Source organism: Streptomyces sp. NPDC001219 (genome assembly GCF_053597915.1).
The window spans coordinates 111176-310205 of record NZ_JBSFJF010000001.1 but is presented as its reverse complement, the minus strand read 5'-3'; the positions used below and the strand labels follow the sequence as shown (position 1 = coordinate 310205).

Genomic DNA, 199030 nt, shown 5'->3' with positions numbered 1-199030 from the left:
TGCGGTTGCGGTACTTCGCTGCTGTACCGCAAGTGGCGGCGACCAGTCCCGCAAGGGGCACCGCAATGCCATAGGCGTTTGCCACCTGAGCCGCTACCTGGCCCGGCGCCACGGCCGTGGGCCAGCCCCCGGGCTGCCGTCCGGCGCCACCGCCGGTGCCACCCGCGGGACCGCCGGAGCCGGGTGCGGCGCCACCACCGGAGCCGGGCGCGGCGCCGCCGCCGGTGCTCTTGCCCGTGCCTCCGGGCCAGGCCCCGGGCCGCGCCGCTCCCGTACCGCTCTGGCTCCCCTGGGGAGCGTCCGCCGCGCCCTGGGGTACCTCGGCGCCGCTGCCGTCGCCGGGCTGCTGCCCGCCACCGGGACCGGCCGCCGGGCCGCCGGACGCCGCCGCGCCTGCCGCCGGGGCGGCCGGAGCGACAGGTGGCGTGGGAGTCGTGGGAGCCGGCGGAGCACCGGCCCCGGCGGCCGGGCCGCCGCCCGCCGCGCCCCGTACCGCTGCCCGCGCCGCGGCCGGCCCGGACGGTCCGGCAGGCATCGGCGGATGCGCCTCCGGCCCCGGCACATAACCGGCCGGGGGCCCGCCACCGGACGCCACCACGGGCGACGCCCCGGGCCCGAGGTCTCCCCCGGGGCCCGCGCCGCCGCTCATTCCGCCGGCCCCGGCCGCGAGCGCCGCGCCCGCGCCCCGCTCCAGCCGGTCGAGCCGCGCCTGCACCGACCGCTCGTCGTCGTACGCCGCGGGCAGCAGCACCCGCGCACAGATCAGCTCCAGCTGGAGCCGCGGCGAGGTCGCCCCGCGCATCTCCGTCAGGCCCGCGTTGACCAGGTCGGCGGCCCGGCTCAGCTCGGCCGCCCCGAAGACGGACGCCTGCGCCGTCATCCGCTCCACGACATCCACGGGGGCGTCGATCAGCCCCTTCTCCCCCGCGTCCGGCACCGCCGCCAGGATCACCAGGTCCCGCAGCCGCTCCAGCAGGTCGGCGACGAAGCGCCGCGGGTCGTTGCCGCCCTCGATGACCCGGTCCACGACCTCGAAGGCCGCCGCGCCGTCCCCCGCCGCGAACGCCTCCACGATCGAGTCCAGCAGCGACCCGTCGGTGTACCCGAGCAGCGCCGTCGCCATGGCATAGGTCACACCGTCCGCGGCGGCACCGGCGAGCAGCTGGTCCATCACGGACATCGAGTCCCGCACCGACCCGGCGCCGGCCCGCACCACCAGCGGCAGCACCCCGTCCTCGACCGGGATCTCCTCCCGCCCGCAGACCTCCGCCAGGTACTCCCGCAGCGTCCCGGGCGGCACCAGCCGGAACGGGTAGTGGTGGGTACGCGACCGGATCGTCCCGATGACCTTCTCGGGCTCGGTCGTCGCGAAGATGAACTTCAGATGCTCCGGCGGCTCCTCGACGACCTTCAGCAGGGCGTTGAAGCCCGCTGAGGTCACCATGTGCGCCTCGTCGATGATGTAGATCTTGTAGCGGCTGCTGGCCGGCCCGAAGAACGCCTTCTCCCGCAGCTCACGGGCGTCGTCCACGCCACCGTGCGACGCCGCGTCGATCTCGATCACATCGATCGAGCCCCGCCCGTTCCTGGCCAGGTCCTCGCACGACCGGCACTTTCCACAGGGCGTGGGAGTGGGACCTTCCTCACAGTTGAGGCAGCGCGCCAGGATGCGCGCACTCGTCGTCTTGCCGCAGCCGCGCGGGCCACTGAACAAATAGGCGTGGTTGACCCGGTTGTTCCGCAGTGCCTGCTGCAGCGGATCGGTCACGTGCTCTTGCCCGATGACCTCGGCGAAGGTCTCGGGCCGGTAGCGGCGGTACAGCGCAAGGGACGACACGCATACGACGATATCGGCCCGCACTGACAACCGACGGGGCCCCGCAAACGCAAGCGCCCCCCACGCACCCGCCAGAGCCGACCTACCCTTGCTGCCTTCCGGCCCTGGGGGAGTTCAGTCAGATAGCGCCACGTGAGGGGCTGCGCACCACAGTAGCGGATACCCCGCCCGACAAACGACCCGGACCCCCGGCCCGACCCACTCCCCTCCCCCTCCGACCCCCTCCTCACGATCATGGTCGCGAGCACTCCCCAACGTCTTGTATTGTTTGCGGCGGAGGATTCGCCTAGTGGCCTAGGGCGCACGCTTGGAAAGCGTGTTGGGGGCAACCCCTCACGAGTTCGAATCTCGTATCCTCCGCCAGTGCTCTCACCGGGCACAACGTCGAAGGGCCCCACCGCTTGCGGTGGGGCCCTTCGCGGTTCGTAGTCTCATCTACAGTCTCAACGCGCTTCGGCAGAGCCGCCCGAACCGTCGTCGGCGACAGGCTTCGCCACCTCCCAGATGAGACCGCCGACCCGCTGCGCCACGTCGGCCAGGATTCCGCCTGTCACGTGCTGGTACCGGGCAGCCATCGCCGTGGACGACCAACCCATGATCTGCATGACCACACGCTCCGGCACCCCGAGGATGAGCAGCACCGTGGCGGCTGTGTGTCGAGCATCATGCAACCGGCCGTCGCGCACCTTCGCGTCCGTGAGCAACTGCTTCCACACGTCGTAGTCGGTGCTGGGCATCAAGGGCTGGCCGGTGGGCGAGGTGAAGACAAAGCCCGTCTCATGCCAGTCCTGAGCGGCCCGTACTCGCTCGCGCTCTTGCTCCTGCCGGTGCAGCTCCAGCAGCCGAGCCAGTTCGTCGGGTACCCCGATCACTCGGCGGCCGGCACGCGACTTCGTATTCGCCGTGTCCTCGTTCTTCCTGATCCGCTGCTTGCAGTAGCCGGGCTTCCGCCCGCACTCGCCTCCGCAGCCGTGGAGGTACTTCGGGCGAAGCCGGTTCTTCCGCACCCGCAGGATGCCCGCATTCAGATCCACGTCCGACCAGCGCAGGCCCAGCGCCTCCCCCTGCCTGAGCCCCAGGGCGAGAGCGATGGACCAGCGGGCGCTGTTCCGGAGCTTGGCCGCTTCGGCGAGGAGTCGCTGAACCTCCTCGATGTCGTACGGCTCGACCTCTTCGTCCTCGATCCGGGGCGGGACAGCGAGCATGGCGACGTTGCGGGTGACGTGGCCGCGCCGCATGGCGTGGTTGAGCGCCGTGCGGATCGTGCGGTGTGCCTGGTGCGCGGTGGCGGGCTTGCTGCCGTTGGCCAGCATCTTCGTGTAGAAGCGCTCCAGGTGTTCCGGCTCCAGCTTGTCCAGCCGGTGGGCACCGACGCCGGGGACCAGGTGCACCCTGACGGCCACCTCGTATCCGGCGTACGTGTTCTCTCGCACGGATGGTTTCGCGATCTCCTCCACCCAGTGGAGGAGCCACGCCTTCACGGTCCACGGGCGGCCCGGCTTCCGGACCTTCCCCGCGTCGCGCTGCTTCTCCAGCTCACGGACCTTCTTGATGACTTCCGCTTCGCTGACCTTGCTCATGACGTGGCGACGATCGGGCCGGCCGTCGTCCCGGACGCCGACGGTCACCCGGCCGTGCCAGTAGCCGTCCTTGCCGAAGTAGATGGACGATGCCCCATCAGGGCGTTTGGCGCGCTTTCCCATGATTCTCCTTATGCGGCGGCGGACTTGGGGCGGGAACGCATTTGGGCGTCGAGATAGGCATTGATGGCCTTGACGGGAACGCGACGGAGGCGACCGATGGGCACGGTCTCCACGGCTCCGTCGCGGATGAGGGCGTACATCGTGGTGCGCCCGACGCAGAGGCGGCGGGCTGCTTCCTCGACCGTGAGCGCGAGGAGTGTCGGGTCGAACTCGACTTCGACGTCCGACACGAACGCTGCGGTGGGCGTCACGGATCAACCTCCTGGGCGGAGTTCTGGGGATGACGGAGGAATCTCAGGTGCCGTGGTCAGCGCTGTCCGAGGAGCAGATTTCTGCGTCATCGCGTCATACACGTCATTTGTGGCTCTGACCTGTGGTTATGCGGTGACGCGGGCAGCGCGGGGCATGTCATGGGGCGGGGCGGGGTTCTGTCACCTGTGACGCGGGGTGACGCGGGATGACGCAGGTTTGGCCGTCTGCGTCACCGCTGTCACCGCTGGTCAGGGGCCGGGTTCAGGTGGCTGGTGACGTGGGTGACGCAGGATCTCTTCTCTTAGGAAAAAGAGGGGTGGTGTCTGTGGTGGTGCGGCGCGGCTCAGGACGTGAAGAAGGAGCCGCTTCGCGGCACGTCTTGCGCAGCGGCGGGCAAGCCGCCGGACAAGCAAGAGGAGCACGCGTCGCCCCGGGTGCTCCTCTTGCTTGTTCAGTGCGGCGCCGTGATGGCGCGGGTCAGAACGCCGCTTCCTGCTGGTTTGGGGTCAGTGACGCGTGGCGGGTCATCTCGATGTAGCGGGCGGCGCTGGTGCGGCCCCAGTCGATGAGGACGCCGCGTGCGGCGAGGGTCGGTTGTAGCCGCTTGAGGCGGTCGGAGAGGACCTTGCCGGTGGTGGGCCAGCCCTTGGGCAGGGGACGGCACTCCTCGCCGCTGTGGAGGCTTGTGAGGCAGGTCAGCCACTCCGAGGACGTCATACGGACTTCCGTGCCCGTGTCGAGGCCGGCCGCGTGCTTCAGGACCGTCTGCGCCAGCAGGTCACCTTCGATGACGTCGTCGTTGAGGTCATCGAGGCTGGCCCGGTACGCAGCCAGTGAGCCGAAGCCGGTAGCCGCGTCGAGCTGCGCGCACAGGTGGGCGAAGTCCGCCATCCGCAGATCGGTGGGGGTGTCCGCCTGGGCGGCACGCACCTTGACCGTCAGGTCCAGCAGGGAGCCAAGCACGACCGGCAGAATCTCCGCGTACTCCGTCCACAGCTCTGCCTCGGTTCGCCGCACCCGGGGCCGCACGAGACGGAGCGGCAGGAGGCGTTCGGCGAGGTCGGGCCGGATGACGCCGACGTCGATACCGGTCAGGAGCATGGGGCGCCGGTAACGGGAGCGGACGACGTCGCCGTCGGTGAACAGGGCGCGCTTGATGCTCTCGGCGCCGGTCACGATGCAGCACATGAGGTCGGACAGGTCCGGGGGCAGGTGGGAGAGGTTGTCCAGGGCGGTGACCCATCCGGCGGCGACGGCCGTGATCATGTTCTCTTCGTCCTTGGGAGCGCGGCGCAGGTCGCCGCTCATGCCCTCGATGATCCGCACCAGCATCCGGCCGCCGGTGGACTTTCCTGCTCCTTGGGGGCCGGTGAGGAAGGGGGCGGGGACAGGCACGGACGGCTCCAGGCAGCCGATCAGCCAGGCGAGAGCCAAGCACTCGGTCTCTGCGCTGGCGAAGTTGCACAGGCGGAGCAGTTGGTCGATGCCCTTGCCGTTGGTGTCCTTTTCAGGCAGGGGGAGTTCGCCGGTGAGCTGGGTGCGCCGCCAGCAGACTTCCTGCGGGTCAGGGGTGAGGATGTCCCAGCCGGTGGGGTGGATGCGGACGGACTTGCCGTCGTCGCGGCCCAGGTCGAGCCAGGTCGCCCCGTCGAATCCGGGGGCGACGCGGATGTGGGTGGGCTGTACGTCCTCGGTCAGCGCCAGCGCTTCGATCAAGTCCAATGCCTCCTTGAGTGCAGTGCCGTTGAACACGCCGGCCCCGTCCCTGTACAGGCCGACCATGAGTTCCTGTCGGTGGCTGCCCGTCGTGCCCTGCGAGCGGATCGGACGGGCCACGGGGTGGCCGTTCTTCTGCGCGTACACGGTCCCGTCGGCGGTGCGGAAGTACCGGAAGTGCGCCTGCGCGTAGTCGGTGATGACCTCACGGGCCGGGTTCTTCTCGTCCTCGGACATGGCTCACATCCCCAGTGCGGTGCAGGCGTTGGTCCAGGCGTCGGTGCAGTGCCGGACGGTTTCGCCCTTGGCCTGCGCGGCGGCGAACAACCGAGCCATATGTGCGTCGGTCAGGCAGCCGCACCGGCCGTGCGCGGAAAGCACGGCGAGGAACGTCCGGTACACGGTGGTGTGCACCGTGCTGCGGGCCTCGGTGATGCGCTGCTCTGCCATGGCGATGCCGCGCTCCAGGTAGGTGGGCGTGCGGTGTCGGCACTCCTTGCCCCCGGCTCCTGCAGGCAGGGTGATGACGTGTGGCGCCGACGGGGCCGCGGGGCGGCCTTTCACGGTCAGCGCGCGGACGGCGTCCGGCAGGGTGGTCATGGTGCCGGTGCCGGGGCCGAGGTAGCGGGCGTAGGACATGAGCGACTTGATGTCGACGCCGTCCCGTACGGCGTTGGCGGACTGCATGGCGCCTTGGTAGATCCAGTGCTCGCCGCGTGTGGTTGCCACGGTCCGGGTCGGCGGGAGCTCCCGGTGGGCCCAGGTGACAGCGTCGGTGTTGTCGAGGTCGACGACGGTGAGGCCGGCGCCGCCGGGGTGGTAGGCCACCCCGGCCGCTTCCCGCCACGCTCGGGCCCATGTCGTCGAGTTGATGACAGCGGGGTCGGTGGTGGCGGCGGCCCATCCGTGGCAGATGCGGGGGCAGTGGCAGGGTCCGGGGGTTTTCATGTTCGGCCGGCCGCCGCAATCGTTGTCCCGGCAGGCCGGGCAGTTGCCGAACGGACCCTTGCCCGCCCGCAGCGGCAGCACCGGCACCCTGCGGGCCCCCAGCCCCAGAGCGGTTTGCAGCAGGGTGTTCATGCGGCTTCGCTCCCGTCGATGGTGGGCTGGTGCCAGGTGGGGAGGGCGCTGATAGCGCGGGTGCGCCAGCGCATCGCGTAGTCGAAGCAGTTCGCGCAGTTCTTGTGGGTGTGGCCGGCCATGGGCGGCCGGTAGCGCGCGTGGGAGCTCCAGGCTGCGGAGTCCGCGGAAGCCAGCAGATGCCCGACCTTCGCCAGACCGAGGGTCTTGAAGCCGAAGCCGTGCAGGCGGTAGCCGCGGGCGGCCATGGCGGTGACGATCGCCGCGCCCTCCCGGGTGGACTGCAAACGGCACACCGAACCCAGTCCCACGGTGGGTTCTTGGCGCAGGTCGATGCCGTAGCTCTCGTACAGGTCCGCGCAGCGGTGGTAGTCCGGGACGGTGCGGCCCTGAAGGGTGGGGATGATCCGCAGATTCGGGGCCAGCGAGCGCAGATCGAGGAAGTTCCACACGGTGCGGCGCTGATGCTCGGGGACGCTCAGATGGGTTCCCACGAAGGTGAGCGGGCCTGCCTTGCCACCATGGATGATCAGGTCTTCGCACATCCAGTCCTGCCCTGCGGCCCAGTCGTAGGGGCCGACGTGCTCCCAGATGCGACGCAGGTCGTCCACGTACTGGCGGGGGGTGCGCGTCCAGCGGCCGTGGCGCTGGAGTTCGGTGAAACCGCCGGAGTCCACGGCGTACCGGCCGATGGCCCGTAGCGGCTTGATGGCTGAGGCGAGGTGTTCGGACTTCAGGAACAGGGGGACTGACGTCTCCCTCAGCCAGTGCTTTTTGTGGGTGGTCAGGTAGAACCGGATGTCCCCCTGGCGCGCGGCTGCGTCCGGGAGCTCCCGCGTCGGGCCGGTGACCCCTCGCCGGATGTCGGTGGGTTGGGTCATGCTGGAGACCTCCAACAGGTCTGTAGAAGGACGGTTGGACAAGGGCGGCCCGCGACTTTGGCGAGACGGAGGGCCGCCCTTGGCTTAGCTACTGGTCGTCGTCGGTGGGCGGCTTCCAGGGGATTCGGTTGATGCCGACCCAAACCGCGAGCGCACCGAGCAGCGCCGGTACGGCGATGCGGCAGACGATCTCGAACCAATCCATGTGCACCTCCTTGGTCAGCGGTGGAAGTGGTTGCGCTTGATCACGGCCTTACGGATGTTCACGGTGGTGCCGCCCTGGTGGCCGCTCGCGCTGAAGAGCTGCACGGCGATCCATCCGCCGAAGATGACGGCGGCCAGGATGATCAGTTGGGTGATGAACGCGGTGAGCGCGGCGATGAACGAGGTGAGCAGGATCAGCCCACCGCACACCGCGAGGAACCCGACACCCCCGAGGGCGACGTTCATCGCCGTGCGGGACACGGTCGGCTTGGCCGCGACCGGTTCCGGGCGGGGCGGTTCGATGGCGTAGCCGGTAACGACGCGGCCGTCCGGCAGGACGATGCTCGCCACCGCCGGAACGGTGCCGGGCTGCACCGCGACGACCGGCACCGGGGCGGCGACAGCGGGCGGGAGCGGGGTGGGCTGGTGGACTTCCACGGCCCGCTGTACGGGCACGTGCGGGGCATGGTCGGGGTACATGCGGAATCCCTTCCGGCGCGTGACCAGGGAGGCAGAGCACCCGCCTGCCGGGGGCGCTCTGGAGGGGTGTTCGGGGGGGGCTGACCTGCGCGCCTCCCTGACTCCCTGAACGATCATTTGTGCAGGTCAGGGGAAGGGAGGCGGGTCAGGGAGGCGGTCAGGGAGTTCTCCCTGCTTCCCTGACCCGTCGGCGGTGCGCTCCCTGTTATCCGGCGGCGGAAGCGGAACCGTCTCCGTCGCGGTTGGCGAGGGCGCGGGTGACGCGGTCGCGGGCGACGACCATGACGCCGTCGGACTTGTAGGGCCCTGCGCCGGCGTCGTCCAGGACGCGCTTGAGGTCGATGAACGACCAGCCGCCGTAGGCGTCCGCGTTCCGCGTGGCGAGCCGGGCCAGCACATCCTTCGTGCGCACGCGGGGCGCGTCACCGACGACGGCGGCGATGTCGGCAAGCCGGTCGTGCTCTTCTTCTCGCTCGACGGCGTGCAGGGTGGTGACGCCGTCGCGCAGGGCCTTGGCCCGGTCGGTGATGGCCTCGGCTGCGTCGTCGTCGATGTAGTGCGTGCGCACCGTGATCGACGACTGTCCGGCCGGGATGGTGACGCCGTCGGAAGCGACGACCAGGGTTCCCCGGTCCAGCCCGGGACGCAGCAGGTTGGGCGCCGCGCCGCCGTCGACGGCCTTGTCCCCGAGGGCCATGCGGGCTTGGGATTCGGTGCCCAGGGCGAGGGAGGCGCGGGTGTGGGCGCCCTCGCGGACCAGCTTGGGGAGGTTCTCGTTGGTGGGGTCCTGGGTGCCCTGCCACATCAGGACGTTCACGGCCCGTCCCTGGTTGTGGATTTTCCGGACGGCCATGAAGTACCGGGAGTTGGCCTTCGACCCGCCATACGGGCGCTTCTCGGCGTCCTTGGCCGGGCACATGAACGCCACCTGCGCTTCGTCGACCAGCACGATCAGCGGCGGGAACACGGTGCCGGGCGGGGCCTGGATGCGGCGGTTCATCTCGCCCACCGCGCCCTCAACCATCTCGGTCACCTGGATCACGTGCTCATCCGTCGGCCCCTGGATCAGGGTCGTGGCGAGCCCGTCGAACATGGCCCAGTCGCCCACGCCCTTGAGGTCGCCCATGAGGAACTGCACCGACTTGTCCAGCGCGAGCCACAGGGCCAGGGAGCGCAGGGCAACGGTCTTGCCCTGGTTCGACAAGCCCGTGATGAGCAAGTGGCGCTGGTACAGGCTCAGCGCGGCAGCATCCCCGCGCAAGTCCTGGCCCCAGGGCGCGCGGCCCTTGGCGTAGTCGGCGGTCATCGACTCGTCGGTGACCAGCGGCGACGGCCCGATCGGCTCATCCAGCGCACCCGAGTCAGCCACCCACAACCGCACCGTTCGGGCCGCCTGCGGGATGGTGATGAACACTTCGTGCTCGTGCCGGGTGAGATTCTCGGCGAGCTTGCGGCGCTTGCCCTGCACCTCATTGGTCGACACCCCGGAGGGAAGGGTCACGTCGACTTCCACGCCGCATCCTGCGATCCGGATCGGGCCGAGCATGCTCGCGCCGGCGTCGCCCATCTCCTTGATGGCCCGCGCCAGGGCAGGCACACCGAGGTCACGCAGGGCCTTGACCACGATCGACGGGGTGATCGGCTCGCCCTCGTCCGACCGCGCGTTCGCCGGGAGTGCCCAGTCCGGTGCGGCATGCTGCTTACGGCCCACCGACCACAGGGCAAACAGCGCCAGGAACGGGCCGATCGAGAGCGCCGGACCCCACACGACCTGCACGATCCGGATCAGCAGGGCGATGAAGTCGATCGTTGCCGACAGCGGGGTGATGACGTCGCCGACGTGCCCGGTGTTGATGGCCATCACGATGCCGAGGGCGACCAGCACGCCGATGCTCACGCCGGCGCCGACGGCCACGCCCTTGGCGGCGTCCACGGGCGAGTGGAGCAGGTCCATGCGGCGGTGGTGGCGGGCGGCGCGGAAGCGCTGCAACCGCTCCTCCCACTCCTCGGCCGCCTCCAGGTTCCCCGCGGCTTCCGCCGCCCGGATCATCCGTTCGTAGCGGGACCCGGTGCGGCCGTCCCAGGCACGGCGGGCCACGATCCGCCCGCCGTTGAGGGTGTAGAGGCTGTGCCGGGCCGCCGCGCGGACCGTCGCCCGGGTCGACTCATGGGTGGCGGCCGTCTTCACTGCACGCCCGGAGCGGACCCACAGCGGCACGGGCCGGGCCGGCGGCGCGTCGGGCACGACCGTGAGCACGGTGGGGGCGTTTTCGGGGGTCGGCGGGTCGTGGGGCTTGTGGAGGTGGACGACGTTCTCAGACATGCTGGAAGTGCTCCTGACTGCCCCGCAAAGGGCGGAGTGAGCTGGAGAGCCGGGGTGGCCGGGTCCGTGGAAAGAGGCGGCCACCCCGGGCAGCAGAGACGTGCGGGGAGCGTCACGCGGCGGGCGCGGTCACCACCATCGGGACTTCTTGGGCACGAGGTAGGGGCAGCCGTTGACCATGTGGTCCACGCACTGCGGGCAGTCCTCGCGGGGCCCGAGCTTGCGGTGAACGCGCCGGTCGTGGGCGTGCTGCCAGCACTGCGGGCACTCGCCGGGAGGTGTGTCCTTGGGGTCCACGGTCACCACCAGCCCGACGACTTCTTGGCCGCCTTGGCGCGGGCTGCCTCGGTCGTGAGCCTCTGCCGCTCCGCGTGCAGGGCGGTCAGTTCGGCGGTCAGCCGCATCTCGGCAGCGCTCGCGAGAGAGTGGATCTGTTCCTCGGCGCGGCCGGTGCTGCGACCCCGGGCGGCGCGGTAGGAGCCGCCGGCCAGGGCGCGGGCCATGGCCCGGCGCTCACTGCCGTTCATCGGCCACGACTCGCCCCGCCGGACCGCTTCCAGCTTCTTCGTGGTCGCCTGGATCTCGCGGTCCAGGCGGCGGAGGTCGGAGTTGCCCATGTCAGGTGCTCCTTGGGGAGTTCGATGGGTCGGGGTAGGCGCAGGTCACGCAGGTACCGAGTGAGGTGGGGATGACGTAGCCCGCATCCGTGCGGCACTGCGGGCAGATGCGGCGGGCGGCGTTCGCTTTGCCCAGCGCCGCCCACCGGCCCGGGGTCATCGGCCGCACGGGCTTGGCGAGTTCGACGCGGTAGAGGTAGGCGACCAGCGGACCCCGGCGGCGACGCGGCCGTTCGAGCTGAGCGGCCACACACTGCCCACCGGGCCGCAGACCGCGCGCCCGGAGCTGTCGGCGGGTGGCGTAGCCGTCCGGGGCAAGGCGCCACCGGAACACCGGCAGCGCCGCCATCACGCGGCTTCAGCCGTGGCGGCGCGTTCGGCGAGGATCGTGTCCCGCAGCGACCGAGCGTTGGCCGGCGACGTGTGGATGGCGCGGCGGATGCCCTCGCCGGTCACCTTCGCGTCCGGCCAATCGGCCGTTGCCGCCCGTGCTTCGGCGAGCATCTGTTCCGGCGTGCGCTTCGGGCGGGTCGACTTCGCCACGGCCGGCACGCGGCCGGTGGCGCGGCGCGGTCGGGTCGACTCAGCGGCCACCGACCGCCGCTCGATCGAGGCGACCGGAGCAGGGTCGACCGGCGGAAGCGGCTTGAGCGGCATCGACTTGCCCAGGTCGACCGCGACCGGATCGGGCAACGTCAACCGGCTCAGCGTCACCACCGGGCCCGGGGTCGATTCACGCAGGTCAGCCGTAGACCGTTTCATGCTGGTCTCGGTAGATTCCTCCGTATTTGCGGCCGGTGCGGGATCGAGGGCGGTCCCGCCGAACATCGCAGCGAGCGCGGTGTCCGCACCGGCGGTGACGCGGTCGCGCTGGACGTCCAGCAGCCTCGATCCGAGCGCCACGTCCCCGACCCCGACCTTGCGGGCCAGCCGCCACGACTTGCGCTCTGACCACCACTGGACCCGGCCGCTGGGGTGGTGGGTGGCGCGGGCACGGTGGTAGGCGAGTGCCTGCACCAGATCGGCGGTGTGGCGCTCGTTCTCCGCGTCGCGGCCGTCGGTGTGCACCACGATCCGCCGCGCCAAAAACGCCATGCCCTCAGCCGAGACGGACATGCCCATCGGCGTCAGGGCGTAGATCACGGTGCGGCCCGGATCGGTGGCGGCCATCGCTCCCATGACGGCGGCGGCGGCCGGCAGCGCCCACAGCCCCGCGCGGACGATGCGCGGGGAGGACTGTCCCAGCATGGTCAGCCCGAGCAGGACCAGGGCGAGCACGGCGGTGGCACCCTCACCGGCGGCGAGTGCACCGAGTGCGGTGCCCTTGCCGTAGGCGTGGCCGATGTTGCTGTACGTGCCGATCCCGCCGAACACGCCCGTGGCCAGCATCGGCACGAACGCGGCGGCCAGGACCCCTTTCTGCACCCTGGTCAGGTTCCGGTCGGTGGTGCTCACGCGGCACCTCCGGGCAGGCTCGTGCCGGCGGTGTGGTTGGCGAGGTCCCGATGGGCGGCGAGCACCCGTCGGCAGGCCCGGCGGATGCGCTGCGTGTCCACGTCGTTCGGCGTCCTGTCGAGGGTCATGATCTGCGCGTCCAGCAACTCGACTTCCGCCGAGATGGCCGGCATCTCTGCGTCGATGGCGTCCAGTTCCGCATCCGTCGGCTCCAGCCACGGGGCGAAGGCGGTAACGGCGTCCTGAACAGTGACGATGTGGTTCATTGGGTCGTGCTCCTCTCACAGTGGAACGGCCCGAACAGCGGCCCCGGGATTGCGCCCCGGGGCCGCGCGCCGTTCATGGGTGTTGGTGTCTTAGGCGGCGAGGACGGTCGCGGCGTCGGCGACCAGGCGGTCGGCGGCCACCAGGGCGTCGTCCCGCAGATCCGCCAGAGTGCGGGCGTCGGGGGCGCCGCGCAGTGCGTAGGTGGCCTGGGCAGCGCCCTGCGCGGACTCGGCCAGGGCGGGGAGGATCAACGACACCGTCAGCAGGGGAACGGTGAGGGCCGACCGAGTCTCATGACTGGTCGCGCGAGCCGCTGCGTAGGCGTCGACGGGGCCGGACAGAGCCAGGTCCTCACGGACCCACATGGCGCGGCGGTGATCGGCCAGAGCCGCCACCAACTCGGCGACGGCGGCAAGCTGTCGGGTCCGGAGATCATCCGCGCGAGTTTCGGCCCGCTCAGTACGGGCCGCACGCTGCTGGAGAACGTAGGCGGTGACCGACCCCAAAAGCGTGCCGATCACGGCGATGATGCTGGACCACATAACGATGTCCCCCTCGGGTGCGGTGGGCGGGAATCTCCCGGCTCCCCTCAGCCCCGCCCGTACGAGCCGCTCCCACGAAGGAACGACCGGACGGGCGGAGGAGGCAACCGGCCGCGGCTATCCCGCGGTAGCTCCGGTGAATCGCGCGGGGCCCCGGAGTCGCCGGTGCCGCCGCGGGCGGACGCGAAGGGCGTGGCTGCCGCGCCGGTCGAGCCCGGGCAGCGCCTACGTACTTCGACGGGTCATGGCGGGCCTCCTCCTGTTGCTCGGGCATGGGTTGTGCACTGCAAGGGGGACCGAGTCCCCACTCTCCGGCCGTTGCTCGCGGTCACCGGGCCACCTCGCCAGTACGGGCCGAAACCCTGTTCCACCTGGCCTTTAGCGGGATTGCAGCGTCCCCGCCCTGTGCATCAACGCAAGCGAGAGCAACTCAAGGGAATTGCACCGCTTGCTCAACTTGTTGGTACAAGCTGATGCAGTGATGCTGCACCCACGGACGGTGAGCCGTCAAGAGATTGGGGCCAACATGTACCAACAAGTTGAGCGAGTGAGTCATGATGGAGCCATGAGCAAGCAGCCGAAGTACCGGCAGGTGGCCGATGCCCTGCGCCGAGAGATCGACAGCGGCACGTACGCGCCGGGCGCGCGGTTGCCGTCGGAGAGCGATCTGATGAAGCGCTTTGACGCTTCGAGAAACACTGTGCGGAACGGGCTAAGTCTCCTGGTCAGCCAGGGTCTCGTCTCGTCCAGCCAGGGGCTTGGCTACGAGGTTCGCTCCCACGAAGTGTTCAAGCTCAACGCGTCTCGCTTCGAGAATCTGAGCTTTCCGCAAAACGGTGACGCGTACAGCACGGACGTAACGAACGCTGGCCGCCGTCCGCACCAGACCTTCCGAGTCGAGATGGCCCCGGCGTCTACAGATGTCGCGGAGCGGCTGAAGATCGGCGTGGCGTCCACCACGGTTCTGCGGTTCTGCCACCGGTACGTAGATGACGTGCCGTGGTCCACGCAGGCCACCTGGTACCCAGGGTGGCTCACGGAGCAGTCCCCACGGCTCGCTGAGCCGGGCGATATCGAAGAGGGGACCACCCGGTATCTCGCGTCGCACGGGATCGAGCAGGTCGGCTACTTCGACGAGATCGCGGCGCGGATGCCGACTCCCGAAGAGGCACGCCTCTTGGAGATCGGCGCCGGGGTGCCCGTGCTGCTGTGGACGCGTACCGGCTACTCGGAGGACCGGCCGATCCGGTGCACGGTCACCACCTTCCGGGGAGACCTGAACCAGATGAACTACGAGATCGGCACCTTGTCCGGCCGGAGTGGGAACGAAACCCAGTGAGAATCTGCAACGCCACGCCGACCGACCTGCCCAAGCTGCTCGCCTTCCGTGAGGAGGCAGCAGCTTGGTTGGGCGCGCTAGGCACCGACCAGTGGAGCCGCCCGTATCCGGCGGACAGACTGCTCGCCACCATCGAGGCCGGCGTGGTCTTCATGGTCCGCGACGGGGAAGCGACTGCCGCGACCATAACGCTGACCCCGGAGGCCGAAGACGGGCTCTGGTCGGACGCTGAACTCTCCGAGCCATCGATGTTCGTGAACAAGCTGACGGTAGCGCGGACGCACGCCGGGCGGGATCTCGGCGGGCGCTTGCTCGATTGGGCAGGGGACCGGGCATATCGCTCCGGCGCCGTATGGCTCCGTCTAGACGCTTGGACCACGAACGAGTCTCTCCAGCGCTACTACCTCCGCCATGGATTCGAGCACGTCCGTACGGTCACCGAGGGAGGCGCCGTGAACGGCGGACCACGCGTCTCAGGCTGGCTTGCTCAGCGTTCGGCACGGCCGGTGAACCACGGATTCGCAGACGAGGCGACCACTCCAAATCCGCTCCGGTCTGCCTGATCACCCCAGACGCGCAGTCTCAACCGCAGTCTCATCCGTGCCCGTTCGGGGGCGTTCAGAACCGGGTCAGCGACAGTCCGGACCCAGCCACTGAACGCCCCTGAACAACCACGGCCCCACTCGCGCAGAGTTGGAAAGCGTGTTGGGGGCAACCCCTCACGAGTTCGAATCTCGTATCCTCCGCACCGCCCATCAGGGCAAACGAAGGTCCCGACCGCTCAGCGGCCGGGACCTTCGTCGTTCTGTGGTCTCAGTTTTGGTCTCGGTTGCGTCGGATGGACGGCCGTGGACGTCCACGGACAGACTCCGGCCGCTCCCCGCCGACGGCCAGGCCTCTGGGGGCGAGCCCAGATCTCCGTCAGGGTCTCCCTCGCAGGGCGGGTGAGACACCATGGCTCGCTCGAGGCCGAGGAGGCGATTGCGCGCGCGGGTGGGCAGCCTGCTGGAGCGGGAAGAAGATCAACAAGCGAGTGGGTCCGGCCACCGCTGGCCGCGCTGCTTGTTTGGGTCGTTTGCCATATGGCGCAGCCCTAGGCAGGGATATCTTTGGTGAGCCGCCACACAGGGAGCACGGCACCCTGCACGTGCTCCCAGGCAGGACACGTCCGTCGTGTACGTGATGGGCTCGCCCGGAAATAGGGTGACCTGCAGGAACACCACGGCCTTTGGACGCCCCCTTTGACGAGCAAGGACACCACCGACTAATGGCAGTGACCCAGCAGGAGATCCAGAACCGGTTGTGGGACGCCGCCGACGAGCTGCGCGTGGCAATGCCCGAAGCGCAGTACTCCTCGGTCGTCTTCCCACTGATGTTCTGGAAGTACCTCTCGGACACCTGGGAGCACCAGCACCAGGAGTTCCTGGCCGACAACGAGGGCTTGGGCGACCTCTCCGCCGAGGAAGCCCACGAGATCGAGTACCGCGACTACCAGTCGTTCGAGATCCCGTTCATCCACCCCGACACCGTCCAGAAGCGTCGTGCCTCCTGGTCGTCCATCCTCGCCACTATCACCCAGCCCGGCCTCGGCCAGCGGGTCCGCGCCTCCCTGCAAGCCATCGAGACGGCCAACCCCGACAAGTTCTCCCGCCTGTTCGGGTCCATGACCTGGACCTCCGAAGAGGTGCTGTCCGGGGAGGTGTTGGCTGCGGTCATGCAAGCGATGGACCGCACCCCGAAGATGCACGAGGGCAACATGTCTCACGACGTGCTCGGTGGGGCGTACGAGTACTTGCTGAAGCGGTTCTCTGACGGATCCGGTACCCGCGCCGGCCAGTTCTTCACCCCACGCGAGGTCGTCGAGCTGATCGTCGAGGTCTTGGAGCCCAAGCGCTACGAGTCGGTGTACGACCCGACCTGCGGGTCGGGCGGCATGCTCATCGCCTCCGCGAACCTCCTGAAGGCCCGTGGCGGGCGTGGCTACACACTCAGCCTGTACGGGCAAGAGGCCGTATTGGACACCGCGGGTGTGGCACGCATGAACCTCTTCATGCACAACCTCACCCAGTTCCAGGTCGAGGTCGGCGACACCCTGAAGGACCCACGCTTCAAGAAGCCGGACGGGTCCATCGCTCAGTTCGACGTGATCGTCGCCAACCCGCCCTACAGCCTGAAGTGGAAGCCCTGGTCCAACGACCCGCGCGCCATCGGCGGCACTGCACCGTCGAAGTCGGCTGACTGGGCGTTCGTGCAGCACATGATCGCAAGCATGGGCCCGGTCAAGGGGCGCGCCGGTGTCGTCCTGCCCCATGGCGTCCTCTTCCGCGGCGGCGAAGAAGGAGCCATCCGTCGGCAAGTGCTGAACGACGACCTCCTCGAAGCCGTCATCGGCCTGCCCGAGAACCTCTTCTACAGCACCACCATCGAGACGTGCATCCTCGTCTTCCGTGCGCCAGGTACCAAAGCTCCGGAGCGTCAAGGCGGGGTGCTGTTCATCGACGCCTCCCAGCGTTTTTCCAAGGGCAGGAACCGCAACGTCCTCACCGATACCGACATCGCCGACGTCGTGACTACCTACAACTCGAAATTCGACGCCGAAGGCAACCCGGTCGACGGGGCTGGCGACCTCCAGACCCGCTTCGTCCCAATGGACGAGATCAAGAGCGCACCGAACAACTACGATCTGAGCATCAGCCGGTACGTCAAGCATGCTGCCTTTGAGCAGGAAGACCTCGGCACTCTCATCGAGGCGTATAACCTCGCCCGCGCTGAGCGCCAGAAGACCGAACAACAGATGCTCGACGTCCTCACTGCCGCGGGAATCGAGGGGCTTCGATGAGTAAGCCTCAACGAACGAACGCTGCAGCGGTGAGCGATGGTTGGCCACAGGTAGCCCTCGCCGAAGTGGTCACCCAGCAGCGCGACGCCGTGAAGGTCTCCGACGGCCAGGAGTACCGCCTACTCGGGGTGCGTTGGTGGGGAGAGGGAGCTTTCCACCGGGAGACCGTCACCCGGAAAACGTCCAAGGCGACAACCCTGTACAAGGTGGTGCCGGGGCAATTCATCTACAACCGCCTCTTCGCTGGGAAGGGGTCCTTTGGGACGGTCGACCCTGGCTTCGAGGGCGCCTACGTGTCCAACGAGTTCCCCCTGTTCGACACGGACGCCGAGCGACTCGGCGTGGACTACCTGAACCTCTACTTCCAACAGCGTCCGGTCTGGGACTACGTGGAGGCCGTCTCCACCGGCACCACCAAGAGCCGCAACCGGTGGAAGGAAGACCAGTTCCTCGCCCACTGCATTCCGCTGCCCCCGCTGCGCGTGCAGGAGCAGATCGTGCAGATCGTCAAGGTGATCGACGCTCAGATCTCCGCCCTGGGACGCGAGGCAGACGCCCTGGATGCCCTGCTGCGAGGGCGCAAGGAAGAACTCTTCGCGCACTACGCGACCACCGGGACCACGCTGCCGATCGGCAAGGTCCTGGAAGAGGTCAAACGCCCGATCACCGTCGACCCTCAAGCCGAGTACCGGCAGATCGGGATCAGGTCCCATGGGCGTGGGCTGTTTACCAAAGAGGCGGTGACCGGAGAGTCCCTGGGGTCCAAGAAGGTGTTCTGGGTCGAGCCTGGCGACCTGGTCATCAACATCGTCTTCGCGTGGGAGGGGGCAATCGCCATCGTGCCACCGGAGATCGAGGGCTACTGCGGATCGCACCGGTTTCCGACCTACCGGCGGCTCGACAGCGGGTACGTCGAGTTCTTCCGGCTCTTCTTCTCCACCAAGACAGGCACACGGCTCCTGGCTAACTGCTCTCCTGGAGGGGCGGGACGCAACCGCACGCTGAATCGCAAGCGTCTGATGCAGTCGCCCGTCGGCATGCCCTCGGCTCAGGAGCAGGAGCGGGCGATCCGCGAGTTGCAGGCGCTGGAGGCGCCCGTCGTGGCCGTGCGCGCCGAGGCCGACCGGCTACGTGCTGTGCGCGCCACTCTGCTGTCCGGTTTGCTGGACCGCAGCATCACGTTGGCTGACGCTGAGCGAAAGGTCTGACCTGTGGCGAAGGGGATCCGGGAACGCGAGTTCCAGAACAAGATGATCCAGTGGTCCCTGCCCCTGGGCTGGGCCTACGACGCGGGGCGCAACCTGCCTCGCGAGCACACCCAGACCGTCATCACCCCACACCTGCGGGATGCCATCATCCGGCTCAACCCCGGGGTGATCGGGGGGTTCGACGTGGACGCGGTGGTCGAGGAGATCGTCGGCACGGTCAACGCCGTCGAAGGCGGGCTGGTGCGAACCAACGAACAGGTAATGAACCTGCTTCGCGGGCACAAGGAGTTCAGGGACGCCGACGGTGTGTGGCACGCCCTGAAGGTCATCGACTTCGAACAGCCGGCCTCCAACACGCTGGTCGTGTCGGACGAAGTGACCATAACCGTCCCCGGCAAGACCTCCCGCCGGTTCGACCTCGTGTACTGGGTCAACGGTCTGCCCCTCGTTGTCGTGGAGGTGAAGTCCCCAACCGCGAAGTCCGGTTGGATCGACGCCGCCCGCGAGATCAACGAGGTATACGCCACCGAGTACCCGTGGTTCTTCACCCCCAACGTCTTCGCCATCGCCTCCGACGGGCTGAAGCTGCGGTTCGGTGCCGCTGGCGCGCCCACAAACCTGTGGCAGCCGTTCCGGTCCACCGCCGACGACGAGAACCTGTCCGGGCAGGCCGACGTGCAACGCTCCGTCGAGCTGCTGATGAACCCGGCCACGATCCTGGACATGCTCGCCAACTTCGCCCTCTTCGACACCTCCGGGGGCGGGCCGGACAAGAAGTACCTGCCCCGCTACCCGCAGATGGAGGCCGCGCATCTGATCCACGAGCGGGTCCTGGCCGACGGCCGGAAGGGTCTGATCTGGCACCACCAAGGCAGCGGGAAGACGCTGCTGATGGTGTTCGCCGCCTCGCTGCTGCTGGCCGACACCCGCACCGAGTCGCCCACGATCATCTTGCTCTCGGACCGCACCCAACTCGTGCGGCAGACCTCCGGGGTGTTCACCTCCGCGATGGGGGACGCCTACTTCCATCAGCCCGCCACCAGCAAGGAGTTGCGTTCCCTGCTGGCCGACGACGTGCGCGGCGTCATCTCCACGACCGTCCACAAGTTCGCCGATGCCGGCAAGAACCTGTCGACCCGGGGCAACATCATCGTGCTGGTCGACGAGGCACACCGCACCCAGTCCTCCAAGAATGAGTCCCTGGCCGGGCAGATGCGCGCAGCGTTACCGCACGCGAAGTTCTTCGGCATGACCGGTACTCCCATCAGGAACCTCGCCACCGACACCTTCGCCCTCTTCGGAGAAGAGACCGACCCTGACAGGGTGCTGCACCGGTACTCGGTGTCCCGGTCTCTGCAGGACGAAGCGACGGTCCCGGTCATACTGGACCCGCACCCGGTCACCTTCGAGATGAACGACCAGGCGTTGCAGGCCGAGTTCGACCAGTTCGCCGACGGCTTCGACCTCGACGATCCCGACCGTGAGGCCCTGTCCCGCAAGTTCGGGCGCCTCACCTCGGTATTCGCCAACCGCGAGCGCATCCACGCTGTCTGCCAGCACATCGTGGACCACTACCTGGCCAGCGCCTACCGCAACGGTCTCAAGGCCCAGGTCGTCGCCTATAACCGTGAGCTGGCCGTGGCGTACACGGACAAGATCAACGAGCTGCTGGCCGGCTTCGAGGCGTCACAGGTGCTCGCCGAGGTCGGGAAGCACGACCGGATCACCGCCGAGGTGAACATCTCCGTCTCGGACTCCAAGGACGAAGACGCCGCCATGCGGCCGTACCAGCTCTCGGAGGTCGACGAGGAGAAGCAGAAGCGGCGATTCCTCACCCCGGACGACCCGCTGTGCTTCCTAGTGGTGACCGCGAAGCTGATGACCGGGTTCGATGCCCCCAACGAGGGCGTCCTCTACCTGGACAAGCCGCTGAAGGCCCACTCCCTGTTCCAGACGATCACCCGCCCGAACCGCACCTGGGTGTCCCCGACCGGGTTCGTGAAGACCGACGGCGTGGTCGTGGACTACATCGGCCTGGCCGAAGAGGTCCAGCGGGCCGTCGTCGACCCCACCTCCGCGGGGGCTTCCGGCAAGGGTGGCGGGTTCGTCACCGACCTGACCGAGCTGGTCGCCGAGTTCCGCACCACCTTCGCCCGCATCGAAGACCTCCTCGCGGACGTGGACGGCGTGGACCTCACGGTCCACGGATACGAGTCCGTGCGTGCCATCAACGTCTTCCTGGACACCAATCCCGAGGCGGCCGAGGTATTCAGCAAGGACTACCGGCTCCTGGCCCGGCTGTACCCGCTCATAAGCACTGACAAGCGGGTCGCCAAGTACCGGGATGGCTTCGGTCTGTTCGGGTCCGTGTACACGACCCTGTTCAAGAAGTCCTCCGACGAGGAGAGGAAGGAACGGCTTGGCGAGCTGGGACCAATGGTCCTGGAGATCATCAACGCCCACGTCCACTCCTTCTCCGTAGTCGCCTCCCAGGAAGAAGCCCTCGTCCTGGACGCCCAGGGCATCGCCGTCCTCAAGGAGCTGCTGGCCCTCGTCCGCCCCAAGCCCGGCAAGGACGACGGCGAGGGCAAGAAGCCGCCGTCCCCGGCGGAGATCCTGGACCACATCAAGGCCGCCCTCGAAAAGGGCGTCGAACCTGGGTCCGCGAAGTACACCGCGCTCGCGGAGCGGATAAAGCAGCTGCGGGACCGGATCATTCAGAACGCCCAGGATGCCCTGGAGTTCCTGTCCGAAGCACTCCGGATCGCCCGCGCCATCGTGGACGCCCAGAAGCACCCCGACGAAGCCGTCGTCGTACTGGACAACGACCACGTCGGTGTCCTGTCGCGGATCATCCACGACCACGCACCGTCCGGCCTCACCGTCACAGAGCGGAACCTGGCCGAGGAGATCGACCAAGTGGTCACCCGCACCCTCGCCCAGGCATGGGACAACGCCGACGCTCGCAACCGAGGCGTCCGCCGCGCCACCGCCGCGGTCTTCCGCCGCTACACGTTGAAGCCGGTGGGAGAGCCATATGACTCCACCGTCGCCTACATCGAGGCGCACTACCTCGTTGACTGACGGATACGCTGAGGCCCGGCAACCTGTGTGGGTTGCCGGGCCTCGTCGCGCTGCTCGGGTTCTGAGCTATCCCCTGACCCTCACCTGATGGCCAATCACCATATGCCGAGGTCTCCGTATTTTCCCGGGTTCATTGCCCGGTCCACTGCCTGTGCACAAGCTTCGTCGAACGCAGCGGTGACAGCGCCCTGGTCCGTGCCACGTACTTGGGCCTCGACCTCTTGGCCTGGGCGCCGTGCGGTATGCCACCGGACTGGCAAGTCCGTGTACAGGTCGGCCTCGAACTCCCAGGCTGGTACGGACCACTGCTGCTCAGCACGGCCGATGTTGAGCCGTTCGCCGCCGGGCAGGAACACGGCATGGGCGTGATGGACGCGCCGGCGGTCGGGAATGCGGTCACGGAGCGCCCGGATGCCACCGGGCCCCTCGTGCTCCCACTGTGGTCGGGCCCACTGCTCCACGTATGCGGGCTTGCCGGGGTGATCGGCGCCCCACCGGGAGACCACGGCCTGGGCGTGCTCGTGGTACAGGAACGGAACACGCCCCTCGCCGAGGCAAGCCACGTACACCTCCGGCCCTGCCAGTATGGGGCCCTGACTCAAGTCAGGCACGGGACCCCCAGGTGTCGACGAGAACTGGTGCGGTGTTGAGCCCCAAAGCAGGCCGCCGACCTTCGCAGCAGTCTGCTGCAGCACGGGGCCAGTGAGGTGCTGATACCGACGACGCATCCGGGCGGACTTGCCGGGCTCCCAGCCCATGATGCGGTCGACGACCGCGTCGGGGACGCCGAGGATCAGCAGCACGGTCGCGGCGGTGTGGCGGGCGTCGTGGAGGCGCCCGTCGCGGACCTGCGCCGCCTTCAGCAGGTCCTTCCACCTGTGGAAGTCGGTGTTGGGATTGAGCGGTTCGCCGGTCGGCGAGGTGAAGACGTACCCCTTGTCCACCCACAGGTCACGGGCGAGAGTCCGCTCGCGCTCCTGCTTCTCCTTGTGCTGACGCAGCAGCTTCAGCAGTTCCTCGGGCACGCCGATGGGGCGCTTGCCGGCGCGGGTCTTGGTGTCCTTCGTCTCGCGCCGGATGTTGATCTTCTGCGGGCAGTAACCCGGCTTGCGCCCACAACGGTTGCCACAGCCGTGCTTGTAGCGGGGCCGCAGCCGGCCCCGGCGGACGAGAATCACGCCCACCTCGAAGTCGACGTCCTCCCACTTCAGGCCGAGCACCTCGCCCTGGCGCAGGCCGAGTGCGAGCGCGATGACCCAGCGGGCGGTGTTCCGCACCTTGGTGGCCTCGGCCAGGAGTCGCTGGACCTCCTCCAACGAGTACGGCTCGACCTCCTCCTCTTCGAGCTTGGGGGCCTTGGCGATGGAGGCCGGGTTGGTGGTGAGGTGGCGGCGGCGTACGGCTTCGTTGAGCGCCGTGTTGACGGTGCGGTGCGCCTGGTGAGCGGTGCCGGCGGCGCTGCCGTTGGCCCGCATCTTCTGGTAGAAGCGCTCCAGGTGCTCCGGCTCCAGCTTCTCCAGACGGTGGGCACCCAAGCCGGGTATGAGGTGGTGGTAGACGGCCACACGGTAGCCGTCGATGGTGTTCTCGCCGACGTTGGGCGCGGCGATGTTCTCCACCCAGTGGGTCAGCCAGGTTGTGACGGTCCAGGTCTGGCCGGCCTTGCGGACTCCGGTGGAGTCGCGCTGCCGCTCCAGCTCGCGGACGGCCTTGGTGGCCTCGGCTCGGGTCTTGCGGGAGATGTGTCGGCGGTCGGGAGTGCCGTCGTCTTTGACGCCGACGGTGACGCGGCCGTGCCAGCGGCCGTCCTTGCCGAGGTAGATGGATGATGCCCCATTGGGCTGACGGTTCTTTGCCATGCCCGCCGCCTTCAGGCCGCAGCCGCGAAGTCGTCGGCGCTCACGCGCCTGGCAAGGAATTCGTTCAACGCCTCGGCGGGTATGCGGCGGAGGCTTCCGATCTTGACGGAGGGTATCTGGCCGGAGGCGACGTACTCGTACATCTTGGTACGGCCGATGCCGATCCGCCGGGCGGCTTCGGCGACGGTGAGCCCGACAAGGGTGGGGTCGCCTGTGGAGTCGCCGCGCTGAGCCATGAGTGCGCGGAGGGCGTCCTCGGGGACACCGAGCACGTGAGCGATCTGGGAAACGGGCAGCGGGAACTGCGACAAGGGGTGCTCCTCCCCGGCGCACGCGGTCGCGAGGGGCGGCAACCCCCGTTGACCAGGCCGGTGGTGATGTCAGGGATGGGCGGTGTTGGGTTCTGGCACTGTCACGGCATTCCTCGGCGTTCGCAGCACCGAGGAGGGCCGTAATGGGGGCTTAGGACAACGGAGGGGGCAACTTGCCCTGTTTTCTGAGCTCGGAGAAGGCGGGGTGGGTGCGCTTGGCCCAAGCTTTGCCTTCTGCGGCTTCGTGGGCCCTGAGCAGTTCCTCGATCTCGTCTTTCTGCTCCGGGTGGTCGTCCGCGTAGGCGAAGAGCGCCAGTCGGGCTTCGCGTACCTCCTGGTACAGCTGGTCCAGCGCGTCCTTCTGGGCTAGGTACTGCTTCGACCTCTCCGTGAAGAGGTGGATGAGCTGCCGGGCAGCCACGCTGATCTTGAGCGGGGGGCCGCTGAGGTCGGACATGGAGATGCCGAACACCTTGCAGAAGCCGAGCGCCTCGTCGAGGTTGACCCGACGTCGCGGCTTGCCGCTCTCGATGCGCCAGATGGCGGACTGATTGATCGGGTGCCCGGCCTCGGCCATCTTCTCGGCCAGGGTGACGGTGCTCCAGCCACGGGCTTCGCGCTCCAGCTTGATGCGCGCAGCAACGTTGTCCTCCGGCTCCGGGCGGTCGGGGCCGGCGCGCGTCGCGCCTTCCTTGCTGCTCACTCACACCTCCCCGCGGGCGACGGCTGGGGCCACTGTGGCCAGGGTCAAGAGTGAACCGGATTGCAGAGCGAAATGCAACTCATTGCATTGCCGAAATTCTTGGGTATGGTGGTCGTCCGCCTCCGGACGGAGGCGGACGCCAAGACGCAGAAAGCCCCCGGTGCTGCGAACACCAGGGGCCAAAGCGAAGTCCTCGACATAACCGCCCATCCCTGAACGATTCAACCGGCTGACCGAGGTTGCCGCCTCATATGGCCTGCCGGGTAAGGAGCTCCATGGCCCAGAGTAGGGCCCCGCATCAGAAGAATCCATCCGGTCACGGCACCGATGAGGCCAGCACGTACGCCGGTCTCAGCGGTGAGCCTCCGAACGCCGTGGACGCCGAGCGCGCTGTCCTGGGCGCGTGCATGTTCCACCGCGACGCGGTGGATGAGGTGCGTGGTCTCCTGGAGGGTGCCGACTTCTACCGGCCCGCGCACGAGACGGTGTGGCGTGCCCTCCTCGCGCTACACGCCGACGACGCCCCCACGGACCCGATCGCCCTGGCCGAGTACCTCGCAGGGACCGGGGAGCTCAGCCGGATCGGCGGCGCCGTCTACCTGCACCAGCTCGTCGGCGCCGCGACCACGACCGGTAGCGCCGCCTATTACGCCGACATCGTCCGGCGCAAAGCGGACCTGCGGCGCCTGCGCGAAACCGCCCTGCGCCAGTACCAGCGCACCGGCGAGCCGGGCGCCGATCCAGACGAGATACGCAGCGCCGCCGAGGCCGACCTGCGCACCGAGCGCGAGCGAGCCCTCGCTTCCGGCACCGGTCGGCTGTCCCGCTACCTGACCAACGGCTGGGACTTCGTCACCAAGGCCGCCGACACCCAGCCGGTCTGGGGTACCCGGGAGCAGACCGCCTGGGCGTCCGGCGAAAGCCTGATGCTCGTCGGCCCGCCCGGTGTCGGCAAGACGACCCTCGCCCACCAGGTCGTCCTCGCCCGCATCGGCCTCAAAGACTCGGTCCTTGGCATGCCGGTCGTCCCGGGTAAGCGGGTCCTGTACCTGGCCATCGACCGGCCCACCCAGATCGCGCGGGCCCTCGCCCGCGGGGTCAGCGACGAGCACGAGACCGCGCTGCGCAACCGGCTCGCCGTCTGGCAGGGCCCACTGCCCGCCACCCTCGACAAGGAGCCCGACCTCCTCGCCGATCTGGCCGCCGCCCACCAGGCCGACACCCTGGTGATCGACAGCCTCAAGGACGCCGTCAGCACCATGGTCGACGACGCCCTCGCGGTCGCATACAACAACGCCCGCGGACGCGCCCTCCAAAACGGCGTCGAGGTCCTGGAGCTCCACCACCAGCGCAAGTCCGGTGCCGAGAGCCCCAAGGCCCAACGCCCTGCCCTGGACCAGGTCTACGGCTCCACCTGGCTGACCTCCGGCGCCGGCAGCGTGCTGTTCATCAACGGCAAACCCGGCGACCTGGCCGTCACCATCCACCACCTCAAGCTGGCGACCGGCGAGATCGGCCCGCTCCAGGTCATCCACGACCACGAGCACGGCACCAGCACCGTCGACCCCACGCTCGACCCGGTCACGCTCCTGCGTGCCACAAGCGGCGGGCTAACCGTGCGTGAACTAGCCGAGGTGCTCTCCGGCGAGCCTGAGCCGGGCCGTGCTGATGTCGAGAAGGCACGGCGCCACCTGGAGCGGCTCGTCAGGGCCGGACTGGCCACCAAGGCCGAAGGCGCCGCAGGCGGCAACGGTGGCGGCCAGCAGGCCCGCTACCACGCCTCCACACGCCACATCGGCGTCGTGTCCTGACCACCTGAACCAGGGCCAGAACCGCACACGCCCCCGTACACGCGCCCCCTGCGTGTACACGGCCCCGAATAGGGCCCGCAGCGTCCACGGCCATGACGAAATCCCTGGTCAGGCGGTCACGCGACCGTACACGCCGTACACGCTCCCAGGCGTTCACGCGCGAGACCCCCCTTAGAGGGGGGCTCGCGTGTACGCCCCCGCCGTGAACGCCCCTCCACTTCTCCCCACGAGCCCCACCACACTCTCCCGGAGAGACCCAACGTGCATTCCCCTGCCCCCACGCTCCTGGCCGCCATACACAGCAGCCGGACCATTCGCGCCGCCATCACCCCACTCGCCCTCGCCGGGGCCGACACCGGCTGGCGCCGCGTCGCGCTTCTAGATCCGCGGCTCGTGCCGACCGCGAGCGTGCACGTCACGGCGAAGGGTGGGAAGTGATGACCAAGCACACCGCCGAGCGGTATGCGCTCATCGCGGCGGGCGCGGTCATCGTCGCCCTCACCGTCGGCGGGTTTTGGCTCTCGTACGCGCACCTCGCCGAGGTCGCCGGAGCACATGGGCTCGGCGGCTCCCCCACTCGCCGCTGGGCCTGGCCCGCGACGCTGGACGCGTTCATCGTCGCGGGCGAACTGTTGATGCTCCGCGCGGGCCTGCGCCAGGACACCGACGGATGGGCCATCGCGCTGACCGCAACCGGGTCGATCGGCTCCATCGCGCTCAACGTGGCCGGGGTCAGCGGCGCCGGCAACGCCAGCAGCGCGCCCTTGCTCGACTACGTGGTTGCTGCGGTGCCACCGACCGCCGCCCTACTGGCCTTCGGTGTCCTGATGCGCCAGATCCACTGGCTCGTCGACCGCCCAGACTCGGTATTCGGTCAAGTACAGGAAGCCGCACCTATCGCTTCCATCAGCCCCTCCGATACGCGTGCCGCATCTGGAATCCCGCCGGAGTCGGCTTCCGGTAGCGCTCCGTGCTCCGAGGAACAGACGCATCCAGCACGCGATCGCGAACCGGAGGATGCCCTTGGCCCCCGCGGTCAGCAAAGCGAGCATCCGGCGGACACGATTCCGGAACGGCCGAACCCGGATGGGAAGCAGTCGGTGAAGCCGGAACGGAAACGGACGGGGAAAGGCCGCTCCCCAGGGCGTAAGCCCGACCTGACCGATGCTGAGCTGCGGGCGATCGCCCAAGACCTCGACGAGGGCACCGGAATGCCCTCCGTTGCGCACATACGCACAGAGCTCAAGAGGCGTGACCGCAAGGCCGCCAACGAGCGGATCACAGCGATCCTCGATGCCCTCAAGGCCGAAAGCGGTGCCATTCCGGCGCTGCAGGACGCCATCAGCGACCGTCGGTAGGCCCACGTCCAAGAGCCATACCGGAATACCGCAGACACGTACCGGAATCACATCCGATACGCCCCTCGCATTCGCACTCTCCGCTCCCTCCCAGCAGCACAACCACCACCCCACTCACACGGAGACACCATCCATGCACGATCAGCGCCACGAACACGCCGTGTCTCAGGAGCAGATGACCACCACGTCTGCCCCAGGTGGAGCAAGTTGTACCGGGAGCAATGCTCCCGGGATTGCCGCCCCTGGGGTGGCAGGAATGGCCCGGCACCAGGGGGCACCGGGCCAGCAGACAGTGACCGAGGGCGGACCGCAGCCTGGTGGGGAACGGCCCGTCGAGTCGCTTTCGCGCAAGCGCCAGCGTGCCCGGCAGCCGAAGCCGCTCAAGCGTCTGCACCAGCCCAGCTGCCGTATGAACGACGCCGAGTTCGCGCGCTTCACCAAGGCAGCCGGCCAGTGCGAGATGAGCAACGCCGCCTTCCTGGCCTACGCCGTGGACAAGGCAGCCCGCGACCTGCACCGCACCGCCGCTGAGATAGCCACCGAACGCGAAGTCATCGACGAGATCTTCGCCGCTCGTCGGCACTTGGGCCGCATCCACAGCCTCTTCAACCAGGTCGCCAAGGCTCTCAACTCCGGCGCTGACGCACCCCACCTCGACGCCACCGCCCAAGCGGTCCTCGACGCGGCCCGCCGCATGGAGAACGCCGCCGACGCCATGCTCGCCCACCGCAACGGTGACGCCCCGGCATGATCCCCAGCATCCACAAGCGCGGCAGCAAGACAGTCGGCCTGATCCGCTACCTCTACGGACCCGGCACCCACGAAGAGCACATCGACCCGCACCTGGTCGCCGCCTACGACCCGCTCACCCCCGACCCCGGCCGCGACCCCAACGCCACCTACGAGCAGCTTCAGCGCCTGCTCGACCAGCCCGTGAACGCTCTGCCCACCAACCGGCGTCCCACCAAGCACGTGTGGCACCTGTCCGTGCGAGCCAGTCCCGAGGACCCGAACCTGTCGGACGAGGACTGGGCCGCCATAGCCCACCGCACAGTCGCCGCCACCGGCATCGCTCCCGACGGCGACGAACGAGCCTGCCGGTGGGCGGCCGTCCGTCACGCCGACGATCACATCCACATCATCGCCACCCTCGTACGCGACGACGGCCGTCGGCCTCGGCTGCACAACGAAGCCCGTCGCGCCCAAGCCGAGGCACGCCGCATCGAAGCCGACTACGACCTACGTCGCGTTGCACCCGGCGACGGCACCGCGGCCAAACGCACCACCAGCGCCGAGCGGCACAAGGCCAAACGCCAGGGCCGGGACCGCGCCGTGCGCGAGGAACTGCGCGAGACCGTCCGCCACGCGGTCGCCGGCGCCGCCTCCACCAACGAGTTCTTCGACCGTCTCAAGGACGCCGGGCTTCTCGTACGGACCAAGGTGCTGCCCTCCGGCGACGTTAAGGGCTACAAGGTCGCTCTGCCCGGCGACCGCAACAAAGACAAGGAGCCCATTTATTACGCGGGCTCCACCCTTGCCCCCGACCTGTCCCTGCCGCGCATCCAGGAACGCTTCGCCACCGCCCTCGCCTCAACGCAAACCATCGATCGTGAGCGGCCTGAACTCCGCACCAAGCCCTCGGCACCCGCCGCGGCGCGGCACACCACCGCCGACGCGGCCTGGCAAGCGCTACTCGTCCTCGGCCACAGCAGTGACGACGGCGCGGCGGCCGCCCAGATCACCGCCACCGGCGAAGTTCTCGACGCCCTTGCCAAGACATCCGCTCTCCACACCCGCAACGAACTACGCCAGGCGGCCTGGGCATTCGAGCGGGCCTCCCGCTCCCACACCCGAGCCGAGTTCCGCCACGCACAGCACCTGCGCCGGGCGGCCCGCGAGCTAGTCCGCGGCGGGCCCGCGTTCGGCCGCGGCGAGGACGGTGCCAGCACTGCGATGGTCCTCGACGCGCTGTTCTTCGTCGCCATCGCCGCCGCCCACTGGCACGCGAAACGACAACACGCACAGCAGGCCGAGGCCGCCCGCCAGGCCGCCGATCATCTGCGGGCCGCCTACCAGCAGGCAGCCCGCGAGCCCCTCACCGTGCTGAGTGAGCGTGGCCGCAGTATCGCCCCATCGCTGCGCCGCCACCACGCGAGTACCCTGCGCGCCGCTCTGCCAGAGGTCGCTGAGACGGTCCTGGCCGAGCCCGGCTGGGATGCCCTGGCAGCCACCCTCGCCGACGCCGAACGCGCCGGCCACAACCCCCACGCCCTGCTCGCTGAGGCCGCCGCCCGCCGAGAACTGGACACCGCCGACGCCATAAGCGATGTCCTCGTCTGGCGCCTGCGTCACACCGCGGACCTCCCCGTCTACGCCCCGGCCCCGAAAAGCCCACAGGCCAACCAGTTCAACGGTCAGGTGGCTTCCTCACGGCAGATACCGGCACCAACGGCATCACGCACACCACGCCGCTGACCACAGCGAGGACACCGACCCGTTGAGCAAACCCGGATAGCGGTCGGCGAACGGCTGATGAGCCGATCACTAATGGTCGGCGCATCAGCTGTCCTCGCCCCACCCGTACGGCGCCGGCCCAGGCGTCGCGAAAATCCCAACTCCACTGTCAGTGCCTGCTGTCATGCTGAGCCTCACTTGCCCCAGACCGCCGTCCGGAGGACAGCATGAGCACCACCGATCTTGGTCCGCTGATCATCATGCGCCGCAGCGGCAGGGAGCCGATACGGGCCTACGGTGAAACAGTCGGGAAGCTCGGCGAGTTCTGGAGTTGGGCATGCTCCGACCTGGCTAACAACACCATGCGCGGTGTCCTGGCCGAGTACCTTGTGGCCACAGCCCTGGGCGCCGCCACGGGTACCCGCACTGAATGGGACACCGTAGACATCCGTACGCCCGAGGAGTGGCGCGTCGAGGTGAAGTCGGCGGCATACCTGCAGTCGTGGGCACAGTCTCAGCTGTCGGAGATCTCGTTCTCCATCGCACCGGCCTCCGGCTGGGACGCCCACACCGGCACCACCTCGGCCGACGTACTGCGCCGCTCGGACGTGTACGTCTTCTGCCTGTTGCACCACCAGGACAAGCAGACCCTCGACCCCCTGGACCTCGACCAGTGGACCTTCTACGTCCTGCCCACCCGTGTCCTCGACGAGCGGTGCCCGAGCCAGAAGACGATCAGACTGTCCCGTCTGGAGCGCCTCAGCCCGATGAAGACAGACTTCCCGGGCCTTCAGAAGGCTGTCGCCGCGTGTGTCGAAGGGACGTCATAGGCCCAAGGGGCAGTCATACACAGCTCTACCCCGCCTGGCCAGAAGCCTTCCTTCAGATGCCCAGCTCCTCCTCGATCGCCATGGCCACGGCTGGCCATGGCGCATTCGGTTCCCCGAACAGTCGCCAATAGCGGTACGAGGAACGAACCAGGGAGCTGACGCCCAGCCCCGCCGAATCGGGGGCGATCGTTCCGATCACCCGGCGTGTGATTCCGCCGGCTCCTCGCGCGGCTGGACGGATGCCGTGCGCGAGGAGGAGTGTGGCGGTACGGACGGCGTCCAGCGTCCGCGGGGTTGCCACGAGCGCGAACTTGCCGAAGACAAGGTCGTGCCACGCCATCCGCGTTCGTGCCCAGGCCAGCCGTTCCAGCCCGGTGCCGAGGTCTACTGCCATGCGCACAGGGTTGTCGGCGTTCCAAAGAAGGACGATGTCGCCGAGAGGCAGGTCGAGGTGGTTGAAGCGAAGTGTCACGCCTTGGACTTGGCATCGCCGCCATGCTGCCAGCTTGCCGTGGACGCTGATGTGGCGCGCATGGAAACCCAATCGCGACAGGACGCTAAGCCAGCCATCCAAGATCGCCCCGTACTCGTCCATGCACTGAATCGGCTGGACACGGGAGATGTTGACGAACGAGGTCAGAAACCCTTCCCGCAGGTCACCAGATGCGTCGCGCTGTCCGGTGAAGCGGACAACGGGTTGGGACAGGAAGCCGCTTCGATAGGTCAGCGGACGCCCGTCCTTGAGAAGGGGGTCGAGAGCTTGGACGGCCGAGATTGTCAGCTCAGTCTCGCGGCCCCACCGAAGTGGCAGACAGTCGTCCCGGAGAACGCCCTGGGCCGCAAAGCCCGAATTCAGCTCCGCCAATAGCTCCTCCCACGATGGAGCCCGACGGGGCGGACGGTACGGCGATCCCCTGTGCACGTGCTCGATCGTGATCCGCCCGTCGGCGACAGTGAACTCCCAGCGTGCCCCGAGAGCTCGGCGCAGGACCACAGGTAAGAGGCCCTCTGTATCGGTCGGCGCCCCGGGCACGAACCCTCTGAGGCCGCTCGTCAGCATGGCCGAGTCGACATCGCCGTAAAGTGGCGGGCCGCGTCGAAGCGATGCATGCCGACTTCCTGGACTTCCATGTGCTTGAGGTCCTCAGCCTGCTCGATCGCCAGGGCGAGAAGCTCCGCTGCTGTTTCATCGTCCTCGTAAGGGTCGGCCACTGTGATTACGCCCGTCTGATCGCACAGTGCCGCCTCGGCGCAGGTTCCCTCGCGCCAGGTGAGCGCAGCCATGGGAGTGCCGGCACGGAGGGACTCGCCGAAGACCGCGGCGCCGGCCTCCACGTACGTACGGGCGTAGGTGTAGACGAAGACGGAGCCGTCGCGAATGGCAGCGGTCTTGGCGGGGCCGCCGAGTTCACCGACCCACTTCACGTGGTCCGCGCTGAAAAGGCTTTCATGACGTCGCACATACGCGTCGTCGAAGACAGGCCCGACGATCTGTATCCGGCGGCCGAGGATCTGCGCGGCGCGGGCGGCGATATGCGGTGCCTTCTCCTCATCTATTCGGCCGAGCCACACGAGGTCGCTACCGGCGACGGCCGGGGGCTCCTCCTCGCGCAGGCCAAGGTGAACGGCGAGTTCGGAGATCGGCTGATGGTCGGCATACCGCTCGATCATCTCCGGCGAGTAGCAGTAGAGCCGTGATCGCTGACCGTCGAAGGCCGTACCGGCGTGCTGGAAGACGGGCGAGTGCTGGAACGTGGCGACGTCACAGCCCAGCTCGTTCCAGGTGCGCGTCCAAGAAGGCAGCGACGGGTACTCGTGCCCCACGACCAAGAGGTCGTATCCGGTGCTGCGGAGCTCGCGCTCGGCGAGTGATCCGGCGGTGATGTCTTCGAGACGGACCGGCCGACGGACCCAGTCGTTCTCCAGGTCCGTGAGCCAGCCCGGCCCAAGAAGGTGTACGTCGGCGCCTGCGGCTCGGGCGCCTACAGCGACCGCCCACAGCCATCGTTCGATTCCGCCGTATCCGGCAGGTGGAAAGGCGTAGCTCCCGGGGAAATCGCAGACGCCGACGAGCACGTTATGCCTCCGGTGTTCCGTCCGCCGAGATACGGCGGAAGCCGAGGTACGGGACAAGTGATTCCGGCAGGAGGATCGAGCCGTCCTGCTGCTGACACTGCTCAAGCAGAGCGGCCAGGGTGCGGCCGACGGGGAGACCGGAGCCGTTGAGGGTGGCGACTAGCTTGGCCTTGCCGTCCTCACCTCGGGTCCGGATGTTCGCACGGCGGGCCTGGAAGGTGCCGAAGTTGGAGACCGAGGAAATCTCGCGGTACGTGTTCTGGCTCGGGATCCAGACCTCAATGTCATACGTGAGCTGAGCGGAGAAGCCCGTGTCGCCGGCCGCCAAGGTCACGACCCGGTAGGCGAGGCCCAGCTCCTTGAGGCACGCCTCGGCGTGGCCGACCATCTTCTCCAGCTCAGCGTCAGCGTCCGCCGGGTCGACGATCCGGACGATCTCCACCTTGGCGAACTGGTGCTGGCGGATCAGACCCCTGGTGTCGCGGCCGTACGACCCGGCTTCCGACCGGAAGCATGGCGTGTGCGCGGTGAGCCCCAGCGGCAGCTCGGCCGGAGGGATGATCTCGTCGGCATAGAGGTTGGTCAGCGGCACCTCGGCCGTCGGGATCAGGAACAGCTCGCGGTCGGCAACGCCGGTCTTGAACAGGTCCTCCTCGAACTTCGGCAGCTGTCCTGTGCCGGTCATCGTCTTGCGGGTGACCATGTACGGGACAGCGTGCTCGATATACCCGTGCCGACGGGTGTGCAGGTCAAGGAACAGCGTGGCCAGGGCACGCTCCAGCGCTGCTCCCGCACCGCGCGAGACCGCGAAGCGCGGGCCGGACAGCTTCGTCGCCCGCGCGAAGTCCAGAATGCCCATGGCCTCGCCGAGGTCGACGTGATCCTTCGGCTCGAAAGGCAAGGCCGGCGGAGTACCGACCCGTCGGACCTCGACCGCAAAGTCCTCGGAGTCGCCATCCGGGGCCGCATCGTCCGGCAGGTTCGGGATGCTGAGGAGGAGGTCGCGGAGCTGCTCCTCGACCTGACCTTGTTCGGTCTCGATGTGCCGGATCTGGTCCTTCAGCTCGCGGGCGCGCTCCTTCAGCTTGGAGATGTCGCCGCCCTGCTTGGCCGTCTGCTGGACCTCGCTCGCCACCCGCTTGGATTCTGCCCGCAGCTCGTCGGCCGAGCGGATGTTCTGGTTACGCCGGGACTGGAGGGACTCCAGCTCAGACAGGTCCAGAGAGTAACCGCGACGAGCGAGCCGACGAACCGCTTCGGCACCCATTTCAATCAGGGCGCGGGCATCATGCATGAGGAAGATCCTTCTGATCCGGCGAATGGGATGGGGATACCGGATCGACGGTAGCAACCGCTGGCCCCTCGCTGACCCGCAATATCGACGCGTCACTGCCGCCGGTGGCCTCACGAAGATTGCCCGAATCAAGATCATCCAAGAGGGCCGTGATCAGAATGGGCAGCTCGTCGTCCGAAATGGCGACCGGCTCAAGGTATTGAGCCTCAGGAAAGAACAGCGGCATGGCCTCGTTGCCGGTGCGATGCCGGTCCCACAGGAGGACGGACACCAGTAGTCCGTGGCCGACGAGGACGCGCGGGCCGGGGTGCTCCACAGCAGCGAGCACGCCTGTGAGCATTCTGCGTATGCCCTCGCGCTGGGACTCCACGGCGCCGGGCGGACGCTGACTGGAACCGTGTTTGTCGAGCCAGGACGCGTATGCGAGGAAGGGCTTGCCCTCGAATTCCCCGTAGTCGAGTTCGTTCAGCCGGGCGTCGATCACGAGTGCGGCCGACGGGACAGCCATCAGGAGCGAGGCAGTCTGGCGGGCCCGCGGGAACTCGCTGGTCAGCCAGGTGGTCACGGAGTGGAGTGGCAGGACGCTCCAAGCACCGCTCAGCGAGCTCCGACCTTCCTCGTTCAAGCGGATGCACTGGGCCGGGTCGCCGTTTATGAGGTACCGCTTGCTGTAGTCCGTCTGGCCGTGGCGGAGGATGTGCGTTGTCATGATCCGCTCCGTGAGGTCGATGCCAAGAGCTGGGTGAGCACTTCTGCCATCAGGGGCGCCCGCGGGTCGCCGGACTCCACGTAGAAAAGGAGTCCGTCGACAGCCAGCAGGCGGCACCAGGGCGCGAGCACCGGGACGGGAATCCGCGAGACACGTGCGGCGATGGCCAGTCGCCCGTCGGTAGCGCGCCCCAGGTCGTAGTAGACGGTCCAGAACGCCCAGTCGAAGGCCGGGTCACCCACCATGGGAAGTGGGTCGATCAGCCGGGGGTGCCCCAGCCGGTCGAACAGCACGTTCTCCCGATACAGGTCCGCGTGCAGCACCGTCGCCACACGGGAACCCTCCTCCAGGTCGGCGACGACAGGGAGCCCTGCTTCGACCAAGGAGCGCCAGTCACCGAGACTGCCCCTCTGTATTCGCCGTTCGAGCCGGGGCCAGACTTCCCTATCGAGGTAGTCAGCGAGGCGCGGAAGGCTGCCCGGTCGGCACCTGCGCCGACCAGAGGCATGCAACCCATGGAGAGCCGCAGCCGCCATCTGAGCCTCCCGCTTCGGCCGGTACGCGCCACCGGGCTGTCCTCCCACGAGTTCGAGGGCGGCCACCGCCAGGTCGCCCGCGGCCTCCTCGACGCCGACTATCGGACCGCCGGCCCAGAGCCGCAGCGCGTCCACCTCACGGTGATAGCGGGAGGGATCGAACCATGCCTTGAGGAGCAGCGGACGCCCGTCAAGGCAGGTCGCCGTCGCGATCACCGAGGCATGTCCGGCGTCGTGATAGGCCCCGAGCGACAGCTTCCAGCGTTCCGCCGCGCGTGCCAGCCGCGCCGGGGCGGCATCGAGCCACCGCTGAGCAGCAGGCCCGTAGTGCGCGAGTAATCGCCGCCGGCATCCTGCGGGGATCTCTCCGAGCGTCCGCTTCGTCATCAGCTCAGCACGATCCCGTCCGAGACCAGCTCGTCGGTCAGAGCCGGGAACTCGCCCAGCGTCTCCGCGACGAGGGCCTGCACCTTGTCGACCTCGGCGGCCTGGGCCGAGAGACGGACCAGGATGCGCCACGGCTGATCGAGGCGCTGGCCGGTGGTGCTGACCAGGTGCACTTCCGCGTGTCCGTTCGTGGTCTCGTGCAGTCGCTCGGCCAGGCGCTGGGCAGCGATGTTGTAGAGCTTGCCGACGTGGTAGACGGGGTTCTTTCCGTTGGCGCCCTCCAGGTTCATCGGCCGCAGCGGTGTGATCAGCCCGTTGATCCGGTTACCGCGCCCCACGACGCCCTCGTCCCCCGACTCGATCGAGCTTCCGGTGAAGGTCAGGTACAACTCGTCGTTCTCCGGAACGTCGCGGGCGTTGAGCCGGAAACGTGCCTGAGCACCGGGCAGCCGCAGGCCGGCAAGTCGGTGGCACTCGGCCAGGACGGTCTCCGCGTTGCGGACGTACTCGGACCGGGCGGCAACGTGGCGCGACTTCTGCGGCACGCACAGCACGACGTCGGCTTGGTCGCCGTCCCAGTAGCCCATGAGCTTGACGTCGGACCCGCACCAAGCGTTGGCACGAGTGAACTCGCTCTCGCCGGAAAAATGGTTCACCAGCTCGCGGACGAACGACTCGAAGGCGTTCTCCGGAGCCCAGCCCGTTCCCAGCGAGGTGTCATTCGACAGCCGCACCCTCCGTTCCCGAAGGTCATCGACGGAGCGCGGATTGAACCAGCGCGTACGGTCCGGGACCCCGTCGCCGGTGAGTACGGCACCTGGGCTGGAGTTGCTGGTGATGTTGAAGACGATGTCGAGGTGTTCCGACACCTCGGGGAGCCGCTCGGCGAAGAACGCCCTGACCTCGGCCTCAACGATCTCCTCGACGGGGATCTCCTCGCCCCCGCACATGGGGGCTGCCCGCCCGTTGACCAGGACCCGTACCGGAGCCGTCATCCTGCCGGCGCCGTATCGGACCTCGCTGGCCCCGCCTAGGAGGGCGAGCTTGTCGAAGTTGTGGTGCAGCACGGCGCCGAAGCGCGCGACCGTGTGGTGGCTGTAGGCACGGGACAGCCGTTCTGCTAGGTGGTCGGCCAGGGTGTCCGGGTGTCCGAGGCCCTTCCGCTCGACAATGGTCGTCGTGTCCGGCCTGGCCATGGCGGTGTCGATGACCAGGTGGCTGTTGCCGATGATCGTGCTCGTGCGAGGCATCACAAACTCCCGTTCAGAGGTGGGCAGAAAGGGAAATGAGCGCAGGCGTCGGTACGCCTGGACAAGCGGTGAAAGTAGGGATTCAGCGAGGAACTCCGGCGGCGCGGAGGAACGCGATCACCTGCGCGAGCAACCTGTATGCGGAGGCGGCCTGTTCTTCGGCGGCGAGTCGGTGAACGTCGTGGGTGGTGAGGAGGTCAATGTCCTGGGTTCGCCGGCGGTCGAGCCAGAGGAGCAGGCGCCAGGCGAGAACACGCCCATTGAACGGCAGCCGGGTAATGAGATCGACTGGGATACGTCCAGGCGGTACGCCTTCGTACAACAGGTCACGTACGAAATGGAAGACCACGTCGGTGTGGTCAAGAACGGCCGGTCCGCAGGCGCTCGCCTCCCAGTCGACCACGTGCAGACGCTCGCCGCCGACGAGAAAGTGCTCGGGCTTGAGATCACCATGCAGGTGAACGACCGGGTGCGAATCGATCGGCTGGAGCGCCTCATCCAGTACCGACCACCAGGGCAGCCACCGACAGCGAGGGGAGAATTGATCCAGCAGGAACCGGCGCGAGGAAACAGGAGTAGTCCGCCGCACCCCCCAGCCGGAGCCAGGAGTGGTGCCAGCCGTAGGCCGGTGCAGTCTGCCGCTCACAGCCACGACGTGACTGATGTAATCCTCCGTAGCTTTGCGCGTACCTATCGAGCACGGCACGCCATCCACCGCCCGAAACGCCGTCCAAGACCCGGCCTCGCCAGTTCCCGTCGCCAGGACGGCCGGGACCGAGATACCCCGGAGGGCAGCACGCTCGATCGTCGCAGCTTCACGCAAGCGCCGACCCTCAGGTTCAATGCCCACATAGACCTTCAGCAAGGTGCTGCCGTCCGTGGCGAACCGCGTTCTGGAGTACGGCTTGAGGACTGCCGGGCCGAACGGGCCGAGTTCCTGCTCGAACCACGACTCCGACATCTTCGTGCTGCGCACCCTTCGCACCTCCATCCAGCAGGCCGGGCCCTACTCGCGTCAAGGAGCAGACCCGATCACCAAAGCCAGTCGAGGTGAGGAGAATTGACCACATCACCCGGCGGCTTTCTCGGTCTCCTGCGACAGTAGGTACGGCGCCCCACAACACCCCGGAAAAACCTTCCGGGGTCTCTCTCGGCCACGAGGTGATGCTCAGGACATGCGAGAGATAGCAGAGCATCTGACCACCGGTGAGCGCGTCGCCTGGTACCGACACCGACGTGGCCTTTCCCAAGAAGTCCTGGCTGGCCTTGTCGGACGCACCACGGACTGGCTGAGCAAAGCGGAAAACAATCGGATCGAGCTCGACCGCCTGTCGGTGATCACCTCACTCGCCAAGGCCCTCGACGTCTCCCTCGGAGACCTGCTCGCTGAACCGACCCTCCTGGAGTGGTCGAACGACAGCGGGCGCCGCACGGTCCCCGCCCTGCGCGAAGCCCTCATGGACTACAAGCAGCTCACCCCCCTGCTGGGACCCCCACCCGACGACGAGCCGCCCGCTCTGGGGGACTTGCGGGCCAACGTGAAAGAAGCCCTCGACGCCTATCAGGTCTCGCGCTACGGCTTCGCCACTCGACGACTTCCCCTCGTTCTGGCCGATGCCCTTGCCGCATCCCGCGCGTACGCAGGGCGCGGAGGAGAGGAGGCCCATGCCCAGCTCGCCTTGGCCTATCACGGTGCGGCAATGGTGCTAGGCAAGGTCGGAGAGTCGGAACTGGCGTGGATCGCCGCCGACCGTGGCCTTGCGGCCGCGCAGCAAAGCGGCCGGAACACGGTGACAGGATCACTCTTCCGAGCGGTTACGCACTGTCTGATGGCTACCGGTCGCTTCACGGCCGCGATCCAACTGGTGAACGATGCGGCAGCCGTCATGCAGCCCGGCCTGGGCACCGCGGACGACGAGTACCTCTCCGTCTACGGCACGCTCTTTCTCGCCGGTGCCATGGCGGCCGCCCGAGCAGAGGACCGGGCGACCACGCAGACGTTCCTTCGGGAAGCCGACGAAACCGCACAACGACTCGGTGCCGATGCCAACCACATGTGGACAGCCTTCGGCCCGACGAACGTGGCCATCCATTGCGTAGCAACCTCCGGAGAGCTCGGAGACATCCAGGTAGCCGCGGATCTCGGGCAACGCATCGACACCAGTGGCTTGCCCGTGGAACGACGTGTGCGGCACAGCATGGAAGTCGCCCGAGCACTCAGCGCCTGGAACCGGACCGATGAAGCCCTGGCCACCCTGCTGGAGGCCGAACGAGTCGCCCCCGAACAGGTGCGCCACCACTACCTGAGCCGGGAACTGGTCATCGGCTGGGTCCGCGGTACCCGAGGCCGCCCGTCGCAGCCCGTGGCGGACCTGGCACGCAGGCTCGGCGTCGTTGGCAGTTAAAGTCCCTCCAATGAGTGAGAACGAGCACGAAGCGAAGATGGCCCACCCGCGCATGGCAGCCGGCGCCCTCTTCTTCGACGACGCCGACCGGGTCCTGCTCGTCGAGCCTTCGTACAAGAACTACCGCGACATCCCCGGCGGATACGTCGAGCAGGGGGAGTCCCCCCTGCAAGCCTGCGTGCGCGAAGTCCATGAGGAACTGGGCATCGATCCCGGCATCGGCCGCCTGCTCGTCGTGGACTGGGCACCGAACCCAGGAGAGGGCGACAAGGTCCTCTACCTCTTCGACGGAGGCCGCCTCAGCGCAGGCCACCGCCAGCAGATCGCACTGCAGGCCGACGAGCTCCGCAGTTTCGACTTCCACCACGCGGAACAGCTGCCAGACCTCACCATCCCCCGCCTTGTACGCCGAATCACTGCTGGCATCCAGGCCCGTGCCAATGGCGCAACTGCGTACCTGGAACACGGAACGGCGCCGGACACGGCGTCGTAAGCCGAGTACGCCACCCGCTCTGTCACAGGAGGCATCGGGCGCGCGGCAATCCAGCTGGTGAACGACGCGGCAGCCGTCATGCAGCCGGAGTTGGGCAACGCCAGCGACGAGCACACCTTTCGAGCGGGGACCCGCCCGCCCGGTCGTGGCGACGCTCGGGCAGCAGAATGCGAGAACATCACCATTCTGGTTGTAGCCGCTCGACGGGACCGGTACGACGGTCACCATGTACCGATGGTCGCCGCTCAACGATCGACAGCTGGCCTTGCTCACCCGCATCGGAGAGGGAACGGATCCCGTTACCTCTGAGAGCCCGGAACTCGCCATCACCGCCCGTGCCCTCAAGAGCCGGGGCCTCATCACCATGCCCAAGCATGCTGGGAAGTGGCAGGCGGACATCACCGATGACGGTCACTTCTACCTGGAACACGGCCACCACCCGGACCGGCCCGAGCCAGCCCCGCGCAAGCAACGAGCAGTAGCCGCCGAACCGAAGCCGAAGGTTGCGGCACCTCCCCGTCGGCGGGCGGCACCCCCACCGGAGCCGAAGCCGACACCAACGCGTACAGCGAAGCCGCCACGGCAGTCGCCGGCGGAGGTCGGCGCGGCCCTAATCGCGGAGGTGCAGAAGGCCGGTCGGTTCCTTCGAATCCCGGACCCGAGCGCCGAGGAGCGGGCCCGCTATCGCCGGGCGTTCGACGCAGCGCGGCAGTGTGCGCCGGAGGGCTACCACCTGAAGTACAGCGGGCGGGCGAAGGGAGACTTCTTCCTCGGCCTCCTCCGGGTGACGGGCGAGGACGACACCGAGTGGAACCGGATCCGCCTGGCACGCAGCCGAGTGATCACCGACGTCGAAGACGTGATCGCGGCGGTCAGCACGGACCACAGCGCCTTCGAGATCTCGGATGAGGTACTCCCACGGGTGGTCTCCCTTCTTCGGCTCCTCGCCGAGCAGGCCCTCGCCCGGCATGGCGAGATCGCGGTGTCGAAGAAGCGCAGGCAGCCGAGGCCGCTGCTCACGGTCCATGGCAGGACGTACGAGATCAGTTTCAGTGAGGGGCAGAAACAGGTCCGGTACGTGCCCAAGCAGCCGGGAAAACGCACGTACGACTGGCAGCGGGTCACCGCGGCGCAGCGGTTCGAACCGTCCGGCGAACTGGAACTGGTCGTGAGCCAGGGCTCGGGCTACAGCAGCGGCTACCACTACGGCTGGAAGAAGGAGTGGGGCGACACAGCCAAGAAACCGTTGGAGGACCAGATCGGCTCGATCTTCCGGGCGCTGAAGGCCCGCGCGGAGGAAGAGGAGCAGGCTCGGCTGGCGCGGGAGGCGGAGCAGCAGCGTCTGCGTGAGGAGCGGGAGCGGCAGGAGGAGGAACGCCGCCTGCGAGAGGTCGAGGAGCAGGAGGAGCACCGTCGGCGGGAGGCTGAGGCGGAGGAGCGTACGCGGCGGGAGTGGGAAGCGGCGGTCAGCGTCGCGACGATCAAGGCAGTGGACGCCGTGCGGGTCGACCGGTTCGGCACCGCCTTGGCTCAGTGGCGGGCCGCAGGGGAGATGCGGGCCTTCTGCGCCGCGCTCGATGAGGCCGCCTCTGTCTCGGATGACGCCCACGAAGCCGGGCGGCTACGCGAGTGGTCAGCGTGGGGGAACGCGGAAGCCGACCGGCTCGACCCGACCGTGGCCGGCAGGGGTCTGACCGCCCACAGCCTCCACGCGGAGCCCACGGGCGACCAGCTACGGCCCTTCCTCGATGGATGGCATCCCCAGCGGCCGGAGAAAGAGAAGCCTCCGAAGAAGGAGGAACCCAAGGCGGAAGCCGAACCGCCCAAGCCGGAGCCGGAGCGGTGGCGCAGCTTCACCGACGAACGTCCGGATCAAGGCTGGAGATATGGATCCCGAGGTCGCGCTCAATGGTGGAGGCGATGACACCGTGCCCGCGGTCGCGTAGCGCCTTCACCGACTTCTCCACGAGCTTCCCGAGCCGGACGACCTCGTCGCGCAGGGCGACCAGCTCGTCGTAGCGATCCGCCTTGTCCTGACCGCACCACTCTCGGACGGTCCGCAGGACGGCCGCTTCCTCGTCCAGCTTGCGGTCGTCCCTGCGGCTGTAGGAGTACCAGGAGGACTGGGTGCGTTCCTGATCGACGGCCTGCTGCCTGCGGTCCACCTCGGGGAGGATGTCGTCGGCAAGACGGCCAGCCACGTGACGCGCGAGCCGCTCAGTGACCGGCCACCCAGCCAAACACTGCCCCTCGCGATTCTCGTGGACCATCGGATCGCCCCGAAGCTCTGCGGGCTCCATCCCGACAAGCCTGGCGCCTTCGTCGAGGCAGCTCATCTCCAAGATCCCGGCGTCAGCAGCGCCGCGCCGCAGGCGCAGCTTGCTCTTCGGGCGAACGAACCCAAGAACGAACCGCGCCGCCTCGAAGTCGGCACTGCCTCGGACGCTCCGCGACGCTTCGGCCAGCGCGAGCTCGCGCGCATCGTCCGCGCGGAACGCCTCGACGTCCTCCCAACGCGCCACGAGAGAATTCGGGTTGACCCACTCCTGCAGTCCCGCGTCATCACCTTCGAGAAACCGCACGTGGAGCCATCCAGACCTGCCGCTCCCACCCACCCGAACGATCTCAACGCGGCGAACCACGGCGCCCAGCTCCTTCGGCCTGGCGCGGTAGGCCCAGTTCTCACCAATCTCCATGTGCCTATTCAGCCAGGTCTGTTCCTCCCATCGCCCAGCCATTGCCCAAAGAAGGTCGATGCGTATGCATGGGCGACCGGAAGCCAACGGTGTCCGGTCAGCACACCTAGGGCGCGGCCGCGAGCAGCGTCTCCCCGACGACCATGGCCCGCCAGAGTTCCGGCACGCAGTTGAGCAGCAGCCGCAGCCGCCGCTGCTCGTTCGACAACAGCCAGCTAAGAAGGATTCGAGCTGTCAGCGACTGCTTCAGCTCGAACGCAGAGTCCACGGCAGCCATCCCCTCCAGGGCCGCTTCAAGCCGCCCACGCGCCTCGTTGGAGCCGTGCACGAGGTAGTTCCTCGCCTCCTTCAGCACGGTGAACCGCAGGATCGCCCCGTCCCCCACAGAATCGAGCTCCGCCTGCACATCGGCCCTTACCCAGCCGTCGGTGACGCGTGGGTCGCACCCTCCGAGCTTGTCGAGGTACATGTCGGTCAGGACCTCGCTGACTGCAGGCGGGCGCTGAGTCAGCGCCGTCCGGTGCTTCGCACGGAGTGCAGGATCGGCGAGCCGTCGCCTGACAGCCGACCCGTCCACCGCCACGATCGCTCGAATCCAGCCCCGGCGCCGAAATTCAAACTCTTGCAGGAACGACTTAAGGAACCGCTCCAGGTGGGTGGACCGGTCCGCAGGCCGAAGCTCGCCCAAGGCTACGAGGACCCGTTCGATCTCCTGCTGGGCGTGGTGCAGCGCTGTCGCCGCTTGTGGAGTGCCGACCCGCTCTCTCGTCCGGGGGGCGGGTATCGCGGCCCCGCCGGCGATCGCGGCCCGCTTCGCAGAGGTCCACCCGCGGTAGTAGAGGCGTACGGACACTGCGGACGGGCGCCTGCGACCGGACCGTTCTTCCGCCTCAACCCAAGAGGCGTACCCCTCGAAGGTGGCCGGACTGCCCGCGGACTGGGCGTCGCGAAGGAAGTCCTCGACGGCCGCAAGATAGTCCCGGGGCTCGAACAGCAGCAGACCCTCGGGCCGCCCCCGGGAATCGGGGGTGAGGCCGAGGGCGACCTGTGCCTTTGCCCAGGCCCCCTCACCCAACCGCTTCATGACGGTCTGACTGGTGGGCGGCCACGGCCTGGCACCCTTGTTGGACTCCATGCCGAGTTCTTCCAGCACGGACTCCCGTCGCGCGTTGTAACGCGCCGCGGATATGCCGACCTCTGCCCCGGACCGTACGAGTTCCTGAGCGGCGTGGATCAGGCCGAGGATCTCCGCGACTACCATCGGCTCGACTCCCTCCCGCAAGAGGGCTTGACCCGTCTCCTCCATCTCATCGAGATCCATCCCCTGCGCCGCTCCGTGCCGGTTGCCCGTCAGCCCCTGCTCTCGGGCGAGCGCGTACCAAACGGCGGCCTCGATCGCCGTAGTCGAGAAGGCGAACTCCTGGACATCCATATCGAAGAGCACCTTGGCGTTGGCGATCGCTTCACGCACCACTACCGCGGCGACCTCGGGGAACAGGAGAGCAAAGCGCGCTTCGACATCGCTGCGGCTGGCTCCCCCTTCCGCCAGCTTGGCAATGCCCTCGCGATGTATCGCCAGAAATTCACTGACTTGGCTGGTCAGCTGCTCGGCTCGTGCCTCGCGCCGGGCGCTGCGGGCGTCCGATGCCGAGACGGCATCGCTCCTGTTGCTGACGATCTGGCGTACCCGCTCCCGGGAGACACCGAACGTCTCCCCAATTTCCTGCAAGGTGCGACCGGCCGCGTACTGCCTGCACATCTCCAGATCACGGTCTCCGTTCGACCGCCTCATGTCGCCCACCCCTCCAGCGAACCGCGCACGCACGCCGCTTCGACCGCTCCGAACATCCCCTGGAGGCTATCTCCCGGCTACGACAGCCCTCGAGTGAATGGAAGATCAGCGGCCCACCATGCGTGAGCGACGCTTTAGCGAACGGTGTGGCAGAGGCCGTCCGGCGCTAGACCCAGCGTCAGGAAAGACGCCCCTGCCCAGGTGAAACCGGACTGCGGTGGCCCAAGCAGCCATGTCGATCCCGAAACCGCCGGGACTTTCGATCCAATGGTTCCGGATACGAGGCACAGCGGACCTACAAGCGACAGGGAAGGCGCCACCAGCACTACTGCCCTGGAAGGCTCTCCAGCTCACGGGCACGGTGCCATCAATGCGCCCCCAACGCCACGCCGACCAGCAACAACCGCTTGATCTCAGAACACCCGCTCAACACATCGCTCCGCTGCAGGTCAGAACACCCCTGGGCCGCCCCGAGCCTCCAGACGAATTGCTGCGGCGTGCGGGTGTAGCCGTCGCCCAGGTCGCTCTCGTTCAGGAGCCGCTTCCTCAGTGCAGTCGAGGACATCGGCGCGGGCGCCGTGGAACGAACCATGGGCATCGCCCACATCGAACGCCTCGTACACATCCGCGAGCGCATCGCTCAGGCGGGCCGCTACGACATCGCTCACGCCAGCTTGCTGCGCTTCAGCGGGGCAGGCCCCAACAGCAAGGCACTCGCGGCCGGCGAGATCGCGAGCATTCAACTCATCGGCCTGGCACGTCTCTACGGCTAGTCGTGAGCTACAGGCATGTCAGCCAGGCTCGGAAGCACAGACCCCGGTGAGCTGCTGTCGATGGATCAGGGATCAAAGGCTGTAGCGAAGCGGGGAGCGCCATCGGTCGCCGACGTGCTGCCCGCAGACGCGGCAAAAGCATGGCAAGAAGTCTGGCCGCGAAGTGTCATTCACATAATTACCGCTACACAAGGGAGAGTTGAGGATCTGCGAAGCACTCTTCGCAGCCGCCCGGGTGTAGAGTTGGGTCTATCGAGGCCCGGGGATCCGGGTTTCGCATGTGGTGCCGGGGGGGATGGGTGCGCCCTCCTCTGCTGCGGCATCGCGGACAGGAAGCGTGGAACCCATGCACAGCCGCACCGCCCAACCGGGCGCCAACCAAGCAAGGCGGTGCGGCCCAACCGTCCCCTCACAGGGGCAGAAGGGCAATCCTTATGAGAACTGCCAACGTCCATCATGCCTGGACCTGGCCTTCGCAAGCCAGGAAGACAGTGGTGACGCTTGTCGTGATCATTGTCTTGGGCTTGGCCGCGGCTGCCATGACGGGACACGGCCGCGCCGCCCTGACCGCGGTCATCCTGGCCATGCTGGCCGTGGCGGCGGAGGAGCTCCTACGCGCGGCTCTGCGGTACTGGGTGCGCGCCACCTAATCCACGACGACACACGAAGGACGGGTCGAGCTGTGCACGGAAGCCGAAAATCCATGGCTCCGCATCACGCTTGGGGCGACGCCCAGAGCAAGTGGATCCCATTGGGGCATCTGAGCAGCGTGACGGCCGGCCCGTCCGGTTCTCTGTTGGACCACCTGCACGACGGCCCCGAGGGGGTGCCGGTCATTGCACCACCGGACCTCACAGAACACTTCACCGTGGACTCCCGGCGGATTCGCCGGGTGCCCTTGAGCCAGGCCGAGCGGCTTGCCCGGTTCGCGCTGCGCGAGGGTGACCTCGTCGTCGTGCGGCAGGGGACGCTCGGCCGGCTCGCACTGATCGGCTCCGAGCACACGGGCTGGTTCTACAGCTCTTCCTGTCTGCGCATCCGTCCACATCGCGACCTTGTGCTGCCTGCCTACCTGGCCGCGTACCTGACGCACCCTCCCGTGCGCAGAGAACTGCTGGGACGGGCACTTCCCGGCACGGTTCCTTCGCTCAACTCGGCGATGCTGAATCAGCTGCCGGTCACCATGGTCGCGATGGAGCGCCAGCAAGCTGTCGTCGAGGCTCTCGCCGACATCGACGAGCAGGTCAGGATTCAGCGGGAGATGGCCGCCCGTCTGGAGGCCATTCGACCATCGGTCTTCGACGAGCTGACTAACAGGCGGCCGAACCAGTGAACGAGATGCGTGTCAGGCCACTGACCATCGAGCAGCTTGAGAAGTTCCTCTCTCAGGCCGCCGACATCCTACGTGGTGCCCTGCGGGCCTCGGACTACCACGAGGTCATCGCGCCACTGCTTGTTCTCAAGAGGGTGTCAGACCAGCCCGGGCTGCTCACGGTGCCGGACCTCGCCCGCTGGTCTCACGTCGTTGCACACCGTCCCCTCGAACTGGGAAACGCACTCAACAAAGCACTGTGGTCATTGGAAGAGAGCAATCCAAGAGAGTTGGAGGGGCTCTTCGACCGGATCGACTTCAACAGGCGGATTCCCGGTCCGTCCACACTCCAACGGCTGATCGACCACTTCCACCAGTTGCGGCTCAGTGACGACTACCTTGAGTTCCCTGATGTGCTCGGCCGTGCCTACGACGGCTTTCTCGGTGCCGTCTCCATGTCCGAAAGGAGAAGCGGGGAGTTCTACACCCCTCGTGCCGTGTGCAGTCTTCTGGCGGAACTTGTGAGACCGCAGGAGGGTCATTCTGTATACGATCCCTGCGCGGGCTCGGGCGGCATGCTTCTCCAGGCGGCGCACCACGTCGATCAGCATTGGGGGAGCGAAGCGGATCTCGCCCTGTACGGGCAGGAGAAGAACGACACAGCATGGTTTAACGGCACGTTGAACCTCTTCCTGCACAGCATCAGGGATGCTTCTGTGTCCAGCAGCGACTGCCTGGCCAATCCCCTGCTTGAATTGGGGCGACTCAGGCAATTCGACCGCGTGCTCACGGCACCACCATTCTCGATGAACTATGTCGGGCACGAGGTCAGCCACCCGGAGCGCATGAGGTACGGCTGGACACCGGAGGGCGGCAAGAAGGCCGACCTGATGTTCGTCCAGCACGCACTCGCTGTTCTGCGTCCCGACGGTGTCGGGGCCGTGGTCACTCCTCACGGAGTGCTCTTCCGGGGCGGTGCTGAGGCCGACATCCGCCGAGGGCTCATTGAGGACGGTCGTCTCGAAGCAGTGATCGGCATCGGGCCGAACGTCTTCCACAACACGGCTCTGCCAGCCTGCATCCTGGTGTTGAGGGGGGCCCAGGGTCTACCGACGGACCGGCGCGGTGGTGTTGTCTTCATCAACGCCGAGCACGAAGTTGCCTCAGGACGGCAAAAGAACCGGCTGGACCCGCAGCATGTGGAGAAAATCGTCGAAGCCTTCCAAGGCTGGAAGGACGTCCCTGGCTTCGCGCGTGTCGTCTCACTGAACGACATCGCGGCACACGACTTCGACCTCAACATCCGGCATTACATCGACGCCGACCAGCCTGCGGAGCCCCTGCTGGATATCCGAGCGGCACTGACAGGCGGCGTCCCGAAGAGGGAAGTCGATCCGGCAAGACAGAAGTTCCGTGCCTTCGGTATCGATCTCGACGATCTGTTCCGGCCCAGTGGACCCCACTACCTGGACTTCCTCACGGAGGGGTACGAGGCGACCGCGGGCTGCATTCCAGAGCTGGCTTCTGATCTGGAAGAACGGTTCATCTCCCGCTCCAGAGAATGGTGGCAGCAGCAGAATTATCATTTCGCTGATGTGGCCGGCACAAACCATCTGTTCACCTCCAGGCTGCGCTCCCGGCTTCGCTCATCGCTCTGTGCAGAACTCCTGCCTCTGGGAATCTTGGACGAGTACCAATTGGCCGGCTCCCTTGCGTCGTGGTGGTCAGACCACGAGGACGACCTCAGAAGTCTCAACCACCGCGGCTTTACTGGTGTGGCCGACCGATGGAATAACGCTCACCCGACCGGGTTGGACACCTCGTGCCTCCCGTCCCACTCAGCGCTCGCGCGCGTACTCGACGCCCTGGGGGACGACCTCTGCTCACGCATCAGGCAGCTTGTCGTCACGGAACGGCAGAAGCTGGTCGACACATATCTCTCATGGGGAGATCGGTACGCGACCTCGTTGGCCGACCTTGAGCGACGATACGAAACCGCAGCAACTCGACTCAAAGCCCGAATGACAGACCTCGGCCATATGTGATCGCCAGGGAAGTCATTGCCCCGGCCCGGTCTCAGTTCTGGTCTCATTCACCCCCGTTCAACACCGTCCAGCACCCGCCCGACGCCTCGCTCTGCCGCAGGTCAGAACGTTCCCGACCTTCCGCGTACCCCCAGACGAACATTTGGAAAGCGTGTTGGGGGCAACCCCTCACGAGTTCGAATCTCGTATCCTCCGCCATTGCTCTCACCGGGCAATACGTCGAAGGGCCCCACCGCTTGCGGTGGGGCCCTTCGACGCTTCTCAGCCCTCGTTGTCCTGGTCTTTGTCCACAAGCGCTGTTGCCGGGGTTCCCCAGATCGCCGCGCCGATCTTCCGGGCCACTTCCTTCAACAGGTGGTCGGGGACATGGAGATACCGCGCCGCATCCGTGCGGCCCCGCCCGGTTCCCAACCCGCGATCTGGTCGATCACCCGGGCCGGGACGCCCAGCACCATGAGCACCGTTCCGGCCTTGTGCCGGACGTCGTGCAGTCGGGCCGTCCAGGTGGCGGGCGAGGACCGAGGTCCGGTAGGCCATCGCTGATCAGGTGATCCAGACTCCAGCGATCAAGGAGTTCCCTCACGAGGTGGGCGACCAGGCGGCTCTCCAGATCGGCCGGGCCGACGTCGTGGGCGGTGACGATGTGGCGGCTGTGCGCACACATGAGACCGAGGGGCCCGACCCCATGTCGGGCCCCTCGGTCGTTTTGCTTCACGGAACGCCCTCGGCGGGGTTCAGCGGCACAGGGCGGTGCCCACGGCGCGTTCGGGATTCCTCCGGCCCGCCTCGTCGGTGAGCTGCATGGTGACCGCGACGTTGGCGGCGCGGCCGTCGTCGGTGGCGCCGCCCCGGGTCTCGTACCCCGGGAAGCTGCCGCCGTGGCCCCAGAAGAGGCCGCCGCACGGCAGCGGCCTGCTGACGAGTCCAAGTCCGTAGCGGGCGCCGGGGCCGAAGGTCGCTTCGGCGGGGACGGTGGAGCGTATCTGGGCGAGCTGGGCCGAGGGCAGGAGGCGGCCGGCCAGGAGTGCGCTGAAGAAGCGGTTGAGGTCGGAGCCGGTGGAGACCATCTGGCCTGCCGCCCAGCCCCAGGAGGGGTCGGTCTCCGTGATGTCGCACAGCGGCACGTCCGCCGATTCCCGGTAGTAGCCGTGGGGGTGGGGCTCCCGAATGCTCACGTCACCGGGGGCGGGGAAATAGGTGTGGCACAGCCCGGCGCGTCGGACGACGCGCCGGTCGATCTCCTTGGCGAGGGGGCGGCCGGTGACCTTCTGGACGACCAGGCCGGCGAGCACGTAGTTGGTGTTGCTGTACTTCCAACTCGTCCCGGGGGCGAAGTCGGCCGGGTGCTGGAGGGCTGTGGCGAGCAGTTCGCGGGGGGTGTAGTACCGGACGTCGTCCCCGAGGTGGTTGCTGTAGTTGGGGAGTCCGCTGGTGTGCTGGAGGAGCTGGCGGACGGTGATGCGGCGCCCGTCGATCCCCTTTCCGCGGACGAGGCCGGGCAGGTAGGTGTCGACGGAGGCGTCCAGGTCCACCCTCCGCTCCGCGACGAGTTGGAGGACGACGACCGCGACGAAGGTCTTGGTGTTGCTGCCGATCCGTACCTGGCCGTCCCTGGGCACCTTCGAGCCGGTGGTCAGGTCGCCCACTCCCGCGGTGTAGGTGCGGATGCGGCCGTCACGGTCCTGGACGCTCGCCAGCGCGGCGGGCATCCCGTCGTCGCGCACCAGCGCGTTCAGGCTCTGCTGGACGGCGTCCGGCCTGGCGGCAGAGACGGCGGGCGGGGCGAGGGCGCCCAGCGTCATGACGCCGATGGCCACCGCGACCGCGGCCGGCAGAGCCCGTCGCCGCGTGCCCTGCTGCCGGCCCGGCGAGCGAAGCCCTTGCCGTGTCTGTCCACGCATGAGTCAACTCCTGAGGAATCGTTGGACCGTTGTTCGGGCTTGCCGGATTTCCGGGTGCGTGATTCAGCCGCACAGGGCCCTGTCCACGGCGTCCTTCACGTGCTGCGTGGCTGCCTTGTCCGTCGGAATGTTGGTGACCGCGACGTTGGCGGCGCGGCCGTCGTCGGTGACACCGCCCCGGGTCTCGTACCCCGCGATGTCGCCGCCGTGGCCCCAGTAGACGCCGCCGCACGACAGCGGCCTGCTCGTGAGCCCCAGCCCGTAGCGGAGGCCGGAGGTCCCGGCGGGGACGGTCGTGCGCATCTCGGCGAGCTGGGCCGCCGGGAGGAGGCGGCCGGCGAGGAGCGCGGTGAAGAAGCGGTTGAGATCGGAGTTGGTGGAGATCAACTGACCTGCGGCCCAGCCTACGGAGGGGTCCATCTCCGTGAAGTCGCGCAGCGGTGTGTTCGCCGGGTTGCGGTGGTAACCGTGGGGGTGCGGCTCTCGGATGGTCATCTCGCCGGGGGTGGGGAAGTAGGTGTGGCGCAGCCCGATGCGCTTGATGATGCGCCGGTCCATCTCCTCGGCGAGGGGGCGGCCGGTGACCTTCTGGACGACCAGGCCGGCCAGGACGTAGTTGGTGTTGCTGTACCCCCACGTCGTCCCCGGAGCCGCGTCGGCCTTGTACCGGAGGGCGATGTCGAGCAGCTCGCGGGGCTCGGAGTACCGGTTCCTGATCTCGTCGTCGTCGACGTGGATGCCGTACTCGGGGAGTCCGCTGGTGTGCTGGAGGAGCTGGCGGACGGTGATGCGGCGCCCGTCGATCCCCTTTCCGCGGACGAGGCCGGGCAGGTAGGTGTCGACGGAGGCGTCGAGACCGATCTTCCCTTCGCCGACCAGCTGCAGGACCACGACCGCCGTGAACGCCTTGGTGTTGCTGCCGATCCGTACCTGGCCGTCCCTGGGCACCTTCGAGCCGGTGGTCAGGTCGCCCACTCCCGCGGTGTAGGTGCGGATGCGGCCGTCACGGTCCTGGACGCTCGCCAGCGCGGCGGGCATCCCGTCGTCGCGCACCAGCGTGTTCAGGGCCTGCTGGACGGCGTCCGGCCTGGCGGCGGCAGCAGCGGAGTCCGAGGCGGAGGCGGCGGGCGGGGCGAGGGCGCCCAGCGTCATGACGCCGATGGCCACCGCGGCCGCGGCCGACACGGCTCGTCGCCGTCTGCCGCCCTGCTGCCGGGTCGAGGAACGAAGGCCCTGCCGTGTCTGAGCACGCATAAGGCAACTCCTGGGGAATCGTTGGGTCGAGGCACGATCCTGGTTTCCAGGGCCCGCTGACCGCATCGCGGGAAGGCGGGAGAAATCGCTCCCCCGATCGGGGGAGGCTGCCGGGGGGCCGCCCGGCGATACTGGCGCCCATGATCAGGGGAATCCGGCCGCTGCTGCGCGGCTCCACGTACGCGGGTGTGCTGTTCGCCTATTGCGGCGCGCTGGCGAGCCTTCCGCTGCTGCCCTTAGCCCTGTTGCCGGCGCTGTCGTGGCGATCCGCTTCCGAGAGCGTGCAGATCGTCCTGGTCCTGTTGGTCTGGGCGGTACTGGTCGGCGTGGTCGGCCTGGCGCGCCCCGTACGACGGGCGCTGGTCGTGTCGGCCCGCCGGCTGTTGCGGGTGCCGCTGCCGAATCCGGTGGCCGGTCGCCGGCCCTCCGGTTCACTCGGCCTCGACCGCTGGCGGACCCCGCTCTGGCTGGTGCTGCACGTGGCCGTCGGCTGGACGGGGGCGCTGGCGAGCGGGGTGCTGTTCATCATGGGCCTCTCCCTGCCGGGGAACTGGCTCGGCGCCGAGGCGCGGGCGAGTCTGTTCGGCACGTCGGTCCGGGTGTCGGGCGGGTGGAGCTGGGTGGTGGCGGCCGTGTGCCTCCTGCTGGCGGTGGCCATCTGCGTACTGGTGACGAAGACCCTGCGGTGGGCGGCGCCACGGCTGCTGGGGCCGTCGGCGGCCGAACGGCTCGCGCTGGCCGCCGAGCGGGAACAGCTGCTGGCCGAACGCAACCGGATTGCCCACGAGTTGCACGACTCGATCGGGCACACGCTGACGGCGGCCACCATCCAGGCGGCGGTGGCCGGCGAGGCGCTCTCCGCCGACCCGGCGACGGCGCGGGCCGCCATGCGCAGCATCGAGGAGTCGACGCGGGCCGCGCTGGAGGACCTGGACTACGTGCTCGGAGTGCTGCGCGAGGAACAGTCGGGGACGGAGCCGACCCGGACCCTGGCCGACCTCCCCGAGCTGCTGGACCGCCTGCGGCACGCGGGCGCGGTGGTGGAGCCGGAGCTGTCGGGCGACCTCGCGCAGGTGCAGCGGACGCTCTCCCGGGCGGCGTACCGCATCCTCCAGGAGGGGCTGACGAACGCGCTGCGCCACGGGGCGGGCGGCCCGATCGTGGCCCGGGTGGCGGCCGGGCCGGACGGACTGGATCTCACGGTGGTCAACCGGACCGGGGCACGGACGGGCCCGGGCCCGGGGGCCTTCCCGACCTCCGGCCACGGTCTGCCCGGACTGGCCGAGCGCGTCCGGCTGCTGCACGGTGAGTTCCAGGCCGGCCCGGACGGGACGCAGCACTGGCGGCTGGCCGTCCGGCTGCCGGCACGGGCGTCGGCGTGAGTGGTTCCGACGCGGGCGAAGCCGTGGCCCTCCCCCCTGTCACCGGCCCCGCCGTCACCCTCCTGATCGCGGACGACGAGGAGGTGACCCGCAGCGGCCTGCGCATGCTGCTCGCCGCACAGCCGGGCATCACGGTGGTCGGCGAGGCCGCCGACGGCGTCGAGGCGGTCGAACGGGCGCAGAGCCTGCGGCCGGACGTGGTCCTGATGGACGTCCGGATGCCGCGTCGCAACGGGATCGAGGCCACCCGCCAACTGCTGGCCGAAGCGGCCGACCCGCCGAAGGTCGTGGTGATCACCACCTTCGAGAACGACGGCTACGTCACCGCCGCCCTCAGCGCGGGCGCCAGCGGCTTCGTCCTCAAGCGCCTCCCGGTCCGTCAGATCGCCGAGGCGGTCCGGGTGGTGGCGGCGGGCGAAGCGGTCCTCTTCCCGGCCGCACTGGGCCGCATGGTCGCCCCCCGCCCGCTGGGCTCCGCCCAGGCCCTGCCGCACGCCGCCCTGACCGGCCGGGAGGAGGAGGTGCTGCGCCTGATGGCCACCGGGCTCTCCAATCCGGAGATCGCGGAGTCCCTCACGGTGAGCCTGGAGACGGTCAAGACCCACGTCGGGAACGTGCTGACCAAGCTCGGCGCGCAGAACCGGACCCATGCGGTGGTGATCGCGTACGAGTCCGGCCTGGTGGTCCCGGGTTTCGCCGGCTGACCGGCTTCCGCCCCTCTTCGCGGTCGCCCGCAGGCTGCTCAGTACCCGCCGCGACGTGACTCCGCGGCTACTACGTTCCGCGGACGGTTCTCTTGTCATGCGCAGGCCCCGGTCCCGGCTTCGCATTCCGAAGACGGCCCCGCAGGGAAGCCAGGCCAGAAGAGTCCTGGCCTGGCTTCCGCCTGCGCGCGGCGGACGGTCGTCAGGCGGCGACGGCCAGGCGCGGATGGCTTGCCTGTTCCTCGGCCAGGGCTACGGCGGTGTCGAGGAGTGCCTGGGCGCCCAGGACGAGTTGGTGGTCGGGGGTGTGCTCCAGGACGTTGTGGCTGACGCCGGAGGTGCTGGGCACGAAGATCATCCCGGTGGGGACATGGGCGCTCATGACGCTGGCGTCATGGCCCGCGTAGCTGGCCATCCGCGTGACCTTGTCGCTGCTCCTGAGGCAGGTCTGCTCGATGGTGCGAACGATCTCCGGGGCGAAGGAGGCGACGGGCTTGGCCGATACCCGCACGATCTCGCAGGAGCAGTTCTCCTCCTCGGCGATGCGCGCGAACCGCTCGCCCATCGCGCTTCTCGCGGCCGCCAGCAGGTCGTCGGAGACACCGCGGATCTCCACCTGAAGGCTGGCCTGGCCGGGGACGACGTTGGCGGCGCCGGGGCTGAAGGAGCAGGAGCCGACGTTGGCGATGAGCCCTTCGCGGTCGGTCTCCTGGCACAGGGGCATGAGTGCGGCCGCGGCACGGGTCGCCGCACGTCCGGCGTCGGCGCGCAGGTGGAACGGCGCGGCGCCGGCGTGGTTCTCCTGGCCCTTCATGACGACCTCGTAGCGTTCCACGCCCACGATGCCGGTGACGGCGGAGAGGTCCAGGCCCGCCGCTTCCATCCGCGGTCCCTGCTCGACGTGGAGTTCGAGGTAGGCGCTGATGTCGCGGATGTGCGGGCTGTCGCACAGCGCGGTCGAGCCGCCCAGGCCGCCGTTCGATCCGGGGGTGACGCCCTCCTCGTCCCAGAAGGCCACGATCTCTATGTGCTCGGCTGCGGGGTGGCCGGCCGCGACGAGCGTGCGCAGCACTTCGATGGCCGCGACGACGCCGTACGCGCCGTCCAGGTGCCCCGCTCCGGGCACGGTGTCCGCGTGCGAACCGAGCAGCAGCCAGGGCCCCTTGCTGCCCGGGGTGCGGCCGAACACGTTGCCGATCTCGTCCCGGTGCCCGGTGAGTCCCGCCACCTGCATGGTCTTGCTCAGCCAGTCCCGTGCCGCCAGGTCGGCCCTGGAGCCCGCGACACGGTGGATACCGCCTTCGGGGCCCTGTCCGATCTGGGCGAGGTGGGTCAGCTCGGTGAGCAGGCGCGGGGCGGAGATGGCCGGGTTGTTCATGACTGTTCCCCCTGGGACGAGTTCGGTGAGTGCGGTGTGGTGTGGCGCGGTGCCGGCGTTCCTGGTCGGTGGAAGCGGGCACTCCGGTGTCCGGGCGGTGAGGCGCCCGTGATGACGGCGGTCCGTCAGGTGCGCTGCATGGCGCGGGAGCTGAGCGTGACCCCGATGATGATCAGCCCCATGCTGATCAGCTGGGCGAGGTTGAGGCCGTCGCCGAGGGTGAAGTAGGCGAGGACGGCGACGATCGCGGGTTCGAGGTAGTAGACGATGCCGGCGCGGGCGGCCCCGACCGTGGCGATGGCCTTGTTCCAGGCGAAGTAGGCGACGGCGGACGACAGCACACCCACGTAGAGCAGGGCGGCGACCGTGCCGGTGTGGACCGGGAAGCTGCCGTGGGCGGTCACGTCCCAGGCGTAGGCCGGTGTGAGGAAGGCCGTGCCGAGCACGAAGGTGGACAGCAGCAGGCTGAGCCCCGAGATGTCCTGCGGCGTGCGGCGGAGCATGAGGCTGTACCCCGCGAAGGTGGTCATGGCGGCGACCATCCACAGGTCGCCGGCGGAGAAGCTGAGGCCCAGCAGCGTCGCCAGGGACCCCTTGGTGATCAGTACGACGATGCCGATCAGGGACAGGGCGGCTCCCGCCCAGCCGGCGGCTCCGGGCTTCTCCCGCCACAGCAGCCGGGCGCCCACCATGATCACCAGAGGTGAGGCGGCCGCGATCAGGGCCATGTTGGTGGCCGGGCTGGTCTGTCCGGCCGTGTAGATCAGCGTGTTGAAGAGCGTGACGCCGAGCAGCGCGACGACCGACAGGAATCCCAGGTGGCGACGGACGACGGGCCAGTCGCGGCGGAGGTGCGGTATCGCGAAGGGGGCTACGGCCAGCATCGCGATCACCCAGCGCCAGAAGGCCAGTTGGACGGGCGGGATGGCATGGGCCATGCCGTCGGCGAGCACGAAGTTTCCCGACCAGATGACGGTGGCGACCGTGGCCAGGATCATGCCCTTGCCCGCGGCGGGCATCAGGGACCGGCGCCGGGGCCGGGTGGTGGCGGGTTCGTAGGTGGCGGACGCGGACGTGGATTCCGCGGAGAGGGTGGTCATGCGACAGTCCTTCGGAGGAACGGGGCGGGGTGGGCGAAGAGTTCGGCCTGACGGGCCGCGGCCTGGGCGGCGTCCAGGGTCGGGTAGGGGCGTGCGGTGGTGAACGCCTCGACGGCGCGGTCCGTCAGGCCGTAGGGCAGCAGAAGCGCGTCGATGCCGCTGCGGGGGAGCGTGTTGAGCCACCGCAGCCGCACCTGCTCGACGCCGTGGCCGGTGAGACGGCCCCACATGCGCAGCCGCGCCAGGCCGCCGGGCCCGGACAGGTCCAGCCGGATGTGGGTGGCGGGCCGTGGCCGCCCCACGGAGAAGCGGTGCCGGCTGCCGGGCCGCGGGGCGGCCGCCTCCAGGAGCGGGAACCAGGTGTCCGGAGCGTGGGCGTCCGCGGTCGTGGCGTCCATGGCGGACACGGAGACCTGTGCGGCGGGCGGACGGCGCAGCCCGCGTGTGTCCACCTCGATGTGCTCGACGACCGCGTGGGCGGCGAGCCGCCATTGGGCCCAGGCGTTGCCGCCGCTCCATGACGGCGACGACGGCTCCCAGCCCGTACCGGAGGCGCCGGCCCCGGTGAGCGTCTGCGGCCCCGTCCGGGGCGGCGTCGGCGGGACCGGCTCTTCCCAGGGGGCGCCCGAGTGGTCGAGCAGCACGGCGCCGGATTCCCGCGCCAGCACGTCGACGGTGCGGCCTTCCAGCAGGGAAGGGGCGGGGACCACTTCTCCCAGCACCCGCACCCCGGAGACCGGTTCCGGCGGGCTGAGCAGCACGCGCACGTGGGTCCAGCGCTCCGGGGCCACGACGTCGAGCACCGCGGTGGGACGGTCCCGGAGCGGTACGCCCTGCGTCAGCGTGGACCACCGGGCGGTGCCGGCGAAGTCCGGGCCGGCCCGGTGCACGGCCGCGAGGGACGCCCCCTGGGCCGTCGCCACGGCGCGGGACCCGGCCGCGTCCGCCGGCAGATCGAGTGCCACCCGGTGGACCACGCCGGCGTGGTGCAGGCGGACCGTCGTGCAGCCGTCCTGCGCGGCGGGGTCCGTTTCTCCGCTGCCGAGCGGCGCTGCGCCCAGGTCCAGCAGCGAGACAGGGGTGGTCACGGGTTCTCCTCGGTCGTGCGGCGAGTGCGGCGGGCGGTGCTGCCCGTCCGTTCGGAACGCCCTCAGCTTCGACCGAGCACAACCGTTAGGTCCATCTCATAAAGCCATCCCAATCATTCAGTTGAATTGCACGATCTCTCACATGGCGGGATGCAGCCTGCGCCGCTCCTCGGCGACCGCACGCAGACACCGCACGACCTCCTGAAGCCGCGGTGCCACTTCGGCGCCCCGGCGCACCGCGCCGGTCACATGCCTGCGCGGCCGGTCGGCCGCCAGGACGCGCACCCGCACGCCGGGCCGTCGCACGTCCACCAGGCGAGGGATCAGCGCCACCCCCAGCCCCGCCTGCACCAAGGACAGGATCACCCCCCAGTCCGCCGCGTGATGGGCCGGGCGCGGCACGAAACCGGCAGTCGCACAGACCGCCAGCGTGATCTCGCGCCAGGGCCCGGACGCTCCGTACACCCACGGCTCGTCCGCCAGGTCCGCCAGCCGGAGCCCGGTCTTGTCGGCGAGCCGGTGCCCCGCCGGCAGGGCCACGTCGAGGGGGTCGGCCAGCAGCGGGAAGTGGGTGAACCTCGCGTCGGGATCGGTGTGCGCATGCGCCGCGAGCGACAGACCCAGGTCGATGTCCCCCTGCTCGAGCAGCGAAGAGACGTCCGCCGCCTCCGCCTCCCGGATCTCCACCCGCAGGGTGGGACGCGACTCCCGCAGCAGGTCGAGCGACGGGAGCAGCAGCGTCTCCACCCCCGTGGCGAAGGAGCCCACCCGGACGACGCCCGCCGCACCCCCGAGGTACGCCTCGACGTGCGCCTCCGCCTGCTCCAGCTGCGCGAAGACCGTACGCCCGTGTTCGAGCAGGATGTACGCCAGCTCGGTCAGCCGGACCCTGCGGCCCACCGGTTCGACCACCGCTCCGCCAACTTGCCGGCCGAGCGCGGCAAGCGCCTGCGACACAGCGGAGGGAGTCATGGACAACGCCTGCGCGGCAGCGGTCACAGTCCCCTGCCGCTCCAGCTCCCGCAGCACGCGGAACTTCCGCAGATCCCAGTCAATCATTCAGTGGAATTTACGATCAGCGCTGGGAGAGATCAACGGGGCTGGGTCCGGGGGAAGCCGCGAGCAATGACCCTCCGCTTCGCCTCAGGTGTCGACCTCCCCGCCGGCGAACCGTGCCCCTGCTTCGATGTCGTCGTAGCGCACCCGCACTTCCTGGATGCCGAGTTCACGCATCAAATCCGAAAGCCGCACCACGTACCGTCGCCCGGCCCTCCGCACCGGGCAGGGAAAGTCACCATTCCTGGCCTGCCGATACGCGGTGGTCGGGCTCAGGTTCAACGCCTCGGCAGCCATGCGCAGACCGACCTCGGCCGGAAGTCCGAATACCGCCGAGAAAGCCACGGACTCGTCACGATGGCGATTCACCGTCAGACCCCCGCATCTCGAACAGGCAAGGCTGTCCGCTCGACTCGCACGGCGTGCGGTGGACACCGGCACGCGACTGACGTTGTTGAGACCGGCTGTGTCGGCGCACCTGGCGTACATGTGCCAGGAGGCCCATGCGATAGGCCAGCGCACCCAGTCGTTCGCCCTGTGCCCGTTGAGCAAGTGCGCCAGACAACGCGTCGACGCGTATGACCTCGCGCAGCGTGGCGGTGAACGGCTCCTGCACCGTCTCCTTCCGCGCCGATTCCCGTTCCCCGACTTCCCCGACGAGCGTCTCCTTCGGGCTGCGCCTGCCGGTTTGCCACCCGGCGGCGAACGCCGCATCAACCAGGTGTTCCTCGATGTTCGTTGCAGCCACGTTCTCGATGGCCCGCGCAGCTTCCAACACCCCGAGTAACAGCGCGGAGCCGACATCGGCCGGCTCGGCGCCCGTACGGCGGGCGATCGCGTACGCCGCTCCCCTCAAACGGGGCGCGAGCAGCCACGCAGTGATCAGCGCCCAGTCCCTGTCGCCCCGATTCTCCGTCTCCTGGCACAGGTGACAGGCGATGTGCCGCCAAGCAGCGGTTCGTTCGGGGCACCCAGGTTCACCCTGGACAGCGCGAGACTTCAGACCCGCCAGGGTAGTTCCCTCTCCGCCACAGAACGGTGTAGAACGCCAGACTGCATGCCCGCACAGCAGCACTGTGTCGGCGTACCGGTCCTCCACAGATCGGCAGATGCGGGTGAAGACATCGTGTGCCGGGGACATGGTCACCGCTCCCCTCCATCACGAGCCGGGTCGGGGTCTTCCTGCCCCGGTCCATCGGAGCCCGACCAGGGCGTCTCATCAGCTTCGGACACCGTGCCGTCCGGCGTGACCTGCCAGTTCCCGGCCCGGGAGGGCGGTGTCCCGTAGCTCCGGTAGCCGTCCGGCTCACCCTCGTGCGGAGGCTGCGTGTGGGCGCTGCCGGCAGCCGATGGCTGATCCGGCGGGCAGTCCTTGAAGGAGCCGGCGGAGGTCGCACCTCCCTCTCGCCCTTTCGCGCGCATATTCCTGCGGATGGTCTCCGCAGCCTCCGGTCGCCCCACCGCATCCGACATCTGCGCGAGACGATGCAGGAACGCCGCGCCTTCGACAGACCCCTCCGCGATCCCCATACTGTCCATCAAGCTGGACAGTTGGTCGCTCATCGAGGGCTGCCGTTCCTCTGTCGGCCGGCTGGAGTCACCGCCCGGCAAGGCATCCTCGCCGATTGGCTCCGGGTGGCCGAACCCACCCGTCGGATCTTCCTCGGTCGAACCACTGCACGCCTGGAACAGGTCGCGGTATTCCTCTGGAATCTCCTCGTCGTTGGCGGCGGCAGACAGAACCGTCAAGGGGGCGATCATCTCCACCGCACGTTCGATCTGATCGTCGTGGCGGGCCATCCACCAGACCACCGCGCTTCCGGGGCTCTGCAGAACGTCGTCACCGAGGTACTCGCGGACATTGCGCTCGTGCTGCCGACGGCTTTCCCAGGTGCCCACGGCTTTGCGCAACCCGTCCAGTTCATCGAGATGCTCGCGGTCCTTCTGGCGCAGGACGAGCCGGATGTCGGTGGCGAACGCGACCACCTGTCCCTCCTCATCAGGAGCAGGCATGCCCAATGCGCCCTCCATGGAGTGCTCCAGGAACGTGCAGCGGTTGGGGTGCTCCGCCGATGTCATCCGCTGTACGCGTCGAAGGACGGACGTCGAGGCCAGGGCAGCAGGGTTGCCGTGCGACCACGAGGCGCCCTCGTCGGCGAGCCGCCACCAAACCGTTGCCGAGAACAGGAACGGGCAGTCCGCGACGGAACTCTCAACCGGCACCACGACCACCGAAGCCTCCTGGTAGGGGCTCTCGGCGGGGGGTTCCGACGTTGTCTCTCCCGGCTCGGGGGCCTGAGCGAAGCGCCCTCCTTCCGGACGCGGTACCCGCATGTCGATCAGGAGGGCGCCGGCGCAGAGCGCAGGGAGCAGAAACCACACCCAGATCGGCCAGTCGAGAGCGGCTCCCATCGTCAGCACAGCGACCAGAAGACCAGCGGACAGGAAGCGTGTGATGTGATGGGTATTCATATTCTCTCCCTGGTGGCTCGTGTATCTGGACCGGAGGAGACGTTCCCGATTCCTTGCGCAAGGTCGATTTCCCGACGGAACGCCTCTGCGGTCCGCGTCCTGTCCTCGCGTTGTGCCTGCCCGACGGCTTCGGTGACCGGCGAGTCGGCCCACTCGCATGTCGTCACGTAGAGGTGGTTCAGCAGTTCTCGGTCACCCGAGGCCGCCAGCAGCAGAGCGCCGAGAGTCCGGTCACCCTCTTCTCCTCGCGCCAGCCGGGTGAGCCAGCGCTGTACGACCGGACACCAGGCAGCGGCCGGCCTCCCTCCCATGACCGCTCGCCACGCCAGCGTGAATTCCCGCCAGGGAGGCTCAATCCGCAGTCCAACGGGGTCCAGCAGAGCCAGAAGGACATCAAGGCTCCCGTTCTCCGGCCTCCCTCCTGGCAACAGCGGCAATACCGAACGCACGTACAGCCGACGGTTCTTCCGGGCCAGTTGCAGCAGCGCCGAACGAGCCTCTTGCACAAGCGCCTCGGGAACCTCCCGGCGGAGTGCGAGGTGGCGAAGCCTGACCACGGCCTGTTCTGGGTGAGTGGCGGCAATGACGTGCCGACAGACGCCGATCAGGACGCGTGCGAGATCGGGATTCAGGCGCGCTGCCGTCGCCCACTGGTAGACGCGGGAACGGAAGCGGGACCCGTACTGCTCATGGCTGAGGCCCAGTTCCAGCGTCGTCGCGGCCGCAGCGCTCAGCCGGCCTCCTGCCGAGGGCTGAGTCCATTTCTCAACGAGCACACAGAGATCATCGGGTCGGCCTGATGAGAGAGCCTGTTCGGCGAATCGGCCCACGATACGCCTACGGTCTTCCGGGCCCAGCTCCGGGATTGCCGTGCACTGTTCCACCCAGTCCCGGAAGCCGGGGCGCAGGTCGGGAAAGTTCTCCCAGAAGTGCCGTCGGACAGCATCGTCGTAGGCGAGCCCTCCGAACCTGACCCGCCCGTCGGCTTCCCGGACGAGAGACAGCTTCTCGAACTGCTCTCCCAGGCCCTCCTGCGCCAGCCTTGGTGTCTCGTCCCTCGGGTACCGCACGAGTTCCAGCAGCCGGCTCGCGGCGCCCATGACCGTGTCCGCTGCCGAGCCGCTCATCATGGCGGCCGCCAACAACAGTGCCCGCTCCGGACCTCCCCGGTGCTCCCGCATCTGTTGTGCCACCTGCTGCGACCAGTTGGTCGCAGCGGCCACGGCCTCATCCCGCCAGTGGGTGAAGTCCGTGCCGTACCGGGCGCTGTCCCGGGCTTGCGCCACCAGCTCCGCCAAGCGGTCGAGGTCCCGCATCGGCGCGGCGGCGAACATATGGGCTAACGCATCCGTGCTCAGCTGCTCATACTCGAACCGCACTCCCCGTACGCGCAGGTGCCTGCTCAAGACGGCCCGCCCGCGGGGCCGTTCGATGGCTACCGCCAGCGGGGCGAGCTCCGCATCCAGCATCCACTCCAAGTCGGCCGGGCAGACGGCGACCATGCGGGCCCCGTGCTCCTCGACGAGCGACCTGTACACCATGAGAGTGCGCTGCACAGCCGAGTACTCGTTCTCACCGACGCGGGAGAGGTCCAGCAGGTAGCAGTCCCCGGGCGACGGTTCAGGGGCTCCCTCCTCCAGGTTCGACTGCAGTTCCTCGATCCTGCCATCGGGTACCGAGGCTTCCTCCAACAGCATCGTCGCTGCCGCGCGCCGGCCCGACCCGGGCGCGCCCTGCAGGATCACCACGGCACCGGGCTGCGTCAGCCGATCAGCGGCCCGACCGTAGCCGCGTGGACGTATGAAGCACCTGGCGAGTCGGAGCCGGTGCTCCCGTACGATCTGCAGCCGGTTGATGCCAGCCCTGACCAGCGGTTCTTCGCTCCCGATCGACCAGTGGTAGTTGTACTGGTTCCCTCCCCCGCTGTGCAGGGGCCCCTGCGGGTTGTTGACCGACGTGCCGCCCGGGCCCGTCAACGCGGCCCGTCCGAAGGGCGTCCATTCCGTTCGCCCTGCTGCACGTCTCCGTGGTTGTCGGCCACGTAGTTCACAGCACCGCCGTCGCTGGAGATCCGCGGGCCCAGGTGCTGCTCACGCGCCTGGTAGAGGTGCCCGCTCCCGGTGTGGACAGGACCCTGGGGTTCACTAACGAAGGTCCCGGAGAAGTCACCGTTGAGATTGCCGATTCCGCCACGCTGACGATGCTTGATGACCCTCGCCCGCACACGGGCGTCCCCAGAACCGTGCGATTCTCCGCCCCGGTCGTTTTCCGGGAGGGCCGAGGGAGACCGATAGCCATTGCTTCCGGCGGCGGCGGTGAGTTCGGGCAGAAGCCTCACGAGATCGTCGGCGAGCCTCACCAAATCGGCTTCGGCGTTGCGATGGTTGAGCCGGCGGTACTGGCAGTCGGCGAGATCCCCGATCTCCGCGGGAAGGTCCTCGTTCCGCAGCCGCTTCGCTCCGCCGACCAGAAGAGGAATGACGACGGCACCGGTCTCAAGCGCTTCCTGGATCTCCCGTCGCGTCCAGTCGCTTTCGTCCTCCAGAGGGCTCCGGCCCCCGGAGCCTCCTGCCGTCAGCCAGCGGGGACCGATCACGGCCAGAAGTACACTGCTGCGCCGGACTGCGGTGAGCAGTTCCTGGGGAAACCGGCTCCCCGGCCCGATGGACTTACTCGCCCGGAAGACATTCTCATTGCCGAATACCCTGGAAAGCTCCCTGTCCACGAGTGTGGCGGTGGCTTCCTCGTCGTCGGTCCGGTAGTTCACAAAGATCAAAGGCATACAGGTGTCCGTTCTGCGTGATGGGCGCCAGGGTGAGGAAGACACGGAAATCGACCGCCGGGTTTTGGAAAGTCGGTCGGATTTGCCGCGGCGGAGGGAAAGAGAAATGCCCGCTGACCGAGGAAGGGAATTTTCGGCCCGGCCAGCAGCGAAGCACTGCGACTTTCAACCGATGAGCGCTACAGAAATCGGCTTGTCAGCTACCGGAGTTCAGCACATTGGCGAGTGCGGGACGCAGACCGCGCACCACCGCGCTTCCGCGGAACCGTGACCATTCACGGTCCAGCCGAAGCACGTCCCTGCGCACGGTGGCGGAGGGGGTGATGGTCATGAAGGCGAGCAGTTCGCGAGCCGTCTCGCAGGAACACTCGATCTCACCTGTCGCGGCCAGCGCCAAGGCCTGTCGAAGTCCGTACCGCGTACGAGTGTTCAGGGCGTGCGGTGCGATGCGGCGGCATTCGTGTTCGAGAGCTTCCGCCGCCTCCCGGGGACGTCCCAGGTCATACAGACACCAGCCGGTCACCATCGAGACAGGGTCGACGAGTTGCGTCGTGCCCAGGGCCGGATTGCCGGAAGGGTCTTCCGCAACCTCGAGCAGATCGCGGGCACGGTCCAGCGCTCGTCCGCAGGCCCGTTCGTCACCGAGGAGCGCATGTCCCTGAGCTTCGCGCTGGGCCGCGAGGCCCCTGACACGAGGAGGCGCGCCGCTGCGCTGAGCCTGCTGGGCGAGCGCGACAGTCCGAGGCGCGTCTCCGTTGTAGTAGGTGACAAGCGCGCGACGGACCAGGGCATAGTCCGCAAGGTGCTCGTCACCGCCCGCCCGTGCCAGTGCCACCGCCTCAGCCGTGGCGTTCAGAGCCAAGGGCTCGTCGCCGCTCTCCTGGGCCATCCAGCCGATGTACTCGGCGAATCGGGACGCCGTAACCAGCAGGCTGTCCCGGGAAGAGCCCGTGCTCCGGGCAGCCAGCGCGATCACGTTCGATACCTGCGAGCGCAGAACAGGCAGCATCGCGGCGGGAGCCAGGTTCTGCCCCAACTGCTTCATCTGATGCAACTGGTCCTGGTAGAGAGCCCGCGGCGGTAGTTCCCCCTCACTGATGTGACCGTTCGTTCCCTCATCCGCCAGACCTGCGGCGAGCAGGGAGCCGACCCCCGTGGCGATTACCTGGCGACGCGCCGGTTTCGACTTGACTCCAGCGGACTCCACCTCGGCGGAGTACGCCCTGCGCAGCCGTCCATCGGCGCCGAAGTGAGCGTCACAACGCTGAGCCAGGTTCCTGGTGGGCGGATTGGTCCCCCGCTCGATCTTCGAGAGGTGCCCTCTGCTGTAGCTCGTGATGTCAGCCAGTTGCTGAAGCGTCATGCCCGCGTCTTCCCGCAGCCGACGCAGCTCCGCTCCGAAACGTAACGGGACGTCCATACTCCACCCCTTCATCGCTTCCTGGTTGGCCGAATTCACCTTCGACCGCCGGTGAAGAAGAGTCTGGCATGGCCGGAGGTGCATTCCGTGGGGTAGGGAGAAGTTTCATGTTTCCTCCTTCGGCGCGGGTGCACGGTGCTAGGAAGGACATCCCCGCACCGGTTGTGCATGCTCCCAGTACTCGCGAATTGCCCCGCAGGCTAAGCCGGTCTGCATATCGTGGCCAGGAGTCGACCAAAGGAGGACAGGTGCTGCCGGAAGACTTGCGCGCCATCGCAGCCGAGGCAGGAATCGCCGTCGTGGAGACGGCCGGCACGAAACGCTGGACATCTTTCGAACAACAGGTCGCCTCCTGGCTCACCCAGGGCGACAGGCTGGTCGAGCAGGCAGAAATCGCCCGCCTGAAGGAGACCGCGACCGCTCTGCGGACGGCCACCGGTGCCTGCTCCCCGAACGTCGCAGCTCAACACGCCTTTGTCTGGCAGGTCCACTTCACCAACGCACTGGAGCGGTTGGGTGCCAACGCCCGCGTCGCGGCGGCGGAACGTCTACGGCGTCTCGTACGCGATCACTCCGCCGACATCACCGGGCCGACCCCGGCTCCCGGTGTCATCAGCGGAGAGAACGTACGGATTCAGGCCGACCACGGCTCCTTCGCGGCAGGCGTGGTGAACGGAGACGTACACCTGGCCTCCCCTTCCGTCCCGGATCCGGCACAGGGCTGAGCGGACCGGGTGATTCAGGCCCACTCCCCACGCACCAGACCGACCAGAGCGCCGTACTCTCCGCTGTCGATAGCTCCGCGGCAGAGGCGCCACTGAACGTGCGGGCGTCCGATCAGGCATTCGCCGTGGGCATCTTGCACCAGTACCTGCTGTCCGGACCGCAGCAGACAGAGCACAACGCCTCCCACTGCCCGGCCGGGTGCAATCACCGCGACCGGAATGCCGCCGATGCCGATCGGCGGGCCGTTCAGCAGGCCGAACGGCGCTTTTTGCGGCGCACGGCACGCGTGCAACCGCCGTTCGGTCTGGCCCTGCGACCCCATGCGCAGGAGTTGTTCGATCGTCTGATCGCGGAAGACGGGCCGTCTACCATTGTGTGCGACGGCCCTGCGGGCATGGGCAAGTCCACAGTGGCGAGCGACGTCATCAACATGGCGGCGGCGCATGGATGGCCCGTCCTGCCCTTCCGGATGGACGAGGTGGAGGGGGACGACCGCACGGGCGAGGCCGTCGGTCGACGGCTCAATCTCCCTGCCTGCCCTGCAACGCTGATCTCCCGGGTGGCCGAGGGCGCTCCGGCTCTGCTGGTGGTGGACCAACTCGACGCGGCGAGCAGCTACAGCGGTCGTATACCCGATGTCTTCGAGGCCGTGGACGAGATGCTGGAGGCACTCGCCGCCGCTCCGAACATCAAGGTCCTACTGATGGCGCGGACCATCGACGTCGAGAAGGACCCGCGATTAACGAGCCTGGTCAGCCAAGAGAGTGTGGTCGAACGGTTCTCGCTGGGTCTGTTGGAGGACTCCACCGTGCGCACTGTGCTCGAAGCGAGTGGTACTCCTCTGCAGACGCTCGGCGCCGAGACCCTGACCCTCCTGCGAACCCCCTTGCACCTCGCGGTCTTCTGCCGTTTGTCGACGAGAGCACGGACCACCGCGTATGGAAGCCTGCAGGAGCTCTATGCCCGATACACCGACGAGACCCGGCGTGAGGCCGAACGGACCCTCTCACCCGAGGCATGGCCGGCCATCACCAACCGGCTCGTCGAGGAGATGAGCCGCCGCGAGACCGTCACGGTCCCGTACCCACTCCTTGACCGGTTCGCCAGGGGTGACCTGGCCGTACTGATTTCGGCGGGAATCCTGCTCCACGCGGACGACCGCATCGGCTTCTTCCACGAGACGTATTTCGACTACCTCTTCGCCCGTTCCTTCGTCCTGACAGGTAGGGACCTCCACGACTTCCTCGCGGCCAGTGGGCAGGCTCTCTTCCGCCGGGCCCAGACCCGGCAGGTCTTGGACCATCTGCGTGATACGGACCGAGAGCTGCTCAGACACACCTCAGTTCGGCTCCTCAGCTCGGAGGTGGTCCGGCCTCATCTGCGGTTCGTGGTCTTTGCTGTACTCGAGCAGCTCGATGCCACCAACGAGGACTGGGCTGCGCTGGAGCCTCACGCCTGGTCGGAGGACGCCACCGCGGTCAGGATTCGCGGCCTGCTGGCCCTGCCCGCCTGGTTCGCGGCCGCTGACACGGGGAGCTGGGAGAAGTGGCTCGCCCATCCCGATCTGGCCCCGCTGGTCTTCCCACAGCTGACCTGGTGCACCGAACACCATCCCGCCCGCGTGGTCGAACTCCTCGAACCGTACCGGGATGCCGACGATCCATGGCGGCAGCGTCTACTCGACTGGATCAGCACACGCCCCTCGACGTTCTCACTGGGCCTGGCGCTCACCTTCATCGACCGAGGCGACTTCGATGACGAGCCCGGCGGAGTCGCCGGTGCTGGTTGGCGCTTCTGGGACCTCTTCGAAGGGCTCGCCGAGAAGGACGCACCCACCGCTATCCGCCTGCTGGGAGCCTTTCTGGCCCGCGGAGTACAGCGTGCTGCGACGGCAGGGCACGGCGATCCCTTCGATTCTGGTCATCTGTCCCCGCTCCCGGGCTCACATGTGAGCACCGTTGTCGCCGAGGCAGCCGAGGCCGCTCCCGCGGCCACGCTTGAGCATGTTGTGCCATTCGTCATCGCCGTTGCGAAGGCGAGTCACGCCGCGCACGCAGACAGTTCCGCACTGCGCCCGCGGTGGGCCTATCCTCCTTCGTCCGTCAACCCGGAACTCGACGAGGCTCTGTACTCAGCAGCACACGACACCCTGCGCACTCTGGCACAGCAAGATCCATCCTCTCTCACAGAGACCATGGAACTGCTGGCAGCATGCAGCGGGCGAGCCCTGAGCTTTCTCGCCTGTCGGACCTACACCGTCTGGCACCGCCCGGACGAAGCGCTCGCGTGGCTGACAACCGACGTCGAACGCTTACGCATCGGCTGGCTGGACAGCCCGTGCTGGGCTTCGCGTGAGCTCATCGCTGAGGCGACGCGCGGGTGCGGAGAGCCCGCCCTGCAGCGGCTTGTTCACCTGTTGCTCCGGCATTTCCCCAGTTGGGAACGTCACCCAAAGAACCGCGAGGCCTTTGGTCGTACCCAGTACGTGCTTCTCAGTGGGGTCGCCGAAGGGCGCCGCAGCACTGAGGTGGCGAGACGCCTGGGCGAACTGGAACGCAAGTTCACGCGACAGCCCCCGGCCGGCCCCCAACACGTCGAGGCCCACTGGGTCGGACCTCCGGTGGCATGCGCCGCAGGCGAACACATGACAGATGCGCAGTGGCTGCGAGCACTGCAGAAGTACGACGCAGAATGCGTTGATTGGAGCAAGGATCCGCCCACAGGGGGAGCCTCCGAACTGGCTTCCCTGCTGGGTGCTCAGTCAGCGCGGCAGCCGGAGCGCTTCGCCCGGCTCGCATGCTCCTTCGATGCGAGCATCCCACCGCCCGCCTTCAGCGCCGTGATCAACGGGGTCGCCGGCAGGGTGGGCGTCAGCAGCCTGCTGGATCTCTGTGTGCACGCCCGCCGTCTCGTCGGACCGAGCGTGGGACGGGACGTTTGTTCGGCGATCCAGACCGCTGCCTCACAGATGGCAGGACATCCTGTGACCATCCTGCTTCTGGACAGTTACGTCCGTGATCCAGATCCGGCCTTCGAATCAGCGCACACCGCTGCAGGGTCCGGCCAGCACTTCTACGAGGACGATCTCCTGACCGCGGGGATGAACTCCACGCGAGGGGAGGCCGCGCTCGCGATCGGCTCCCTGCTGAGAGCAACCGACGCTGCTGTTCGGGATCTGATCCCGATGCTCAGCCGACTCGCTCAAGACCCGATCATGGCTGTTCGGGCCTGTGCCGCGGACGCACTGACTGCGCTCATGCCCCATGCTCCGGAAGCCGCTCTCGACCTCGCGGAAGTCCTGTTCACGGGCGCCTTCGTCGACATCCACAAGGCCCGGACAGCCCACGCTCTGCTCACATGGGCCCTGCTCCAGGACACCAAGCGCTTCGCGCCGGAGCTGGCCAGGGCTCTCACCGGCCCAGCTCCAGCCGCCCGACATGCCGGAATGGCCTGGGCCGTCCTCGCGATGCAACGAAGGCTGCTCCCCTGCCTGCCCATGACCCCAGCCGGCCTCACGCCAGCAGCACGCAAAGGAGCCGCCGAAGCGGCCGCCAGCGATCCCGCCTACGGCGCATCCCTGCTCCGGGAGATGTTCCACGACGACGATGCGGCGGTACGCACGGCCGCAGCAGATTCCATACGCGACGTGGCATCGCTGCCACCAGGTACGGCGGAAGACCTCATCGGCTCCTTTCTCTCCAGTCCCGCCTTCTCCGAGCGTCCAGAAACCCTGGCTCGCGCACTCGCGCGCTCGAAACTGCGGCTGCCCTCCCAGGCGATCGAGGCATGCCAGACACTGGCAGCGTTCGCTGAACAAGGCAGCAAGGACGGACGACGCGGACACGCAATGATCCAGAAACACCTGATCGAGGTGGTGCTGCGTCTGTACCGTCAAGGGAATCCCGCGATCCGGGCCCAATGCCTCAGCATCATCGATGACCTCTACCGCATGGACGCGCGTGGCCTGAACAATGCTCTATCCGGAGAGCGCTGACCCCCCTTGGCGTCACGATCGGCCACATCGAAACGGCCCGACCCTCTGGCTCTACCACTCGACGTTGTAGGCGCAGGGCGCGGTGACGCTGCTGGTGAAGCATTGCCGGGCCCGAGTACCAAGTGAAGTACATCGACTCGCCTCCGTCGTTCCGCTCAAGGAAAACGGACCAGTCCTTGCCCTTTGCCCCGCAGTGGGACCTACCCCCCAAGCCATTGTCCTTGAGGTGCGTACTGTCACCCTGTTCCCCAGAGGGCCGTGCGGTGAAGTGGTCGAGATGTGTCCCGACATCGGTCTCGGGCTGACGCGGCCACTTCACCGCAGTTCAGGTCGTTCTCACACGCCGCTCGTCAGCAAGTCTGCCGCGCCCAGAACAGCGTGATCGCCGTCATGGCCACGGCTACCTACTCATTCCCTGCTACCTCCCTCGCCCCGAAACGGACCGCCGAGGGCCGCAAGGGCTCAGTGGCGAGGCGCGCGGGGCCGGTGCCAGACGCTGTAGAGGCCGCCGAGCGCGGAGGTGAGGAGCACCACGTACTGGGCTGTGGCTGATCGGCTCATGATGAGGGTCACACCAACGACCAGGACTGCTAGGAAGGCTGCGATGTCGCCGCGCCGGTGCATAGGCTGAGTGGGCATCAGTGTCCTCTCTGGATACAGGTGTTGTCGAAGGTGGGCGGCAGGTGCTTGCCGGCGTCGCCGCCCCGGCCCCGAGTCACTACGCGAGTGGCTCGGGGTGAATCCATTCTTGACAGCTTCCGGGCGTCGGCACGGGGTGAGCGATGACGCCTCAGTCCGACTGTGAACGCGCGCACGCGCGCGGTCACTAGTTAGGTCGGACCAAGGCGTCGTGATCGAAGGGGGGAGCTGTGGCCGGGGGTACACAGCATCAGGAGAGGGCCGGCAAGCGAGCCGACAGGGTCACGGGCCTGGTGCGCGAGCGAGGTCTGCTGGATGTCGTCGCCGCTATGGAGAAGCTCTGGTCGGAAGGACGGAGCCCGCACAGTGTCCTCGTACGCGACGCCTACGTGCGCAATCGGCAGATGCCCGAGAGCCCACTGTGGACGGCTCCCCCCGGAACAGCGGCACCCCCTCCGCCCGGCCCGCCTGCTGACGAACGCAGGCGTCCGGCAAGCCATGTGCTGCCGCCGTTGGCCCGGCTTGTCGTGTCGCAAGGCGTCGCCATGCAGTTTCATTTGACCGCGCTGTTCGTTGCGCGGTGCCAGACTCAGCCGGGCCGCTCTTGGAAGAACGTGATTCCGCTGAGCAGGAATGGTTCGGTTTCCGCTCCGGCCTGGCTCGACCTCATGGCTGTCTCCGCCAGCTCCAAAGGAGAGGTCGCTCAGGCTTCGACGTACACGAGGAACAAGCTCCGGCAGTTTCGCTCGGCCCTGAAGCTCCTGTCGGAGCGGAACCTGGTCGACCTGGGAAGGTCGGAAGCGGGGCGGAAGTACGAGGGTTTCAGGCTCCTCTCGGAAGACGCGAGCAGCTCAGGCGCCGGGGTTACGGAGTACCGGGTACCCCGAGCTGACGAGGCACCCTTGGAACTTCCCGCTCACTTCTTCACGCGAGGCTGGGTCCATGTGCTGACCAAGAGCGAAATCGCGGCTTATCTCATGTGGCGGCAGCTTGGAGCGGACTCTTCGTATGTCATGGCAAGTTGGCAAGAGCGTGCGGGGATGTTCGGACTCTCCCGCGATGTCTATGACACCCATCAGGCTCTGGAAGCATTCGGGCTGATCAAGGTGTTCAGGCCGAAGGAGCGTCGAAACAATGGCACTTGGCGGGGCTACTACTCGGGTACACAGCCTTTTTCGCATCGCATCCGGGTCCTGCCGTCCGGCCTCTCAGCACCGGCACACGATGTTGTCGAGAAGGCTCTGCGCAAAGCGGCAGCGCTTGGGAAGTGGTCCAAGCCTCTGGATGTGTAGGTGACCTGTGGTTGCGGTTGAGGCGTGGTTTCGATCGCTCGGGCTCTCCGCCGGCAGAAGGCTGTTTACGAGCTGCCCTTCCCCTCCTCGCGCGGCCACACCGCTATGGCGATCAGGACGGCCGCCCAGATGCCCAATGGCAGCATGGGCCAGTAATGCGTCAACTCGTGCTTGCGGAGGCAGTTCGCGCCCCAGATCGTCGACATGATCACCGCGCCGCCGAGCCAGTAGCGCCACTCGTCGAGCCACTCCCGTAGGTCCCTGCGGTCCCGTTCCCGTGCGGTCGGTTCGGGGGTGGGCAGGTCCCGCGTCAGCGCGGCGAGTTCCTCGCCGGTGCGTGCCTGGAGTGCCTGCCGCGAGCGCTGGGCGTGCTCGTCCGCGGTCAGTCGGCCCTCGGCGAGTGCGGCGGCCAGCAGGTCGAGCGCGGTGTCGCGTTCACGGTCGGCGATCCGCAGGGCGGGATCGCGTCGTCGATCGTGCATCGGTGTCCCCCTTCACCTCGGCCGCGGTGGCGCGGCCGCCCGACTTTCGGGATACGACTGTATCTCAAAAGGAATACGGGCGTATTCTGACAGCGAAGTACGGGGCGGGCAGTGGAGCGAGGAGCCGTAGAGCGTGCCCAAGAGGGTGGACCGTGACGAACAGCGGCGGCAGATCGGTGGGGCCGTCCTGCGCCTCGCCTCCGAGCAGGGGCTGGACGAGATCAGCGTGCGCACGGTGGCCGCCGCGAGCGGCCGCTCGCCGGGGGCCGTGCAGAAGTACTTCCGTACCAAGGACGAACTGCTGACGTTCGCCGCCGAGTTGGTCGGCGAGCGCGTCGAGGAGCGGATGGCCGCCGTCGACTCCGGCCTCCCGCCACGCGAGGCGCTCCGCGCACTCGTCCTCACGACCCTCCCCGTGGACGCGGAACGCCGGGCCGAGGCCGCCGCCCAACTCGCCTTCGCCACCCGCGCGGCCCACCATCCCGGCCTCGGCGCGATCCGCCGGCAGGTCGACGAGGACGTCCGTACGGCCCTCGGGGCCTGGCTGGCGTCCGCCGGGCACGGCAGCGGCCCGGACTCGGCCGCGGACTGCAGGGCCCTCGCCGACGCCGTGATCGCACTCGCCGACGGACTGGCGCTGCGGCTGCTGTACGCGCCCGGTGAGCGGGAGGAGCTCCTGCGCGCGCTGGACCGTGCCCTGGAGGCGTTGATTCCGGCGCCTTCCAGGCCATCACCATCGCCGCGCCCTTGAGGGACGGCGATTCCCCTCAGGAAGTCCGTTCCGGGGCGTCGGCACCTATGAGTCGGCGGTGCCGAGCGGAGAGGCGTGGCCAGGGACCTTGTTGCCGGCTCGTGCCGGTCCGGGGTCAGTTCTGTGGGTCACCGTCTTGGATGGGTTCCGGGGTGACCCGGGCGCCGGTGACGGCATCGATGAAGACCGTGGACTTGGCCCGTTGCCCGGGGCCCGGGGCCATGCCAACCCTCCATACCGGCCGCCAGGCCTGGTCGACGCGCTGCGCGAGAAGCTTGCCCGGCTTCGCGACGGAGTGACCGGCGCCACGTTCCGCTTGCTTCTTCGCAGCGGCCTCGGTGACGGCGGCCTTCGGCAGCTTGGGGTCCTTCGTGCATCGTGCGGCCATGCTCGTCACACGGCCCGCGGGCGAGACGCTCAGATCCAGCCGCATCGGCATCATCACCCCGTTCACCGAGCGGCGGTAACTCAGCACGTGTGGGCCCCGCTTGCCGTGCAGGGCAGTAACGGTGAGTTCAGCGTGTGCGATCTCGCTGGAGAACCACTTCTCGGCGAACTGCTCCCCGGTCGCGCGCATCTCGGCTACGGAAAGAGAGCCGGTGTCGCTTTCTCCCGCCTTCGGAGTGAGGCGTTCGAGCTTTCGGTCCGGCCAGAGAGCGACGACAGTCCCCCGTGAGGTTTCGGCTTCCAGGCGCCAACGCCCGCCCTTCAGCTTTCTGCTGGAACTCCCGGTGATCTTCGCTTCCTTCTCGTACACCTCGGATACCGTTTGCTTCAGCCAGGCATCCTGCTTGAGCAGGTCACCCATCCTCGCGCGCAGACGCTGTGATTTCTCTTCCGAGTTCGCCGGGGTGACGGTGAACGCGAATGCCGCGGTGATCAGCAGACCTCCCAGCGCGCCCACACACACGCCCCACAGGGCATCTTTTCGGGTGAAGGGCCGACGGCGCTTGTGGCCCCACAGGATCACCGTTCCGGCAACAACACCTAGGACGCCCCCCAGCGTGTTGGCCTTGATGTCGTCATAGCTGCACGCACGGCCCATATCCGTCCATGACTGCACCCACTCAATACCGCATGTCACCATCAGAATTCCGGCAAGGGTCATCACCGGGCGCCGGAAGAGCAATACGGCGAGACAGCTCACCGGGACGAACAGCAGGACGTTGAGCCGAGCCGACTCGGAATCCAGGAATTCCCACCGGGGCAGGCCGACATCGCAGATGCCGGCCTGCCCGGAGCCTCCGCCTCCTGGCATGAGAGTCACGGCGAGCACACCGGCCAGGGCCGCCGAGAACAGCAGCACCAGGCTTATGGACCTGCCCCTGAGCTTCGCCATCACGGCCGCCGGAACACCCAGCATGAGCGTGACGACGAGAAGTGCCGGGATCAGGCCGGGCAGCGCTCTGATAGATGCTTCAATCACCAGGTCCATCTTTCAGGAGGGCGGGACAGGGGCTGCTCAGCGAAGGTGCTCGCCCAGGGTGTTTCCATCCCTCAATGCCCCGCCGACAACGATGCCTCGAAGCGTCTTCCGCGAAAAGAAATCACGCACATCCCCCTTTTTCCCGGCAGTTCGACGGTCAGATCGACGTGCCGGATTCTCCGTGCTCGGCAAGCACCGCAGCGACACTTGACCGCAAGATGATCTTATGTGGCAGTGATCGACTGGACAAGCGATTCCGGGCGGTGAGCCGATAGATGAGGACATTTCCGGTGTGGAGCCGAAGCGGCTTTCGCTGACTCCTCGGCTGCCGCCCGTCGTCGCGGCGGCGGGCCGTTACGGCCACGCACGGGAGGGGGTGCACCGAGTGGGAGAAAGCGAGTGGTCGCCAATGATGCGGAGTGGTTATCCAATCGGAGGCGTGAGCGTGGTTTCGGGGAGTGGGGGTGGGCTATCAGGGAGGCATGAATAACACCCACGAACCCATGCCCGCAAACAACTCGTATGACGGCTATGGCACCTATGACCACAACCGGTCCGGTGTCGGTGCACATCGGACCGCACTGATCATTCACACGATCGGGGATGTGGCCGCCGGATTCCTTGGGCTGTGGATACTGCTCTACCTGCTCGAAGCGAACCAGGGAAATGTCTTCGTCGAATTCGTCCATGGAGTGGCCGACGCACTCGCCTGGTGGTCGCAGGACATCTTCACCATGGACGCCGAAGGGGTGCGGGTTTTCCTCAATTACGGTCTGCCTGCGGGGCTTTACCTGCTGCTGGGCCATGGGATCGCCGCGCGGGTTCGTCGCATCTGAGCGCGTCCCGTCCCGGGAGGGCCGGCTCGGTCGGAGGAGCGGTTCGGCTGGAGGCGCTCGCTGGTGGGGTCGGGCGACTGCCTAGCATGAGGGGGTGATGTCCAGCAGCCCGTACGTAACGGCACGGCCCGCCGCCCGGCGGTGGCGTGTGCTGTGTGTACTCGGGCTGCTGGCGGGCCTGTTGGGTATGCACGGGCTCGGTCCCGGGGGCGCGATGGCGCCTTCCGGGCATGAGCACCGTATGACCGTGGTGGCCGGCGTACAGGCGCACTGTCCAGGGGACGGTGACTGCGGCGGCAGTGGGCATCTGCATCACGCGGACTCGGCCTGTGCGTCCGCCGCGCTGCACGGGCCGCCCGCGGTGCCGGCGCCGGCCCCCTCCCTCGGCCGCCCCGTACAGCCCGCCGGCGCGGCAGGCGTGGGCGAACCCAGCAAACGGGACGGCGGGCGGGCGCCGCCCTCTCTGGCAGAACTCCAACTGCTGCGGATCTAGGAGCACCCCCGACGGCACGGACGCCCGCTCAAGGGCGCGGTGCCGTCGCTCGGCATGCCCTGATACCGCTGCATTCCAGGAGTTCACCCATGAAGTCCATGAAGTCCATGACATCCATGACGTCCATCCGTCCGATCGCGCGCCGGCTCGCACTGGGGGCTGTGACGGCCGTTTCCGCGGTGGCGCTGGCCGCTTGTGGCGGCAATGGCAGTGAGAGCCGGTCCGATGGCCGTTCCCCGTCGGAGGCCGGCTCGTCGGCCGGCGCCTCGGCGCCGGCCGGGCCGCACAACGCGGCCGATGTGGCGTTCGCGAAGGGGATGATTCCGCACCACCGGCAGGCCGTGGAGATGGCCGAACTGGCTGCCACCCGAGCCTCGTCGAGCCAGGTGAAGGAGCTCGCCGCCAAGATCAAGAAGGCGCAGGACCCGGAGATCACGACGCTGTCCGGGTGGCTGAGGGCCTGGGGCGAGCAGGTGCCCGCGGAGATGCCGGGCATGGACCACTCCGGTCCTTCGCACCCCTCCGACCGGTCGGAGCACTCCTCCCACAGCGGCATGCCCGGCATGGAGCACTCGGCCATGCCCGGGATGATGGGCGCGGAGGAGATGGCCGCGTTGAAGGAGAAGTCGGGTAAGGGGTTCGACCGGTCCTTCATGGAGATGATGGTCGGGCATCACCGGGGCGCGGTGAAGATGGCGGGCGTGGAGAAGAAGAAGGGTGCCTACGGGCCCGCGAAGGCGCTCGCCGACGCCGTGATCAAGGCCCAGGAGGCGGAGATCGCGCGGATGAACCGGTTGCTGGGTGAGGGGTGAGGGGCGGGCCCATGCGGCCGGTGCCGATGCCGGTGCCAGCGACCGGCCCCGACACCGGCCCCGGCTGCTGGTCATGGGCCTCGCCGTCGGCGGTAAGCCGTAGCCATTGGCCGTAGGCCATAGCCATCAGCGGTGGGCCTCGCTGCCGGGTGGTGGGTGGGCGTCACCTTCGGGCAGTCGCAACCCGCTCGCCCACCTGACGGCCGGCCTCACCTCGCCTGGCCGTTGTCCGTCGCGCCTCCCAGGAGACGGCGGACAGCGGTCAGGCACCGAGCCCGCCCGCTACGGCGACGGCCCGCCCGGCGGGGCGCCGCGGAGGGTGGAGAGGCGTCGGCGGTACTCCTCTTCGTCGATCTCACCGCGGGCGTAGCGCTCCGCGAGTATCTGCTCGGCGGCAGGGCCGGTGCCCGGTCCAGGACCGGTGCGTGGGCCTGGACCGGGGCGGGTTCCCGGGGGTGCGGTGGGGCCTTGGCCCGAGCGGCTCAGGGCGCGGACGATCAGCAGGGCGATGACGAAGAGCAGCGCCAGGAACAGGAACAGGCTGATCGACATCGCGAGCCAGGCCCATCCGCCGCCATGGCGGCCGTACCAGCACAGCATCGGCCTTCACCTCCCGCGCGGCGCGGGCCCGGTGGCCGCAGGTGACGGCGGGTCCCCTGCCCTCATGGCTTCAGGCGCTGCCGCGCCACCTCCATGGTCTCCCGTTCCGGGGTGAGCGGCCATGGGTGGGCCGGCCGGCTGCGGGACGTCCGGCGGCCCGGAGGCGTCGCGCCTCGTCAGGCACCTCTTTTCTTGTTCATCCCCACGGCGTCCGGCCGCCGTGAGCGCTACGGTGCAATCCGTGCGCAGCGAGTACACGTTGCGTCACGGATCGACATGTCGTGGCTGCCTGGGCATGCCCGAGTGCCGCCGCGCGTCTGGGGGGACTGCATGCACGAGATGACCAAAGGCGCCAATATCGGCCTGGCAGCCCTGAGCGAGGACACCGGCTCGGTGATCGTGAGCCTGAGCTGGAGCAGCGCGGCGGGGGCGGGGGACGCCGATGTGTCCGTACTGCTCCTGGGCGGTGACGGCAGGGTGCGCAGCGATGCCGACTTCTTCTTCTACAACAACCCCGCCTCCCCCGACGGCAGTGTGCAGCTGCTGGGCAAGACACCGACCGGCAGCGGCAGCGAGGACCGGATCAGCCTCGATCTGACCGCGATGCCCGCCGACGTCGACCGCGCGGTGCTGGCGGCCAGTCAGTACGGTGACGCCCGCTTCGGGGAGCTGGACGATCTGCGGCTGACGCTCTCCGACCGTGCGGGTGAGGCGCTGCTGGGCTACACCATCGCCGGGGCGAGCACGGAGAGCGCGTTTCTCTTCGGCGAGCTGTACCGGCGGGGCGAGGAGTGGAAGTTCCGGGCGATCGGCCAGGGGTACGAGACCGGTCTGGCGGGGCTGGCCACGGACTTCGGCATCGATGTGGATGACGCGAGCGAGGACGTGCCCGTGGAGGAGGGCGCCGGGCAGTCGGAGTCCACAGGGCAGGCGTCGGCGGGGCAGGCGGCTTCCGCGGCCGAGGTGGCGGAGACGCCGGACGGCGCACCGGAGGTGGCGGGGCGGGCCGCGGGGGCGTCGCCGTCGGCAGGGGCCACGGTGCCCCGTGCGCGGCGGCCGCGCACCGCCAAGAAGAAGGTCACGCTGCCCAGGGCGGAGAAGAAGTCGCTGGCGGAGAACGACAGTTGGCGGACCGCACGGCTCTTCCCCGCGGGCTCGCTCAAGAGTGACCGGGAGCGGGAGGGCCGGGCCACGTCCGTGCTGCTGTCGGTGATGGCCGAGGTGCCGGAGTTCGGCCGCCGGCTGACCGCGGGCTTCGGCGCACCGGCCGGCCGGATGCAGACGTTCACCGAGGTGGCGCTGCCGCACGGCGACGGTCCCAAGCGCCCGGACGGGGTGATCCGGGTGGAGCGCGCGGGAAAACTGTGGACCGCGCTGGTCGAGACGAAGACGAACGGCAACGCGCTGCGGTCCGAGCAGGTGCAGAACTACCTGGACATCGCCGCCCGCCGTGGCTACGAGGCGGTGATCACGCTCTCCAACGACGTGGCCCTGGAAGGCCGTCCGCTGGTGCAGGTCAAGACGGACGGGCGGCGGAAGCACAAGGTCGTGCTGTGGCATCTGTCCTGGGCCGAGGTCACCTACCAGGCGCAGACCCTGATCCGGCACGAGGGCGTCGGCAACGCCGCCCACGCCTGGCTGCTCCAGGAGCTTCTGCGCTACCTCCAGCACGAGAACTCCGGCTGCCACGGCTTCCAGAACATGGGCCCGGCCTGGGTTCCGGTGCGCAACGGCATCGACACGGAGACCCTCTGCCGGGGTGACGAGCGGGCGGTGGAGGTCGTGGAGAGCTGGGAGCGGCTGATCCGGCAGGTCTGCCTGCGGCTGGGCGGGGAGCTGGGCCAGAAGGCGCTGCCCGTACAGCGCGGCAGGCGCGGCACCGATCCGCATGCCCGGCGGACCGTACTCGCCGACCGGCTGTGCGACGAGGGCCGGCTGTCCGCCGAACTGCGCGTCGACGGTGCGCCCGGGGTGCTCGCCCTCACCGCCGATCTGCGGACCGGCAAGCTCCGCACCTCCATCGACACCCCCGTGCCCGATGGAAGTTACCCGCTCACCTCCGCGAAACGCCTGATCCGGCTGCTGGCCAAGGCGCCCGCCGACCTCCATGTCGAAACCCTGGTGGAGGGGGACAACGGCCCGCGCGGCACCCTGGAACGGCTCCGTCCCGAACCGGCCGACCTGCTGCCCAAGGGAGGGGCGGCGATCACGGGGTTCCGGCTGTCGTTGTTCAAGGGCATGGGCGCCACGCGGGGCGGCGCCGCCTCCGGGTTCATCCGCAGCGTCGACGAGGCGGTGGACCAGTTCTACGCGAACGTGGTCGCGCATCTGCCGGCCTTCGAACGGCGGCCCGCCCCCGCCACGTGAGGCGGTGTGGCCGGGCCCCCTCCGCGCTCCCCCCGGCCGGGCGCTACCCCGTCCCCCGCTCCCCCCGATACCCCCGGTACTCCAGCCCCGCGAAGACGGCGACCGCGGCCGCGCCGGTGAGGAGGAAGGCGGTTCCCAGGGTGGTCAGGGGCAGGAGGCCGGTGAGGGGGAGCAGGAGGAGGGCCAGGGCGGAGAGGGCGTTGGCGGTGATGACGGTCAGGGTGAGGCGGGCGGGGATGCGGGGGTAGCCGGCGATGAGGGCGAGGGCGGCGGCGCCGCCGAGCATGGCGATGCCGAAGGGGACGGACCAGGTGATGGGCAGGCCGAGCGGGCCGCTGAGGGGGCTGCCGGCGGCCAGCAGGACGACGCCGAAGGCGGCGGTGCTCCAGCTGTCGATGCGGAGGGCGGTGCGCAGGGGGCCCGGGGCGGGAGCGGAAAGGGCAGGGGACGCGGTAGCGGCAGTTGCGCCAACGGCGGTGGTGGCAGGGGTGGTTGAAGCGGCCATGAGGGTCTCCTCCGTAGGGGCCGGGGGCCGAGTGGTGCCGGCCGGGGGTAGACCGTGACATCGCGTGGGTGACGTACTCAATGACCTGTGAGGTCATGGCCGCGGTGATGAGCGGGTGGCTATCCTCCGGGGATGGTGGTGGATCAGTCGCCCCGGGTGGGCGTCCTGTTACGGGAATGGCGTCTGCGGCGCAGGCACAGTCAGCTCGACCTCGCGCTGCTCGCGGACACCTCCACCCGGCATCTGTCCTGTGTGGAGACCGGCCGGGCGCGTCCGAGCCGGGCGATGGTGCTGCGGCTGGCCGAGGCGCTGGACGTGCCGCTGCGGGAGCGCAACGCCCTGTTGCTGGCGGCCGATTACGCGCCGGCCTACCAGGAGAGCGGCCTCGATGACGCGGGGATGGCGCAGATCCGGGCCGCGCTCGACATGATGCTGACGGCGCACGAGCCGTATCCGGCCGTCGTGGTCGACCGCTGGTGGAACGTGGTGACCGGCAACGGGGCCATGTCCCTGCTCCTGGCGGGCGTTCCGCCGCAGCTGCTGACGCCGCGGCCGAACGTGTACCGGCTGACGCTGCACCCGGACGGACTGATCGGGCGGCTGGCGAACGCCATCGAGGTCCGCACCCTGGTCCTGGAGCGGCTGCTGCGCCAGGTCCGCACCACGGGGGACGCACAGCTGCGCGCGCTGTACGAGGAGGTGTGCCGCTACCCGGTGCCCACGGAGGCGGAGACGGTCCGGGCCGGTGACGACCCGGTGGCGCGGCCGGGGCCGATTCAGGTGCCGCTCCGCATCCGGGTGCCGGGCGGTGAACTGTCGTTGTTCAGCACGATGGCCACGTTCGGCGCCCCGGCCGATGTGACGCTCTCGGAGCTGGCGATCGAACTCTTCTATCCGCTGGACGAGTTCACCGCGGAGGCGCTGCGCGCGGCGGCCGCCGCGCGGTGACCGGTCAGCGTCCTGAGGTGCCGGGCTGCGGGGGCACGGACTCGCCCTCCTCCTCGTGCTGGACGGCCGCCTCGACCGCCTCGGGGGGCATCGCGAGCCGTACCGCGGTGTAGTGCACGGCCAGGCTGAAGACGATCACGATCACCAGGTCCCACCAGTCGGGGAGCGCGCCGGTGCCGCCGTAGCGGCCGAACCGGCCGATGAGGATCATGCCGCCCAGCCAGGGCCAGACCCAGAGGGCGTTCCGGGCGCAGAGTCCGGCGCGTTCGGCGGCCGGGATGCCGCGGCGGGTGAGGGCGAGGAAGACGAAGCCGAGGGCGGCGGCGATGCCGAGCTTCCAGTCCGCCTCGTACCCGGACCAGTAGAAGATCAGGTTGGCGAAGACGAAGCCCATGGGGGCCAGCACCGGTCCGGCCGGCAGCCGGTAGGGGCGGTTCCGGGCGCCGTCGCGTACGCGGAGGGCGTGCAGCGACACCGGTGCGAACGCGTACATGACCGCGGCGGCCGAGGTGACCAGGCCGACCAGCGCCTGCCAGCTGGGGAACGGCAGGAAGGCGAGTTCGCCGACCACGAAGGCGAGGAGGGTGGAGACGACGGGCACCCGGCTGCGGCCGACCTGGGTGAGGGCCCGGGGCAGCACCCGCTCGCGTCCCATCGCGTAGGAGAGCCGCGCGGCGCCCGCCATGTAGACCAGGCCGGTGCCGGCCGGGGAGATGACGGCGTCGACGTAGAGGACGGTCGCCAGCCAGCCGGCGCCGACGGCGGTCGCCAGGGTGGCGTACGGGCCGAAGTTGCCCGCTCCCACGGGGTTGTCCCAGCTGCGGGAGAGGGCGCCGGGGTCCAGGGCGGCGATGAAGGCGACCTGGAGCAGGAGGTAGAGCGCGGTGCCGACGGCCATGGCCACGACCACCGCCCGGGAGATGTCGCGCTGCGGGTCGCGGGCCTCCCCGGCCAGCTGGATGGCCTGTTCGAAGCCCAGGAGCGCGAACACCACCCCGGCGGGCAGTGCCGCGAAGACGCCGTGCGCCCCGTGCGGGGCGAAGCCGCCGCCCGCGGTGAAGTTCGAGCCGTGGAAGGACAGCGTCATCAGGACGATGACGGTCAGCAGCGGCACGGCCGTCTTGAACACGGCGGTGACCGAGTTGATCCCGGACATCAGCCGCACCCCGAGGACGTTGATGAGCGTGAAGACCATCATGAAGAAGGTCCCGATCACCAGGCCCGGGGTGGTGAGGGTGCCGTTGGGGTTCAGCATGTCCACCCGGTCGTGGACCCAGCCGACACGGTCCAGGTACGACAGGGTGGCCTCGACCTCGATGGGCGAGATCAGCACCGAGCGCAGCCAGGACATCCAGCCCGCGGTGAAGCCGGTCAGCGGGCCGAAGGCGAAGAACGGGAACCGGGCGGTGCCGCCCGCGATCGGGTAGGTGGCGCCCAGCTCCGCGTGGGCCAGGGCGAGCACGGCGAGCATCGCCGAGGCGAGCACCCAGGAGATCAGCGAGGCCGGTCCGGCGATGACGGCGGTGGTGAGCGCGCCGAGCAGCCAGCCGGAGCCGATGATCGATCCCAGGGAGAGGAACATCAGCCCCCAGAACCCGACCGCCCGGCGCAGATGGCGGGTCCCGCCCGCGTTCCCACTCCCCGCTACGGCTGGCTTGCTCACGCGCGCTCCTGGTTCACCGAGCCATCTAGGTCCTGGGGCGCGGACCTCGCGCTGGTGGCGCGCGGTGCGTCGCCCGTATACGGAGAGTAAACGCATGGAGGCCGGTCAGGTTCCGGTTTGGGCGGCGAGTTCCCTCGTCGGGCCGTGCGGGTGCCGGGTGGTCGGCCCGTGTGGCCATGCGGCTGGTTACCGCCAGTGAGTGGCCGGGGGGTGGGCGAGGGGCTGCGGGGAGCCGTTGCGGGACGGGGGGTGGGTGTGGAACAGCGTGGCGTAGAGGCCGTGGCCGGCGAGGAGTTGTGCGTGGGTGCCGGACTCCACCAGGCGTCCCTCGTCCAGCACCAGGATGCGGTCGGCGTCCGTGGCGAGGTCCAGATCGTGGGTGATCACGATGGTGGTGCGGCCCTCGGCGAGGCGCCGTAGGGGCTCGAGGATGTGCTGGGTGGCCAGGGTGTCCAGGCCGGTGGTGGGCTCGTCGAGGATGAGTACGGGGGCGTCGCGCAGCATGGCCCGCGCGATGGCGACGCGCTGCAGCTGGCCGCCGGAGAGCCGGGAGGTGCCGGGCGCGATGACGGTGTCGTAGCCGTCGGGCAGGGCGTCGATGAACACCTCGGCGTCGGCCGCCTTCGCCGCGCGGACGACATCGCCGTGGGTCACGTCGTCCCGCCCGCAGGCGATGTTCTCCTCGACGGTGTCGTGCAGGACGAGGGTCTCCTGGGGCAGCAGGGTGATGTTGCGGCGGAGCCGGGCGAGCGGCATGCGGTTCACGGGGACGCCGTCGAGCCGGATGCTGCCGCTGTCCGGGTCGTAGAACCTCAGCAGCAGGGCGGCGAGCGTCGACTTGCCCGCGCCGCTGGGGCCGGTGATGACGACCAGTTCCCCGGGCACCGCGGTGAAAGTGAAGTCCTGGAGGACCTCGGTGGGGCCGCCGGGGTAGCGGAAGTGGACGCGGCTCGCCTCCACGGCGCCGACCGCGCGGCTCGGTGTGGGGACGACGGTGGCAGGGTCGGGGTCGGTGACGGCGGGCCGGGCGTCGAGGATCTCCAGCAGCCGCTCGGAGCCGGCGGTCGCCTCGGTGACCGTGAGCCCGAGCTGGCCGAGGTCGCGGATCGGCGGGTAGAGGTAGCCGATGAAGGCGGCGAAGGCCAGCAGCTCGCCGAGCGTCATCCGCCCCGCGGAGATCTCCCATGCGCCCAGGCCGATGATCGCCAGGACGCAGAGGGTTTCGAGGACCTCGACGATCTGCTCGTACAGCTCGTTGAGGCGGGCGCTGGTCACCGATGCCCGGAACCACCTGCGGGCCTCGCGACGGAGCCGTTCCTGCTCGTCGTACTGCCGGTTGTAGGCCTGGGTCAGGACGACGTTGACCAGCCCTTCCTCGACCACCGAGGTGATCGCGCCGTCGGCCGCGCGCTCCCGGCGGGAGACCTCCTTGACCCGGCCGGTGAAACGGCGGGTGGCGATCACGAAGAGCGGGGCGAGGGCGAAGGTGACCAGGGCCATGTCCCAGCGCAGCCAGATCGCGGCGCCGGCGTAGAAGATGATGCCGAAGACGGCGGTGGCCGCCTGGACCAGCCCGCTGACCACCAGTTCCTCGATGGCGTCGACATCGCCGGTCATCCGCTCGACGAGGTCGCCGCGGCGGTTGCGCTGGAAGAAGTGCGGCGGCAGCTTCTGGAGGTGGGCGAAGACCCTGGCCCGCAGCCGCATCACGAAGCGCTCGGCCGTCCAGGCGGCGAGCGAGTTGCCCAGGTACCCCACCACCCCGCCGGCGACGGCCACGCCCAGCCACAGGGCGGCCGGTGACCAGAAGGCGCTGACGGAGCCCTTCTGGAGGGCGTTGTCGGTGAGTTGGGCGAAGACCAGGATGGCCACGGTCTCGGCGAGCGCGGCCACGATGGCGCAGAGACAGATGATGACGATCCAGCGCCGGTCCCCCTGGGTCAGCGGCCAGAAGCGGCGTACCGATTCCTTGAACCCCACCCGCCGGGTGCGGATCGGGGCGTCGGCCACCAGGCCGGCGCGCAGGACCCGGTCGGCACCGGGTTCCGGGGGTGGCGGGGCGGTGGGCCGTGGGCCGGGCGCGGTGAGCGGAGAGGGGGCGACGGGCTCGTGCGAGACGGACGAGCCGGGCCCCACGGGCGGTGCTTGCGGGCCTTGTTGAGGCGACGCCGCACGGCGCTCAGCACGCCGGCGCGAGCTGCGAAGGTGCATGGTCGCTACGTCATATCGTCGCTGCTCGGGCGGATGGCCGGGGCCACGGATGGCCCCTCAAACCAACGAGGCGGACCCGCGCGGAACGCGAGCCTGCCTCGGACTCAGGTTTTCGAGTCAGTGGCGACGACGCCTGCGCAGATACCTGCGTCCACGCCTCCTGCGACGCCGACGGCGGCCATGGTCGTGGTCGTAATCGTCGTCGTGCCTACGCCTTCTGGGGAAGACATTGCGGAAGCTCATACTCGCCTCCTCGTTGCGTGTTCTTTATCGAACCGTTACCAGTACGACAACTCCCAAGCTACGACGCTCACCTGTCTCCAACAAGGCAGAATGCGTGAAATTTCAGATATAGACCAAGTTTCTTCGCAAACAACTCAAAGAGTGCCGAATCGTCACTCTCCGGATGCCACGGCACGGGGGAGCGCGTCCGGCCGGTCCGGACACCCGGCGGCGGCGCCCGCCGGGGCCCGCACGGGCCCGTACGAGCGCCGCCGGACGCCGCCGTCGCCCGGGGTCAGGTCGCGCTGAGCGCCACCGTCGGATGCAGCCGGGAGGCCCGTACGGCCGGATAGAGGCCGGCGACGACCCCGATCACCAGGGTGGCGCCCAGCCCGCCGGCCAGTGACCAGGGCGGGACGACGGCGGTCCACCCCTGGGCGCGGGCGAAGGCCACGGTGGCGGCGGCGCCCAGGGCCGCGCCCGCCAGCCCGCCGAGCGCCGACAACATCAGCGACTCGGTGAGAAATTGCCTCCGGACCGCGCCACGCGTCGCGCCCAGGGCACGGCGCAGCCCGATCTCCTGACGGCGCTCCAGTACGGAGATCACCATCGTGTTGGCCACGCCCACCCCGCCGACCAGCAGCGCGACCGCCCCCAGGCCGAGCATCAGCGAGGTCAGCCCCTCGTCGGTGGCCGCCTTGGCCGCGAGGGCGTCGGAGGGGCGGGAGACCTTCACCGAACCCTCGTCACCCGGGTTGACCGTACGGGCCAGCACCCCCTGGACCGCCTCCACCGAGGCGTCCGTGGAGCGCTCGAAGAGCATGGTCGGGTGGCCGTCGAAACCCAAGTAGCGCTCGGCGGACGGGTATCCGACCAGCGCCGTGCGGTCCAGGTTCGGCACCAGCTCGACGGGCGCGAGGATGCCGGTGACGACGTACCAGCGGTCGTCCAGGAGGATCTTGCCGCCGGGCCCGGAGACGCCGAGGCGGTCGGCGGCGACCGAGCCCAGCACGACGGTGGGCAGCCGCTCACTGGCACGGTTCAGCCAGCTGCCCTGGACGGTACGGGCATTGAGCGCGTCGAGCAGGTCGGTGCGGGCGGCCTGGACCGTGATGCCGGCCGCCATCTCCTCCGGTACGGCATCGCTGCGCCGCACCCGGGCGTCGACCGCGCCGGTGGCCGTGGCGTGCTGGACCGGGCCGATCCGCTCGACCATCGCCACCGCGTTCTCGGGGAGCTTGACGGCGCCGCCCATGGGGTCCTCCCCCGCCTCGGCGGTGAGCAGGTTGGTGCCGAGCCGGTCGAGCCGGTTCATGAGGTCGGCGCGGCTGGAGGTGGACAGCCCGACGACCGCGACCATCGTGGCGATGCCGATCGCGATGCCGAGGGCGGACAGCACGACCCGGGTACGGCGGCTGCGCAGGCCCTCGGCGCCGACCCGCAGGACGTCGGCCGGGGAGAGCCGGGCCGGGCGGAGCGCGGGGCCGCTCATGGGGACACCTCCTCGGCGGGCTCCACGGGGGAGCCGGGTGCGGCCGGAGCGGCACCGGAGTCGTCGACGATCTCGCCGTCGCGGAAGCGGATGCGGCGGGGCAGCGCGTCGGCGATCTCGTGGTCGTGGGTGATGACACAGACGGTCGTGCCGGCCGCGTGCAGCTCACGGATGAGGTTCATGACCAGGGCGCCGGAGGCGGTGTCCAGCGCGCCGGTCGGTTCGTCGGCGAGCAGCAGGTCGGGGTCGCCGACCAGCGCGCGGGCGATGGCCACCCGCTGCTTCTCGCCGCCCGAGAGCTGGTGGGCGAGGTGGCCGATGCGGTGCCCGAGCCCCACCTCCTCCAGGGCCGTACGGGCCCGCGCGCGGCGCTCGCGCAGCGCCGTGCCGCCGTACAGCAGTCCGTCGGCGACGTTGTCCTGGGCGCTGCGGCCGGGGGCGAGGTGGAAGTGCTGGAAGACGAAGCCGATGTGGCGGGCGCGCAGCGCGGAGAGCTGGGCGTCGGACAGCCGGCTCACGTCGTATCCGGCCACCCGGACCTCGCCCGAGGTGGCCCGGTCGAGGGTGCCGAGGAGGTTGAGCAGGGTGGACTTGCCGGAGCCGGACGGGCCGACGATGGCGGCCAGTTCGCCACGCTCCACCCGCAGGTCCACACCCCGCAGGGCGTGCACCCCGCCCGGGTACGCCTTGGTGGCCGCCCGCAGTTCGATCACGGGTGGGGTCATTGCTCGGCCGCTCCGACCTTCATGCCCTCGGCCAGTCCGGACCCGCTGACCTCGATCCGGCCGTCGGCCGTCAGACCGGTCTCGACCGCCACCATGCGGGTTCTGGAGCCCTGGACCAGCTCCAGCCCGTAGCCGCCCTCGCGCAGCGCGACGACCGCCTCGACCGGAACCGTCAGGACGTCCTTGCGGCTCTCGCTGACGAACTTCACGCTCAGGGTGGTCTGCCGGTCCTCCTGCCGGAGCTTGGCGTCGCCGTCGAGCGTGATCTCCACGTCGATGCCGTCCCCGGACGAGCCGCCCGCACCGCTCTCGGCGGACTCGGCGTCCTCGGGGGCCGCGACACCGCTGACCTTGCCGTGCCGGGTGCCTCCGCCGGGCAGGGCGATCTCCACCCTGGTGCCGTCGGCCGCCAGTGCCCGGTCGACCTGGTCGAGCGAGACCCGTACGACGGGCTTGGTGGAGGCGACCGTCAGGACCTTGCTGTCCGGGCCGACGCGGTCGGCGAGGGCGGCGTCGGCGGACACCACCCGGACCGGGCCGCGCTGGAAGACGACGTCCCCCTGGCCGACCTTGCCGTCGGCGGTCATGTCCAGGGACTTCTGCCACTGCCTGACGGCGGCCTCGGTCGCCCCGTCGAAGCGGGCGTCCACGTACAGGCCCGCCCCGAAGCCCAGGTCGCGGAGGTTGCGCTCCAGTTGGAGGACGTCCGGGCCGCGGGCGCCGGCCTTCATCGTGCGGAACATCGGGGTCGCACCGTAGAGGAGGGTCACCGGCCGGGCGTCACGCTCGTACAGGCGCTGCCCGAGGGAGACGGTCTTCCCCGCTTCGGCGGCCTTGGTGACCGTGCCGTCCACGGGGGACTTCACCGCCCGCCGCTGCGCGTAGTCCAGCCGCCCGTCGGCGGTCTTGCTCTGCACGAGGTCGGTGCGGGTGATCTCGGTCGTGGTGGGCGGCCCCTTCGGCTTCCCGGCCGAGGCGTCCTTCCCGGGGCCGGTGAGGATCATGACGCCGGCGGTCGCCGCGGTCGCGGTGACCGCGGCCGCCAGGGCGACCAGGCCCCGGCGGTGCTTTCCCGACGGGCTCACTGGAGGCCGTCCAGTCCGTCGAGGAGCTTGTCCTTGCAGGCCTGTTCGGCCTGCTTGTAGGCGGGCGAGTCCTGCGCGATCTCGGGTGAGGCGGGGTTCGGGTCACCGCCGGGGAGGACATTGCCGTCCTGCAGCCGCGGGTTGGTGAACTTCGATACGCCATGGGCGCGCATGCACTTGGCGTGCGCGAGCATCGACTCGTAGTCCTTCTGGGTGTCGCGGGGCGGCTCCAGGCTCATGGCCTTCTGCATCTCGTTCTTGCAGGCGCCGCCGCGGCCGGCCTTGGCGACGTCGTCGTTGCCTCTCTTCTCCTGGAGTTCGTTGATCTTCGTCCAGTCGAGATGGCCGCTCAGCTTGGGGTCGGGGTAGTCCTTGGTGATCTTCTTGCGCATGCACTGGACGAACTTCAGCTGTGCGTCGTAGAAGGCGCTCTTGCCCTGGGCCGAACCGGACCCGGACGCGTCGCCGGCGTCCTTGGTGCGGCCGGTGGAGGGCGCGTCGCTGACGGAGGCGACCCCGTCGTCGGACGACTCGGCGGCACCGCCGCAGGCCGTGGTCAGGGCGAGGGCGGGGACGGCGGCCAGCAGCGCGAGGCGCGCGGCACGGGAGCGGGAGCGTGTCTTCTGCGTCATGCCGACAATGTCGGGGCGGGAATTGGTGGCCGCTCCATGGCCGCATGATGAGAACGTAACAATGCCGCCGGGCCCCGCCTTCACCCTGTGGATAACTCCTGAGCTGCGAAAACCCTCGCCCATAATCGCCTCATGCCGCATGTGCTGTTGATCGAGGACGACACGTCCGTACGGGACGGAATGGAGCTGGTGCTGCGCCGACACGGCCACGAGGTCGACGCCGTCGCCACCGGTGAGGCGGGCCTGGAGCTGCTGTCCCGGCCGCGCGGCGGCGGCATCGAGATCGCGGTGGTCGACCTGATGCTGCCGGGCATCGACGGCTTCGAGGTCTGCCGCCGTATCCGTGGCCGGGGACAGCTGCCGATCATCATGCTCACCTCGCGCGGCGACGATCTGGACGTGGTCAGCGGCCTGGAGGCGGGCGCCGACGACTACGTGGTGAAGCCGATCACCGGCCGGGTGCTGGAGGCCCGTATCCGGGCGGCGTTGCGGCGGGCGGGGCCGGTCACCCGCACGGACACCGACGACTTCGACGGGCTCGTCGTCGACCGGGCCGGCCTGACCGTCACCAAGCGCGGCGAGCCCCTCCCCCTGCCGCCCACGGAGCTGCGGCTGCTGCTGGAGCTGTCGGCCTCCCCCGGCCGGGTCTTCAGCCGGGAGCAGCTCCTCGAACTCGTCTGGGAGCACGACTTCCTGGGCGACTCCCGGCTGGTGGACGCGGCGGTCGGGCGGCTGCGCGCCAAGCTGGAGGACCTGCCCGCCAGGCCGCGCTACATCCAGACGGTGCGCGGCTTCGGCTATCGCTTCGGGCCGCTGTGAGCGCGCCATGAGCACCACGGAAGGGAGCACGGAGACCGCGGCGCCGTCCGCTGCGCCGTCGGCCGCACGGACCGGACCGCGGGCCCGTCCGCGGCTCCCGCGCCTCGACGGGCTCCGCGGCCGGCTGATCGTCACCGTCGTCGTGGTCGCCCTGATCAGCGCCGTCACGGCCACGGCACTGGCCTACCGGGAATCGCGTGACGCGGTGCTCAAGCGGGCCCAGAACGCCGCCGTCGAGGACTTCCGCAACCGCGTCAACAACCTCGCGGCGGAGCTGGACGTCCCGACCGACCCCCGCTCCATGGCCCGGTTCGCCACCGATGTCTCGTCCGGTCTGCGCGGCGCGCTGGTCGTCACCCAGTACCGCGACTACACCGCCTCCTCCGACCCGTCAGCCGACCGCAGCCGGATCACCGCCGAGCTGCGCGCGACCGTGCGCACCCGCACCCAGGTCTCGCTCCAGCGGGTGGAGCACGGCGGGAAGCCCTGGCTGACCCTCGGCGCCCCGGTCCTGCTGGACTCCGCGGACCGTGCCGGCGGCTCCGGGCAGCCGTCCGGGGTCGAGATATTCGCGGTGGTCTCCCTGGCGGACGAGGAGCGCGACACCGCCGACCTGGTCCGCAGTGTGCAGCGCGGCCTGCTGCCCGTGGTGCTGCTGGCCGCCGTCCTGGCGCTGCTCGCGGCGCGTACGGTCCTGCGGCCGGTCCGCAAGCTGGCACGGGCCACCCGCCGGCTGGCCACCGGCGAGCTGAGCATCCGGGTCGAGGAGAAGGGCCGCGACGAACTCGCGGAACTCGCCCACACGTTCAACGAGACGGCCGGTGCGCTGGAGCACAGCGTCGGCGAGCTGCGCGAACAGGAGGCCCTGGCCCGCCGTTTCGTCGCCGATGTCTCCCATGAGCTGCGCACCCCGCTGGCCGCCATGACCATCGTCTCCAGCGTCCTGGAGGAGGACGCCGACCAGCTCACCCCCGACACCGCGCACGCGGCCCGCACGGTCAGCGCCGAAACGGCCAAGCTGACCCGGCTCGTCGACGACCTCATCGAGATATCCCGCTTCGACGCCCGCGCGGTGGCGCTCACGGTGCACTCCGTGGACATGGCCGAGGCAGTGCGCGGCACGCTCGCGGCCCGTGGCTGGACCGACCGGGTCGACGCCGATCTCCCGCCGGGCATACGGGCCCGGCTCGACCGCCGCCGGCTCGACGTGATCGTCGCCAATCTCGTCGGCAACGCGCTGCGGCACGGTGCGCCGCCGGTGACGGTCACCGTACGGGCGGCGGACGACCGGCTGACCGTCGCGGTCGCCGACCACGGACCGGGGCTGGCCCCCGAGGTCGCCCGCCATGTCTTCGACCGCTTCTACAAGGCCGACAGCGCCCGCAGTCGCTCGGAGGGCAGCGGCCTGGGCATGGCCATCGCCCTGGAGAACGCCCGGCTGCACGGCGGCACCATCGAACTCGCGCCCCCGGCACCGGGCGTCGGCGCCGTCTTCACCCTCCAGATACCCCTCCGTACGGAACCCGCCTCATGACGCGCCCCCGCACCGCCCTCACCTGCTGTGTGCTCGCCCTCGTCACCGCGGGCTGCGGTATCCGTCCCACCGGCGTCACCTCCGGCGGCACCGCGCCCTCCGGGATCTCGGACACCATGCGGATCTACTTCGCCTCCGACAGCGGACTGCGAGGGGTGCCCCGCCCCGGCACCAGGGTCGACAACTTCAAGATCGCCTACCGGCTGCTGCTCGACGGTCCGACCCCGGAGGAGCGGGCCGACGGCCTGGCCAGCCTCGTCGCCCCCGACAAGTGGCTGAGCGTCACCTCCCGCCACGGCAGTGTCACCATCAACACCCCCGGCTACACCGCCGACTCCCCCCAGGACCAGAGCACCGGCCAGCTGGTCTGCACCTTCGCCCGTGCCGAGGTCCTCCTCCACGGCACCCGCCCGGACAAGGTCCAGGTCACCCTCGTGGCCCGCGGGAAGCGCGCCGGGCCGTACCAGTGCCAGCAGTTCCTGTCGCACTGAGTCCCTACGGCGTGCCGGGCCGCACACCACCGACGCCGCCGCCGGCATCCAGACGGGGGATGCGCCGCTGGGCGGCGAACGCGGCGGCCACGTACCGCGGATCGGGCCGCAGGGCGTACTCCCGCAGGCATGCCTCGGTGAACTTGATGACGTGCTCGTCGCCGTGCTCGGCGGCGCGGGCGCCCAGTTCGCCCACCGGCGGCAGGTCGTCGGCCGCCGTCCGCCAGGCCGCCGTGCCCTCGTCCCGCCGGTCGGTGGTGAAGGCCAGCAGGAACGCGGCCTGCACCTGCCACAGCTGGGCCAGCGTCGGCTCGTACAGCGCGGGCGGCAGATGCGGAAGCACCAGGCGTACCGCGGCGGGCGCGGTGACGCCGTGGATCAGCGGCACCGGATACACCTCCGGGTGGCCGAGGTAGACATCGGCGAACTGGGCGGTCATCTCGGACAGCATCCGGGGCGCCTGCGCCGGATCGGGCCACTCCAGCGCGTCCTGGTAGCCGGGCAGTTCGGCGAGGGTGTCCAGCCGGTGCCGGGCGGTGCCGGGCCCCAGGCCGCCGTCCTGCGGCACCCGGGGCAGCGCGGCCACCGCGGACGGCAGGTCGTGGGTGCCGCGCAGCCGCGGCCGGCCGGGAAGTTCGGTGTAGCGGGCGGCCCAGTACGCCAGCCCGCGGGCGAGTTCGTTCAGCTGGAGCCGCGTGGGCTTGTCGGCGGCGGCATACAGCCCCCGTACGGCGTGAGCGGTGCGGATCAGGCCGTGGGTCAGGCCGGCGAACAGGCCCGGTATCAGGCGCGGCCACCACCGGACGAGCACCTCGCGCCAGTGCGCCCCGGCCAGTTCGCGGACGAAGAGCCGCTCCCAGTCCCCGGCCCGGGGGAAGTCGCCGAGCGCGGGGCGCCAGGAGGACTCGTCCGCGGGGTCCAGGGCGAAGCGCGGGGCCGGGGGCTCGTGGTGCTCCATGGCCCGCCGGTAGCGCCGGACCCACGCGGCGACCTCGCCCTCCTGCCCCAGCAGGGCGAGCGCCTCGGCGCCCATCGGGCCGTGGTTGGCGAGATCGACCCCCTGCCCCCGCTCGTACCCGAGGTCGTCCATGCGTTCCAGCGCGTCGTTGAGCGCGTCGTGATAGCTGATCGACGGCACAGGGCTCCACCTTTCGGATGTCCCAATAGTTTGGATATCCAAACCATCTACACTGCGCAGTATGCCGCACACGCACGAGGCCGGGAAGGCGCCCCGGGTACCGACCCCTGACGAGGTCGAAATCGTCGGCCTGGTACCGCTGTTGGAGCCGTACTTCCGGGGCGGAGTGGTGCGGGAGCTGATGCCACCGCCGCTGCTCCGGGCGATGGAGACGCACGGGCTGACGCCGCGCCACGGGGCCGTCCTGCCGCAGCTGCTGGCCGGGCGGCCGCTGACCGTCAGCGAGATCGCCAGGCGGCTCCATGTGTCGCTGCCCACCGCCAGCGAACTGGTCGGCGGCCTGAGCCGGGCCGGGATCGTGGAGCGCGCCGAGGACCCGGCCAACCGCCGCCGCATTCTGGTGTCACTCTCCGAGGACTACCGCCCCCTGCTCGAAACCTTCGTCGCCCGCCGGGGCGAGCCCCTGCTGCGCGCCCTGGACGGGCTGTCGCCGGACGAACGGGCGGGCTTCCTGGCGGGCCTGACGGGCTGGGTCCGCGAGGTACAGGGCGGGGAGCCGGCGGGCACCGCGGGCACCGCGGGCACCGCGGCCAGCGGGAGGTAGCCGGACGCGCGGGCATCCGGGCCGCCGGCCGCCACCGGAGGGAGCGGCCCGGCGCCGGCGCTCGCCGTGCGGAGGGGATCATTCAGCGCATGGTGCTCGCCGAATCCCTGTCCCTGGCCATACTGCTCGTCGTGCTGGTGTGTGCCGTCGTCCGGCCGTTCCGGCTGCCGGAGGCGGTCTTCGCGGTGCCGGCCGCCGCCGTGGTGATCGCGGCCGGGGCGATCACGCCCGCCCATGTCCGCGAGGAGGCGGCGCGGCTGGGCCCGGTGATCGGCTTCCTCGCCGCGGTGCTGGTGCTCGCCAAGCTCTGCGACGACGAAGGGCTCTTCCACGCCTGCGGCACCTGGATGGCGCGCTGGTCGGCGGGGCGCCCCGGCCGGCTCCTGGGCGCGGTCTTCGCCCTCGCCTCCACCATCACGGCGGTCCTGAGCCTGGACGCCACGGTGGTCCTGCTGACCCCGGTGGTGTTCGCCACCGCCGCCCACATGGGAGCCCGCCCCACCCCCCATGTGTACGCGTGCAGCCATCTGTCCAACACGGCGTCGACGCTGCTGCCCGTCTCCAACCTGACGAACCTGCTGGCCTTCGCCGCCACCGGGCTGAGCTTCACCCGGTTCGGGGCGCTGATGGCGCTGCCGTGGCTGGTCGCGATCGGCGTCGAGTACCTGGTCTTCCGCCGCTTCTTCGCCGCCGGGCTCCGGGACGTGACGCCCGGCCCGCACCCCGCCGAGCCGCCCGAACTCCCGCTGTTCGCGCTGGTGACGGTGGCGGGCACGCTCGCCGGTTTCGTGCTGACCTCCGCCCTGGGCATCGACCCGGCCTGGGCCGCGGCGGCCGGTGCGCTCGTGATGGCGGTCCGCGCGCTCGCCCGGCGCCACACCACCCCCGCCGCCATCGTCCGGGCCGCCGGGCTGCCGTTCCTCGCCTTCGTCCTGGCGCTGGGCATCGTCGTCCGCGCCGTCGTCGACAACGGGCTCGCCGACGCGCTCGGGCGGCTGCTGCCCGACGGCACCGCGCTGCCCGCGCTGCTCGGCACCGCCGCGCTGGCCGCCGTCCTCGCCAACGTGATCAACAACCTGCCGGCCGTGCTGGTGCTGGTGCCGCTGGCCGCACCGAGCGGCCCCGGCGCCGTACTCGCCGTGCTCCTCGGGGTGAACATCGGCCCCAACCTCACCTACGCCGGTTCGCTGGCCACCCTGCTGTGGCGGCGCATCGTCCACCACCACGAACACGACGTCAGACTGCGGGAGTTCACCGTGCTCGGGCTGCTCACGGTGCCCGCCGCGCTGGCCCTGGCGACGGTGGCGCTGTGGGCCTCGCTCCGGCTGATCGGCACCGGCACCTGACGCGAGCCGCCGCCTCACGGCCGCCCGGCCCGCCTCAGGGGCCGCCTGGCCCGCAGCAGGACCGCTCGGCCCGCCTCAGGACCGCCTGGTGCGCATCAGGAACAGCCCCACCGCCGACCCGATCACCACGACGCCGCTGCCGACGCTGACCAGTACCTGCTGCACCCCGTCGAAGGCGAAGCTGGTGGTGACGTTGAACGCGACGGCGACCACGAGCACGAACCAGAGCAGGGCTTTCATGGGCGTTCTTCCTTCCGAAGGGGCACGCACACCGAAGAGTTGATGCGCGTCTCGCTGGGACCGAGACTGCCCGCCGCGGACCGCCGGTTCGAGGGGGTGTCCTCCCGAATGCGGGGTGGAGCCCGCTACACCCCCGACCGGGGGGCGCACCCGACTGCGCCCGCGGAGCGGCTCGCCTAGCCTGAGCCCATGGGGGAGACGGTGCGGCGGGCGGGGCGGGCCACGGCTCAGCTGATGACGGCGGCCGGGCTGGCGCTGCTGTCGTATCTGTTCCTCGCGGTGCTGCTGTTCACCGCCGTGGCGACGCTCCTCGTGATCGGCGCGGGGGTGCTGCCCGAGACGGTGCTGCTGCTGCGCCGAACGGCCGGGTTCAAGCGGCGGAGGGTGGCGGCCTGGACGGGTACGGCGGTGCCCGAGGCGTATCTGCCGCTCACCGGGGAGCTGTCCGCGCGAGTGCGTACCGCGCTCGCGGACCCGGGCACCTACCGGGATCTGCGCTGGCTCGCCGTCCACTTCGGCTACGGCTGGCTCCTGGCGTATCTCGCGCTGCCGTTGTGGGCGGTCGGGCTGCTGGCCGACGGGGTGTGGTGCGGGCTGCTGCGGCGCCGCGCCGTCGTGCTGCCGCTGATCGGGCGCCTCGCCGACCTCGACGCGGCCTGGTCGCACGCGCTGCTGCGGCCGCCGGCGGACGGCGGTCAGCGGGCCCGGCTCGCCGAACGGGTCGAGGAACTGACCGTCACCCGGGCCGGCGCGGTCGCCGCGCACGGCGCCGAACTGCGGCGTATCGAACGGGATCTGCACGACGGCACCCAGGCCCGGCTGGTGGCGCTGTCGATGCGGGTGGGACTGGCCCGGCGGGCCTACGACACCGACCCCGAGGCGGCCCGCCGGCTCCTCGACGACGCCCAGGACCAGGCCGAGGAGGCCCTCACCGAGCTGCGCCAGGTGGTCCGCGGCATCCATCCGCCGATCCTCACCGACCGGGGTCTGTCCGGCGCGGTGCGGGCGCTCGCGGCGAGCAGCGGCCTGGAGGTGACGGTGCACGAGGACGGACCGGCGGAGGGCCCGCGCGCCCCGGCGGCGGTCGAGGCGGCCGCGTACTTCGTCGTCGCGGAGGCCCTGACCAACGCCGCCAAGCACAGCGGGGCGGACCGGGCCCGGGTGGAACTCGCCCGCGCGCCCGGCCGTTTGACGCTGTCGGTACGGGACGAGGGGTGCGGCGGCGCGGAGGCCGCCTCCTCGGGGGCGGGCGGCAGCGGGCTGCTCGGCATCCGGCGCCGGGTCGCGGCGCTCGACGGGACCGTACATGTGACCAGCCCCGCCGGGGGCCCGACCGTGATCGATGTGGAGCTGCCGTGCGCGTGGTGATCGCCGAGGACAACGCCCTGCTCAGGGAGGGGCTGGTACTGCTGCTGACCTCCGCCGGGCACGAGGTCGTGGCGGTCGCGGCCGCCGGTCCCGAGGTACTGCCCGCGCTCCTCGCCCACCGCCCGGACGTCGCCGTGCTGGACGTCCGGATGCCGCCCGGCTTCCGCGACGAGGGGCTGCGGGCGGCGCTGGCGGCCCGGCGGGAGATCCCCGGCCTGCCGGTGCTGGTGCTGTCGCAGTACGTGGAGGAGACCTACGCCACGGAGCTGCTGGGCGGCGGTGCGAGCGGCGTCGGCTATCTGCTGAAGGACCGGGTGGGCCGGGTCGACGCGTTCCTGGACGCGCTGGAACGGGTCGCGGCGGGCGGCACCGCACTGGACCCGGAGGTCGTCACCGAACTGCTGACCCGCCGCCGCGACGACCCGCTCGCCACCCTGACCCCGCGCGAGCGGGAGGTGCTGCACCTGATGGCGGAGGGCCGCGACAACACCACCATCGCCCGCCTCCTGGTGGTGTCCGACCGCGCCGTCAGCAAACACATCGGCAACGTCTTCACGAAACTGGGCCTGCCGCCCGGCGACAGCGGCCACCGGCGGGTGCTGGCGGTGCTGGCGTATGTGAACGGGGGGTAGGGGGCGGGCCGGTGGGCTCGGCGGCGAGGACGAGGCCGGGCCCGGTGACCAGGCCCGCGCGAGCGCGACCAGGCCGTTCAGGCCGTTCAGGCCGTCTCCGGCCCCGTGCCGCCGGGCCCTTGGGCGCGCAGGCCCTGGAGCAGCAGCGTCAGGCCGAACTCGAAGTGAGCGGCGAAATCCGTGCTGGTCAGCACCGGTAGCGCGGTGGCGAGATGGGGGTACCGGCCCGGCGTCAGGGCCGCCCGTAGCCGTTCCGGGTCTGCCGGGCCGTGTTCGCCCGCGCCCTGGCGGGCGGCCTGTTCCTCCAGGGTGTGGCCGAGGGTGAAGTGGACGACGGTGAGGGCGGCCCGTGCCGCGTCCTCGGCGGTGAAGCCGGCCTCGCGCAGGACGCCGACGAGGGCGTCGGCGAAGCCGAGGGTGTGCGCGCCGGTGGCGTGCGTACCGGCGTAGACGCGGGCGCCGTCGCGGCGGGCGAGGAGCGCCGTCCGCATCCGCCGGGCCAGTTCGGCCAGCCGCTCGCTCCAGTCCGGTGACGACAGCGGCCGGTCGAGACAGTCGGCCAGCAGCACTTCGGCCATCGCGGTCAGCAGGTCGTGCTTGGTCGCGAAGTAGCGGTACAGCGCACCGGCCCGCACGTCCATGGCCTCGGCCAGCCGCCGCATGGTGAGCGCGTCCAGCCCGGCCTCGTCCAGCAGCGCCAGCGCCACCTCGACGGTGCGCGCCTGATCGAGCTTCGGGGGGCGGCCCCGCCCGGTGGTCGCGGCGGTCCGGTCACCAGGAGGGCTGGACGGGCTGGGGGTTGACGCGGCACTCATGGCCCTCACTATAGTGAACAGCGTTCACGTGAACACCGTTCACTAAATCGGAACGGGCAAGGTCAGGTCGGACGGACATACGGGGAGGCAGCCGATGGACACCGGTACAGAGGGCGGGGCCCAAGGGGCCCAGGTCGCTACCGAGGTCGATGTGCTCGTGGTGGGGGCGGGGCCGACCGGGCTGCTGCTCGGTGCCGAACTGGCGCTGGGCGGCGTACGGGTGGAGATCGTCGAACGGCGGGCCGGGGCACAGCGGGATTCCCGGGCGCTGACCCTGCATCCGCGCAGCGTCGAGCTGATGAACCAACGCGGCCTGGTGGACCGCTTCCTGGCCCAGGGGCGCCCGGTACCGGGCTGGCACTTCGCCGGGCTGGACACCCCGCTGGACTTCGGCGCGCTGGACACCCGGCACGGCTACACCCTGTTCCTCGCCCAGGCCCGCACCGAACAGCTGCTGGCGGAGCGCGCCCGCGAACTCGGCGTACCGGTCCGGCGCGGCCACGAGGTGACCGGGCTGCACCAGGACGACGGCGGGGACGGCGACGGGGCGGGCCGGGGCCCGGCGGCGGGCGGGGTCACCGTGGAGGTGCGCGGGCCCGGCGGCGAGGTGCGGACCGTGCGTGCGCGGTATGTGGTCGGCTGCGACGGCGGACGGAGCGTGGTGCGGCGGGCCGCCGGCATCACGTTCCCCGGCACCGAGGAGACCCTGACCGGCGTCCTGGGCGACTTCGCGGTGACCGACCCGGCGGCCCTCGACCGTGCGCGCGCCCATGGCGTCCTCGTCGCCCCGCTGGCCGAGCCGGGCGGCCCGGCGGAGCAGCGGGCGGACGGCCCGGCGGAGCAGCGGGCCGACGGCCGGGCCGGGAAGCCGGCGGGCGGCCTCACCCGGATCGTCTTCGTCGACCCGAGGCGGATGCGCACCCCGTCCGCCGAGCCGGTGACCCTGGACGAGTTCCGGACCTCCCTGGCGGAGATCTGCGGGACCGACTGCGGGGTGGCGGAGCCCCGCTGGCTGTCGCGGTTCGGCAATGCGACCCGGCTCGCCGCCCGTTACCGCGCCGGGCGCGTGCTGCTGGCGGGCGACGCCGCCCATATCCACTTCCCGGCCGCCGGGCAGGGCCTCAACACCGGGCTCCAGGACGCGATGAACCTGGGCTGGAAGCTCGCCGCCGAGATCAACGGCTGGGCGCCGCCCGGACTGCTCGACAGCTACCACGCCGAGCGCCATCCGGTCGGACGGGCGGTCACCGAGAACACCGAGGTCCAGACGCTGCTGCTGGAGCTGACCCTGCTCCCGCCCTATCAGCGCCCGGCCGCCGCACTGCGCACCCTGCTGACCGAACTCCTGGGCATCGAGGACGTCAACCGTCTTCTGGCCGGCCGGATTTCCGCCCTCGACACCGTCTATGCACCCACCGCCACCGACGCCGACCCCCTGGTGGGACGGCGAATGCCGGACGTCGGCCTGACGGCGGCCGGTTCAGCGGCCGTACGCGCCCATGAGCTGCTCCCGCCCGGCCGCTTCGTCCTGCTGGACCTCGCGGGCGACACGCAGCTGAGCCGGATCGTCACCACGGGCTGGGGCACCCGCGTGACCCCCTTCCACGTCACCCGGCACGACCACCGCACCGACCTCGACGGCGTACGGGAGATCCTCGTCCGCCCCGACGGCCACATCGCCTGGGCCGCCCGCACCCCGGCCCTGCCCACCCGCCGCCGCGAACGCCACCGGGCCCTGACCGACTGGGCCGGCACGCCGGGGCGGGGATAGCCAAGGGGGAGGCGGCCGCTTCCAGGAGCGGGCCGGTGGGGTCATGCGCGATACGGGCGAAGCCGTGGCTGAGGAAGATCCCCGTTCCGCTCGCGCCGGAGGACCTTGGCGACGCCGGTCAGCACCGCCAGTACATGGGTCCCGGGCTCGCCCTGACGGAGCATCATGGTTCCGGCCGGATGGCGGCGCTCGTAGGCCTGGTCCAGGAGGTGCCGCCAGACCGTGTCGCCCACGAAGTGCCGCAGTGTCCGGCCTGGCGCGACCGGCGCTCCCCCTTCGCGCTCACCCATGTGCCGAGCCTAGAAGAAAGTCCTCCCGCCGTGTCGGCGGAAGGGGGTGGGACGGGAGCCGGTCCCCGGCCGGCTCCCTCGCACCTCAGCCTCCCTCAACCCCCACTGAGCCCCCCTCAGTCTGCTCGGCCGCGCGGCCTCAGCCCGCGCGTACCGGGCGCCCCTGCCGTCCCGGACGTCCCGGGTTTCCCGCGTTCACCGGGTCCAGGGGGTGCGCGCTCGCCGGACTCGCGGGCCGGTCCCGGCGCTCCGTGCCGTTCGTGTCCTGCGGGTTCTCCGGGTAGTCGGAGTGATCCAGGCTGTCGGACGGGTCGGCGCTGCCCGTCGTGTCCCGGGCGCCGGCATCGTCGGCACGGCCCGGGGTGTCGGAGGCATCCGAGTCATCCGCGCGGTCCGGACGGTCGGAGGTGTCCTGCCGGTCAGAGCTGTCCTGACCGTCGGAGGTGTCCTGGCCGTCGGCACGGTCCGGGCTGTCCGAGCGGTCCTGATCGTCACGACGGTCCTGGTCATCGCCACGGTCCTGGTCGTCACGACGATCCTGATCGTCGCGGCGGTCCTGGTCATCGCGGCGGTCCTGATCGTCGCCACGGTCCTGATCGTCGCGGCGGTCCTGATCGTCGCGGCGGTCCTCGTCGGCGGAGGGGACCGGTTCCCGCGGGCCGTTCGCGCTCAGCTGGAGGCTGCCGAACTTGGCGTTGCGCCAGCCACGGGCGGGGACCACGGTCACCACGGAGCCGGTGCAGTCACGGCCGTTGTAGAGGACGAGGTCGGTGGGGGTGTCGTTGTCCACCTCGCCGTAGCCGTCCCCCACTCCGTAGCAGTGGTCGTCGCCGGGGTCGAGGATCTCGTGCGGCCGGTTCTCGGGCCGGGTGTGGTACGTGATGACGCCGGTGACGGCATGCGCGCCGGAGGGAGCGAACGCGACGAGCCCCCCGGTGAGAGCCAGCGCCCCAAGGAAAGCGGTCTTGCGTCGCACAGTCGGAACTCCTGTCAGCCATGGCGGCGGGCCGGTCCAGGTCAGGCCCATACGAAAGGTCGCCATGTGGGGTTCCCGACCGCCTCACGGGATATTCCGGTCTCATCGGATATTCACCATGCAGCAGGACATTCCGTACGCCGGGATGGGGCCCCGGCGCCTCCGGCACCGCCAGCCTTCCCGCCCCGCCTGCGCCGTCCGCGGTCAGCCCTCCCGGGGCGGCCGCACGCTGCCCAGCCACAGGACGTCGCGGGCCCGGGTCATGGCGACATAGAGCTGACTCCGGGCCAGTTCCGCACGCTCGTGGGCGGTTTCCGCGGGGGCGCGGCCGTCCGGGGCGCCCATGGGCAGGTGGGCGTCGTGCCGCGGCAGATAGACGCGCTTGAACTCCAGGCCCTTGGCACGGCGGTAGCTGCCGAGCTTGACGGCCTCGACCGGTTGCCCGTCGTAGCGGTCCAGCAGGCAGACCGGCAGACCCACCCGGGTGAGGAGGCGCTGGTAGTGCTCGATCGCGCGCTTCGAGGGGCACAGGACGGCGGAGCCGGCCAGCTCCTGCGGGGTCAGGCCGCGCAGCGCGGTCAGCAGCGCCTCGTCGTGCGCGTCGGGGGTGGGCAGGACGGCGCGCTGTACCTCGCCGTCGTGGTAGGTCAGATCGATGTCCCGCCGCCCCGGGGTGCGCAGCCCGTCTAGGTCCTCGAAGGAGTCGTCGGCCACCACGGAGAGCGCGGTGTCCACGATCTCCTTGCTGTTGCGGTAGTTGGCGCACAGCACCTGGCCGCGGTCGCCGCGGATGTCGATGCCCGCGTCCGAGAGCCGGAACCCGCCCGGGTAGACGGCCTGTTGGCCGTCGCCGACCAGGAGGAGGCCGTTGGGGGTGTCGCCCACCAGGGCGTGCAGCAGCCGCACCCCGACGAGGGTCAGGTCCTGGACCTCGTCGACGACGACGGTGGTGTAGGCGCTGTGGCCGGTGCGGCCGGCCGCCTCGGTGAGGGCGAGGGAGAGCACGTCGTTGAAGTCGTGGACGGCGCGCTCGGTGCGCTGCGTCTCGTACGCCTCGTAGAGGGACCACACGGCCTGGCGGTGCGGGCGGCGCAGACCGGCACGGCGGCGACGGCGCGGGAGTGCGGCGTACTCCTCGAAGGTGGTGATGCCGCGGCCCTTGATGACGTAGTCGATCTCCTCCCGCCAGTACGGGTGCTGCGGATCGATCTCGGTCAGACAGCTGTTCCGGCCGACGTGCTTCCAGGCGAGGCTGAAGGCCGTCTCCGCCTTCTCCTTGTGCAGGTGGACCGGGACGCCGCGGTCGCGCAGGTACTCCTGTGCCCAGGAGTGCAGGCTGCGGAAGTCGACCCGGCCGGCCACCGCCGGGGCCATGGTCTTCAGGAAGGTGGCCTGTACGCGCGGCAGGTTGTTGGCGAAGGTGACGTACAGGACGCGGCCGTTGGTGCGCTGGGCGAGGTAGGCGGCGCGGTGCAGGGCGATGACCGTCTTGCCGGTGCCGGCCGGGCCGCTGATCCTGGCCGGACCGGCCCAGTTCCGCCGTACGAGCGCGAGCTGGTCGGGGTCGAGGAAGGTCATCCACTGCTCGATCGGGGCCCGGCGCGCCTCGTCGAGCGCGGCCTCCCGCAGCCCGTCGAGATCGAAGAGGCCGTCGGCCCCGGCATCCGCCGCACGGGAGGCGGCGGACGCGGCACCGGCCGCGGGCGGGGCGTCGGCCAGAGGCGAGGCGTCGCCCGCAGACGGGGAGTCGCCCGCAGACGAGGCGTCGGCCGCAGACGAGGCGTCGGCCGCGGGCGGGACCTCGGCCACCGACGGGACCTCGTACTCCGGGAAGGCCCGCTCCAGATGTTCGGCGAGGGCGCGGACGGACTGCGCCGACAGCCGGGTGCGCTCCGACAGCAGCGCCGGGCCTATCTCGCGCTCCCCCAGCAGCCGCACCCGGCCCAGCTCCGCGTCGACCCGGTGCCCCGCGAAGGCCAGCAGCGGGCGCACCGCCACCGGCGACATGCCCAGCGACGCCACCGCGCTCTCCGCGGCCTTGGTGACCGCCAGCAGCTTGCGGCGGTGCTCGTCGCGGGAGAACCCACCGGCCCGCAGCCGGCCGCCGGAGGTCTCCGGCGCGGCCCGCCAGTTCTTGACGTCGATGACGAAGACCCCGCCGGGCCCGATCAGCAGCATGTCCACATTGGCCGCGCGGGTGCCCGGCCAGCGCCGGTCCACGAGCAGCCGCCAGCCCCGCTCGGTCAGCATCAGCAGCTGGGCGGCGACCCGCCGCTCCCCCTCGCCCGCCGCCTCCCAGCGTTCGGCCCGCCGCCGGGCGGCCTGCCACTGCTCCCGTAACAGGCGCTCCTGCCGACGGGCCTGCTGCGCCCGCCGCCCCGCCGAAGCCCCGGCCGGCCTGCCCGCCGCACTCCCTGCCGCCATCGTCCGCCCCCCTCACCGCTCGCCCCCGTAGGCATGGGCCAAGAACCCTAGGCCGAGGCCACATGACACGGAAGTGCGCACGGGAGGGGCACGGGCGCATGGCGCGGAAGTCCGCGGTGAGGCGGGTTACGCGTGGGACTTGGCGAACTCCACCAGCCCGGCGAACCCCTGCCGGGTCAGCGCGAGCTGCGGGCCATTCGGGACCTTGCTGTCACGGACCAGGAACTCACCGGTGGCCGCCGCATGCTCAGGCGCCCACTCGATGCACTGGCCGCCGTTGTCGCTGTACGAGGACTTGAACCAGCGGAGGGATTCGGTCGTCACGGGGTGCCCTTTCGTCTGCGTACCTGCTCAACACTGATACGGACGGAGAACGGATTACGCGTGGGACTTGGCGAACTCCACCAGCCCGGCGAACCCCTGCCGGGTCAGCGTGAGCTGCGGGCCATTCGGGACCTTGCTGTCACGGACCAGGAACTCACCGGTGGCCGCCGCGTGCTCCGGAGCCCACTCGATGCACTGTCCGCCGTTTTCGCTGTACGAGGATTTGACCCATCGAAGGGAGTCGGTCACGGGGTGTCCTTTCGCAACTGGTTGATCAGGGCCACAGATGCCGCCTGAGAGAGCGCTTCGGCCTGTAGTTGATGGTAGGCCGTCAGTATGGGCAGCACCGAGGTACTTTCCCGTTCGAGATGACCCCGGTGGGCGGACTCGGCGTACGACATGAGCGAGCGATCCGGCAGCGTCAGCACCGTGATCGGCAGACTGAACGGCCGACGCTCTCCCAGCTCGAACGGCGCTACCTGGAGCACGGTGTTCGGCAGGTCGGCGAACTCGACCAGCCGCGCCAACTGCGCGTCCATGACGGCAGGTCCGCCAATGGGCCGCCGAATACAGCTCTCATCCAGCACCACGAAGACCAGCGGCGGGCGCGTCCGGACAAGTGTCGCCTGCCGTTCGGCTACGAGCGACACCCGTTCGTCCGCCTGCTCAGGCGTGATCGCTCCTCGCTTGACGGCACTTTCGACGATCACGGATGCGTACTTCGGGGTCTGCAACAGACCAGGGACGACACCCACCTCATACAGCCGGATCTCCGCCGCCCGGCCCTCGTGACCGACGTACTCCGGGAAGCCTTCCAACAGGCTGCCGTGGCGGATCTCGCGCCAATGACGCTCGAACGTGTCCACGGTTCCTTCGGTGCCGAAGGTCCGGTCGGCGCTGCGCGAAAAACGCAGAGTAGGGGGTTTCCGTGCAGTTTCCACCGCCGAGACGTGCGTACTGGAATACCCCATCAGTTCGGCGAGTTCGTCCTGCGTCCAGCCGCGCGCCTCCCGTGAGCTGCGCAGCCGCGCCCCGAAGGCGGCCTGCGGACTACTGTCCGGCGTCAACTCCTTGCGATTCACAGGGCTTTCACCAACGCTTCCCCCTCCTTCGACAGGTTGAGTAGCTCCCGACTCTAGGCCACTCTGGCCGCCCTTGGTAGTGGAATGACTACGGAGAGGAGCGGGCGTTGAGCGGTCCAGAGGATGAAGCGGTGGACGTCGGCTTAGCGGAAGACGCGGACCCGGAGCGCCCCGAACGGGCCGATGCCAGCGACAGCGACAGCGAGACCCTCACGCGTCTTCGTGCGCGGGTGCATCAGGACTACGCGCGGCGGCAGCGCCACGGTCAGCTGGGGAGGTCGCTGTGAGCTGCACGGTGTGCGACACCTTGCGGGCCGAGCTGGCGGCGGCCGAGCGGCACGGGGACCAGTCGAAGGCCGTCGACTGCCGGGTGTTGCTGCGGCGACACCCGGAGCACGACGACCCGCCGGTCGAGGGGAAGGCCGAGAGGAAAGGGGAGCCGTGAGGCCGCCGGACGCGGAGAAGACCGGCGCGGACCCCTTCGTGGGTACGCCGTACGAGGCGAGTCCCGAGGGGTGGTGGACGAGGCACGGTGGAGCGCTGGACGTGGAGTCCGGGGTGGTCTACCTCCCGCCCGGTCCCGACCTGCCGCCGTGCCTCGTCCCGGAGTGCCGGTGCTATCCGACCGTCACGGACGGCCGGAAGAACCGGGCCGCCGAGGTGCCCAGGCCGGTCGGCGCGCCCAGACGGCCCGGCGAACCGTTCGGGTGGCGCAGTTCGGAAGGCCGGTAGCGGAGGCAGTCGCGGTGCCAGATGAGGATGCCGGCCATCCACTGCTCCAGCTCGCGGACATAGCCGTCCAGCACCTCGCGCTCCGCCGCCGAGAGCTGGAAGTCGTCGCAGACGACGGGGAGTTCGTGAGCCGCGACATGCTGGAACTCGCGCATCCGCGAGGTCATGAGGTCATGGACGATGGCCTGCGCGGTCGGCCGGTCGCAGTCGAAGAAGGTCTGGACGACCAGGATGCCGTTGTGGACCTCGCCCTCGTACTCGATCTCCTTCTGGTAGGAGAAGACGTCGTTCATCAGGCCCGCGTAGTCGGCGGCGGCGTTCTCCAGTGCGCGCAGCGGACCGGAACGGTAGATCTCCGGCGGGATCTGCCGGGCGCGGGTGAGCCGGCTCAGGCTCATGGTGAGGTCGGCGCCGAAGGTCGCCCGGCGCATCTCGATGTAGTCCACCGGGTCAGGGACGCGGTGCTGGATCTGGTTGCCGATCTCCCAGAGCCAGCTGGCCGTCATGGTGTCGACGGAGGCCCGGAACGCCTCGCGCGCCTCGGGCGCCAGGCCGTCCGTCGTACGCCGCCACAGGTCGGCCAGGCCGCGTTCGAGGGCGTTGACCGGCTCCGGTACGGGCGTCGCGGCGTCGAGCGGCATGCAGGCCGACAGCCGCTCGGTGCACACCTTGGCCGCGGCGAGGTCGCGGGTGCGGCCGAAGACCGCCGGGTAGTAGTCGTCGGCGTAGGTGCCCCAGGCCAGCCAGGCGGCGGTCAGGTCCAGTTGCTCCGGGGTGGCGTCCGGGTGGATGCCCGCCGCGCACAGCGCCAGGTCGTACCGGATCATCGCGGGCTCGTCCCAGACGTCGGAGAGCGGGACACCGGGCTGCGGACGGAGGAGGCCCATCCGGTGCGCCCACGCGATGACGCGGCCGCGGGCGCCCTCCAGGTGCGGGCTCAGCGTGGTCGTGAACGGCATGGCGAAGTCGGGGAGTTGGGACGGACCGGTCTTCTGGTGCGGGACGTGGGTGCCGCTGCGGAGGCGGAGCGCACCGGCCGTGGCCAGCGCGGTCCGCAGGTCCGCCGCCGAGGTGCCGAGCCCGCCGAGGGCGAACGGCGACCAGGGCCGCGCGGTACCGGCCGCGGTGCCGCCGCCGTTCATGTAGCGGCTGGAGCGCATGTGCCACTCGTGGCCGCCGGCCTGCCAGTCCTGGAGCCCCTTGGCGTACGCCAGCACCTTCGCGCAGGACTCCGGGTCGAGCCCCTTCTCCAGGAAGAGGGCGGGGAGTTCGGCGACGACGGTGTTCTCGAACTGCTGGAGCCGGGAGGTGATCAGGTCGTTGACGGCGTCCGCCGCCTCCTGGGTGGTGCAGTCCAGGAAGGTCTCCAGTACGAGGACGCCGTTGCTCAGCTCGCCCTCCTCCTCCGTCTCCCGCTGGTAGGAGAAGAGGTCGTTCCGCAGGTGGACGCCGTCGGAGAAGGTGTCGCGCAGTACCCGCAGCGGCCGGGAGGCGGCGACGGAGGCGGGCACCTCGGCGCCGGTCGCGTACTCCACCAGGCCCGCCGACCAGGGCGCGCCGCCGACCTTGCGGCGCATCTCGATGTACTCGACGGGGTTGGGCACCCGGTGGATGTTGATATTGGACAGTTCCCACAGCGACTCGTTGAGCAGATGCTCGGTGCTCTCGGCGAACCGCCGCCGCCAGTCCAGGGACATCCGCGGCACGGTGCGCGTCCACAGGTCGGCGAGCCCGGCCTCGACCGGGTTGACCGGCTCCGGGAGGGGCGTGGCCAGATCCATCGGCATGAAGGCGGGCAGCCGGTCGAGGTAGGCCTTGCCGCCCTTGCGGTCCAGTGTCCGCTTGAACGTCTCCAGGAAGTGGTCGTCGAAGAAGAAGACCCAGACGTACCAGTCGGTGACGAGGGAGAGCGCGTCGGCGTCGCAGTCCGGGTGGGTGTAGGAGCACAGCAGCGCGTAATCGTGGGCGTCGAGGTCCCGTTGCTCCCAGATGCCCGAGCCCTCCAGCATCCCCATGTCACGGGCCCACTTCCTGGAGTGCGTACGCGCCGTCTCCAGGTGCGGGTTCAACCGCGCCGGATGGGGCGTGTAGAAGTGGGGCAGTTCAAATGGCTCTGTCACCGGTGCCGGCCTCTTCCCATACGTACGGAAGGAAGGCGCCCTGAACCACGCCCCCCTTGACGGGGCAGCGCTACCCCCGGGGTCGGCGCCTTAGGCCTTGTGGAGGAGGAGCTTCCGCCTCCCCTCCGCTTCGGTCCGGAGTGGCCCGAACCTGGCTCATTTCTCGCTTACTTGTGGCACTTTTCTTTCGCCTGCGCCGACGGCGCGGCCTGCACCGCCGGCGCGGCCGTTGCCGCCGTTGCCGCCGTTGCCGCCGGTGCGGCCGTTCGCCGCGGTCCGCAGTGCGAGGGTGGCCAGCGCCTCCGGGGCACCGGCCTGGCCGCGGATGCCGGGGAAGGCGTTGATGTCGACGATGAGGGGCGCGCCGCCCCCGGCGTCGAGGACATCCACCCCGTAGACGTCCAGGCCGAAGACCTCGCCGGCCCGGAGCGCGGCGGCGGCCCAGGCCGCGGGCAGTTCGGCGGCCGGCAGCGGCAGGGTCGGGCCGCGGCCGTCCGGGGCCAGCTCCGAGCGGCGCAGCGCGGCGAAGAGCTGCCCGTCGACCACCCACAGCTTGTGGTCCCAGCCGCTGTTCTCGGTGAAGTCCTGGACCACCACCGGCTCCTCGGCCCAGTCGGCGGCCAGTTCCCGCAGCCGTACGGCGCCGTCGGCACGGGCCACCAGGTCGCCACGGCGGCTGAACCGGCTCTTGATCACCAGCGGGCCGCCCGGTGCACCGGCCGCGGCCAGCTCCCCGAGGGTGGCCACGGAGCGGGTCGCGGCGAACGGCAGCCCGGCCGTGCGGGCCACCTCGGCCATCGCCACCCGGTCCTGGCACCGGGCGGTCGCCGCCGCCGAGTTGAGCACCGGCGCGCCGTGCTCCTCCAGGAGCGCGGCGAGCGCCAGCGCCCGGGGCGTCCGCGCCTTGAGGAGATAGACATCGGCGAGCGAGGAGAGGTCGGGGCCCGGCCCCGCGGCGCCCGGGTCCAGGGTCTCGACCCGGTGCTCCGGCGTCAGCAGCCCGGTGACCGCGGCCAGCAGCGGATGTCCGGGGTCCGCGGTGACCAGACAGACCCTCACCGGCCACCCCCGAGCGGCGCCACGGACCGGACGGGGCGGGGCACGGACGGCGCGGGCGGCACGGGCGAAGCGGGCGGCACGGACGGAGCGCCGGCCGGGGATGCCGGGGCGACGGGCAGGGCCGACACGGCGTCCGCCACGGCCTCCGCCACGAGGCCCCCTACGGCTTCCCCTACGGCCTCCCGTACGGGCGCCTCCCCCACGGAGGCCCCCCGCCCCCTCGCCCCCCTACGGGCGAGGTCCAGCACCGCTGCGGACACCCGGGCGACCGCGTCCGGGACCTGGCGGAAGCTGGGGAAGTCGTTGATGTCGACGACCACCGGGCCGTCGGGGCCGAGCAGGATGTCGACCCCGTAGAGGTCGAGGCCGAAGACCTCGCCTATCTCGGCGGTGATCCGGGCGATCTCCGGCGTCAGCGGCACCTGCCGTTCGCGTACCGCGTGCGCGGGGTGCAGCGGGGAGCGCCGCTCGGTGGCGTACAGCTCACCGGCGACGCTGTACACCTTCAGGTCCGTACCGGAGTTGGGCACATAGGGCTGGGCGATGAGCAGCCCGCCGGCCTCCCCGTCCCGGCCCGCCGGACCGCCCGGCCGCTCCGGCTCCCGCAGCCGGTCCGGCGTCGCCACCAGCCGGACTGCGCGCCCGGAACTGCCGTCGGCGGGCTTGACCACGAGCGGGAACTCCGCCGCCGCGACCTCCGCGAACTCCTCGGGACGCGCCGCCGCATACGTCACGGGGACCGGCAGCCCCTTGCTGCGGGCGATCACCGCGGCCAGCGCCTTGTCCCGTACGCCGCGGATGGCCCGGACGTCGTTCACCGTGGTCAGCCCGACGGAGGCGGCCGCCTCCAGGAGCGTCAGCCCCGGGCCGCCGGAGACGGTCTTCAGGACCCAGGCGTCGTGGCTGCCCGCCCGTATCGCCTCGGATATCCGGATCAGCGAGCGGCCCGGCCACACCACGTCCACCCGGTGGCCCCAGGCGCGGAGTTGGCGGACCACCTCCAGCGGCATGCCGTCATGGCGGTACTGCTCCTCCACCAGGAAGCAGAGTCTCATCGGGGCACCCTCGTCATCGCCGCACGTCCACCGTCCGTCCGGCAGATCCAGGACCCACCAGGATTCCATGCGGCCCCCGCCGGGGACGGGGGACCCACGCGCCCGGCCACGGCCCGCCCACCGGCGACGGGCGGCCCGCGCCCGGTGTCGCTACCGTGAGGCGACCGCGACGGAGCGGAGCCCGGGAAGACCGGGAAGGACCGGGGACCATCGGGAGGCCCAGTGACCCACAAGGCCGTGCCCTTCGACGACCTCGACCGCAAGATCGTTGCGGCGCTGATCGACAACGGCCGGGCGAGCTTCGCGGAGATCGGTGCGGCGGTCGGGCTGTCGTCGACCGCGGTGAAGCGGCGGGTGGACCGGATGCGCGAGAACAACGTGATCACGGGTTTCACCGCCACCGTCCGCCCGGCCGCGCTGGGCTGGCTGACCGAGGCGTATGTCGAGGTCTACTGCGACAGCGCGGCGCCGCCCCGGCGGCTGGCGGAAGTGGTGCGCAACCACCCGGAGATCGCCGCGGCGATGACCGTCACCGGGGGTGCCGATGCGCTGCTGCACGTACGGGCGACCGATGTGGAGCACTTCGAGGAGGTGCTCGAACGCATCCGGACCGAACCGTTCATCCGCAAGACGATCAGCTACATGGTGCTGTCCCATCTGCTCCCGGACAGCCCGGAGGCGGGCGCCCGGCGGTCCTCCGAAGGGACCGCCGGCTGAGGCGGCCGGTGCGCGCGGCCCGTCACAGCCGCCGGAAGCCCCGCACACCGGCCGGGAAGCGGGCCTCGCCGCCGCACTTCGCGCAGCAAAGCTGCGTTTCAGTTGACGAACACGCAGCATTGCTGCGCCGCTGAGCAGCATTTGTTTCTTGTGACCGGAATCCCCTGCTCCTTACCGTGGAACCACCCCGGGTGACGCTCTGTGACACCCGGTGACCCCGCACCTTGGAAGCGAAGGGACCGTCCTGTGCCGATGAGTCGTGTCTCGCGCCCCCGGCGCTATCTGGTCTGCGAACCCAGACACTTCGATGTGCAGTACGCGATCAACCCCTGGATGCGTGCGGACGTGCCGGTGGACACCGCGCTCGCCGCGCGCCAGTGGGAGACGCTGATGGGCACCTACCGCGCGCACGGCCACACCGTGGAGACCGTGCCCCCGGTGGCCGGTCTGCCGGACATGGTGTTCGCGGCGAACTCCGCGCTCGTCGTGGGCGGCCGGGTCTTCGGCTCGCACTTCCACGCACCGCAGCGGCGCCCGGAGTCCACGGAGTACGAGACCTGGTTCAAGGCGGCCGGATACGACGTCTACCGGCCGGAGTCGCTATGCGAGGGCGAGGGCGACCTGGTGCCGGCCGGCCGCTTCATCCTGGCGGGCACCGGCTTCCGCACCACCCCGGCGGCGCACCGCGAGGTGCAGGAGTTCTTCGGCGTCCCGACGATCGGCCTCCAGCTGGTGGACCCGTACTTCTACCACCTGGACACCGCGCTGTTCGTCCTGGAGGAGTCGCCGGAGACCGGTGCGGCGAACGTCGCCTACTACCCCGAGGCGTTCTCGACCGGCAGCCGTGAGGTGCTGCGGCGGCTGTTCCCCGAGGCGGTGCTCGCCACCCGGGAGGACGCCATGGCCTTCGGCCTCAACTCCGTCTCCGACGGCCGCCATGTCTTCGTCGCCCCGCAGGCGACCGGCCTGATCGCGCAGCTCGGCGCGCACGGCTATGTCCCCGTCCCCGTCGACCTGTCGGAGTTCCACAAGGCCGGCGGCGGCATCAAGTGCTGCACCCAGGAGATCCGCTGATGACCGCTCCCACCCGTACCGTCCCGGCCCAGGCTCCCCGTTCGTCCGCGGAGCTGATCCAGGCCGAGAGCCCGGTCCTGGCGCACAACTACCACCCGCTGCCGGTGGTGGTGGCGCGCGCCGAAGGGGTCTGGGTCGAGGACGTCGAGGGGCGCCGCTACCTCGACATGCTGGCCGGCTACTCGGCCCTCAACTTCGGCCACCGCCACCCGGCCCTCATCGAGGCCGCGCACCGCCAGCTCGACCAGCTCACCCTCACCTCACGGGCCTTCCACAACGACCGCCTCGCCGGTTTCGCCGAGGGCCTCGCCGCGCTGACCGGCCTGGACATGGTGCTGCCGATGAACACCGGCGCCGAGGCGGTGGAGAGCGGCATCAAGGTCGCCCGCAAGTGGGCGTACGACGTCAAGGGCGTCCCGGCGGACCGGGCCACGATCGTGGTGGCGGGCGGCAACTTCCACGGCCGGACGACCACCATCGTCGGCTTCTCCGACGACGACACCGCCCGCGTCGGCTTCGGCCCCTTCGCCCCCGGCTTCCGCACCGTCCCGTACAACGACCTCGCCGCGCTGGAGGCGGCCCTGGACGAGACGACGGCCGCCGTGCTGATCGAGCCCATCCAGGGCGAGGCGGGCGTCCTGATCCCCGACGACGGCTACCTCACCGGGGTCCGTGAACTGACCCGGCGCAACAACTGCCTGTTCATCGCCGACGAGATCCAGTCCGGGCTGGGCCGCACCGGCACCACCCTCGCGGTCGAGCACGAGTCCGTGGTGCCGGACATGCTGCTGCTCGGCAAGGCGCTCGGTGGCGGCATCGTCCCGGTCTCCGCGGTCGTCGCCCGCCGCGAGGTGCTCGGTGTGCTCGGCCCCGGCCAGCACGGCTCGACCTTCGGCGGCAACCCCCTGGCGGCCGCGGTCGGTTCGGCGGTGATCGAGCTGCTGGCCACCGGCGAGTTCCAGCGCCGTGCCGCCACCCTGGGCGAGCAGCTGCGCACCGGACTCGCCGCCCTGACCGGCAAGGGCGTGACCGGCTTCCGGGCCCGCGGCCTGTGGGCCGGTGTCGACGTCGACCCCGCCCTGGGCACCGGCCGGGAGATCAGCGAACGCCTGCTGAAGGAAGGCGTCCTGGTCAAGGACACCCATGGCTCGACGATCCGGCTCGCCCCGCCGCTGACCATCACCGAGGAGGAACTGGCCTCGGCCCTGGGCAGCCTGGAGCGGGCGCTGGGGTAGGGACGGCGGCCCCGGAAGACAGAGCGCGGCCCCGGCGGTTCGTTCACCGCCGGGGCCGCGCGGGCGTGTCGGGGTCAGCCGCGGTGCGGCGGCGCCTTCGTGGACGCGGACGCGGATGCGGATGCGGACGCGGATACGGACGTGGACGCCGCCCCGGCCGTGGCCGTGGACCGCCCGCTCGTCGCCGCGGCCGGCCGGTCCTCGGGGGCCGGGGTCACCGCGCCGTTGTGCTGCGTGGTCCAGCCGTCCAGGGCGGTGCGGCAGGCGTGGTCCAGGTGCCGCAGCTCCGTCAGGTCCAGCTCGACGGTCCGGTCACCGGGCAGCGCCTCCAGCGCGTCCAGGATCTTGGGCAGCCGCAGGAAGGTCGCGTTGCCGCTGAGCGCGACGAGCGTCCGTCCGCCCGTCAGCTCCCGTACGTCGATCTGGACATGGGAGGTCTCCCAAGCGGTCTTCACGACGGCCAGCAGCAGGCCGAGCAGCACGCCCTCGAACATGTTGGTGAAGACGATCGCGCCCGCGGTCACCCCGAGGATCACCGCCTCGCCCCGGTGCTCCCGCCACAGCTGCGGCAGCTGCCGTACGGGCACCAGCTTCGCCCCGGCGTGCACCAGGACGGCGGCGAGCGCGGCGAGCGGGACGACCCCGAGGGCCGCCGGGAGCAGCGCCGCGAAGACCAGCAGCCAGACGCCGTGCAGCACCCGCGAAGCCTTCGTGCGCGCCCCGGCCTGCACATTGGCCGCGCTGCGGACGATCACCGCGGTCATCGGCAGGGCACCGAGCAGCCCGCAGACCGTGTTGCCCGCGCCCTGCGCCATCAGCTCCTTGTCGTAGTCCGTACGGGCCCCGGTCATCCGGTCCACCGCCGCGGCGCTGAACAGGCTCTCCGCGGAGGCGATGAGGGCGAAGGCGAGCACGGTGCCGAGGACGGACAGCTGGGCCAGTCCGCCGAGTTCGCCGGCGCCGGGCGGCTGGATCGACGCCAGCAGGCCGTGCACCTCCACCTTGGCGATCGGCAGCGCGAACACCGCGGTGACCAGGGTGGCGACGGCGATGGCCGCCAGCGGCCCCGGCACCAGACGGACCTTCGCGGGCAGCCGCGGCCACAGCACGAGCAGGCCGAGGGTGCCCACGCCGACCGCGAACGCGGTGAGGGCCTCGGGGCTCGTCGCGAGGGAGGCGGCGAGACCGGGCAGCCCGGTGATCTTGGCGAGGCCGGTGCCGGGCTGGTCGGCGTCGGCCAAGGCGTAGACCTGGCCGAGGATGAGGATCAGCCCGATCCCGGCCAGCATGCCCTGGACGACGGCGACCGAGATCGCGCGGAACCACCGGCCGCAGCGCAGCGCGCCGAGCGCCAGCTGCAGCAGCCCGGCAGCGAGCACGATCGCGCCCAGGGCGGCGAGGCCGAATTGCTGCACGGCCTCGTGGACGAGCACGGTGAGTCCGGCCGCGGGGCCGCTGACCTGGAACGAACTGCCGGGCAGGCAGCCGACGACCAGGCCGCCGACGATGCCGGTGATCAGCCCGAGTTCGGCCGGCACCCCGGAGGCGACGGCGACACCGACGCACAGCGGAACGGCGACGAGGAAGACGACGAGTGAGGCGAGGACATCACGGCGGAGGGTGCCGGGACTGAGCCCGGGGAGCTTGGCGGTGGTGCGTTGGAGCGCGGTGAGCATGGGTCTCTCCGAGGGGGTGCGTGGGGCGGGACGGACGGCGGGTCGGTCGGGCGGCGGGTCGGGCCGGCGCCCGCTCACAGCGCCTCGAAGCGCCCCGACTCCGGCCGGTGCCGTCGCACGGCCCCCGTGTGTACCTCGTAGAACCAGACGTCCAGGGACAGCCGCCCGGCGGCGAGGCCCTCCGCCACGCACGGGTAGGACCGCAGCCGCTCCGCCTGTGCCAGCGCGTGCCGCTGGACGGCGTCGGCGAGCTCCGGCGTGCCGGCGTCCGTCCCGGCGCCGCCCGGGAGGTCCGGTGCGGCGCTCTCCAGCCAGCCCCGGACCGCGGGCACCCCGGTCAGGTCCTCCCCGCGGACCAGCGCACCGACCGCCCCGCAGTGCGAGTGGCCGCACACCACGATGTGCGCCACGCCCAGGACCTGTACGGCGTACTCGATGGTGGCGGCCTCCCCCGCGGGCCGCTCGGGTCGGTACTCGGGAACGATGTTGCCCGCGGTGCGCAGTTCGAACAGATCGCCCGGCGCCGCCCCGGTGATCAGTGCGGGCACGACCCGCGAGTCGGAGCACGTGACGAACAGCGCCTGCGGCGACTGCCCGGCTCCGAGCCTGCGGAACTCCTCGCCGCGCTCGGCGCAGCGGCTCTCGAAGGAACGGGCGTGCGCGGTGAGTTGTTGCATGGTGGCCTGCCTCCTACTCGCCCCCGTGGGGCGCGTGGTGTGGTCGGGTCGTGGGTGGCGCGGCCGCCGCCTCGACGGTGAGACGGCGGTGTGCCCCGGCGCGGGACAGTTCCTGTGCCGGGCGCGCTCCCTGAGCACGTGGCGCCACCCTCGCGCACCCTTCCTGAAGGCAACCTGAAGACCTCCGGACGCCAGGTGTCCCGGCCCGGGGGCATCGGCACCCGGGCGTCAGGCCCCGTCGCGCGCCGCCCCGGACCCCGCCGCACTCCCCGCCGCCTCCATGAGCGCGGCGGCGGCGACACGGGCCTCCCGGGCGGCGGGCTCGCCCATGAGGGCGGCACCGGCGATCGCACCGTCGATCAGCAGCACCAACTGCCGTGCCAGCGCGTCCGGTTCGGCGACCGGCACCGCGCGCACCAGGCCGGTCACATACCCCAGCAGCGCCTCCTTGTGCTCCCGCGCGACCCACCCGACCCGGTCGGAGGTCGCCCCCAGCTCGCCGTACGCGTTGAGGAAGGCGCAGCCACGGAAGCCGCCCTCCGCGAACCACTCGCCCAGCCAGTCGAAGACCGCGAGCGGCCGGGCCGCGGGGCCGCCGGGCCGCGCGTCGACATACGCGGCGAGGGCGGCGCGCCAGCGGGTGTCGCGGCGGCGCAGATACGCCTCGACGAGGTCGTGCTTGGCGGGGAAGCACTGATAGAGCCGCTTGAGCGACACCCCGGCCGCGGTGCGGAGTTCGTCCATCCCGACGGACTGGATTCCGCGCGCGTAGAAGAGCTTCTCCGCGGCGTCGAGTATCTGCGTACGGGCTTCGTCGAGGTCCATGGCACGTCCGGGACTTTGCAGGAGAACGGTCGTTCTCTACACTAGCCGACCAAGCGAGAACGACCGTTCTCCGATCTTGGCCAAAGGAGCCCGCCATGGCGCCACGACCGCCCCTCCCGCCGTTCGACGAGCCGAGCGCACTCCAGAAGGTGCAGGCGGCCGAGGACGCCTGGAACACCCGCGACCCGGAGCAGGTCGCCCTCGCCTACACCGAGGACTCCGCCTGGCGGAACCGCGACACCTTCCTCACCGGCCGCGCCGAGATCGTCGACTTCCTGCGCCGGAAGTGGACCCGCGAACTGGACTACGCGCTGCGCAAGGAGCTCTGGTCGTACGACGGCAACCGCATCGCGGTGCGCTTCCAGTACGAGTGCCATGACGCGGCCGGCCAGTGGTGGCGCAGCTACGGCAACGAGCTGTGGGAGTTCGACGGGAACGGCCTGATGCGGCGCCGGGAGGCCGGCATCCACGATGTCGCGATCACCGGCGACGAACGCCGCATCTTCGGCCCCCGCCCGGCGGAGGAGCGGGGCCGCCCGCTCCCGTTCCGCTGATCATCCGGAACCGGGAACTCCCGGTCACCCGCGGACGTTTCGCCTCCCCGCGCCATGGGAAGGAAGAAGCCACCGAACCACTGGGCTGCCCATCCCTCCTCGGGGATGCGCAGCCCGCCGTGCTGTTGCCACGTGTGGACTGTGGTTGTGGTGCCCCGGAGCGGGATCTGGACGGCCCCCCACAGAAGGGGTCCACATGAGCACGAATCTCCTGATGCCGACGCAGAATTCGCCGGCACCGGCCGCCTCTCCCGCCCCGGCGCGGGCAACGGCGGCGCCCGTGACCTTCCTGGCCGTCACGACGATCCCGGTCGGCACCAACCCGGTCGGGCTGGCGTTCATCCCCAACGGCGACCTCTACGTCGCCAACTCCGGGTCGAGCAACGTGCAAACCATCGACACCGCCACGGACACCGTCATCGGCGCCGCGATCCCCACCGGCACCACGCCGGCCTGGCTGGCCGTCGCCCCCAACGGCAGCGCCTACGTCCCCAACAACATCTCCAACAACGTGACGGTGATCGACACCGCCACCAGCACCGTCATCGCCACGATCCCCCTCAGCGGCGGCCCCGCCGCGGCGGCGGTCATCCCCAGCGGCAACGTCTACGTCAGCCGCTTCGCGGCGAACAGCGTGCAGGAGATCGACACCACCACCAACACCCCCGTCGGCGCCGCGATCCCCACGGGCAGCGGCCCGGTCGGCATCGCGGTCGCCCCCAACGGCAAGGCGTATGTCGCCAACCGGAACGGGAACAGCGTGACGGTGATCGACACCGCCACCGCCGCCGTCATCACCACGATCCCCGGCTTCAACCAGCCGAACTTCGTGGCGATCGGCCCCAACGGCAACGCCTACGTCGCCAACATCGGGTCGAACAACGTGTCCGTGATCGACACCACCACGGACACGATCATCACCACGATCCCCGTCGGCACCAACCCGTGGGGCATCACGGTCGGCCCCGACGGCAACGCCTACACGGCCAACCGCGGGTCGAACAACGTGACGGTGATCGACACCACCACGAACACCACCATCGGCGCCCCGATCGCCGTCGGCAGCCAGCCGATCGCCCTGGTGGTCGCGCCCAACAACAAGGTCTACGTCACCAACATCGCCGGGGCCAGTGTCAGCGTCATCCAGTTCGACCCGACGATCACCAGCATCACCCCCAACTCGGGTCCCATCACGGGCGGCACGGTGGTGACGATCACCGGCACCAACCTGACCGGGGCGAGCGTCGACATCGGCGGCAACCCCGCGACCGGCGTGACGGTCAACGCCACCGGCACGCAGCTCACCGCTACCACTCCGCCCGGGGTGGCCGGCCCCGCGGACGTCACCGTCACCACGCCCGGTGGCAGCGCCACTCTGGTGGGCGGCTTCACCTACTTCGTCCCCGTCCACGCCACCTCGCTGACCGCGACCCCGGCGCTGACGAAGCTGTTCCCGCCGCACGTGTACTTCCCGTTCCTGACGGCCACGCTGACCGACCAGGTCACCGGCCTTCCGGTGCCCAACCAGCCGATCCTGTTCAAGGCCGGCAGCAACGTGCTGGGCATCGCCAACACCGACGCCCAGGGCGTCGCCCGGGTGAACGAGACGCTCACCCTGACGCTCATCCTCCTCAACCACGGCTACGAGGTCAGCTTCGCCGGCGCGGTCACCCCGACGGCCATCCTGTCCCCGTCCAGCGACACGGCACCGGTCATCGAGCCCTGACCACCGCCCGCTTCACCGGCTGGTGACTTCGCCCGGTCACCGGTCGGCCGGTCGCGCGGCGTCCACCCAGACGTCGGGCGCCCTTGCGAACGGCCCCCGTTTCACTGCCCGGACCGGTCCGGGCGGCCCCGTCACCCGCCGCGCAGCGTCTCGCCGATGACGGCCACGCCCTGCGTGATCTCGTCCGGTGTGCGGGCGGCGTAGCCGAGGACCAGGCCCGGCGGGGCCGGGAGCTGGCAGTGCCAGGACAGGGGGTGGACCTTGACGCCCCGGGTGAGGGCGGCCGCGGCCAGGTCGGTGTCGGAGCCCCGGTAGCCGTCCGGGCCGAAGGTGACGGTCAGATGGAGACCCGCCGCGGCGCCGTGCACCTGGGCACCCGGCAGACGGGCGCGGATCGCCGCGCTCATGGCGTCCCGGCGGCGACGGTGGCGACGCCGCAGGAGCCGCAGCCGGCGCTCCAGTTCACCGGACTCCATCAGCCGGGCCAGGACCAGTTGCGGCAGTGCGGCACTGCCGAGATCGGCGAACCGCTTGGCGTCGACCAGCGCCTCCCGGTACTTCGGCGGCGGCACCAGCCAGCCCACCCGCAGCGCGGGAGCCAGCAGCTTGGAGACGCTGCCGGCGTAACAGACCTGCTCGGGGAGGAGCGAGCGCAGGGCGGGGACCGGTGCGCGGTCGTAGCGGTGCTCGGCGTCGTAGTCGTCCTCGACGATCAGACCGCCCTCGGCCGCCCAGCGCATCAGCTCACGACGCCGTGCGCCACCGAGCACCGCCCCGGTCGGGAACTGGTGCGCCGGAGTGAGCAGCACGGCCCGCGCCCCGCTGGCCCGCAGCGCGTCGACGCGAATCCCGTCCTCGTCGACCGGGACCGGCGGTGTCACCATCCGCCAGTACTGGAGGTGCTGCCGGGCACCCAGCGACCCGGGGTCCTCCACCGCGATCGACGGCATCCCGTCACGGTGCAGCACCTCGGCGATCAGGCCGAGTCCCTGCGCCGTACCGGCGACGATCAGCACCTCGTCCGGGTCGGCCCTGATCCCGCGGTTGCGGGCCAGCCAGGCGGCGACGGCCCGGCGCAGTGCGAGGGTGCCGCGCGGGTCCCCGTATCCGAAGTCGGCCGACGGGAGGTCCGCCAGCACCGCCCGTTCGGCGCGCAGCCAGGCGGTCCGGGGGAAGGCGGTCAGGTCCGGCACACCGGGCGAGAGGTCGATCCGTGCGGGTGCGGCGCGCAGCTCGTCGAAGATCTCCGAGCCGGGCGCTGCCACGAACGGGGCGGGGCCCCGGTGGGCGCGGGGCGGCGCTCCCGTGGGCGGCGCGGCGGCCGTCACGGGTGCGGCGACGACGACCGTGCCGCCCCGCCCCCGCCCGGCGAGCTGCCCGTCCTCGGTCAGCCGCTGGTACGCCTCGGTGACCACACCCCGCGAGACCCGCAGGTCGGCGGCGAGCGTACGGGTCGCGGGCAGTCTGCTCCCGACCGGCAGCCGGCCGTCCGCGACGGCCCGCCGCAGCTCCCGGGCCAGCCAGTCCGCCCGGCCGCCCACGGGCGCGTCGCCGAGGTTCAGCTGCAGGAAGTCGGACGTACCGGGGGACGGGGAACGGGGCGGCGGGGCCGGGAAGGAGGGGGCCGGAGGAGGCGGGGGCGAGGGAGATACGGACCCGTTGACAGGGCGCTCTTTGGACCTGTGCACCGGTCCATTGTCCCGGCACGGTGGGGACATGACGACGAACACGGCCTATCTGCACGGCTATTCACCTCAGGAGGCACGACGCCTCGGCGACCAGGCGGACACCCTGGCCGCTCTGCTGCACGCCGGTACGGCCTACGCCCCCGGCAGCCGGGTGCTGGAGGTCGGCTGCGGGGTGGGCGCGCAGACCGTGCATCTGGCCAGGAGCAGTCCGGGGGCCCATATCGTCGCGATCGACCGGTCCGCGGAGTCGCTTTCGCGGGCCCGCCGGCATGTGACGGCGCAGGAGCCCGCGGCCGACGTGGAGTACCGGACCGCCGACCTCTTCCACCTGCCTTTCGCCTACGGGGAGTTCGACCACGTCTTCGCCTGCTTCGTGCTGGAGCACCTCCCGGAGCCGGACCGCGCGCTGTCCGGCCTTCGGCGCGTCCTGCGGCCCGGCGGCACCCTCACCGTGATCGAGGGTGACCACGGCTCGGTGGTCCTCCACCCGGACAGCCTCCACGCCCATGAGGTGATCGGGCACCAGGTGCGGCTGCAGGCCGCGGCCGGCGGAAACGCGCTGATCGGACGGGCGTTGCAGCCGCTGCTCAGCGACGCCGGGTTCGACCGGGTGGTGGTCCGGCCGCGGACCGCCTACGCCGATGCCACCCGGCCCGCGCTGGTGGACGGCTTCACCCGGAAGACCTTCATCGCCATGGTCGAAGCGGTCCGGGACCAGGCGCTGAGCACCGGCATGACCACCGCCGCCGACTGGGAGCGGGGCGTCGCCGACCTGCGGCTGACCGCGGACGAGGGCGGCACCTTCCACTACACCTTCTTCAAGGCCGTGGCCGTCAACCCGGCGTGAGGCCGGGCGGATGGGCGGATCGGTGGATGGGCGGATGGGTGGATGGGTGGATGGGCGGATGGACGGATGGGCGGAACGGAAGGTTCCAGATGTTGTCGCCGCCGATATCCCCAACTCCTCGACAAGGAACGGGACTCGACGTATCTTGGAATGGTCGTTCCGAGATGACGGGGCGGCGGGACCGACCGACCCTGCACCACCTCTCGTGACGGCGAAACGAGCGACCCGGCCATGCCCGACATCAAGCACTTCAACCCCGATCTCGTACTCGACGAGGCGATCCAGGTCTTCTGGCGCCACGGCCTGCCGACGACCGGCATCCAGGCGCTGGTGACCGCGACCGGAGTGAGCCGCTCCAGCCTCTATGCGACCTTCGGCAACAAGGACGGTCTCTACGCCGCCGCGCTGAACCGCTACATAGCGCAGCACTCGACACCGGCCTTCGCCCACCTGTCGCAGGCGTCCGCAGGGCTCACCTCGATAGAGGCGTTCTTCGCCGGGCTGATCGAGGTGCGCTGCTCCGGCCCGGTCGCCGGCTGGGGCTGCATGGTCACCAACGCCCACGCCGGCCCGGAGTGCGACGACACCGGCATCCGTACGGTGCTCGAAGACCACCACCGGATGCTCCGGTCCGCGATGCGCGCGGCCCTGGCCAACGCCGCCGACCTGGGGCATCTCCATCCGTCCTGCGATCTCGACGCCGCCGCCGATGTGCTGGCGACCCTCGCCTACGGCGTCAACCTGCGCTCCCGCGCCGGTGCCGACGCCCGGGAGCTGACCGACACGGTGACCGCCGCCCTCGCGCCCCTGCGCGCCCCACTCCCCTCCTAGGAGCACCCCCCGCAATGAACCTCCACGACGAACTCACCGCCGTCCTGCGCGCCCTCCCCGACATCCCGGCCGCCGACCGCGCGGTGATGGAGCGGGCCGGCCGTGAGCTGGCCGCCTCCGGCCTGGCCGAGCGCGCCCTGCGAACCGGCGACACCGCCCCCGGCTTCAGCCTCCCCACCCCGGCCGGCGACACCGTCACCCTGGACGCCCTGCTGTCCGCGGGCCCGCTCGTGCTCACCTTCTACCGCGGCGCCTGGTGCCCGTACTGCAACGTGGCGCTGCGCGCCCTCCAGCACCACCACGCCGATATCACCGCCCGCGGGGCCCAGTTGGCCGCCATATCGCCGCAGATCCCCGACGAGTCCCTCACCCTCACCGAACAGCACGCGCTCGCTTTCCCCGTCCTCAGCGACCTCGGCTGCGACACCGCCCGGCAGTTCGGCATCAGCTTCGACCTGCCCGACGACCTGGCCGCGGTGTACGAGTCCTTCGGCTTCGACCTCCAGCGGGTCAACGGCGGGCATGCGCGCACCCTGCCGCTGCCCGCCACCTACGTCATCGACCGGGACGCCACCATCCGCTGGTCCTTCATCGACACCGACTACACCACCCGCGCCGAACCGTCCGACATCCTCGCCGCCCTCGACGCCCTTCCTTCGGCACGCTGAATTCCCGCCCCGGAACATCCGCCTCCGCACCGAACCATCGAAAGGCCGACGGTCCCACGGAAAATTCCGTTCCGTATTCGGCTCTTTCCTCACAGGAAATTGACGGGCCGTGAGGTTGCGCCAACTCGCCACCCTCCCCCCCATAGGCCGCCGCGCACCGGAGCGCTAAGGTCGGATTTCCAGGAACGTGAACGGGGGAGGGCAGCCGCGGATGGTGCAGGACGATGCCGTGATCGGCTGTACGGGAGTGCTTCTGATCGGCACTCGTGGGGCTGCCGGCCCCGGTGAGGTTCTGGTGCGGGTCAGGGGCGGCTCCGAGGCCTTTCTCGCCTGGTCCGCCGAGCCCCTTCCGGTGGGGGCGACCGTACTCGTCATCGAGTCCCGTGGCAGTCGCCAGGTCGACGTCATGGAGTGGGCCGATCCGTTGGACGCGTTGACCGGGGAATCCGGCGACGCAGGCTGAGGAGACAAAGGATGTTCGGTTACCGCGTTCCCGCCCCCGACCAGGCGATGCTGATTTCGGGTGGCAGGCGTGGGCAGGGGGGCGCACCATTCCGAGTGGTGACCGGGCACGGCAAGTTCGTGCTGCCGGTCTTCCGCAAGGTCCGCTTTCTGACCCTGGCGATGTGTGAGTCGGAGGTCGCCGAGACCTGTGTGACCCGGCAGGGCATCGCGCTGACGGTGCGCGCCGTGATCGCGTTCAAGGTCGGCAACGACACCGAGAGCGTGGTCAACGCCGGTCAGCGGTTCCTCTCCGACCAGGACCAGATGTCGGTCCTGACCGGCCGGATCTTCGCCGGTCATCTGCGCTCCATCATCGGTTCGATGACGGTCGAGGAGATCGTCACCGAGCGGCAGAAGCTGGCCACCGAGGTCCTGGAGACCTCCAAGACCGAGATGGCGAAGATCGGTCTGATCGTCGACTCGCTCCAGATCCAGTCGATCGACGACGGCGAGACCGGCTACATCGAGGCGATGTCCGCGCCGCACAAGGCCGCCATCCAGCGGCAGGCACAGATCGCCCAGGCCCAGGCCACCCAGGCCTCGGTCGAGGCACAGCAGGAGGCCGCGCGGAATCAGGCCGAGTACTCCCGGCAGACCGCCGTGGTCCAGGCCGAGTACAACGCCGAGGTGGACCGCGCGCAGGCGCACGCGGCCCAGGCCGGCCCGCTCGCCCAGGCCCACGCCCAGCAGGAGGTCCTCGCCGCGCAGACCGAACTCGCCGAGCGGGCGGCCCGGTTGCGCCAGCAGGAGCTGGTGGCGGAGGTCGTCAAGCCCGCCGAGGCGGAGGCCGAGCGCATCCGTCTGCTGGCCCTGGCGGAGGCCGAGCGGATGAAGATCCAGGCCGAGGCCGCCGCCTCGCACGACCGGGTGGCCCTGGACCGGATGCTGATCGACCAGCTCCCGCAGATCGTCAAGGAGGCCTCCGCGGGCCTGGCCAACGCCAACGTCAACGTGCTCAACGGCACCGACGGTCTCGGCGAGATCGCCGCCGGTCTGGTCGGCCAGGGCCTGACCATCCTCGACTCGGTCCGCCGCAACCTCGGCACCCCCGAAGGCCAGGACGCCACCACCGACAAGAACAGCGGCACCGGCACGGCCGCCAACGGCCACAGCGGCCGCGTCGAGATCGAGTAACACCGAGGGTGCGGGGCGGCACCGCCCCGCACCTCACCCGGCCCCCGCCGCACCCCGCTCACACCCGCGCCGCCGCAGGCGTTCCTCGTCCTCGTGCTTGCGGCGGGCGTAGCCCACGAGGCGGTTGAGGACGGCGACGGTGGTGGCGATGTCGTCGTCGTCGAAACCGGCGAGGGCCTCATGGAAATTGGCCTGTCCGGTCTGCCGCAGGCGGTCGAGAACGGCCCTGCCGTGCGGGGTGATCGCCACCTTGCGGGCCCGGCGGTCAAGGGCGTCCGGGGTCCGCTCGACCAGATCCTGGGACTCCAACTGGCCGATCTGTCGCGTGACATGAGGCGGTTCGACCATCAGCAGGGCGGCCAGATCGCCGACCCTGCTGATGCCTCCGCTGTCCTCCAGGGCCATCAGCAACCAGAGATCGGAGCGTGCCGCCGTGACGCCCGCCTGGGCCGCCTGGCGCTCGTGCGCCCGGGAGCGGGTGAGCAGGTACGACAGCGTGGCCAGCACTCTCTGCAGTGCGACGGTGGGGTCCTGGTCTCTCGCGGGGTCCGGCATGCAGGCACTGTAGCGGCCCCCACAGCGCCGCGATCCGCCCCGTGACCTGCCCGTTCCGCAGCCGCGCCCGGCCGGATCGAGCCAACCTCGCATACGCCGCGAATATCCCCTTCCTTCCCCCTCCAGGCGTGCGTTAGCTTAGTTGCTTAAGTTAGGTAATTACTCGTCACCGGTTGTGAGCGCCGCTGGTCACCGCGGCGCCACATCGGTCACCGAGTTCGTCTGTCCCGTCGAGGAGTGGCGCCACCCGCATCGTCCGTCACGGCACCGCCGTGTCCCGACCGTGGAAGGACCAGCCGCATGACGACCGCACAACGCAGGGACAAGGAGAGGGAACGGGACGCCGGGACGGGCACGGGGCGCGCACCCGTCGCCGTCCCGGGCGCACGGGCCACCGGCTGCCCCTTCGACCCGGCACCCGAGATCGCGCGGGCCCACCGGGAGGAGCCGGTCACCCGGGCCACGCTGTGGGACGGCTCGGCCTGTTGGCTGGTGACCCGGCACGAGGACGTACGGCAGGTGCTCGGCGACCCGCGGTTCAGCGCCGATGCCAACCGCCCGGGATTCCCGTTCCTGACCGCCGGCGCCCGGGAGTTCGCCACCGGCAACACGTCGTTCATCCGCCAGGACGACCCCGAGCACGCGCGGCTGCGCCGGATGCTCACCGCCGACTTCATGGTGAAGAAGATGGAGGCGATGCGCCCCGAGGTGCAGCGCCTCACCGACGAGCTGCTCGACCGGATGACCGAGGGGCGGCAGGCGGCCGATCTGGTCGCGGAGTTCGCGCTGCCGCTGCCGTCGCTGGTGATCTGTCTGCTGCTCGGCGTCCCCTACGACGACCATGAGTTCTTCCAGAAGCGCAGCAGCGTGCTGCTCGGCCTGCGGTCCACGCCCGCACAGGTCCGCGCCGCACAGCAGGAGCTCCACGACTATCTGTGCCAACTCGCCGACTCCAAGCGGCGCGCGCCCGACGACGGCATCGTCAGCCGGCTGGTCGCCCGCGGCGAGCTCGACGACGCGGAGATCGCGGCCATGGGACGGCTGCTGCTGGTCGCCGGCCATGAGACCACCGCCAACATGACCGCGCTGTCCACCCTGACCCTGCTGCGCAACCCCGGCCAGCTGGCGCGGCTGCGCGCGGACCCGTCGCTCATCAAGGGGGCCGTCGAGGAGCTGCTGCGCTATCTGACGATCGTGCACAACGGTCTCCCGCGGGTCGCCGACGAGGACGTCGTCGTCGGCGGCCGGACGATCCGCGCCGGCGAGGGCGTGCTCTGCACGCTCAACACCGCCAACCGCGACGAGGCGGTCTTCCCCGGGGGTGAGGCGCTCGACGTCGGCCGGGACGCCCGCCGTCATGTCGCCTTCGGCTTCGGCGTCCACCAGTGCCTGGGCCAGCCGCTGGCCCGCGTGGAACTGCAGACCGCCCTGGAGACCCTGCTGCGCCGCCTGCCCGGCCTGCGGCTCGACGCCCCCTTCGAGGACCTTCCGTTCCGTCATGACATGGGGATCTACGGGGTGCACGCACTGCCGGTCGCGTGGTGAGCAGCCACGCCCGGTGCCGCCGCCCCGGCCGTACCCGTCATCCCGTCACCACCCGTCCGCCCAGCGCCTTCGGAAGCCGGGCGGCCCACTCTGGAGAGAGCCATGCGCGTACTCATTGACCAGGACAAGTGCTGCGGCGCCGGAAGCTGTGTGCTGTCCGCGCCGGAGGTGTTCGACCAGCGCGAGGAGGACGGCATCGTCCTGCTGCTCGACGCCGAACCGCCGGCCGCGCTGCACGACGCGGTGCACGAGGCGGCGGCCATCTGCCCGGCCGCGGCGATCACGGTGGAGCAGGCGGAGCGGGTGTAGCGCCCACCCCGACGGAGCGAGCGGCCCCGCCACGGCAGCCGGCCCGCCACGGCATCCGGCCGTCGGCGGGGCGGCGGGGCGGCGGGGCGGCCCGAGCCGCCGGGCGCCGCCGCTACAGGCGCCCTACGCCTGCGGCGCCAACCCGTCCTCGACCAGCCCGGCCAGCACGGCCTCGCCCAGCGCCTGCACCGCGGACTGCGGCCGCACCATCACCGTGAACTCCTTGATCAGGCCCGCCTCGTCGAACTGGAGCAGATCGATACCGTGGATCTGCCTGCCGTTCACGGTGGCCCGGAAGACCAGGACCGTGGAGTCGGCGGAGCCGCCGTCCGGTCCGGCCGCGGTCTGTGCGCTGCCCGCCAGCTCGCCGACGTAGTGGAAGTCCTCGAAGGTGCGCAGCAGCACCCCGAACAGCCCGAGCACCGCCGGCCGCCCCTCGAAGGGCGCGAACTTCACCGGGCTGTAGAGGCGGACGTCCTCGGTGAACAGCTCTTCCACCGCCTTGAGTTCCTGTGCCTCCACCGCCGCCTTGAAGCGCTCCGCGGTCGTCGCCATGTCACTCCTCCTCGCCTCGGCCGGGCAGCCGTCCGCACCGGCCCGGCACACGCCGGCCGGAGTGCGGACGGCCGCCCTCATAGTCGCGACTATGATTAGTCATATTCTTGAGTATGGGAAGGGGCGGCCGGGCCATGGCTCTCCGACATGCGGTGCTGGCGGCGCTGCTGGACGGTGAGTACAGCGGCTATCAGCTGGCCAAGGCGTTCGACGCCGGAGTCGCCAACTTCTGGCACGCGCTGCCGCAGCAGCTCTACGCGGAGCTGACCAGGCTGGAGGCCGACGGGCTGGTCGCCGGCCGCCAGGTGATCCAGGAGACCCGGCCCAACAAGCGGCTGTTCCATGTCACCGAGGAGGGCCTGGCCGAGCTGGAACGGTTCGCGGCGGCCACGGCCAAGCCGTCGTTCATCCGTGACGACCTGCTGGTCAAGGTGCAGGCCGTGGACCGGATCGACGCGGCGCCGGTGATCGGGCAACTGAAGGCGGGGGCCAACAGGCCTAGGGCGGCGCGGCCTTCGGCACGTCGGGCTCCGGCTCCGCCCGGCCCCGGCTCACCCCACCCCGCCCCCGAACAACGGCCGAGCACGTGTCTCGGCGCAACTCCTTCGTGTGACGACGTACATCACTGGGCGAATGACCGGGAAGCACACATTCCGCACAGAACCGGAACGGAAGGAATGTCCGTATGCGTCTTCGTCACACCGCCGCCACCGCCCTCGGTGCGCTCGCGCTCGCCCTGTCCCTGCCCGCCGCCCCGGCCGGCGCGGCCACCGGCCCCTTCACCTACGTCTACACCGACCAGACCGGCACACCGCATGTGGGACTGCTGCCCGACCCGGTGAGCCGGGTGTGCATCACCCTCCCCGAGGTGGCCGACCCGGCCCTGCCGCCCGCGCACACCCCGAAGAACTACACCTCGTCCGTCGCGACGGTGTTCGCCGGCCCCGACTGCACGGGCGACTTCTTCAGCCTCCGGCCGAACGGCGGTCACGGCTCGGAGCGGCTGAAGGTCCGTTCGGTGGTCTTCGCCTGATCCGACGCCAGCCGCCGGAGCGCTTCGGCCGACCGCGACCCCGGTTCGGCGTGGTAGGTGATCACCTGCTGGTCGGGGTCGGCGGGCAGGGTCAGGGTCTCGTAGGCCAGGGTCAGCCGCCCGGCCAGCGGATGGCGGAGGACCTTCCGGCCGAAGCCCTTGTCCTGCACGTCGTGCGCGGCCCACAGCCGGCGGAACTCCGGGCTCCCGGCCGAGAGCCGGCCGATCAGCGCGGCCATGGCCGGGTCGTCCGGGTTGCGGCCCGCGTCACGCCGCAGATAGCCGACCACGTCGGCGGCCTTGGCGTCCCAGTTCTCGTACAGCTCACGGGCCGCCGGGTCCAGGAACACCTGCCAGGCCAGGTTGCGGCGCTCGGGCGGCAGGGCGGCGAAGTCGCCGAGCAGGGCGCAGGCGAGGCGGTTCCAGCCGATGACGTCCAGCCGCCGTCCGATGACATAGGCCGGGACCCGCTCCATCGTGTCGATCAGCTGCTGGAGCGCGGGGCGTACCCGCTGCGGACGGACGGCGGGCCGCACCCGGCGGGCGACGGGGCGGACGAGATGGGTGAGGTGGTCGCGCTCGGCGGGGGTCAGCCGCAGGGCGGTGCCGATGGCGTCCAGCACGGCGGCCGAGACATTGCGGCCGCGGCCCTGTTCGAGACGGATGTAGTACGCCACACTCACTCCGGCCAGCTGCGCCAGCTCCTCCCGGCGCAGGCCGGGCACCCGGCGCCGGCCGCCGTACTCCGGCAGCCCGACGTCCGCCGGCCGCAGCCGGGCCCGCCGGGAGCGCAGGAACTCGCTCAGCTCGGTGCGCTGGTCCAGGACCGCGTGCGGCGGCCGCCCCCCGGCCCGGTGGGTGGTTCCGTCAGTAGTAGGCACGCCATGCATATGTTCAAGGGTGCACTGGTTACGCACACCCGGACGCCGCATCCTCGGTGGCATGACGCACACCTCTGTCTCCGCGTACGCCGCACCCGCCCCGAAGGCACCGCTGGAGCGGATCACGATTCCGCGCCGCGAGCTGGGTGCCCACGACATCCTGATCGACATCAAGTACGCCGGTATCTGCCACTCCGACATCCACACCGTGCGCGCCGAGTGGGGCGACGGCGGGGCCTTCCCGATCGTCCCCGGCCATGAGATCGCCGGTGTGGTCGCCGAGGTCGGTGCCGAGGTCACCCGCTACCGGGCGGGCGACCGGGTCGGCGTCGGCTGCTTCGTCGACTCCTGCCGGGAGTGCGACAACTGCCGGGCCGGGCTGGAGCAGTACTGCACCGGCGAGCTGGGCAACGTCGGCACGTACAACGCCACCGGCCGGGACGGCGAAACCACCTACGGCGGCTACTCCACCCATATCGTCGTCGACGAGAACTACGCCCTGCGGATACCGGAGAGCATTCCGCTGGACGCCGCCGCGCCGCTGCTCTGCGCCGGCATCACCCTCTACTCACCGCTCGCCCACTGGCAGGCCGGGCCCGGCCGGAAGGTCGCGATCGTCGGCCTGGGCGGCCTCGGCCACATGGGCGTGAAGATCGCGCATGCGATGGGCGCGGAGGTCACCGTGCTGAGCCAGTCGCTGCGCAAGAAGGACGACGGTCTGCGGCTGGGCGCCGACCACTACTACGCGACGTCCGACCCGGCCACCTTCGAGGAGCTGGCCGGCACCTTCGACCTGATCGTCAACACCGTCTCGGCCAACCTGGACCTGAACGCCTACCTCGGGCTGCTGCGTACCGACGGCACCCTGGTCCAGGTCGGCGCTCCGGAGAACCCGCTGCCGGTCGCGGCGTTCGCGCTGATCCCGCAGCGCAAGTCGCTCGCCGGCTCGATGATCGGCGGCATCGCGGAGACCCAGGAGATGCTCGACTTCTGCGGTGAGCACGGGCTCGCCGCGGACATCGAGGTGATCGGTGCGGACCGGATCAACGAGGCGTACGAGCGGGTCATGGCGAGCGATGTGCGCTACCGCTTCGTGATCGACACCGCCACGATCTGACCCGGCGGGGATTCTCCGGCCCAGGCGCCGGTCCGCCCGGGGTGGCCTGCCGCAGGCCGCCCCGGGCGGTGGCGTTCCCGGCCGCCGCCCGGGCCGCACCCCCCCTAATTGAAAACGGTACCCATTTCCATATAGCCTCCCGGGGACGCCCGCCGCCGGTGTGCCGCACCGGCTCACCCGCCCGTCCCGTAGGAGGCCCGCCCCATGGCCGTACCCAAGCGCAAGCTCTCCCGCAGCAACACCCGCCACCGCCGGGCCCAGTGGAAGGCCAGCGCACCGCAGTTGGTGCCGGTCACCGTCGACGGCTCCGTGTACCAGGTGCCGCGCCGCCTGGCGAAGGCCTACCGGCTCGGCCTGATCGACCCGAAGGGCTGACCGGCCATGACGCACCCCCGGCTGCCCGTCACCGTGCTCTCCGGCTTCCTCGGCGCCGGCAAGACGACGCTGCTCAACCACGTCCTGGGCAACCGCGAGGGCCTCCGCGTCGCGGTCATCGTCAACGACATGAGCGAGATCAACATCGACGCGGCGCTGGTGCGCGGCGGTGACGCGGCGCTGTCCCGTACCGAGGAGCGGCTCGTCGAGATGACCAACGGGTGCATCTGCTGCACCCTGCGCGACGACCTGCTGACGGAGGTCGAGCGGCTGGCCCGGGCCGGACGCTTCGACTATCTGCTGATCGAGTCCAGCGGCATCTCCGAACCGATGCCGGTCGCCGCGACCTTCGCCTTCCCCCGCGACGACGGCGCCACGCTCGGCGACCTCGCGCGCCTGGACACCATGGTCACCGTCGTCGACGCGGCCGGCTTCCTGCCCGAACTCACCGGCGGCGACGGCCTCGTGGAGCGCGGCCTGGACCAGTACGAGGACGACGAGCGCACGGTCAGCGATCTCCTGATGGACCAGGTCGAGTTCGCCGACGTCCTGGTGCTCAACAAGACCGACCTGGTCGACGCCGCGACAACCGAGCGCCTGCGGGCGACGCTGGCCCGGCTCAACCCGGCCGCCCATGTCGTCACCGCCCGCCACGGCGCGGTGGCGCTCACCGAGGTGCTGGGCACCGGCCGCTTCGACCTGGAGCGCGCCCAGCAGGCACCGGGCTGGGTCCGGGAACTCAACGGCGACCACGTCCCGGAGACCGAGGAGTACGGGATCTCCAGCACCGTCTTCCGCGCTGCCCGGCCCTTCCATCCGGCCCGCCTCTGGCAGTTCGTCACCGAGCAGCTCGACGGCGGCGCCTTCGGCCAGATCCTCCGCTCCAAGGGCTTCTTCCGCCTCGCCACCCGCCCCGGCCTCACCGGCCTGTGGTCCCAGGCCGGTGCGGTCGCCCGCTTCGAGCCGTCGGGCATGGACGACGGGCCCGCCCCCACGAGCGGCACGGAGCCCGCCCAGACCGGCCAGGAGCTGGTCTTCATCGGCACCGGCCTGCGCCCCGGCCCCCTGCACACCGCCCTGACCGCGTGCCTCCTCGCCCCTGACGAGCCCACGCCCACGGCCACCGACGACCCGTTCCCCGCATGGGAGGTCCACGGCACGGAGGACCACTGCACACACGAGGACACAGCGGGCCCGCCGGCCGTGCCGCTCGCCGGCTGACGCGGCCAACGGCACGGGCGCGGGCGCGCGTCACGGCACGGGAGCGGGCGGCACGGGCGCGGTCGGCACGGGAACGCCGTTCTGCGCCCGCCGCATCATCCGGGACGGCCACCAGCTCGCCCGCCCCAGGAGCAGCAGCGCCGACGGCAGGATCACCACGCGGATGACGAAGGCGTCCAGCAGCACGGCCACCGCGAGGCTGAAGCCGATCTGCTTCATCTCGGCGAGGTGCAGGAACATGAAGCCGCCGAAGACCGTCACCATCACCAGTGCCGCGCTGGTGACGACCTTGGCGGAGGTACCGACGCCGTCGAGCACCGCCTCCCGGGCCGGCACCCCGCGCAGCGCCGCCTCCCGTATCCGGCTGACGACGAAGATCTGGTAGTCCATCGACAGACCGAAGAGGATCACGAACAGGAACAGCGGCACACGGGAGCCGATGGCGCTGGTCGCCGCCGGGTCGAACCCGAACAGCGTGCTGGCCAGGCCGTGCTGGAAGAAGAGCACGACCATGCCGAACGCCGCGCCCGCGGAGAGCAGGTTGAGCGCCACCCCCAGCAGGCCGATGACCACGGAGCGGAAGACCACCGTCGTCATGAGGAAGGTCAGCACCAGCAGGGCCCCGACGACCAGCGGAAGCTGTCCCTCCTGGTGGGCGAGGTAGTCGGTGTCGTGTGCGACGTCCCCGCTGACCGCGAACTCCGCCCCGGCCACCGTGCCCACGGTGGCCGGCAGATGGACCGTTCGGAGGCGGTCGAGCGAGGCGACCGCCTCGGGGGAGCTGACCTTGTGGGGCGTCGGCAGTTCCATGGTGAGGGTGCGGCGGTCCTGCGAGGTCCGCAGGGCCGGGGCGACGCCCTTGGCGTAGTGCGGGTCGGACTGCGTCCGCTCGCTCAACTCCCTTAGCTCCCTCGCCACTTCCGATGCCTTGCCGGCCGGGGCCCGGACCACGATCTGATGCTGGACGCGCAGCTCGGGGAAGGCCGTGGTGAGCCGGTCGTAGGTCTGCAGGGCGGGGATCTCGCGGGAGTGGCTGTCCATGTTGAGGGTGCGCAGCTGCATGCCGAGCGCGGGCGCCGCGAGCGCCAGCATCACCAGTACGGACAGGCACAGCGTGCGGGCCGGGTGCTCGCTCGCCGGGCGCAGCAGGGCGCGCCAGAGCCGGCCGGTGCCGGCCGGACGGTCCCGCCGCGCCGGGCGGCGGCCGGTCCGCGGCGTCCGGCGGGCCGCGCGGCGCTCGGCCCGCTGGGCGATCTTGACCAGCAGTGCCGGCAGCGCCGTCAACGAGCTGAGGACGGCGGCCAGGACGACGATGACGGTGCTCGTCGCGAGCGAGGAGAAGACCACGTCGGTGGCCAGATAGAGGGTTGCCGTGGAGACGACCACCGCGAAACCGGAGGCCACGATCGCCCGGCCGGAGGTGGCGGCGGCCAGTTCCACCAGCGCCTCGGGGCCGAGCCGGCCGCCGCAGCGGGCCCGTTCCTCGCGTTCGCGCTTGAGGTAGAAGAGCGTGTAGTCGACGCCGACCGCCATCCCGATCAGCAGGATGACATTGGCCCCCACCCCGGCGTCCGGGGACAGGTGGGAGGCCACCATCGACAGCCCCATGGCGGCCGCGATGGAGGACAGCGCGAGCAGCAGCGGCACCGTCACCATCAGCGCGGACCCGAAGACGGCGAGCAGGGTCAGCAGGGTGACGGGGACGCTGATCGCCTCGGAGAGCGCCAGGTCCTCGCCGCGCTGGGTGTCGACCCCGGCGCTGACGGACGGCCCGCCGGTCTCCTCCACCCGCAGCGCCGGATGGCCGCGCTGGACCGCGGCGGTCTGGGCGGCGAGCGGCGCGACATGGCCGTCGGCGTCCGCCTCCGCACCCTTCATGACCACGGCGACCCGTAGCGAGCCGCCGCCGGCCGCACGAACCGGCGGCAGCACCCGCGCCACCTCGGGCAGCTTCCGCATCCGGGCGGTGAGGTCCCGGACGGCCGCATCGACGGCGGCCCGCTCCAGCGGACCGGACCGGGCGGCGATCAGCACCTGCTCGACCGGCTCCCGGTCAAGGCCGGCCTCAGCGGCCAGGTTCTCGGCGCGGCCCGCCTCGCCGACGCGGTGGTCCGCCCCGGTGGCCTTGTGGGTGCCCACCGCGAGGCCCACCCCCAGGCACAGCACCACGAACGCCAGCCATCCGGCCAGCGCGCGCCAGGGATGCCGCGCGCTCCAGACCGCCACCCGCACGGTGACCGGCCGTTTCTCCGTCGGCCGCGGTGCCGCCGGCCGTACTCGTTCCGCCCCGTTCACTTGCCCAGCTCCTTCGATCGCACGTCGCACCCCCACTGGTACGCATGTAAGTTGAGAGTTACAGGTGTCAATCGAAGCGTCAACCGTAGGATTGCGGTAGCCGGAGGGCGGCAGGGCGTTTGACAGCCCGTCGCGCCATGCGAAAACCTCCGCTGACAGGCGTCCGGAACGGCGAGAAGGTGGGCCATGAACAGCGAGGAGCTGCTGGCCCTGCTGTCCGCCGTGGGCCATGCGCAGCGGCTGCGGGTGATCGGTGAACTGGCCGACGGCCGGCTGTACGTGAGCGAGCTGGCCCGGCGGCTGGAGATGTCCCGGCCGCTGCTCTACATGCACCTGGACCGGCTGGAGAAGGCCGGTCTGGTGGTGGGGAACCTGGAGCTGTCCGAGGACGGCAAGGCGCTGAAGTACTTCGAACTGGCGCCGTTCGAGCTGACGCTGAACGTGGCCACCGTTCTCACCGCCCTCCAGGAGGACCGGTCCGGGGCGACGGCGCCCGACACCGGGGACGCGGCCGATGCAGGGTCGCCGCCGGCCGCGAAGGGACCGAACGACCCTAGGGGGACCCGTACATGAACGGCAGCATCATCATCCCGATCGCCGTCCTGGTGATCATCTTTGCCTCGGTCACCAGCATCGTGGCGTCCTACTTCAAGCTGCAGCGGCACCGCGCGGATGCCGCGGCGCTCGCCGAGTACCGGCGGCTCGCGGACCGGGTCGTCGCCCAGCAGGAGACGATGAGCGCCCAGCTGGCCGAGCTGGGCGACCGGGTCAAGGCCGTGGAGAAGCTGCTGCAGAGCGTGGGCTGAGGGCCGGTCGGCGCGCGGGTGCGGAACGGCGGGAGATTTTTTTCGCGCCGCCCGGCAACCCCCGCCCCTGCCGCACGTCGTCAGGGGTGAGGGCGCCATCCGGCGCCGCCCCGTCGAAGAACGTGGAGCAGCCGACCGTGAAGTCCACCCGTACCTTCCGCACCACCTCCGCCGCCCGGCCGTACGCCGCCCGCCCCCGACTGCACGGTGCGGCCGGCACCGGGCTGGCCGCGGCGCTCGCCCTGGCCGCGCTGTCGGCCGGCACCGCGCACGCCGAGGGCGGCCAGGCGGCCCGGCCGCACTACCTGTCCGCCGGCCAGGCGGCCCCCTCGCCCTCCCCGAGCGACGGCAGTGAACGGCCCACCCCGCCCAGCGACGCCACCCCGGCACCCGCCGAGCCGCCCACCGCGCCGCCCTCCGCCCCCGCCTCCCCGCGGCCCTCCAGCAGCCCGACCCGCCCGGGGCCGCAGCCGAGCGACGCCACGCAGCCGCCCAGCGCCACACCGTCCTCCCCCGGCAAGCCCGCCCCCGCCCCCGGGAAGGACGGCGGCAAGGAACTCGCGCACACCGGGGCCTCCACGACCACCATGGCGCTCGGCGGTGTCGCCGCGGCGCTGCTGGTCGCGGGTGGCGGCACCGTCTACACGGTCCGCCGCCGGCGCGCCTGAGCCACCGCTCCCGCTCGCCCGCCCCGAGGAAGCGATGGAGTACTCCGCCGCCCCGCACCCCGCCCCGGTACGGTTCGCCCTGCCGGGGCCCCGGCCTGCCCTGTGGCGGTGGCTGCTGCGCACCGTCCGCCCGGCGGCCGCCCGCCGCGAGACACCGCGCCCCGGCCACCCGTCCCGGCCCGCCGGCCACGGCCGGCCCGACAGCTCCCGGGCCCGGTTGCCGGACACCGGGAGCGCCGCGGCGCCCGATCCCGCGCCCACGATCAGCGAGCTGTACCACGCGCACCGGCTGCCCATGGTCCGGCTGGCCGTCCTGCTCGTCGACGACCGCGCCACCGCGGAGGACGTCGTGCAGGACGCGTTCGCCGCGCTCTACAAGCGGCACGGCGAACGGCTCGACGAGGTCGACAACGCGCTCGCCTATCTGCGCACCGCGGTGGTCAACGCCGCCCGCTCGGTGCTGCGGCGCCGGCGTACCGCACGCGACTACACCCCGCCGTACGAGGCGGACGCCCCGTCCGCCGAGGAGCGGATCGTGCTGGACGAGGAGCACCGGGAGGTGTTCGCCGCGCTGAGCGGGCTGACCGCCCGCCGCCGGGAGGTGCTCGTGCTGCGCTACTGGGGCGATCTGACGGAGGCGCAGATCGCGACGACACTGGGCATCAGCCGCGGCGCGGTGAAGTCCCTCGCCAGCCGCGCCCTGGACTCGCTGGAGAAGATCTTGGAGGCGCGGTCATGAACGGCCCCGGCACTACCGGCCGCACCGGAGGCGGCCCGGCCGGCGGCGGCGTCTCCGGCCCCGGCGGCGCGGGCGGCATCGGGCCCGGCCCCGAAGGCCCGGTGTCCGGGCGCCCCGTGGAGGACCGGCTGCGGCGGGCCTTCGCGGCCCGCGCGGAGAGCATCGGCCTCCGGGACCTGCGGCCCGCCGCGCCCCCGGGACCCGCGCTGCGCCGCGGGCGGCTGTCCGGTCCACGGCCGCCCTGGCTGCGCCGTTTCGGGCTGCCGCTGGCGGCGGCCGCCGCGGCCGCCGCCGTCGCGCTCGGCTATCTGGCCGCCGCACCCGACGGCCCGCCGGACCGGCCGCGGCCCGCACGGCCGCCGCACCCCGTCGGCCCGTCACCGGACGCGACGCCCACCGAACCGACGCCCCGGCCCAGCGCACCGCCGACCGGCGGCACGAGCACCGCAGGCCCCGGTTCACCGGCCCCCCGCACCGCCCCGGCCGAGCCGCCGAGCCGCCGTCCCACGGACGCCCCCACGGCCCGGCCGTCCGACCGCCCCTCCGGGACCGGGCAGCCGCCCTCCGCACCCCCGACCGGCACCGCCACCCCGCGCGGGGGCGACAAGAGCGGCACCCCTTCGCCATCGGGGAGTTGAAGAGTTCACGGACGTCCGGCACCGGGTGCGGGGACGGCGGACCGGCGCCCCCGCACCCCGAGCGCCACCACGAGCAGCGTCCCGCCCGCGCACAGCAGGGCGAACAGATCACCGGTCCGGCTGTAGAGGGTGTCGGTGCGCGGCTGCACCGGCACCTCGGCGACCAGCGTCTGCCGGTCCGCGGTGAAGTAGTCCGCCGCGGCCCGGACCCGGCCCTGGTGGTCCACCGCGGTGGCGACACCGTGCACGGACTGCCGGACCATGGCGTAGCCGTACTCCACGGACCGGAGGACGGCCCGCTGGGCGTGCGGCGACTCGAAGCCCGCCCAGTCGTTGGCGGGCACCATGAGCAGTCCGGTACCCCGGTCCGCCGCCTGCCGCATCAGCGCGGGGAAGTCGGCGTCGTAGCAGATCACCGTCGCCAGCCGCCCGTACGGCGAGCCGGTCACGGGCACCTCCCCCGGGCCGGGCGTCATCGGCTCCATCGGGGTCGGGTGCGTCTTGTCGTAGGTCCGGGCGACCTTCCCCTCCGGTGTCACCAGCGCGGCGACGTTGCGCACATGGGGCGGGCGCGGGGTGTAGAGGGCGAAGGCGGTGTCGACGTAGACCTGACGCTTGCGGGCGATCGCGGCGACCCGGGCGAGCAGCCGCTCCCGGTCCTCCGCCAGGACCCCGGCCTGGGTCTCCGGCCACACCACGATCCGCGCCCCGGCCCGCGCCTCCCGGTCGGTGGCCGCCACCAGGTCGTCGGTCACCGGCGCCAGCGCGGCGCCGACCCGCCGCGGATCGGCCCGCACCACGTTCCGCGGCCGCCACAGCTCCGTCCCGGCCCCGTGCAGCGCCCGCTCGGTGGCCCGTTCCGCGGCGCGGCCCGCGCTGACGCCCGCGACCCGTACGGTCGTTGTCGTCGGCGCGAAGGCCACCAGCCGTACGCCACCGGCCCCCAGCACCACGGCGAGCACCCCGGCCCACACCACCACTCCGCGCCGGATCTCCCGCCACCGGAAGCCGCGCCCCCAGGCCCAGTGCGCGACCGAGGCCGTCCACGCCACCACGAAGCTGACGCCGTACACCCCGGTGACGGAGGCGAGTTGGACCAGCGGCAGAAAGCCGTGCTGGGTGAAGCCGAGCACCCCGTAGTCACCGAAACCGGCCAGCAGCGTGAAGAGATACTCGCCGCAGACCAGCACCACCGGGAAGACCAGCGTCGACCACACCGCACCGGTGCGCGCCGCGACCAGCCGGTCGGCGGCGAACGGCAGCGTCTGCACCACGGTGAGCACCGCGAACACCGCCACCACGGACGGCACGAACACCAGGCCTGTCGAGGCCAGCCACGCCAACTGGGCGAGTCCCAGCGCGTATCCGACGCGCGGCAGCCCGCGCCGGGCCGGCCGCAGCCGGGCGTAGCGCAGCAGAAAGACCGGAAACAGCCAGGCGGCCGACGCCAGATGCCAGTTGCTGTGCACCGCGAGCACCAGCAGCACGGTGCCCGCCCCCCACAGCCACCCCCCGGCCGGCCGCTCCCGCGCCGGCCGCTCCCCCCGCTCCGCCTTCCCGCCCCTGGCCTTCCCCTCTGCCCCGCCCGCGGTCCCGCGCTCCCGTATGCCGAGCACGCCGTTCTCCTCTCGCCCTCCCCGTGCGCACCGCTCGATGCGTACCGGGACGCTAGGTCCGGCGGTTCGCCGGTCACCACTGACGTTCGGCAGGAACGGCCCCCGACTTTCGTCACGGTCCCGGGAGCGGCGGCCCGCACAGGTGGCGCGCCGGGCCCGCGTTAGCCGTGCGTTAGCCGATCGCCAGCACCCCCACCGAAGGTCGTGTACACGCCACCGTCCGGGGAGCACCCATGCCCATCACTGTCACCGCCACCGCCCGCCGGGCCGCCGCCGCAGCGCTCCTCGCCACCGCCACGCTGGTCCTGACCACCGGCTGCCACGACGCCGGCCGGCAGGCCGAGGGCTCGGCCAGGGCCGTGTCACCGGTCCCCACCCTGTCCGCCTCGCACGACGACGGCGCCCCGCCCCGCGGTCCGGACGGCCGGGTCGTCTGCACCCCCGAGATGCTCAGGTTCCACGCCGGCGCGATGCCGCGTCGGCCCCACCGCATGCTGCTGACGGTCACCAACTTCTCCGACCGCTCCTGCACGTTCGCCGCCCAGCCCTACCCGCTGCTGCGGTTCGGCGACGACCGCCGGGCCCCCCTCCCGGCCATCGAGGCCAGCGCACCGGCCGCCGTCGTCGCCCTCGCGCCCAACCGGACCGCGTACGCCCTGATCACCACCTCCGCGGCGCACGGCGGGCGCCACCGGGGCGGCAAGGTCGCCCAGTTCGGCGTCGCCCTGACGGCCCGCGCCACCCCCACCCAGGTCGGCCTCGACGGCCGCGCCCCGGTCCATGTCGACCCGCACACCGCCCGGGTCACCTACTGGCTGCCGAGCCTGGCCACCGCCCGGAAGTGGTGACGGCCCGCCGCGCGACACCGGGCCGGCCCCCGCCACGACAGGCCGTCCCGTAGGCCGTTCGGGTCGCATCCGGCCATATCCGCCGAACCTCAGCTCCCCAAAGATCCAAATTTGCGGCCAATGATCCTTTTGCACTGCTGCGGCATGGCTGCGCCCGGCGCCGCTCGCCCGGTAGGCTTTCCGTGTGATCTTCAAGCGCATCGGAAACGGCCGGCCGTACCCCGACCACGGCCGGGAGAGCACCCGCCAGTGGGCGGACGTGGCCCCGCGCCCGGTACGCCTCGACCAGTTGGTGACGACCAAGCAGCAGCTCGATCTGGAGACGCTGCTCGCCGAGGACTCGACGTTCTACGGCGACCTCTTCGCGCATGTCGTCAAGTGGGAGGGCGACCTCTACCTGGAGGACGGGCTGCACCGCGCGGTGCGCGCGGCCCTCCAGCAGCGCCAGGTGCTGCACGCCCGCGTGCTCGAACTGGACTGACGCCGCCCCACGCCGCCGCCGGTACGAGTAGACCGGCCGGCCGGCGGCCAAACGGCGAACGGCCCACCGGTGAGCACCGATGGGCCGCCCGACTCAGCCGTGGGTCACGGCATCTGAATCCAGGGGCTGCGCGGGATCACATTGTGTGAGGACCCCACGCCGCGGAGCCGGGCCACCACCGTGTAGCGGCCGGCCGACTTCGGCTCCCAGTCGAACCCCTTGATGGTGTACTTGTTCACCTTGCTCTTGGGGCAGGGCCGGGTGGCCGCCTTGTAGACCTTGCTGCCACTGCCCTCCTTGAGGACGTTGAACTCCACCTCGCACTTGTCGTGGTTGGCGGGCAGCCAGACGCGCGCGTAGGCACGCAGGAGTCCCCGCCCCGGCTTGCTGACGCACGACTGCCAGTAGTAGATCTTGTTCTGGTGCTCGTGGGTGTTGGAGTAGTCGTAGCAGCCGCCCTTGCCTTCGGCGTAAGCCGCCGGTGCCAGGGTCAGTCCGGTCAGGGACACGGCCGCACACAGCGTTCCCACCGTGGCGGACTTGAGCATCTTCATGTTCTTGCTTCCCCCAATGGACGTACCGGGGGCAGAGAAAACGCCCCCTGAGGTGGTCATGACAAACCCTAGATCATTCCCGGCCGCCACTGCCGAAAATTGATGCTTTCGGGTTGGGTCTTGCGCCACGCGTTGATCATTTAGTAGGCACGGAGCGCCGTCCGCACTACGCTGCGCCCATGAGCATGCTGACGCCCCCAGGCATGGGCGGTAGGAAGTACCGCATCACGGGCGACAGGTATCCGCGGATGCGCCGTCCCCGCCACCGTCGCCGCATCGTTCTCACCCTCGTCGCCGCCGCCTGCGCCCTCGGCCTGGCCGGCTGGGGGACCCTGCAGCTCATCGACGTCTTCGGCGGCCGGAGCAACACCGCGCACGCCGCCCAGGACAAACAGAAGTGCCCGGACGGCGCCCAGGCGGACGCCACACAGGCGAAGACCGCCGCCCGCAAGCTGCCCGCGCCCGGCACGCTGACCGTCAACGTCTTCAACGCCACCCCGCGTTCCGGGCTCGCCAAGCGCACCGCCGACGAGCTCCAGAAGCGCGGCTTCAAGATCGGCAAGGTGGGCAACGCCCCCGCCGCCTACGACAAGAAGATCAAGGGCGCCGGGATACTCCTCGGCCCCGACACGGCGGCCGACGGCCCGCTCAAGGTGCTCGGCACCCAGCTCACCGGCGCCGAGCGGAAGACCGACAGCCGCAAGGGCACCGAGCTCGACCTGATCATCGGTGACGGCTTCAAGGCGCTGTCCACCCAGCGGCAGGCCACCAAGTCGCTGTCCCTGCTGACCCATCCGTCCCCGGCCCCCGCCGCCGACGCCAAATGCTGAGCGTATGAGAACGGGCCCCGCACCAGCCGTGGTGCGGGGCCCGAACAGTGTTCAGGGGGGAAAGGGCGGAGCCGCTCAGCCGGCCGTGCCGTACATCCGGTCGCCCGCGTCGCCGAGGCCCGGCACGATGTAGCGGTCCTCGTTGAGCCGCTCGTCGACCGCCGCGGTGACCACCGTCACCGGCGCCCCGGCCAGCTCCTTCTCCATGACCGCGACACCTTCCGGCGCGGCCAGCAGGCAGATCGCGGTGACATCGTCCGCACCGCGCTCGATCAGCTCACGGATCGCGGCGACCAGCGTGCCGCCGGTGGCGAGCATCGGGTCGACGACGTACACCTGACGGCCCGAGAGGTCGTCCGGCATCCGCGTGGCGTACGTGTGCGCCTCGTAGGTCTCCTCGTTGCGGACCATGCCCATGAAGCCGACCTCGGCGGTGGGCAGCAGCCGGACCATGCCCTCCAGCATGCCCAGTCCGGCCCGCAGGATCGGGACGACCAGCGGACGCGGGTGCGACAGCCGCACGCCGGTGGTCGCCGTCACCGGGGTCTCGAGGTCAACCTGCTCGGTGCGCACATCGCGGGTGGCCTCGTACGCGAGCAGGGTGACCAGCTCGTCGGCGAGGCGCCGGAAGGTGGGGGAGTCGGTGCGCTTGTCGCGCAGAGTGGTGAGTTTGTGCGCCACCAGCGGGTGGTCGACGACGTGAATCCGCATGACATCGACAGTAACCGAGGCGGAGAGCCCGGGAGCCCGCCCTGCAGACGGGCGCCGCCGCCCGAGGCGACCGGCATCAAACCGCCGAAAGGAGGGAAAGGGGGCACGTACGCCCGATTGGCCGTTCCGCGATCAGGCGAAGAGCCGGCCCGAGGTGGTGTGCCCGTGCCCGACCGTAAGCGGACCGATGACCCGAACGACGCCGTCCCGGACGACCGGAGCGGGCCCCCGGACACCGGGAGCGAAGCGGCGCGCCGACGGCGCCGCGCCCAATTCCTGCGGGAACTCCACGAGGCCAAGGAGCTACGGGACCGCGTCCAGCCGCGCCGCGCACGGGCCGAAAGGATGCGCCAGGCCCTGCGGATGCGCACCTTCCGCGGGTAGCGGAGCCGATTGCGCCGGTAGCGGAACGCCCCCGCGCCCCCGCTCGCGCTGCGGCACGTGAGCGACATCTCTCACAACCTCCGCACGACGCAGCGCCGAAGACCCCGCGCGGACGCGTTGTTTCTGCCACGATTCCGAAGGGGCGGGACCAACGGCGTGCAGCGCCGCCCCGCCCGGCCCGGCACGCCTATGACCAGTGGGAGAGTCACGGTGTACTTCGCCGCACTGCTCGCGCGCACCGAAGACGGGTGGGAAGCGAGCGATACGGAGCTCGACGATGTGGAGACGCTGACCGATCTGGCCGACCTGGCCCGAGAGGCGGCGGTCGACGACGACACGGTGGTGGCCTTCATCGAGCAGGAGGACGCCTGGTTCGGCGTCATCCGGGTGGACGGCGAGGACGACCCACGGGTCTTCCTCTCCAACGCCGCCATCGCCGCCAGAAGCTCGTACGGCGCCATGCTGACCGACGAGCTGCTCGGTCGCGACGACGATGACGCGACCGACGACCTCGACAGCCTCGACCTGGACGGCACGGAGGACGGCGAACCCGAATCCGACCACAGCGTGGACGACCCCCTGGAGGCGGTGAACGGCTCGGACGGCCCGCCCCACGGCCCGCTCGGCGATGCCGGTCTGCTGGCCGACCTGGGTGTCGGCGAGCGGGAGCTGCTGGCTCTCGACGGTGATGCGCTGAGCACCATCGCGGACTCGCTGGGCTGCACGGAGGTCCTCGAAGCCGTGCGCTGATCCGGCCCGGCTCGCTAGGCCCCCGGGGTCCGCGGGCCCCGCCCCGGTCACGTCCCCGACACTGGGGACATGACCGTCCCCCCATCCGCCTCTCTTCCCTCCCCCGCGCCCGACCCGCTGCGCGATCCCTGGACCGCGGCGATGCGGCAGGCGCTGGGCGAGGCCGCCCGCGCCCCCGGGACCGGCGACGTCCCGGTGGGCGCCGTCGTGCTGTCCGCGGACGGCACGGTCCTCGGCACCGGCCACAACGAACGGGAGGCCACCGGCGACCCGACCGCCCATGCCGAGATCCTCGCGCTGCGCGCCGCGGCCCGGACCTTGCGCGAGGCGGCCTCGCGCGCCGGGTCCCGCGGGGACGGCGGCGGGCGACGGGCGGGCGACTGGCGGCTGACCGACTGCACGCTGGTCGTCACCCTCGAACCGTGCACGATGTGCGCCGGTGCGATCGTGCTCTCCCGGGTCGACCGGGTCGTCTACGGCGCCCGCGACGCCAAGGCCGGCGCGGCCGGCTCCCTCTGGGACGTCATCCGTGACCGACGCCTCAACCACCGCCCGGAAGTCATCGTCGGCGTCCTGGAGGCCGACTGCGCGGCCCTGCTCACCACCTTCTTCCGCGAGCGCTGACCGGTGCGCGGAGCCCGCGACGACCGCCTCCCGGAATCCGATTTCGGCGCACGGCCCCCCATGGGCTAGGCTTCCTCTCGGTAGCGTGTCCGAGCGGCCGAAGGAGCGCGCCTCGAAAGCGCGTGAGGGGGCAACTCCTCCGTGGGTTCAAATCCCACCGCTACCGCTCAGAGGGCGAAGGCCCCGATCCTTACGAGGATCGGGGCCTTCGTCGTGTCCGGGGGCCGCGACGACCGACGGGGCGACGACCGACGGGGCGGCGACAGGCGCCGCGAGGGCCCCACAGAGGATTCCGGTCGACCCGGTGGTGGGCGAACTCGTCGTCGCGCACGACCAGATCGTGCACCTCGCGCCGCCGAGTCGGCCGTCGGCCGTTCCGTCGAGAGCGCCCCGCCGCTCCCGCACCTGCGGCCGTACCAATTCCCCGAAAAGGTCATCCCGTTGTTCCGCGCCATCGAACCGGCCCCCATGGCTGCTCGAAGGGCGCGGCGGAGCCGGGCCACCGGCCGGGTGAGCCGTACGCCGGGCAAGGAAAAGCGGCGCGCCCGTCGGAACGGGCGCGCCGCCGGGTCGACCGTGGTCGGCCGGACAGGTCCTAGTGGGCCTCGCGCCTGCGGCGGGAGCGGCGGACGAAGCGCACCAGCAGCCAGATCGCCACGGCCACCAGCGCCAGGAAGAGGACGAAGAGCACGATCAGGACGATGCCGAGCTTCTTGAAGAAGCTGCTCTTCTTCTTCACCTTCGACTTCCACTTGGACGCCTTGGACTTGGAGACCGAGGTGACGTGCGACGTCTTGTGGGTGCGGTGGTGGCGGTACGAGAGGGGCTGCGCGGGCGCGGCGGCGAGCCCGGCGGAGGCCTCGGCGCTCCGGCTCGGGGCGCTCGCGGCGGCCACCGTCCGTACGGTGTCCCCGGCGCCGGGGCCCGCCGCCGCCGCGGGTGCGACGGCCGCGGCCAGCAGACCGGCCAGCAGCGCCAGCACGACGGCCGGCCGCCGCGTCAGAGGCGAACGGAGGCCGCCGCGGGCCGGCCGGGCGGCTCGGCGGGACGAATCGGGCGCGGTTGCTGCGGAGTTCATGGGCATCCTTCGGTTCCCCCTTGGGACGAGCGTCCCGCCATTATGTGCCGCGGCCCGGTGCCTGTCTCCGTATACGAGGGGAGCCCCGCCGCCGTGCCGTTTCCTGGATTCCCCCGTGGTTGCCAGGGGCGGCCCGGTGGCGGAGCTCCTGCTCGGTGGGGGCGGCGGCGTCCGGGGACGGCCGCTCCCCCGAGGGGACCGCGCCTCCAGTCCGCGCCACCGTCCGGGGACGGTCCTGGCACGGGCCCCGCAGCGAGGCTCCGGTCCCGGGGCCGTGGATTCCTGCCAGATCCATTGGCCCACCTCTCAGGGTGCCTCCCGGAGCCGTCCCAACAGGCAGACGAAGGGCCCCCTTTGGTGGGCCTTTGGTCCATAAAGTCAGGATCAGTCCGGGCGGCGCCGGAAGCGCACTGCGGACGGGCCCGTGACCTCGGCTCCCGAGATCGAACACCTGTGGTTACACTCGCCCGACTGCAAAGGGAGCTGCAGGTACTGCCGTAGGGGACTGCGTAGGGGAGACGGGACGATGGCGCAGGCGAAGAAGATCGCGTTGTACATGATCATTGTCTTCGTGCTGTACACGATCATCACGTCCCCGCAGCGGGCGGCCCAAATGGTGCAGATAGGCTTCGAGGGCATCTCGTCCGCCGCGCAGGGCGTCGGCGAGTTCATGACCCAGCTGATCAAGTAGGGATCGCACGCTCCGGGCGGCGGCCCCTCGGGACCGCCCGGGACCGGGCCGGCCCACGGTCGGCCGGTGCCCCAGCCCCGGCCCAGCCGTCCGACGACCGGACCGGCTGCGCCTCGTATGCCGCACGGAGGCCCCCGTGATCCGCCACCTGGTCCTGTTCAAGCTCAACGAAGGTGTCTCCCGCGACGAGGAGCGGGTGCAGGCCGGCGCCCGCGCGTTCGCGGCGCTGGAGGGCGAGATCCCGGAGCTGGAGTTCTGGGAGTGCGCCTGGAACATCACCGACCGCCCGATCGCCCACGACTTCGCGATCAACTCCGCCGTGGCCGACCGGGACGCCCTCACCCGCTATATCGAGCACCCGGCCCACCAGGCAGCCGCCGCTCAGTGGCGTGAATTCGCCACCTGGGTGATCGCCGACTACGAATTCTGAGCCGCGGCACTCCCCCGGCCCGTCACGCCGAGCCCCTCGCCCCCGCGGGCGAGGGGCTTTGTCGTACCCCGGGTCACCACCGTCCGCCACCTGCCCGCACACCCTCCCGCAGCACTCAACTCTCTGTTCAACACGGCGTTATGGGGTGCTTGCACACAGTGCACATGTCTTGTGATGCTATGACCGCTTTTGCCGGATACATGCACTGTGAAGGGTGGCGTGACCGTGACGGCCCGTACTGCGCCCAAGGCTCCATCCCGCGAGAGCCGAAGCGCGGACACGCGGGCGCTCACGCAGGTGCTGTTCGCGGAGCTGACGGACCTCGACCCCGGCACACCGGAGCACACACGGGTCCGCGCAGCCCTGATCGAGGCCAATCTGCCGCTGGTCCGGTACGCCGCGGCGCGTTTCCGCAGCCGCAATGAGCCGATGGAGGACGTCATCCAGGTCGGCACCATCGGTCTGATCAATGCGATCGACCGATTCGATCCGGACCGGGGCGTCCAGTTCCCCACCTTCGCCATGCCCACCGTCGTCGGCGAGATCAAACGCTACTTTCGAGACAATGTCCGCACGGTCCATGTGCCGCGCCGACTCCACGAGCTGTGGGTCCAGGTCAACGGCGCGACCGAGGACCTGACGGTGCTGCACGGCCGCTCCCCCACCACCGCCGAGATCGCCGAGCGACTGAAGATCGGCGAGGACGAGGTGCTGGCCTGCCTGGAGGCGGGCCGCTCGTATCACGCCACCTCGCTGGAGGCCGCACAGGAGGGCGACGGCCTGCCCGGCCTGCTCGACCGCCTCGGCTACGAGGACCCGGAGCTGGCCGGCGTCGAGCACCGCGACCTCGTACGGCACCTCCTCGTCCAGCTGCCCGAGCGCGAGCAGCGGATTCTTCTGCTGCGTTACTACAGCAATCTGACGCAGTCACAGATCAGTGCGGAGCTAGGGGTGTCGCAGATGCATGTCTCGCGGCTACTGTCGCGGAGCTTCGCCCGGCTGCGATCCGCAAACAGGATCGACGCATAGCCGGGACGGGCGACCCGATCCTGCGCAGATATGTCGACATGGCGCTACAGCGTGTTGCCGACATGTGACATTCTGCAGGAACCGCGTTTGCCGTGGCGCTGCCTCCGGTATTCAGGTGGAGGTATAACTCCTCGTTCCGCCCCGGTCCGAGGAGCGCCGCAGCGACCCGACCGCGACCTCAAGGGGGTGGCATGTCCGTAGAACTGGGCAGCTCAAAGGTGCTTCCCGCGATTCCCGCGCCCGCACCGCACGTGCATGACGACGACTCCATCAACACCCGCACGCTCTCCCGCTCCCTGTTCCTGCGGCTGGCCTCGCTCGACAAGGACTGCGTGGAGCGTACGTACGTCCGCGACACGCTCATCGAGCTGAACCTCCCGCTGGTCCGCTACGCGGCGGCCCGCTTCCGCAGCCGCAACGAGCCGATGGAGGACATCGTCCAGGTCGGCACGATCGGCCTGATCAAGGCGATCGACCGTTTCGATTGCGAACGCGGCGTGGAATTCCCGACGTTCGCGATGCCCACCGTGGTCGGCGAGATCAAGCGCTTCTTCCGCGACACCTCGTGGTCGGTCCGGGTCCCGCGCCGGCTCCAGGAGCTGCGGCTCGCCCTCACCAAGGCCAGCGACGAGCTATCCCAGAAGCTGGACCGTTCCCCGACCGTTCCCGAACTGGCGCTGTGCCTGGGGGTGTCGGAGGAGGACGTCGTCGACGGCCTGGCCGTCGGCAACGCCTACACGGCCTCCTCGCTCGACTCCCCCTCCCCCGAGGACGACGGCGGCGAGGGCTCCCTCGCGGACCGCCTCGGCTACGAGGACAGCGCCCTGGAGGGCGTGGAGTACCGCGAGTCCCTCAAGCCCCTGCTGGCCAAACTCCCGGCCCGCGAGCGCCAGATCATCATGCTGCGCTTCTTCGCCAACATGACGCAGTCGCAGATCGGCGAGGAGGTCGGCATCTCCCAGATGCATGTCTCCCGGCTGCTCACCCGCACCCTGGCGCAGCTGCGCGAGGGCCTCATCTCGGACTGAGGAACGGTCCGCCGAGGGGCTGCACAACGCCTCGTGCCGCTCGGCGGACAGTCGTAAGGGAACACGAGGAGCACAACCAGCAGGACCAGCAGGACCAGCAGGACCAGCAGGAGGAAGGCGGGGCGCAGTGCGGGGGATTCCCGCCCCGGCCGACCGAAGTTCCGTACGAGAAGCCGCAGAAGAGCGATAGGTGGCCGGCAGAGCCGTCGTGGCCAGAGGCGGCCGTACGCGGCTTCGTGGCTTCGTGGTCTCGTGGCTTCGCAGCTTCGTGACTTCCTGGTTTCGTGACTTCCTGGCTTCATGGGCTCGTGAGGTGAGCCGACGCCCGTGATGGCTTCAGGTCTCCCAAGGTGGCTCGTGGACCGCGTACTTGATGCGGGTCCCGGCGTCCCGGCGCATCATGTCGCCCGGCCCGTCCGGCCCTTCCCGCGCACGGCCGTCAACCTCCCCGCCGATTCAGCCATCCCGCTATGCGGTGATTCGGGCCTCCAGGCGATTCGGCCCTCCACGAGTCCGGCGGCCGGACCTCTGTACACCTGACGTATCGTCAGCAACACTGCCCCCCATGCGACGGACGACGACTGTTGCCTCCGCCTCCGCGGCCGTGCTGTGTCTGGGTGTCCTGCTCACGGGGTGCGGCAGCACCGCCGGCGCGGGTCATGCCGCGGTGGGCGCCGCGGGGCCCGCCGACGGCCGGGGGCCGACCCAGGCCGTACCGCCCGAGGGCCGCGTCGAGCTGACGCCCCTGGACGGCGACGGGGGCCGTGGACGGCACGGAGGCGGCAGCGGCGGCAGGGACGGCGGTGGCGGCGGTACGGAGACCGGCCGGCCCGGCTCCGGGGCGTCCGGCGGCTCCGGCAGGGGCGACGCGGGTGACGGCGCGCGGCCGCCCGGCCGCCCCGGTGCCTCCGGTGCCCGGCCCGGCTCCTCCCCGGGCCCCACGGGAACGCGCCCCGGCCACGGAGGCGGCAGCACGCCCCCGGCCTCCCCGAGCGCGCCCAACTCCCCCTCGCGTCCCGGCCATCCCACGCCGCCGCACGGCACCCCGGACCCCGAACCGCCCTCCCCGACCCTTCCGGCCGGCCCGGACACCCCCGACGGCCTGCTGATCGGCCTGCCCGGGCGGTCCGGTACCGACGTGCGCTGGTGCGAGAAGGTCACCCTGGAGTTCCTCAACACGGGCGACCGGCCCGTCACCGCCGGCACGGTCACCTTCGGGACCCACATCATCGGCGGCCTCGGCATCGACTGGGCCACCATCAGCTCCACCCACAAGCTCCCGCTGCCGCTCGCCCCAGGGAAGCGGAAGACCGGCAGCTGGCGGGTGTGTGTGGACGGCTGGCGGGTGCCGGCGGGCATGCACCTCGACACCAAGGACGTGACGTTCGGCTGGAAGTGAGGCCGCCGGGGCGGGCCACCCGAGGCCCCCGGGTGTGCCACCGGAGGCGGCCGGAGCCGTCACCGACGGCCAGGGCCGGAGCGGGCCGCCGGGACGCTCTCCCGGCCGCTCCGCCGCGCTCCCCCGCCTGCCCGCGAAGGCCTCTCCCTGGATAGCGATGAGTTCCGAGCGGTGCGACGGTCTATAGAGGCACCGACGCGGCCACCGGCCGCGAACCGTCCCAGGGAGAGACCATGCCCAAGATCACGCCCAACCTCTGGTTCGACACCCAAGGCAAGGAAGCCGCCGAGTTCTACTGCTCGGTGTTCCCGAACTCGAAGATCAACACAGTCACCTATTACAACGAGGCGGGCCCGCGGGAGGCCGGCACCGTGCTGACGGTGGAGTTCGAGCTCGACGGCCAGGAGTACCTCGCGCTCAACGGCGGCCCGGAGTTCACCTTCTCCGAGGCCATCTCCCTGATGATCACCTGTGCCGACCAGGACGAGATCGACTACTACTGGGCCAAGCTCTCCGAGGGCGGCGAAGAGGGTCCCTGCGGCTGGCTGAAGGACAAGTACGGGCTGTCCTGGCAGGTGGCGCCCGGTGGCATGGCGGAGATCCTGAACGATCCGGACCAGGAGCGCGCGGCCCGTGCCATGAAGGCCATGTTCGGTATGAAGAAGATCGATATGGCCGCGCTCCAGGCGGCGGCCGACCAGGCCTGAACCGCCGCTTCCGGCCGCTGCCCCACCCCACGGGAGTCCCGGGCCCGCCCGGTCCGGGGCTCCGTGGTGGGGCGGCCCGTCCCCGGCCGTCTCAGGAGCGGCTGGGATTCCGTCCGGTCCGTATGGGGCGCGGGGCGGCGGTGTGGCGTATGTCCACGTCACGCAGGGCCCGGGTGGCCGCGTCCAGGGTCGTGGGGGACGCCTCGGCGAAGAGGGCCTCATGGGCGTCGGCGTTGGCGCGGACGGCGCGCTCGGCCGTGCGCACCCCGTCCGGGGTCAGGCTGATCATGGTGCTCCGGCCGTCGTCCGGCGAGGGCTCGCGGCGGACCAGGCCGCGGCCGGCGAGGTGGTTGACGACGTTGCTGATGCCGCCGGAGGACAGCAGCAGGGCGCGGGCCAGTTCGTTCGGCTTCATGCGGTACGGCTCACCCGCCCGGCGCAGGGCGACCAGGATGTCGAACTCGGCGACGGTCAGACCGAGTTCGGGCAGCACACCGCGGGTCGCCTGGTCCAGGGCACGGGCGAGCCGGGCTATGCGCTTGGACAGCTCCGTCGACGGGCGGAGCACGTCCGGCAGCTCGGTGCGCCAGGCGTCCAGCAGGGCGTCGACGGGGTCGGGGCGCGGTCCGGGTGGAGCAGTCACGTCGGCAGGATAGATCAGCATCATGATAGCTTTCTATAAAGCTTTCTTCCGAACGTGTAGAGGATGACTTGCCATGGGAACCGAGCGCCACCACTCACCGCGCCTGCTTCTGCGCGGCGGCCTGGTCATCGACACCGCCCCCCACCCCGTCGTCCACCCGCACACCGACGTCCTCGTCGAGGAGGGCCGGATCGCCGCCGTGGGCCGCGGGCTGCCCTGCGACGAGTCCGACCGCACCCTGGAAGTGATCGACGCCCGGCAGCTGGTCGTCCTGCCCGGCTTCGTCGACACCCACCGGCACCTGTGGCAGGCCGTCCTGCGGTCCGCCGCGGTCGACGAGAGCCTCGACAGCTACCTCGGCCGGATTCTCGGCGACCTCTCCGGCCGCTTCACGCCCGCCGACGTGTACACCGGCAATCTCCTCGGCGCGCTGGAGTGCCTGGACTCGGGCGTCACCACCGTGCAGGACTTCTCGCACGTCCAGTACACGCCGGAGCACAGCGCGGCCGCCGTCGAGGCGCTGGAGGAGGCGGGCATCCGCGCCGTCTTCGGCTACGGCTACCCCGTCTTCGACGACACCGCCCGGCGGGCCGACTGGGTGCGGGAGGTCCACGCCCGGTACTTCCCCTCGCGCGACGCACTGCTCACGATGGCCCTGGCGCCCGTCGGCCCGTCCTTCGCGCCGCCGGAGGCCGTCCGGGAGGACTGGCTGCTGGCCCGTGAGCTGGGGCTGCCGATCGCCGTCCATGTGACCGCGGGCCCGGTGGCGATGCGGCCGATCACCGCCCTCCAGGAGCAGGGGCTGCTGACCTCCGGCACCCTCTACGTGCACGGCAACTCCCTGCCCGACTCCGAGCTGCGGCTGATCGCCGAGTCCGGTGGTGCGGTGGCGATCACGCCGGCGATCGAGGCATCGATGCGCTTCGGCGCCCCGATGGCGGGACGGCTGCGCCGGGCGGGCATCCCGACCGGCCTGGGCGCGGACGCGGTGACCTCGGCGCCGGGCGACATGTTCTCGCAGATGCGCGCCGCGCTGATGAGCAGTCACTTCGACGGCGACGGTGACGGCGAGGCCACGGTCAAGGCGGCCGACGTCCTGCGCATGGCCACCGCGGAGGGCGCCGAGGCCCTCGGGCTGGCCGACGAGGTGGGCTCGCTGGGCGTCGGCAAGCGCGCCGACCTCGTGCTCCTGCGCGCCGACGACATCAACCTCGCCCCGGTCGCCCACGACCCGATCGGCGCCGTGGTGACCGCCGCGCACCCCGGCAACATCGACACGGTCCTGGTGGACGGCCGCCCGGTCAAGCGCGCGGGTCGGCTGGTCTACGGGGAGCTGGGCGGCGTACTGGACACGGCCCACCGGTCGGCGGAGCGGCTGGTGGCGGCGGTCTGAGAGCGGCCGGGGACGGACGGGGGGCCGGTCCCCCTTCAGGCGCCGGACCGGGGCTCCGTCACGCAGGAGCCGGGTCGGCGGAGGCGGCCGCCGCGGCACTCCGCTTCCGTGTCCACAGGCTGTGGGAAGCGCTGGGGCGGGCCCCTGCCGCACGGGGCGCGGAAAGAGCAAGGGCCCGGCATCGTGATGCCGGGCCCGGTGTGGTGCGGGAGTTGTTCAGGAGAGGGCCAGCCAGGCGGCGCCCGCCACGGCCAGGATGGCGACGATCACACCGACGATGAGGCCCACGCGGGGGCCGGCCGGCTGCTGGGGGGCGGCGGCGCGGCGGCTGCCGGCCTGCGGGGTGCCGCCCTCGTCCACGAAGGCGCGGAACATCTGCGTGCTGCCCGCCGGGTCGTAGTTGCCGCCGGCCTGGTTCTGCGGGTTGGTCGCCATGGGCAAGGACCCTAGCGAACCAAGGGCGGGGCGGCACCCCTGGGGCGCCCGCACCGCACCGCCGGGGGCGCCTGCGGAGCGGGCACCGGACGCGTACGGGGCGTGGGCGGGGGCGCGGGCAGGTCGTCTGAGGGTGTCCCGCTACCGACCGGTATCGGGCGGTGGCCGCCATCCGGCCTCCGACCTGCGGATTTGTCCGCCTCGGCGACTCCATTGACCAATCCCCGGTCCAGACTTTTGACCCCCTTTACTTCAACCCTGGACGAATCGTTTGCCTTCAGCAACCAACTTGCCTATGGTTGCCCCAAGCAACAAAAGATGTGCGAGGGATGCGTGGAGGAGCCGGTGGCAGCTCACAGTCAGTACGAGGAGCTGGCCAGGCAACTCAGCGCCATCGGTGCCGTCAAGCGCGAGATGGGGCGGATGCTGCCCCAGGAGTGCCCGCCCGCCTCGGCCGGGGTGCTCGCCCTGCTCGACCGGCACGGCGAGATGCGGATGAGCCAGCTCGCCGAGCTGCTCGCGATCGACATGTCGGTGACCAGCCGGCATGTGGCCCACGCCGCCGAGCGCGGCTGGATCGAGCGGAAGCCCGATCCGGCGGACAAGCGCTCACGGCTGCTGCGCCTGACCCCGAGCGGCACCGCGCTGCTGGCGGAGCTCGCCGAGCGCTACACGGCCACGCTCGCCCGGCACTTGGACGACTGGTCCGACGACGACGTCGGGCAGCTCACCGAGCTCCTCGCCAGGCTCCGCACGAGCTTCGGCGACTGCCGTCCCCGGGCACATCACGACCCCACCCGTACACCCGCAGGATGAAAAGGAACTACATGGCTACGACCACACCAGCCGGTGTGCGGGGCGGCCACGCCAGACACGGGGGCGGACAGCACGCCTCCGACGGAGCCCCGATGACGCACCGTCAGATCATGGAGGCGCTGTCCGGGCTGCTGCTCGGCATGTTCGTCGCCATTCTGTCGTCGACGATCGTCTCCAACGCGCTGCCGGAGATCATTCATGACCTCGACGGCGGGCAGAGCGCCTACACCTGGGTGGTCACCGCCTCGCTGCTGGCGATGACCGCGACCACCCCGCTGTGGGGCAAGCTCTCGGACCTGTTCAGCAAGAAGCTGCTGGTGCAGGTCGCGCTGGTCATCTACGTCGCGGGCTCGGTCGTCGCGGGTCTGTCGCAGAACACCGGGATGCTGATCGCCTGCCGCGTGGTGCAGGGCATAGGCGTGGGCGGTCTGTCCGCCCTGGCCCAGATCGTGATGGCCGCGATGATCTCGCCGCGGGAGCGCGGGCGTTACAGCGGCTACCTCGGCGCCACCTTCGCCGTCGCCACCGTCGGCGGCCCGCTGCTCGGCGGCGTCATCACCGACACCGACTGGCTCGGCTGGCGCTGGTGCTTCTACGTCGGTGTGCCGTTCGCGATCATCGCGCTGATCGTGCTGCAGAAGACCCTGAAGCTGCCCGTCGTCAGGCGCGAGGGCGTCAAGGTCGACTGGGCGGGCGCGTTCTTCATCAGCGCGGCGGTCTCGCTGCTGCTGGTGTGGGTGACGCTGGCCGGTGACAAGTACGACTGGATGTCGTGGCAGACCGCCGCGATGGTCGGCGGCGCGGTCGTGCTCGGCGCGGTCTTCGTCTTCGTCGAGACCAAGGCCAAGGAGCCGATCATCCCGTTGCGGCTGTTCCGCAACAAGACGATCACCCTGGCGTCGGTGGCCTCGCTGTTCGTCGGTATCGCGATGTTCTCCGGCACCGTCTTCTTCAGCCAGTACTTCCAGCTGGCGCGCGGTGAGTCGCCGACCATGTCCGGCGTCCTGACGATCCCGATGATCGGTGGCCTGTTCGTCTCGTCCACCGTCTCGGGCCAGGTCATCACCAAGACCGGCAAGTGGAAGGCCTGGCTGGTCAGCGGTGGTGTGCTGGTGACCGCGGGCCTCGGTCTGCTGGGCACCATCCGCTACGACACCGAGTACTGGCACATCGCGATCTTCATGGCGCTGATGGGCCTGGGCATCGGCATGATGATGCAGAACCTGGTGCTCGCCACGCAGAACCAGGTGGCCCCGGAGGACCTCGGCTCCGCCTCGTCCGTCGTGACCTTCTTCCGCTCCCTCGGCGGAGCGGTGGGTGTCTCGGCCCTCGGTGCGGTGCTGGCCAACCGCGTCACCCACTACGTCAAGGACGGGCTGGCCGACCTCGGCCCGAAGGCCGCCAAGGCCGCCGCCCACGGCGCCGGCAACAGCGGCGGCGGCATCCCCGACCTGGACGCCCTCCCGGCGCCGCTGCGCACCGTCATGGAGAGCGCCTACGGCCACGGTGTCGGCGATGTGTTCCTCTACGCGGCGCCCTGTGCGCTGCTCGCCTTCCTCTTCACCCTGTTCATCAAGGAGGTCGCGTTGAAGACGCGTGGCGGACTGGCCCAGAGCTCGGAGGGCGAGGAGGCCGCGGCCGTCCCGGCCCAGGCCCCGGCCGCCGCCCCGGAGGCCGTCATCCCGGCGCAGGCCGAGGAGCGGGAGCCCGCCCTGGTGGGCGCCGCCCCGGTGGCCCCGGACGACACGGCGCACACGCCCTCCTGGGCGCGCCCGGCCGCCGCGACGGCCACCCGGCCGCTGGCGGCGTACGCCTCGGCCGGCGGCGGGGACGGCATCCCGTCCGGCCCCGCGGTGCACGGCTTCGTCCGGAACGCGGAGGGCAACCCCGTACCGCGCTCCGCGGTGACGCTGATCTCGCTCGGCGGGCGGCAGTTGGGCCGCGCGGTCGCCCAGGCCAACGGCTCGTACGTGCTCGACGCCCCCGGCGCCGGCTCGTACGTGCTGATCGCCGCGGCCGACGGCCACCAGCCGCAGGCGTCCACGGTCGTCATCGGCGAGGCGCCGCACGCCTACGACATCCTGCTCAGCGGCACCAGCGGCCTCGGCGGCCAGGTCCGCAGCGCGGCCACCGGCGCACCGGTCGACGGGGCGATGGTCGTCGTCACCGACGTCCGCGGCGAGGTGCTGGCCACCGGAAAGACCGGCGCCGAGGGCCACTTCGCCTTCGACGAGCTGGCGCCCGGGACCTTCACCGTCGCGGTGAACGCCCCGAATCACCGCCCGGCCGCGCTGCCGGTCGAGATCGGCGGCCAGGGCACCACCCGGATCGAGATCGAGCTGCTGTCCGGCGCGCGGGTGCAGGGCGTCGTGCGGGCCGGTGCGCACCGCCGGCCGCTGCCCGACGCACGGGTCACGCTGGTGGACGCGGCGGGCAATGTCGTGGCCACCTCGACGACCGGGGAGGACGGCGCCTACGCCTTCACCGACCTGGACGCCGGCGACTACACGGTCATCGCGAGCGGCTACCCGCCCGTCGCCACCGGCCTCGCGGTCGAGGCGCACGGGGTCGACGGCTACGACGTCGAACTCGCGCATCCCGGGGACTGAAACCCCCCGGGCCCGGGGATCTCACCCGGGAGCGATACCCCGGTCCGGCGCGCGCGTTGAGCGGAGGCGCGCCCCGGACCGGACCCAGGGCTCCGGCGGCGGCGCTGCGCACAGGCAGGGGACGGCCTGCACGCCGCCGTCCGGAGCCCGCACACTTTCCCCCGTGCTCCTGGGTCCCCCGCTCCGCTTCGGACGGGGACCCCGGGAGCACGGGGACACCACCAGGCAACAAACGGGAGAGGCAATGACTTCGACGGGCGCGGGAGCTGCGGGACTGAGGGCCCAGGTCCGCACACGGGACGGCTGGGCGGTCCAGCACGCCGTACTGACCGTCACCGACATGACCGGCGCGCAGGTGCTGCGGGCCTCGGCGGACGACGAGGGCACCCTCCGCAGCGCGGAGCCGCTGCCGGCCGGCCCGTACACGGTCATCGTGACGGCCGTCGGCTACGCACCGGCCGCCTCCAGCGCGATCGTGACGGCCAGCGGCCGGATGGACGTCGGCACCGTCGTCCTGGCCCGGCAGGGCGGGGCCGAGCTGCCGCCGCCCGGTACCTGGACCATCGACCCGATGCACTCGACGGTGGCGGCGGTCGCCCAGCACCTGGGGATCTCCAGCGTGCACGGCCGGTTCACCGAGTTCAGCGGCCGGATCGAGATCGCTGAGGACCTCAGCGCCTCGCGGGTCGAGGCCGTCATCAAGGCCGCCTCCATCGACACCGGCAACGGGATGCGGGACGGCCATCTGCGCTCCGAGGACTTCCTGAACATCGAGGAGTACCCGGAGATCACCTACCGCAGCACGGGACTGGCACCGGCCGGGCCGGACCGCTGGACCGTGCACGGCGAGCTGTCGCTGCACGGTGTCGTCCGGCCGGTGGACCTGGCGCTGAGCTACCTCGGCACCGGCCCCGACCCCTGGGGCGGGGTGCGCGCCGCGTTCCGGGCCACCGCGGAACTGCGCCGCGAGGACTTCAAGATGAACTACAACCAGGTCGTGGCGGCCGGTATCGCGGCCATCGGGACCACGCTGAAGGTCGAGCTGGACGTCCAGGCGGTGCAGGGGGAGAGCCTGCCGACGGGGTGAGGCCTCCGGGTCTCCCCCGGGCCCGCGCGCGTCACTCCCCCGCCCGGTCCCGCATCGCCTCGATCCCGGCGATCTGGAGGTCGAGGGCGAACGCGAAGTCGCGGTCGCGCATCTCCCGTACGGTGCTTCCGCCGCGGGCCTCCATGACCTTGGTGGAGTTCTCCACCGTCTCCGCGAACTCCGGACGGTTCCGGACCGAGGCCAGCACCTGCTGGAAGTAGTCGTCGACGGGCATCCCCGCCTCCTCGCAACGGGCGTTGAACAGGCCCTCGATGGTCGCGAAGCCGTAGACGAACTGGAAGACGGCGGACAGCCCGCCGGTGATCTGCTGGAGCGACAGCCCGCTCTCCTTCATCACCCGCATGCTGGCGTTGGAGAAGGCGATCGAGTGCGGGCCGATGTTGATGTACGTGCCCAGCAGCCGGGCCACCCAGGCGTGGCCGGTCAGCAGGGTGCGGTACTCGTGGGCCAGTGAGCGCAGATGGTCCCGCCAGTCCCGGCCGGTGTCGGCCTCGTCCGGCAGCCGCATCTCGCCCATGACGTGGTCCAGGGCGAGTTCCAGCAGGTCGTCCTTGGTGTCGACGTACCAGTAGACGGACATCGCGGTGACGCCCAGCTCGGCGGCGAGCCGGCGCATGGAGAACTTCGCCAGGCCCTCGGCGTCCAGCAGCCGGACCGTCGCCGCGACGATCTTGTCGCGGTCGAGTCCGGCCGGCTGGTCCGCCTTCCGCTTGAGCGGGGGGCGTTCGGTCAGCCAGACGCTGTTCGGCCGCTTTCCGGTACGGCCGTCCGTCGCTGCCATGGCGCCCCTCCCTGCCCTGAGCGTCTTCGACGTCCTGGGTGTCGTCGTCGGTGTCGTGTGCGGCGTCGTGTCCGGTGGACGGCGCGTACGGGTGTCATACGCGCCGTCGGCACCCGCCGTTCACGATCATGTCCCCGCCGATGCTATTCCGCCGCGGCGGCCGCCGGTTCCGCACCTGAGGAGGGGGCCGGTGCCGCGGTGTCCTGGCCGGTGCGCTCCGCCCGGCGCAGCAGGACGGCGGCGACCAGCCCGCCGAGGAGCACCGCGGCCGCGCCGACCAGCTGACTGGTGCCGATACCGGCGGCGAAGGCGTCGTGCACGGCGGCCCGTTCGGCGTCCGTACGGGTCCGGGCGAGCGCCGCGGGCAGCGAGCCGGCACCGGCGGCGGCCAGCGGAAGCAGCGCGACGAAGCGGGAGTTGAGGACCGCGCCGAGGACGGCGACGCCGAGCCCCTGGCCGAACTCCATCAGCGTGCCGTTGACGCCCGCCCCCACCCCGGCCTTGGCCGGCGGGATCGCGGACATGATGGCGTTGGCCATGGTCGGCATGGCGAAGGCGACCCCGACGCCCATCACGATCAGGCCGGTCAGCATGCCGCTGTAGCTGTCGCCGCCGAGCAGGGAGATGGCGGCGAGACCGGCCGCGAGCAGCGACATCCCCGAGACGATCATGCCGGGGGTGCCGAGCCTGGGCAGCAGCCGCGCGCTCAGCCCGGTGAAGTTGATCAGGATGACGGTGACGGCGAGCGGCGCCATCCGCAGTCCGGCGTCCAGCGGGCCGTAGCCGAGGACCAGTTGCAGATGCTGGGTGAGCAGGAACATCGAGCCGCCCATGCCGAAGGCGACGAGGATGCCGCCGGAGACGGCCCCGATGAACCGGCGGTTGCGGAAGAAGTGCATGTCCAGCATCGGATACGGGACGCGCAGCTCCCACAGCACGAAGGCCGCGAGACCGATGAGGCCGATGGCGGCGGAGACCAGCACCCGCCCGGACAGCCAGCCGGTGACCGGCCCGGAGATGATCGCGAAGACCACCCCGACCATGCCGATCATGGACAGCAGGGCACCCGGGAGGTCCACGGGCGTCGCCCCGGCCGGGCGCGTGCCGGGCCCGCCGCCGCTCGCGGACTCGGGGACCAGGGTGAGGACGGCGGCCAGCGACAGCACCGCGACCGGGAGGTTGACGAGGAACAGCGAGCCCCACCAGAAGTGGTCGAGCAGCGCACCGCCGATCAGCGGTCCGGCGGCGAAGCCGAGCGAGTTGACCGAGCTCCAGATGCCGATCGCCCGGGGGCGCTCCTCGTCGTCGAAGATCTGCATGACGACGGCGAGGGTGGTGGTCACCAGCAGCGCGCCGCCGACGCCCATCCCGGCGCGGGCGGCGATGAGCTGGCCGGGGGACTGGGCGAGGGCGGCGCCGAGCGAGGCGGCACCGAACAGCACCAGGCCGACGGCGAGCATCTTCTTGCGGCCGTAGCGGTCCGCGGCGTTGCCCGCGGTGAGCAGCAGGCCCGACTGGACCAGTGCGTAGGCGTTGATCATCCACTGCACGTCGGCGGTGCTCGCGCCCAGGTCCCCGGTGAGCGAGGGGATGGCGACGTTGAGGACGGTGTTGTCGAGGATGACCGTCAGCTGGGCGAGGCAGATGACGGCCAGGATCAGCCAGCGGGCGGCGGTCCGGCCCGGCGGCTGGAGTGTGGTGGTGGCGTCGGAGGCCACGGGGGACATATGGGCTCCCTGTCCGGTGTGGGCGTTGACTTACACCGTACAGGGAGCGCTATACGCCGTACATTTCGTTTTCGGCCGGACGGGGGACGTGTCCCGGCGGGGCGCGGCTGCCGGGGGGCGAGCCCCGCCCGCGTCTGGCTGCCGGGCGCGCCCCGCCCGGATCACTTGGTGGCGCCCCCCGTCACGTCTTCCGGGCGGTCAGGTCGTAGAAGGTGGCGTCGCCGACGGTGACCTTCTCGAAGGTCTTCGTCACCCAGGCCGAGATCTCCGAGGCGTCGCCCCCGTTGCCACCGGGGCCGCGACGTCCGCCCGCGACGAAGTAGTGGATCTTTCCGTCCGCGACGTACTCCTTGAACCGGGCGAGGGTCGGCGAGGGGTCGCTCCCGTTGAAGCCGCCGATCGCCATCACCGGCTTCTCGGTGGCGAGTTGGTAGCTCGCGGCGGTCTGGGAGCCGATGGCCGCGGCGGCCCAGGTGTAGTCGTCCGCGTCCTTCGCCAGCAGCGCCTTGGCCCGGTCACTCACCTTGGCGCCGTTGAGCAGCCCGCCCATACCGCCCATCCGGCCGCCGCCCTCACCGGAGCGGCCCATACCGCCGGGGAAGCCACCCCGGCCCCCGGGCCACCCCTGGGCACTGTGCTGGTTCCGGCCCTGGTTCTGGCCTTGCTTCTGGCCCTGGTTCTGGCCCGGGTTGGTGCCCTGCGGGCCGCCCGGGGGCCGGCCCTGGCCCTGGCCGGCGCCCTGGCCCTGGCCCGCGCCCGGAGCGCCGCCGAGTGCACCGCCCGGGGCGCCGCCGTTGCGGCCGGGCATCCCGCCGCCCGGGAACCGGCCGCCGGGCCCGCCCATACCGCCGCGCACCGTGGGACCGGCCGTGACGATGGACCCGCCCTTGGCCGTGTTGACCGTGTCGAGCGTGTACGCCACCGGACCGGCCAGCGCCGTCACCACCCCGAGCCCGGCCGCGACCACCGCGAGCCGCCGTCCCGCCCGCACCGGCGCGCCACCGGCCACGGGCGCCCCGTCCACGGCGGGTGCCCCGTCCGGAGCCACCGCCCCCTCCGCGGCCGCCGCCTCCTCCTGCGCCGCCGCCTCCTTAGGTGCCGCCGCCCCCTTCCGCGCCGACAGCAGCAGTCCCAGCGCCGCGAGCAGGCCGAGCGCAGCCACCGTCCAGCGCAGCCACGGCAGCCACTCCGGGGAGCGGTTCAGCAGCACGAACGACCATCCGGCGGTCACCGCCACCGTCCCGGCCAGGACGTACGCCGCGAGCCGACCGCCGCGCCGCCACAACAGCGCCGCCCCCATCCCGACCAGCGCCGCGACATACGGGGCCAGCGCGATGTTGTAGTACTGGTGGAAGATCCCGGACATGAAGCTGAAGGTCGTGAAGGTCATCAGCAGCGCGCCGCCCCAGACCAGGAACTCCGTGCGCTGAGCGGCCTGTTCGGCGGCCACCGCACGCCGCGCCCGCCACAGCACCGCCACCGCCGCGACCAGCAGGATCAGCGCCGCGGGCAGCAGCCACGAGATCTGCCCACCCATGTCGGAGGAGAACAGCCGGGTGATCCCGGTCTCGCCCCAGCCGCCACCGCCGCCACCGGGACGGCCGCCGCCCCCGACGCTGCCCTTCTCGTTGCCGGTGATCCGCCCGAAGCCGTTGTAGCCGAAGGTCAGCTCCAGGAAGCTGTTGCCCTGCGACCCGCCGATGTACGGGCGCGAGGCGGCCGGCCACAGCTCGACGAGCGCCACCCACCAGCCGCCGGACACCACGAGCGCCAGCCCGGCGAGCAGCAGCTGACCGAACCGCCGGCGCAGCGCGACCGGCGCACAGCAGGCGTGGACGACGGCGAGCGGTGGCAGGATCAGCCACGCCTGCAGCGTCTTGGTGAGGAAGCCGAGCCCGAAGCAGACCCCGGCCAGCACCAGCCACTTCGTCCGGCCGCGCTCCAGGGCGCGCAGGACACAGGCGACCGCGCAGACCATCAGCAGGCACAGCAGCGCATCGGGGTTGTTGAACCGGAACATCAGCGCCGCGACCGGCGTCACCGCCAGCGTCGCGCCCGCCAGCAGCCCCGCCCCCGCGCCGAACCGCCGCCGTACGGCCCCGTGGAGCACCCCGACCGCCGCCACGCCCATGAGCGCCTCGGGCACCAGGACCGCCCACGAGCTGAGCCCGAAGAGCCGTACGGACAGCGCCATCGGCCACAGCGCGGCCGGCGGCTTGTCGACGGTGATGGCGTTCGCGGCGTCGGACGAGCCGAAGAAGAAGGCCTTCCAGCTCTCGCTGCCGGCCTGTACGGCGGCCGAGTAGAACTGGTTGGCGTACCCGGAGGAGGACAGGCTCCAGAGGTAGAGCACCGCGGTGACCAGCAGCAACGCCAGCAGTGTGGGCCGCTCCCAGCGCGCGGCCGGCGCCGGTGCCAGGGGCGCCGGGGGCTCGTCGGCCGCGGCCGGCGCGCTCCCCTGTGCGGTGGTCGGCGGCGGGGCGGGTGTGCCGGGCCGGTGCTGCGGGGTCATCGAGTGCTCCTGGTGAGATCGTTGTCGTACGAGGGGTGCGCCGGGGCGGCGCCTTCGTCCCGCCGGTCGCGGTCCGGGAAGACCCAGGCGCGGAAGAGCAGGAACCGCAGCACCGTCGCCGCGAGGTTGGCGGCCACCAGCACCGCGAGTTCGGTGCCGTGCGAGGCGGTGCCGCCGGCCGCTTCGAGGGCGGCGAGGGAGCCGCTGGTCAGCACCAGTCCGATGGCGAAGACCACCAGGCCCTGGGCCTGATGGCGGACCGCCCGGCGCCGGCCGCGCACCCCGAAGGTCAGCCGCCGGTTGGCGGCCGTATTGGCCAGCGCCGACAGCAACAGCGCGGCCGCGTTGGCCAGTTGGGCGCCCGTGCCGAGGCGGAAGAAGGAGAAGAGGGCGAGGTAGAGCAGGGTGCTCAGCCCGCCGACGACGCAGAAACCGACCAGCTGACGGGCCAGCCCGCCGGGCACACCGGCCAGCTCACGGTCCCGCGGATCGTCCCCGAACGGCCGGGCGAGCCGGTCCAGCGGCAGCCCGCCGGTCGCCAGCGCCCGCCCCACCCGCCACACGCCCTTGAGGTCGTCGGTGGCCGTCCGCACCAGCTGCACGGTGCTGTGCGGGTCGTCGACCCAGTCCACCGGCACCTCGTGAATCCGCAGCCCGGCCCGCTCCGCGAGCACCAGCAGCTCGGTGTCGAAGAACCATCCGGTGTCCTCGACCATCGGCAGCAGCCGCGCGGCGACCTCGCCGCGGATCGCCTTGAACCCGCACTGCGCGTCGGAGAACCGGGCGGCGAGCGAGCCCCGCAGGATGAGGTTGTACGTCCGCGAGATGAACTCCCGCTTCGGCCCCCGCACCACCCGCGCGCTGCGGCTGAGCCGGGAGCCGATCGCCAGGTCCGAGTGCCCGGAGATCAGCGGCGCCACCAGCGGCAGCAGCGCGTTGAGGTCGGTGGACAGATCGACGTCCATATAGGCCAGCACCGGCGCCTCGGAGAGCGACCAGACGGTGCGCAGCGCCCGCCCGCGCCCCTTCTGCTCCAGCCGCACCGCGGTGACCTCGTCGAGCGCCTCGTCGAGCCGCGCGGCGACCTCCGGCGTCCGGTCCGTACTCGCGTTGTCCGCGATGGTGATCCGGAAGCCGTACGGAAAGGTCCGGGCGAGGTGCTCACGCAACCGCCGCACACAGGTTTCGAGGTCGCGCTCCTCGTTGTAGACGGGGATCACCACATCGAGAACGGTCGCGATCTGACCGAGCCGCAGATGCTCACGCGGCGGCAGGGAGCCCAGCGGAGCGCGGGCCGGCTGTGTCGTCGTCATAGGACGACAGTCACCATCCCCGCTGTCACGGCAGTGTGCTGTGCCTGTGTCCGGGCTGTGAGTGCCCCGGGGGCGGGGGGCGGGGGCCGGGGGGGTGTGACCTGGGGTGGGGTGTTTCTCGCGGGGCTGTCTTTGGGCCGCGGGGCTGTCTTTGGGGCGCGGGGGCTGCCTCAGCTGTACGGGGGCTGCCTCTGGGGCGCGGGCTGCTCTCTGCGTTCAACGGGGTGCACGGGCCCACCGGCGTACGCCACCACCCACCGTTTTCCCACCCCCCAACGGGAGGGGACGGGCCGGAGGGGCAGGGGTGTGGGACGTAAAGCGAAGCAGTCCCACACCCCTGCCCCGGAGGCCCGTCACCGCACCCCGACAGCCCCGCGCAGCGGACCCACGCCCACAGACGGCAACGTCACCGAGAAGACGGTCCGCCCCACCACACTCCCAACCCGCACCGTCCCACCATGCGCAGCCACCACCGCCTGCACAATCGCAAGCCCCAACCCCGTACTCCCAGCGCCCCGCGACCGCGACGCATCCCCCCGGGCAAATCGCTCGAAGACATGCGGCAGCAACTCCGCCGGAATACCCGGCCCGTCATCCTGAACCTCCAGCTCCACGGCCCCGGCGGCCGCGCCACGAACGGCCCCGCCGCCCCCGGCGCCCCCGGCGGCCTCGGCGGCCCCGCCCGCGACCGCACGCACCCGAGCCGTCACCGTGGTCCCCTCCGGCGTATGCGTACGCGCATTGGCCAGCAGGTTCACCAGAATCTGGTGCAACCGTCCGGCATCGCCGTACACCAGCGCCGGCTCCTCGGGCAGCTCCAGCCGCCACCGGTGACCGGGACCGGCCACCCGCGCGTCGCTCACCGCGTCGACCACCAGCGGCGACAGATCGGTGCGCGCGTACGCGAGCGGGCGCCCGGAGTCCAGCCGGGCGAGCAGCAGCAGGTCCTCCACCAGCCCCGTCATCCGCTCGGCCTCCGACTCGATCCGCCCCAGGGCGTGCCGGGTCTCCGGTCCGGGCTGTTCCCGCCCGCGCCGGGTCAGCTCGGCGTAGCCGCGGATCGACGCGAGCGGGGTACGCAGCTCATGGCTGGCGTCGGCGACGAACCGCCGCACCCGGGTCTCGCTCTCCTGCCGGGCCGCGAGCGCCGAACCGACGTGCCCCAGCAGCCGGTTCAGCGCCGCCCCGACCTGCCCCACTTCCGTACGCCCGTCCGACTCGGACGCCGGGACCCGGACATGCAGCGCCACCTCGCCCTGATGGAGCGGGAGTTCGGAGACACGGGTGGCGGTCGCGGCGACCCGGCGCAGCGGGCGGAGCGCGATGCCGACCATGGCCGATCCCGCGAGCCCGGCCGCGGCCAGCCCGGCGGCCGTCACACAGGCCTCGATGAGGACGAGCCGGCCGACGGTCTTCTGGACATCGGTGAGCGGCATGCCGAGCACCAGAGGGCGGTCGCCCTTGGCGGACGCGACCCGGTAGTCACCGAGTCCGGGCAGCTCGGCGGTGTGCGGACGGCCGTCCCGCGGAACCGAGTTCAGCGCCCTGACCTGCGCGCGGGTCAGCTTCGCCAACCGGTCCTCGGGCATCCGTCCGGTCGGGTTGTCCAGCTTCGCACCGTCCGTGACCGTCCCGTCGGGCCCGACCCGCCCGCCCACCGACCCGAGCGGCTGGCCACCCATCGCCACGAATTCCAGACCGTCCTGGGGCGGCATGGGGTCATGGGGACGCACGAACTGGGCACGGTGCACGGAATCCCGCAGCCGTACGTCCAACTCCCCCTGCATGTAGGAGTACAGGGCGATGGTCGTCACCGTCCCGATGACGGCACCGACGACGGCGATCAGGGCCACCGCCGACACCACGAGCCGCGTCCGCAGCGACCACCGGCGACGGGGGGCACGGGCCGCTGCGGGCTGCTGGGGCGGCTCGGACAGCTCGGATCGCTCGGACGGCCCGAGCGGCCCGAGCGGCACGGACCGCTCGGGCGGCTGGGGCGGCTCGGCGGCCTTGGCCGGAGCGGGCCCCGGGACGGGTCCCGGAACGGTTCTAGGGGCGGGCTTCCCACTCATCGCCCGCTACCCACCCGGCTTGATCAGATAACCCGCACCCCGGCGGGTGTGGATCATCGGCGCCCGCCCCACGTCGATCTTCCGCCGCAGATACGAGATGTACAGCTCCACGACGTTGGCCTGCCCGCCGAAGTCATAGCTCCAGACCCGGTCGAGGATCTGGGTCTTGCTCAGCACCCGCCGTGGATTGCGCATCAGATAGCGCAGCAGCTCGAACTCGGTGGCCGTCAGATGGATCTCCTGGCCGTCCCGCCACACCTCGTGGCTGTCCTCGTCGAGCACCAGATCACCCACCGTCAACCGCGATTCGCTGCGCGCCGCCGCCGCCCCGGCCCGGCGCAGCAGCCCCCGCAGCCTGGCCACCACCTCTTCGAGGCTGAACGGCTTGGTGACGTAGTCGTCGCCACCCGCCGTCAGTCCGGCGATCCGGTCCTCGACCGCGTCCTTGGCGGTGAGGAACAGCACCGGTACGTCCGGGAGTTCACGCCGCAGCCGCCCGAGCACGGTCAGCCCGTCCATGTCCGGCAGCATCACATCGAGCAGCACCGCGTCCGGCCGCCAACTACGGGCACAGCGCAGCGCACCGGCGCCGTCCCCCTCCGCGCGGATGTCCCAGCCCTCGTAGCGCAGCGCCAGCGACAACAGATCGGCGAGCGAGGACTCGTCGTCCACGACCAGCACCCGTACGGGACTGCCGTCGGGCCGCAACAGCTCCGGCTGCTTACCGGGCGCGCCCCTGGAGGACGACGCCGGAGCCGGCATACGAAACGACGCTGAGGACGAGGAAGTCACGGTCATGCCGGGAGCCTGACCGCCCGCCGTGAAAGCTCCCTTGCGGCTTCCTGTGAATCTCCTGAGAATCCGCCATGCTCTGTGGCCCCCTTTCCTTCCCCCTCCCCCGTGTCCGACCGGTGTGGACCGACCTGGGCCGCCCCCCGCGCGGTCCAGGTCGATCACCACTTCTTAAGCATCGCACCCACCACTGACAATCGCTCTGACCAGCACTTTCCTTCCCTCAGGCACCACCTCCGGCTCCCGCACCCGCGGCGGTCGCACCCACCCAAAGCCCCCGCGCCCCACCTCACGTCCGACTCACCGCACCCGTCCGCCCACGCGCCGCCGCACCCCGCCCCGGTCGCCACGTACCGTCGGCCCCATGAGACTCATCGCCCTCTCCGGCAGTCTGCGTGCGCGCTCCTCCAACGGTGCGGTGCTGCGCTCCGCGCTCACCTTCTGGGACGGCCCTTCCGCCACCGCGGACATCGGCGGGCTCCCGCACTTCAACCCCGATCTGGACGGCGAGGGCGCCACGCCCCCCGCCCCGGTCGCCGCCCTGCGCACCGCCGTCGCGGCCGCCGACGCCCTGCTGGTCGTCAGCCCCGAATACGCGCACGGGGTCCCCGGCGCCCTCAAGAACGCGCTCGACTGGCTGGTCAGCAGCGGCGAATGCGTCAGCAAGCCGGTCGCGGTGATCACCGCCTCGCCGTCCCCCAGCGGCGGTGACCACGCCAACGCCCAGCTCCGCGAGGTGCTGCGGATGATGACCGGCGAGGTCGTGACGGGCGCCTGCCGCGAGATCCCCGCCATCGGCCCGAAGATCGACCCCACCACGGAACGCGTGACGGACGAGGCCACGCTCGCCGACCTGGGCGCGGCAATGGCTCATCTGGCCGCGGCCGCCACCCCGCTCACGACACCCTGACGGCGGCCCGCCCGCCGACCGCCACCGCGGCCGCGGCCGTGGCCGCCCCGCTCACACGCCGAACAGCCGCGCCGCGTTCCCGTGACAGACCCCGCGCAGCCAGTCGTCCCCCAGCTCCAGCCCGGCCAGCACCTCCAGGGCATGGGCGTACCCGTAGGGGATGTTGGGGAAGTCGCTGCCGAACAGCACCCGTTCGCCGAGGTCCCTGAGCCGGCCGCGTTCCGCCCGCGGGAACGGCGCGTCCCGCTCGGCGAAGTCCGTGAACGCCATGGTCGTATCGAGGTACACACCCGGATAGCGCTGCGCGAGGTCCAGGAAGTCGGCGTACTCCGGCATCCCCAGGTGCGCGATGATCAGCCGCAGCCGGGGGTGGCGGGCCAGCAGCCGGGCGATCGGTTCGGGCCCGGTGTGCTTGCCCGGCACCGGGCCGGACCCGCAGTGGGTGACGACCGGCACCCCGGCCTCGGCCAGGGCGCCCCACACGGGGTCGAGCAGCGCACCGGCCGGGTCGTACCCGCCCACCTGCACATGCGCCTTGAAGACCCGGGCCCCGTCGGCGAGTTCGGCGCGCACGTACTCCGCCGCGCCGTCCTCCGGGAAGAACGTCGCGGTCCGCAGGCAGTCCGGCGTACGGGACGCGAAGTCGGCCGCCCAGCCGTTCAGCCACCGTGCCATCCCCGGCTTGTGCGGATAGATCATCGAGGTGAAGGCGCGTACGCCGAAGCCGCGCAGCACCGCCAGCCGCTGGTCCTCCTCGTACCGGTAGGCGATCGGCCACTCCCGGTTCACCAGGGGACCGGCCGCGTCGAAGTACGCCCAGACCTTCGCCATCACCCGCTCGGGCATGAAGTGCGTATGCACGTCGATCAGCCCCGGCAGCCCCAACTCCCGCCAGAACGCGCCGACCCGCTCGTCCCCGTCCGCCACCAGGGCCCCTCCCTCACCGTCCGCCCTCAGGGTCCGGCCCTTACGGCCTCCCCCCTACGGCCCCGCCCCTACGGCACGAACCGGTACGCGCCAGGCGACGCGGCACCGACCGGCACCACCCGGCCGTGGCAGGCCCACACAGCCCGCTGAGCCACACCGGCCCACCCACTACCTGCACGCACCATCCAAACGCCCCCACCCCCTCAGAACAACCCCTCCTGCCCGCCGGCCCCCTCCCGCGCCCCGTCCCCCGCCCCGCGCACCGCGGCCCGCACCGGCACCGTCGTCACCCGCCCCACGGCGGCCCCCAGCACCCACCCCGACAACAGCCGCGCATCCAGCACCGCGACCCCACCCCCGGCCGCGTCCCCCTCCCCGACGCCGCGCCCGCTCCCGCCCTCGGCCCCGGCACCACCACTGCCACTGCCACTGCCACTGCCACCGGCAACCCCGCCCCCAGCCAACCGCAGATACACATCGGCCCCCACCCCGGTCAGCACCTCCCCCACGATCTCCGCCCCGGGCGTCATCCCGCCCAGCTCCGCCACCTCCCCCGGAATCCGGTCGAGCCCGAACAGCTCCGCATGGTCGGCGCAGGCGAACTCCACCGGCTCCAGCGTCTCCGGCCAGCCCGCCAACCCCTTCGCGGCGCCGTGTAGTTGAGCCAACTCGTCGGCCCGCTCCGGCAGCGGCGGCAGCGCCCCGCGCGCCGCCCGCTTGGCCGCCTTCGTGAACCGGTCGGGCACCGCCAGCGCGCTCCCCAGCAGCGCCTCCGCCCGCCGCGCCGCCATCAACGGCCCCCGGCCCAGCCAGGCGTACGCCACCGCCCCCTGCTCCACCAGCCGGGCCGGGCCGCGCTCGGCGGCCGTGATCCCCACCTTGAGCAGGCCGGGGCCGAAGTAGGCGAGATAGACGGCGTACGGACGCGGATCGTCGGCCATGGTGTCCGCGGCCACCGAACGCGACCGGTCCAACTGGGCGCACCGCGCACACTGGTCCCTGGCGCTCGCCCCGTCGAGCACCGCCCCGTACGGGCACACGATCCAGCGGCCGGCCCGCCACACCCCCAGACACAGCCGCTCACCCCGCGCGGCGAAGGCCAGCTGCTTGCCCGCGGGGAGCGGACTCACCCGCGCCTCGCCCCGCTCGGCGCAATACCAGCCGAGCCGCTGCCCGAACCGCCCCTCCGGCCCCGACCCGCCACCCGACCAGCGCGGTCCCGTACATCGCCACACACCGCCAGCGTACGACCACCCACTGACAACGCCACCCGCCCGGCCCCGGCGCCCGGCACGCCCTTCAGCCCGCCGACCACGCCCCGCACCTCACCGGCCCCCAGAGCCCCACCTCAACACCTCTCCTCAACAACGGCCCCCTCAAGCCACCAACCCGTCCACGCCCCCACCCCCCGGCCCCCGAAACGTGCTCCGATAGGCGCGCGGCGACACCCCCAGCGCCGACTGCAGATGCTGCCGCAGCGAGGCCGCCGTCCCGAAGCCCGCCTCCGCCGCGATCCGGTCCACCGTCAGGTCCGTCTCCTCCAGCAACTGCCGTGCCCGCTCGATGCGTTGCCGCGTCAGCCACTGGAGCGGCGAGACACCGGCCTCCTCCCGGAACCGCCGGGTGAAGGTCCGTACGCTCATCGACTCCCGCGCCGCCAGCTCCCGCAGGCTCAGCGGCCGGTCCAGATGCTCCAGCGCCCAGGCCCGCGCCACCCCGGTGGACGAGATCTGCGGCTCCGGCACCGGCCGCCGGATGTACTGCGCCTGCCCGCCCTCCCGGTGTGGCGGCACGACCGTCCGCCGCGCCACATCGTTGGCCACCGCCGCCCCGTGGTCGCACCGGACCATGTGCAGACACAGATCGATCCCGGAGGCGACCCCGGCCGCCGTCAGCACCCCGCCCTCGTCCGTGTACAGCACGTCGGGGTCCAGCTCGACCGCCGGGAACAGCTGCCGGAAGTCCTCCACCGACCGCCAGTGGGTGGTGGCCCGCCGCCCGTCCAGCAGCCCGGCCGCGGCCAGCACGAACGCCCCCGTGCAGGTCGACGCGATCCGCGTCCCGGGCCTGATCCGCCGCAGCGCCCCGGCCAGCGCCGGAGTCAGCCGCCCGGCGCTCCGCTCCGCACCGGCTTCGTAGTCCGCCCCGGACGCCGGCACGACCACGGTGTCGGCCTCCGCGAGCGCCTCCGGGCCGTGCGCGACATTCACCGTGAAATCCGTGTCCGTACGCACCTCGCCGGGCTCCAGCGCGCAGGTCACCAGCTCGTACAGCCGCTCCCCGGCCGCCGACCGGGCCTCCCCGAAGATCCGGTGCACGATGCCCACCTCGATCGGCAGCATCCCGTCCCGCACCAGCACCACGACCCGGTGCCGCCCGCGCCCCGGCCCGGCCGCGCCACCCCCACCGCTCCCGCCGCCACTCTCCCTGACACCCATGGCCCGATCCTTGCACACTATGACCATCGGGCCACTCGTCCGGACGCCCGCACCCGCGCAGGGTGGACGCCATGAAGGTCCTCTGGCTGTTCGCCCACCCCGACCAGCGCTCCCTGAGCAGCGCCCTCAAGGACGAGGGCCTGCGCGCCCTCGACGCCCAGGGACACCAGCACCGGGTCTCCGACCTGTACGCCATGAAGTGGAACCCGGTGGTCGACGCCGCCGACTACGCCCACGACCCGGCCGACCGCCTCAAGGTCGGCGAGGCCTCGGAACGCGCCTACACGGACGGCCACTTGGCCCCCGACATCCGCGCCGAGCAGCACAAACTCGACTGGGCGGACACCCTGGTCGTGCAGTTCCCCCTCTGGTGGTACGGAATGCCGGCCATCCTCAAGGGCTGGTTCGACCGCGTCCTCGTCAAGGGCTTCGCCTTCGGCCTCACCGACCCCGCCACCGGCCGCCCCCTGCGCTACGGCGACGGCAGGCTCACCGGCAAGCGCGCCATGGTCATCACCACCGCCGGCGCCCGCGCCGCCACCCTCGGCCCGCGCGGCGTCAACGGAGACCTCAACGACCTCCTCTTCCCCCTCCAGCACGGCACCCTCTGGTACACGGGGATGTCCGTCGTCCCGCCCCTGCTGATCCCCGGCGCGGACCGCACCACCCCGACCGCGTACGCGACCGCCGCCACCCGCCTGCGCGAGCGGCTGCGCGCCCTCCCCACCACGGAGCCGCTCCCGTTCCGCCACCAGAACGGCGGCGACTACGACGACGAGCTGCTCCTCCATCCCGACCTGGCCCAGCTGCCCCCGCCCCGCACCGGCCCGGCCGTCCACTACACGGCCGCGCCGCCCCCGGCCCACGGATGAACGGCAGCACAAAAAAGCCGCAGGCCCGGTGGAATCTCTTCCACCGGGCCTGCGGCGTCAGTAGCGGGGACAGGATTTGAACCTGCGACCTCTGGGTTATGAGCCCAGCGAGCTACCGAGCTGCTCCACCCCGCGTCGGTGAAATGAACACTACGCGACTCCTCCACCAATACCTAATCGTTTTCCGCCCGCCCCACCCCTCACGCCCCAACTTCCGGTCAACACAGCCCCGTTGACCCCATTTTTGGCAAACTGGCGCCATGACCCCAACCCATCCCACGCGGCCCACACAGCCCACATCCACCGCAACCCCCGCAGAATCCCCTCACCCGGCACGCCCCCTCCACCTGATCGCGGTCGCCGGCAACAGCCCCGGGGTCGGCAAGTCGACCCTCTGCCGTTCCCTGGCCGACTGGACGAGGGGCAGCGGAGCCGCCGTCGACCACTTCGAGGAGGCCGACATCCTCACCCGGCCCGCCTTCCGCCCCGTTGCCGAGGAGTTCGCCGACGGCGCCCACAGCGTCCGCCCCGAGACCCTGATCGCGGCCACCCGCGCCTACGTCACCGAGTCCCGCGCCGCGGGCGTCGACGTCCTGGTCACCGACGCCCTGCTCCCCTTCATCCCGTCCCTGGTGACCTGGGGGCATGACGAGCCCGCCATCGCCCGGTTCCTGCGCGAGCTGGCCACCGCCGTCGAACCGGCCCGGGTGACCGTGGTCTACGTCCAGGACGACCCCGCGACCGCCCTCCGGCGCGCCGTCGACCGCGAGGGCCCCGGCTGGGAGGAATGGTTCCTCAGCAAGCTGGCCGCCTCGCCCGGCACCCGCTCCGTCCACGACCTCCCCTCGGCCGCCGCCCACCTGCGCCACGAAACCGCCCTGACCCGCCGCCTGCTGGCCGCCACCCCGTGGCACGTCCTCCCCGTGGACGTCGCCGGGCGCGACGCCCTCCACACAGCGCGGCACGTACGCGACCACCTGACCCCCGTACTGGACGCCACTCTCTGACCCGGCCTACGGACGCCCAGGCCCCGCCACGCCACACGACGGCCCCACACCCAGCGCCCAACGACCGGCGCCACCGCCGGCGCCGCCTCAACCCCGCTGGATGCCCTCCGTGTCGAGCAGCAACCCCCGCCGTCCGTCCTGGCATTGCGCCAGGAGCGCCGTTCCGCGCTGCTCGACGGCGAGGTACCAGGTGCCGGGCGCCAGTTCGGCCACCGGCTCCAGGGAGCCGTCCGGGCTCAGGATCTCGCGGGGCGCAGGGACGGCGAACCAGAACGGCTGGAAGTCCGGTTCCGGGGCGGACGACACGGCCCCGGCCAGGCTCTTGGCCTTGCGCAGGGTCTCCCGGGCCGCGCTCTCCGCCACGTCACTGCCCCCGTGCTGGATGCCGTCCGTGTCACGCAGCAGTCCCCGGCGGCCGTCCTCGGTCCGCGCGACGAGGGCCCCCTCGCGCTGCCCGACAGCGAGGTACCAGACGCCCGGCACCAGCTCCGCCACCGCCTTCCGGGGCCGGGAGCCGTCCTCACGCACGAGTTCGCGGGCCTCCGGGACGGCGAACCAGAACGGCTCGAAACCCGGCGCCCCGGCGCCCGGCCCCAAGTCGATGTAGTACCCGCGCTCGATCCCCTCCGCGTCCAGCAGCAGCCCCCGGTTCCCCTCCTCGGTCTGCACCACGAGGGCCTTGCCCCGCTGCTCGACGGCGAGGTACCAGATCCCCGGCACCAGCTCCCCCGCCGGCTCCAGGGAGCCGTCCTGTCCCATGAGCGGCCGCGTGGCCGGCACGGCGAACCAGACCGGCTGGAAGGCCGGGTCGGCGGAGGCGGCCAGGGCGTTCGCCAGCCGCTGCGCGGTCTCCACCGTCTGGAGGGCGCGCCGCTCCGCCTCCTCCCGCAGCGCCTCGGTCTCCAGCCGCAGCCGCTCCGCGCGCCGCTCCATCTCCGCGAGCCGCCGTTCGGCCTCGCTCTCCCGGGAGGCCAGACTCTCCGGGCCGGACAACGACGGCGACCCGGCCCCGCCCGGCGCAGTCCCGTCCGATCCGTCCCCCTCCGGTACGGCCCGGTTGCGGGCGATCGCGATACGGCCCCCGGTGTTGCGGTTGCGCTGCTGGGGCACCGGCCGGGACCTGCTCGCCAGCCGTCCGCGAAGGTGCCGGTAGAGGGTGTCCATGTCGAGCGGATCGGGCCGGTCCGGCACCCCCTGGGTCAGCGTCGTGATCAGCTCACCGGTGAACGCCGTATAGGTCTCCCCGGGCGGTGACAGCGCGGGCCGGGTCTCGGCGGAGGCCGTCAGCAGGCAGGTCCCCTCGACGACCGCCTGGTCCGCGATGTGCTCGCTGGCACTCATCCGCCCCAGCAGCGCGCGGCCGCTGTAACAGCAGTCGAGGATCACCACGGTCCGCTGGGCCCCCGCCTGCTGATCCAGCACCGCCCGGCGCAGGTACTCGTACCGCAGCGAGGTGTACTCACGTTCCTGGTCCGAGTCGGGCAGGGCGAGGTAGAGCTCGTCGGTGTGCAGGTCGGTGAGACCGTGCCCGGCGTAGTAGACGAGCAGGGTGTCACGGGCCTTGCGGGCCCGCTCCCGCACCGTGTCCAGCACCTGCCCGGCACTGCCGGGCTGCGAGAGCACCGTGCACGCCTCGGCGGGCAGCCCCCACACCGCGGGATCGGTCAGCGCGTCCCGCAGCCCCTCCAGATTCCGGGCGACCGCCGGCAGCTTCTCCAGGTGGGCGTAGTCATGCACGCCGACCAGTACGGCCTCCGAGCGGGCCGGGTCCGACAAGACCGCCACGGCTACTCGCTGTCTCCGTCCGTCGGCGCCGGAGCGGGCGCACCGCTCTCGTTCCAGACCCGCAGAACCCGCTCGACCGCCTCGGGCGAGGCGTCCTGGAGCGTCACCACCACCCCGTCCCGCTCCAGCCGGATCTGCGGCGGCCGCGGCCGCGAGCCCCGCCAGGTGGCCACCGCGGTGATCAGACTGCCCAGCGCGATGCCGTTGGCGAGCACGACGTTGACGAGATCCAGCGTCCCGCCGCCCATATGCCCCGGCTCCGGCTGCTCCGCCCCCAGCGACACCCGCGCCCGCCCCCGCAGTTCGGGCTCGGCCACCAGCCACCGGTACAACGAGACCGCCCCCTCAGCGGCCCCGGCCTCCCCGTCATCCCCCACGCCACCCCCGACCGACAGCCTGACCTCCACCCGCCCCGGCCCCTTCCCTCACCCGAATTCCCACCCCAATCATAGAAACCCCACCCCCACCCCGACCGGCTTTTCCCACGTCCGGCCGGCGCCGCCCCGACCCCACAAGGTCAGCCCACAGCAAGCGAACTGAGCAGTGGTCACCAACCGGTCGGAGCCCCCGGCAATCCGGTGCCGGAGGTCATCCCCCGTCGGGCCGAGCCAGTCCCGTCTGGTAGGCGATGACCACGAGTTGGGCCCGGTCACGGGCGCCCAGCTTGGTCATCGCGCGGTTCGCGTGGGTCTTGGCGGTGAGCGGGGTGACGAAGAGGCGCTCGGCGATCTCGTCGTTGGACAGGCCGGCGGCGACCAGGGTGACCACCTCACGCTCCCGCGGGGTGAGGGCGGCCAACTGCGGTGGCGCGGCCCGTCCGGAGGGTGGTGCGGGCTGGGCCAGGAAACGGGCGATCAGGGCCTTGGTCGCGGTCGGCGAGAGCAGGGAGTCACCGGCGGCGACCACCCGGATCGCGTCGAGGAGTTCGTCCGGGTTGATGCCCTTGCCGAGAAAGCCGCTCGCCCCGGCGCGGAGCGCCTCCGCGACGTACTCGTCGTTCTCGAAGGTGGTCAGCACCAGGACCTTCACACCGGCGAGGTCCTCGTCCTCGCTGATCAGCCGGGTCGCGGCGAGACCGTCGAGGTCGGGCATCCGGATGTCCATCAGCACCAGGTCGGCGCGGTGGCTGCGGGCCAGGTCGACGGCCTCGCGGCCCGTTGCGGCCTCCGCGACGACCTCCATGCCGGGGGCGGAGTCGACGAGCATCCGGAAGGTGCCGCGCAGGAGGGCCTGATCGTCGGCGAGCAGCACACGGATGGTCATGGTCAGCCCTTTCGGCCGGGGCGCAGCGGTAGTTCGGCGTCGACACGGAAGCCCCCGCCGGGGCGCGGTCCGGCGGCGAGGGTACCTCCGGCGGACCTGGCCCGTTCCCGCATACCGATCATGCCGTGGCCGGTGCCGGCCTCGGGCGTTCCTTCGGCGCCCGCGGCGGCGGGGCCGGTGCCACGGCCGCTTCCCGCGGTGCCACGGCCGTCGTCCTCGACGGCGATCCGCAGGACATCGGTGCGGAAGTCCAGACGGACCCGCGCCGAGGCCGGGCCGGCGTGCTTGTGCGTGTTGGTCAGGGCCTCCTGGATGATCCGATAGGCCGTCAGATCGGCGATCGGTGACAGCCCGCCCGGTTCCCCGGTGCGCTCCAGCGTGACGTGGAGGCCGGAGTGGCGGAAGGAGTCCAGCAAACCGTCGAGACCGGCGAGTCCGGGCGCCGGTTCGCGGGGCTCGACCGGGTCCTCGCCGTACCGGAGCAGTCCCACGGTGGCGCGCAGTTCGTCCAGCGCGCCCCGGCTGGTGTCCCGAATCCGTTCGAGCGCCTGGTAGGCGTGCTCGGGGTCGGTGCGCATGAGGTGGTGGGCGACGCCTGCCTGGGCGTTGACCAGGGTGATGTGGTGAGCCACGACATCGTGCAGCTCCCGGGCGATCCGGAGGCGTTCCGCGGTGACCCGGCGGCGGGCCTCCGCCTCCTTGGTGCGCTCGGCCCGCTCGGCCCGCTCCACGGCGGCGGCGAGCACCTGGCGGCGGCTGCGGACGGCGTCTCCGATGGCCACCGCCAAGAGCGTCCAGGCGATCAGGGCAAGGGACGACGGAAGCTTCTCCGCCAGGGCGGGGGACCGCGGAAGCTGTTCGCCGCCCTGGCGGAGGAGCAGCGACCCGGTGATGAGCACGGCCGCCGCCAGGATGCCGGCGCCCCACGCCCTGCGCCGGCCGGTGAGGATCGCCACCGTGTAGAGAGCGACGGCCGTGGCGGCGGGCGTCGGCCTGGGGAGCTGGGGCAGGGTCAACTGGGCCAGCGCCATGGCCACGGTCACCGCGACCACGGCAAGCGGCCAGCGCCGTCGGACGAGCAGCGGCACACAGGAGAGCGCGAGGGCGCCGAGGGACCAGGAGACCGCGGCGTGGTCGACGTAGGCGAACGCGAGGGTCAGCGGGGAGGTCAGGAGGAAGCAGCCCAGCGCGACGACCAGGTCGACCACGGGGGGCCGGGCCGCCCGCCGCCACTCGCGGAACCGGTCGGTCATCTGCACTCTCCCACGGTACGCAGCCCCGGCCGGACCGGCGATGACGGCGGTCCGGCCCCGCGGTGCGTGCGGCCTTGCGATGCGTACGGCTTCATCGAAGGAGGCGGACCGCTCATCGAACGAGGGGGACCGCGCGTACCGGCCTGTCATGCGGCGGACGGCTCACCTCGCGGCGCCGTTCCCGGTGAGGTGCCTGCGGTACGCGCGCAGGGCGCGTGCGCTGTTCCAGCCGAGCGCGCCCACCACACGGCCGTCCACCTTGTAGAGCGCGACGAACGCACGTGCCTGTGGATGCCCGTCGACGACCTCCACGGTCGCGTCGGAGGGGCACCAGCCGCAGGTCTGGATCTTGGTGTCGTACTGGTCGGTCCAGCCGAACGGGACCGGTGCGTAGGGCACGGCCGCCGCCGGGCCGGCAAGGAGGTTTCCGGCGGCGGTGATGGCCTGTTGAGTGGCGTTGGTGCGCTGTTCGAGGCGGACCCGGCCGCCGGCCACGGGGTGCGGCCAGTTGGCGACGTCTCCTGCCGCGTACACCCCGGGTGCGGCGCGGCAGGTGCGGTCGCAGAGCACCCCGTCGCCCAGCGGGAGCCCGGAGCCGGCCAGCCAGTCGGTCGCCGGCACCGAGCCGATCGCGACCACGACGACGTCGGCGGGCAGCCGGCTGCCGTCGTCGAGGGTCACGCCGGTGACGTGGCCGTTCTCGCCGGTCATGCCGGTGACGTGGCGGCCCATGCGCAAGCGGACACAGTTCTCCCGGTGCATCTCCCCCACCAAACCGCCGACCCAGGGGCCGACTTGCCTGGCCATCGGGGCGGACTCGACGTCGACGAGGGTGACGTCCAGGCCGAGACCGCGTGCGGTGGCGGCGATCTCGCTGCCGAGGAATCCGGCACCGATCACCACGACCCGGGGCCCGGCCGACAACTGGGCGCGCAGCGTCAGGGTGTCGTCCAGAGTGCGCAGGACGTGCACGCCGGCCAGTTCGTGGCCGAAGGGCAGGCGGCGGGGGCGCAGCCCGGTGGCGATGATCAGGCCGTCGTATCCCAGCCGGTCGCCGTCCGCCAGGGTGACGACGCGGTCCGCCGTGTCGAGGCCGGTCGCCCGGCACCCCAGCCGCAGGGTCAGGTCCAGCCGCTGGATGTCGGCGTCCTGGCGCAGGGTGGACCGCTGCGGCTCCCAGTCGCCGGCCAGCACCTGCTTGGACAGCGGTGGCCGGTCGTACGGGAGCTGCAGTTCGTCGCCGACCATGGTCAGCGCCCCGGTGAAGCCCTCGCGCCGCAGGGCGTCGGCCGCGGTGAGACCCGCGGCCGACGCGCCCACCAGAACGATGTGGTCCATGGCGGGCACTACTCCACCACCTCGATGGCCAGCGCGGGGCAGCGGGCGGCGGCGTCCTGGACCTGCGGCAGCGACGCGTGCGGCGGGTCGGCGTCGAGCAGGACGACGATGCCGTCCTCGTCCCGCTGGTCGAAGACGTCGGCGGCGGCCAGCACGCAGGTGCCCGCGCCGACGCATTTGCCCTCATCGATGAGGATCTTCATGTCGTTCTCCGCGTGGTGTGTGTCGACAGATGCGCTGGGTGTGGAGTGGTCTCACCAGGTCACGGGCAGCTCATGGACGCCGTAGACGAGCATGTCGTCGCGCATGGGCACCTCCGCCACCGGAACCGCCAGCCGCAGCGTCGGGAACCGGTCCAGGAGCGCCGACAGGGCCGCCTTCATCTCCGCCCGGGCCAGCTGCTGGCCGAGGCACTGGTGGATGCCGTGGCCGAACGCCAGGTGCGGGCTGTGCTCCCGGGCCAGGTTCAACAGCTCCGGGTCGTCGGCGAGCTGTGCCGCGTCCCGGTTCCCGGACGCCAGGGAGGCGACCACGATGCTGCCTTCCCTGATCTGCCGGCCGTGCAGCTCCACGTCCTCCAGCGCCGTACGCCGCACCCCGAACTGAACGACCGTCAGATAGCGCAGCAGCTCCTCCACGGCGCCGTCCATCAGGGAGGGGTCGGCACGCAACGCCGCCAGCTGCTCCGGGTTCTGCAGCAGGCACATGGTGCTGAGCGCGATCATGTTCGCGGTCGTCTCGTGCCCGGCGATCAGCAGCAACACCCCCACGCCGGTCAGCTCTTCGTCGGTCAGCTCTCCGGACCGGACCAGCTCGCTGAGGATGTCGTCGGTGGGGTTGTCCCGCTTGGCCAGCACCAGTCGGTGGATGTACCCGCGCATCGCCTGCTGGGCCTGCTGGAACTCCTCGGGGCTGGAATTCAGCCGGACGATCGTGGCCGAGTTCCGCTGGAACTCCTCCCGGTCGGCGTACGGCACCCCGAGCAGCTCGCAGATCACCAGCGAGGGAACCGGCAGAGCGAAGGCCTGGACGAGGTCGACCGGCCCCTCGGCGGCAGCCATCGCGTCCAGCTGCTCGGCGACGATCCTCTCCACCGCCGGCGTCAGCTGCCGCATCCGGCGCACGGTGAACTGCCCGGTGAGCAGCCGCCGGTACCGGGTGTGCTCCGGCGCGTCCATCATGATGAACAGCCCCGGCGGCGGCGCCGGTGCCTCCTCCCCCTCGGGACCGCCGGGCCGCAGAACGATGCGCCGCGCGCTGAACCGCGGGTCGGAAAGCACCGTCCGCACGTCGTCATACCTGGTGACCAGCCAGCCGTCGGCACCGTCCGGAAAGGTCATCGACGCGACCGGCTCCTGCTCCCGCAGCGCCCGGTACTCCTCCGGCGGATCGAACGGACAGCTCCGCACCGTGGGCTGCGTCTTGGTGGGCTGGGTCTTCGTGGGCTGGGTGTTCGTCACGGAAGGGTCCTTTCCAGAGGGAGGGATGTCTCGGTGTCCGTGCGGTAGTTGGTGGCGCAGGAGTGGCCGGCGAGGGCGCGGCGGTAGACACGCCAGCCCAGCAGCAGGGTGAGCGCGAGGACCGGGGGCCCGAAGGCGTCGGCCGTGCCGAGGGCGACCACCTGGCCGGACAGGTACAGCGACAGCTGGATCGTCAGCATCACGGCGCTTGAGGCGAGGATCAGCAGGTTGCCCTTGACGAACGCCCGGCGCCGCACGGGGCACCGGTGCCAGCCGGGCCCCTCCTTCGTGATCAGTGCCACCACCACGCCCATCAGCGGCCGGCCGATCAGCAGCCCCACGGCGTTCGCCACGACGACCACGCTGTGCATCACCAGGTTCGGCAGGAAGAAGTTGGCGGCTTCACCGGTCTTCGCGGCCAGCGCCCCCTGGACGCACACGAGCCCGAGAACCGCGAGCGCGCGCCACACCGATTCCCCGCGCACCACCCGGTAGACACAGACCCCGGCGGCCGCCACCAGGGCGAGCGCCAGCGCGACCGTGAGCCGGTGCGTGACGGCGTAGCTCACGGTGAATCCGAAGATGGGCGCGATATCGATCACTGCCGCGCGAAGCCGCCCACGAAGAACGGCCTGCGCGGCCTCCTCGCCGCCGGTCACACGATGCGCTGTTGGGTCCACGACTGCTCCAGGCTCCTCGCCAGACGGTGGGCATCTCGTCGCTCACGACCCTGATCACGATGCCGCCGCACCCCCGAGCCCGTCGTCGCACATCCGCAGACACTTCACCTGCCACAGCCGCAGTACGACACCGCGGCGGCTACCACGAACGCAGACGCACCCGGGGCACCGGCGGGGAGCGGCACACCGACGGTCACAGCCCCGGCCCGAGCTCGATGGACTCTCGGATTCGCTGCATCTGACGGCTTCGCTCTGCCTGCTGCAGACGACAGCCGAATCAGGCTCCGGCCTGACGCGCACGGCGTGACCACCGCTGGACAAGTTCGGCCAACCGGACGCGGGTGCATGCCGCTGCAGCGGGTGCGAGGGCACAGCGAGTTGCGGCGGACCGGGCGTGCACCGCCGTTGATGTCAGGCGCGGATGTCAGACAGTCCGAGGCACGATGCTCACCGCGCGGTAGTCGTAGCCGTCCTGCTTGAAGCCCGGGGCTTCCCACGTGAGGTCGACCTGCTGTCCGGGCGACAGCGTGCGGAAGCCGCTCGCCTGGATGTCGGAGAAGTGGCCGAAGCAGCCGCCAGGCGTCTCAGCCGAGTCGAGCACGCCCCACCCGTCCTCATCACTCCACTCGCGGACAGTCGCAGTCACCATGGAGGAACCCTACGGGCTCCGCCTACGGTCGACCCCGGCCTCCGCCATACGGTTCACCACGCCGTACCCCGGCGTGCAGCCCCACGACAAAGCCCCCGTCCGGATTACCCGGCGGGGGCTTTGATCTGCTGTGCGCTCGGCAGGATTCGAACCTGCAACCTTCTGATCCGTAGTCAGATGCTCTATCCGTTAAGCTACGAGCGCTTGGCTTTCCGGCGGTTTTTCTTGCCGGTCGGCGTTGCGGGAACAACATTACATGACCTGCGGCGTGAGGCGAAATCCATTGCCCATAACCGCTCTGACCTGCGGAAACGCCGTTGTGGCGGGGGTTGAGGGGCTACTCGGACCCAGGGGGCCCTCGCGGGGTCGGGCGAAGTTCGGGTGAAGTTCGGGCGTGGGGTGCCCTCTTCGGAGTGGTTCAGGGCATTGGCGTTGCGGCGGCAGTGGCGCCGGGGGCGTGGAATGCGACGGCGGGTGTGTCGGGGGCCACTTCGGTGGTGCGTGGTGGGGAATTCCGGAGTGGTGGTGGGCGGGGCTTGTGGCGGCCGTCCGGGTGAGGCCGAGTGGGTGGTGTGCGGGGTGGGTGATCTTGTGGAGAGGGAGGGCTCCTCGGCCGTCCTCGGCAGGGTCGGCGCCGTGGTGCCGTAGGTCCGGGTGTGCGCGGCGCCCGTCCCGGAGGCTGGGCTGAATCGTCCCGGAGGCTGAATCGTCCCGGAGGCTGGCGCGAGACGGGCGGGGCCGGGAAAGCGTTCAGGCCCCGGTCTGGGAGGACCGGGGCCTGAACGAAGAGGAGCGGAGGCGGAGGGATTTGAACCCTCGATGGGGGGTAAGCCCCAAACCGCATTAGCAGTGCGGCGCCATAGACCGGACTAGGCGACGCCTCCACACACCCCACGCGCGCATGCACGCTGTGGCGTGTCCAGATAATGGCACAGCCTCAAGGGCTGTCACCAATCGCCCCCTACGGTACCCGGCACGCGGGCCACCCGGCAAAGACGTTTTTGCAGCGCAACGTCGGGGGCGGCGGCGCGTTAGAGGAGTCGGGGCCGCGACGGCGTGCGTTGTCGTGCGCCCCCGGCGTGTACGTACCGCGTACCGCCCCGCACTCGCCTCTGGAGCCTGTGATGCCGTATCGCCGGACCTCGTCCTTCGTCACCGCGGCCACCGCCGCCGCCCTGACCGCCACCACGGCCGCGTCCCGTCTCTCCGCCGCCACCGCCGCTTCCGCCACCACCGCCGCCGTGTCCGTCGTCTCCGCCGCCGCTGTGCTGGCCCTGGCGGCGCCCGCCGTGGTGGCCGCCCCGATCCCGCTGCCGCACGTCCGGTCCGGGGACGGCCTCGTCGGCGCCGGTCACCACGCCCCGGCCGCCAAGCCCCTCCCCATCGGCCGCCCCCTCCCGGTCGGCCACCACGCCACCGCCGGTCAGCCCGCCCCGGAGGACCACCAGGCCCCCGCCGGCCACCGGCACACCCCCATCAGCCACTCGGCCGCCGACCACCACCCGGCCACCCCCCAGGACCCCGACGTTCCCTACCCCGGTGTCGTCGATCACCTCACCGTGACGGTCCGCGGGAGTGGTTCGGCGCGGGAGGACGGGACGTTCGAGCTGTACTGCCATCCGGCGCGGGGTACGCACCGGCATGCCAGGCAGGCCTGCGCGAAGCTGGACGGGATGACGCGGTGGGGGCGGGACCCGTTCGCGCCGGTGCCGCAGGGGACGAACTGCACGATGATTTACGGCGGGCCTGCGACCGCCCATGTCACCGGCACCTGGGCGGGGCGGCCCGTCAACGCGGATTTCCGGCGCACCAATGGGTGTGAGATCAGCCGCTGGCACAGCTTCGAACCCCTGCTCCCGTCGACCGGTTCATGACCCGGTTCGTGCCGTAGTAGCGGGCCAGGTCAGGACGATGGGGCAGATGTCGGGCGTGCGGCGAGTCGCACACGGCCGGGGCATTACCTCCTCGTCATCCGCCTCCGCGTCTCGGGCAAGTGCCCGTAGACTCCCTCCCAGCGATCCGCCACGGTGGGTCGGCAAGGTGCGGTAACAGGGAGGAAGCGTCGTCGTGAGCAGCAGGCCATCCCGAGGCGCTGCTCGCCTCGCAGCCATACTCGACGCCCTCCCCGACGCGCTGTTGCTCGTCAACTGCAACGGCACGGTCGTCAACGCCAACACCATCGCGCTGGAGACCTTCGAGGCGCCGGGCACGGCCCTGGTGGGGCGCGGGCTGCTCGATCTGCTGCCGTCCTTCGACTCCAAGCGCATCCCGGGGTCCATGCGGCGCCGGGACGAGGAGGAGGAGCGCACCCGTACGAAGCCGACGCGGATGGTCGCCCGGCGGACGGACGGGACGGAGCTGCTGGTCGAGGTGACCAGCGCCAATCTGGAGGACGGGCGGACCCCGTACGAGTCGGCCTTCGAGGCGGCGTACGCCGACCACCGGAACGGCTACACGGGCAACGAGCTGCTGATGCTCGTCGTCCGTGATCTGACCGGGACGCTGGACACCGAGACCGAGCTGGCCCGTCAGCAGCGGCAGACCGAGATGATTCTGCGGGCCGCGGCCGAGGGCGTGGTCGGGGTGGACGCCGACGGCAAGGTCGTGCTGGTCAATCCGTCCGCGGCGCAGATCCTCGGCTACCGGGCGAGTGAGCTGGGCGGCAAGGAGCTGCATCCGCTGATCCACCACTCGCGGGCGGACGGCTCGACGCTGCCGTGGGAGGACACCCCGCTGGCCGACACGCTCAAGTCGGGGCGCAAGCACCGGGTGCGCGGGCAGGCGCTGTGGGCGAAGGACGGGCGGGCGGTGTCCGTCGATCTGACCACGGCGCCGGTGCGGGACGGCGATCAGCTCGTCGGCGCGGTGATGACCTTCACCGACCGCCGGGCCTTCGACGCGCTGGCGGCCCGGCACAGCCAGCTGCTGGCGGTGCTCGACCAGGCGCTGCGCGGGCCGCTGGAGGAGCTGAAGGGCGAGCTGGGCACGCTCGCCTCCGACCCGGCGGGCCAGCTCTGGCCCGAGGCGAACCAGATCCTGCACCACCTCGCGGCCGGCCACGCCCGGATGACGACGCTGGTGGACAACGTCCTGAGCTATCAGCGGCTGGACTCCGGCACGGAGAAGCTCAACCGCACCAAGGTCTCCCTGGACGGGGTCGTCGCGGCGGGTGTCGAGGGCGCGATCGAGCTGATCGGTCCTGGGCGGGCGCAGTTCGCGGTGCATGCGCCGCCGATAGAGGCGACGGTCGACGCGGAGCGGATCGCGCAGGCGCTGTCGCATCTGATCGCGGATGTCGCGGGCGTGGACTCGACGGGCCGGATGCCGGCCGGTGAGGCCGCGGCGGGCGGGCGTTCGGGGCCGGTTCCCGGCGACTCGACGATCGTGGTGGCGGCGGCGCAGCGCGGTGACGCCGTACGGATCGAGGTGCGCGGCCCGTTCAGTGGCGGCGACCCGGTCCATGAGCCCATCGTGCGCGGCATCGTGCGGCGGCACGGCGGGCTGATGCAGACGCATGAGGTGCCCGGCGGCGGGCCCGGCGCGGGCGGCAGCGCGTATGTGCTGGAGCTGCCGATGGCGGCGGACGGTACGCCCCCGGACGGTGCGACGTCCGGAACGGAGGTGCCGACCGGCAACGAGACGACGGTGATGCCGGTACCGGCGGCGCGGGCGCGCGGCACGCAGGGCGACGCGGCGGCCCCGGGCAGCGGCCAGGGGCCGGACGACGACGGGCACGAGGGCGATGAGGGCCCCTCCGGTGGTGACGGCGGGCCGGGCGGTTCCGGCGGGCCCGGTGAGCCGCTCGGTGGCGGTGGCGGTGGCGGTGGTGCCGAGGCCGGTACGGCGGTGCCGGAGCAGACGGGCGCGCAGCCGACGGGGCGTCGGCGGGCGCGGCACTCGGGTGCGGAGCAGGGTGCGCAGCCGGGCGGCCCGGAGGCCGGGGTGCCGCAGGGTGCCGCAGGCGACGGTGCGCAGGGTGCGGCGGGCCCGGCAGCGGTGGACGGCGGCCCGGGGGCGCGCGCACCGCAGGGTGACGCCGCGCAGGGTGGCCCGGCCACCGACGGCAGGGGGCTGCCGCCCGGTATGGCGGGGGCCGAGTCGGTACCGCCGACGGGACGGCGCCGGGCCCGGCAGGGGGCTGCCGAGGGCGGCGGACTGCCCGCGCTCCCCTCCGGGGCGAGCGGGGCTCCCGGACAGCAGGGTCCCGCGGCGGGGGCACCGGGGCAGGGTGCCGCGGCACCGGGCCAGGGTCCGGCGGCCGGTCCGCAGCGGCCCGCCGCCCCCTCGCCCAACGGCTCGGCGCCGCTGCCGCCGGGTCCGCAGATTCCAGGTCAGAGCCCGGCTCCGGAGCAGACTCCGGCACCGGGCCGTCCGCATGTTCCGGGGCAGGCAGCGGCCCCCGGCCAGGGCCCGCAGGGGCTCGGCCCCGTCCAGGCGGGCGGGCGGCGGGCGCGCCGGGCGCTGGCCGAGGCGCCCCAGCGGACCGCCCCGGACGAGCGGGCGCCGGCGGCCTCCGCGGCGCAGCAGCAGGGCGGTGCGCGTACCGCCTTCGCGCTGCCGCCGGCCGCCGCCGACCGGGCCCCGGAGCCGTCCGTGCCGGCGCTGCCCGCGGCGGCCGACCAGGTGCCCGCGCAGCAGTCGGCCGGTCAGCAGGAGGCCACCGGTACGGGACGCCGCCGGGCACGGCGGCCGGTGGCCGGGGGCCCGGAGGCGGCGATGCCCGCCGGTCCGGACGCGTCGGTGCCCGGCGCGCAGCCGGGCCACCAGCTCGAAGCGGCCGCCAACTCCGGTGCGCCGCAAGGGGAGTGGGACGGCGAGCCGACCGGCAGACGGCGGGCGAGACGGGCCGCCGCCGAGGAGCGTGCGGCGGCCGCGATGGCCGACGCCGAGTCGTCCGGCACTTTTGTCGCGGGCCCGGAGGGGCTCGTGGCGCAGCCCACCGAACCCGCCGAGGCCACGGGCACGGCCGGCGGCACGGCGCCCGGGATCGCCCCCGCGCCGGACGCCGGTGCGCCCCAGGCGCCCGAAGCGCCGCAGCAGTCCCCCGCGCCCGCCGCGCCCCAGGACCCGCAGAGCGCCCCGGCGCCCACCGGCCGTCGGCGTGGCCGCCCCAGCCCCGCCGAGGAGGCCGCGGGCCCGCCGCCCGTGCCGCCGCAGGGCACGCCCGCCGCGGCGCACCGCCAGCCGATGCCGCCGCCCGCCGAGGACGACGGGCATGCCGCGGGGCACTCCCAGGGGCGCGCGTTCAGTGTGCGGACCCTTGGGCAGGGCGTGCCGTTCGCCCAGCAGATCGCCGATCAGCAGCGTCCTCCGGTGCCGCCGGGCAGCACCCCGCCCGGCGGTACGTCCGCGGGTTCGGGCCGCCGCCGTAAGCTCGCCGCGCCCCCGCAGGAGGACCGGCGGGCGACGGCCGCCGGGCCCGCTCCGGCCGAGGCGCCCGCGCACCCGGCCGCACCGCAGCAGCCTCCGGCCCCGCCGCATCTGATGGATGCCAGTGAGGGCCGGGCGTTCGCGATCTCCGCGCCGGACGAGGGCAGTGAAGGTCCCGAGCCGCTGGACGGGCCGAACGGCGCCATAGAGGTGATGGACCGTCAGCCGATGCCGATGGACGACGAGTTGCCGCCGGAGCCGCTGGACAATCCGCGCCGGCTGCTGGTCTGGCCGGCGCCGGATGTCGCCACCCAGCAGGCGTTGAGCGACCGCGGCTACCGCCCGGTGATCGTCAACTCCCGTGAGGAGGTGGACGCGCAGATCGCCGCGTACCCGGCGGCGCTCTTCGTCGATCCGCTGACCGGGCCGATCACCCGTACCGCGCTGCAGTCGCTGCGTCAGGCGGCGGGTGCGGCCGAGGTCCCGGTGCTGGTGACGGCCGGTCTGGGGCAGGCCACCCGGGAGGCCGCCTACGGTGCCGACCCGGCCGTGCTGCTCAAGGCGCTGGCCCCGCGCGACAGCGAGCAGCATCCGCCGCGGGTGCTGCTGATCGAGCAGAACGACGAGATCGCGGGAGCCCTGACCGCGTCGCTGGAGCGGCGCGGGATGCAGGTCGCACGGGCCTCCGCGGACGCCGACGCGGTGACCCTCGCCTCGCAGATGCGGCCTAACCTGGTCGTGATGGATCTGATGCAGGTGCGGCGGCGCCGGGCCGGCATCGTCGACTGGCTGCGCGCCAACGGGCTGCTCGACCACACCCCGCTGGTCGTCTACACCTCCGCCGACATGGACCCGGCGCAGCTGCCCCGGCTGTCGGCCGGTGAGACGGTGCTCTTCCTGGCGGAGCGCTCCACCAGCGCCGAGGTGCAGTCCCGGATCGTCGACCTGCTCGCCAAGATCGGCACGAACTGACCCTGGGTGGGGCCCGGCTCCCCGGGCCCCACCGCAAGGCGTCCTACGCCAGCAGCGTCACGTCCAGCTCGCCTTCCGCGTACTGCTTGCGCAGCACCTTCTTGTCGAACTTCCCCACGCTCGTCTTGGGCACCGCCGGGATCACCGCCCACCGCTCCGGCAGCTGCCAGCGCGCGATCCGCTCACCGAGGAACGCCTTCAGCTCCTCGTAGCCGATGGTCACGCCCTCGTTGAGCACCACCGTGGCCAGCGGCCGTTCGCCCCACTTGTCGTCGGGTACGGCGACCACCGCGGCCTCGGCGACGTGCGGGTGCGCCATCAGGTGGTTCTCCAGCTCGACCGAGGAGATCCATTCGCCGCCGGACTTGATGACGTCCTTGGCGCGGTCGGTCAGGGTGAGGTAGCCGTTCGGGGTGATGGTGCCGACGTCGCCGGTGCGCAGCCAGCCGTCGGGGCTGAACTTGTCGTCGGGGCGCAGCGGTTCGCCCTGTGCGCCGCCGTAGTAGGCGCCCGCGATCCACGGCCCGCGGACCTCCAGCTCGCCCGCGGACGTGCCGTCGTGGGGGAGCTCCTCGCCGTCGGGGCCGATCAGCCGGGCCGCGACGGAGGCCGGGAAGCGGCCCTGGGTGGCGCGGTAGGCCCACTCCTCGTCGCCGCTGACGCCGGCCGGCGGGTGGGAGACGCTGCCGAGCGGGGAGGTCTCGGTCATGCCCCAGGCGTGCACGACGCGGATGCCGTGCCGCTCCTCGAAGCCGCGCATCAGGGCGGGCGGACAGGCGGAGCCGCCGATGACGACCGTGTGCAGACAGGCGACTCCCCCAGCCTCCGGCCGGGAGGTACCCCCATCCCGCTGTCGTGAGTCGAGTTCGGCGAGCAGCCCCTGCCAGATGGTGGGGACGGCGGCGCCGATGGTGGGCCGTACGGTCTCGATCATCTCGGCGAGCGGCGCGGGCTGCAGGAAGCGGTCCGGCATCAGCAGCGAGGCACCGGCCATGAACGCGGCGTGCGGCAGGCCCCAGGCGTTGACGTGGAACATCGGCACGACCGGCAGCGTGATGTCACGGGAGCTGAGCGCGAACGCCTCGGCGGTGTTGACCTGCATCGAGTGCAGATAGAGCGAACGGTGGCTGTAGAGCACGCCCTTGGGGTCGCCGGTGGTCCCGGAGGTGTAGCAGAGCGCCGCGGCCTCCCGCTCGTCGGTCTCCGGCCAGGCATAGCTCTCCGGGCGTCCGGCGATCAGCTCCTCGTAGTCGTGCACCCGGGCCTGTGCGCCGTCGAGGACGGAGCGGTCACCGGGGCCCGCGACGACGATGTGGCGGAGCTTCGGCAGCTGCGGGAGCAGCGGGGCGAGCAGCGGCAGCAGGGTGCCGTTGACGAGCACCACGCGGTCCTCGGCGTGGTTGACGATCCACACCAGCTGTTCGGCGGGCAGCCGCAGATTGAGGGTGTGCAGCACCGCGCCCATGGAGGGGATCGCGAGGTAGGCCTCCATGTGTTCGGCGTTGTTCCACATGAGGGTGGCGACCCGCTCCTCGCCGGCGACCGACAGCTCGTCGCGCAGCGCGTGGGCCAGCTGGGCGGCGCGGTTGCCGATCTCGGCGAAGGTGCGGCGGTGGGGTTCCGGCTCGCCGGTCCAGGTGGTCACGGTCGCCTGTCCGTGGACCGTCCGGCCGTGCTCCAGAATCCGGCTGATCAGCAGGGGTACGTCTTGCATGGTGCTGTACACAGAACCTCCCGAGGGTGCCGTCGCCGCATCGCGACCGTGGGGACGATTCTGCGCACATACCGGACGGTATGTCACTACCCGACGGTAGCGCCTGCACCTTCGGGTGTCGCCCGCGGGTCCGGTTCCCACCTGGGGCGCGTCGGGATCTCATGATCTTCGGCACCGGGGCCATGACGTACGAGGGGAACAGGGTGCTTGCCGGCACCCCGTCGCCGTCATCCGGGTAAACCCGTAGGCCCGTTCCCCGCACACCTTCGGCTCGAACAGGGCGGAAGTCTGTCCGAAAACAGCTCGTGTCGGTACGTGGAGCTTTGTACCGTCAGACAACTACTCAACGGGGGTTTTCCATGATTCGTCGTGCCTCACTGGCCGCCGCCGCGTGTGCGGCCGTCGGTTTCTCGCTTCTCACGGTTCCGGCGCACGCGGCCGGAACCGAGGCGGCGCCCGCCCGCGCGTCGCAGGCGGTGGCGTCGGGGTCGGACCATGTCAAGTGCACCAGCATGAGCAACGGTCAGCTCTGCATCGTCATGAACACCCGGCCCCAGTCCATCGACATCATCTACACCAAGAAGAGCGGCTCGGACATCAAGGCGCAGCTCGGGTACCGCATGAACGGTTCGTCCTCGTACGCCGGGCTGGAGACCATCAGCAAGGGCGACCGGGCCACCCAGACCTGGAAGATGAGCTGGCCCTGCAAGAGCGCCGTCGGCCTGATCAAGGTCCAGGGGCAGGGGACCTTCGAGACCCCGTCGGCGACGTTCCCGGGCTGCTGACGCGGTAGCACAGGACGGCAAAGGGGAGGGGCCCGCCAGGAGCGGGCCCCTTTCGCATGTCCGCACGCGCCCGGCGGGTCACCCGGATACCCGGTCACCCTGCGCCCCGGTTGCTCGTTCACCCGGTTACCGGCCGTGCAACGTCACCGGCTCTGCGGAACGAACCCCTACCGAAGGAGCGTCCATGCGCCCCCACCTCACCCGTTTCCTCGTCGCCGCCGCCCTGGGCGGTGCCGGTGTGCTCGCGGTCTCCGGTGCCGCCCAGGCGGCGTCGCAGGCCGCACCGGTCCAGCGGGCCTCCGGCGACGGCCCGTCCCTCGCGCGGCCGCTGTTCGGCGGGCAGTTCGACCCGGTGGCCGGGATGGGCGGCGGGGTGATCTCCGGCGGCGGGCGGCCGGTGGTCGCCACGGCCGGGCGCTGAGGCGGCCGCGCCGGCCGCGGCGGACACCGGCGGGCCGGCCGGCCGCTCAGGGGCGCCGTCCGGCCCCCGGGGTCACCGTGGGGTCACCGCCTGGAGGACCAGCACCGACAGGTCGTCCTCGACCGGCCCGGTGCCGAAGTCGTGCGCGGCCCGCCGTACGTGCTCGGCGAGGGCCTTGGCGCCCAGGCCCATGCCGTCCCGCACCACCTCGATCAGACCGTCGTTGTCGTCCAACTGCCAGTTGCCGCAGCGGCGTTCGGTGACCCCGTCGGTCACGCACAGCAGCGTCTCGCCCGGGGCGAGGGCGAAGGAGCTGGCCTGGAATTCGGTGCCCTCGTCGATGCCCAGCAGCATCTGGGGTTCGGAGGCCGCCTCGACGGTGCCGTCGACGAACATGTGCAGCGGCGGCGGATGGCCGGCGGTGGCGACCGTGCAGCGGGCCCCGGCCGCGCCCGGGTCGACCTCCAGCTCCCCGTAGAGCAGGCTCAGGAAACGGGAGCTGGCCTGTTCGCCGCCCAGCTCCACCGCCTCCGCGCTCTCCTCGGCCATGGCCAGGTTCAGCCGGCCGAGCACCGACTCGACGCCGTGCCCCTCGCGGGCCAGCAGCCGCACCAGGTGGCGGGCCAGCCCGGTGACGGACATCGCCTCCGGGTCCTTGCCCTGGACGTCCCCGAGCAGGAAGCACCAGCGGCGGTCGCCCATCGGGAAGACGTCGTAGAAGTCGCCGCCGACGGTCTGGCCCTCGCCGTGCGGCTCGTAGACGATCGCGGTGTCGATGCCGGGGATACTGGCGAGCGTCGCGGGCAGCTGGCGCCGCTGGAGCGCCAGGCTGATCGTGGTCTGCCGGGTGTACTGCCGGGCGGTGAGCACGGCCTGGGCGACCCGGCGGGCCACGTCCTCGACCATCCGCACCACGGTGTCGGTCATCTGGAGGTGTCCGGCCCGGCCGAGCAGCAGCATGCCCTGGTCGGTGTCCCGGGCGACCAGGGGGAAGGCCAGCGCGGACCCGCCCGAGGAGGCCGCGCCCGCGCACTCCGGCCACGGCCAGGGCGTGCCGGCGGTACGGATGAGGTCGACCGGCGGGTCCAGCTCCAGGTCGGCGCGGAGCGGAGCGATCCGCCGCTCGTCCACGTGCCAGACCCGGGACAGCTGCATCCCGCCGCCCTCGGTGGTCAGCCAGATCGCGCACCAGTCGGCGAGCCGGGGCACCAGCAGCTGGGCGGCGAGCGCGGTGACCATGTCCTGGTCGAGCTGCCCGGCCAGCAGTTCGCTGGTCTCGGCCAGGAAGGACGGGCCGCCGCGGTCCGCCCACTCGGCGGCGTACCCGTGCGTGCGGCGGCGCTGGGCGGCGGGCTGGGCCGGCCGCAGCGGCGGAGCGGCGCCCGGCGAGGCGAGCCGGGGCGCGGAGCCGGTCGTCCCGGGCTCGCCCTCGGTGGACTCCAGCCGGAACCACACGGTCTTCACGGACTTGCGGTAGGTCACGCCCCAGGACTCCGACAGCGCGCTGACCAGCTGGAGCCCGTATCCCGGCTCTCCGGTGCGGGCGTCCACCCCGCCGCGCACCCGGCGGGCGGGGTGGCGGTCGGAGACCTCCATCACCAGGCCCATCCTGGCCCGGCGGCGCTCCCCGTCGCCGTCGACGGACACCTGGTCGTGCTCAAGGCGGCAGGTCACATCGATCTCGGTACCGGCGTACATCACGGCGTTGGTGACCAGCTCGCTGGTGAGCAGCACGGCGTCGTGGATGAGTTCCGCGTCGATCGCCGCCGCCCCGGGCCCCGCCGTGGCGGGTGGCGCGGCCGCCCGTTCGGTGAGCAGCGCGCGCACAAACTTCCGTGCGCCCGCGGCCGCGAGCTGGTTCGCGGGCAGACCTTTCCGGGACACGGATTCCGTCGTGTGCGGGGAGGACAGCGGTACCACTGCGCCCCCTGGATATGCCGGGAAAAAGTAATTACGAGCGCTTTATACTATGTCATAACTGCCCAAATGGATCACTCTCTGCCCCGACTGGATTTCCCCACACCGATCACTGGGGATGGTGTGCCATGGCGCTCGACCCGGCCCGGCCCGAGTCTGCTTCTTCGCCCCCGGAGCCTCCCGAGCCCGCTCAGCCCTCCGAGCCCACAGAACCGGCCGCATCGCCGTCCGACCCCTCCGCGCCGTCGGCCGAGGACCCCGACCCCACGGCGCTCCTTCCGCCTGTCCCGTCCGCCGCCCCGCCGCACGACGGGCAGTGGGTGCGCACGAGTGAGCTGCGGCCGCTGCTGGCGGCGATGAACGCGGTACGCGACGGGGACTTCACCACCCGTGTGGAGAGCCTGCCGGACGGCGGCGCCACGGACGGGGTGCTGGCCGACATGGCCGGTGTCTTCAACCAGATCATCGCCCGCAACGCCCATCTCGCCTCCGAGCTGCAACGCGTTCGCAGCGAGATCATCCGGCAGGGACGGCTGGACGAGCGGATCTCCGCGAGCCCCGGCCAGGGGACCTGGACGACGAACATCGAGGCGGCCAACACCGTGCTGGAGGCGCTGGTGGTCCCGCTCGCCAAGGCCACCCGGGTGCTGGACGCGGTCGCCGACGGCGATCTGACCCAGCGGGTGGATCTGCACGACGGCAACCGCCAGCTCCGCGGCGATCTGCGCCGCCTGGGCAACGGCGTGAACCGCATGGTCGACCAGCTGTCGCTGTTCACCGGCGAGGTCACCCGGGTCGCCCGCGAGGTCGGCACCGAGGGGCGGCTCGGCGGCCGGGCCAAGGTGCAGGGGCTCTCCGGCGACTGGCTGCACGTGACCGAGGCCGTCAACACCATGGCGTCCCGGCTGACGGCGCAGGTGCGGGACATCGCCGTGGTCACCACGGCGGTGGCCACCGGGGACCTGACCCAGCAGGTGACGGTCGAGGCGACCGGCGAGCTGCTGGAGCTGAAGCTCACCGTCAACAAGATGGTGGACCAGCTGCGGGCGTTCGCCGACGAGGTCACCCGCGTCGCCCGCGAGGTCGGCACCGAAGGGCAGCTGGGCGGCCGGGCGCAGGTCCGGGGCGTATCGGGGGTCTGGAAGGACCTCACCGACAACGTGAACTTCATGGCGTCCAACCTGACCTGGCAGGTCCGCAACATCGCCCAGGTGACCACGGCCGTGGCCAACGGCGACCTGAGCCAGAAGATCACCGTGGACGCCCGGGGCGAGATCCTGGAGCTGAAGTCGACGATCAACACGATGGTCGACCAGCTCTCCGCCTTCGCCGACGAGGTCACCCGCGTCGCCCGCGAGGTCGGCACCGAGGGCCGGCTCGGCGGCCGGGCACAGGTCCGCGGCGTATCGGGGGTCTGGAAGGACCTCACCGAGAGCGTCAACTTCATGGCGGACAACCTGACCTCCCAGGTCCGCAACATCGCCCTGGTCGCCACCGCCGTCGCCGAGGGCGACCTCGGCAAGACGATCACCGTGGAGGCCAAGGGCGAGATCCTGGAGCTGAAGTCGACGATCAACACCATGGTCGACCAGCTCTCCGCCTTCGCCGACGAGGTCACCCGCGTCGCCCGCGAGGTCGGCACCGAGGGCAACCTGGGCGGTCAGGCGCAGGTCCGGGGCGTGTCCGGGGTCTGGAAGGACCTCACCGAGAGCGTCAACTTCATGGCTCTCAACCTGACGTCCCAGGTCCGCAACATCGCCCAGGTGACCACGGCCGTCGCCATGGGCGATCTGTCGAAGAAGATCGACGTGGACGCCCGCGGCGAGGTCCTGGAGCTGAAGGACACCGTCAACACGATGGTCCAGCAGCTGCGCGCGTTCGCGGACGAGGTCACCCGCGTCGCCCGCGAGGTCGGCACCGAGGGCCGGCTCGGCGGCCGGGCGCAGGTCCACGGCGTCTCCGGCGTCTGGAAGAACCTCACCGACAACGTCAACTCCATGGCGGACAACCTGACCTCCCAGGTCCGCAACATCGCCCAGGTCGCCACCGCCGTCGCCAAGGGCGACCTCTCGAAGAAGATCGACGTGGACGCCCGCGGCGAGATCCTGGAGCTGAAGACGACCATCAACACGATGGTCGACACCCTGTCCTCGTTCTCGTCCGAGGTGACCCGGGTGGCCCGCGAGGTGGGCAGTGAAGGGCAGCTCGGCGGACAGGCCCGGGTCGAGGGCGTCTACGGCACCTGGAAGCGGCTGACCACCAGCGTCAACGAGCTGGCGCTGAACCTGACCACGCAGGTCCGGGCGATCGCCGAGGTGGCCAGCGCGGTCACCCAGGGCGACATGTCCGGCTCGATCACCGTCGACGCGCAGGGCGAGGTCGCCGCCCTGAAGAACAACATCAACCTGATGGTCGCCAACCTCCGCGAGACCACCCGCGCCAAGGACTGGCTGGAGTCCAACCTCGCCCGTATCGCCAGCCTGATGCAGGGGCACCGCGACCTGGTCGAGGTCGCCGACCTGATCCTGCGCGAGCTGACCCCGCTGGTGAACGCGCAGTTCGGCGCGTTCTTCCTGGCCGAGGCGGGCGCCGAGCCCGGTGAGGGACTGGAGCTGATCGCCGGTTACGGCACCGGCCAGCCCGAGGGCCGCCGTTCCCTGCCGCGGCTGCGGCTGGGCACCCCCGGCTGGGGCCTGATCACCCAGGCCGCCATGGAGAAGAAGCGCATCGTCGTCGAAGCCGTCCCGCCGGACTACATCACCATCAGCTCCGGGCTGGGCGCCGCGGCCCCGGCCAGCATCGTCATCCTGCCGGTCCTCTTCGAGGACCAGGTGCTCGGCGTCATCGAGCTGGCCTCCTTCAGCCGCTTCAGCGAGGTGCACCTGGCGTTCATCGACCAGTTCGTGAACACCATCGGCGTCTCCATCAACACCATCATCGCCAACTCCCGTACCGAGTCCCTGCTTTCGGAGTCCCAGCGGCTGACCGCCGAGCTGCGCCAGCGCTCCGACGAACTCCAGCTGACGAACGCGGAGTTGGAGGAGAAGGCGGCCCTGCTCGCGACCTCCTCCCAGTACAAGTCGGAGTTCCTGGCGAACATGTCGCACGAGCTGCGCACCCCGCTGAACTCCCTGCTGGTGCTCTCCCGGCTGCTCGCCGACAACCCCGACGGCCGGCTCTCCTCGCAGGAGGTGGAGTTCGCCGTCACCATCCACCGCGCGGGCTCCGACCTGCTCCAGCTCATCAACGACATCCTCGACCTGTCGAAGATCGAGGCCGGCCGGATGGACGTGCACCCCAAGACCCTCCCGCTGATCAAACTCCTCGACTACGTCCGTGCCACCTTCCGGCCGCTGACCGTCGACCGCGGTCTCGCCTTCGACGTCAAGGTCGGCGAGAACGTCCCCCAGGAGCTGTTCTCCGACGAGCAGCGCCTCCAGCAGATCCTGCGCAACCTGCTGTCCAACGCGGTGAAGTTCACCTCCTCGGGCGGGGTGGAACTCATCGTCCAGCGGGTGCCGGCCACCGACTTCGAGGAGGAGTCGCTGCGCACCGCCGACGACGTCATCGCCCTGTCCGTCAAGGACACCGGCATCGGCATCTCCCCGGAGAAACTCGACGGCATCTTCGAGGCGTTCCAGCAGTCCGACGGCACCACCAACCGCAAATACGGCGGCACCGGCCTCGGCCTCTCCATCAGCCGCGACATGGCCGCGCTGCTCGGCGGCCGGATCATCGCCGAGAGCGAGCCGGGCGTCGGCTCGACCTTCACCCTGTACGTGCCCGCCCACTACACCGGCCCGTTCCCCGCACCGAGCCCCACTGCCGCCACCCGCCCCGCGGACAGCACCGCCCAGTCCGGCCCGGTCCTGGCCGAACAGCTCACCGCCAAGCCCGCACCGCAGCCGAGCCTGCCGGCCGCCGACGCCGACCTCTTCCCCGCCCAGCAGGAACAGGAGCTGACCTCCCCCGCGCCCGCGGGCGGGCCCTCCGCCGACGGCGGCCCGGCCGTCACCTGGCCCGAGACCACCCGGCTCAAGGACTGGCTCAGCGGACGCGCCGGTGAGGTGCTGGCCAAGCGCCGCATCCTCATCGTCGACGACGACATCCGCAACGTCTTCGCGCTCACGCACGTACTGGGCCGGGTCGGCATCAGCGTGAAGTACGCCGAGAACGGCCGCGAGGGCCTGGAGGTCCTCGACCGGACACCGGATGTGTCGCTGGTGCTGATGGACATCATGATGCCGGAAATGGACGGTTACGAGATGATCAAGGCGATCCGTCAGGCACCCCGGTTCGCGGACCTGCCGGTCATCGCGCTCACCGCGAAGGCCATGCCGGGCGACCGCGAGAAGGCCATCGAGAGCGGGGCCAACGACTACATCCCCAAGCCGGTGGACGTCGACCGGCTGCTGTCCGTGATCTGCCGCCTCCTCGACCCGGAGGTCGGCGATCCGTCGCCGCGCCCTGATCCGGACACCCCCGACACCGCCCCTGCCGACGGCAGCGGCGGCCAGGACGACCAGGGAACGACGGGGCAGGAATCATGACGACACCCGACACCTCACCCGGCATCCTCATCGTCGACGACACGGAGGAGAACCTGGTCGCGCTGGAGGCCGTGCTGGGCTCCCTCACCCAGAAGGTGGTCCGTGCGCGCTCCGGCGAGGAGGCCCTCAAGGCCATGCTCCGCGAGGAGTTCGCGGTGGTGCTCATCGATGTGCTGATGCCGGGCATGAACGGCTTCGAGACCGCCGCCAACATCAAGGGCCTCGACCAGACCAAGGACGTCCCGATCATTCTGCTCACCGGCGCCTCGGTCGACCCGAACTACGCCTACCGCGGCTACACGGTCGGCGCCGCCGACTTCCTCATCAAGCCCTTCGATCCCTGGCTGCTGCGCACCAAGGTGAACGTCTTCCTGGAGCTGCACCGCAAGAACCGCCAACTGGCCTCCCAGGCCGACCAGTTGAAGCGCCTGCTGACCTCGGACGAACACCCCGGCGGCGAAGGGGCGCCGCCCACCCCGGCGGCCCCCACGACCGTGGCCGGCACGGACACGGCCGGTACGGGCACGGAGTCCTCCGTCGTGTCGGCCTCGGCCCCCGCCTCACCTCCCCCGCCCCAGGAGCACCCGGAACCGCAGCCACCCGGGGAACACCGAGGGCAGGCCGGGCATCCCCCCATCCCTCCGGAGGGCCCCGGCGCCCCACCGCCGCCCGGGCCGCCCCCGCAGCCGGCGGTCACCGGCGCGGGCGACGCGTCCCGCCTCGCGGAGATCGCCGGCCAGCTCGCCGAGGTGGAACTCCTGCTGCGCGACGCCCAGGGCTCCGACAAGGCACGCCTGGCCGACCGCATCGCCGAACTGGAGGCGTCGGTGGGCAGGTTGATGGTGAGCCGGGGGACCTGAACCGCCCCTCCGGCCCCGACACCCCTGACGCGGGGCGGTTCAGGTCCCCACGCCTCAGGGCCCTTCGCGGGCGCTCTTGCCCCGGCTCACCGGAAGCTTGTCGACAGTAAAGGCGTAAAGCCCCGCGAGGACGAATATCGCCAGATACTGAGCCCAGGTGAAGCCCTCAAGAAAGCTGTCCACCGCCATCAGCACACCGGCCCAGAGAACAGTGAATGCGACCTTGGCGCTCGTCATTGAATTTCCCCGATTCAACTTCATCATCCGGCACGGGCATTGGTCAGATGCCGCGCTCTCTTTGCTCTCACGAACGTACTTGCCGTGCTGCGCTGGGGAAACCCTGTCAAGGGGTTCTTGATCTTGATGATTCTGTGAAACCCGCGCGTGCAGTTGATCTTCGGACTTCGGTTGACTGATACGCCATGTCCGCATATCTGCGGGGCGAAAAGCTGCGGCCCACGGAGCGCGACGCTCCCTATCCTGGCCGCATGACGGAGACACACACGTACGACGTAACGGTGGAATGGACCGGCAACCTCGGTTCAGGGACGGACAGTTACCGTTCCTTCAGCCGCGACCACGAAGTCCTGGCGACGGGAAAGACGCCGATCGCCGCCTCCTCCGACCCGGCCTTCCGCGGCGACGCCGCCCGCTGGAACCCCGAGGAACTCCTCGTGGCCTCGGTGGCCCAGTGCCACATGCTCTGGTACCTCCACCTCTGCGCCGTCGGCGGAGTGACCGTCGTCGACTACGAGGACCGCGCACACGGCGTCATGACCATGGACCCGACCGGCGGCGGAGGTCAGCTGACCGAGGTCGTCCTGCGCCCCGAGGTGACCGTCGCCGAGGCGTCGATGGTGGACCAGGCCCGCGCACTGCACGGCGAGGTGCACGCGGTGTGCTTCATCGCCCGCTCGGTGAACTTCCCCATCCGGCACGAGCCGGTCATCCACGTGCAGTAGTGCTGCCCTCCGCTGTCGCCGGGTGGTGGCGGCGGAGGGCATCTGCGGCCCGCTACGGGTAACGCGGCAGATCCTGCGTCGTGATGGTCCACTCCCCGATGGTCACGTCCTCGCCGTAGACGAACTCCTTGCGGGTCGCATAACGGGGGCCGCTCGGCGTCGGATGGATGTCGGTGAGCACCGCGCCCGAGCCGCTGCGCGGGTCAAAGATCACGTACACCGGAACGCCCAGCAGCGGATAGTCGCGCATCTTGCTCACCCAGTCGTTGTCCGGGTTGGAGCGGGAAACCACTTCGATGGCGGCGATGAGTGCGCGCGGGTCGAAGGACCCCTCGACTTCCATGTCCGCCTCGGCGATCACCATCACGTCAGGGTGGCGCATGATGCCCTCCACCTGACTCTCCACGTCGGGGGTCCCCGTGTGGGCCACCAGCTCCTCCGGCATCACCTTCTCCAGGCGCTTC

At 71.0% G+C, this 199030-nt stretch carries 183 protein-coding genes, 5 tRNA genes, 1 other RNA gene and 2 pseudogenes (1 of these 191 only partly in view); 88 read left to right on the top strand and 103 right to left on the bottom strand.

Annotated elements, in window-relative coordinates:
• Positions 1–1837 (bottom strand): DNA polymerase III subunit gamma and tau (locus ACWC9R_RS01475; protein ID WP_450727866.1); only part of this gene is annotated, 1837 nt, incomplete at its 3' end.
• 46 nt (positions 1838–1883) lie between these two features.
• An RNA gene (ffs, locus tag ACWC9R_RS01470) (signal recognition particle sRNA small type) lies at positions 1884–1982 on the bottom strand.
• A gap of 130 nt (positions 1983–2112) precedes the next feature.
• Between ffs and ACWC9R_RS01465 the strand changes: the two genes are divergently transcribed.
• Positions 2113–2200: transfer RNA gene (locus ACWC9R_RS01465), tRNA-Ser, on the top strand.
• 80 nt (positions 2201–2280) lie between these two features.
• Here ACWC9R_RS01465 and ACWC9R_RS01460 read toward each other — a convergent pair.
• The 13 genes from ACWC9R_RS01460 to ACWC9R_RS01400 form a co-directional block, all read right to left on the bottom strand.
• A complete protein-coding gene (locus ACWC9R_RS01460; RefSeq protein WP_450727864.1) occupies positions 2281–3540 on the bottom strand; it encodes a tyrosine-type recombinase/integrase in 1260 nt (419 codons plus the stop codon).
• A gap of 8 nt (positions 3541–3548) precedes the next feature.
• Positions 3549–3791, bottom strand: a complete 243-nt coding sequence (locus ACWC9R_RS01455; RefSeq protein WP_450727862.1) for a helix-turn-helix domain-containing protein — start codon at positions 3789–3791, stop codon at positions 3549–3551.
• 478 nt (positions 3792–4269) lie between these two features.
• Entirely contained in the window at positions 4270–5745 is a 1476-nt protein-coding gene (locus ACWC9R_RS01450) for an ATP-binding protein (protein ID WP_450727860.1), read from the bottom strand.
• A gap of 3 nt (positions 5746–5748) precedes the next feature.
• Complete coding sequence (locus ACWC9R_RS01445) at positions 5749–6588, bottom strand: bifunctional DNA primase/polymerase (protein ID WP_450727858.1); 840 nt, start codon at positions 6586–6588, stop codon at positions 5749–5751.
• Positions 6585–7469 carry a deazapurine DNA modification protein DpdA family protein gene (locus tag ACWC9R_RS01440; protein WP_450727856.1) on the bottom strand — a complete coding sequence of 295 codons (885 nt, stop codon included), beginning with the start codon at positions 7467–7469 and terminating at the stop codon, positions 6585–6587. The genes ACWC9R_RS01445 and ACWC9R_RS01440 overlap by 4 nt, the downstream gene beginning before the upstream one ends.
• A gap of 219 nt (positions 7470–7688) precedes the next feature.
• Positions 7689–8153: a hypothetical protein gene (locus tag ACWC9R_RS01435; protein WP_450727854.1), complete on the bottom strand. Its 465-nt coding sequence runs from the start codon at positions 8151–8153 to the stop codon at positions 7689–7691.
• Between the two features lie 205 nt (positions 8154–8358).
• Positions 8359–10476: an FtsK/SpoIIIE domain-containing protein gene (locus tag ACWC9R_RS01430; RefSeq protein ID WP_450727852.1), complete on the bottom strand. Its 2118-nt coding sequence runs from the start codon at positions 10474–10476 to the stop codon at positions 8359–8361.
• 129 nt (positions 10477–10605) lie between these two features.
• The gene (locus tag ACWC9R_RS01425) at positions 10606–10782 is read right to left on the bottom strand and encodes a pRL2-8 (protein WP_450727850.1); all 177 of its coding nucleotides are present in this window, start codon (positions 10780–10782) and stop codon (positions 10606–10608) included.
• Positions 10776–11093 carry a hypothetical protein gene (locus ACWC9R_RS01420; RefSeq protein ID WP_450727848.1) on the bottom strand — a complete coding sequence of 106 codons (318 nt, stop codon included), beginning with the start codon at positions 11091–11093 and terminating at the stop codon, positions 10776–10778. The genes ACWC9R_RS01425 and ACWC9R_RS01420 overlap by 7 nt, the downstream gene beginning before the upstream one ends.
• A gap of 1 nt (position 11094) precedes the next feature.
• The gene (locus tag ACWC9R_RS01415) at positions 11095–11442 is read right to left on the bottom strand and encodes an RRQRL motif-containing zinc-binding protein (RefSeq protein ID WP_450727846.1); all 348 of its coding nucleotides are present in this window, start codon (positions 11440–11442) and stop codon (positions 11095–11097) included.
• On the bottom strand, positions 11442–12548 hold the full coding sequence (locus ACWC9R_RS01410) for a conjugal transfer protein (protein ID WP_450727844.1): 1107 nt from the start codon (positions 12546–12548) through the stop codon (positions 11442–11444). Before ACWC9R_RS01410 ends, ACWC9R_RS01415 begins: the two co-directional genes overlap by 1 nt.
• Positions 12545–12814: a DUF6284 family protein gene (locus tag ACWC9R_RS01405; RefSeq protein ID WP_450727842.1), complete on the bottom strand. Its 270-nt coding sequence runs from the start codon at positions 12812–12814 to the stop codon at positions 12545–12547. The genes ACWC9R_RS01410 and ACWC9R_RS01405 overlap by 4 nt, the downstream gene beginning before the upstream one ends.
• Before the next feature lie 90 nt (positions 12815–12904).
• Complete coding sequence (locus ACWC9R_RS01400) at positions 12905–13357, bottom strand: protein kilB (protein WP_450727840.1); 453 nt, start codon at positions 13355–13357, stop codon at positions 12905–12907.
• Between the two features lie 565 nt (positions 13358–13922).
• Here ACWC9R_RS01400 and ACWC9R_RS01395 point away from each other — a divergent pair.
• The 5 genes from ACWC9R_RS01395 to ACWC9R_RS01375 all read left to right on the top strand — a co-directional run bounded on the left by ACWC9R_RS01395 (position 13923) and on the right by ACWC9R_RS01375 (position 21827).
• Positions 13923–14696 (top strand): GntR family transcriptional regulator, encoded by a 774-nt coding sequence (locus ACWC9R_RS01395; protein ID WP_450727838.1) that lies wholly within the window; start codon positions 13923–13925, stop codon positions 14694–14696.
• Entirely contained in the window at positions 14693–15259 is a 567-nt protein-coding gene (locus tag ACWC9R_RS01390; RefSeq protein ID WP_450727836.1) for a GNAT family N-acetyltransferase, read from the top strand. The genes ACWC9R_RS01395 and ACWC9R_RS01390 overlap by 4 nt, the downstream gene beginning before the upstream one ends.
• Before the next feature lie 704 nt (positions 15260–15963).
• Positions 15964–17535 (top strand): N-6 DNA methylase, encoded by a 1572-nt coding sequence (locus ACWC9R_RS01385; RefSeq protein WP_450727834.1) that lies wholly within the window; start codon positions 15964–15966, stop codon positions 17533–17535.
• Positions 17536–17564: 29 nt separating this feature from the next.
• The gene (locus ACWC9R_RS01380; RefSeq protein ID WP_450727832.1) at positions 17565–18743 is read left to right on the top strand and encodes a hypothetical protein; all 1179 of its coding nucleotides are present in this window, start codon (positions 17565–17567) and stop codon (positions 18741–18743) included.
• A gap of 3 nt (positions 18744–18746) precedes the next feature.
• Positions 18747–21827, top strand: coding sequence for a type I restriction endonuclease subunit R (locus ACWC9R_RS01375; RefSeq protein WP_450727830.1), 3081 nt, complete (start codon positions 18747–18749; stop codon positions 21825–21827).
• A gap of 95 nt (positions 21828–21922) precedes the next feature.
• On the opposite strand, the gene ACWC9R_RS01370 is transcribed toward ACWC9R_RS01375, so the two are convergent.
• The 3 genes from ACWC9R_RS01370 to ACWC9R_RS01360 form a co-directional block, all read right to left on the bottom strand.
• On the bottom strand, positions 21923–23686 hold the full coding sequence (locus tag ACWC9R_RS01370) for a tyrosine-type recombinase/integrase (RefSeq protein ID WP_450727828.1): 1764 nt from the start codon (positions 23684–23686) through the stop codon (positions 21923–21925).
• An 11-nt stretch (positions 23687–23697) separates the two neighbouring features.
• Entirely contained in the window at positions 23698–23997 is a 300-nt protein-coding gene (locus ACWC9R_RS01365; RefSeq protein ID WP_450727826.1) for a helix-turn-helix domain-containing protein, read from the bottom strand.
• A 151-nt stretch (positions 23998–24148) separates the two neighbouring features.
• Complete coding sequence (locus ACWC9R_RS01360) at positions 24149–24700, bottom strand: XRE family transcriptional regulator (protein WP_381472126.1); 552 nt, start codon at positions 24698–24700, stop codon at positions 24149–24151.
• Positions 24701–24975: 275 nt separating this feature from the next.
• Between ACWC9R_RS01360 and ACWC9R_RS01355 the strand changes: the two genes are divergently transcribed.
• From ACWC9R_RS01355 to ACWC9R_RS01335, 5 genes are all read left to right on the top strand, one after another.
• Entirely contained in the window at positions 24976–26511 is a 1536-nt protein-coding gene (locus ACWC9R_RS01355) for a DnaB-like helicase N-terminal domain-containing protein (RefSeq protein ID WP_450727824.1), read from the top strand.
• Positions 26512–26948: 437 nt separating this feature from the next.
• Positions 26949–27869: a DUF2637 domain-containing protein gene (locus tag ACWC9R_RS01350; protein ID WP_450727822.1), complete on the top strand. Its 921-nt coding sequence runs from the start codon at positions 26949–26951 to the stop codon at positions 27867–27869.
• Between the two features lie 409 nt (positions 27870–28278).
• Positions 28279–28620, top strand: coding sequence for a plasmid mobilization relaxosome protein MobC (locus tag ACWC9R_RS01345; RefSeq protein ID WP_450727898.1), 342 nt, complete (start codon positions 28279–28281; stop codon positions 28618–28620).
• Positions 28617–30344: a mobilization protein gene (locus tag ACWC9R_RS01340; RefSeq protein ID WP_450727820.1), complete on the top strand. Its 1728-nt coding sequence runs from the start codon at positions 28617–28619 to the stop codon at positions 30342–30344. The genes ACWC9R_RS01345 and ACWC9R_RS01340 overlap by 4 nt, the downstream gene beginning before the upstream one ends.
• A gap of 206 nt (positions 30345–30550) precedes the next feature.
• Positions 30551–31153 carry a hypothetical protein gene (locus tag ACWC9R_RS01335; protein ID WP_450727818.1) on the top strand — a complete coding sequence of 201 codons (603 nt, stop codon included), beginning with the start codon at positions 30551–30553 and terminating at the stop codon, positions 31151–31153.
• A 52-nt stretch (positions 31154–31205) separates the two neighbouring features.
• Here ACWC9R_RS01335 and ACWC9R_RS01330 read toward each other — a convergent pair whose 3' ends face one another.
• The 7 genes from ACWC9R_RS01330 to ACWC9R_RS01300 all read right to left on the bottom strand — a co-directional run bounded on the left by ACWC9R_RS01330 (position 31206) and on the right by ACWC9R_RS01300 (position 38381).
• The gene (locus tag ACWC9R_RS01330; protein ID WP_450727816.1) at positions 31206–32018 is read right to left on the bottom strand and encodes a hypothetical protein; all 813 of its coding nucleotides are present in this window, start codon (positions 32016–32018) and stop codon (positions 31206–31208) included.
• Between the two features lie 188 nt (positions 32019–32206).
• Positions 32207–33229 (bottom strand): glycosyltransferase, encoded by a 1023-nt coding sequence (locus ACWC9R_RS01325; RefSeq protein ID WP_450727814.1) that lies wholly within the window; start codon positions 33227–33229, stop codon positions 32207–32209.
• Between the two features lies 1 nt (position 33230).
• Positions 33231–34523: a serine--tRNA ligase gene (gene serS / locus ACWC9R_RS01320; protein WP_450727812.1), complete on the bottom strand. Its 1293-nt coding sequence runs from the start codon at positions 34521–34523 to the stop codon at positions 33231–33233.
• Positions 34516–35232 carry a histidine phosphatase family protein gene (locus tag ACWC9R_RS01315; RefSeq protein WP_450727810.1) on the bottom strand — a complete coding sequence of 239 codons (717 nt, stop codon included), beginning with the start codon at positions 35230–35232 and terminating at the stop codon, positions 34516–34518. Before ACWC9R_RS01315 ends, serS begins: the two co-directional genes overlap by 8 nt.
• The gene (locus ACWC9R_RS01310) at positions 35229–36155 is read right to left on the bottom strand and encodes an aminoglycoside phosphotransferase family protein (protein ID WP_450727808.1); all 927 of its coding nucleotides are present in this window, start codon (positions 36153–36155) and stop codon (positions 35229–35231) included. Before ACWC9R_RS01310 ends, ACWC9R_RS01315 begins: the two co-directional genes overlap by 4 nt.
• A complete protein-coding gene (locus ACWC9R_RS01305; RefSeq protein WP_450727806.1) occupies positions 36155–37405 on the bottom strand; it encodes a methionine adenosyltransferase in 1251 nt (416 codons plus the stop codon). The genes ACWC9R_RS01310 and ACWC9R_RS01305 overlap by 1 nt, the downstream gene beginning before the upstream one ends.
• 82 nt (positions 37406–37487) lie before the next feature.
• Positions 37488–38381 carry an aminoglycoside phosphotransferase family protein gene (locus ACWC9R_RS01300; protein WP_450727804.1) on the bottom strand — a complete coding sequence of 298 codons (894 nt, stop codon included), beginning with the start codon at positions 38379–38381 and terminating at the stop codon, positions 37488–37490.
• Positions 38382–38580: 199 nt separating this feature from the next.
• On the opposite strand from ACWC9R_RS01300, the gene ACWC9R_RS01295 reads away from it, so the two are divergent.
• The 3 genes from ACWC9R_RS01295 (at position 38581) to ACWC9R_RS01285 (ending at position 42227) form a co-directional block, all read left to right on the top strand.
• On the top strand, positions 38581–39810 hold the full coding sequence (locus ACWC9R_RS01295; RefSeq protein WP_450727802.1) for a helix-turn-helix domain-containing protein: 1230 nt from the start codon (positions 38581–38583) through the stop codon (positions 39808–39810).
• Between the two features lie 10 nt (positions 39811–39820).
• The gene (locus ACWC9R_RS01290; RefSeq protein WP_450727800.1) at positions 39821–40303 is read left to right on the top strand and encodes an NUDIX domain-containing protein; all 483 of its coding nucleotides are present in this window, start codon (positions 39821–39823) and stop codon (positions 40301–40303) included.
• 226 nt (positions 40304–40529) lie between these two features.
• The gene (locus tag ACWC9R_RS01285) at positions 40530–42227 is read left to right on the top strand and encodes a PE-PGRS family protein (RefSeq protein ID WP_450727798.1); all 1698 of its coding nucleotides are present in this window, start codon (positions 40530–40532) and stop codon (positions 42225–42227) included.
• Here the strand turns inward: ACWC9R_RS01285 and ACWC9R_RS01280 are convergent.
• The 3 genes from ACWC9R_RS01280 to ACWC9R_RS01270 form a co-directional block, all read right to left on the bottom strand.
• Positions 42157–42999, bottom strand: coding sequence for a PE-PGRS family protein (locus ACWC9R_RS01280; RefSeq protein WP_450727796.1), 843 nt, complete (start codon positions 42997–42999; stop codon positions 42157–42159). The genes ACWC9R_RS01285 and ACWC9R_RS01280 overlap by 71 nt on opposite strands.
• 106 nt (positions 43000–43105) lie before the next feature.
• Positions 43106–44758, bottom strand: a complete 1653-nt coding sequence (locus ACWC9R_RS01275; protein ID WP_450727794.1) for a sigma factor-like helix-turn-helix DNA-binding protein — start codon at positions 44756–44758, stop codon at positions 43106–43108.
• 400 nt (positions 44759–45158) lie between these two features.
• Entirely contained in the window at positions 45159–45389 is a 231-nt protein-coding gene (locus ACWC9R_RS01270) for a hypothetical protein (protein ID WP_450727792.1), read from the bottom strand.
• On the opposite strand from ACWC9R_RS01270, the gene ACWC9R_RS01265 reads away from it, so the two are divergent.
• From ACWC9R_RS01265 to ACWC9R_RS01250, 4 genes are all read left to right on the top strand, one after another.
• Positions 45382–45564, top strand: coding sequence for a hypothetical protein (locus ACWC9R_RS01265; RefSeq protein ID WP_450727790.1), 183 nt, complete (start codon positions 45382–45384; stop codon positions 45562–45564). The genes ACWC9R_RS01270 and ACWC9R_RS01265 overlap by 8 nt on opposite strands.
• Positions 45565–46070: 506 nt before the next feature.
• Entirely contained in the window at positions 46071–46214 is a 144-nt protein-coding gene (locus tag ACWC9R_RS01260) for a hypothetical protein (protein ID WP_450727788.1), read from the top strand.
• Between the two features lie 53 nt (positions 46215–46267).
• Entirely contained in the window at positions 46268–46897 is a 630-nt protein-coding gene (locus tag ACWC9R_RS01255; RefSeq protein ID WP_450727786.1) for a restriction endonuclease subunit S, read from the top strand.
• Between the two features lie 5 nt (positions 46898–46902).
• A complete protein-coding gene (locus ACWC9R_RS01250) occupies positions 46903–48921 on the top strand; it encodes an N-6 DNA methylase (RefSeq protein ID WP_450727896.1) in 2019 nt (672 codons plus the stop codon).
• 261 nt (positions 48922–49182) lie between these two features.
• Here ACWC9R_RS01250 and ACWC9R_RS01245 read toward each other — a convergent pair.
• From ACWC9R_RS01245 to ACWC9R_RS01235, 3 genes and pseudogenes are all read right to left on the bottom strand, one after another.
• Positions 49183–49415, bottom strand: a pseudogene (locus tag ACWC9R_RS01245) (site-specific integrase); the annotation flags it as partial.
• 240 nt (positions 49416–49655) lie between these two features.
• Complete coding sequence (locus tag ACWC9R_RS01240) at positions 49656–50822, bottom strand: serine hydrolase domain-containing protein (RefSeq protein WP_450727784.1); 1167 nt, start codon at positions 50820–50822, stop codon at positions 49656–49658.
• 63 nt (positions 50823–50885) lie between these two features.
• A complete protein-coding gene (locus ACWC9R_RS01235; protein WP_450727782.1) occupies positions 50886–52076 on the bottom strand; it encodes a serine hydrolase domain-containing protein in 1191 nt (396 codons plus the stop codon).
• Between the two features lie 140 nt (positions 52077–52216).
• On the opposite strand from ACWC9R_RS01235, the gene ACWC9R_RS01230 reads away from it, so the two are divergent.
• Together ACWC9R_RS01230 and ACWC9R_RS01225 are read left to right on the top strand one after the other, a co-directional pair.
• Positions 52217–53458 (top strand): sensor histidine kinase, encoded by a 1242-nt coding sequence (locus tag ACWC9R_RS01230; RefSeq protein WP_450727780.1) that lies wholly within the window; start codon positions 52217–52219, stop codon positions 53456–53458.
• A gap of 23 nt (positions 53459–53481) precedes the next feature.
• Positions 53482–54162 (top strand): response regulator transcription factor, encoded by a 681-nt coding sequence (locus ACWC9R_RS01225; RefSeq protein ID WP_450727894.1) that lies wholly within the window; start codon positions 53482–53484, stop codon positions 54160–54162.
• 202 nt (positions 54163–54364) lie between these two features.
• On the opposite strand, the gene ACWC9R_RS01220 is transcribed toward ACWC9R_RS01225, so the two are convergent.
• The 10 genes from ACWC9R_RS01220 to ACWC9R_RS01175 form a co-directional block, all read right to left on the bottom strand.
• Positions 54365–55540, bottom strand: coding sequence for a M20/M25/M40 family metallo-hydrolase (locus tag ACWC9R_RS01220; RefSeq protein ID WP_450727778.1), 1176 nt, complete (start codon positions 55538–55540; stop codon positions 54365–54367).
• A gap of 125 nt (positions 55541–55665) precedes the next feature.
• Entirely contained in the window at positions 55666–56640 is a 975-nt protein-coding gene (locus ACWC9R_RS01215) for a DMT family transporter (protein ID WP_450727776.1), read from the bottom strand.
• On the bottom strand, positions 56637–57728 hold the full coding sequence (locus tag ACWC9R_RS01210) for a hypothetical protein (protein ID WP_450727774.1): 1092 nt from the start codon (positions 57726–57728) through the stop codon (positions 56637–56639). Before ACWC9R_RS01210 ends, ACWC9R_RS01215 begins: the two co-directional genes overlap by 4 nt.
• A gap of 138 nt (positions 57729–57866) precedes the next feature.
• Entirely contained in the window at positions 57867–58787 is a 921-nt protein-coding gene (locus ACWC9R_RS01205; RefSeq protein WP_450727772.1) for a LysR family transcriptional regulator, read from the bottom strand.
• Positions 58788–58871: 84 nt separating this feature from the next.
• A complete protein-coding gene (locus ACWC9R_RS01200) occupies positions 58872–59129 on the bottom strand; it encodes a helix-turn-helix transcriptional regulator (protein ID WP_362603712.1) in 258 nt (85 codons plus the stop codon).
• Positions 59130–59136: 7 nt separating this feature from the next.
• Positions 59137–59925 carry a hypothetical protein gene (locus tag ACWC9R_RS01195; protein WP_450727892.1) on the bottom strand — a complete coding sequence of 263 codons (789 nt, stop codon included), beginning with the start codon at positions 59923–59925 and terminating at the stop codon, positions 59137–59139.
• Positions 59926–59927: 2 nt separating this feature from the next.
• On the bottom strand, positions 59928–61256 hold the full coding sequence (locus tag ACWC9R_RS01190) for a hypothetical protein (RefSeq protein ID WP_450727769.1): 1329 nt from the start codon (positions 61254–61256) through the stop codon (positions 59928–59930).
• Entirely contained in the window at positions 61253–63004 is a 1752-nt protein-coding gene (locus tag ACWC9R_RS01185) for a hypothetical protein (protein ID WP_450727767.1), read from the bottom strand. The genes ACWC9R_RS01190 and ACWC9R_RS01185 overlap by 4 nt, the downstream gene beginning before the upstream one ends.
• A 224-nt stretch (positions 63005–63228) precedes the next feature.
• The gene (locus ACWC9R_RS01180) at positions 63229–64038 is read right to left on the bottom strand and encodes a toll/interleukin-1 receptor domain-containing protein (RefSeq protein WP_450727765.1); all 810 of its coding nucleotides are present in this window, start codon (positions 64036–64038) and stop codon (positions 63229–63231) included.
• 196 nt (positions 64039–64234) lie between these two features.
• Entirely contained in the window at positions 64235–65458 is a 1224-nt protein-coding gene (locus ACWC9R_RS01175; protein WP_450727763.1) for a helix-turn-helix domain-containing protein, read from the bottom strand.
• 248 nt (positions 65459–65706) lie between these two features.
• Here ACWC9R_RS01175 and ACWC9R_RS01170 point away from each other — a divergent pair, with 248 nt between their 5' ends.
• A complete protein-coding gene (locus tag ACWC9R_RS01170) occupies positions 65707–66183 on the top strand; it encodes a hypothetical protein (RefSeq protein ID WP_450727761.1) in 477 nt (158 codons plus the stop codon).
• Positions 66184–66308: 125 nt separating this feature from the next.
• Entirely contained in the window at positions 66309–70178 is a 3870-nt protein-coding gene (locus tag ACWC9R_RS01165; protein ID WP_450727759.1) for a hypothetical protein, read from the top strand.
• Positions 70179–70640: 462 nt separating this feature from the next.
• On the opposite strand, the gene ACWC9R_RS01160 is transcribed toward ACWC9R_RS01165, so the two are convergent.
• Positions 70641–70817, bottom strand: a complete 177-nt coding sequence (locus ACWC9R_RS01160) for a hypothetical protein (RefSeq protein WP_450727757.1) — start codon at positions 70815–70817, stop codon at positions 70641–70643.
• 545 nt (positions 70818–71362) lie between these two features.
• Between ACWC9R_RS01160 and ACWC9R_RS01155 the strand changes: the two genes are divergently transcribed.
• A complete protein-coding gene (locus ACWC9R_RS01155) occupies positions 71363–72109 on the top strand; it encodes a hypothetical protein (protein ID WP_450727755.1) in 747 nt (248 codons plus the stop codon).
• A gap of 65 nt (positions 72110–72174) precedes the next feature.
• On the opposite strand, the gene ACWC9R_RS01150 is transcribed toward ACWC9R_RS01155, so the two are convergent.
• A complete protein-coding gene (locus tag ACWC9R_RS01150) occupies positions 72175–72591 on the bottom strand; it encodes a DUF1707 SHOCT-like domain-containing protein (RefSeq protein WP_450727753.1) in 417 nt (138 codons plus the stop codon).
• A 133-nt stretch (positions 72592–72724) separates the two neighbouring features.
• Between ACWC9R_RS01150 and ACWC9R_RS01145 the strand changes: the two genes are divergently transcribed.
• The gene (locus ACWC9R_RS01145) at positions 72725–73342 is read left to right on the top strand and encodes a TetR/AcrR family transcriptional regulator (protein ID WP_450727751.1); all 618 of its coding nucleotides are present in this window, start codon (positions 72725–72727) and stop codon (positions 73340–73342) included.
• Between the two features lie 115 nt (positions 73343–73457).
• Here the strand turns inward: ACWC9R_RS01145 and ACWC9R_RS01140 are convergent, their stop codons facing one another.
• Complete coding sequence (locus ACWC9R_RS01140; RefSeq protein WP_450727749.1) at positions 73458–74768, bottom strand: VanZ family protein; 1311 nt, start codon at positions 74766–74768, stop codon at positions 73458–73460.
• 482 nt (positions 74769–75250) lie between these two features.
• On the opposite strand from ACWC9R_RS01140, the gene ACWC9R_RS01135 reads away from it, so the two are divergent.
• From ACWC9R_RS01135 to ACWC9R_RS01125, 3 genes are all read left to right on the top strand, one after another.
• Positions 75251–75604: a hypothetical protein gene (locus tag ACWC9R_RS01135; RefSeq protein WP_450727747.1), complete on the top strand. Its 354-nt coding sequence runs from the start codon at positions 75251–75253 to the stop codon at positions 75602–75604.
• 97 nt (positions 75605–75701) lie between these two features.
• Positions 75702–76097: a DUF6153 family protein gene (locus ACWC9R_RS01130; RefSeq protein ID WP_450727745.1), complete on the top strand. Its 396-nt coding sequence runs from the start codon at positions 75702–75704 to the stop codon at positions 76095–76097.
• 116 nt (positions 76098–76213) lie between these two features.
• Complete coding sequence (locus ACWC9R_RS01125) at positions 76214–76909, top strand: DUF305 domain-containing protein (RefSeq protein ID WP_450727890.1); 696 nt, start codon at positions 76214–76216, stop codon at positions 76907–76909.
• A 282-nt stretch (positions 76910–77191) separates the two neighbouring features.
• Here the strand turns inward: ACWC9R_RS01125 and ACWC9R_RS01120 are convergent, their stop codons facing one another.
• Positions 77192–77509 (bottom strand): SHOCT domain-containing protein, encoded by a 318-nt coding sequence (locus tag ACWC9R_RS01120; protein ID WP_450727743.1) that lies wholly within the window; start codon positions 77507–77509, stop codon positions 77192–77194.
• Between the two features lie 330 nt (positions 77510–77839).
• Here ACWC9R_RS01120 and ACWC9R_RS01115 point away from each other — a divergent pair, with 330 nt between their 5' ends.
• Positions 77840–79876, top strand: a complete 2037-nt coding sequence (locus tag ACWC9R_RS01115; protein ID WP_450727741.1) for a TerD family protein — start codon at positions 77840–77842, stop codon at positions 79874–79876.
• 43 nt (positions 79877–79919) lie between these two features.
• Here ACWC9R_RS01115 and ACWC9R_RS01110 read toward each other — a convergent pair whose 3' ends face one another.
• A complete protein-coding gene (locus ACWC9R_RS01110; RefSeq protein WP_450727739.1) occupies positions 79920–80381 on the bottom strand; it encodes a hypothetical protein in 462 nt (153 codons plus the stop codon).
• Positions 80382–80513: 132 nt separating this feature from the next.
• On the opposite strand from ACWC9R_RS01110, the gene ACWC9R_RS01105 reads away from it, so the two are divergent.
• Entirely contained in the window at positions 80514–81329 is an 816-nt protein-coding gene (locus tag ACWC9R_RS01105) for a helix-turn-helix domain-containing protein (RefSeq protein WP_450727737.1), read from the top strand.
• 4 nt (positions 81330–81333) lie between these two features.
• Here the strand turns inward: ACWC9R_RS01105 and ACWC9R_RS01100 are convergent, their stop codons facing one another.
• The 6 genes from ACWC9R_RS01100 to ACWC9R_RS01075 all read right to left on the bottom strand — a co-directional run bounded on the left by ACWC9R_RS01100 (position 81334) and on the right by ACWC9R_RS01075 (position 89359).
• Positions 81334–82992: an APC family permease gene (locus tag ACWC9R_RS01100; protein ID WP_450727735.1), complete on the bottom strand. Its 1659-nt coding sequence runs from the start codon at positions 82990–82992 to the stop codon at positions 81334–81336.
• A gap of 186 nt (positions 82993–83178) precedes the next feature.
• Positions 83179–85128: an ABC transporter ATP-binding protein gene (locus tag ACWC9R_RS01095; protein WP_450727733.1), complete on the bottom strand. Its 1950-nt coding sequence runs from the start codon at positions 85126–85128 to the stop codon at positions 83179–83181.
• 592 nt (positions 85129–85720) lie between these two features.
• Positions 85721–86917, bottom strand: a complete 1197-nt coding sequence (locus tag ACWC9R_RS01090) for an ABC transporter permease (RefSeq protein ID WP_450727731.1) — start codon at positions 86915–86917, stop codon at positions 85721–85723.
• A complete protein-coding gene (locus ACWC9R_RS01085; protein WP_450727729.1) occupies positions 86914–87642 on the bottom strand; it encodes an ABC transporter ATP-binding protein in 729 nt (242 codons plus the stop codon). Before ACWC9R_RS01085 ends, ACWC9R_RS01090 begins: the two co-directional genes overlap by 4 nt.
• Positions 87639–88727 carry a peptidoglycan-binding protein gene (locus ACWC9R_RS01080; protein WP_450727727.1) on the bottom strand — a complete coding sequence of 363 codons (1089 nt, stop codon included), beginning with the start codon at positions 88725–88727 and terminating at the stop codon, positions 87639–87641. The genes ACWC9R_RS01085 and ACWC9R_RS01080 overlap by 4 nt, the downstream gene beginning before the upstream one ends.
• Entirely contained in the window at positions 88724–89359 is a 636-nt protein-coding gene (locus ACWC9R_RS01075) for a hypothetical protein (RefSeq protein WP_450727725.1), read from the bottom strand. The genes ACWC9R_RS01080 and ACWC9R_RS01075 overlap by 4 nt, the downstream gene beginning before the upstream one ends.
• Before the next feature lie 132 nt (positions 89360–89491).
• Here ACWC9R_RS01075 and ACWC9R_RS01070 point away from each other — a divergent pair, with 132 nt between their 5' ends.
• From ACWC9R_RS01070 to ACWC9R_RS01060, 3 genes are read left to right on the top strand one after another with little or no spacing between them, the layout of a single operon-like run.
• Positions 89492–90178: a response regulator transcription factor gene (locus tag ACWC9R_RS01070; RefSeq protein WP_362603755.1), complete on the top strand. Its 687-nt coding sequence runs from the start codon at positions 89492–89494 to the stop codon at positions 90176–90178.
• Positions 90179–90185: 7 nt separating this feature from the next.
• The gene (locus ACWC9R_RS01065; RefSeq protein WP_450727723.1) at positions 90186–91712 is read left to right on the top strand and encodes an ATP-binding protein; all 1527 of its coding nucleotides are present in this window, start codon (positions 90186–90188) and stop codon (positions 91710–91712) included.
• Positions 91709–92203, top strand: coding sequence for a GerMN domain-containing protein (locus ACWC9R_RS01060; protein ID WP_450727721.1), 495 nt, complete (start codon positions 91709–91711; stop codon positions 92201–92203). The genes ACWC9R_RS01065 and ACWC9R_RS01060 overlap by 4 nt, the downstream gene beginning before the upstream one ends.
• Before the next feature lie 4 nt (positions 92204–92207).
• Here ACWC9R_RS01060 and ACWC9R_RS01055 read toward each other — a convergent pair whose 3' ends face one another.
• Positions 92208–93341 (bottom strand): questin oxidase family protein, encoded by a 1134-nt coding sequence (locus tag ACWC9R_RS01055; RefSeq protein ID WP_450727719.1) that lies wholly within the window; start codon positions 93339–93341, stop codon positions 92208–92210.
• Between the two features lie 61 nt (positions 93342–93402).
• Here ACWC9R_RS01055 and ACWC9R_RS01050 point away from each other — a divergent pair, with 61 nt between their 5' ends.
• A complete protein-coding gene (locus tag ACWC9R_RS01050) occupies positions 93403–93945 on the top strand; it encodes a MarR family winged helix-turn-helix transcriptional regulator (RefSeq protein ID WP_450727717.1) in 543 nt (180 codons plus the stop codon).
• Positions 93946–94034: 89 nt separating this feature from the next.
• Positions 94035–95291 carry an SLC13 family permease gene (locus ACWC9R_RS01045; protein ID WP_450727715.1) on the top strand — a complete coding sequence of 419 codons (1257 nt, stop codon included), beginning with the start codon at positions 94035–94037 and terminating at the stop codon, positions 95289–95291.
• A gap of 75 nt (positions 95292–95366) precedes the next feature.
• Here ACWC9R_RS01045 and ACWC9R_RS01040 read toward each other — a convergent pair whose 3' ends face one another.
• Complete coding sequence (locus ACWC9R_RS01040; protein ID WP_450727713.1) at positions 95367–95531, bottom strand: hypothetical protein; 165 nt, start codon at positions 95529–95531, stop codon at positions 95367–95369.
• Between the two features lie 189 nt (positions 95532–95720).
• Here ACWC9R_RS01040 and ACWC9R_RS01035 point away from each other — a divergent pair, with 189 nt between their 5' ends.
• Together ACWC9R_RS01035 and ACWC9R_RS01030 are read left to right on the top strand one after the other, a co-directional pair.
• The gene (locus ACWC9R_RS01035; RefSeq protein ID WP_450727711.1) at positions 95721–96899 is read left to right on the top strand and encodes a sensor histidine kinase; all 1179 of its coding nucleotides are present in this window, start codon (positions 95721–95723) and stop codon (positions 96897–96899) included.
• Positions 96887–97531 carry a response regulator gene (locus ACWC9R_RS01030; protein ID WP_450727709.1) on the top strand — a complete coding sequence of 215 codons (645 nt, stop codon included), beginning with the start codon at positions 96887–96889 and terminating at the stop codon, positions 97529–97531. Before ACWC9R_RS01035 ends, ACWC9R_RS01030 begins: the two co-directional genes overlap by 13 nt.
• An 86-nt stretch (positions 97532–97617) precedes the next feature.
• On the opposite strand, the gene ACWC9R_RS01025 is transcribed toward ACWC9R_RS01030, so the two are convergent.
• Positions 97618–98346 (bottom strand): TetR/AcrR family transcriptional regulator, encoded by a 729-nt coding sequence (locus tag ACWC9R_RS01025; RefSeq protein ID WP_450727707.1) that lies wholly within the window; start codon positions 98344–98346, stop codon positions 97618–97620.
• A gap of 94 nt (positions 98347–98440) precedes the next feature.
• Between ACWC9R_RS01025 and ACWC9R_RS01020 the strand changes: the two genes are divergently transcribed.
• A complete protein-coding gene (locus ACWC9R_RS01020; protein ID WP_450727705.1) occupies positions 98441–100117 on the top strand; it encodes an FAD-dependent monooxygenase in 1677 nt (558 codons plus the stop codon).
• 41 nt (positions 100118–100158) lie between these two features.
• Here the strand turns inward: ACWC9R_RS01020 and ACWC9R_RS01015 are convergent, their stop codons facing one another.
• From ACWC9R_RS01015 to ACWC9R_RS00990, 6 genes are all read right to left on the bottom strand, one after another.
• Positions 100159–100407 carry a cyclic nucleotide-binding domain-containing protein gene (locus ACWC9R_RS01015; RefSeq protein ID WP_450727703.1) on the bottom strand — a complete coding sequence of 83 codons (249 nt, stop codon included), beginning with the start codon at positions 100405–100407 and terminating at the stop codon, positions 100159–100161.
• Between the two features lie 139 nt (positions 100408–100546).
• A complete protein-coding gene (locus tag ACWC9R_RS01010; protein WP_450727701.1) occupies positions 100547–101383 on the bottom strand; it encodes a chitin-binding protein in 837 nt (278 codons plus the stop codon).
• 204 nt (positions 101384–101587) lie between these two features.
• Positions 101588–103807 carry a UvrD-helicase domain-containing protein gene (locus ACWC9R_RS01005; protein ID WP_450727699.1) on the bottom strand — a complete coding sequence of 740 codons (2220 nt, stop codon included), beginning with the start codon at positions 103805–103807 and terminating at the stop codon, positions 101588–101590.
• 126 nt (positions 103808–103933) lie between these two features.
• Positions 103934–104131, bottom strand: coding sequence for a DUF397 domain-containing protein (locus ACWC9R_RS01000; RefSeq protein WP_450727697.1), 198 nt, complete (start codon positions 104129–104131; stop codon positions 103934–103936).
• A gap of 54 nt (positions 104132–104185) precedes the next feature.
• Positions 104186–104380: a DUF397 domain-containing protein gene (locus tag ACWC9R_RS00995; protein ID WP_450727695.1), complete on the bottom strand. Its 195-nt coding sequence runs from the start codon at positions 104378–104380 to the stop codon at positions 104186–104188.
• Positions 104377–105213, bottom strand: a complete 837-nt coding sequence (locus tag ACWC9R_RS00990) for a helix-turn-helix domain-containing protein (protein WP_450727693.1) — start codon at positions 105211–105213, stop codon at positions 104377–104379. Before ACWC9R_RS00990 ends, ACWC9R_RS00995 begins: the two co-directional genes overlap by 4 nt.
• Positions 105214–105320: 107 nt before the next feature.
• On the opposite strand from ACWC9R_RS00990, the gene ACWC9R_RS00985 reads away from it, so the two are divergent.
• Together ACWC9R_RS00985 and ACWC9R_RS00980 are read left to right on the top strand one after the other, a co-directional pair.
• A complete protein-coding gene (locus tag ACWC9R_RS00985) occupies positions 105321–105500 on the top strand; it encodes a hypothetical protein (protein ID WP_450727691.1) in 180 nt (59 codons plus the stop codon).
• Positions 105497–105658, top strand: coding sequence for a hypothetical protein (locus ACWC9R_RS00980; RefSeq protein ID WP_450727689.1), 162 nt, complete (start codon positions 105497–105499; stop codon positions 105656–105658). The genes ACWC9R_RS00985 and ACWC9R_RS00980 overlap by 4 nt, the downstream gene beginning before the upstream one ends.
• Positions 105659–105830: 172 nt before the next feature.
• On the opposite strand, the gene ACWC9R_RS00975 is transcribed toward ACWC9R_RS00980, so the two are convergent.
• From ACWC9R_RS00975 to ACWC9R_RS00965, 3 genes are all read right to left on the bottom strand, one after another.
• Entirely contained in the window at positions 105831–108065 is a 2235-nt protein-coding gene (locus ACWC9R_RS00975; protein ID WP_450727687.1) for a terpene synthase family protein, read from the bottom strand.
• Positions 108066–108221: 156 nt separating this feature from the next.
• The gene (locus ACWC9R_RS00970; RefSeq protein ID WP_450727685.1) at positions 108222–109124 is read right to left on the bottom strand and encodes an ATP-grasp domain-containing protein; all 903 of its coding nucleotides are present in this window, start codon (positions 109122–109124) and stop codon (positions 108222–108224) included.
• Positions 109121–110179, bottom strand: a complete 1059-nt coding sequence (locus ACWC9R_RS00965) for an ATP-grasp domain-containing protein (RefSeq protein ID WP_450727683.1) — start codon at positions 110177–110179, stop codon at positions 109121–109123. Before ACWC9R_RS00965 ends, ACWC9R_RS00970 begins: the two co-directional genes overlap by 4 nt.
• A gap of 222 nt (positions 110180–110401) precedes the next feature.
• On the opposite strand from ACWC9R_RS00965, the gene ACWC9R_RS00960 reads away from it, so the two are divergent.
• From ACWC9R_RS00960 to rocD, 3 genes are all read left to right on the top strand, one after another.
• On the top strand, positions 110402–110896 hold the full coding sequence (locus tag ACWC9R_RS00960) for an Lrp/AsnC family transcriptional regulator (protein WP_362603805.1): 495 nt from the start codon (positions 110402–110404) through the stop codon (positions 110894–110896).
• A gap of 252 nt (positions 110897–111148) precedes the next feature.
• Positions 111149–111970, top strand: a complete 822-nt coding sequence (gene ddaH / locus ACWC9R_RS00955) for a dimethylargininase (RefSeq protein ID WP_450727681.1) — start codon at positions 111149–111151, stop codon at positions 111968–111970.
• Positions 111970–113205 (top strand): ornithine--oxo-acid transaminase, encoded by a 1236-nt coding sequence (rocD, locus tag ACWC9R_RS00950; protein ID WP_450727679.1) that lies wholly within the window; start codon positions 111970–111972, stop codon positions 113203–113205. The genes ddaH and rocD overlap by 1 nt, the downstream gene beginning before the upstream one ends.
• Before the next feature lie 74 nt (positions 113206–113279).
• Here rocD and ACWC9R_RS00945 read toward each other — a convergent pair whose 3' ends face one another.
• From ACWC9R_RS00945 to ACWC9R_RS00935, 3 genes are all read right to left on the bottom strand, one after another.
• Positions 113280–114881: a SulP family inorganic anion transporter gene (locus tag ACWC9R_RS00945; RefSeq protein WP_450727677.1), complete on the bottom strand. Its 1602-nt coding sequence runs from the start codon at positions 114879–114881 to the stop codon at positions 113280–113282.
• A gap of 74 nt (positions 114882–114955) precedes the next feature.
• On the bottom strand, positions 114956–115558 hold the full coding sequence (locus tag ACWC9R_RS00940) for a carbonic anhydrase (protein ID WP_450727675.1): 603 nt from the start codon (positions 115556–115558) through the stop codon (positions 114956–114958).
• Positions 115559–115786: 228 nt separating this feature from the next.
• Positions 115787–116383, bottom strand: coding sequence for a TetR/AcrR family transcriptional regulator (locus tag ACWC9R_RS00935; protein ID WP_450727673.1), 597 nt, complete (start codon positions 116381–116383; stop codon positions 115787–115789).
• Positions 116384–116478: 95 nt separating this feature from the next.
• On the opposite strand from ACWC9R_RS00935, the gene ACWC9R_RS00930 reads away from it, so the two are divergent.
• Together ACWC9R_RS00930 and ACWC9R_RS00925 are read left to right on the top strand one after the other, a co-directional pair.
• Positions 116479–116937, top strand: coding sequence for a nuclear transport factor 2 family protein (locus ACWC9R_RS00930; RefSeq protein WP_450727671.1), 459 nt, complete (start codon positions 116479–116481; stop codon positions 116935–116937).
• Positions 116938–117133: 196 nt separating this feature from the next.
• Positions 117134–118663 carry an IPT/TIG domain-containing protein gene (locus ACWC9R_RS00925; protein WP_450727669.1) on the top strand — a complete coding sequence of 510 codons (1530 nt, stop codon included), beginning with the start codon at positions 117134–117136 and terminating at the stop codon, positions 118661–118663.
• 131 nt (positions 118664–118794) lie between these two features.
• Here ACWC9R_RS00925 and pdxR read toward each other — a convergent pair whose 3' ends face one another.
• Positions 118795–120351 (bottom strand): MocR-like pyridoxine biosynthesis transcription factor PdxR, encoded by a 1557-nt coding sequence (gene pdxR, locus ACWC9R_RS00920; RefSeq protein ID WP_450727667.1) that lies wholly within the window; start codon positions 120349–120351, stop codon positions 118795–118797.
• A gap of 28 nt (positions 120352–120379) precedes the next feature.
• Between pdxR and ACWC9R_RS00915 the strand changes: the two genes are divergently transcribed.
• The 5 genes from ACWC9R_RS00915 (at position 120380) to ACWC9R_RS00895 (ending at position 124335) form a co-directional block, all read left to right on the top strand.
• A complete protein-coding gene (locus tag ACWC9R_RS00915; RefSeq protein WP_450727665.1) occupies positions 120380–121198 on the top strand; it encodes a methyltransferase domain-containing protein in 819 nt (272 codons plus the stop codon).
• Between the two features lie 231 nt (positions 121199–121429).
• Positions 121430–122029, top strand: coding sequence for a TetR/AcrR family transcriptional regulator (locus ACWC9R_RS00910; protein WP_450727663.1), 600 nt, complete (start codon positions 121430–121432; stop codon positions 122027–122029).
• Between the two features lie 14 nt (positions 122030–122043).
• On the top strand, positions 122044–122697 hold the full coding sequence (locus ACWC9R_RS00905; protein WP_450727661.1) for a peroxiredoxin-like family protein: 654 nt from the start codon (positions 122044–122046) through the stop codon (positions 122695–122697).
• Between the two features lie 211 nt (positions 122698–122908).
• Complete coding sequence (locus ACWC9R_RS00900) at positions 122909–123160, top strand: hypothetical protein (protein ID WP_362603827.1); 252 nt, start codon at positions 122909–122911, stop codon at positions 123158–123160.
• Positions 123161–123171: 11 nt separating this feature from the next.
• Complete coding sequence (locus ACWC9R_RS00895) at positions 123172–124335, top strand: flotillin family protein (protein WP_450727658.1); 1164 nt, start codon at positions 123172–123174, stop codon at positions 124333–124335.
• A 33-nt stretch (positions 124336–124368) separates the two neighbouring features.
• On the opposite strand, the gene ACWC9R_RS00890 is transcribed toward ACWC9R_RS00895, so the two are convergent.
• On the bottom strand, positions 124369–124890 hold the full coding sequence (locus ACWC9R_RS00890; RefSeq protein ID WP_450727656.1) for a MarR family winged helix-turn-helix transcriptional regulator: 522 nt from the start codon (positions 124888–124890) through the stop codon (positions 124369–124371).
• Positions 124891–125190: 300 nt separating this feature from the next.
• Here ACWC9R_RS00890 and ACWC9R_RS00885 point away from each other — a divergent pair, with 300 nt between their 5' ends.
• Both ACWC9R_RS00885 and ACWC9R_RS00880 read left to right on the top strand, forming a co-directional pair.
• Positions 125191–126435, top strand: a complete 1245-nt coding sequence (locus ACWC9R_RS00885) for a cytochrome P450 (RefSeq protein WP_450727654.1) — start codon at positions 125191–125193, stop codon at positions 126433–126435.
• A gap of 102 nt (positions 126436–126537) precedes the next feature.
• Positions 126538–126744, top strand: coding sequence for a ferredoxin (locus ACWC9R_RS00880; RefSeq protein ID WP_450727652.1), 207 nt, complete (start codon positions 126538–126540; stop codon positions 126742–126744).
• Between the two features lie 123 nt (positions 126745–126867).
• Here the strand turns inward: ACWC9R_RS00880 and ACWC9R_RS00875 are convergent, their stop codons facing one another.
• Entirely contained in the window at positions 126868–127299 is a 432-nt protein-coding gene (locus ACWC9R_RS00875) for a nuclear transport factor 2 family protein (protein WP_450727650.1), read from the bottom strand.
• A gap of 134 nt (positions 127300–127433) precedes the next feature.
• On the opposite strand from ACWC9R_RS00875, the pseudogene ACWC9R_RS00870 reads away from it, so the two are divergent.
• Positions 127434–127805, top strand: a pseudogene (locus ACWC9R_RS00870) (PadR family transcriptional regulator); the annotation flags it as partial.
• A gap of 179 nt (positions 127806–127984) precedes the next feature.
• Complete coding sequence (locus ACWC9R_RS00865) at positions 127985–128332, top strand: hypothetical protein (RefSeq protein WP_362603852.1); 348 nt, start codon at positions 127985–127987, stop codon at positions 128330–128332.
• On the opposite strand, the gene ACWC9R_RS00860 is transcribed toward ACWC9R_RS00865, so the two are convergent.
• The gene (locus ACWC9R_RS00860; RefSeq protein WP_450727648.1) at positions 128287–129213 is read right to left on the bottom strand and encodes a helix-turn-helix domain-containing protein; all 927 of its coding nucleotides are present in this window, start codon (positions 129211–129213) and stop codon (positions 128287–128289) included. The two genes, ACWC9R_RS00865 and ACWC9R_RS00860, sit on opposite strands and share 46 nt — an antisense overlap.
• 61 nt (positions 129214–129274) lie before the next feature.
• Between ACWC9R_RS00860 and ACWC9R_RS00855 the strand changes: the two genes are divergently transcribed.
• The 3 genes from ACWC9R_RS00855 to ACWC9R_RS00845 all read left to right on the top strand — a co-directional run bounded on the left by ACWC9R_RS00855 (position 129275) and on the right by ACWC9R_RS00845 (position 131926).
• Positions 129275–130330: an NAD(P)-dependent alcohol dehydrogenase gene (locus ACWC9R_RS00855; RefSeq protein WP_450727646.1), complete on the top strand. Its 1056-nt coding sequence runs from the start codon at positions 129275–129277 to the stop codon at positions 130328–130330.
• 204 nt (positions 130331–130534) lie between these two features.
• Positions 130535–130705, top strand: a complete 171-nt coding sequence (gene rpmF / locus ACWC9R_RS00850; protein WP_362603858.1) for a 50S ribosomal protein L32 — start codon at positions 130535–130537, stop codon at positions 130703–130705.
• A gap of 6 nt (positions 130706–130711) precedes the next feature.
• On the top strand, positions 130712–131926 hold the full coding sequence (locus ACWC9R_RS00845) for a GTP-binding protein (RefSeq protein WP_450727643.1): 1215 nt from the start codon (positions 130712–130714) through the stop codon (positions 131924–131926).
• Positions 131927–131956: 30 nt separating this feature from the next.
• Here the strand turns inward: ACWC9R_RS00845 and ACWC9R_RS00840 are convergent, their stop codons facing one another.
• On the bottom strand, positions 131957–134158 hold the full coding sequence (locus tag ACWC9R_RS00840) for an MMPL family transporter (protein WP_450727888.1): 2202 nt from the start codon (positions 134156–134158) through the stop codon (positions 131957–131959).
• Positions 134159–134407: 249 nt separating this feature from the next.
• Between ACWC9R_RS00840 and ACWC9R_RS00835 the strand changes: the two genes are divergently transcribed.
• The 5 genes from ACWC9R_RS00835 to ACWC9R_RS00815 all read left to right on the top strand — a co-directional run bounded on the left by ACWC9R_RS00835 (position 134408) and on the right by ACWC9R_RS00815 (position 137072).
• Entirely contained in the window at positions 134408–134794 is a 387-nt protein-coding gene (locus ACWC9R_RS00835; RefSeq protein ID WP_450727641.1) for an ArsR/SmtB family transcription factor, read from the top strand.
• Positions 134791–135027, top strand: a complete 237-nt coding sequence (locus tag ACWC9R_RS00830) for a hypothetical protein (protein WP_450727639.1) — start codon at positions 134791–134793, stop codon at positions 135025–135027. Before ACWC9R_RS00835 ends, ACWC9R_RS00830 begins: the two co-directional genes overlap by 4 nt.
• Positions 135028–135164: 137 nt before the next feature.
• Positions 135165–135695 (top strand): LAETG motif-containing sortase-dependent surface protein, encoded by a 531-nt coding sequence (locus ACWC9R_RS00825; RefSeq protein ID WP_450727637.1) that lies wholly within the window; start codon positions 135165–135167, stop codon positions 135693–135695.
• Between the two features lie 34 nt (positions 135696–135729).
• Positions 135730–136434 (top strand): RNA polymerase sigma factor, encoded by a 705-nt coding sequence (locus ACWC9R_RS00820; RefSeq protein ID WP_450727635.1) that lies wholly within the window; start codon positions 135730–135732, stop codon positions 136432–136434.
• Positions 136431–137072 (top strand): hypothetical protein, encoded by a 642-nt coding sequence (locus ACWC9R_RS00815; protein ID WP_450727633.1) that lies wholly within the window; start codon positions 136431–136433, stop codon positions 137070–137072. Before ACWC9R_RS00820 ends, ACWC9R_RS00815 begins: the two co-directional genes overlap by 4 nt.
• Before the next feature lie 5 nt (positions 137073–137077).
• Here ACWC9R_RS00815 and ACWC9R_RS00810 read toward each other — a convergent pair whose 3' ends face one another.
• Positions 137078–138688: an apolipoprotein N-acyltransferase gene (locus ACWC9R_RS00810; protein WP_450727631.1), complete on the bottom strand. Its 1611-nt coding sequence runs from the start codon at positions 138686–138688 to the stop codon at positions 137078–137080.
• A gap of 233 nt (positions 138689–138921) precedes the next feature.
• Between ACWC9R_RS00810 and ACWC9R_RS00805 the strand changes: the two genes are divergently transcribed.
• Entirely contained in the window at positions 138922–139536 is a 615-nt protein-coding gene (locus ACWC9R_RS00805) for a DUF4232 domain-containing protein (RefSeq protein ID WP_450727629.1), read from the top strand.
• Between the two features lie 184 nt (positions 139537–139720).
• A complete protein-coding gene (locus ACWC9R_RS00800; protein WP_006604254.1) occupies positions 139721–140017 on the top strand; it encodes a type II toxin-antitoxin system VapB family antitoxin in 297 nt (98 codons plus the stop codon).
• Positions 140018–140121: 104 nt separating this feature from the next.
• Here ACWC9R_RS00800 and ACWC9R_RS00795 read toward each other — a convergent pair whose 3' ends face one another.
• A complete protein-coding gene (locus ACWC9R_RS00795) occupies positions 140122–140571 on the bottom strand; it encodes a hypothetical protein (RefSeq protein ID WP_450727627.1) in 450 nt (149 codons plus the stop codon).
• A gap of 179 nt (positions 140572–140750) precedes the next feature.
• Between ACWC9R_RS00795 and ACWC9R_RS00790 the strand changes: the two genes are divergently transcribed.
• Positions 140751–141401, top strand: a complete 651-nt coding sequence (locus ACWC9R_RS00790; RefSeq protein WP_450727625.1) for a LytR C-terminal domain-containing protein — start codon at positions 140751–140753, stop codon at positions 141399–141401.
• Positions 141402–141476: 75 nt separating this feature from the next.
• Here the strand turns inward: ACWC9R_RS00790 and upp are convergent, their stop codons facing one another.
• Positions 141477–142112, bottom strand: a complete 636-nt coding sequence (gene upp / locus ACWC9R_RS00785) for a uracil phosphoribosyltransferase (protein ID WP_362603872.1) — start codon at positions 142110–142112, stop codon at positions 141477–141479.
• Positions 142113–142277: 165 nt separating this feature from the next.
• Here upp and ACWC9R_RS00780 point away from each other — a divergent pair, with 165 nt between their 5' ends.
• The 4 genes from ACWC9R_RS00780 (at position 142278) to ACWC9R_RS00765 (ending at position 144036) form a co-directional block, all read left to right on the top strand.
• Entirely contained in the window at positions 142278–142496 is a 219-nt protein-coding gene (locus ACWC9R_RS00780; protein WP_450727622.1) for a hypothetical protein, read from the top strand.
• A 210-nt stretch (positions 142497–142706) separates the two neighbouring features.
• Positions 142707–143246, top strand: coding sequence for a tRNA adenosine deaminase-associated protein (locus tag ACWC9R_RS00775; RefSeq protein ID WP_450727620.1), 540 nt, complete (start codon positions 142707–142709; stop codon positions 143244–143246).
• Positions 143247–143315: 69 nt separating this feature from the next.
• On the top strand, positions 143316–143870 hold the full coding sequence (locus ACWC9R_RS00770; protein WP_450727618.1) for a nucleoside deaminase: 555 nt from the start codon (positions 143316–143318) through the stop codon (positions 143868–143870).
• Between the two features lie 79 nt (positions 143871–143949).
• Positions 143950–144036, top strand: a tRNA-Ser gene (locus ACWC9R_RS00765).
• 429 nt (positions 144037–144465) lie between these two features.
• Here the strand turns inward: ACWC9R_RS00765 and ACWC9R_RS00760 are convergent.
• Positions 144466–144948, bottom strand: coding sequence for a hypothetical protein (locus ACWC9R_RS00760; protein WP_450727616.1), 483 nt, complete (start codon positions 144946–144948; stop codon positions 144466–144468).
• 526 nt (positions 144949–145474) lie between these two features.
• Between ACWC9R_RS00760 and ACWC9R_RS00755 the strand changes: the two genes are divergently transcribed.
• From ACWC9R_RS00755 to ACWC9R_RS00730, 6 genes are all read left to right on the top strand, one after another.
• Positions 145475–145639, top strand: coding sequence for a hypothetical protein (locus ACWC9R_RS00755; protein WP_450727614.1), 165 nt, complete (start codon positions 145475–145477; stop codon positions 145637–145639).
• A gap of 136 nt (positions 145640–145775) precedes the next feature.
• Entirely contained in the window at positions 145776–146069 is a 294-nt protein-coding gene (locus ACWC9R_RS00750) for a Dabb family protein (protein ID WP_362603883.1), read from the top strand.
• A gap of 219 nt (positions 146070–146288) precedes the next feature.
• On the top strand, positions 146289–147098 hold the full coding sequence (locus tag ACWC9R_RS00745; RefSeq protein WP_168480565.1) for an RNA polymerase sigma factor SigF: 810 nt from the start codon (positions 146289–146291) through the stop codon (positions 147096–147098).
• Positions 147099–147289: 191 nt separating this feature from the next.
• On the top strand, positions 147290–148126 hold the full coding sequence (locus ACWC9R_RS00740; protein WP_362603885.1) for an RNA polymerase sigma factor SigF: 837 nt from the start codon (positions 147290–147292) through the stop codon (positions 148124–148126).
• Positions 148127–148691: 565 nt separating this feature from the next.
• Positions 148692–149525, top strand: a complete 834-nt coding sequence (locus tag ACWC9R_RS00735) for a hypothetical protein (RefSeq protein ID WP_450727611.1) — start codon at positions 148692–148694, stop codon at positions 149523–149525.
• Between the two features lie 233 nt (positions 149526–149758).
• Complete coding sequence (locus ACWC9R_RS00730) at positions 149759–150232, top strand: VOC family protein (RefSeq protein ID WP_450727609.1); 474 nt, start codon at positions 149759–149761, stop codon at positions 150230–150232.
• A gap of 91 nt (positions 150233–150323) precedes the next feature.
• Here ACWC9R_RS00730 and ACWC9R_RS00725 read toward each other — a convergent pair whose 3' ends face one another.
• Complete coding sequence (locus ACWC9R_RS00725) at positions 150324–150875, bottom strand: MarR family winged helix-turn-helix transcriptional regulator (RefSeq protein WP_450727607.1); 552 nt, start codon at positions 150873–150875, stop codon at positions 150324–150326.
• Positions 150876–150948: 73 nt separating this feature from the next.
• On the opposite strand from ACWC9R_RS00725, the gene ACWC9R_RS00720 reads away from it, so the two are divergent.
• Positions 150949–152268 (top strand): amidohydrolase family protein, encoded by a 1320-nt coding sequence (locus ACWC9R_RS00720; protein WP_450727605.1) that lies wholly within the window; start codon positions 150949–150951, stop codon positions 152266–152268.
• Between the two features lie 216 nt (positions 152269–152484).
• Here ACWC9R_RS00720 and ACWC9R_RS00715 read toward each other — a convergent pair whose 3' ends face one another.
• Positions 152485–152703 (bottom strand): hypothetical protein, encoded by a 219-nt coding sequence (locus ACWC9R_RS00715; protein WP_450727603.1) that lies wholly within the window; start codon positions 152701–152703, stop codon positions 152485–152487.
• Between the two features lie 345 nt (positions 152704–153048).
• Between ACWC9R_RS00715 and ACWC9R_RS00710 the strand changes: the two genes are divergently transcribed.
• From ACWC9R_RS00710 to ACWC9R_RS00700, 3 genes are all read left to right on the top strand, one after another.
• Positions 153049–153519, top strand: a complete 471-nt coding sequence (locus ACWC9R_RS00710) for a MarR family winged helix-turn-helix transcriptional regulator (RefSeq protein ID WP_450727601.1) — start codon at positions 153049–153051, stop codon at positions 153517–153519.
• A gap of 11 nt (positions 153520–153530) precedes the next feature.
• Positions 153531–156128: an MFS transporter gene (locus tag ACWC9R_RS00705; protein WP_450727599.1), complete on the top strand. Its 2598-nt coding sequence runs from the start codon at positions 153531–153533 to the stop codon at positions 156126–156128.
• A 244-nt stretch (positions 156129–156372) separates the two neighbouring features.
• A complete protein-coding gene (locus ACWC9R_RS00700; RefSeq protein WP_450727597.1) occupies positions 156373–157215 on the top strand; it encodes a YceI family protein in 843 nt (280 codons plus the stop codon).
• Between the two features lie 31 nt (positions 157216–157246).
• On the opposite strand, the gene ACWC9R_RS00695 is transcribed toward ACWC9R_RS00700, so the two are convergent.
• From ACWC9R_RS00695 to ACWC9R_RS00670, 6 genes are all read right to left on the bottom strand, one after another.
• The gene (locus ACWC9R_RS00695; RefSeq protein ID WP_450727595.1) at positions 157247–158017 is read right to left on the bottom strand and encodes a TetR/AcrR family transcriptional regulator; all 771 of its coding nucleotides are present in this window, start codon (positions 158015–158017) and stop codon (positions 157247–157249) included.
• Positions 158018–158160: 143 nt separating this feature from the next.
• Positions 158161–159744: an MFS transporter gene (locus tag ACWC9R_RS00690; RefSeq protein ID WP_450727593.1), complete on the bottom strand. Its 1584-nt coding sequence runs from the start codon at positions 159742–159744 to the stop codon at positions 158161–158163.
• A gap of 181 nt (positions 159745–159925) precedes the next feature.
• Positions 159926–162256, bottom strand: coding sequence for an ArnT family glycosyltransferase (locus tag ACWC9R_RS00685; protein ID WP_450727591.1), 2331 nt, complete (start codon positions 162254–162256; stop codon positions 159926–159928).
• A complete protein-coding gene (locus ACWC9R_RS00680; RefSeq protein WP_450727589.1) occupies positions 162253–163569 on the bottom strand; it encodes a glycosyltransferase in 1317 nt (438 codons plus the stop codon). Before ACWC9R_RS00680 ends, ACWC9R_RS00685 begins: the two co-directional genes overlap by 4 nt.
• Positions 163570–163922: 353 nt before the next feature.
• Positions 163923–165641, bottom strand: a complete 1719-nt coding sequence (locus ACWC9R_RS00675) for a sensor histidine kinase (RefSeq protein WP_450727587.1) — start codon at positions 165639–165641, stop codon at positions 163923–163925.
• A 6-nt stretch (positions 165642–165647) separates the two neighbouring features.
• Positions 165648–166403 (bottom strand): response regulator transcription factor, encoded by a 756-nt coding sequence (locus ACWC9R_RS00670; RefSeq protein ID WP_362604087.1) that lies wholly within the window; start codon positions 166401–166403, stop codon positions 165648–165650.
• Positions 166404–166797: 394 nt separating this feature from the next.
• On the opposite strand from ACWC9R_RS00670, the gene ACWC9R_RS00665 reads away from it, so the two are divergent.
• Positions 166798–167343 carry an NADPH-dependent FMN reductase gene (locus ACWC9R_RS00665; RefSeq protein WP_450727585.1) on the top strand — a complete coding sequence of 182 codons (546 nt, stop codon included), beginning with the start codon at positions 166798–166800 and terminating at the stop codon, positions 167341–167343.
• 51 nt (positions 167344–167394) lie between these two features.
• Here ACWC9R_RS00665 and ACWC9R_RS00660 read toward each other — a convergent pair whose 3' ends face one another.
• The 3 genes from ACWC9R_RS00660 to ACWC9R_RS00650 form a co-directional block, all read right to left on the bottom strand.
• Positions 167395–168270: an amidohydrolase family protein gene (locus tag ACWC9R_RS00660; RefSeq protein ID WP_450727583.1), complete on the bottom strand. Its 876-nt coding sequence runs from the start codon at positions 168268–168270 to the stop codon at positions 167395–167397.
• A 203-nt stretch (positions 168271–168473) separates the two neighbouring features.
• The gene (locus ACWC9R_RS00655; protein WP_450727886.1) at positions 168474–169400 is read right to left on the bottom strand and encodes a DUF2797 domain-containing protein; all 927 of its coding nucleotides are present in this window, start codon (positions 169398–169400) and stop codon (positions 168474–168476) included.
• A 246-nt stretch (positions 169401–169646) separates the two neighbouring features.
• On the bottom strand, positions 169647–170708 hold the full coding sequence (locus ACWC9R_RS00650; RefSeq protein ID WP_450727581.1) for a GlxA family transcriptional regulator: 1062 nt from the start codon (positions 170706–170708) through the stop codon (positions 169647–169649).
• A gap of 71 nt (positions 170709–170779) precedes the next feature.
• Here ACWC9R_RS00650 and ACWC9R_RS00645 point away from each other — a divergent pair, with 71 nt between their 5' ends.
• Positions 170780–171580: an NAD(P)H-dependent oxidoreductase gene (locus ACWC9R_RS00645; RefSeq protein ID WP_450727579.1), complete on the top strand. Its 801-nt coding sequence runs from the start codon at positions 170780–170782 to the stop codon at positions 171578–171580.
• Between the two features lie 61 nt (positions 171581–171641).
• Here ACWC9R_RS00645 and ACWC9R_RS00640 read toward each other — a convergent pair.
• A tRNA-Met gene (locus ACWC9R_RS00640) sits at positions 171642–171715 on the bottom strand.
• A 125-nt stretch (positions 171716–171840) separates the two neighbouring features.
• Between ACWC9R_RS00640 and ACWC9R_RS00635 the strand changes: the two genes are divergently transcribed.
• Positions 171841–172587: a hypothetical protein gene (locus tag ACWC9R_RS00635; protein WP_450727577.1), complete on the top strand. Its 747-nt coding sequence runs from the start codon at positions 171841–171843 to the stop codon at positions 172585–172587.
• A gap of 87 nt (positions 172588–172674) precedes the next feature.
• Here the strand turns inward: ACWC9R_RS00635 and ACWC9R_RS00630 are convergent, their stop codons facing one another.
• From ACWC9R_RS00630 to ACWC9R_RS00580, 11 genes are all read right to left on the bottom strand, one after another.
• Positions 172675–174372, bottom strand: a complete 1698-nt coding sequence (locus ACWC9R_RS00630) for a caspase, EACC1-associated type (RefSeq protein WP_450727575.1) — start codon at positions 174370–174372, stop codon at positions 172675–172677.
• Positions 174373–174374: 2 nt separating this feature from the next.
• Complete coding sequence (locus ACWC9R_RS00625; RefSeq protein ID WP_450727573.1) at positions 174375–174749, bottom strand: effector-associated constant component EACC1; 375 nt, start codon at positions 174747–174749, stop codon at positions 174375–174377.
• Positions 174750–174960: 211 nt separating this feature from the next.
• Complete coding sequence (locus ACWC9R_RS00620) at positions 174961–175635, bottom strand: response regulator (protein ID WP_450727571.1); 675 nt, start codon at positions 175633–175635, stop codon at positions 174961–174963.
• A gap of 2 nt (positions 175636–175637) precedes the next feature.
• Positions 175638–176888 carry a sensor histidine kinase gene (locus tag ACWC9R_RS00615; RefSeq protein WP_450727884.1) on the bottom strand — a complete coding sequence of 417 codons (1251 nt, stop codon included), beginning with the start codon at positions 176886–176888 and terminating at the stop codon, positions 175638–175640.
• A gap of 162 nt (positions 176889–177050) precedes the next feature.
• Positions 177051–178226 carry an NAD(P)/FAD-dependent oxidoreductase gene (locus tag ACWC9R_RS00610; protein ID WP_450727569.1) on the bottom strand — a complete coding sequence of 392 codons (1176 nt, stop codon included), beginning with the start codon at positions 178224–178226 and terminating at the stop codon, positions 177051–177053.
• A gap of 8 nt (positions 178227–178234) precedes the next feature.
• Positions 178235–178429, bottom strand: a complete 195-nt coding sequence (locus ACWC9R_RS00605; protein ID WP_450727567.1) for a ferredoxin — start codon at positions 178427–178429, stop codon at positions 178235–178237.
• A 51-nt stretch (positions 178430–178480) separates the two neighbouring features.
• A complete protein-coding gene (locus tag ACWC9R_RS00600; RefSeq protein ID WP_450727565.1) occupies positions 178481–179686 on the bottom strand; it encodes a cytochrome P450 in 1206 nt (401 codons plus the stop codon).
• Positions 179683–180366, bottom strand: a complete 684-nt coding sequence (locus tag ACWC9R_RS00595; protein ID WP_450727563.1) for a DUF3159 domain-containing protein — start codon at positions 180364–180366, stop codon at positions 179683–179685. The genes ACWC9R_RS00600 and ACWC9R_RS00595 overlap by 4 nt, the downstream gene beginning before the upstream one ends.
• 424 nt (positions 180367–180790) lie before the next feature.
• Positions 180791–181015: a cold-shock protein gene (locus tag ACWC9R_RS00590; protein WP_450727561.1), complete on the bottom strand. Its 225-nt coding sequence runs from the start codon at positions 181013–181015 to the stop codon at positions 180791–180793.
• 131 nt (positions 181016–181146) lie between these two features.
• Positions 181147–181219, bottom strand: a tRNA-Arg gene (locus ACWC9R_RS00585).
• 589 nt (positions 181220–181808) lie between these two features.
• Positions 181809–181899 (bottom strand) — tRNA-Ser (locus ACWC9R_RS00580).
• Between the two features lie 240 nt (positions 181900–182139).
• Here ACWC9R_RS00580 and ACWC9R_RS00575 point away from each other — a divergent pair.
• Positions 182140–182889 carry an SSI family serine proteinase inhibitor gene (locus tag ACWC9R_RS00575; protein ID WP_450727559.1) on the top strand — a complete coding sequence of 250 codons (750 nt, stop codon included), beginning with the start codon at positions 182140–182142 and terminating at the stop codon, positions 182887–182889.
• Positions 182890–183082: 193 nt separating this feature from the next.
• Positions 183083–187357, top strand: a complete 4275-nt coding sequence (locus ACWC9R_RS00570; RefSeq protein WP_450727557.1) for a PAS domain-containing protein — start codon at positions 183083–183085, stop codon at positions 187355–187357.
• Between the two features lie 43 nt (positions 187358–187400).
• On the opposite strand, the gene ACWC9R_RS00565 is transcribed toward ACWC9R_RS00570, so the two are convergent.
• Positions 187401–189083, bottom strand: a complete 1683-nt coding sequence (locus ACWC9R_RS00565; RefSeq protein ID WP_450727555.1) for a long-chain fatty acid--CoA ligase — start codon at positions 189081–189083, stop codon at positions 187401–187403.
• Positions 189084–189583: 500 nt separating this feature from the next.
• Between ACWC9R_RS00565 and ACWC9R_RS00560 the strand changes: the two genes are divergently transcribed.
• Together ACWC9R_RS00560 and ACWC9R_RS00555 are read left to right on the top strand one after the other, a co-directional pair.
• Positions 189584–189856 carry a hypothetical protein gene (locus ACWC9R_RS00560; protein ID WP_450727553.1) on the top strand — a complete coding sequence of 91 codons (273 nt, stop codon included), beginning with the start codon at positions 189584–189586 and terminating at the stop codon, positions 189854–189856.
• Between the two features lie 184 nt (positions 189857–190040).
• Positions 190041–190277 (top strand): hypothetical protein, encoded by a 237-nt coding sequence (locus tag ACWC9R_RS00555; protein ID WP_450727551.1) that lies wholly within the window; start codon positions 190041–190043, stop codon positions 190275–190277.
• Positions 190278–190349: 72 nt separating this feature from the next.
• Here the strand turns inward: ACWC9R_RS00555 and ACWC9R_RS00550 are convergent, their stop codons facing one another.
• Positions 190350–192161 carry a SpoIIE family protein phosphatase gene (locus tag ACWC9R_RS00550; protein WP_450727549.1) on the bottom strand — a complete coding sequence of 604 codons (1812 nt, stop codon included), beginning with the start codon at positions 192159–192161 and terminating at the stop codon, positions 190350–190352.
• A 161-nt stretch (positions 192162–192322) separates the two neighbouring features.
• Between ACWC9R_RS00550 and ACWC9R_RS00545 the strand changes: the two genes are divergently transcribed.
• Both ACWC9R_RS00545 and ACWC9R_RS00540 read left to right on the top strand, forming a co-directional pair.
• Positions 192323–196744, top strand: coding sequence for a HAMP domain-containing protein (locus ACWC9R_RS00545; RefSeq protein ID WP_450727547.1), 4422 nt, complete (start codon positions 192323–192325; stop codon positions 196742–196744).
• Positions 196741–197604 carry a response regulator gene (locus ACWC9R_RS00540; protein WP_450727545.1) on the top strand — a complete coding sequence of 288 codons (864 nt, stop codon included), beginning with the start codon at positions 196741–196743 and terminating at the stop codon, positions 197602–197604. Before ACWC9R_RS00545 ends, ACWC9R_RS00540 begins: the two co-directional genes overlap by 4 nt.
• A 54-nt stretch (positions 197605–197658) precedes the next feature.
• Here the strand turns inward: ACWC9R_RS00540 and ACWC9R_RS00535 are convergent, their stop codons facing one another.
• The gene (locus tag ACWC9R_RS00535) at positions 197659–197841 is read right to left on the bottom strand and encodes a hypothetical protein (protein WP_450727543.1); all 183 of its coding nucleotides are present in this window, start codon (positions 197839–197841) and stop codon (positions 197659–197661) included.
• Between the two features lie 251 nt (positions 197842–198092).
• Between ACWC9R_RS00535 and ACWC9R_RS00530 the strand changes: the two genes are divergently transcribed.
• Positions 198093–198566 (top strand): OsmC family protein, encoded by a 474-nt coding sequence (locus ACWC9R_RS00530; protein ID WP_450727541.1) that lies wholly within the window; start codon positions 198093–198095, stop codon positions 198564–198566.
• Between the two features lie 52 nt (positions 198567–198618).
• On the opposite strand, the gene ACWC9R_RS00525 is transcribed toward ACWC9R_RS00530, so the two are convergent.
• A protein-coding gene (locus tag ACWC9R_RS00525) for a Uma2 family endonuclease (protein WP_450727539.1) crosses the window boundary here: on the bottom strand, positions 198619–199030 show its 3' portion. It continues 155 nt past the right edge of the window; only the last 412 of its 567 coding nucleotides appear in the window; the start codon falls outside the window, past its right edge; its stop codon occupies positions 198619–198621.

Excerpts from the sequence above, each read along its gene's own strand:
- ACWC9R_RS01460 (WP_450727864.1), bottom strand. The coding sequence starts at position 3,540 with ATGGGAAAGCGCGCCAAACGCCCTGATGGGGCATCGTCCATCTACTTC.
- ACWC9R_RS01450 (WP_450727860.1), bottom strand. The coding sequence starts at position 5,745 with ATGTCCGAGGACGAGAAGAACCCGGCCCGTGAGGTCATCACCGACTAC.
- ACWC9R_RS01445 (WP_450727858.1), bottom strand. The coding sequence starts at position 6,588 with ATGAACACCCTGCTGCAAACCGCTCTGGGGCTGGGGGCCCGCAGGGTG.
- ACWC9R_RS01440 (WP_450727856.1), bottom strand. The coding sequence starts at position 7,469 with ATGACCCAACCCACCGACATCCGGCGAGGGGTCACCGGCCCGACGCGG.
- ACWC9R_RS01435 (WP_450727854.1), bottom strand. The coding sequence starts at position 8,153 with ATGTACCCCGACCATGCCCCGCACGTGCCCGTACAGCGGGCCGTGGAA.
- ACWC9R_RS01430 (WP_450727852.1), bottom strand. The coding sequence starts at position 10,476 with ATGTCTGAGAACGTCGTCCACCTCCACAAGCCCCACGACCCGCCGACC.
- ACWC9R_RS01420 (WP_450727848.1), bottom strand. The coding sequence starts at position 11,093 with ATGGGCAACTCCGACCTCCGCCGCCTGGACCGCGAGATCCAGGCGACC.
- ACWC9R_RS01415 (WP_450727846.1), bottom strand. The coding sequence starts at position 11,442 with ATGGCGGCGCTGCCGGTGTTCCGGTGGCGCCTTGCCCCGGACGGCTAC.
- ACWC9R_RS01405 (WP_450727842.1), bottom strand. The coding sequence starts at position 12,814 with ATGAACCACATCGTCACTGTTCAGGACGCCGTTACCGCCTTCGCCCCG.
- ACWC9R_RS01400 (WP_450727840.1), bottom strand. The coding sequence starts at position 13,357 with ATGTGGTCCAGCATCATCGCCGTGATCGGCACGCTTTTGGGGTCGGTC.
- ACWC9R_RS01395 (WP_450727838.1), top strand. The coding sequence starts at position 13,923 with ATGAGCAAGCAGCCGAAGTACCGGCAGGTGGCCGATGCCCTGCGCCGA.
- ACWC9R_RS01385 (WP_450727834.1), top strand. The coding sequence starts at position 15,964 with ATGGCAGTGACCCAGCAGGAGATCCAGAACCGGTTGTGGGACGCCGCC.
- ACWC9R_RS01370 (WP_450727828.1), bottom strand. The coding sequence starts at position 23,686 with ATGGCAAAGAACCGTCAGCCCAATGGGGCATCATCCATCTACCTCGGC.
- ACWC9R_RS01355 (WP_450727824.1), top strand. The coding sequence starts at position 24,976 with ATGGCCCAGAGTAGGGCCCCGCATCAGAAGAATCCATCCGGTCACGGC.
- ACWC9R_RS01350 (WP_450727822.1), top strand. The coding sequence starts at position 26,949 with ATGACCAAGCACACCGCCGAGCGGTATGCGCTCATCGCGGCGGGCGCG.
- ACWC9R_RS01345 (WP_450727898.1), top strand. The coding sequence starts at position 28,279 with ATGAACGACGCCGAGTTCGCGCGCTTCACCAAGGCAGCCGGCCAGTGC.
- ACWC9R_RS01340 (WP_450727820.1), top strand. The coding sequence starts at position 28,617 with ATGATCCCCAGCATCCACAAGCGCGGCAGCAAGACAGTCGGCCTGATC.
- ACWC9R_RS01335 (WP_450727818.1), top strand. The coding sequence starts at position 30,551 with ATGAGCACCACCGATCTTGGTCCGCTGATCATCATGCGCCGCAGCGGC.
- serS (WP_450727812.1), bottom strand. The coding sequence starts at position 34,523 with ATGCATGATGCCCGCGCCCTGATTGAAATGGGTGCCGAAGCGGTTCGT.
- ACWC9R_RS01315 (WP_450727810.1), bottom strand. The coding sequence starts at position 35,232 with ATGACAACGCACATCCTCCGCCACGGCCAGACGGACTACAGCAAGCGG.
- ACWC9R_RS01310 (WP_450727808.1), bottom strand. The coding sequence starts at position 36,155 with ATGACGAAGCGGACGCTCGGAGAGATCCCCGCAGGATGCCGGCGGCGA.
- ACWC9R_RS01305 (WP_450727806.1), bottom strand. The coding sequence starts at position 37,405 with ATGCCTCGCACGAGCACGATCATCGGCAACAGCCACCTGGTCATCGAC.
- ACWC9R_RS01295 (WP_450727802.1), top strand. The coding sequence starts at position 38,581 with ATGCGAGAGATAGCAGAGCATCTGACCACCGGTGAGCGCGTCGCCTGG.
- ACWC9R_RS01290 (WP_450727800.1), top strand. The coding sequence starts at position 39,821 with ATGAGTGAGAACGAGCACGAAGCGAAGATGGCCCACCCGCGCATGGCA.
- ACWC9R_RS01285 (WP_450727798.1), top strand. The coding sequence starts at position 40,530 with ATGTACCGATGGTCGCCGCTCAACGATCGACAGCTGGCCTTGCTCACC.
- ACWC9R_RS01280 (WP_450727796.1), bottom strand. The coding sequence starts at position 42,999 with ATGGAGATTGGTGAGAACTGGGCCTACCGCGCCAGGCCGAAGGAGCTG.
- ACWC9R_RS01275 (WP_450727794.1), bottom strand. The coding sequence starts at position 44,758 with ATGTGCAGGCAGTACGCGGCCGGTCGCACCTTGCAGGAAATTGGGGAG.
- ACWC9R_RS01265 (WP_450727790.1), top strand. The coding sequence starts at position 45,382 with ATGGGCATCGCCCACATCGAACGCCTCGTACACATCCGCGAGCGCATC.
- ACWC9R_RS01270 (WP_450727792.1), bottom strand. The coding sequence starts at position 45,389 with ATGCCCATGGTTCGTTCCACGGCGCCCGCGCCGATGTCCTCGACTGCA.
- ACWC9R_RS01255 (WP_450727786.1), top strand. The coding sequence starts at position 46,268 with ATGGCTCCGCATCACGCTTGGGGCGACGCCCAGAGCAAGTGGATCCCA.
- ACWC9R_RS01250 (WP_450727896.1), top strand. The coding sequence starts at position 46,903 with ATGCGTGTCAGGCCACTGACCATCGAGCAGCTTGAGAAGTTCCTCTCT.
- ACWC9R_RS01240 (WP_450727784.1), bottom strand. The coding sequence starts at position 50,822 with ATGCGTGGACAGACACGGCAAGGGCTTCGCTCGCCGGGCCGGCAGCAG.
- ACWC9R_RS01235 (WP_450727782.1), bottom strand. The coding sequence starts at position 52,076 with ATGCGTGCTCAGACACGGCAGGGCCTTCGTTCCTCGACCCGGCAGCAG.
- ACWC9R_RS01230 (WP_450727780.1), top strand. The coding sequence starts at position 52,217 with ATGATCAGGGGAATCCGGCCGCTGCTGCGCGGCTCCACGTACGCGGGT.
- ACWC9R_RS01220 (WP_450727778.1), bottom strand. The coding sequence starts at position 55,540 with ATGAACAACCCGGCCATCTCCGCCCCGCGCCTGCTCACCGAGCTGACC.
- ACWC9R_RS01215 (WP_450727776.1), bottom strand. The coding sequence starts at position 56,640 with ATGACCACCCTCTCCGCGGAATCCACGTCCGCGTCCGCCACCTACGAA.
- ACWC9R_RS01205 (WP_450727772.1), bottom strand. The coding sequence starts at position 58,787 with ATGATTGACTGGGATCTGCGGAAGTTCCGCGTGCTGCGGGAGCTGGAG.
- ACWC9R_RS01195 (WP_450727892.1), bottom strand. The coding sequence starts at position 59,925 with ATGTCCCCGGCACACGATGTCTTCACCCGCATCTGCCGATCTGTGGAG.
- ACWC9R_RS01190 (WP_450727769.1), bottom strand. The coding sequence starts at position 61,256 with ATGAATACCCATCACATCACACGCTTCCTGTCCGCTGGTCTTCTGGTC.
- ACWC9R_RS01180 (WP_450727765.1), bottom strand. The coding sequence starts at position 64,038 with ATGCCTTTGATCTTTGTGAACTACCGGACCGACGACGAGGAAGCCACC.
- ACWC9R_RS01175 (WP_450727763.1), bottom strand. The coding sequence starts at position 65,458 with ATGGACGTCCCGTTACGTTTCGGAGCGGAGCTGCGTCGGCTGCGGGAA.
- ACWC9R_RS01160 (WP_450727757.1), bottom strand. The coding sequence starts at position 70,817 with ATGCCCACTCAGCCTATGCACCGGCGCGGCGACATCGCAGCCTTCCTA.
- ACWC9R_RS01155 (WP_450727755.1), top strand. The coding sequence starts at position 71,363 with ATGCAGTTTCATTTGACCGCGCTGTTCGTTGCGCGGTGCCAGACTCAG.
- ACWC9R_RS01150 (WP_450727753.1), bottom strand. The coding sequence starts at position 72,591 with ATGCACGATCGACGACGCGATCCCGCCCTGCGGATCGCCGACCGTGAA.
- ACWC9R_RS01135 (WP_450727747.1), top strand. The coding sequence starts at position 75,251 with ATGAATAACACCCACGAACCCATGCCCGCAAACAACTCGTATGACGGC.
- ACWC9R_RS01130 (WP_450727745.1), top strand. The coding sequence starts at position 75,702 with ATGTCCAGCAGCCCGTACGTAACGGCACGGCCCGCCGCCCGGCGGTGG.
- ACWC9R_RS01125 (WP_450727890.1), top strand. The coding sequence starts at position 76,214 with ATGACGTCCATCCGTCCGATCGCGCGCCGGCTCGCACTGGGGGCTGTG.
- ACWC9R_RS01120 (WP_450727743.1), bottom strand. The coding sequence starts at position 77,509 with ATGCTGTGCTGGTACGGCCGCCATGGCGGCGGATGGGCCTGGCTCGCG.
- ACWC9R_RS01115 (WP_450727741.1), top strand. The coding sequence starts at position 77,840 with ATGCACGAGATGACCAAAGGCGCCAATATCGGCCTGGCAGCCCTGAGC.
- ACWC9R_RS01110 (WP_450727739.1), bottom strand. The coding sequence starts at position 80,381 with ATGGCCGCTTCAACCACCCCTGCCACCACCGCCGTTGGCGCAACTGCC.
- ACWC9R_RS01105 (WP_450727737.1), top strand. The coding sequence starts at position 80,514 with ATGGTGGTGGATCAGTCGCCCCGGGTGGGCGTCCTGTTACGGGAATGG.
- ACWC9R_RS01090 (WP_450727731.1), bottom strand. The coding sequence starts at position 86,917 with ATGAGCGGCCCCGCGCTCCGCCCGGCCCGGCTCTCCCCGGCCGACGTC.
- ACWC9R_RS01085 (WP_450727729.1), bottom strand. The coding sequence starts at position 87,642 with ATGACCCCACCCGTGATCGAACTGCGGGCGGCCACCAAGGCGTACCCG.
- ACWC9R_RS01075 (WP_450727725.1), bottom strand. The coding sequence starts at position 89,359 with ATGACGCAGAAGACACGCTCCCGCTCCCGTGCCGCGCGCCTCGCGCTG.
- ACWC9R_RS01070 (WP_362603755.1), top strand. The coding sequence starts at position 89,492 with ATGCCGCATGTGCTGTTGATCGAGGACGACACGTCCGTACGGGACGGA.
- ACWC9R_RS01065 (WP_450727723.1), top strand. The coding sequence starts at position 90,186 with ATGAGCACCACGGAAGGGAGCACGGAGACCGCGGCGCCGTCCGCTGCG.
- ACWC9R_RS01060 (WP_450727721.1), top strand. The coding sequence starts at position 91,709 with ATGACGCGCCCCCGCACCGCCCTCACCTGCTGTGTGCTCGCCCTCGTC.
- ACWC9R_RS01050 (WP_450727717.1), top strand. The coding sequence starts at position 93,403 with ATGCCGCACACGCACGAGGCCGGGAAGGCGCCCCGGGTACCGACCCCT.
- ACWC9R_RS01045 (WP_450727715.1), top strand. The coding sequence starts at position 94,035 with ATGGTGCTCGCCGAATCCCTGTCCCTGGCCATACTGCTCGTCGTGCTG.
- ACWC9R_RS01040 (WP_450727713.1), bottom strand. The coding sequence starts at position 95,531 with ATGAAAGCCCTGCTCTGGTTCGTGCTCGTGGTCGCCGTCGCGTTCAAC.
- ACWC9R_RS01035 (WP_450727711.1), top strand. The coding sequence starts at position 95,721 with ATGGGGGAGACGGTGCGGCGGGCGGGGCGGGCCACGGCTCAGCTGATG.
- ACWC9R_RS01025 (WP_450727707.1), bottom strand. The coding sequence starts at position 98,346 with ATGAGTGCCGCGTCAACCCCCAGCCCGTCCAGCCCTCCTGGTGACCGG.
- ACWC9R_RS01020 (WP_450727705.1), top strand. The coding sequence starts at position 98,441 with ATGGACACCGGTACAGAGGGCGGGGCCCAAGGGGCCCAGGTCGCTACC.
- ACWC9R_RS01015 (WP_450727703.1), bottom strand. The coding sequence starts at position 100,407 with ATGGGTGAGCGCGAAGGGGGAGCGCCGGTCGCGCCAGGCCGGACACTG.
- ACWC9R_RS01005 (WP_450727699.1), bottom strand. The coding sequence starts at position 103,807 with ATGGCGGCAGGGAGTGCGGCGGGCAGGCCGGCCGGGGCTTCGGCGGGG.
- ACWC9R_RS00965 (WP_450727683.1), bottom strand. The coding sequence starts at position 110,179 with ATGAGACTCTGCTTCCTGGTGGAGGAGCAGTACCGCCATGACGGCATG.
- ddaH (WP_450727681.1), top strand. The coding sequence starts at position 111,149 with ATGAGTCGTGTCTCGCGCCCCCGGCGCTATCTGGTCTGCGAACCCAGA.
- rocD (WP_450727679.1), top strand. The coding sequence starts at position 111,970 with ATGACCGCTCCCACCCGTACCGTCCCGGCCCAGGCTCCCCGTTCGTCC.
- ACWC9R_RS00945 (WP_450727677.1), bottom strand. The coding sequence starts at position 114,881 with ATGCTCACCGCGCTCCAACGCACCACCGCCAAGCTCCCCGGGCTCAGT.
- ACWC9R_RS00940 (WP_450727675.1), bottom strand. The coding sequence starts at position 115,558 with ATGCAACAACTCACCGCGCACGCCCGTTCCTTCGAGAGCCGCTGCGCC.
- ACWC9R_RS00935 (WP_450727673.1), bottom strand. The coding sequence starts at position 116,383 with ATGGACCTCGACGAAGCCCGTACGCAGATACTCGACGCCGCGGAGAAG.
- ACWC9R_RS00930 (WP_450727671.1), top strand. The coding sequence starts at position 116,479 with ATGGCGCCACGACCGCCCCTCCCGCCGTTCGACGAGCCGAGCGCACTC.
- ACWC9R_RS00925 (WP_450727669.1), top strand. The coding sequence starts at position 117,134 with ATGAGCACGAATCTCCTGATGCCGACGCAGAATTCGCCGGCACCGGCC.
- ACWC9R_RS00915 (WP_450727665.1), top strand. The coding sequence starts at position 120,380 with ATGACGACGAACACGGCCTATCTGCACGGCTATTCACCTCAGGAGGCA.
- ACWC9R_RS00910 (WP_450727663.1), top strand. The coding sequence starts at position 121,430 with ATGCCCGACATCAAGCACTTCAACCCCGATCTCGTACTCGACGAGGCG.
- ACWC9R_RS00905 (WP_450727661.1), top strand. The coding sequence starts at position 122,044 with ATGAACCTCCACGACGAACTCACCGCCGTCCTGCGCGCCCTCCCCGAC.
- ACWC9R_RS00900 (WP_362603827.1), top strand. The coding sequence starts at position 122,909 with ATGGTGCAGGACGATGCCGTGATCGGCTGTACGGGAGTGCTTCTGATC.
- ACWC9R_RS00895 (WP_450727658.1), top strand. The coding sequence starts at position 123,172 with ATGTTCGGTTACCGCGTTCCCGCCCCCGACCAGGCGATGCTGATTTCG.
- ACWC9R_RS00890 (WP_450727656.1), bottom strand. The coding sequence starts at position 124,890 with ATGCCGGACCCCGCGAGAGACCAGGACCCCACCGTCGCACTGCAGAGA.
- ACWC9R_RS00885 (WP_450727654.1), top strand. The coding sequence starts at position 125,191 with ATGACGACCGCACAACGCAGGGACAAGGAGAGGGAACGGGACGCCGGG.
- ACWC9R_RS00880 (WP_450727652.1), top strand. The coding sequence starts at position 126,538 with ATGCGCGTACTCATTGACCAGGACAAGTGCTGCGGCGCCGGAAGCTGT.
- ACWC9R_RS00875 (WP_450727650.1), bottom strand. The coding sequence starts at position 127,299 with ATGGCGACGACCGCGGAGCGCTTCAAGGCGGCGGTGGAGGCACAGGAA.
- ACWC9R_RS00865 (WP_362603852.1), top strand. The coding sequence starts at position 127,985 with ATGCGTCTTCGTCACACCGCCGCCACCGCCCTCGGTGCGCTCGCGCTC.
- ACWC9R_RS00855 (WP_450727646.1), top strand. The coding sequence starts at position 129,275 with ATGACGCACACCTCTGTCTCCGCGTACGCCGCACCCGCCCCGAAGGCA.
- rpmF (WP_362603858.1), top strand. The coding sequence starts at position 130,535 with ATGGCCGTACCCAAGCGCAAGCTCTCCCGCAGCAACACCCGCCACCGC.
- ACWC9R_RS00845 (WP_450727643.1), top strand. The coding sequence starts at position 130,712 with ATGACGCACCCCCGGCTGCCCGTCACCGTGCTCTCCGGCTTCCTCGGC.
- ACWC9R_RS00835 (WP_450727641.1), top strand. The coding sequence starts at position 134,408 with ATGAACAGCGAGGAGCTGCTGGCCCTGCTGTCCGCCGTGGGCCATGCG.
- ACWC9R_RS00830 (WP_450727639.1), top strand. The coding sequence starts at position 134,791 with ATGAACGGCAGCATCATCATCCCGATCGCCGTCCTGGTGATCATCTTT.
- ACWC9R_RS00820 (WP_450727635.1), top strand. The coding sequence starts at position 135,730 with ATGGAGTACTCCGCCGCCCCGCACCCCGCCCCGGTACGGTTCGCCCTG.
- ACWC9R_RS00815 (WP_450727633.1), top strand. The coding sequence starts at position 136,431 with ATGAACGGCCCCGGCACTACCGGCCGCACCGGAGGCGGCCCGGCCGGC.
- ACWC9R_RS00805 (WP_450727629.1), top strand. The coding sequence starts at position 138,922 with ATGCCCATCACTGTCACCGCCACCGCCCGCCGGGCCGCCGCCGCAGCG.
- ACWC9R_RS00795 (WP_450727627.1), bottom strand. The coding sequence starts at position 140,571 with ATGAAGATGCTCAAGTCCGCCACGGTGGGAACGCTGTGTGCGGCCGTG.
- ACWC9R_RS00790 (WP_450727625.1), top strand. The coding sequence starts at position 140,751 with ATGAGCATGCTGACGCCCCCAGGCATGGGCGGTAGGAAGTACCGCATC.
- upp (WP_362603872.1), bottom strand. The coding sequence starts at position 142,112 with ATGCGGATTCACGTCGTCGACCACCCGCTGGTGGCGCACAAACTCACC.
- ACWC9R_RS00770 (WP_450727618.1), top strand. The coding sequence starts at position 143,316 with ATGACCGTCCCCCCATCCGCCTCTCTTCCCTCCCCCGCGCCCGACCCG.
- ACWC9R_RS00760 (WP_450727616.1), bottom strand. The coding sequence starts at position 144,948 with ATGAACTCCGCAGCAACCGCGCCCGATTCGTCCCGCCGAGCCGCCCGG.
- ACWC9R_RS00755 (WP_450727614.1), top strand. The coding sequence starts at position 145,475 with ATGGCGCAGGCGAAGAAGATCGCGTTGTACATGATCATTGTCTTCGTG.
- ACWC9R_RS00740 (WP_362603885.1), top strand. The coding sequence starts at position 147,290 with ATGTCCGTAGAACTGGGCAGCTCAAAGGTGCTTCCCGCGATTCCCGCG.
- ACWC9R_RS00735 (WP_450727611.1), top strand. The coding sequence starts at position 148,692 with ATGCGACGGACGACGACTGTTGCCTCCGCCTCCGCGGCCGTGCTGTGT.
- ACWC9R_RS00730 (WP_450727609.1), top strand. The coding sequence starts at position 149,759 with ATGCCCAAGATCACGCCCAACCTCTGGTTCGACACCCAAGGCAAGGAA.
- ACWC9R_RS00720 (WP_450727605.1), top strand. The coding sequence starts at position 150,949 with ATGGGAACCGAGCGCCACCACTCACCGCGCCTGCTTCTGCGCGGCGGC.
- ACWC9R_RS00715 (WP_450727603.1), bottom strand. The coding sequence starts at position 152,703 with ATGGCGACCAACCCGCAGAACCAGGCCGGCGGCAACTACGACCCGGCG.
- ACWC9R_RS00705 (WP_450727599.1), top strand. The coding sequence starts at position 153,531 with ATGGCTACGACCACACCAGCCGGTGTGCGGGGCGGCCACGCCAGACAC.
- ACWC9R_RS00700 (WP_450727597.1), top strand. The coding sequence starts at position 156,373 with ATGACTTCGACGGGCGCGGGAGCTGCGGGACTGAGGGCCCAGGTCCGC.
- ACWC9R_RS00695 (WP_450727595.1), bottom strand. The coding sequence starts at position 158,017 with ATGGCAGCGACGGACGGCCGTACCGGAAAGCGGCCGAACAGCGTCTGG.
- ACWC9R_RS00690 (WP_450727593.1), bottom strand. The coding sequence starts at position 159,744 with ATGTCCCCCGTGGCCTCCGACGCCACCACCACACTCCAGCCGCCGGGC.
- ACWC9R_RS00685 (WP_450727591.1), bottom strand. The coding sequence starts at position 162,256 with ATGACCCCGCAGCACCGGCCCGGCACACCCGCCCCGCCGCCGACCACC.
- ACWC9R_RS00680 (WP_450727589.1), bottom strand. The coding sequence starts at position 163,569 with ATGACGACGACACAGCCGGCCCGCGCTCCGCTGGGCTCCCTGCCGCCG.
- ACWC9R_RS00675 (WP_450727587.1), bottom strand. The coding sequence starts at position 165,641 with ATGAGTGGGAAGCCCGCCCCTAGAACCGTTCCGGGACCCGTCCCGGGG.
- ACWC9R_RS00670 (WP_362604087.1), bottom strand. The coding sequence starts at position 166,403 with ATGCCGGCTCCGGCGTCGTCCTCCAGGGGCGCGCCCGGTAAGCAGCCG.
- ACWC9R_RS00665 (WP_450727585.1), top strand. The coding sequence starts at position 166,798 with ATGAGACTCATCGCCCTCTCCGGCAGTCTGCGTGCGCGCTCCTCCAAC.
- ACWC9R_RS00650 (WP_450727581.1), bottom strand. The coding sequence starts at position 170,708 with ATGGGTGTCAGGGAGAGTGGCGGCGGGAGCGGTGGGGGTGGCGCGGCC.
- ACWC9R_RS00645 (WP_450727579.1), top strand. The coding sequence starts at position 170,780 with ATGAAGGTCCTCTGGCTGTTCGCCCACCCCGACCAGCGCTCCCTGAGC.
- ACWC9R_RS00635 (WP_450727577.1), top strand. The coding sequence starts at position 171,841 with ATGACCCCAACCCATCCCACGCGGCCCACACAGCCCACATCCACCGCA.
- ACWC9R_RS00620 (WP_450727571.1), bottom strand. The coding sequence starts at position 175,635 with ATGACCATCCGTGTGCTGCTCGCCGACGATCAGGCCCTCCTGCGCGGC.
- ACWC9R_RS00615 (WP_450727884.1), bottom strand. The coding sequence starts at position 176,888 with ATGACCGACCGGTTCCGCGAGTGGCGGCGGGCGGCCCGGCCCCCCGTG.
- ACWC9R_RS00610 (WP_450727569.1), bottom strand. The coding sequence starts at position 178,226 with ATGGACCACATCGTTCTGGTGGGCGCGTCGGCCGCGGGTCTCACCGCG.
- ACWC9R_RS00605 (WP_450727567.1), bottom strand. The coding sequence starts at position 178,429 with ATGAAGATCCTCATCGATGAGGGCAAATGCGTCGGCGCGGGCACCTGC.
- ACWC9R_RS00590 (WP_450727561.1), bottom strand. The coding sequence starts at position 181,015 with ATGGTGACTGCGACTGTCCGCGAGTGGAGTGATGAGGACGGGTGGGGC.
- ACWC9R_RS00575 (WP_450727559.1), top strand. The coding sequence starts at position 182,140 with ATGCCGTATCGCCGGACCTCGTCCTTCGTCACCGCGGCCACCGCCGCC.
- ACWC9R_RS00560 (WP_450727553.1), top strand. The coding sequence starts at position 189,584 with ATGAGCAACGGTCAGCTCTGCATCGTCATGAACACCCGGCCCCAGTCC.
- ACWC9R_RS00555 (WP_450727551.1), top strand. The coding sequence starts at position 190,041 with ATGCGCCCCCACCTCACCCGTTTCCTCGTCGCCGCCGCCCTGGGCGGT.
- ACWC9R_RS00545 (WP_450727547.1), top strand. The coding sequence starts at position 192,323 with ATGGCGCTCGACCCGGCCCGGCCCGAGTCTGCTTCTTCGCCCCCGGAG.
- ACWC9R_RS00540 (WP_450727545.1), top strand. The coding sequence starts at position 196,741 with ATGACGACACCCGACACCTCACCCGGCATCCTCATCGTCGACGACACG.
- ACWC9R_RS00535 (WP_450727543.1), bottom strand. The coding sequence starts at position 197,841 with ATGACGAGCGCCAAGGTCGCATTCACTGTTCTCTGGGCCGGTGTGCTG.
- ACWC9R_RS00530 (WP_450727541.1), top strand. The coding sequence starts at position 198,093 with ATGACGGAGACACACACGTACGACGTAACGGTGGAATGGACCGGCAAC.